The organism is Agrobacterium sp. 20P9.1.2, assembly GCF_057799395.1.
On sequence record NZ_JBYOKI010000006.1, the window covers coordinates 57,672 to 288,357 of the forward strand.

Below are 230,686 nucleotides of genomic sequence, written 5' to 3' on the forward strand. Positions count from 1 at the left end.
TCCAGCCGCTCACCGGTATTTTCCAGAATGGTGGCGAGATACTGGTGAGCGACGGTCAGATCGCTGTTGACCTTGGTGATCAGCAGCGCATCGAACTTGCCGCTCCAGCGGACCATGGTTACGCCCAGCAGCAGCGGCAGGATGACGAGTGTCGGCAAAAGGGCTATGGCCAGCAGCCGGAAACGCACCGACCGCAAAGGGCCAAAGAAGGTGGCGAGGCGCGGTTTGTCAGCCATGCCAGAACGACATCTTGCGGTCTATGGTCTTTCGGGAAATGCCAAGCCGCCGCGCCGCTTCATCCCTGTTACCCGCGACCTCGTTCAAGACAGCGAGAATATGCCGTCGCTCCACTTCCTCCAGAGTGCCCGAGGCCGAGGAGACAGAAGCGCCACCGCGCAAATCCAGCGGGAAACGACCGAGGATCAGGCTGCGCTCGATGAAATTGCGCAGCTCGCGCACATTGCCCGGCCAATGATAGGCAAGCAGCATGGCCCGGACCGTGTCATCGATGGCAACCGGTGGCATGCCGAGCTGTTGCGACAGCTTGTGCATGAAGAGTTCTGTCAGTTCCACTACGTCATGCTCACGATCTCGCAGTGGTGCGAGATAGATTTGCATGACATTGATTCGGTAAAACAGATCGGCCCGGAAACGCCCTTTCTCCACATCCGCTGCCAGATCCGCATTGGTCGCGAAGATGAAGCGGATGTCGATGGGTACCTCCCGCTCCGCGCCGACCGGGCGGACCTTGCGGTCTTCGATGACCCGCAGCAGCTTGCTCTGCAAAGCAATCGGCATTTCGCCGATTTCATCCAGAAACAGCGTTCCGCCCTGCGCATGCAGGAACAGACCCTCGCGTCGGCTTTCGGCTCCCGTAAACGCACCTTTCACATGGCCGAACAATTCCGTTTCCAGCATATCTGCAGGGATGGCCGCACAATTGATCGGCACGAAGGGTTTGCCGGATCGGTCGGAGAGATCATGGATGGAATGCGCCAGCACCTCTTTGCCCGTGCCGGACTCACCGGTCAGCAGAACCGACGTCGGCAAGGGAGCCACGCGGCTGATCATATCGCGCGTCTGCTGGATGGTGGCAGAGCTGCCGACCAGACGGTCCCGCAGGAATATGTGGTCAGACGCGGTTTGCAGTTGGTATTTCAGCGCCGAATTTTCCCGCTGCAGATTGGAGCGATCCAGCGCCCGCGAGATTGCATTCAATATCTGGTTGGAGCGAAACGGCTTCAGCACGAAATCGGCAGCACCGGCGCGGATAGCCTGAATCGCGGTATCGAGATCGGCATAGGCCGTCATCAGGATCGCATCGGCATAAAAACCGATAGCTCTCTGTTCGGCCAGCCATTCGAGACCGGTTTTCTTCGGCATGATATTATCGAGGATGACGATGTCGAAATGCCGCTCATCCAGCTTGCGCGTCGCCTCAGCGGTATCGGCGGCTTCATCCACGAAAGCACAGCGCGTTTCCAGCGTCCGCATCAAAAAATTGCGCATGCCCGGCTCGTCATCGATGACGAGGACGGATGCCTTGGCGAGCCAGGGGCCGAAATCGGTTTCCGGGGCGGTAGACCGCGTTTTCGAGATCAGATCATGCTGCATGTGGCTCTCCCGAAACCGCAACAGGAAAGCGGCCCGTCAGATATTTGCATGGAGATGCGCGGTTTGCGGATTAAAAACTCCAGCGCGCATTATTTGAACTGACGAATATCAAAGCCTCGGAGGAAAGCAAAACGAATGCTGAGCTTTACCCCGGCAATTCGCCCTCAAAGCCGTCGATTGTGATCCGGTCCGGGCGTGTGAATATCTCCAGATCGTCTCCACGCACGAGTGCGACCAGCGTCATGCCCGCCTTCTCTGCGGTTTCGATGGCAAGAGCCGTAGGGGCAGAGACGGCAGCCAAGATCGGGCTTCCGAGAATGGCTGCCTTCTGCACCATCTCGACCGAGATGCGGCTGGTGACGACGACGGCACCTGAAGCGCCATGCTGGCCGCTGCGCAGGACAGCGCCCGCCAGCTTATCCAGCGCATTGTGGCGTCCCACGTCTTCCCGCGCCGCAAGCAATCCCTTCTCGGATACGTAAAAGCCAGCGCCATGCACAGCACGGGTCTGGCGGAAAATGGGCTGTGCCTGATGGAGTGCCTCCATCGCAGCGACGAGATCATCGGCGCTCAGCGAAAGCTGCGATCGCGAGACGTCTGGAATGGGTCGCACTGCCTGCTCTATGGATTCGATCCCGCACAAGCCGCAACCCACAGGCCCGGCCATGTGACGCCTGCGAATGCGCAAAGCATCCGCCTGCTCATCGAAAAGCGTGACCTGAACGTCGAAGCCCTGTTCGGTCTGGAGGATTTCGATTTCATCCACCTGTGAGGGATTGTCGATGATGCCTTCCGTCAGGCTGAAACCCACGGCGAAATCTTCAAGATCGACAGGCGATGCCATCATAACGGCATGGGTCGAACCGCCATAGGAAAAGGCGACCGGCACTTCTTCCGGGGCCTCCCGTTGCCCAAGGGAAACGACGCCATCGCGCCGCGATATGCGCTTCACCGCTCGATAGGCTAATGGGTTCGACATATCAAAACCTCACTTGGTAGAGAACGAATAAGCTGTTGAGCGGCGCGGCATGGACTTCAAGGTGTTTCGAGAACTAGGGAGGACCGCAAGCCAAATTCGACAATGCTGCATAAACGTTGCGGCTCAAACGTTCTTCGGCGCGAGGCCAACCTCCGGCATCATCTCGTCCTAAAAACAAAAAGCGGCCAGAAGGCCGCTTGAAGTTTCCGCTTTGTGGGCAGTCGTTCTTACGAACCCGCCCGGTGCTTTCAAGCGGCGACGAGAACCTCATGCAGGTTCGTCAATTCGTAGAGATGCTTTTCGAGCTTGGTCAGATGCTCGTGGTGATGATTGCCTTCTTCGATTTCCGAACGGGCGGCATCGATACGCTTCTGCAAGTCATCGGCGCTGATGTCGTCGGCAGGCGTTGCAGATTCAGCGAGCAAGGTGCAGCCGCTCTGAACGATATCCGCAAAACCACCGAAGACCACGTATTTGTGCGTCTCACCGGATGCGAACTTCACCGTGACCAGACCTGGCTTGATCGTGGTCATGACAGGCGCATGATTCGGCAGAACCGTCATTTCGCCGAGCATAGCCGGAATGACAACTTCAGTGACCGTTTCGGAAACAAGCAGACGCTCCGGAGAAACAAGTTCGAATTTGAAACTGTCGGCCATGGCTATTCACTTCTTTTTTGTTGCGCGACGGACAAAGGCGCGTGCAAAAGCCACGCGCCTTTTTGACGATTATCAGGCGACTTCGCCAGCCATCTTCTTGGCCTTTTCGATGGCTTCTTCCATCGAGCCGACCATGTAGAAAGCAGCTTCCGGCAGGTGGTCGTACTCGCCGTTGACGAGACCCTTGAAGCCCTTGATCGTGTCTTCAAGAGCCACGAGCTTGCCCGGAGAACCGGTGAAGATTTCAGCCACGAAGAACGGCTGCGACAGGAAGCGCTCGATCTTACGAGCGCGCGCAACAGCCAAACGGTCTTCTTCAGACAGTTCGTCCATGCCAAGGATCGCGATGATGTCCTGGAGAGCCTTGTAGCGCTGCAGGGTCATCTGAACCTTACGGGCAACTTCATAGTGCTCTTCGCCAACGATCATCGGGTCGAGCATGCGCGACGTGGAGTCGAGCGGGTCAACAGCCGGGTAAATACCCTTTTCAGCGATCGAACGCGACAGAACGGTCGTTGCGTCCAAGTGGGCGAACGAAGTTGCAGGCGCCGGGTCGGTCAAGTCGTCGGCAGGTACGTAAATAGCCTGAACCGAGGTGATCGAACCCTTGGTCGTGGTGGTGATGCGTTCCTGCATCTGGCCCATGTCGGTTGCCAGCGTTGGCTGATAACCCACAGCGGAAGGAATACGGCCCAAGAGAGCCGACACTTCGGAACCAGCCTGCGTGAAGCGGAAGATGTTGTCCACGAAGAACAGAACGTCCTGGCCCTTGTCACGGAAGTCTTCAGCGATGGTCAGACCCGTCAGAGCAACGCGAGCACGCGCACCTGGTGGTTCATTCATCTGGCCGTAGACGAGTGCTGCCTTGGAGCCTTCGCCGCCGCCATGCTTGTTCACGCCGGATTCGATCATTTCGTGGTAAAGGTCGTTGCCTTCGCGGGTACGTTCACCCACGCCGGCAAATACCGAGTAACCACCATGCGCCTTGGCGACGTTGTTGATCAGTTCCATGATCAGAACGGTCTTGCCAACGCCCGCGCCGCCGAACAGGCCAATTTTGCCGCCCTTTGCGTAAGGTGCGAGAAGGTCGACGACCTTGATGCCGGTAACCAGAATCTGGCCATCCGTCGACTGCTCGACGTAGGATGGTGCTTCCTGGTGAATGGCGCGCTTGCCGGAGGTAACCAGCGGACCTGCTTCGTCAACCGGCTCGCCGATAACGTTCATGATACGGCCGAGTGTCTCAGGACCGACAGGAACGGTGATCGGAGCGCCCGTGTCACGGACGGCCTGACCGCGAACCAGACCTTCGGTCGAGTCCATGGCGATCGTGCGAACAACGTTTTCGCCGAGATGCTGCGCAACTTCGAGAACCAGACGGTTGCCGTTATTGTCAGTTTCGACCGCGTTGAGGATCGCAGGCAGGTCGCCTTCGAACGCCACGTCGACAACAGCGCCGATAACCTGCGTAACCTTGCCGGTCGCGCCAGTGATCGCTGCGGTTTTCTTGGGGGTAGCTGCCTTAGCCATTATCCTTACCCTCTTTCCTTAACCTCAGAGCGCTTCCGCGCCCGAAATGATTTCAATCAGTTCCTTGGTGATCTGAGCCTGACGCTGACGGTTATAGGAAAGCGTCAGCTTGTTGATCATTTCACCGGCGTTGCGCGTGGCATTGTCCATCGCGCTCATCTTGGCACCCATTTCGCCAGCAACGTTTTCGAGCAGAGCCCGGAAAACCTGAACCGAAATGTTGCGCGGAATAAGGTCTTCCAGAATGGAAGCCGCATCCGGCTCGTATTCGTAAATCGCCGTCTTTGCAGACTGCTCGACCTCAACCGCAGGAGCCGCAGCAGGAATAAGCTGCAAACCTGTCGGGATCTGGCTGATGACCGATTTGAACTCGGAATAGATCAGCGTGCAGACGTCGAACTCACCGGCGTTGAAACGCGCAATGATCTTCTTGGCGATACCATCGGCGTTCTCGAAACCCACCCGCTTCACGTCACGCAGTTCAATGCGCTCAATGATGTTGGACGAGAATTCGCGACGCAGGCTATCGTAGCCCTTCTTGCCGACAGTCATGATCTTGACCGTCTTGCCCTGCGCGATCAGCTTGCGAGCACGATCACGAGCAAAACGGGAAATCTGCGCATTGAAACCACCGCAAAGACCACGGTCAGCCGTGCAGACGACGAGCAGATGCACGTCGTCCTTGCCCGTACCGGTCATCAGAACCGGAGCAACGTCTGCCTCTACCGCCTGAGCGATATTGGCAAGCACGGCACCCATGCGCTGCGAGTAAGGCCGGGCGGCCTCCGCAGCTTCCTGGGCGCGCCGAAGCTTCGCCGCGGCGACCATTTTCATCGCCTTGGTAATCTTCTGCGTCGCCTTTACGGAGGCAATGCGGTTTTTCAGATCCTTTAGTGAAGGCATCCGTTATCCGTCCCAGTCACGAGGCTAATCAGGAGAAAGACTTGGCGAAGTTCTCAAGAGCAGTCTTCAGCTTGCCCTTGGTATCATCGCTAACAGCCTTTTCCGTGCGGATGGTGTCGAGAATGTCCTTGCCTTCCGAGCGGAGGTAGGACAGCAGACCCTGCTCGAACTTGCTGATATCTGCAACAGCGACCTTGTCCAGGTAACCGTTTACACCAGCGAAGATCACCGCAACCTGTTCTTCCGTCTTGAGCGGGGAGAACTGTGGCTGCTTGAGCAATTCGGTCAGACGTGCACCACGGTTCAGCAGGCGCTGTGTGGAGGCATCGAGGTCGGAACCGAACTGGGCAAATGCTGCCATTTCACGATACTGGGCAAGCTCGCCCTTGATCGAACCGGCAACCTGCTTCATGGCCTTGATCTGAGCGGCAGAACCAACGCGCGAAACCGACAGACCGACGTTAACAGCCGGACGGATACCCTGATAGAACAGGTCGGTTTCGAGGAAGATCTGGCCGTCGGTGATCGAGATCACGTTGGTCGGAATGAACGCGGAAACGTCGTTACCCTGCGTTTCGATGACAGGCAGCGCCGTCAGCGAACCGTTGCCAGCATCGTCACCCATCTTGGCGGCGCGCTCGAGCAAACGGGAGTGCAGGTAGAAAACGTCGCCAGGATAGGCCTCGCGGCCCGGAGGACGACGCAGAAGCAGCGACATCTGACGGTAGGCAACAGCCTGCTTGGAAAGGTCGTCGTAACCGATCAGCGCATGCATGCCATTGTCACGGAAGTATTCGCCCATGGCGCAACCGGCAAACGGGGCCAGATACTGCATTGGAGCAGGATCGGAAGCGGTTGCGGCAACGATGATCGAGTACTGGAGAGCGCCACGCTCTTCCAGAACCTTCACGAACTGGGCAACGGTCGAACGCTTCTGGCCGATAGCCACGTAAACGCAGTACAGCTTCTCGCTGTCCGGGCCGTTGTCGTGAATGGCCTTCTGGTTCAGGATCGTGTCCAGAATGATGGCGGTCTTGCCGGTCTGGCGGTCGCCGATGACAAGCTCGCGCTGGCCACGGCCAACCGGGATCAGAGCGTCGATGGCCTTGAGGCCTGTGGACATGGGCTCATGAACCGACTTGCGTGGAATAATGCCGGGAGCCTTGACGTCAACGCGCGAACGACGCGTTGCGTTGATCGGGCCTTTGCCGTCGATTGGGTTGCCGAGAGCGTCGACCACGCGGCCGAGAAGCTCTGGACCGACAGGAACGTCAACGATAGCGCCAGTCCGCTTGACGGTGTCGCCTTCCTTGATGTCACGGTCGGAACCGAAAATAACAACACCAACGTTGTCGTTTTCGAGATTGAGTGCCATGCCGCGAATGCCGCCTGGGAACTCGACCATTTCACCGGCCTGAACATTGTCGAGGCCGTAAACGCGGGCGATACCGTCACCGACGGAAAGCACCTGGCCGACTTCCGAGACTTCTGCCTCGTTGCCGAAATTTTTGATCTGGTCTTTTAGAATTGCGGAAATTTCCGCGGCGCGGATATCCATCAGCCAACCTCTTTCAGTGCAAGCTTAAGGGTGGAAAGTTTGGTGCGAAGAGACGTATCGGTCTGGCGCGAGCCAACCTTGACGATAAGACCGCCAAGAATGGAAGGATCGACGGTCAGCACGACCTTCACATCCTTGCCAGTAACGCCCTTCAGCGCCGCCTTCAGTTCAGTTTCCTGCGCTTCATCCAGCGCATGTGCCGAAGTAACTTCGGCAGTGATCTCACCGCGATGAGCGGCAACGATTTCACGATAAGCAACGACCATGCCGGGAACGGCAAACAGACGACGGTTGCCCGCAACGACCTTCAGAAAATTCGCAGCCAGACCAGAGATGCCAGCCTTCTCGGCGATTGCGGAAATAGCCTTAGACTGCTCTTCCGCAGAAAAGACCGGGCTCGCAACCAGACGCTTCAGATCTGCGCTTTCATCAAGCATAGCCTGAAACTTGTCGAGGTCGGCACCGACCGCTTCAATCACACCCGCTTCCAGAGCAAGCTCGAAAAGCGACGACGCATACCTTTCCGCTACACCGGATGTTCCATGGGAGGTATCTGCCACGGGCACTTTTTCCCTGCTAATCGTCCAAGAAAGCCAAGCTGAGGACCAGCTCCACCAAATTCTTGAAATCGTTTCAATTTCCCCGAAAAAGGCCGGAATTCCCCCCTGCCTTATCTCGATTTCGCGGTCCGTCTAGCATAGGAAGCCGGGACTCGCAACACGCGTAGTAACGGAAAGTGTCGTTTGGGCAAGAGGGATGACGTTAAATTTTGCGACATTATGCCTCTGACGCTCATATGAGCGGCAAAATTCACGCAAACGCCCTCTCAGACCAATCCGAAAACATACATGAGCGGCAACGCAGCCAGCGCGGCATGCACAACCAGAAGTAAGCAATTTCGTATTGTTGCGCCTCCGTCGGAGAGAATCGACAGAACCGCACCGAAGACCGCAAGAGCAAAAGACGCCCCGAAAGCGAGATAGACCATGGGCTGCGCGAGAAGCAGCGCAGTGGCTCCGAAACCGAGATAGAAACCCGCCAGAGAGGACCGCAAAAGAACGAGGCCGTCGCGACGTTCACCCAGATATTGAAGACCGAACAGGCGGAACGTCACGCCTGGCGCAAACATGATGACGAGCCCGATGATGGCGGAAACGGCTGCCGCACCGAAGGCCAGTTGCTCGCCAAATTCCGTTGGAAAATAAAATTCCATGATAGTCCCCAAATCAGTGTTCCCCTGCCCGCCTTATGGCATGAAGGACAGGCCATCGAAAGAAGGTCAGAGAAAACTTTGTGGATCGATATCGACCTGCACATGGATCGATCCGCGTTCCTTCGGCCCATTGCCCAGCATGGCGCGCATGAAGGACTGCATGTCCGAGTTTCGTTTGCCATGGACCAACAGCCGGAAGCGGTAACGCCCCCGGATCAATGCCAGCGGCGCTTCGGCGGGGCCCAGCAGCATGATGCCGGAAGCTGGAGGCGCAGACGCACGCAGACCGCGCGCATGGGTTTCGGCCTCCGCGCGCGTATCTGCGGAAATGATGACGGAGGCCAACCGTCCGAAGGGCGGTAGCAGCGCCTTTTCCCGCTCGATCACTTCCCGCTCGTAAAAGGCTGCGGCATCGCCAGAGACGATGGCCTGCATGACCGGATGCTGCGGCTGATAGGTTTGCAACAGGCCATGGCTCTTCAGGCCCGTTCGACCGGCACGCCCTGTAACCTGTGACAAAAGCTGGAAGGTGCGCTCCGCCGCACGCGGATCACCATTTGCCAGACCGATATCGGCGTCGACAATACCAACCAGCGTCATCAGCGGGAAGTTATGACCCTTGGCCACCAGCTGCGTGCCAATGACGATATCCGCCTCGCCCTTGACGATGGCTTCCAGTTCCAGCCGCAGCCGCTTGACGCCCATAAGGTCCGAAGACAGCACGATGGTGCGCGCTTCGGGAAAGTGTTTTTCCACCTCTTCAGCGATGCGCTCCACGCCGGGGCCGCAGGCCGCCAGATGATCGAAGGTGCCGCATTCCGGGCAATGGTCGGGCGTCGGCTGATTGTGGCCGCACTGATGGCACTGGAGCTGACTGCGGAAACGATGCTCCACCAGCCAGCTGGAACATTGCGGGCACTGGAAGCGGTGGCCGCATACGCGGCACAACGTCAGCGGGGCATAACCACGCCGGTTCAGGAAAAGCAGCGACTGCTCACCCTTCTCCATGGTTTTGGCTATGCCGCGCAACAGCACTGGCGACAGAAAACCGCCGCGTTCCGGCGGGTGGCGGCGCATATCGACCAGATGCAGGTCCGGCATGGCCGCATCGCCAAAGCGCGTGTGCAGGTGAATGGTATTATAGCGGCCTGACGTGCCGTTGACCTGACTTTCCACCGATGGCGTTGCCGACACCAGCACGACCGGAAAATCCGCGATGCGGGCGCGCACGACCGCCATGTCGCGGGCATTATAATAGACGCGATCTTCCTGCTTGTAGGCGGGGTCATGCTCCTCATCCACGATGATGAGGCCGAGATTATCGAAGGGTAGAAACAGTGCCGAGCGCGCACCGGCGACGACACGCACCTCCCCCGTCACGGCCTGCCGCCAGACCTTTTCCCGCATACGCGGCGAAAGATCGGAATGCCATTCCGCCGGTTTGGAGCCGAACCGATCCTGAAAACGGTCCAGAAACGAGGCCGTCAGGGCGATTTCCGGCAGCAGGATCAGCACTTGTTTGCCCTGCCGCAAGGTCTCCGCCACCGCTTCGAAATAGACCTCGGTCTTGCCGGAACCCGTCACGCCATCGATCAGCGAAACCGCAAAGCCACCCTTTTTTACGTCCTCCAGAATTTCGGACGCCGCCTGTTTCTGCGGGCCCTCCAGACGTGGCTCGACATAGTCAGGGTCCGGCTCAGCCACCACCGCAGGAGCAGGCAGAAATACGGTTTCAAAAACACCCTGCTTGGCAAGACCATCGATGACGCTCGAAGACACGCCAGCCGCGTTGGCAAGACCGCTTTTGGTCCAGTCATGCCCTTCTGCGGCAAGCTCCAGCACCCGTTCGCGCGCAGGCGTCAGCCGTTCAGGGCGCGCTTCCGTCAGTCGCAGGCCTTCGATCATCGGTTCTGGATCGAAGGCGGCGGGGGCACGCAGCGCCATGCGCGCCACCAGCCCCGGCGGCGAGAGCGTATAGGCGGCAACCCAATCGATGAAGCGGCGCATCTCCTCGCGCATGGGCGGGCAATCGAAGGTCTTGGTGATGGGCCGCAGCTTCTTCGGATCGACGGCATTGCCATCGCTCTTGTCCCAGACCACACCGATGACCTGTCGCGGGCCCAACGGCACCTGCACGATGGAGCCCGGCTCGACCACCATATCTTCTGGCACCGCATAGCTATATGGCCCCGGCGCGGGCAGAGGCACCAATACGGGTACGGCCGCGACAGGGTCAGACGAAGCGGGCTTGCGCTGATTAAACAGCGCCCCAAACAAATCGGTCGAATCGTTTGCCATGATGCTGGCGACAATGCCCTCTGGAGACGGGAAAGGGAACCTTTAGCGCATCGGCCCAGAAATCGAAATCGATTTTCGGAGGACATAATTCGCCCATCCGTTACCCGCATTTTAACCAAATGCAGAGGGCATACGTCTATGCTCGTCCATCAATGACGGGATATATGCCTTGGATGACATCCTCACCTTTGCCGATCAGGAGCTTCTGAAAGAGCGGCAGTTATGGCTCTCTTCGCTGGAAGGTGAGAGGCGGCTGGCGGATAATACGCTCGAAGCCTATGAGCGCGACACGCGGCAGTTTCTGATGTTCATGACCGGTTATCTCGGCAATTCCACCCGCCTCACCGATATCAACAAGCTGAAACCCGTCGATCTGCGTGCCTTTCTGGCGTCTCGCCGAAAAGAGGGCGCCGGTGCCCGGTCGCTCGGTCGCCATCTTGCCGGTCTGCGATCTTTCCTGCGGCATCTGGAGAAGAAGGGCCTCGTCAACGCAGCGGGTGCGACCGCCATGCGATCACCCAAACAGCCGAAATCACTACCCAAACCGCTGACGGACCGGCAGGCGTTGAAGATAACGACAGCTGACGCACAGCTTTCCGAAGAACCATGGATTGCCGCGCGCAATGCCGCCGTGCTTGCACTGCTTTACGGATGCGGATTGCGTATTTCAGAAGCGCTTGACCTAACGGCATCCGATCTGACCAGCGGAACGCGCAGCCTGCGGGTAACCGGCAAAGGCAACAAGATGCGGCTGGTGCCGCTGCTTCCCGTCGTTCTGGAAGCGGTCGACGCCTATCGCTCGCTTTGTCCCTATCATCTGGCGGCGGACGAGCCACTGTTTCTTGGCGCGCGCGGTGGCAAACTTCAGCCAGCGATCATTCAGCGGGAAATGCAGAAACTGCGCGGTGCTTTTGGCCTGCCGGAAAATGCCACGCCGCATGCGCTGCGTCATTCCTTCGCCACCCATCTTCTGGCAGGCGGTGGTGATCTTCGCACCATTCAGGAATTGCTGGGACATGCCAGCCTGTCCACGACACAGATTTATACCGGGGTCGATACGGCGCGATTGCTGGAGATTTACGACAATGCGCATCCGCGCGCTTGATACATCGCCAACGATGTTTCGACCCATGCTTAAAAAGGAACAACCGGTAACGCCCTGTTAACCAAAGACGTTAACCGTCCGTGCAAATCCGCACCCTTATAAGCGTTGGCAGAAAACCGGGGTGATTCGATGATCGTTCTTTCCAGGCCTCAAAATCTGACATCGCTGCTGATGGGCCGTCTTGGCGATGCGCTGTTGTGGCTGCTGGCCTCGCTGCATGTCGCAGCCATTGCTGTTTTACTGTTAACCCTGCTATCGCTGAGCGAAGCCAATGCGGCTGAGCAGCCTATCGTTTGCGCAGGCTCAAATCTGCTTATCGATATGCAGAAAACCGATCCTGCGCGCTATGCCGCCATTCTGGCCGATGCAAAGCAGATACCGAATGGCGAAGCCACATTCTGGAAGATCGAGAAGGCCGGCGTTGAGCCATCATGGCTTCTCGGCACCATGCATATTTCCGATCCGCGCGTGGTGGGCATGCCCAAGGGTGCCAGCGAAGCCTTTGCAAAAGCGGCAACGGTCATCGTCGAATCGGATGAGATCACCAGCGAAAAGCAGGCCGCCGCCTCTCTTCTGGCAAAGCCGGAACTGACCATGTTCCTCGATGGCAAATCCATTACCGATATGCTGCCGAAAGACGATATCGCAAAGCTGGAAAGCGGGCTGAAAGAGCGCGGTATTCCGCTCAACGCCGTGGTGAAGATGAAGCCATGGATTCTGTCCAGCTTCGTTGCGCTTCCGGCCTGTGAATTTGCCCGCAAGGCTCAGGGCGCCAACTTTCTGGATATGAAGCTTGCCAAGGATGCCTTGAGCGAAGGCAAGCAACTGGTTGGTCTTGAAACGCTTCTGGAGCAGGTCACCGCCATTTCCGAACTGCCCATGTCCTTCCACATCCAGTCTTTGATCGACATGCTGCAGCTTGGCGACAAGATGAATGATGTCATGACGACGATGATCGACCTCTATCTCGAGGGCAATGTCGGCATGATCATGCCGATGATGAAGCACATCGATCCCAATCAGGATACACAAACGCAGGATGGTTACGCAGCCTTCGAACAGCGCATCATCGATGACCGCAACCATGTGATGGCCAATGGCGCTGCGCCGCATCTGGAAAAGGGCAATGTGTTTATGGCTGTGGGTGCCTTGCACCTGCCCGGCAAGGTTGGCGTTATCGAACTGCTGCGCGAAAAGGGCTTCACGCTCACCGCGGTGCAATAGGCCAGGTATCGTCTAACCCACTGTAAAATTAGACTATTCTAAACAAAAATTATACCGCGCCATGCAACCAACTCGCGTGCGATTCATTCATTCCTCGCATAGCGCCGCGCAAGCGGTGCTGGAACATCTATTGCGAGGGGACAAGGCATGGCTGAACCGCAACCACCAGAGCAAAAGCGCGTAGGTTTGACAGAGGGTGTCAACAAACCCGTCTTCTTCTGGTCCGTTGGACTGACACTGCTCTTCGTCATCGCTGGTGTCGTGACACCGCAGGGGTCCGCCGCGGTCTTCAGCGCCGCACAATCTTGGATCGTCACCGAACTGGGCTGGATCTACCTGCTCTCGGTCGCCGTCTTCCTGATCTTCATGCTCTATCTCGGCTTTTCCAGCCATGGCCGTATCAAGCTCGGCCCAAACCATTCCGAACCGGATTACAGTTATGGCGCATGGTTCTCAATGCTGTTTGCCGCAGGCATGGGCATTGGTCTTGTTTTCTTTGGCGTGGCGGAGCCAGTCAAACATTTCACCGCACCACCGACGGGTGATCCAGCGACCATCGATGCGGCGCGCACCGCGATGGAAATCAGCTATTTCCACTGGGGCCTGCACGCCTGGGCCGTTTATGCCGTCATCGGCCTGTCGCTTGCCTATTTCTCGTTCCGCCATGGCCTACCACTCACCATGCGCTCGGCGCTTTATCCGCTGATTGGTGACCGTATCTACGGGCCCATCGGAAATGCCGTCGATATTTTCGCGGTCATCGGCACACTGTTCGGTGTGGCGACATCGCTTGGTCTGGGCGTGCTTCAGGTCAATGCCGGTTTCAACCACGTTCTTGGCTGGCCGATCAGTTTCTGGATTCAGCTGCCGCTGATCGTCGTCATCACCGGCATGGCCACCGTGTCGGTCGCGACCGGTCTCGACAAGGGTATCAAGTTTCTGTCGAACCTGAACATGCTGATGGCGGTGGCCTTGATGCTGTTCGTCTTCGTCATGGGCCCGACGACCTTCCTGCTGCGCGCCTTCGTGCAAAACCTCGGAGCCTATCTCGACCACTTCGTCCTGCGCACCTTTTACATGTATGCCTATGCGCCGGATAAAGGACCGAGCGAATGGCTGGGTGACTGGACGCTGTTTTATTGGGGCTGGTGGATTGCATGGTCGCCCTTCGTCGGCATGTTCATTGCCCGCATTTCCCGTGGCCGCACCATCCGTGAATTCATCGCCGGTGTGCTGCTGGTGCCGGCCGGTTTCAGCTTTGCATGGATGACGGTGTTCGGTGACACGGCGCTTTCCATGCACCTGACGGGCGCGACCACCGCAGTCTCCGAGGCCGTTGCCAATGACGTGACACTCGCGCTCTTCGTGTTCCTCGAACAGTTTCCGCTTGGCGTCTACGTCTCGTGGTTTGCCATGGCGCTGATTGTGTTCTTCTTCGTCACCGGGGCGGATTCGTCCGCGCTCGTCATTGATACGCTGACCTCCGGCGGTCGTGAAGATGGACCGACAGCGCGTCGTGTCTTCTGGGCCATCGTCTCCGGCGTCATCGGCGCAATCCTACTGTCGACAGGCGGTCTCGATGCGCTTCAGACCGCCTCCATCGCCGGAGCCCTGCCCTTCACCTTCGTCATGCTGCTGATGTGCGGGGGTCTGTGGAAAGGTCTGCAACGCGAGGGCCTTCGCCAGAACGCACTCGTCCAGAGCCTGAGGCCGCGCCAGTCTGCCACCTGGCAACGACAGTTGCAGGGCATTCTCAACCATCCCGGCAAAGCAGAGACAGACCGTTTCATGCAGGAAACTGCAACACCTGCGCTGGAAGCCGTTGCCCTTGAACTCGAGAAACGATCTCTCACCTCGCAGCTGGACAATAAGGATGACAGGCTAAAACTGACTGTCACGCCGGGCGAAGCGGAAGAGTTCATCTATGGCATCCGCATGCGCCGCTACGAAACGCCGGGCTACAGCTTCTTCGAGAGCCAATCCAGCCGCAAGCGGGCCGAATATTACTACCGGGCCGAGGTGTTCCTCTCGGACGGCGGACAGGACTACGACGTGATGGGCTTCACCAAGGAAGAGCTCATTCAGGACGTGCTGGCGCAATATGACAGGCACTTCCAGTACCTGCACGCCATCCGCGTTTAGGACTTGCGATCAGGCACAAAAGGCCGCAGCCCGGTAACGGGTCTGCGGCCTTTTGCTGGACATCAGATCTTACATGTGGATCGGCTTGAAGAAGGTCGCAAGCGCTGCTTCCTTCACCGCTTCAGACATGGTCGGATGCGCGTGGCATGTACGACCGAGATCTTCCGACGAACCGCCGAATTCCATCAGGACGGAAATTTCCTGAATCAACTCGCCAGCGCCAAAGCCGAGAATGTGGCCGCCGAGAACGCGATCCGTTTCCTTGTCGGCCAGGATTTTCACGAAACCATCGGTAACCTGCATAGCACGGGCGCGACCATTGGCGGTGAAGGGGAACTTGCCAACCTTGTATTCGATACCGGCAGCCTTCAGTTCCTCTTCCGTTTTGCCGACAGAAGCGACTTCCGGCTGGGTGTAGACGACGCCAGGGATAACATCGTAATTTACATGGCCGTGCTGACCGGCGAGAATTTCCGCCAGTGCCACGCCTTCATCTTCAGCCTTATGCGCCAGCATCGGGCCCTTGACCACGTCGCCGATGGCGTAGATGCCTTCGACATTTGTCTTGTAATGACCGTCAATCTCAACGCGGCCACGGCTATCCAGAACGACGCCCGCTTCTGCCAGACCAAGACCTTCGGTGTAAGGCTTGCGACCGGTGGAAATCAGCACGACATTGGCGTCGAGCGTTTCAGCTGCACCGCCCTTGACCGACTCGAACACAACCTTGGCGCCATCGCCAGACTTTTCGACAGCCGTGACCTTAGCACCCAGCTTGAAATCGATACCCTGCTTGGCAAACAGACGCTGCGCCTGTTTGGACAGCTCACCATCCATGCCAGCGAGAATATTGTCGAGATATTCGACGACCGTAACCTTGGCGCCGAGACGCGACCAGACCGAGCCGAGCTCGAGGCCGATGACACCACCGCCGACAACGATCATCTTTTCCGGAACCTTTGTCAGAGCAATGCCGCCAGTCGAGGACACGATCACCTGCTCATCGATATCGACCTGAACGCCCGGAATGCCCGCAACGTCGGAACCGGTAGCGATGACGATGTTCTTGGCTTCAATCTCCTGAACCTCGCCCGCATCATTCGTTACGGAAACCTTGCCGGCAGACACGACCTTACCGAGACCCTGGAAGGTATCGATCTTGTTCTTCTTGAACAGGAAGGAAACGCCATCGACATTGGCCTTCACCACGCCGTCCTTATGCGCCATCATCTTGTCGAGGTTCAGCGTTGGCGCAGCAACCTCGATGCCGAGGCTGTCAACGCCATGGGCCACATGCGCAAAGACTTCCGATGCGTGCAACAGGGCCTTGGATGGAATGCAGCCAACGTTCAGGCAAGTGCCGCCATAGGTCGCTCGCTTTTCGATAACGGCAACCTTCAAACCAAGCTGCGCTGCCTTGACCGCGCAAACATATCCGCCCGGGCCGGTGCCGATTACAACTACATCATATGCCATAGCTATTTCCTATTCCTGAGTGCTTGATTTCGATTGATCGGACGTGCCGGGGCGCTTTTCAAGCTCCGCAATCACGTCCATGAGTTCTTTTGACCGGGGAGGGGGCATGCTCTTACCCTCGGCCTTTGCCTTGGCGGCGTATTCATCCATGCTCCGCGCAAAGGCTGAGTATGATTTGCTTAAAAACTGGTCGCTTGGTGCTAGCCCGTCGTCTGCACCAGCTTCCAGCATCGCGCGCAGTGCGGCAGAGCGATCCTGGCGAATAGCTTCTAGAAGGAAAGAACCGCCCCGGCCCAAAATATAGTCCTTGGGCGTAATGCGTTTCTCGACAAGGAATTTCTCGAAAGCGACATCATCACCTGCCTCAAGTGCCTTGAAGGCCGCTTTGTTGTCCGCTTGCTGCTCCACTGTCATTTTGGAAAGCGCTGCCGCCTCTTCTTTCTCTGCATCCGAGCGGCCATCGCCATCAGTGATAACGAAAAACTCGATGAAAGCCAGAACAGGCTTGTTATCTTCATCCAAGCCCCAAAACGTAGGATAATACCCATCACCCCAGCCAGCCTGCGTCATTGCAGCAGCGCCATCCTCACCCTTCAGGGGGTGGTCCACTGCAAATTCGTCAGCCTCTTTACCTGGCATCGCGTTAGCAATCACATCATCGTAATAATTGCTGTACCGACTGCTCGGCTTTTCCTGTTCGGCGGCTTCGAACTTGGCTCGCGCAGCGCCATAGCCCGCATTAGCGAAACCAGCGATCCCCGCATCGACGCCAATGCCGAAGAATTCGTCATCCTTTAGTGTGGCGACATCCTGACCTTCAATGGTAGCGATTTCAAATTTTTTGACCTGCGCTTGCGAAAATCGGATCACAAGAAACGCTGGCCGAGAGTGTTCGCTCGCACTTCGTATGAAAGATACGGGATAGGATCCAGGCTCTACAACCCGCGTGAATGGCTTCTTTTCTGGTTGAACCAACGGATCCAACGACACCAACTTCCCGTCAGGCAGCTTTAGTTCGCCAATCGGGACTTCTATCAACCTACGTTCAGAGAGTGAACTGGATGCCTGTGTAAAAACTCCGAGGTTCGAAGAAATTTTCGCAGGATCAAATCGCTCTTCATCCTTGCAGCCTGTTGCCAACAAAAGTGTCGCCCCGGCGGCAGCAAAAAATTTGACTCCGTTGCAAATCACAGGAAACGTCCAATCTTTACAGCCAGCAAACCGGCCCTCTCTCCAGTATACTGGGTCACGCCGACTTTTCGGTTGCAAGTTTGATGCCGAGCGCGATGAACACCACGCCGCTAGTACGGTCGATCCATTGGCTGGCGCGAGCAAAAGCTGCGCGCATGCGCGGCGTTGTCATGAACATGCTGACACCGACGAACCATAGGATGAGGCAGCTGGCCATGACGAAGCCATAGCCGAACTTGATCGGGACCGGCGTGTGCGCATGAACGACAGTCGAAAAGATCGACAGAAAGAAGAAGACCGGCTTCGGGTTAAGCGCATTGGCGGCAAAGCCCAGCGTAAAGGCTTTCAGGCCAGACTGGCGTTTCCGCTGAACCAACTCAGCGCCGTCAACTTCGGGCATTTCCATCTTGCCAGCCCGCAAAGCCTTGATGCCGATATAGATGAGATAGGCGACGCCGAGCCATTTGACGATGTTGAAGAGATAGATGGATTGCGAGATGATCAGGCCCAGCCCGAGGATCGTATAGGTCACATGGAACATCAGCGACGTTCCGACACCAAAGCTGGTGATGATGGCTTCACGGCGTCCGTGCGTCATCGCCTGGCGCATGACCATGGCGAGATCGGCGCCTGGAGACACGATGGCGAAAGCGAAGATCGCCATGAGTGATGCAAGTTCAATGAGATATTGGTGCATCGACTGTCCTCAGAACAACAAGACAAACAGCATGAGCAACAGCCCGATCATCGAGCCGATCCAGACCAGCGACCGAACATAGGGGATGCCCGCCAGATAGAGCGGGATATAGACGATGCGGCAGACAACCCAGATCCATGCGCCAATCAAAGCAATCCCGGCAGGATCACCCGCCATGATGACACCGAAGGCCAGAGCGATGAAGGCGACGTAGGTTTCGAGAAAATTAGAGGCTGCGCGCTCTGCACGGCCAGCCAGCTTACCCTGCGGTTTTTTGCCGTCGTCACGCGGACCGGCGTTCCAGCTGCTTCCAAGTTCTTTCGTCGCGATCATGGCCTGCAGCGCGATATGCACCATCAGAATGAGCACACTGATCCCCACGAGGGGCAGAAACGGTGATGCGGCGAGAAAAGTGGGTTGCACGAGCAAGCTCCTGAGACAATTTCAGCGGGATTTCACTTGAAACCCCGCTGACCGAAAAAGCAAGTTCGATCAGAGATCGAGAACCAGACGCTCGGGATCCTCAAGGCTTTCCTTGACGCGAACGAGGAAGGTCACGGCTTCCTTGCCGTCCACGATGCGGTGATCGTAGGAGAGCGCGAGATACATCATCGGACGGATGACGACCTGACCGCCTATGGCGACCGGACGCTCCTGGATCTTGTGCATGCCGAGAATACCAGACTGAGGAGCGTTGAGGATCGGCGAAGACATCAGCGAACCGTAGACACCACCATTGGTGATGGTGAAGGTGCCGCCCTGCATGTCGGCCATGCCGAGCGAACCGTCGCGGGCTGCCTTGGCAAGACGACCGAGTTCCTTTTCAACGCCAGCGATAGAACGCTGGTCGGCATCACGGATGACCGGAACGACAAGGCCCTTGTCGGTGCCGACAGCCATGCCGACGTGACAATAGTTCTTGTAGATGATGTCGTTGCCGTCGATTTCGGCGTTGACGGCAGGCAGTTCCTTCAGCGCGTGGGTCACGGCCTTGGTGAAGAAGCCCATGAAGCCGAGCTTGACGCCGTGCTTCTTCTCGAACACGTCCTTGTAGCGATTGCGCAGTTCCATAACCGCTGTCATGTCCACTTCGTTGTAAGTGGTCAGCATGGCGGCTGTGTTCTGCGCATCCTTGAGGCGACGGGCGATGGTCTGACGCAGGCGCGTCATCTTCACGCGCTCTTCGCGAACGGCATCGCCTTCAGCAGAAACTGGACGAGGTGCAGCAACGGCAGCAGGGGCTGCGGCTGGAGCCGACGTGCCCTTGGCAACAGCGGCAAGAACGTCACCCTTCAGAACCTGTCCACGCTTGCCGGAACCATCGACCTGATCGGCAGAGAGGTTGTTTTCAGCCAGCAGCTTTCCGGCAGCCGGTGCTGGCGGCATGGAGCTTGCAGCAGGAGCAGCGGACACAGCAGGTGCCGGGGCAGCAGCAGCAGGCTCGGCAGCCTTTGCCGGTGCGGCGGCTGGCGCAGCCGCAGCAGTGCCGGCAGCACCTTCAGCGATCTGGCCGAGAAGCGCGTCGAGACCAACCGTTTCACCGTTCTGAGCAACGATTTCTGTCAGCACGCCGGAGGCAGGAGCTGGAACTTCGACGGTTACCTTGTCGGTTTCCAGTTCTACCAGCGGCTCATCAGCCTTGACGGTATCGCCAACCTTTTTGAACCATGTTCCGACAGTTGCTTCGCTGACGGACTCGCCGAGGGTTGGTACGCGGATTTCAGTGGCCATGATCTAGTTCCGTTTCATCAGATATCTGTTTTGCGAGGGTGCGTGTGGGAGAGATTTTACTCTCCCAGCGCGTCTTCCAGGAATGCCGCGAGCTGCGCGAGGTGCTTGGACATCAGGCCCGTTGCAGGCGATGCAGCAGCCGGACGACCCGTGTAACGGACCTTCTGGTACTTGGCATCGATATGCGCCAGAACCCATTCCAGATAAGGGTCGATGAACGACCACGCACCCATGTTCTTCGGCTCTTCCTGGCACCAGACCATCTCCGCGTTGCGGAAGCGGGACAGCTCGTTGATGAGCGCCTTGGCCGGGAACGGATAGAGTTGCTCGATGCGCAGCAGGTAGACGTCGTCGATGCCACGCTTTTCGCGCTCTTCGAGAAGATCGTAATAGACCTTGCCTGTGCAGAGCACGACGCGGCGGATCTTCGAATCCTTCTGGAGCTTGATCGGACCGTCCTTGATGACCTCAGCATCGTCCCACAGCAGACGGTGGAAGGAGGACTCGCCACCCAGTTCGGTCAGCGAAGACGTCGCACGCTTGTGGCGCAGCAGAGACTTCGGCGTCATCAGGATCAGCGGCTTGCGGAAGTCGCGCTTCACCTGACGGCGCAGGATGTGGAAGTAGTTAGCCGGCGTCGTGACGTTGGCGACCTGCATGTTGTCTTCGGCGCACATCTGCAACCAGCGTTCCAGACGAGCGGACGAGTGCTCTGGACCCTGACCTTCATAGCCGTGCGGCAGAAGGCAGACGAGACCTGACATACGAAGCCACTTGCGCTCACCCGACGAGATGAACTGGTCGAACACGACCTGTGCACCGTTGGCGAAGTCGCCGAATTGGGCTTCCCACAGCGTCAGCGCATTCGGGCGAGCCAGCGAGTAGCCATATTCGAAACCGAGAACAGCTTCTTCCGAAAGCATGGAGTTGATGACTTCGTAGCGAGCCTGCGTTGGCGCGAGATTGGCCAGCGGAATGTAACGCTCTTCCGTCTCCTGATCGTAAAGAACAGAATGGCGCTGCGAGAAGGTACCGCGTTCGCAATCCTGACCGGACAGGCGAATCTTGTGACCGTCTACGACCAGCGAACCGAATGCCATGGCTTCCGCCATCGCCCAATCCAGACCTTCGCCGGTCTCGATCATCTGTGCGCGGTTTTCCATGAAGCGCTGGATGGTTTTGTGCGCCTTGAAACCCTCAGGAATGGTCGACAGCTTGCGACCGATTTCCTTGAGTTGCTTCATCGGAGCACCGGTCTTGCCACGACGTTGCTCATCGGCATTGTCGGCGGCACGCAGACCGGACCACTGACCGTCCAGCCAGTCGGCCTTGTTCGGCTTGTAGCTCTGGCCGGCTTCGAATTCCTGCTCCAGATTGGCGCGCCAGTCGGCCTTCATCTTTTCGAATTCGCCTTCGGTCAGCAGACCTTCGGCAATCAGGCGCTCCGCATAGATATTCGCAACGGTCTTGTGCGCGCGAATGACCTTGTACATCTTCGGCTGCGTGAAGGACGGCTCGTCGCCTTCATTGTGGCCGAAGCGGCGATAGCAGAACATGTCGATGACGACAGGCTTATGGAACTTCATACGGTATTCGGTCGCAACCTTGGCCGCATAAACCACCGCTTCCGGATCGTCACCATTGACGTGGAAGATCGGCGCTTCGATCATCTTGGCAACGTCGGATGGGTAAGGCGACGAGCGGGAGAAGCCCGGATTGGTCGTAAAGCCGATCTGGTTGTTGATGATGAAATGCATGGTACCGGCAACGCGGTGACCGCGCAGACCGGACAGGCCGAGAATTTCAGCAACCACGCCCTGACCTGCAAAAGCAGCATCACCGTGCAGCAGCAAAGGCAGAACCTTTGCGCGCTCAGACAATGGGATGGTATCGCCATCCCACGACTTGGCAAGCTGGTCCTGCTTGGCGCGGGCCTTGCCCATGACGACAGGGTTGACGATTTCAAGGTGGGACGGGTTGGCCGTCAGGGACAGGTGAACCTTGTTGCCATCGAACTCACGGTCGGAAGACGCACCGAGGTGGTACTTCACGTCGCCTGAACCTTCGACGTCGTCAGGCTTGAACGAACCGCCCTTGAACTCATGGAACACGGCGCGGTGCGGCTTGCCCATGACGTTGGTCAGCACGTTCAGACGGCCACGGTGGGCCATGCCGAGAACGACCTCTTCCAGACCATCCTGACCACCACGCTTGATGATCTGTTCCAACGCCGGAATAAGCGATTCACTACCATCGAGACCAAAACGCTTGGTGCCCTTGAAGCGTACGTCGAGGAACTGTTCGTAGCCTTCGGCTTCGACCAGCTTGGAGAGGATCGCCTTCTTGCCTTCAGCGGTGAATGCAACGCCCTTGTCCGGGCCTTCGATGCGTTCCTGAATCCAGCCCTTTTCTTCCGGGCTAGACATGTGCATGAACTCGACGCCGAGCGTAGAGCAATAGGTGCGCTCTAGAATCTCGATCATCTCGCGAACGCTGGCATATTCGAGGCCAAGGACGTTATCGATGAAAATCTTGCGGTCGTAGTCGCTCTCTTCGAAGCCGTAAGACTTCGGTGACAACTCGTTATAGTCCTCGACAGCGCTGGCAATGCCGAGCGGATCAAGCTTGGCATGCAAGTGGCCGCGCATGCGATAAGCGCGGATCATCATGATGGCGCGCACGCTATCGCGTGTCGCCTGAAGAACCTCAGCTTCGCTGACCGTCTTGCCGCTTTCGGCGCCCTTGGCTTCCGCCTTGGCCTGAACCTTCTTTTCGATGGCCTTTTCAACCGTCGCCCAGTTTCCGTCCAGCGCAGAAATCAGGTCGCCATTGGCCGCAATCGGCCAGTTGGAGCGCTTCCATGAAGCACCCTGGGCGGCTTTCTTCACATCTTCAGGATTGTCGGAAAGCCCCTTGAAGAAGCTCTGCCATTCTGGAGACACGGAGGATGGATCCTCCTCATACCGGGCGTAGAGCTGCTCAATATAGGCTGCATTCGCGCCGTCCAGAAACGACGTGATCGAAAACTGCTCGTTAGCTTCTTGCCTTGTCATTGTGTTTTCGCGGACGTATTCGCCCGCCTCCTCAATCCCGTTGATGACCGTTACCGGTCTGCCGCTTTACGTCTCGATGCAGATGCATCGCTTCTTGTTCTTGCGGCTTCGGGCAGGCTGCCGTTCCCGACACCTGCCCTCTGCCAGATATGTGTGGTCTTAGCCCTTGAGGACTTCGACCAGTGTCTTGCCAAGGCGTGCCGGGGAAGGAGACACCTTGATGCCAGCCGCTTCCATGGCTTCGATCTTGGATTCCGCATCGCCCTTGCCGCCGGAAACGACAGCGCCAGCGTGGCCCATGGTGCGGCCCTTAGGCGCGGTACGACCAGCGATGAAGCCAGCCATTGGCTTCTTACGGCCCTTCTTGGCTTCGTCGATCAGGAACTGTGCTGCTTCTTCTTCTGCTGCGCCGCCGATTTCGCCGATCATGATGATCGACTGCGTGGCTTCGTCAGCGAGGAACATTTCCAGCACGTCGATGAACTCGGTGCCCTTGACCGGGTCGCCGCCGATACCGACAGCCGTCGTCTGGCCGAGGCCTTCGTTGGATGTCTGGAACACAGCTTCGTATGTAAGCGTGCCGGAGCGCGACACAATACCAACCGAACCCTTGCGGAAGATCGAGCCCGGCATGATGCCGATCTTGCACTCTTCCGGCGTCATGATGCCTGGGCAGTTAGGACCGAGCAGACGCGAGCTGGAACGGTCGAGGCGAGCCTTGACGCGAACCATGTCCATGACAGGGATGCCTTCGGTGATGCAGGTGATGAACGGAATTTCCGCTTCGATTGCTTCGATGATGGCATCTGCAGCGCCTGCTGGCGGAACGTAGATAACCGATGCGTCAGCGCCGGTCTTTTCCTTGGCTTCTGCAACCGTTGCATAGATCGGCAGGCTTTCGCCCTTCGAACCGGTCCAGGTTTCGCCACCCTTCTTCGGGTGAATACCGCCGACCATCTGCGTGCCGTAATAAGCAAGCGCCTGTTCGGTGTGGAACGTGCCGGTCTTGCCGGTCAGACCCTGAACAAGGATCTTCGTGTCTTTATTTACGAGAATAGACATTATTTCCGGTCCTTCAAATTAGATCGCCGCAACGATCTTCTTGGCCGCATCGTCCAGGTCGTCAGCAGCCGTAATCGCAAGACCCGATTCGTTCAGAAGCTTCTTGCCCAGCTCAACGTTCGTGCCTTCAAGGCGCACGACGAGAGGAACCTTCAGACCAACTTCCTTCACCGCAGCGATAACGCCTTCAGCGATAACGTCGCACTTCATGATGCCGCCGAAGATGTTGACAAGAATGCCTTCAACCTTCGGGTCAGCCGTGATGATCTTGAACGCAGCCGCGACCTTTTCCTTGCCAGCGCCACCGCCGACGTCGCAGAAGTTTGCAGGCTCTTTGCCGTACAGCTTGATGATGTCCATCGTTGCCATGGCAAGACCGGCACCATTGACCATGCAGCCGATGTTGCCGTCTAGCGCCACATAGGCGAGGTCCCACTTGGAGGCTTCGATTTCCTTGGCGTCTTCTTCGGTCTCGTCGCGCAGCGCCTTGACATCGTCATGGCGGAAGATCGCGTTGCCGTCGAAAGACATCTTGGCGTCGAGAACGCGCAGGTGGCCGTCTGTCATGACGATCAGCGGGTTCACTTCGAGAAGAGCCATGTCCTTCTCGTTGAACGCCTTGTAAAGCGCAGGGAACAGTGCCTTGGCATCGTCAGAAGCAGCGCCGGACAGTTCCAGAGCCTTGGAGATGGCAGCAATGTTTTCGTCCGTCACACCCGTTTCAGGGTTGATGGCGATGGTGTGGATCTTCTCAGGCGTGTCGTGGGCAACAGCTTCGATGTCCATGCCGCCTTCGGTGGAAACCACGAAAGCAACCTGACCGACCGAGCGATCGACCAGCAGCGAGCAATAAAGCTCGCGGTCGATGTCCGCGCCGTCTTCGATGTAGAGGCGGTTGACCTGCTTGCCAGCATCACCCGTCTGCGCTGTCACCAGCGTGTTGCCGAGCATGTCCTTGGCGTGGGAAACGACTTCCTCGATGGACTTGGCCAGACGAACGCCGCCCTTTGCATCGGGACCGAGTTCCTTGAACTTGCCCTTGCCGCGACCACCAGCATGAATCTGGCTCTTGACCACGTAAAGCGGGCCAGGAAGCTGCTTTGCAGCGGCTTCGGCTTCTTCGACCTTGAGGATAGCAACCCCTTCGGCCACCGGCGCACCATAGCCCTTCAGAAGAGCCTTGGCTTGATACTCATGAATATTCATGGATTAATCCCTGTTTGTAGCCACTTAGAGCGTCCCGCGTCTTCAAACGCAGAAGGACGCTCTAAACTATTGAATCTACGCATCGTGCCTTGCAAAACCGACTTCGGTTCAGTGCCGATGCGTCAGGCAATTATTTCAGCGACGGAGCAATGTTGACGCAGGCTTCACAAAGACCCGCAACCGCGCCGACGGACTTCTGGAAGGCAGCTTCCTCGTCCTTGTTGAGTTCGATTTCGATGATGCGCTCGATACCGCCTGCGCCGATGATCGTTGGCACGCCGACATACATGTCGTTCACGCCGTACTGGCCAGAAAGATAGGCCGCAGCTGGCAGAACGCGCTTCTTGTCCTTGAGGTAGGACTCGGCCATCTCGATGGCCGAAGCAGCAGGTGCGTAATAGGCCGAACCGGTCTTCAGCAGACCAACGATTTCCGCACCGCCATCACGGGTGCGCTGAACGATTTCTTCCAGACGCTCGGCAGTCAGCCAGCCCATCTTGACGAGGTCGGTCAATGGAATGCCGCCAACGGTGGAGTAGCGCGCCAGAGGCACCATGGTATCGCCGTGACCGCCGAGAACGAATGCCGTCACGTCCTGAACGGATACATTGAACTCTTCAGACAGGAACAGGCGGAAGCGGGCGCTGTCCAGAACGCCAGCCATGCCGACGACCTTGTTCTTTGGCAGGCCGGAGAACTTCTGGAGAGCCCAGACCATGGCGTCGAGCGGGTTGGTGATGCAGATCACAAAAGCATTCGGGGCATATTTCTTGATGCCAGCGCCGACCTGCTCCATGACCTTGAGGTTGATGCCGAGAAGATCGTCGCGGCTCATGCCCGGCTTGCGCGCTACACCGGCGGTGACGATGCAGACGTCTGCGCCTTCGATGGCAGCATAGTCGGAAGCACCTGTCAGCTTAGCATTGAAACCTTCAACCGGACCGGACTGGGCAATATCCAGACCCTTGCCCTGCGGAATGCCGTCAGCAATGTCGAAGAGGACGATATCGCCCAGTTCTTTCAGACTGGCCAGATGCGCCAGCGTGCCGCCGATCATGCCAGAACCAATAAGTGCAATCTTTTTGCGAGACATCGAATGCTTCCTCTCGAGCTTCAATTCAATTTCGCCGCGGATGTATGGCGGCTTTAAATTGTCGCACTCGACTTAGCTTTATTGGCCCGAAATGGCAACAGATTCTTTTGAGCTCAGTTTTTTCAATCGTTTAGATCATAAAATTCTTACGTAAACGTAAGATATTAAGTTATAAAACTGTCACGCAGCCTGGCGTTTCTCATTGTGTTGAACGAGATAATCAGCGCTTCGCATCTCAAACAGGCGCGACGCCGTCCGGTCGAACTCGAAGCCTTCCGTGCCCTTGCGCTTGCCCAGCAAATCCTCCGGCATGGCAGCAGCAGAAGCAAACAGCCTCGTCGTATGATCGTAGAGAGCATCGATCAGAATGATAAAGCGCTTCGTCTCGTTGCGCTTATCGACATTGAGGAACGGGATATGGTCGATGAAGATCGTATCGAACCGGTCGGCAATGGCCAGAAAATCCGATGCACCCAGCGGCTTTTCGCAAAGGTCGGAGAAGGAAAAGCGCGCGACCCGGCCCGCTGCCCTGGGAACATGGATCGAGCGGCCCTTCATGGCGATTTCCGTCGGTGCGACGGCATGACCTTCCGTCAGCTGGCGCCATGCCATGTCCATGGCCTTGTCTGAAGCATCATCCAGCGGCGTGACATAGACGGGCAGGCTTTTGATCTTTTCCATCCGGTAGTCGGTGGGGCTGTTCAGCGTGACGACAACTACGTGCTGCTGGAGCAAGTCGACAAAGGGTAGAAACAGGCTGCGATTGAGCCCGTCCTTGTAGAGATTGTCGGGCAAGACGTTGGACGTCGTCACCAGCACACAGCCATTGGCGAAGAGCTCGGTAAACAGGCGAGCAAGGATCATCGCATCGGCAATATCGGTGACCGAAAATTCGTCGAAACACAGCAGTTCCGCCTCTGCCAGCAACTGTGCGGCAACCGGTGGAATAGGGTCTGCCTGCTTGGTTTCGCCATTCTTCAATTTCTGACGATGGGCATGTACGCGATTGTGAACATCGGCCATGAATTCGTGGAAATGGCAGCGGCGTTTCTTTTCGACAGGCGCCAGCTGAAAGAACATATCCATCAGCATCGTCTTGCCGCGCCCAACACTGCCCTCGACGTAGAGACCTTTGATGGTTGCAGCGGGTCCGGCTTTTTTGGCAAACATCCAGCCCAGCGCGCTCTTCTTTTTGGCCGGCTTGCGGATTTTGAGATCAGTCAGAATACGGTCGAGCTGGGCGGCCACATCCATCTGTGCGGCGTCGGCCTTCAGCTCGCCAGAGGCGGTCAATGCGTTGAGTTGTTCAACGACGCTGTGATTGTAGTCCGGTAATGGCTTCATGAACGCGCCTCAGACGCGAGCAACGTTGACCGCTGCCCGCGTGACTAAATTATCGGCTGAGGCTGAGTGGCTGACCGCTGTTGGTCGTGCCATCGTAACGCGTGTCGCCCGTCTTGTAGACGCGACCGATCGTATCGCCAGCACGGTTCTTGAACTGAACCATCTTGTTCGACACTTCCCATGAACCCATGGAGGACAGTTCGCCCGCACAACCGCGCGTACCGCCGCGTGAACCGCTGCCCAGATTGGTGAGCGTCAGGAACATATCGCAGCTTGCGCCGCCATTGGACACGCGCCAGTTACCGACCATGGCTTCCTTGGTGACATCCATGGCAGCAGCCGGAGCAGCAGACGCCACGTTCGTACCACCGGGTGCGGCATTGGCAGGCGCTGTCGGGAACTGTGCAGAACCACCGGGCGGCGGCAGGGCGCCGGACTGAACGGACGGCACCGGCTGAGCCTGAAGCGGCGGCGTATAACCGGGATTACCACTGGGACCGCTATTGTTGTAATCGTAAGAGGTACGCTGGCAACCGGCAAGGCTCATTACGACCGCAAGACCCGTCACCACATATCTGAATTGCATCTCAAGCTCCCGATTCTCTGCTTCGGCAAGACCATGTCTACACAAAACGGCTGAATTATTACCAAACTATTAGCTAACACAAGCCGATGACGCGATAATTGCAATTTCAGTCGAATTTTACCGAAAATTTCAGGTCGTTTATATCGAACAGGCCACGACTGGAAGTCGCGGCCTGTCGGTTTTAATCAATCAAGACCGGCACTTACACGCGGCGCTCGACCATCATCTTCTTGATTTCGGCAATCGCCTTCGCCGGATTCAGACCCTTGGGGCATGCCTGCGCACAATTCATGATGGTATGGCAGCGATAGAGGCGGAAGGGGTCTTCAAGGTTATCGAGACGCTCACCGGTGGCTTCGTCGCGGCTGTCGATCAGCCAGCGATAGGCCTGCAAGAGAACGGCTGGACCGAGATAACGGTCGCCATTCCACCAGTAGCTGGGACAGGAGGTGGAGCAGCAGGCGCACAGAATGCACTCATAGAGACCATCCAGCTTCTGACGGTCGTCATGGCTCTGCTTCCATTCCTTGGCAGGCGTCGGAGACACCGTCTTCAGCCAGGGTTCTATGGAGCGATGCTGCGCATAGAAATTCGACAGATCGGGAACGAGGTCCTTCACGACAGGCATGTGCGGCAGCGGGTAGACCTTAACGGTGCCGTTGATTTCTTCCATGCCCTTGGTGCAGGCCAGCGTATTCGTGCCATCGATGTTCATGGCGCAGGAACCGCAAATGCCTTCACGGCAGGAACGGCGCAGCGTCAGCGTCGGGTCGATATTGTTCTTGATATACAGAAGCGCATCGAGAACCATCGGGCCGCAATCATCGACATCGATGTAATAGGTGTCGATGCGCGGGTTCTGGCCGTCGTCAGGGTTCCAGCGGTAAATCCGGTATTCGCGAACATTCTTCGCGGCTGCCGGCTTCGGCCAGACCTTACCTTCGGTCATTTGAGAGTTCTTGGGAAGAGCAAGTTCAACCATGTCCAATTCCTCTCAAATCAATAGACGCGTGCTTTGGGCGCGATCTTCTGGAGATCGATGCCTTCAGCGATAAGATCGGTGTGAACCGGGCGGTAATCGAGCTTCACGTCACCCTGTTCGTTGACCCAGGCCAGGGTGTGCTTGCGCCAGTTCACGTCATCGCGACCACCGAATGGGCCATCGACGAAGTCTTCACGCGCATGGCTGCCACGGCTTTCCTTGCGGGCTTCCGCGCCATAAACCGTGGTGATGGCGTTGGCCATGAGGTTTTCAAGCTCAAGCGTTTCTACCAGATCAGAATTCCAGACCATCGAGCGGTCGGTGACCTTGATATCGGGCAGCTCTTTCCAGATGGCCGAAATGCGCTTGCAGCCACTTTCCAGCGATTCCTGCGTGCGGAACACGGCGGCATCGTCCTGCATGGCGCGCTGCATCTTGTCGCGCAGAACGGCAGTCGGCGTGCTGCCATTGGCGTTGCGCAGACGGTCGAAGCGATCCATGATCTTGTCGCAAGCAGCGACGTTGAGCGCCGGAACAGCGCTCGCACGATCGATGACCTCCGCTGCACGAATAGCGGCAGCACGGCCAAAGACCACAAGGTCGATCAGCGAGTTGGAACCGAGGCGGTTCGCACCGTGAACCGAGGCGCAACCGGCTTCACCCACAGCCATCAGGCCGGGGATGATCCGCTCAGGGTTTTCGCTATCGGCGTTCAGCACTTCACCCCAATAGTTGGTCGGAATGCCGCCCATATTGTAGTGAACCGTCGGCAGAACCGGGATCGGCTCGCGCGTCACGTCCACGCCTGCAAAAATCTTGGCGCTTTCGGAAATGCCCGGCAGACGCTCGTGCAGAATGGCAGGATCGAGGTGATCCAGGTGCAGGAAGATATGGTCCTTGTTCTTGCCAACGCCACGGCCTTCACGGATTTCCATGGTCATGCAGCGCGAGACGACGTCACGCGAGGCAAGATCCTTAGCGGATGGCGCATAACGCTCCATGAAGCGCTCGCCTTCGGAGTTGACGAGGTAACCGCCCTCACCGCGCGCACCCTCGGTAATCAGACAGCCTGCGCCGTAGATGCCGGTCGGGTGGAACTGAACGAATTCCATGTCCTGAAGCGGAAGACCAGCGCGTGCAACCATGCCGCCGCCATCGCCCGTGCAGGTATGTGCCGATGTGGCCGAGAAGTAGGCACGGCCGTAACCGCCGGTCGCCAGAACGACCATCTTGGCGGTAAAGCGATGGATGGTGCCATCATCGAGGTTCCAGGCAACGACGCCCGTGCAGCGGCTGCCATCATCGGACATGATGAGGTCGAGCGCGAAATATTCAATGAAGAATTCGGCGTTGTTGCGCAGCGACTGGCCATAGAGCGTGTGCAGAATGGCGTGGCCGGTACGGTCGGCGGCAGCGCAGGTGCGCTGCACCGGCGGGCCTTCACCGTAGTTCTGCATGTGTCCGCCGAATGGGCGCTGGTAAATCTTGCCTTCGGCGTTACGCGAAAACGGCACGCCGTAATGCTCCAGCTCATAGACCGCCTTTGGCGCTTCCATGGCGAGGTACTGCATGGCGTCCACGTCGCCCAGCCAGTCGGAACCCTTGACGGTATCGTAAAGGTGCCACTGCCAGCTATCCGGCGTCATGTTGTTGAGCGAAGCGGCAATACCGCCCTGCGCCGCGACCGTGTGCGAACGGGTTGGGAAAACCTTGGTGATGCAGGCTGTCTTGAAGCCCTGTTCGGCCATGCCGAGCGTCGCGCGAAGACCCGCGCCACCGGCACCAACGACGATCACATCATAGGAGTGATCGACGTAAGTATAGGCCTTGCCGTTCTGAGAAGGTGAACTGTTGGGTGCCATGACGGATTATCCTGCAAATGCGATTTTCAGAACGGCGAAGAGACAGAGACCAGCCATGATCACCGAGAAGAAGGTGTTGAGCATGAGAAGGGCCAGCTTTGGCACTTCCGCATGCACATAGTCTTCGATGATGACCTGCATGCCGAGCTTCATGTGAATGATGCCGGAGACGACGACGAGCACCATGATCACCGCAACCAGCGGGTTCGACAGGGCAGCCGTCACCTGTTCATAGGGTGCGCCGCCATACATGACGAGGAAGACGACGAAGAAGATCAGCAGCGGTACGTTTGCGACCGCCGTGACGCGCTGGCGCCAGAAGTGCTCCGTGCCTTCCTTGGCAGAGCCAAGACCGCGAACCTTATTGAGAGGTGTACGCATATCCATGGTAATATCTCCTCAGCGCACGATCAGGGCGATAACCCAGATCAGCGCGGTCAGACAGATCGAAGCCACAAAGGACGCCTTGGCCATCTTCGTGGTGAAATGCTTGTCGAAGCCGTGACCCAGATCCCACATGAAATGGCGAAGGCCACCCAACATGTGATGGACCAGCGCCCATGTATAGCCGATCAGAACAAGCTTTCCGATGATCGAGCTCATGGCCCACTGGACCCAGCTGTAAGCATCGACGCCGGACGCCGTCGCAATGAGCCACCAGGCAACCAGCAATGTGCCGAAATACAGCGCACCACCGGTAACACGATGCACGATGGACGCGATCATCGTTGGAATAGGCTTGTAGATTTGAAGATGCGGCGACAAAGGCCGATTGTTTGTCGTATTCGCCATATGGACCTCACGGCGTTTCCTGCGTCCCGAATTGCGGGCGCCCCCAAACAACGCACATGACGAAGGAATGTGCATTGCACCAAGCGCGACCTTTAATCGCACGCGGCCATCACCACAAGCACAATTGACCGTCGAATCGAATTTAATCGATTGTGTATTGAAGAATCTTCCAAATTTTCTGGATCAAAAATAAAATATTCAGCGTTTCCAATTGCTGGAGCAGAGTTTTTCTTACGTTTACGTAAATATTTATGACACTTTACGCGTTGCGCTAGCCTATAAAATCCGGAGAATAAACGTCATGTTATCGGGTCGAATCGCAGTCATCTTAGCAGCAATTACTGTCTCTGTGGCGGGCGTTTCCAATGCGGCGGCAGGCGATGCCTATGGATATTCAAACCATAAACATGGTCATAGGCATCAGGATCGTTCCTTTTATGGCGGAGATGGACTGCCATCCTATATCGGTGGCATCGGCACATATGCGGGTGGCATAGCCGGAATTCGCGACAGAGGTAACGGGATCTATTTTGCCAAGGACCGCTGGAGCAACGAAGGCCGGGCCAACCCCAGTGAGCCGGCAAGACCCCGCATCATTCACGTCAACAGGAAGACAGCGGGTGCCGAGTGCTCTTATGAAGCAGGCGTTTGCGTCATCCGCCCGTAGGTAGGCTCAGACGAACTGCCATACAGTGGTCTTTTTGACGTCGCTGTCCTCAAGCACCCGCGTGACTGGCACTTGATAGGTGGCGCAGGACCGTAATCGTTCTTTGGGCAGATAGGCGCGGCCGGGATCGGCTACCAGAACGCACACGCCCTGATCCGTCACAGCAGAAAACCATGGTGTCAGGTGCTCTGCAAATGCGCGGTCGTAAAACACATCGCCCGCCAGCAGCACATCTGCCTCTATCTCGGTCCCGACAATATTTTCGCCTGAGAACTGAAGCTGCACATCATTGACCGCAGCATTCAGCAAAACCGCTGTCTTTGCCCATGGATCGATGTCAACCGCGATCACGCTTGCAGCGCCCGCCTTGGCGGCGGCGATGGCAACCAGCCCGGAGCCGCTGGCAAAATCCACAACACGCTTTCCCGCAACCACTTCCGGGTGATCGAGAACATAGCGGGCAAGCCCCTGCCCGCCAGCCCAGGCAAAAGCCCAGAATGGCGGTGGCAGGCCAATCTCCTGCAATTCATCTTCCGTTTTCAGCCAGAGATCATGCGCTTCGCTTGCCAGATGCAGCCGAATTTCCGGCACATGTGGCGGGGCCATAATGGTGGTGTTGGCCTGAATGAAGACGCCCGGATCGGTTTTCAATCGGCCCAGTCCGGCGAGCGTGGCGGCTTGTCGAGCTTGCCCATGCGGCAAACCTCGAGATATTCTTCGAGCAACACCGGCTGTACGGAAAGTCGCATGGAGGTGACGAGAGACATCTCGGCAAGCTTGGGGTTGGCCTTCACGTCCTTCAGCGTCACCGGCGAGGGCATGTCGCACACGGCCTTGATGTGAACGCAGTCCCAGCGCGCATCGCCTTCCGCCGTCGAATCCGGCTGCGACAACTCACAGACCTCGACGATGCCGACAACTTCCAGCCCTTCATTGGAATGGTAGAAGAAGCCTTTGTCGCCAATCTTCATGGCGCGCATATTGTTGCGCGCCTGATAATTGCGAACGCCGCCCCATTCTTCGCCAGCCTCGCCCTTGGCCTTCTGCTGCTCCCACGACCATGTGGCAGGCTCGGACTTGAAAAGCCAGTAATTCGCCATTGCTCTTACGCTCCCGGATTGTTGAAAACCCAATTATAGGGCTTCACATCGACGCTTTCGAACAGGCCAGCCTTGGCATAAGGGTCCGCATCAGCCAGCGCCTTTGCCGCATCGATATCAGCCGCTTCCACAATCACGAGACTGCCATTCGGCTTTCCCTCGGCATCCAGAAACGGACCCGCCATTTTCAGCGTTCCCTCGGCATTGAGCTTGTTCAGATGCTCTAGATGAACGGGGCGGGTCTCCATGCGCACATGCAGATGGTCGGGCTTGTCTTTGCAGATGAAGGCAAACAGCATTTCGATCTCCTCTCAAGGGGCCCTATTCGGTGGTGATGGGCCGTGTCATCAATTGTTGAATGGCGGTTTTGATGTCGAGCCTGCCATCGATGATCGCCGCAACGGCATCCGTCACCGGCATCTCGATACCAAGACCATCGGCAAGGCGTGATGCGACAGAAGCAGCGTAAGCGCCTTCCACCAGCCCACCATGGAACGCGCCGGGCTCTCCACCCTGCCCCAGCAGAATACCGAAGCGCAAATTGCGCGATTGATGGCTGGTTGCCGTCAAAACCAGATCGCCAAGGCCCGAAAGGCCGCGAACCGTATCCGCCTGACCACCCATGGCCACCACAAGCCGCGACATTTCCGCCAACCCGCGCGAAATCAGTGCTGCCCGCGCCGAATCGCCAAGCCCTGCGCCTTCAACAATGCCGCCAGCAATCGCCAGCACATTCTTCAGGGCACCGCCCAGCTGCACGCCGATGCGGTCCGTCGATGCGTAGAGCCGAAAGGTGCGCCCGGAAATCGTCTGCGCCAGCCGCTCGGCCACACCGGCATCGGCAGCGGCAACCGCCATTGCCGTTGGCAACCCCTTGGCAATATCCGCCGCAAAACCGGGGCCGGACAAGACGCCGACGGGGTGATGCGGCAATTCATGCTCCAGCACATCCGTCAACAACTGGCCGGAAGAGCGGTCGATACCCTTGGCGCAGGTCACGACGACGGCATCCTTAGCCAGGTAAGGACCATAATGGCGGGCCGCATCCGCCTGCGCCTGCGATGGCATGGCGAAGAGAACGATGCCGGCGTCTTTTAGAACATCCGGTTCGGCGGAATAGTGCAGTGAATCCGGCAGGGCGATGCCCGGCAGCGCCGCATCATGCACGCCATCTTCCCGCAAATCTTCCATCAGGGCGGCATCACGTCCCAGCAAGGTCACGTCATGGCGGTTTTCCAGAGCGACGACCACGGCAATGGCCGTGCCGAAAGCGCCTGCGCCGATGACGACGATCTTTTCGCGTTCCGTCATGCCTTCGCTCCCCGCTTGCCAAAGCCGATCAGCGTTTGCGCCTGCGCATCCAGCGGCCAGCGTGACCGCGGCTGTACATCGAGACTGTCAGGTTCCATGCCCTGCGCCATCCGCTCAAGCCCGGCCCATGCAATCATGGCAGCATTGTCAGTGCACAGTTGCAAGGGCGGTGCGATGAAACGAAAACGGTGCTTGTCACACAAATCCTGCAGCGTGCGGCGGATTTCCTGATTGGCGGCAACGCCACCGGCCACAACAAGGGATGGTCCGCCGTCCACCTCTGGAAACTCGTCCAGAAACCGTTGCAGACCGCGACCGATGCGATCCTTCAACGTGCGTGACACGGCTTTTTGGAACGATGCGCAGATATCGGCAATATCCTGATCCGATAGCGGAGCAATGGCTGTCGCCGCCTGCCGAACAGCCGTCTTCAGACCTGAGAAGGAAAAATCAAGCCGCGCTTCACCCACCATCGGGCGCGGCAGCGGGAAGCGGTCTGCATTCCCTGTTGCTGCGGCCTCTTCAACCGCTGGCCCACCGGGATAGGGGAGCCCCAAAAGCTTCGCCGTCTTGTCAAAGGCTTCGCCCAGCGCATCATCGATGGTCGTGCCCCAGCGTTCATATTGGCCGACACCACGCACGAGGATGAGCTGGGTGTGTCCGCCGGAAACAAGCAGCATGAGGTAGGGAAAGGACAGGCCATCCGTCAGTCGTGCCGTCAGCGCATGGCCTTCCAGATGGTTGACGGCATAGAGCGGCTTGCCCGCCGCCTTGGCAATCGCCTTGCCGGTCATCAACCCCACGATCAGCCCGCCGATCAACCCCGGACCGGAGGTTGCGGCAACGGCATCGATATCGGCAAGTGTGACGCCAGCACCCACCAGCGCTTCCTCGACCAGTGTATCGAGCGCTTCCACATGGGCGCGCGCGGCGATTTCCGGCACCACGCCGCCATAGGCGCTGTGTTCTTCCAGCTGCGACAAAACGACGTCGGAGACGATCTCTCCACGCCCATCGGCATGCCGAACCACCACGGATGCAGCGGTTTCGTCACAACTTGTCTCTATGCCGAGAATACGAAGAAAGGGGGTCATCAGCGGGTTCGTTGATTGCGGTGCTTCAGAAACTTGGGTACGAACACCTCCGGTAACAATGGATAGAAGCGGATGCAAACAAAACCTTTCCGAATCGGCACACGCGGCAGCCCTCTTGCACTCGCACAGGCCACCGAAACCCGTGATCGCCTGATGGCGGCCCATGGTCTTGCGGCTGACATGTTCGAGATCGTGCCGATTTCCACAAAGGGAGACCGCATCGCAGACCGCGCTCTGTCCGAGGTCGGCGGCAAGGGCCTGTTTACCGAGGAGCTGGAAACAAAGCTTCTGTCCGGCGATCTGGATTTCGCCGTGCATTCCTCCAAGGACATGGCGACGAAACTGCCTGATGGTCTCTATCTCTCGGCATTTCTTCCGCGTGAAGATGTGCGCGACGCCTTCATTGGCCGCGCCGCACCGAAACTCATCGAATTGCCGCATGGCGCGACCGTCGGCTCCGCCTCACTGCGTCGCCAGGCACTGATCCGCCGTGTGAGACCGGACCTCAATGTCATTCTCTTTCGCGGTGCCGTGGCAACGCGGTTGCGCAAGCTGGAAGACGGCCTGGCCGATGCGACGCTGCTCGCCTTTGCCGGTCTGAAACGACTGGATATGGCCGACGTGCCGACCGAACTTCTGGAAACGAAGGACTTCCTGCCCGCCCCGGCGCAAGGTGCGATCGGCATCGAAAGCCGCATTGGCGATACCCGCGTCGGCGATCTGCTTGCTGCTATCAACCACTGTCCCACCTATCATGCCGTTTCTTGTGAACGTGCATTTCTCTCGGTGCTGGATGGTTCCTGCCGCACGCCGATTGCCGGCTACGCTACCTGCGATGGCGACGAGCTGCATTTCTCCGGTCTCATCCTCACTCCGGATGGGCGGACGGAACATAGTGTCGAAATGTCAGGCAAATGCACGCAGGCTCTGGAGCTTGGCAAACAGGCAGGAGAACAGGTGCGCGCCGCTGCCGGAACCGGCTTCTTCGAAGGCTGGACCTGAGCATGCGCGTCGTCGTCACACGCCCGCAAGCATCGGGGCAAAAGACGGCGGAACTGTTGCGTGCGCTTGGGCATGAGCCCGTCCTGCTGCCGCTGACCGAACCTGTCCATTTTACCCAAATGGCCAAAAAGGCTTTATCGAAACAACCCTCAGCAATCGCCGTGACGAGCGCGCAGGCCATCCGCGTGCTGACGGAGGGCAATACTCTCACCGCTCACTCGCTGAACACGCCTTTGTTCACGGTCGGCGAAGCATCGGCGCAGGCAGCGCGAGACGCGGGTTTTCGGAACGTCATTGCCGGAAAAAGCGATGGGGTTGCTCTGGCGCAGTTGATTGCCGAGACGTTGCCTTCAGACAATTCGCTTCTCTATCTCGCTGGAAAACCGCGCGAAGCGGGTTTCGAAGAACGACTGGCATCTCTGAATGTGCCGTTCGAAACCGCCGAGATTTATGAAATGCAGCCGGTGGACTGGCAGCACGCGCAGCTTCAAAACCTGCTGGCGGATGCTCCAATCGATGCCGTCCTTCTCTACTCCGCCGAGGCAGCACGCCGTTTTTTTGCGCTGATGGAAACCGAAGCCGTTTCCGTGTCGTTGGATCACTGTAAATTCATCTGCATCAGCACCAAGGTCGTTTCCCATATTCCAGAAGCGTTTCGACACGCAGCACTGGCCAGCGCCACACCCGGCGAGGCCGAAATCTTCGCGCTTCTAGACACGAAGGCGGGAACCTAATTCCCTCTTGCCCCTTTCCTTTGCCGCTATCACTGACTAGGTTTAAGGAAATGCAGGCAGAATGAGGTTGTCATGGTATCGGGAAAGCCGCCACGCCACTCCAAGTCCAACGCCGAGCCGGTCACGATTGACCTGGACGCTAAGGACGTGAAGGAAATCGGCAAGGAAAAGGACGCCGCTGCTGCGGACAATGCTGCCAAGCCTGAACCCGATAAGGACGTGGCACCTGCACCAAGCGCAGCCGTTGATACCCCGAAGGAAAACCCCAAGCCGATCTGGGACCAAGAGGTCAAAAAGCCAATCGAGCCTGAACCGAATATTCACAAGACGGATGACGTGAAAGCTCAACCCGCGAATGCGCAAGAGCCTCCCAAGACGTCGTCTGTTCCTCCCTTCAAGGCAGAGACGCCGAAGCCAAGCCAGACGGCGTCCTCTTCGCCCAAGGTCGAGCCCTCCAAACCTGCTGCGGAAACAAAGACCTCCACAAACACCACGACCAAGCCCAAAACCGAGACTGAAAAAAGTCCCGGAAATTCTGGCCTGCTTGCTGCCGGTATCGTCGGTGGCCTCATCGCATTGCTCGCCGCAGGCAGCATGCAATATGCCGGATATCTCCCGCCCTTTAGCGGAAATGCGGGTTCTTCGGATGAACTGGCGACATTGAAGACACAGGTCGCAAGTCTGCGTGAGCAGATCGCCAGTGCGCCACAGGCGACAGCGGACACGTCGGCACTGGAAACCCGTCTCGCTGCACTGGAAGATTCCGCGTCCGGCGGTGGCGATCTCGCAAACAAGGTGACAGCGCTGGAAAGCACGGTGTCGACTCTCCAGTCTGAGAAGTCGGCACAGGATACCGCCAATGCCGAACTGACGCGCCGCCTGAGTGCTGCGGAAACCAAGATCAACGAGCCGCGCGAAGATATCGAAGTCGCACGCGCCATTGCTTCGGCGGGCCTCAAGGCTGCGATTGACCGTGGCGGACCGTTCCTGACCGAACTCGACACGCTGTCGAAGGTCACACCGAATGATCCGGCCATCCAATCGCTACGGCCCTTTGCCAATACCGGTGTCCCATCCCGCGCGGAACTGACCCGCAATTTCCCCGATGTCGCCAACGCCATGCTGGGTTCGCTCAATCAGGCTGACCCCAATCAGGGCATCTTCGACCGCCTGACGGAAAGCGCCCTGTCGCTCGTCAAGGTTCGTCCCGTCGGCAATGTTGAAGGCGAAGGACCGGAGGCAAAGATTGCCCGGATGGAAGACAAGCTGCGCAATGGCGATCTCAAAGGTGCCGCACTGGAATGGGATGGATTGCCTGAGCCCGCCAAGACCGCATCCGCCGACTTCAAAAAGTCTCTCGATGCCCGCGTACAGGTCGAAGACCTCGTAAACGGCACGCTGACACGCGCCATCAGCAGCACCGGCCAGCAGGGGTAAGACATGACAAAAATCATCAGTTTCGTCGTCATCGTCCTTCTCATCGGCTTCGGTTTTTCATGGCTCGCAGATCGCCCGGGTGTCCTATCCATCGTCTGGCAAGGCCAGTTGATCGAGATGAGCCTCATGGTGGCCGCCTCCATCGTCGCGGCATTGATTGCAGCCGTCATGATCGTCTGGTGGCTTTTCAATACGGTCTGGAACTCCCCTCACGCCGCACGGCGCTATTTCCGCGCCCGCAAGCGGGATCGCGGCTATCAGGCACTTTCGACCGGCCTGATTGCCGCAGGTGCAGGCAACGCCCTTCTCGCCCGCAAAATGACGGCGCGCACGCAAGGCCTGCTCAGCGCCGATCAGGAACCGCTGATCCACCTGCTGGAAGCGCAGGCCGATCTGATCGAAGGCAAATACGATGCTGCCCGCCGTAAATTCGAGGCGATGGCGCAAGACCCCGAAACCCGCGAACTCGGCCTGCGTGGTCTCTACATGGAAGCCCGTCGCCAGGGCGCAAATGAAGCGGCATTGGAATATGCCGAGGATGCCGCAAAGAACGCGCCTTACCTGCCTTGGGCAGCACAGGCGACGCTGGAAAGCAAATCGCGCAGTGGCCAGTGGGATGACGCTATCCGTCTGCTCGACCAGCAGAAGGCGGCACATGTCATAGACCGCGGCGAAGCCGAACGGTTGAAAGCTGTGCTGCTGACGGCGAAGGCGGAAGAGAAATTCGAAAGCGATCCGAAGGCTGCGCGTGAAGATGCCAAGCAGGCATTGAAACTCTCCAAGTCTCTGGTGCCCGCCGCCCTCGTCGCCGCAAAATCCTATCTGCGCGAAGACAATCTGCGCAAGGCTGCTGCCGTTTTGGAGCCGGTCTGGAAAATCGAGCCGCACCCACAGATCGCGCAACTCTATGTCCGCGCTCGTAGCGGCGATACCGCCGTGGATCGCCTCAAGCGCGCCGAGCGGCTGGAAAGCCTGAAACCCAACAATGTCGAGGCTCTGTTCGCTGTTGCGCAGGCAGCTCTTGATGCACAGGACTTTGCCCGCGCCCGCGCCAAGGCGGAAGCTGCGGCACGGATTGAGCCCCGCGAAAGCGTGTTCCTGCTGATGGCCGATATCGAGGAAGCTGAAACGGGTGATCAGGGTCGCATTCGCCACTGGATGGCGCAGGCCTTGCGCGCGCCGCGTGATCACGCCTGGGTCGCGGATGGCATCGTTTCGGACAAATGGCTACCTGCGTCGCCTGTCACCGGACGGCTGGATGCCTTCGAATGGAAAATGCCCTTTGGCCAGGTCGAAGGCCCCGTCGAGGATGTGAGCGTCGATCAGGCGATTTCCTCCTTGCCCGATATTGCCAAGCCGGAAATCCGTGAGAAGATCATCGAGATTCCCGTTCCGGTGAAGGCCGAGCCGGTGATCGTGGCTGAAAGCAAACCGGCTGTGGTCGAAAAGGCGGTCACGCCGAAGAGCGATATCGCCAAGCCCGCTGACGAAAAGCGTGGTGAAAAACAGCCGGAAGCCGTAGCCTTTTTCGGCGGCTTGCCGGACGATCCGGGTGTGAAGAAGCCCAACCCGGAGCCGGACGAAAAAACGCGTCTGAAGCTATTTTGACCGGATTGAAGGAAAGCCATGTTCGAACATATCCAGTCGTTTTTCCAGAACCTCACCCAAAGCGGATCGTCCAAGGATTTTCTGCCGGATGATTTGCGGGTCGCCATCGCAGCGCTCTGTTTTCAGGTGATGGAAGCAGACGGCACCGTCTCCAAGGTTGAACGCCAGCGCCTGCGGGAGCTGCTTCAAGAACATTACCAGCTCAGTTCCGGCAAGCTGGACGCCCTGATGGAAGCGGGCCGTGAGGCCGGACGGGAAGCGGTGGACTATTATCGCTTCACCGCAGATATCCGCCGCCATCTGGACGAGGAAAAACGCATCGAGCTGATCGGCATCCTCTGGGATATCGTCTACGCCGATGGAGAGCGCAACGAGATGGAAGACCACGTCATCTGGCGTGTGGCCGATCTTCTGGGCGTGTCCGTCCGTGACCGCGTTCTGCAGCGTCAGCAGGCGGCGACCCATAAGAACATTCCCGAAGAAAGCGAAAAACAAGAAGATGCTGTTTGACCCATCCTGTCAAAAGGGCAGACAAGACAGCATATTGATCGTCCTCCATCAGGAAAGATCCACACCCGGCAGGGTCGGCCAGATGCTGGTCGAAAAAGGCTACCGGCTGGATATCCGTCGCCCGGCCTTGGGCGACGCCCTTCCCTCCTCGCTTGCCGACCATAAAGGCGCGGTGATTTTCGGCGGTCCGATGAGCGCCAATGACCCAGAGCCCTTCATCAAGACGGAAATCGACTGGCTGAAGGTGCCGCTGAAGGAAAACAAACCTTTCCTCGGCATCTGCCTTGGCGCGCAAATGCTCTCCAAACATCTTGGCGGCAAGGTTCAGCCGCATAAGGAGGGCAAGGTCGAAATCGGCTGGTACCCGCTGCAAACGACGGAGAAAGGTCGGCTTCTGATGAAGCACTGGCCGCAAATGGTCTATCACTTCCACAAGGAAGGCTTCGAACTGCCCCATGGCGCCGATCTGTTGGCATCGGGCGAGACCTATCCTAACCAGGCATTTCGATATGGCAAAAACGCCTGGGGCCTGCAATTCCACGCAGAACTCACCCGCGCCATGATGCAGAGCTGGGTGGTGCGTGGCGCAGAACGCTTTGGCATGCCCAACGCTCAGGTCGGCAGCCAGCATCTGGAAGGCCGCATGATGTTCGATACCGCCCTGCGGGTCTGGCTATCGCATTTTCTCGATATGGTCTTTGACGGCGTGCCGCAGAGATAAGCGGATTAGCTGCGCAGCACTTCCGTCAGCTTGACGCCGATGATGTTGTCGTGGTGATCGGAAACGATCTCACCCCGGCCAATCATCTGCCCGTTGACCCTAATCTCTACCGGATCGCCAAACCGCTTGTTCAGCAGAATGACCTGATCCCGCGTCAGCGACATGAGTGCGGAAACGGGAAGCTGGGCCTGACCGATCACCACTTCCATGGTCAGCGGAATTTCCTCATAGCTTCTGCCCGCCGCCTGTGGCGAAGCCGCGATGACGCGCGCGCCCTCATGGACAGGCTGGCCCCAGTCGGTCAGTTGCGTGCGCACCGCCTGCACAGCAGACACAGCGGGCAAATGTCTGGAAACACCAACGCTATAGGGCTGGCTAAAGCCCGCACCGATAGCAGGCCAGGAGAAAGGCGTAGCACTGTCATCTGAATCCATCATGGAACACCTTCAGCAAATCGAATCAGCCCGTTTCATGGGTTGCTCGCATTTTAATGGTTCGATGCAGCCAAATGGCCGGAAATCTGAAAAGCCCTCACGCGATCGTTAATGAAGATTTAACATCCACAGGCCACCCGACGTTTAGCCGAAACGCTGACGACAATCGCTTCAAAATGGCACGGACATTCAAATCGATACATGTTGAGACCAGGGATCGACGAGCCCTGCCCCATCGTTGAACACATCACGAAGGGTCACGGCAGCGCGGCCTGATCCAACGCCCGAGCGATCTTCTTCTGGGTTGTTATGAGGGCGCGCGATTTGCCTTGCTTTACAGGGCTTGTCGATACACGCCCCACTTGCCGGTTGATGCGCTAATGTCTAAATGTCATCCAACAACGAATGGAGACATTGATGCTTGCCCTGTTTCAGACAATAGATCTGGCTTTGAACCTTTACACCTGGGTGTTGATTGCCAGCGCGATCTTCTCCTGGCTCTACGCCTTCAATGTCATCAATTCTTCGAACCAGTTCGTCGGCGCGATTGGCAGCTTCCTGTATAACGTCACGGAACCAGCCCTGCGGCCCATCCGTCGCATTCTGCCGAACCTCGGCGGCATCGATATCTCGCCGATCATTCTGCTGCTCATCATCTTCTTCATCCGCTCGCTGATGTGGAACACCATCTATCCTCTGGTTGCCTGAGCCTCAGCGATACCGACAAACAAAAAATCCTCCGGATCGATTACCGAGCCGGAGGATTTTCTATTTGGTCTCAAGGGCTGAAATCAGGCCTGAGCCTTGTAGCGCTCAATGGCTTCGACGATCAGCTTGCGGGCAACGTCGACATCCTGCCAGCCGCCCATCTTCACCCACTTGCCGGGCTCCAGATCCTTGTAGTGTTCGAAGAAATGCTCGATCTGCTTCAGCGTGATTTCCGGCAGGTCGGTGTAGTTGCGGACCTTGTCGTAGCGCTGGGTCAGCTTTGGCGCTGGTACGGCGAGAATCTTCTCGTCCTTGCCGCCATCGTCTTCCATGATCATGACGCCGATCGGGCGCACATTGATCACGCAGCCGGGAACCAGCGGACGTGTGTTGCAGATCAGAACATCAATCGGATCGCCATCTTCGGAAAGCGTGTGCGGCACGAAGCCGTAGTTACCCGGATAGGTCATCGGGGTGTAGAGGAAACGGTCAACGATCAGAGCGCCCGCTTCCTTGTCCATCTCGTACTTGATCGGGTGGCCGCCAACCGGCACCTCGACGATCACATTGACGTCATCCGGCGGGTTCTTGCCGATAGAAATTGCATCGATACGCATTCGCTTCCCTCGATTAGGTGGGTTGAACTGGCATGTCGATACTTTGAAAGCCACGGCATTGCAACACGACATGACCGGATACGACGAAAGTCGTCATCCGCTGCACCGGTTTGCATAAATTCGTTTCACTGATTTCTTAGGGTTTGTAGCGATGCGGTTGCCATTAGCGGAGCAGCAAAGATTTTTGCACTCAAGGCAACTGTCCGAATATCGGTGTCGTGTCGGAAATCGCAAAGGGAACGGGCTCGCCTTGGAGCCCGCGACCAATCTCAGAAGTCTATATAAAGACGTCTTGGATCAGAGGTCGATGATGGTACCGCGACCGTCGTTCCACACGCGCATATTCTGCTGTTCGCGATGGCGCGGATTGACGGGGATGGGAGCTGGTTTGAGACGGGCCGAAAAAAGCCGGACCGCGCTGAGCACGGCCAAGGTGCCCACCAGTGCAACCGTCAAGGATGCGGTGAAAAGAGCGGCAAGAGCCAGAACTGCGATGCTGGAAGCCACGATGAAGAATGTACGAATGCCCTGCATGGTTCAAACCTTTCTGTCCAAACGAATGTGGGCCTTCTTTGCGCTGCTTGCAAGAGGATGCACATCGCCTATCTGCTTGCGAATGTCACAAAAGGTTGACACAAGTGCGGCATGGCCGATTTTTATTTTAGCAATACTGTTCGCCCACGCCGTTCGCTTCTGTCGGTGCCTGCCATAAACCTGCGCGCACTTGCAAAACTCAAGACGCTGGATTGCGATGGCGTCATTTTCGATCTGGAAGATTCGGTCGCACCCGATTTGAAAGACGAAGCGCGAAACAATCTCCTGACCCTCTTCAAAGAGACGCCGCTGGCCGGCCGCGAAACCATCATCCGCATCAATCCCGCGTCGACCAATGTCGGACAACGGGACTTGAAGGCGGCCTTGGAATGCGCGCCGAGTGCGATCCTTTTGCCGAAAGTGGAGCAGCCTTCCCATATTCAGGATGTCGCCGAACTTCTGGCAGAAGCCGATGCACCGGAGACCCTCAAAATCTGGGCGATGATCGAGACGCCGAAGGGTGTCCTGAACGCTGCGGCCATTGCCGAATCCTCACACACGCAAGCGGCCCGGCTTGGCGCCTTCGTGGTCGGTCTCAACGATCTGCGCAAGGAAACCCGTGTTCCCGCACAGCCGGGTCGAATGTATCTCGTACCTTGGCTGATGCAGGCCGTGTTGGCGGCGCGTGCCTATGGGCTCGATGTCATCGACAGCGTCTCCAATGATTTCCGCGATCTCGATGCCTTTGCCGCAGAATGCGAGCAGGGCCGCTCCATGGGTTTCGATGGCAAGATGCTGATCCATCCCGCCCAGATCGATGCAGCCAACAAGGCTTTCGCGCCTGCGCAGGAGGCATTGGACGAGGCCCGCGAGATTATTGCGACTTTCGCAAAACCGGAATCTGTGGGATTGAACGTCATCAATTCCAACGGACGCATGATCGAAAGGCTGCATGTCAGCCAGGCCGAAAGGCTTGTGGCGATGGCCGAGATCATCGACCAGAGAAAGGCAGAGAAAGAATGAAAGTCTATCGTTTCATCACCGGTCCCGACGACGCGAAATTTTGTCACCGCGTCACTGAAGCCCTCAACAAGGGCTGGGAACTGGCTGGCTCCCCCACCTATGCCTTCAACGCGGCAACAGGCGTGATGCATTGCGGCCAACCGGTCATCAAGACTGTCGAAGGTAAGGAATACCACCCGGATATGAAGCTGGGCGAACAGTAAGGCCCAAAACGGTGACGCAACGGCGGATCAACGATCCGTCGCTGCCTCGTCGGCGCTCTCTTCGATGCGCTCCATGTCGTCATCCGACAGGCCGAAATGGTGGCCGATTTCGTGAATGAGGACATGGGTGATGATGTCGCCCAGCGTTTCCTCGTTCTCGGCCCAGTAGTCCAGGATCGGACGGCGATACAGGGTGATGCGGTTCACCATCTCGCCGGTTTCCATGGTGAAACGCTCGGATATGCCGCGACCTTCGAACAGGCCGAGCAGATCGAACGGCGTTTCGAGTGCCATATCCTCGAACACTTCATCGGTCGGGAAATCCGCGATCTCGATGACGAGGTCCTTGGTCAGTGCGCGAAACTCTTCCGGCAGATGGCCATATGCCTCGATGGCAAGCGATTCGAACGCTGAAATTGTCGGCGCGTGGCGATCCCGCCAATCGTCGGTTTTGTCTATGCGGGCCATTTCTGCTCCTTGTTGTGAGGCCCATATAAACCCTTGCCGCAAAAATTTCGAGGCCTCTTTGCCACAAGCAGCAAAATCGCCCCAGAATCTTGCGCATCAGGGTTATTTTTCAGGCTCTCATGATCTTGACAGAAACGGCCTCCTCGCATATCCCACACGCAAATTGATGGCGTATTGCGCCTTCTGTTTGCATCGCTTTGTCAAAAGCGGTTTCACCGGCAGGGTTTCAAGAGGTCTCGAGCCTCCCAAATCTCCGCTATTCGACTGATAAAAAGACGGCCAGCACGCATTTGCGCGCAGAGCCGGAACGAACATGAAAGGATAAAAAATGTTCGCAGTCATCAAGACCGGCGGTAAGCAGTACCGCGTAGCGGCCAACGACGTGCTCACAATTGAAAAGTTGGAAGCAGACGCTGGCGCAACTGTAGAATTCACCGAAGTTCTCGTGATCGGCGTTGGCGCTGACGCACAGTTCGGCGCACCTTTCGTTGCAGGCGCAACGGTCAAGGCCGAAGTTGTCGAACACAATCGCGGCAAGAAGGTCATCGCCTTCAAGAAGCGTCGTCGTCAGAACTCCAAGCGTACGCGCGGTCATCGTCAGCATCACACCGTCGTCCGCATCACGGACATCGTTGCTGCCTAATCGGCGCGACACGGGAAACTAGGTTTAAAGGAGCAATCCAATGGCACATAAAAAAGCTGGTGGTTCTTCGCGTAACGGTCGCGATTCCAACTCCAAGCGCCTTGGCGTAAAGAAGTTCGGCGGCGAAGCTGTCATTCCAGGCAACATTATTCTGCGCCAGCGCGGCACGCAGTGGCATCCGGGCGCCAATGTCGGCCTCGGCAAGGACCACACGATTTTCGCGCTGACCGCCGGTAATGTATCCTTCCGCACGAAGGGCAATGGCCGCGTATACGTGTCTGTGGCACCGAAAGCGGAAGCAGCAGAATAAGCCGGTAGCGTCATATGCAGCCGGTGTCCCAATGACCCGGCTGAGACGTAACAGGTTCAGTCACAAAAAAGGGGAGTTGGGGCACCACCCAACTCCCCTTTTTTCTTAACCTCATGGAGGGACTGAACCATGCAAGCTGAATTGTTAAGGGTAGACCAATCACGGTCACCCGAAGAACGGCCGAGACCCGATCGGTCAAGGAGCGATTGCCCCGTCTTATTATCGTCAAGGCTCGTTATGCGCGCCCCCCACGAAGAAGACATTGACGCCCTTGCCCATCTTGCCAACAACGCCAATATTGCGACCATGGTGTCGCGTATGCCGCACCCTTACACGGCCAAAGATGCCGCGGATTTCGTGCGACGTGCAAAAGTGGGCGAGATTGGCAAGTGCGTCTATGCGATTACCCGCATGGAGAACGGCGAGTTTATGGGCTGCTGCGGGCTGGAACCGCAGGAAGACGGCAAGACGCTCGAAATGGGCTACTGGCTGGGCGAACCTTACTGGAACAACGGCTACACCACCGAAGCCGCCCATGCCCTGATCGACATGGCCTTCCGCACGCGTGACATCGAGCAGATCGATGCCCGTTGCCGCGTCACCAACATCGCGTCGCGCCGCGTCATACAAAAGTGCGGTTTTCAGCTTCAGGGTTCCGGCATGGTCGGTTCGCTCGCGCTTGGCGGCATGGTTCCGGTCGAATGGTACAGGCTGGATCGCAAGACATGGGTATCGCTCAGAAGCTGGGGAGATATGCGATGAGGACGGCTCAATCGATGCGGTCTCCAGCCGCCGCGACAGCGGCTTCGCAAAGCCCCTGCCCTACATTGAAGACCAACCGTCTGGTGCTGCGCCCGCAGCGCCTTGTCGATGCGGGCAGCATTGCGGAATCGTTGAGCGATTTTGAGGTCACGCGCATGTTGGCGCGGGTTCCAGCACCCTATTACAAGCAGGATGCGCTGGAATGGCTGATCCTTCGCACGTCCGGCACCCTGCCTGACTGGGATTTTGCCATAACCTGCGGCGGCGACACGCTGATCGGCGTCGTCTCGATCGAACGGCTTCATGACGAGTGGCGTCTTGGCTATTGGCTCGGTCGTGCCCATTGGGGCAAGGGCTACATGACCGAAGCCGTGGCTGCGGTCGTTGAGCATTTCTTCGAGCGCAAGCCCGGCGAAGTGCTCTATTCCGGCGTGTTTGCCGACAATCCTGCCTCGTTGCGCGTGCAGGACAAGCTCGGTTTCCACATCAACGGATGCAAGGAAGTCTATGCTGTTGCCCGGGCAAGCATGGTCACGCATCTGGATACCGCACTGACCGCAGAGGCATTTCGCGCGGCCCGACCGTGAAGAAATCGAAACGAGGCCGGTTTCATCGCAAACCGGCCTTGCGCTATCGGCTCTCACGCCACGATAATCTTTGACCTTGAGAGCCTGCGCCTATATTTGGATCGGCAGATCCTTTTTTAAAAAGCAAGACCGCAAACCTTTGCTGGAATTGCCACTAAGCTGACAGAACGGCCAAGACGATGAAATTTCTCGATGAAGCAAAAGTTTATATTCGCTCCGGCGATGGCGGCGCGGGTGCCGTATCCTTCCGGCGCGAAAAGTTCATCGAGTTCGGTGGCCCTGATGGCGGTGACGGCGGACGTGGCGGTGACGTCTGGGTCGAGGTCGTCAATGGCCTCAACACGCTGATCGACTTCCGCTTCCAGCAGCACTTCAAGGCCACCATCGGCCAGCACGGTATGGGCAAGACCCGCACCGGCGCCAAGGGCGCTGATGTCGTTCTGCGCGTGCCCGTCGGTACGCAAATCTTCGAAGAAGACAACGAAACGCTGATCATCGACCTGACCAAGGAAGGCCAGCGTTTCCGCTTGGCCGCCGGTGGTAACGGTGGTTTCGGCAATGCCTATTTCAAGTCCTCCACCAATCAGGCGCCGACCCATGCCAACCCCGGTCTTGCGGGCGAGGAAAAGACGGTCTGGCTTCGCCTGAAGCTGATTGCCGATGCCGGTCTGGTCGGGCTTCCCAATGCGGGCAAGTCTACTTTCCTGGCCACGGTCACGCGCGCGCGCCCCAAGATCGCCAACTACCCCTTCACCACCCTGCATCCGAACCTCGGCGTTGCCACCATCGATGGACGCGAATTCATTCTGGCCGACATTCCCGGCCTGATCGAGGGCGCGCATGAAGGTGTCGGCATTGGCGACCGCTTCCTCGGCCATGTCGAGCGCACCCGCGTTCTGCTGCACCTTGTTTCGGCGCAGGAAGAGAATGTCGGCAAGGCTTACAAGACGGTCAAGAAAGAACTCGATGCCTATGGCGGTGGACTGACGGAAAAGCCTGAAATCGTGGCGCTTTCGCAGATCGATGTTCTCGACGAAAAAGAGCTGAAGAAGAAGGCAAAGGAACTGGAGAAGGCCTGTGGCCGTCCACCGCTTCTTCTGTCTGCCGCGGCCCATATCGGCATGCTGGAAGCCCTTCGCGAGCTTCGCGACATCATCGTCTCCGACAGCCGTGGCGGCAGCACCGCCATGCCGGACCGCTCCATGCCAGTCGAAGACGAAATCGAGGATGGAGACGACCGCCTATGACATCGGCGCGAAAACCTCTCGGCAAACACCACCGCATCGTCATCAAGATCGGTTCTGCCCTGCTGGTTGACCGCAAGAGCGGCCTTAAGACGGACTGGCTGGATGCGATCTGCGAGGATATCGCGGCGCTGAAAAAGAACGGCGCGGATGTACAGGTCGTCTCATCAGGCGCCATCGCACTGGGTCGCACCGTGCTCGGCCTACCCTCCGGCGCCTTGAAGCTGGAAGAAAGTCAGGCGGCGGCGGCCGTTGGCCAGATCGCGCTGGCACGGGCATGGTCGGAAAGCCTCTCCAAGCACGAGATCGTCGCAGGCCAAATCCTGCTGACGCTGTCAGACACGGAAGAGCGTCGCCGCTATCTCAACGCGCGTGCGACCATCAACCAGTTGCTCAAGATCGGTGCGATCCCGATCATCAACGAAAACGACACGGTTGCGACGACGGAAATCCGCTATGGCGACAATGACCGTCTGGCAGCACGCGTGGCCACTATGACGGGTGCAGACCTTCTGATTTTGCTGTCTGACATCGACGGGCTTTACACCGCACCGCCGCATCTAGACCCCGATGCGCAGTTTCTGGAAACCATTGCCGAGATCACGCCTGAGATCGAAGCGATGGCGGGTGGGGCTGCGTCGGAACTGTCGCGTGGCGGCATGCGCACCAAGATCGATGCGGGCAAGATTTCGACAGCAGCCGGTTGCGGCATGATTATCGCGTCGGGCAAGACGCTCAATCCGCTGAAAGCCATCGAAAACGGCGCACGCTCCTCGTGGTTTGCACCCTCGGGCACGCCCGTCACCGCCCGCAAGACCTGGATTGCCGGGCAGCTTCAGCCTGCTGGCGAACTGCATGTGGATGCGGGCGCGGAAAAGGCGCTTTACGCCGGAAAAAGCCTCCTGCCCGCTGGCGTGACGCTGGTGAAAGGCAATTTCGGACGTGGTGATGCTGTCGCCATCATGGGCGCGCAGGGCCGTGAGATTGCCCGGGGCCTTGCCGGTTACGATGCCGATGAGGCACGGCAAATCAACGGCCACAAGTCGAATGAGATCGAGGCGATCCTCGGTTATGTCGGTCGCGCCGCGATGATCCATCGCGATGATCTGGTGATGACGGGTATCTCCGTCAAAATAAACGATACGAAGAAGGATGAAGTCGATGCCTGAACAGGCCGTGAAGCAGAGCCATGATATTGAAACGCTGATGATGTCCATCGGCGCTCAGGCAAAAGCTGCTTCGCGACCGTTGTCCATCGCCAGTGCGGACCAGAAAAACCGCGCTTTGCTGGCCATGGCCTCTGCCATCGAGGCGTCGAAAGACAGAATTCTCGAAGCCAATGTCAGGGACCTTGCTGCCGCCGAAAGTTCAGGCGTTGCCGCGTCCTTCATCGACCGCCTGAAACTGGACGATGCACGGATATCAAGCATTGCCGAAGGCATTCGCTCCATCGCAGCCCTTGCAGATCCCGTCGGCGAGGTCATCGCTGCCTGGGATCGCCCCAATGGCCTGAAAATTGAGCGTGTTCGCACGCCGCTTGGTGTTATAGGCGTCATCTATGAAAGCCGCCCAAACGTGACGGCGGATGCTGGTGCGCTATGCCTTAAGGCTGGCAACGCCGTGATCCTGCGCGGCGGTTCGGATTCGCAATATTCATCGCGTGCTATTCATGTCTGCCTCGTGGAAGGTTTGAAGATCGCGGGACTTCCAGAGCATGCGATCCAACTCGTGCCCGTCACGGATCGCGCCGCCGTCGGCAGCCTGCTCGGCGGCCTTGGCGGCACGGTGGACGTGATCGTTCCGCGCGGCGGTAAAAGCCTCGTTGCGCGCGTGCAGTCTGAAGCGCGTGTTCCCGTCTTCGCCCATCTGGAAGGCATCTGCCACGTCTATGTCGATCAATCCGCCGATCTGGATATGGCGAAAAACATCGTGCTGAACGCCAAGATGCGTCGCACCGGCATTTGCGGTTCTGCGGAAACGCTGCTGGTCGATGCCGATGCCGTATCGACGCATCTCGAACCACTGGTCCGAATTTTGCTCGATGCCGGATGCGAAGTGCGTGGCTCCGAGATCGTGCAGAAAGCCGTCGAAGGCGTGAAAGCCGCGACGGAAGAAGACTGGCGCACGGAATATCTCGACGCCATTATTTCGGTCAATGTCGTGGACGGCATCTCAGGTGCTATCGAACATATCGGCACATACTCGTCCAATCACACCGAAGCGGTAATTGCGGAAGATTCCACCGTGGTCGAACGTTTCTTCAACGAAATCGATTCCGCCATCCTGCTGCACAATGCCTCGACGCAATTTGCCGATGGCGGCGAGTTCGGCATGGGCGCGGAAATCGGCATCGCCACCGGCAAGATGCACGCGCGTGGCCCTGTCGGCGTCGAACAGCTGACGTCCTTCAAATACCGTGTGCACGGCACCGGCCAGACGCGGACATGATATGTGACTGACGAGCCAGGTCTGGACAAGCACCACCTCACCATGCCGCACACGGAGCGCGGCATGGTCATCGGCCTGTTCGGCGGGTCGTTCAATCCACCCCATGCGGGCCATGCGCTGGTTGCCGAAATCGCCCTGCGACGGCTGGGGCTCGATCAGCTGTGGTGGATGGTGACACCCGGCAATCCCTTAAAAAACAAGGCGGAGCTTGCACCGCTGAAAACCCGCATCGAGGCCTGTGAAAAGCTGATCAGCGATCCGCGTGTCAAGGTCACGGCGTTCGAGCAATCGCTCGGCATCAGTTACACGGCCAATACGCTGGCGAAGATCAAGGCCAGAAATCCGCATGTCCATTTCATCTGGATCATGGGTGCCGATAATCTGCGCACTTTCCATCGCTGGCAGAAATGGCGCAAGATCGCTGAAACCTTCCCGATTGCCGTCATAGACCGGCCCGGCGCGACCTTGGCCTATCTGTCCTCCACCATGGCGCAGGCTTTCAGCCATGCGCGGGTGGATGAAGACGATGCCGGTGTTTTGTGGACCAAGACCGCACCCGCCTGGGTTTTCATCCACGGACCGCGCTCGACGCTCAGCTCCACGGCGTTGCGCAACGGTCATAGATAAAGTATGACGTGCGGATTGCGTCCCCACATCTTGAAAACTTAACGCTTCGATGCCAACTTTACTGTGTGGCGTGAAGAATCGCTGCACAGTATCTGGTTTGTCATTTCGGAAAGGGAAACCACTGACAACAGTACACACCAAGGGAAGAGCTTTCAGCGCTATCCCAAAGAGCATGGAGAGTGGCGTTGATGCTGCCCGTCGTGCCCTCGGAACCGTCCTCGCAAGCGTAGAGGACTCCAAAGCAGAAGATATCGTTTACCTGAACATTGCCGGAAAATCGGCGCTTGCGGACTACATGGTTGTGGTCTCCGGGCGATCCAACAGGCATGTCTCGGCCATTTGCGAGCATCTTATCTCCGATATGAAGGATGAGGGCTTCGGTCACTCCCGGGTTGAAGGCCTAGAGGCCGGTGATTGGGTGGTGATCGACGCAGGCGATGTCATCATCCATGTGTTCCGTCCCGAAGTCCGAGCGTTCTACAACATCGAAAAAATGTGGGCCGCCCCTGACATCGAGGAAGAAACGCTGCATTGATGCGGTTTCAAGGCCGATGCGCCGCATCGGCCGCATAGAAATCCGCAGCCTGTCCTGATAGATACGCAAACGACTGAGTTTGCGATATGGATGGATATGTGAATGCGGATTTCGATTTTTGCGGTGGGACGGCTCAAATCCGGCCCTGAAAAAGATCTTGCGTCGCGCTATCTGGACCGTTTCGCCAAAACGGGACCGGCCATCGGTCTCGAATTTTCCCGTGTCATCGAGGTCGCGGAAAGCCGCGCTTCCAACGCCGAAACGCGCAAGCGTGAGGAAGCCGCGATGCTGGAAAAACATCTGGCCGACGGCGCTGCCCTCATTCTACTCGACGAGCGTGGCAAGGCGCTCGACAGTCCGGCCTTTGCCGATCTGTTCGGTAATATGCGCGACAGCGGCAAACGCGATCTGGTGATTGCCATCGGCGGCGCGGATGGACTTGACCCATCGCTTTACGACAAGGCCTCCGCTACCCTGTGTCTCGGCAAACTCACATGGCCGCATCAACTCGTGCGAATCTTGATTGCGGAACAGCTTTATCGCGCGGTGACGATCCTATCCGGCCATCCCTATCACCGCGTTTAAAGTTTTCCGGCGCCGCATCTCGCCACAAATCCGGCCATCATATTGCCTAGTCCGGTACCGACCCTCTTGGCGCGACGCGCCGAAGCAGCGTATGGTCGCCAATCTTTTCGACGGTTAGACATATTCCATGGCAGATGCACCCCGCAGACACAGGTGGACGACCCTTTCGGGTGCGATCCTCGCTGCCTGCATGGTCGCCTCCTATCCGGCTCTTCGCGCATGGGCTCAGGAAGACGTTGCGCCAGCCACGACAGAGGGTGCTGCCCAACAGCCAAACGATCTCGATGCGCTTGAAAAACGCCGTGACCAGAACCGGGAGGATTTGCAGGAACTGGTCGATAGTATCGGCCTGTCCGAAGACAAATCCCGTCAGCTGCAAGACAGTATCGCAGCACTCAATCAGGATACGGCCCGTATCAAGGATGAGCTGATCGCTTCGGCTGCGCGTCGCAAGGATCTGGAAGCCAAGATCAGCGATGGCGAAGACCGCCTTGCCAAGCTCGGCATTCGCGAAGATGAGGTCAAGGCGTCCCTGCGCGAACGGCGCGGCGTGCTGGCAGAAGTGCTGGCCGCGCTGCAACGCATGGGCCGCAATCCGCCCCCTGCCCTTCTCGTTTCGCCGGAAGATGCACTGGCATCCGTACGCAGCGCCATTCTGCTGGGTGCCGTCGTTCCGGGCATCCGCTCAGAGACCGACAAGCTGGTTTCCGCTCTCAAAGAGTTGACCGACCTGCGCCAGGCCATCGCGGGCGAAAAACAACAGCTGACCGACACGATGACTGCGAGCCTCGAAGAGGAAAAGCGGCTCGATCTTCTGAGGCTCGAAAACGAGAAGCGCAACACTCAGACGGCCAGCGAGCTGGAGGCAGAACGCAAACGTTCTGAAGAACTTGCGAGCAAGGCGACCAGTCTCGAAGGGCTGGTCTCATCGCTTGAAAGCGAGATTTCCTCGGTGCGGGAAGCCAAGGAAAAAGAGCGTCTGGAGCAGGAAAGACTGGCCGCATTATCGCAATCCGAACGGGACAAGGTGCAGGCCCAAACCGACGCCGGAATGCCCGATAAAAACCGCATTGCGCCCGCATATCCGTTTTCGAGTCTGAAGGGTAAACTGGCCATGCCGGTCTCTGGCGATGTGCTGCGAAAGTTCGGTGATGCCGACGGAACGGGGCATTTTTCCAAGGGAATCGTTGTTGCAACCGGCCCCGAGGCACTGGTGACTGCGCCTGCTGATGGGTTCGTCGTTTTCGCCGGGGAATTTCGCAGTTATGGCCGCATGATTATTCTCAATGCCGGTGACGGTTATCATCTGGTGCTGACAGGCATGGACAATGTGAGGACAAGGCAGGGCATGTTTGTGTTCTCTGGTGAACCCATTGCCTCCATGGGCGCAAAAAGAGTGGCAAGTGCCGCTGCATTGGCGCTGGAAACTGACAGGCCGACGCTTTACATTGAATTCAGGAAAGACGGCGTACCGGTTGATTCTCAACCTTGGTGGACCGCAAAAAATACCGGAAGGGCGCGCAATGATTCGTAAGGCTTCACTTCTCCTCATCGGTGGACTTATGGGTGCCACGGCGATGAGCGTTATCTACTCGGCAAGCATGCCGGCACAGGCTGCCGGTCCTTCGACCTACAAGGAGCTGTCGATTTTTGGTGACGTGTTCGAACGCGTGCGCGCTCAATATGTGACGCCCCCTGACGACAAGAAGCTGGTCGAGAACGCCATCAACGGCATGCTGAGCTCGCTCGATCCGCATTCTAGCTTCCTGAACGCGCAGGACGCCAACGACATGCGCACCCAGACCAAGGGTGAATTCGGCGGTCTCGGCATCGAAGTGACGATGGAAAACGAGCTGGTCAAGGTCATCTCGCCGATGGACGACACACCTGCTGCCAAGGCAGGCATCCTCGCCGGTGACTATATCTCGGAGATCGATGGTCAGCCTGTGCGTGGCCTGAAGCTCGAAGAGGCTGTCGAGAAGATGCGCGGTGCGGTCAAGACACCGATCAAGCTGACGATTATCCGTCAGGGCGCCGACAAGCCGCTCGACATCAGCGTAATGCGTGAAATCATCGCCGTGCGCGCCGTCAAGTCGCGTGTCGAAGGTGGCGATGTCGGTTATCTGCGCGTCATTTCCTTCACCGAAAAGACCTATGACGATCTCGAAAAGGCGATCAAGAAGATCAAGGAAGACGTTCCGGCTGACAAGCTAAAGGGCTACGTCCTTGACCTGCGCCTCAATCCGGGCGGTCTTCTCGATCAGGCGATCAACGTCTCCGACGCCTTCCTCGAGCGCGGCGAGGTCGTTTCGACCCGCGGTCGTAATCCGGAAGAGACACGCCGCTTCAACGCAACGGCTGGCGACTTGACCGACGGCAAGCCTGTTATCGTTCTCGTCAACGGCGGTTCGGCTTCGGCGTCTGAAATCGTGGCCGGTGCGCTTCAGGATCTTCGTCGTGCGACGGTTCTCGGAACCCGTTCCTTCGGCAAGGGCTCCGTTCAGACGATCATTCCTCTGGGTGATACCGGTGCGCTTCGCCTGACGACGGCGCTCTATTACACGCCATCGGGCAAGTCCATTCAGGGCACGGGCATCACGCCTGACATCAAGGTGGACCAGCCGCTGCCGGAAGAGCTTCAGGGACGCGTGCGTGCCGAAGGCGAATCCAGCCTGCGTGGCCATATTCAGGGCCAGAGCGAGACGGAAGAAGGTTCGGGCTCTGCAGCCTATGTGCCGCCGGAAGCCAAGGACGATATCCAGCTCAACTACGCGCTGGACCTGTTCCACGGCACCAAGACGGATCCGTCCTTCCCGCCAAACCCTGAAAAGGCTGTCGTCAACAAGCAGTAAGTTGAGGGCGCATCGGCTCAAACCGGTGCTCTTTCTCTCCGCTCGCAGTCAGTCACGGATAGTTCATTGCCTTCAGACCTGCGCAAACCGCTCATGGGTCGACAGAGAAAAAAAAGCGCCGGCTCGTTCCGGCGCTTTTCTGCGCTTGCGGCTCTGGGCGTTGTTGTTATCGGAGGCATTGGCGGCCTTTCGGTCTATACCGCTCTTTCCCCCGGCAATCTGGAGAAGAACTCGACCGCTGCTGATGTCGTTGTGAACGACACTTCATCCACGCCGAACGAGACTGCAAAGGCACAAGCCAGCGCCGGAAATGGTGGCGCATTCTCGCCGCAAAGCGGTCGATCCGGCGCTAATGTGCAAAGAAACACCATGCCGGATGGCAATGTCGTTTCGGTCTTCTCTCCGCGCACGCGCGATGCCGATGGCCCGGTGCTGATGAGTGGCCAGACCTATGGGCAGGACATCCGCATCGCAGCCCAGCCCAATGAGGATTTGCTGGAAGATTCCGCCTTTGGCAGGCTGCCGAAAGTCAGCGCCGATGGTCTGCGCCCGATGGAGCAATATGCCCGGCCATGGTCGGGTGCCAGAGGCACGCGCATCGCCATCATCGTCGGCGGACTGGGGCTGAGCCAGACCGGAACGCAAAAGGCCATCCGCGATCTGCCGCCCGAAGTCACACTCGGCTTTGCCGCCAGCGGCAACAGCCTGCAACGCTGGATGCAGGAAAGCCGCCGCAAGGGCCACGAAATCCTGCTTCAGGTTCCCTTCGAACCCTTCGGTTATCCCGGCACCAATCCGGGACCAGATACGCTGCTGGCGTCTGATCCCGCCAAGCTCAATCTGGAACGGCTGCACCGGTCCATGGCCAAGATCACCAATTACACCGGCATCATGAATTATCTCGGCGGACGCTTCATGGCCGAAGACAAGGCGCTTGAGCCGGTCATGCGTGATATCGGCGCGCGTGGCCTGCTCTTCCTGGACGATGGCTCTTCGGCCCAGTCGAAAAGCGCGCCCATTGCCAAGGCGCTCTCAGCACCGGCAGGCTTTGCCGATCTGCAGTTGGACGATCAGGTGAACGAAAACGCCATCCTGCGCAAGCTGGACGATCTGGAGCGTATCGCACGCCGTAACGGCTCCGCAATCGGCGTCGCCTCCGCCTTCGATGAGAGCATCGGCGCGATTTCTAAATGGTCCGTCGAGGCAGCAGGGCGCGGCATCGAGATTGTCGGCGTTTCCGCGCTTGTTTCCGAGCAGCCCGCGCAGTAATCCATTCACCTGTTCAATGAAGAGGTTCGAGATGACGATCAAGGCAGACGATCTTCCCTATCGCCCTTGCGTGGGAATCATGGTTCTTAATGCACAGGGGCTCGTCTGGGCCGGGCGGCGTATTTCGGCTGAGAACTCGGAATTCGATGGCTCCCCGCAGCTGTGGCAAATGCCTCAAGGCGGCATAGACAAGGGCGAGAACCCACTTCCTGCCGCTCTTCGTGAGCTTTACGAGGAAACCGGCATGAAGACGGTCACGCTTCTGGCGGAAGCGCCGGAGTGGATCAATTACGACCTGCCGCCACAACTGATCGGCATCGGCCTGCGCGGCAAATATCGCGGCCAGACCCAACGCTGGTTTGCCTTCCGCTTCGAAGGTGAAGAGAGCGAAATCCAGATCAACCCACCGCCGGGAAGCCATACGGCGGAATTCGATGACTGGGGCTGGAAACCCATGGAAAGCCTGCCGGACCTGATCGTGCCGTTCAAGCGCGGCGTTTACGAAAAGGTCGTCGCAGAGTTTCGACACCTCTCGGACAAATAAACAAAAAAGGCGGCCCGAGAGCCGCCTTTTTCAATCAGAATGATCGTCTTATTCGGATTCGGCAGCGTCGGCAGAATCTGCGTTGAGCTGGCCGTACTTGGCCTCGCCGATCTTGTTCAGAAGGTCGAGCTGGGTTTCGAGGAAGTCGATGTGACCTTCTTCATCGATAAGCAGCGTTTCGAACAGCTTCATCGAAACATAGTCACCCGCATCATGACAGATGTCGCGCGACTTCTTGTAGGCCGTGCGGGCGTCATATTCGCCGGCGAGATCCGCTTCCAGCACTTCCTTGACGTTCTGGCCGATACGCAGCGGCGCAACGGTCTGAAGGTTCGGGTGACCTTCGAGGAAGATGATACGGTCGATGATCTTGTCTGCGTGCTGCATCTCTTCGATGGATTCGGCACGCTCTTTCTTGGCGAGCTTTGTGTAGCCCCAGTCGTTCAGCAGTCGGTAATGCAGCCAGTACTGGTTGACTGCACCGAGTTCGAGGAACAATGCCTCGTTAAGCTGCTCGATGACTCTTGTGTCGCCTTTCAATGTCCGCTCTCCTGTTGTCTTCATGCAATTGTCTCAGGCGGGACATAAAATCAAAAACATCGGCTTCCGTCGAGTGCCGACGTGCATGATATTCTTCTGTGGTCTTGATAATCAGTTCGACAACGGTGGGAAAACAGCCGCAGCAACGGCCACGCTTGGACATTGCGTGGTACACTTTTGCAGGCACGATCAACTGCCAACAGTCCTCATCGAGCATCTCGTTGATGACGTCGCGAATATCGTTATCGGTGATGTAATTGCAGCTGCAAACGAGCATGGATCATTGCCTGTGTGACGCAACACGTTGTTTTCACTCTTAAACCAAAACAGGAGACTGAGTGTCAAGTAAAACATCTAATATTGAGAAACAAGATATATTAGACTCATTCTAAACTTTACAAAAACCCTCTTATTTTCATTTATTTAGCTGTTATTTGCGCCCCAAAAATCCCGATCAAATTTATATGAACTGACATTTATCAGGATAAGGCGATCACGAAAAGTTTACTGGAGCGATGCCATCTCTCTGGCGACCTCACGCAAAATACTGTCCGCCATTCGCGGTCAGCGTAGAGCCGGTAATGAAGCCCGCCTCATCGGAAGCAAGAAACAGCACGCAGCGGGCAATTTCTTCCGGCTCTCCCAATCGCCCCACCGGTATCTGCGGCAAAATACGGTCGTTCAGCACATTTTCGGGGATGGCGCGCACCATCTCCGTGCCGATATAGCCAGGGCAAATGGCGTTGACGGTGATGTTGCGCGACGCACCCTCCTGCGCCAGAGCCTTCGTCAGGCCGATGTCTCCAGCCTTTGCTGCGGAGTAATTCACCTGCCCGGCCTGCCCTTTCTGGCCGTTGATGGAGGATATATTGACGATACGTCCAAAGCCACGCTCACGCATTCCGGGCCAAACGGGATGCGTCATATTAAACGCGCCGGTCAGGTTCGTGTCGATCACATCTCGCCACTGCTGCGGCGTGACCTTATGGAACATCGCATCACGGGTTATCCCCGCATTGTTCACCAGAATTTCCACCGGACCGATATCGCTCTCGACATTCGCAATGCCCGCCACGCAGGCATCATAGTCACGAATATCCCAGCAATAGGCCGGAATGCCTGTTTCCCGGCGAAACTGCGCGGCCCGATCTTCCGTGAAGGCGTAATTGACGGCAACCCTGTAGCCCGCAACATGAAATGCTTTGGCTATGGCTGCGCCAATGCCGCTCGTACCGCCTGTTATCAACGCAACCCGGCTCATCAAGGCCTCCTTTGTTCGTGTCGGTCAGCCTTTAGCGCATGTCGCGCAAAAATGCGCAGCGGTTTTGCGATAATGACGCGCGAAACCAAGGATTTCAAAATGGCATAATGATGATGGCGCGTTACAGACCTTCAATGCACATGGCAACGCCCATGCCTCCACCGATGCAAAGGGTAACGAGCCCCTTCTTGGCGCTGCGTCTTCTCATCTCGAACAGCAAGGTGTTGAGAACACGTGCGCCGGACGCACCGATCGGGTGACCGATAGCGATCGCACCGCCGTTGACGTTGACGGTCTCTGGGTTCAGCCCGAGATCACGCACCACCGCGCAAGATTGCGCTGCAAAAGCCTCATTGGCCTCCACAAGATCAAGGTCGGAAACGGACCAGCCCGCTTTGGCCAGCGCCTTGCGCGATGCAGGAATGGGTCCGGTGCCCATGATCTGCGGGTCAACACCGGCGGTTGCCCAGGACGCAATCCGCGCCAGCGGCTGAAGACCGCGCTTGGCAGCCTCGGCTTCCGTCATCAGCAACACGGCGGCAGCGCCATCATTGAGGCCGGAGGCGTTACCCGCCGTGACCGTGCCTTCCTTGTCGAAGGCTGGGCGCAGTTTCGACATGGTATCGAGCGAAGCACCGGCGCGGATATATTCATCCGCATCGACGGTAACATCGCTCTTGCGGCCCTTGATGACGAAGGGCACGATTTCATCGACAAAGCGGCCCGCCGCCTGTGCAGCCTCGGCGCGGTTTTGCGATGTCACAGCAAACTGGTCCTGCTCATCGCGGGAAAGCTGCCATTGGCGGGCGATGTTTTCGGCGGTGATGCCCATGTGATATCCGTAAAAGGCATCCGTCAGGCCATCCTTCAACATGGTATCGACCATCTTGAAGTCACCCATCTTCACGCCGCCGCGCAAATGCGCGCAATGCGGTGCCATGGACATGGATTCCTGACCGCCAGCAATGATGATCGACGCATCGCCGGTCGCAATCTGCTGCATGCCGAGCGCCACGGAACGCACGCCGGAGCCGCAAAGCTGGTTGATTCCAAACGCGGTGGCTTCCTGTGGAATGCCCGCCTTCATCGCCGCCTGACGTGCCGGGTTCTGGCCCTCGCCTGCACTCAGGACCTGTCCGAGAATGACCTCATCGACTTCGCCCGCCGTTACACCGGCGCGCTCCAGCACAGCCTGAATGACGGCGGCACCCAGTTCATGCGCGGGCGTATTGGCAAAGCTGCCGTTAAAAGAGCCCACTGCCGTACGTGCAGCGCTGACGATGACGATTGACGAAGACGGCATTGAAACCTCCCATGTTGCGGCGCGAGACTGGCAAAGCTTGGAAATCAAGTCAAATCATGTTGCGTAATAACCCTATGCAAAAACCGTATTGCATGGCGCCCAAGGGAAGTGGAGCGAGCGGGCTTTGCGCTTTCACGAGAGTAAAAACCGAAAATGCTGCGCAAAAATTTGACTGTTGCATTGCACAAACCGTTTGTCAGAACGGTTGATTTCAGCATAGTCTTAAAAACGGGAAGAGCAAAAACACCTGATAAAAAGAAGACACCAGCATCGCGAGGAGGCGAGCATGGCAAAACACAATGGCGAGACCATCATCAAGAAATATGCCAACCGGCGGCTCTATAATACCGGCACCAGCACCTATGTGACGCTGGAAGATCTCGCAAAGATGGTCAAGCGTGGTGAGGATTTCAAAGTTCAGGATGCCAAGACGTCAGAAGACATTACCCATGCGGTTCTGACGCAGATCATCGTGGAGCAGGAAGCCAAGACGGGCAATACGCTTCTGCCCACAGCCTTCCTGCGGCAACTCATTTCCTATTATGGCGACCAGATGCAGATGGTGGTCCCAACCTTTCTCGAACATTCGATGAAAACCTTCTCCGAACAGCAAAGCCAGATGCAGGACCAGATGGCGAAAGCTTTCGGTGACACATCGGCGTCGAAGAATTTCTCCACGCCGTTCGGCTTCATGGAAGAGCAGGTCAAGCGCAACACGGAGCTTTTCCGGCAGGCCATGCAGGTGTTCACACCCTTCCCCATGCCACCTGTTCCGAAGGAAGCCAAGAAGCCTGATGCGTCAGAGATCGATGAGCTGAAAGCGCAATTGCGTACGCTTCAGACCAAGCTCGATCAGCTCTGAACGACACGCGCCTTCTCGGGAACGCCGATCAGCAACAGGAAGCCCGCGCCAAGGAAAATCGTCAGCGTTGCCATGCCCAGATGCGCTGAGCCGGTTGCATAGGTGACGATGGAAAAGGAGAGCGTCGCCATGAAGCTGGTGGCGCGACCCGACAGCGCATAAATCCCGAAATACCGGCCCGCCTCGGCAACCGTGATATTGCGCGCCAGATAGGAGCGCGACGACGCCTGAACCGGGCCAAACGCGATGCCGATCAATATTCCATAGACCAGATAGGCCTTTTCGGCACCGGTGGAAAACAGCCCTTCACTGCTGCCGACCGGCAGCGTCAGTAGGCCGAACAATGTGGACTCTGTCTGGGTTGAGACAATGCCAATGGTGGCCAGAACCAGCAGGGTGATGCTGATCAGCACCGTGTTGCGCGAGCCCAGACGTTGATCGACCCGGCCTGCGGCAACGCAGCTGCCAATCGCCACGATATTGAGAATGATACCGTAAATGCCGATTTCCATCGTGCCCCAGCCGAACAGGCCGGCTGCGAAAGCGCCGCCCAGAATGATGACGCCGTTGACGCCATCCTGATAGAGCATGCGCGCGATCAAAAACCGGGTGATGGCGGGTCGGCCTCCGAGCTCTCTCAAAGTTGCCTTTAATTCCGACAGGCCAGAGCGAACTGCGCTCGCAAGCGGCAAACCCTTCTTCACATCGGGCGTGTAGAAAAACATTGGCAGAATGAAAATGAAGTACCAGACGGCGGCAATCGGGCCTGTGATACGCGCATCTTCCCCCGCTGCGGCATCGAGCCCGAACAGCGGTGGAATACCGAGGATCGTCACGCCCTTGCCCGGCGCGGCAGCCAGAAACAGCACCACGAAGATCAGCACGACCATGCCACCCAGATAGCCCAGGCCCCAGGCCGTATTGGAAATACGCCCGACATTTTCCGGCGTCGTCAGCCGTGGCATCATGGAATCATTGAAAACGATGGAAAATTCGGCGGCAATCGACGCGATGATCATGAAGGTCACGGGCCAGATGATCGGCGATCCCGGTGCGGCGAACCACAGCATCGCAAGGCTTGCAATCTTCAACGTCGCGAAGAAGGCGATCCATGGCTTCCTCGATCCGGACTGATCGGCAATCGAACCGAGGATGGGCGAGAAAATGGCGATGATGACAGAGGAAATCGTCGCCATATTGCTCCATGTCGTCTGCGCGGAAATGGGGTCCGCCGTCAGCCGGGCAACGAAATAGGGGCCAAAAATAAAGGTTGTCACGACCGTGAAAAAGGGCTGAGCCGCCCAATCGAACAGCATCCAGCCCCAGATACCACGCTTCGTCACGGTTTCTCCGGTCTCAAGGGAAGAGGAGGCCATTCGTCACCCTTTCGGCCGTTTCAACAAAAGCTGAACAGCCCGGCTATGATGCCGGGCAGTGATGTGTCTGATATCAGACGTTTCGAGCCTGGACTATATCCGAAAGCAATCCGGCGGCAACAGTCAGGCGGGCAAGGTTGATTTCGCCGCTATCGCTCAAGCCGCCAAGTTCGGAGACGATGCGGTTGACGCGCACGCGATCTGCCGCATACCAGGCCTGCACCGGGTTCTTTTCCTTGGCATGTTCCGTCAGGGCCGAGATGACGATGCGCCGACGCGAGGAGGCGATCTGGTCCTGGCTGCGCAGCAGCGCAAGGCTTTCATAATGATCGGCTGGCGTCACGCGCTGGCCTGCATCGAGAAGCCTTGCCACACGGAAGGTAGCCGATACTGCCGCATAGCTCTCAGCAGCGCGGGCCAACGTGGTGTTTGCCTGCTCCGCAATCAACATGATTTCCGGCACATAGACCAGCAGCGACAGCGTTTCCAACTCACGGATCAATGCCGGCGCAACACCCTCGATCTCGCTGAAGCCAATCTCTTCCTTGTATTTGGCAGCAGCTGGCGACAGCGTCTTGATAGCCGTCTTCAGCCCCTCGATTTCGTCCACCATCGACCCCGTCGCCGTTGACGTCGTCTGAAGATAGAGCCGTGTCGCGTCGGTAAAGATGCGTGCGACATTGGCGTAAAGGCCGTTCTGGACCTCGCCGGGGATTTGTCCGTCCAGCTTGTCGATTTCGCTCCACAGGCGCTTCAGACCAAAACCGTCCTCGACGATCATCGCAGCTTTGACCACCGCAGGCGCGAGCAGACCGCTGGCATCGACCAGTTTCTGAACGAAGCCTGGCCCGCCGCGATTGACGACCTGGTTGGCGAGCGAGGTCGCAACGATCTCGCGGTGCAGGCGGTGGCCGGTGATATCGGCAGCGTACGTCTTCTGCATCTTGCTCGGGAAATAATCCGTCAGAAGATGCTGGAGATAAGGCTCATCCGGCAAGGTGCTGGCGACCAGCGTATCGAACAGCGTCAGCTTGGCATAGGACAGAAGAACGCCGATTTCAGGCCGGGTCAGCGGCTTGGCCGCAGCATAACGTTCGCTGAACTCTGCATCGTTCGGCAGGGTTTCCACCTTGCGGTTCAGCTGCCCAGCGCCCTCCAGCGCGCCCATCAGACGGCCGAGTTCCTCCCGGTTTTCGGTACCGCGACGCTCGGTCAGCGAAATGGCCAGAGATTGCAGATAATTGTTGCGCAGCACCAGCTGCGCCACTTCCGAGGTCATGGAGGCCAGAAGCTGGTTGCGCTTGGGCAATGTCAGGCGACCATCATTGACGGGAGACGCCAGAGCGATCTTGATGTTGACCTCGACGTCGGAGGAATTGACGCCCGCTGAATTATCGATGGCATCGGAGTTGCATCGGCCACCGGCCAGCGCATAGGCAATACGCGCCTTCTGGGTGATACCGAGATTGGCCCCTTCGCCGATGACCTTGGCCCGTACTTCCGTCGCATTGACACGGATCGGATCGTTGGCGCGGTCACCCACTTCGGCATTGGTTTCCACCGCCGCCTTCACATAGGTCCCGATACCGCCGAACCAGAGAAGATCGGCAGGCGCCTTCAGGATCGCCGTCATGATTTCGAAGGGCGTGGCGACGGATTTGTCGATGCCGATGGCAGCCACCGCTTCCGGCGTCAGCGTCACGGATTTCTCCGCACGGGAAATGATCATCGCACCCTGCGACAGGGTCGAGCGATCATAATCCTGCCAGCTGGAGCGCGGCAAATCGAACAGGCGCTTGCGCTCGGCAAAGGACTTATCGGTATCAGGCGTTGGATCGATGAAGATGTCGCGGTGGTCGAAGGCCGCAATCAGCTCGATCTTTTCCGACAGCAGCATGCCGTTGCCGAAAACGTCGCCGGACATGTCACCCACGCCAACCACCTTGAAAGGCGTTGTCTGGATGTCGGTGTCTATTTCGCGGAAATGCCGCTTTACCGTTTCCCACGAACCCCGCGCGGTGATGCCCATCTTCTTGTGGTCGTAACCGGCAGAACCGCCGGAGGCAAACGCATCGTCCAGCCAGAAACCAGCCTCACGCGCCAGACCATTCGCAGTATCGGAGAAGGTTGCCGTGCCCTTGTCGGCAGCGACAACGAAATAGGGATCGTCACCATCCAGCCTCAGCGTATCTGCAGGCGGCACGATATCATCGCCAACGATATTGTCGGTGATCGACAGCAGCGTGCGGATATAGGTCTTGTAGGCATCTTTGCCCGCATTGAAGATTTCATCGCGGTTGCCACCAACCGGCAGGTTTTTCGGGAAGAAACCGCCTTTGGCGCCCACAGGCACGATCACCGCATTCTTGACCTGTTGGGCTTTGACGAGACCCAGCACTTCGGTGCGATAATCCTGCCCGCGATCCGACCAGCGGAGACCGCCGCGCGCTACCTTGCCGAAGCGCAGATGCACGCCTTCGACTTCGGTTCCGTAGACGAAGATTTCGCGGAACGGTCTTGGATCCGGCAGTCCATCCAGAAGCTTCGGATCGAATTTGAAGGCGAGCATCGCCTTTGGCGATCCATCCTCGTTGCGCTGGAAATAGTTGGTGCGCAAGGTCGAATCCACCGCATTGACGTAGCGGCGAAGCGTACGGTCCTCATCCAGATTGGGAACGCCCGACAGTGCCGTCTCGATGGCCTTATGCAGATCGGACAATTTGCGCAGGCGCGGCTTTTCACCCAGCTTCGGATCGAAGCCATGGGCAAACAGCTCGAAAATCTTCGCCGCAATCGCCGGATATTTGAACAAGGTCTCGGAAATATGCTCCTGCGAATAGACGATGCCCGTCTGGCGCAGATAACGCGCATAGGCGCGCAGCACCGACACGTCGCGAACGCTGAGTCCCGCGGCAAGGATCAGCCGGTTGAAGTTGTCATTATCGACAGTGCCATGGAAGGCCGCCAGAAACGCCTCTTCCAGCCGTGGACCATAGACGCCCAGATCGAGCTTCACGCCCTGCTGCACCTTCAACTCCATATCGTGCAGAACGATGGTGCGGGTTTCGTCGCCGCTTACCACGCCGACATCGAAAGTGCGTTCGCTGATGACGCTGAAGCCGAGGTTTTCCAGAAGAGGCACGCGGCGGGAAAGTGGGAGATGGCCGTCGCGATGGAAGATTTTCAGCGATAGCACATCATTGGACTGATCCTCGCGGCGGTAGAACTCGATGCGAACCGGCTCCCCGCCTGCCGTGGCAGCAATATCGGCCATGTCGCCAATCGCCTCGTCCGGCGTAAAGGCTTCCTGATAGGCCTGATCGACATCCAGAACCGGTGCGCCGGAAGGCGAGAGTGCGACGAAATGGTCGATCCAGCGCGCCGCGATATCGCCGACGGCATCTTCCAGCCTGTCCTGCGCCACACGCGGTGTCTTGTCATTGGTACGACCGACGATGAAGTGCACGCGGGCCACTGCGCCCTCCGGGAAGGCCGGGTAATAGGCGGAGATATGGCCGTCATAGACCTGGGCGAGATACTCGCCGATCTTCTCACGCACATAGGAATTATATTCCTCGCGCGGCACGAAAATAATGACGGACACGAAGCGGTCGAAACGGTCGATACGCGGCAGCACGCGCACGCGCGGGCGGTCGCTCAGTTCCATGATCTGCTCGATGAAGCGGATCAGAAGATCGGTATCGATCTGGAAAAGATCGTCACGCGGATAGGCTTCCAGCGTGTTGTGCAGAATGCGGCCCGAATGGCTGTTGGGGTCGAAACCGAAATGATGCTCGACCTCGGCGACCTTGGCACGCAGAAGCGGGATTTGCTTGACTGAATGCGTATAGGCCGTGGCCGTAAACAGACCGACGATGCGCAATTCACCAATGACGTTACCATCCGCGTCGAAACGCTTGATGCCGATATAATCCATATAGGCCCGGCGGTGGACGATGGACTTCACATTGGCCTTGGTGACGATCAGGAAATCCGGGCCATCCAGAAAGGCCAGAATTTCCGGCGTCGTCGTCACCGCATCCTTGCCGAGACGCAGCACGCGCACATTCGGGTCGGTCAGCGTGCCGAGCCCGCTGCCTTCGCCGCGCTCCACCTTGGCATTCTTGCCCTGGCCGGAATAGCTATAGTCACGCATGCCGAGGAAGGTGAAATTGTCGTTGCGCAGCCACTCCAGAAAGGCCACCGCCTCCTTGCGTTCGGACTTGCGACGGCTGGAGCCGCGTTCCTTCAACTCGTCCAAAGCCTCGTCGAGCTTGGCCAGCATGGGCTTCCAGTCACTATAGGCAGACTGTACCTGCGACAAAACGAAGCGGATTTTTTCCTCAAGCGTCTCAGCCGCCTGCGCCGCCACCGGCGCAATGTGAAGCTGGATCAGGCTGACATTGTCCTCCGGCGCATCCTTCTCGGGGTCGGCCAGCCGATATCCCCCCGCCACGCTGGCATCGATCACCATGATCGGGTGCACGGCGAGATAGAGGCTGCGGTAGCTGCTGGTCACCTCACCCATGACGGAATCGTACAGGAAGGGCATGTTCCGACCGATAACCGTCAGAACAGTGACCGGAACATCACGCGGCGCAACACCCTCTACTTGGGAAATACCAATATAGGGCTTATCCTTTTTCCAACGCGAAAGTTCTTCCGCCGTATGGCGGGCAGCAAATGCCAGCATTTCGGGCGAATAATACTGAATATCGTCGGTGCTGGCACGTCCGAAGACGGTTGCCGGGTCTATGAACGGCGCGCCGGATGCTTCCGCCAGTTTTTTGGATTTTTCGAGTTGTTTGTCGCGTTTTGGATTGTTCCGGTAGCCCATTTTGTCTTTTTTCCTCCCGAAGGATGAGGGTTTGTGAAGAAAATCGAAAAATATCGTCGTCTTCGTCAAAATCGAATCGGATATTGGCGCGGAATTATGAATAGTTTAAGTGGGCATCAATGCTTTAAACGAGGTAGGCAAAATTTATTCGATTGAAATTGCAACTTCCTGCCGCGCAGACCATTTTAGAAAGTATCAATTGCCTCGTTTCTGTTAACGACCGGGCGACCCTATTGTGACGCCATAGTCACGGTAGAAGCAAATTATTGATTTCCACGTATTTTTGTGGTAGACCAGAAAAACTGATCCACAGCGTGGCATTTGCGTGCCCAAAAACACCACGAAAGCAACTCATCACTTGCACGCGGTTTCCGTGACATATCGATTGTTTGTGTTGTCGACCTGCGGGTTGCGAGATGAATTATTTTTGAGCGCACGTCTGTACCAGTACGAAGTCACCTGACGGTTTCCCCCGTCTCATCCGGGCCTGACCGACCCGACCCCCGGAAACCCCCGGGTGTATGTAACAGGGAGTTTTTAGAACGAATGACGACCCAGCAGAAAAAATCTCCAGCGCGTCACGGTTTCAAGACCGGCGAAGCGATCGTTTATCCCGCTCACGGTGTCGGTACCATTTCGACAATCGAAGAACAGGAAGTTGCGGGCATGAAGCTCGAACTCTTCGTCATTGATTTCGAAAAAGACAAGATGCGCCTGAAAGTTCCGGTAGCAAAGGCTGTCAGCATTGGCATGCGCAAGCTTTCCGAAGGGGATTTCGTTGAGCGCGCACTGAAGGTTGTTCAGGGCAAGGCTCGTGTGAAGCGCACCATGTGGTCGCGTCGCGCGCAGGAATATGATGCAAAGATCAATTCCGGCGACCTGATCGCAATCGCTGAAGTGGTTCGCGATCTCTACCGCGCCGAAAACCAGCCGGAACAGTCTTATTCCGAGCGTCAGCTTTACGAAGCTGCTCTCGACCGCATGGCGCGCGAAATCGCCGCCGTCAACAAAATGTCCGAAACGGAAGCCGTTCGTCTGGTTGAGGTGAACCTCAACAAGGGACCGAAGCGCGGCAAGGCCGTTGAAGAAGAAGATGCACAGGAAGACGAAGCCGCATAAGCATAAGCGTCTTCCATTTCAGTCTTAGAGGACCCGGCCTTTGAATTGGTTTCCCGCATAGTCCAGCGGATGCCAATTCAAAGGCCGGGTTTTTTATTCGGCTATGATCTTCACGCGCTCGCCCGGCTGAATGACCGATGTCGCGCTCATGGCGTTCAACACCCGGAAGAGCTCGATCTTGCGGTCAGTGCCCATCATGCGCGCTGCCAGTGAGGCAACCGTATCACCCGGCTTGGTGATGACGACGCGCACGCGCAGCGGCTTCAAAGCAGCAATTTCACTCGGCGTCATCTTGCGGAAACTGGTGCGCAGCACATTGGCGACGCTATCCAGCTGCGCACTGCCCTTCGGCACCGCCGTCAGGAAGCGGAAAATCTGCTGGCCCACGCGGATAACGGTGACATCGAAATCCCATTTATCGGCTGTCGCGCGCGCTGTCGCTGCAGGCAGCCCGTTGATTTCCGTCTCCCGCACCGTTTCCGGCACCAGACCAGCAACCCAGCCGCTGGTCAGATAATTGGCAAGGCTTGTCTGCTTGGGATCGGCAACACCATCGAAACGGATCGCCATTTCGCCGGGGCCCGTCGCCAGAACCGCCTCAACCTTATTGTCGATCTGGAACCCATCAGGCACATCAAAACGAATGCCGAGCGTTCCATGCAGGAACGTATTGCCGCGCACATAGCCTTCCTGCGGGCTGTCGCCATACAGCAGGCCATCAATACCGTTGAGGAACCAGTCACGACCCTTGTCGCCAACCTGTCCCTCCTGACCGAAGGCACGGGCATGCCGCTTGGCAAGCTCGATACGCTGCGGCGTATTGGGGTGGCTGGACAGGAAGTCGAGGCTCTGGTCGCTATCAGGGTCTGCGGAGGTGAAGCGTGCATAGGCCGCCATGGAATCCAGGAAGCGCGGCGAGGCATAGGGGTCGTAACCCGCCTCACCCAGCATCCGCACGCCGATGACATCCGCCTGCAATTCCTGCTGACGCGAGAAGGCAGCGAGGCGCAGCTTGCCGCGTGCAAGCGCCTGCTTGCCGGCCAGATCGCTGGAAAGCACTTCCGCAACCACACGGCTGGCGATGACTTCCGCTTCTTCGCGGCGCTGGCGCTCGATGCCGTGATTGGCGGTAACGTGACCCATTTCATGTGACAGGACCGCAGCCACTTCCGAGGCATCATTGGCAAGCGCCAGAAGTCCGCGCGTCACATAGAGATATCCGCCCGGTAGCGCAAAGGCGTTGATGGCAGGGGAGTTGAGAATGGTGATGCGGTATGATTGCTGCGGATTTTCCGAGACCGCCGTCAGCGCACCGGCAATGCGCGCGACCAGACGTTCGGTCTTGTCGTCGTGATATTCGCCGCCATAGCTCGCCACGATGCGAGGATGCTCGCGGGCACCCATCTGCGCGCGCGGATCGTTCTTCTGCACCTGCTCCACGGTCTGCGGATTGTCAGACGGCTTGAGCGTCGACTGATAGGAGGGGCTGAACAGAGACTGGCAAGAGGACAAGACAAAGCCAGCGGTCGCCAATGCCACCGCGCGCCTTACCAACTTGCCCCTGCGCCATACATTCTGACCGGAGGTGTGGCCCTGCGGGGCCTTCACACACGTCATCATCCTGCTCGTCTGCTCCTAACGTTCCTGATCATCCGTTAATTGCAGACCAGAATACCATATTACCCCTAGGGGCAGTTGAATGCGCGAACAAAGAAAACGATCCATCATGTGAAAATATTTCAAAAGGAACAATTGTTCGCATAGTTTTCAAGCAGTTGTTTAAAATGCGCAAGTGCAAAAATAACGCATCGACGTTGTGATTTCGCATGACTTGCCAGCGACCCGCGTCGAAATTGTGACGCAACCACGCCGACTGTTAGGCAGAGCAGCCTACACAGTCAGAAAGGCTCTGATCTCATTCACGTGTGTCGCCGCAAAGAAGTCTTCCGTGCGACCCTGATAGAGAACTTGCCCGTTGGACAGAAAGACCACCTTATCTGCCAGACGGCGAATATCGTCCGGATGATGGGTGACGAGAAGAATGGTGTTCTTCATCTCTTCATGCAGATCTTTCAAAAGAACCGCCATGCCGGAGCGCAGACCGGGATCGAGCGCAGCAAAGGGCTCGTCCAGCAACATGACCGCCCGTTGGCGCACCAGGGCTCTGGCAAGCGCTGCCCTTTGTCTTTCCCCGCCGGACATTGTGGAAGGCAGGCGTTTTTCAAAACCGCCAAGCCCCACCCGCTCCAGCGCGCCTTTGATGGCGGCCTTATCTTCACTGGAAAGTCTAAGAGACGGGCTGACGCCAAACCCGACATTGGTGAAGATATCCAGATGGGCAAAAAGATTATTGTCCTGAAAGATCAGCGACACTGGCCGCTCTGAAGGGTCGAGGCCGACCATATCACGGCCATCGATCAAAACCCGGCCTGCATCCGGCGCTTCAAACCCGGCGATGAGATTGAGAAGCGTGGATTTTCCCGATCCCGATGGCCCGACCACCGCCGTCACCTTGCCGCGCTCAAAGCCGCAATCCAGCGCAAAATCCTGATGGCCGAGTTTCAGACTGACCCTATCGAGGCGTGCGCCCCACTCCTGCGCATTCATGCAACCGCTTTCGATGACTGACGGGACACGCCACCTGCTGCAAGAACAAGGCAGATGACCCCGAGGATGAAGGCGTAACCCGCCGCGTCATTGGTTCTGTAACTGCCCATATTGCTATAGACGAGCCAGGGCAAAGTCACGAAGCTTTCCGATCCGAACAGCGCGACCGCACCGAGATCGCCGAGCGAAAGCGCCATGGCAAAGGAAAACGCCATCGCCGCCGGTCGCCACAAGACCGGCCAGTCAATAAGACGAAACCGTGAGAAACCGGCAAGGCCGAGACTGGCGGACAGGCGCCCGCTGCGGGCCTGGTGGGTGATAAAGTCAGGTTCGAGAACGCGCATGACGAAAGGTAATGCCATCAGCATATTGATGGCGGCAACCAGCGCCGGCGCAAAGAACGCCACGTCACCAAATGATCGCAGCAGCAGAAACCAGCCGCTTCCCAGCACCACCGGCGGCACCAGCAGCACCAGAGATGACCCCGTGCCCATCGCCGTGAAGAATGTTCTCAGCACAAAGCCAGCCTGTCTGCGCATTCTGATCGCCTGCCGGGCGCGAATGAGTGCGACGGAGACGGCAAGCGCAAGCGATGCCGAGATAAGCGCAATCAAAAGACTGGTAAAGGCCGCCTGCCGGAAGCTGGGGGCAGACAACAGCCGTGAGAGATCAGCAGAAATACCCGATACAGCAACAGCAGCCAGCGGCAAGCCGACCAGGATCAGCGCCAGCAGAATGATCCCGCCATCCCAAAGGCGCGACCCGAGCGCTTCGCCATCCAGACGTTTCACGGCCCGACCCTGCGTCTGCGCCTCCGCATCCGCCGATGGCAGAAGCGCCAGCAAGGCCAGAAGAATCCCCGTCACGACGATCTGCATCAGTGCCAGCGCAATCGCCCGCGCGGGATCGAAATCGAAGCGTAGCGCCTGATAGATCGCGACCTCGATCGTGGTGGCAGCAGGCCCGCCACCCAGCAGCAGAACAAGGGTAAAACTGGTGGCGCAGAGCATGAAGATCAGCCCCGCCACACCCGGCAGCAACCTTGCCACGGCTGGCCATTCAACAAAGCGGAAGGTGGAAACGGGGCCCAGACCAAGGCTTGCTCCCATACGCCAATATTCCCCCGGCACCCGCTCCAGCCCGGCCAGAAAAAACCGCACGGCCAGCGGCAGATTGAAGAAGACATGCGCAATGAGAATGCCAGACAGCCCGTAGATGCTGAAAGGCTGCTCTGCCCCTGCCGATAAAAGAAGCGTATTGAAAATGCCCTGCCTGCCCCAGATCGCAATCAGCCCCAGCGCACCGACAATGACAGGCAACCCCATCGGCACCGCCATCAGGCGGATGATCCAGATGCGGCCCGGAAAATCTCTCTGCCGGGCAAGTGCAAGCGCCACCGGCAATCCGAGCACAATGGAAAAGACCGTGGAGAGCGTCGCCTGCCACAGGGTAAAGCGCAGAATTCCCAACGTATAGGCATCCAACAGGCCTGCAGAAGCGGCACCCGTATCGAAAGACAGCAGCGCCGCGACAGCAAGGCCCATGAACAGAAGAACAGCGGCAAAGGCCACCGCTCCGCTGTAGATAAACCTGCGACTATCGCGACGCTCGATCATGATCGTTGGCGACCGGGCTTATTTCACGCTCATGGCGGCAAGCCATTCATCGATCCAGGCTTTGCGATTCTTCGCCACCTCTTCGGGCGACATCAGATACGTCTTGGTGGGCTGTACCAGCTTGGAAAACGCATCCGGCAAAGGTGCGGACGTTGCGGCAACCGGCATCATCCAGTTGTTCTCAGGGATGGCATCCTGAAAACCGGATGTGAGAACGAAGGCGAGAAACTGTTTCGCCAGCGCCTGTTCCGGCGCATTCTTCAAGATGCCCGCTACTTCGATCTGGATATAATGCCCCTCTTCGAAGGCGGCTGCCTGATAGCGCTCGCTGTGTTCCGCAACCATGTGATAGGCAGGCGAAGTCGTATAGGACAGAACCATCGGCACCTCACCCTTGGTGAAGAGACCATAGGATTCCGACCAGCCGGGGGTGACGGTCAGAACACGGTTCTTAAGCTTCGCCCAGGCTTCCGGTGCCTTGTCGCCATAGACGGATTTGACCCAAAGCAGCAGGCCGAGACCCGGCGTCGAGGTGCGCGGATCCTGAATGGCGATTTTCTGCGCGGGATCGCCCTCCACCAGTTCTTTCATGCTATTCGGCGGGTTTTTCATCGTCTGCGTGTCGTAAACCACGGCGAAGTGGCCGTAATCATAGGGGACGAACACATCGTCCTGAAAGCCGCCCGGCACCTTTGCCGCAGATGCATCGACGCCCGAAGCCTCGAACAGTCCGGTCTGCTTGGCTTCGGCAATCAGGTTGGTGTCGAGACCGACGACGACATCGGCCTTGGAGCCGGGGCGTTCCAGTTTCAGCCTGTTCAGCAGCGCCACACCATCGGCCACGCCGACGAAATTGACCGTGCAGTTGCAGGTCTCTTCAAAAGCGGCCTTGACCTTCGGGCCCGGTCCCCATTCGGAAACGAAGCTCTCATAGGTGTAGACGGTGAGCGTCTTCTTCTCCTGCGCCACGGCAAGGCCAGGCAGCAACAGGGAAGTAGCCAACAGCGAATGAAGGAAAATACGACGATACATCAACAGCACCTCCTCGAAATGACAACGGGAATAGGGCGCCATGGATGGAAGCCGTCTAATCCCTCCGCCGGTGTTAACCGGATCAGGTTCTTCGGGTTGGCAGAGCCTCTCAGCCTTGTCCCGCAAAGGACAAAGCACCCCGTTAGATCAAGGCAAGATGTAATCGCAGCGCTAACGCTTTGCAAGCCGGCTTTCTATCAGGCCCAGCGTCAGCTCTGGCCGCTCATATGCACCAGCTCCCAGACATGGCCATCCGGGTCCTGAAAGCTGCCTGCATACATGAAGCCATGGTCCTGCACCGGCTTCCACTCTGCCCCGCCGGATGACAATGCGGTGGCAATCATCTGGTCGATCTCCTCACGGCTTTCCGCAGACAGGCAGGTCAGTACTTCCTTGGTGCGGCTGGCATCGGCAATCTCGCCATTGATGAAATCGCGGAAGCGCTCTTCCTGAAGCAGCATGACGAAAATATTCTTCTCGACGATCATGCACAGCGTGCGTTCGTCCGAATATTCCGGATTGAAGCTGAAACCCAGCGCGGTGAAAAAGGCCTTCGAGGTCTCGATATCCTTGACCGGCAGGTTGACGAAAATCATACGCATGTCTGGCTCCTCCATAAGACAATAGGAAAGCCCAAATAGGCTTTCCTGTCAAAGACGGATGACACGCACAAAATCCGACACGTCGAATTGCTTTTTTAGCTCTCCAGCTCTTCGCGCAGCATTTCCAGCTCCAGCCACTCTTCTTCCATGGTCTCGAGCTTCTGCCGCAGCTTCGACATTTCTTCAGCGAGCTTGTTGAAGGCCGTCGGGTCTTTGGCGAAGAGATTGGGATCGGCCATGCTCTCTTCGCGCTTGGCGATCTCTTCCTGCGCCTTTTCCATTTCCTTGGGCAGATTCTCCAGCGCAAATTTCTGCTTGAAGGAGAGTTTGCCCTTCGCCTTCGAAGGCTCGGCAGCGGAACCGGACGAGGCGGAAGCCTTGGCCTTTTCCTGCTTTTCGGCCTTTCGCTTCTCGTCCGAGGCTCCCTTGCGCTGCGCCATCATGTCCGAATAGCCGCCCGCATATTCGATCCAGCGTCCGTCAGGCGCGTCCGGGTTGGCGGGCGCAATGGTCGAGGTCACGGTACGGTCGAGGAAGTCACGGTCATGGCTGACGAGGATGACGGTGCCGGAAAAACCGGCGACGATTTCCTGCAACAGATCCAGCGTCTCGATATCGAGATCGTTGGTCGGTTCGTCAAGGATCAGAAGATTGGTCGGCCGCGCCAGAATGCGCGCCAGCATCAGACGCGCGCGCTCACCGCCCGAGAGATTGCGAATGGGCGTGCGCGCCTGCTCGGGCTGAAACAGGAAATCCTTCATATAGCCGGTGACGTGTTTCAGCTCGCCATTGACCAACAGGTTTTCGCCGCGACCATCGGTCAGATAATGCGCCAGCGTATCGTTGGGGTTCAAATCCTCACGCTTCTGGTCGAGTGTCGCAATTTCCAGATTGGTGCCGAGCTTGACCCAGCCGCTATCCGGCTCCAGCTGACCCGTCAGCATCTTCAAAAGCGTCGTCTTGCCGGCACCGTTGGGGCCAACGAAGCCGATGCAATCGCCGCGATGCACGCGAAGCGAAAACGGCGCGACGATCGTGCGCTCACCGTAGGACTTGGTTATCGTATCGGCCTCGATCACCAGCTTGCCGGATTCGCGGCCTTCCGCAGCCGTCGCCTGCACGGAACCCGTTGGCCCCTTGTGCCCACGATATTCGGCGCGCATGGCCTGAAGCTCTCCCACACGGCGCATATTGCGCTTGCGGCGGGCGGTGACACCATAGCGCATCCAGTGTTCTTCGCGCTCGATGGCCTTGCCCAGCTTATGCTGCTCCAGCTCTTCCTCTTCCAGCACCTTGTCGCGCCATTCCTCGAAATGGCCAAAGCCGCGGCTGAGGCGACGCGACGTACCGCGATCCAACCAGACGGTGGCGGTGGAGACTTTTTCAAGGAAACGACGGTCATGCGAAATCAGAACCAGCGCGCTGCGCGTCTGCTGCAATTCACTTTCCAGCCATTCGATGGTCGGCAGATCCAGATGGTTGGTTGGCTCGTCCAGCATCAGAATGTCAGGTTCCGGGGCCATGACGCGCACGAGCGCGGCACGACGCGCCTCACCACCCGAAAGGCTGGACGGATGTTCCTGGCCCGTCAGTCCCAGATGCTCCAGCAGATAGGTGACGCGATAGGCATCGTCCCCCGGCCCGAGACCCGCTTCCGCATAGGCCTGCACCGTCTCGAAACCGGCAAAATCCGGCGCCTGTTCCAGATACCGGATCGTCGCGGAAGGGTGCCGGAAGATTTCGCCCGACTGCGCTTCGACCAGACCGGCGGCAATTTTCATCAGCGTCGATTTGCCCGAACCGTTGCGGCCAACGAGGCAGATACGATCTCCCGGCTCCACTTGCAGATTGGCACCATTGAGCAGCGGGGTAACGCCGAAGGTCAGCTTGATATCGTCGAGTTTCAGAATGGGGGGTGCCAAGGGTTCAGGCTCCGGTCAAATCGTAAGGACGGGCAAGCACGATGGCTTTGCCGCTTTTGAGGCGAAGGCGCAAAGGCCCTTCCGCCACGTTGGAAATAGTGCGCGACGAGCCGAAAGCAAGCGCGAAATCGGTCAGAGGATAACGGGCATTCTCAATATCGAGACCATCGAGCGCCGTGAAACCGGCCACCGAAAACAGCGATCCCGCTGGCAGATCAAGCGCGCGCTCACCTTCCAGCAGCGGATAGGCCTCTTCCTCGCCAGAGGTTAGCACGACGTCTACACCGCTCTCGGCAAGCGAGACGGCATAGAGCAGATGAAACACCGCGTGGTCGGACCGCTCGCCCGCCAGCGCACCAACCAGCGTCAGCCGCGTTGCGCCGCGCGCCAGCGCCTCGGTCACCGCAATCTCGCCATCCGTCACGCCTTTTGCGGCAGGAAAGGGCTGTTGCTCGACACCCGGCCAAAGCTGCTGCAAAGCCTTGTCGGAAGAGTCGAAATCTCCCACCCACAGTTCCGGTGTGAGACCGAGCGGCTGTGCATGGCGCATGCCGCTATCTGCCGCAATTACGCGCGTATCCGCCACCGTCTTTTGCAGGCGGTCGGTGACGGTAATGATGCCGCCGAGCAGAATGGTGAAGTGGGTGGTCGTCATGCCCCTGCCATAGCCCGGAACGGTGGCGGATGGAAAGGCCGAAACGCCGGATAAGATAGCGATATTGATTTTCTGCCCGCACAGGATTATGACACCTGCCAGTGGTCATTTGCCGGTCGGCTTGCAGCCACTTTAAAGAAATTGCTAAAGGACCGAGGAAACAGGCAATTTCCCAGGACCGGTTGCGATTTCGCTGCCGGTTTTTTTGTTTCGCGGTGACCTTGGCACCGCCGGAAGTGAGTGTGGAAATGCCAATCAAGATTCCCGATACGCTGCCCGCTTTTGAGACCCTCGTGCATGAGGGCGTGCGGGTCATGACTGAAACAGCGGCCATCCGGCAGGATATCCGCCCGCTTCAGATCGGGCTTCTCAACCTCATGCCGAACAAGATCAAGACCGAAATCCAGATGGCGCGCCTTGTTGGCGCCTCCCCTCTTCAGGTGGAACTGTCGCTGATACGCATCGGCGGTCACCGGGCCAAGAACACGCCGGAAGAGCATCTGCTGTCCTTCTACGAGACATGGGAAGAGGTGCGCCACCGCAAGTTCGATGGCTTCATCATCACCGGTGCTCCGGTCGAAAAGTTGACCTATGAAGACGTGACCTACTGGGAAGAAATGCAGAAGATTTTCGACTGGACGCAGACCAACGTTCATTCGACACTCAATGTCTGCTGGGGCGCGATGGCCGCCATTTACCATTTCCATGGCGTGCCGAAACATGCGCTGAAAGAAAAGGCCTTCGGCGTTTACCGCCACCGCAATCTCAGCCCGTCCTCCATCTATCTCAACGGCTTTTCGGATGATTTTCAGGTGCCCGTGTCCCGCTGGACAGAGGTGCGCCGCGCCGACATCGAGCAGCACCCGGAACTGGAAATCCTGATGGAATCCGAAGAAATGGGCGTGTGCCTTGCGCACGAACCGCAGGGCAAGCGGCTCTATATGTTCAACCATGTGGAATATGATTCCACATCGCTGTCGGACGAGTATTTCCGTGACGCCAATGCGGGCGTGCCGATCAAGCTGCCACATGACTATTTCCCGCATAACGACCCGGAACTGACACCGCTCAACCGCTGGCGCAGCCACGCACATCTGTTTTTCGGCAACTGGATCAACGAGATCTACCAGACGACCTCGTACGATCTGGATGAGATCGGAAAAGACCGAAGCTAATTCGGTCATTGCGAAGGGCCGGAAAATAACGCAACGTCCGGCCCTGTTTTATCGATTGGGAGAGTGACACGATGAGCGAAGCCGGCGCACGGGAAAATTTCGGATTTACGTCTACGGGCGAGAAGGTCGAGCGCGTAACGATTTCCGCAGGTGGTTTGACCGCACATGTCATGACCTGGGGTGCCGTCATTCAGGATTTGCGCCTCGAAGGCCATCAGCCGCCGCTCGTTCTCGGCTTCGACAACTTCGATGATTACCCGAAATACTCATCCTATTTCGGTGCCACTCCGGGCCGAAACGCCAATCGCATTGGCGGTGGCAAGTTCTCCATCGATGGCAAGGCCTATCAGCTGGAACTGAACGAAAAAGGCGTTACCCACCTTCATGGCGGCAGCGACAATATTGGCAAACGCAACTGGCTGATCATGGAACATGGCCCAAGCCATGTCGTCTTGCAGATCGTCGATCCCGATGGCCGCGCCGGTTATCCCGGCAATTGCGCAATCACTGCGATCTATACGATCCGTGAGGGTGGCGTATTGTCCGTCGCCTATGAGACGACCACCGATCAGGCGACGCTCGCCAATGTCTGCCAGCATTCCTATTTCAATCTGGATGGCGCGGAATCTGCACTCGGCCACGAAATCGAAATCGCTGCCGATCATTATCTGCCGACGGACGAGCGGCAGATTCCAACCGGCGAAATCCGCCCGGTGGATGGCACCGTCTTCGATTTGCGCAAGTCCACCCCGATGCGGCGCGAAGAAAACGGCCAGCAGGTCGGTTACGACCACAATTTCTGCCTTTCGCCCCAGCGCGTGGCAAAGCGCAAAGTGGCGCGCGTCTATGCTCCTGCCTCAAACATCACAATGGATGTCCACACCACCGAGCCGGGTGTGCAGTTCTACTCGGCCTTCAAGCTCAACGTCGCCGTACCGGGCCTCGATGGCCGCCATTATGGACCCGTCGCAGGCTTTTGCCTGGAAACCCAGATCTGGCCTGACGCCGTCAATCACGAAGGCTTCCCCGACGCCATTCTGCGCCCCGGCGAAACGCTGCGGCAGGAAACGGACTACATCTTCAAGAAGAGCTGAGAATTTTAGTTCAGCACGCAGCCGACATAGGCGCCGGAACCACGGGCTCGTCGTTCGATGAGCCCCGCCAGCCGCTGCATTCCCCGACCCGGTTTGCTGGCAATACGGTCGATGGGGTTTGGTAGCGCCACTGCCAGAAGTGCTGCCTGTCTGGAACTCAGCTTCGAGGCAGGAACCTTGAAGTGGTATTGCGCTGCCGCCTCGATGCCGTAGATGCCCGGTCCCCATTCGGCGACGTTGAGATAAATCTCCATCATCCGCTTTTTCGACCAGACGAAATCGGACACCACTGCCAGCGGCAATTCCAGCCCCTTGCGAAGGAAGGAACGGCCATTCCAGAGAAACAGGTTTTTCGCCGTCTGCATGGGAATGGTGCTGGCACCGCGTGTCGCCTCGCCATCCAAAGCGCTGCTGACAACCGTCTGCATCTGGCCCCAATCCACGCCAGAGTGAGAGCAGAACTGCCCGTCTTCGGACATCATCACCGATTGAACGAGGCGCGGAGAGATATTTTCAAGCGGCACCCAGCGGCGATCATAGCCCTGAAACGTCACCAGATCGGCCAGCATCAGGGTGGAAACCGGGCGCATGAAGGGCAGAGCATAGACCGGTATCAGCAGATAGGGCAGAGCCAGCAGGACGATGACGACCAGCAAAACGCGTCTGATGAGGCTTCGAACATCCACCTTCGGTTTACTCCCGCTTTCGGCGAGCGCTTCATAATCCGTCTCGCTATCCGGCGTGCTGCTCAAAAAACCTGCCCCCACTTGGCTGTTGGTCAAAGCCTTTCATATTCCGCATGACGCATCAAGGCTACTGACGATAACGAAGTTCCACATCGTCCTCACAAAAACGATTGCCAGCCATTTTTCCCCATGCGAAAGAGCCAATCGTCACCTGATAGGGTAAGGAAACTGGCAAGATGACATTCGAGATGCGGCTGCGCGACAATGCGGCAAGAACCGAAGCCTTGCTCGGCGAACTCCTGTCCGGCAGTGCACGCGCCGACGAGATCACCCGCCCGCAAAAGCTGCTGGAGGCCATGCGCCACGGCGTTCTGAACGGCGGCAAGCGGCTGCGTCCTTTTCTGGTCATCGAAACAGCAGCACTTTTGGGCGGCGACGCGAAAGCCGCCCTGCATGTCGGCGCAGCACTGGAATGTCTGCATTGCTATTCGCTTGTGCATGACGACCTTCCCGCCATGGACAATGACGACCTGCGCCGCGGCCAGCCCACGGTTCACAGGAAATTCGATGAAGCCACGGCCATTCTGGCAGGCGACAGCCTGCTGACACTCGCCTTCGATATCATCGCCTCCCCCGACACCAGCCTGCCCGATGACCGCAAGGCCGCACTCGTGCTGGCGCTGGCGAAGGCCGCCGGTATTGGCGGCATGGCAGGCGGCCAAGCGCTCGATCTGGCCGCCGAGAAGAATGCGCCTGATGAGAATGGCATCATTACATTGCAGGCTATGAAAACCGGCGCGCTCATCCGCTTTGCCTGCGAAGCCGGTGCGATCATCGCCGGAAGTGACGCTAACGAACGCCAGCGGTTGCGCCACTTCGGTGAAAAGATCGGCCTTGCCTTCCAGCTCGCCGACGATCTCCTAGACCTCACCTCCGACGCCGCCACCATGGGCAAGGCCACCGGCAAGGATGCCGCCCGCGGCAAAGGCACCCTCGTCGCCCTACGCGGTGCGGACTGGGCAACCACCCGCCTGCGCGAACTGGTAAAAGAAGCCACGGACCTGCTGGCACCCTATGGTGACCGCGCAGAGATTCTCATCGAGACGGCGCGCTTCGTCGCAGAAAGAAAGAGTTGAGATGAGCAAGTTCTGGTCTCCCATCGTCGCAAAGCTGCACCCCTATGTGGCGGGAGAACAGCCAGCCATTGCCAACCTCACCAAGCTCAACACCAACGAAAATCCATGGGGCCCATCTCCCCACGCGCTGGACGCGATCCGCACCGCAACAGACGACAATTTGAGGCTTTACCCCGACCCCTCGGCCAAAAAGCTGAAAGAAACCCTTGCCGCCTATCACGGTGTTTCACCGGACGAAATATTCGTCGGCAACGGTTCGGATGAGGTTCTGGCTTTCATCTTCGCGGGCCTGCTGAAGCATGACGCGCCGCTTCTTTACCCAGATATAACCTACAGTTTCTATCCGACCTACAGCCGCTTCTTCGACATCGAGACGAAGACCATCCCGCTCGATGACAGCTTTTCGATCCGGATCGACGATTATCATATCGATTGCGGCGGCATCATCCTGCCCAATCCCAACGCGCCGACCGGTATCGGTCTGCCGCTTTCCGATATTCAGCGCCTTGTCGCCACTCATCCCGATCAGGTGGTGGCAATCGATGAAGCCTATGTCGATTTCGGCGGTGAAACCGCAATACCGCTCGTCCGCGACCACGATAATCTCATCGTCGTCAGAACCTTTTCGAAATCGCGTTCGCTGGCGGGCATGCGTGTCGGCTATGCGGTTGCGCAGCGTCCACTGATCGAAGCGCTGGAAAGGCTGAAAGATAGTTTCAATTCCTATCCGCTGGACCGCCTTGCCCAGGTCGCAGCCATCGCATCAATCGAGGATGAGGACTGGTTCGTCACCTATCGCGATAAGCTCATCGCAAACCGGGCATGGCTGTCAGAGCAATTGGAAGCACGAGGCTTCGACATTCTGCCATCTCAGGCCAATTTCATTTTCGCCAGAAAGCCCGGTTGGGAGGGAAAGCTTCTGGCTACGGCGCTTCGCGAACGGGCCATTCTGGTACGACACTTCAACCAGCCGCGCATTGCCGATTTCCTGCGCATTTCCATCGGCACCGAAGAGCAATGCGAGCGCCTGGTCTCAGCCCTGGACGGCATTCTGGCGTAATCGCAGGGAACATCGTTCGTCAGGCTCACGTTTCGCGAACTCGAACGCTGACTCATAACAAGCCATTTCCCGCTTGAGAAACCCATCTTGCCGGGTTATGCGTGTTTATGCACGATTCATCCGATTGAGTCACGATGTCCAAAACCGATCATTTCGTCAGCGAGCGGCAGGCTCTCATTTACGCGCAATTGCAGCGGCATGGCCGCGTGCTGGCGCAGGAGCTTGCGCAGACCTTCGACGTATCGGAAGACACCGTGCGGCGCGATCTACGGGAGATGGCGGCACGGGGCGAGTGTGAGAGGGTCTATGGCGGCGCCTTGCTGGCAGCAGGGACCACGGTCCCGCTGAAAACCCGCATCGGCGAAATGCCGGGCCGCAAAGCCGCACTTGGCAAGACAACCGCCTCGTTTCTGAACGAGGGCTTAAAAGTCTTCCTAGATGCCGGCTCTACCAATCTGGCGGTTGCAAAACATCTGACGGCGGGTCTGAAACTCACCGTTATCACCAACACACCCGCCATCGCCGCAGAACTTGCCGGGAATGCCGACATCGAACTCATTCTGATCGGCGGCAGGGTCGATCCGGCGGTGGGCGCGGCCATCGATACGACCGCGATTCGCCAGCTGGAGCAAATTCGGCCTGATCTCTGCATTGTCGGCGTCTGCGGCCTGACGCTGGATCGGGGTCTCTGCGCCGATATCTATGAGGACGCCGTGTTCAAGCGACTGGCCTGCGAGACCAGCGCCAAAACGCTGGCCGCCATCACCTCCGAAAAGCTGGGAGCGGCGGCACCGTTTCAGGTCTCACCGCTTTCCGCAGCGCTGACACTGGTTGTCGAAGAGGATGCCGATCACGCGATGATCGATTCCTTTACCGCCAGCGGCGTCACCATTCATCAGGCCGGATCGAATTCCGGCGCATAACCCTATCAAGCAATGATCGAAGGACCAGTCGCGATGACCGGAACTGCCACGCAAACGCCAACGACCGCCCGCCTTCCCTATATGACCAGATCGCGACTTGGCGTCGCGCTGCTGTTTCTCATGAACGGTTTCATGATGGGCTCCTGGGCACCGATGATCCCGGAATTCGCCAAGCGTTTTGCGCTCAGCGAAAGCACATTGGGCCTCGTCATCCTTGTCTACGGCCTCGGCTCCCTCTCCTTCATGCCCATTGCCGGTTCGCAGATCGGTCGCCTCGGTTCGAGAACCGTGACCTTGGGCGTCGCTCTCGTCATGGTGCCGACGCTGCTGTTGATCACGCTCGCAAATTCGCTCTGGGCTGGCGTCATCGCCGTCTTCCTCTTCGGTGGCCTAACAGGTGCCATGGACGTGGCCATGAACGCCAACGCCGTCGTGGTGGAGCGCAGCATGCGCCGTGCCATCATGTCGTCCTGCCATGCGTTCTGGAGCTTGGGCGGCTTGATTGGCGCGGGTCTTGGCGGTCTGCTGATCACCAAAACCGGCATTTACGGTCACGCCGTTGCCGTCACCATCATCGCAGCCGCCCTGCTTGCCGTTGCATGGCCGCGAGTGCAGGTGGATCGCCCCCACCCGGAAGAAGAACGCCCCAAGGGTGGCCTGCCCATGACACCGCTTCCTTGGATCATCGGCATCATGGCACTTTTTTCGATGATCCCGGAAGGTGCCATTCTCGATTGGGGCGCGCTTTATCTGCGCAATGAACTCGGCGCGTCCATCACCCTGTCCGGCTTCGGATTTGCGGCCTTCTCGCTCACCATGGCCATCATGCGTTTTGCAGGAGATCTGGTGCGTGACCGATTCGGTGCCGTCCGCACATTGCAATTCTGCTCGACCATATCCATTGTCGGTCTGCTGATTGCCGGTTTCGCGCCCAATGCCTTTATCGCCATTACGGGCTTTGCCATTGCCGGTATCGGCATTTCCAACATGGTGCCGATTGCCTTTTCGGCGGCAGGCAACATGCCGGGCATGGCACCGGGCATCGCGCTGTCGGTGGTCACGACCATGGGCTACTCCGGTATTCTGGTCGCGCCATCGGCCATCGGCTTCATTGCCGAACATACCGGCCTTGCCGCCGTGTTCATCGGCCTGCCCGTGCTGCATCTGGTGGTGCTTTCACTCTCCAGACTGGCTCGCCATGCGGACGGCGCGAGCGGCCATTAAGGCGGCCCGCCACACAGTAGATGGCGAAATTTGCGAAACTCTGAGGCCTCATACTCACGCAGTCTCGAATTTCGCCATGATTGCGGTAAAGTAGGAGTTGATCGCTTCGATGTTGACAAGGCGCGCGCCTTGTTCCACCTGAAAGATCAGATTTTATCGCAATCGCCCGAGAAAACCATGACGTCACACGCCGATTTTGATCCCAAGCCGCGCCGCGCCTCCGTTGCTGTCGATGTCGGTGGTGTTATCGTCGGCGGCGGCGCACCGGTCGTCGTACAATCCATGACCAATACGGATACGGCCGATATCGACGCGACCGTGCAGCAGGTGGCGGCCCTGTTCCGTGCCGGTTCCGAAATCGTGCGCATCACAGTCGACCGCGATGAAAGTGCCGCTGCCGTTCCGAAAATCCGTGATCGGCTCATGCGGCTGGGGCTGGATGTGCCGCTGGTGGGCGACTTCCATTACATCGGCCACAAGCTGCTGGCGGATCATCCCGCCTGTGCCGAAGCGCTCGCAAAATACCGCATCAACCCCGGCAATGTCGGTTTCAAGGACAAGAAGGACAAGCAGTTCGGCGATATCGTCGAAATGGCGATCCGTTATGACAAGCCGGTGCGAATCGGCGTCAACTGGGGCTCGCTCGATCAGGAGCTTCTGACAACCCTGATGGACAAGAACAAGGAGCAGGGCTTTCCGCTGTCCGCCCGTCAGGTCACGCGCGAAGCCATCGTCCAATCCGCCCTGATTTCCGCAGAGCTTGCCGAAGATATAGGCCTTCCCCGCAACCGCATCATCCTGTCGGCCAAGGTCAGCCAGGTGCAGGATTTGATTGCCGTCTACTCCATGCTGTCGGAGCGCTCCGACCATGCCCTCCATCTAGGCCTCACCGAAGCGGGCATGGGCTCGAAGGGCATCGTCGCCTCATCCGCCGCCATGGGCTACGTCCTGCAACACGGTATCGGCGATACGATCCGCGTTTCGCTGACACCGGAGCCCAATGGTGATCGCACCCGTGAAGTGCAGGTCGCGCAGGAACTCCTGCAGGTCATGGGCTTTCGCCAGTTCGTTCCCGTCGTCGCAGCCTGTCCCGGCTGCGGACGCACGACATCCACGGTGTTTCAGGAACTGGCGCAGAACATTCAGAACGACCTGCGCAAGAACATGCCGGTCTGGCGCGACAAATATCCGGGTGTAGAAGCGCTCAACGTCGCCGTCATGGGCTGCATCGTCAACGGACCCGGCGAAAGCAAACATGCCGATATCGGCATTTCCCTGCCCGGCACAGGTGAAAACCCGGCCGCTCCCGTCTTCATCGATGGCGAAAAAGCGCTGACCTTGCGCGGTCCTGATATCGCCAAGGATTTCGAAGCGCTGGTCATCGACTACATCGAAAAGCGTTTTGGCCAAAAGGATGCGGCGGAGTAGGTTTCGACCGTGAAAATGCCGAAATTCATCTGTCTTACCTAACGTGAACTCACGGAGCACTGGAATTCATGATCAAGAAGTTTGTCGTTCTTGCGCTGGCCGCAACCTACCTTTCCGCCTGCACCACCACAGACCCTTATACGGGTGAGCAGAAGGTTTCCAATATGGCGGGCGGCGCTGGCATCGGTGCGCTTGCAGGTGCGGTCGGCGGTCTGGCCATCGGTGGCGGCAACAAGGGTCGCAATGCTTTGATCGGTGCCGGTATCGGCGCTCTGGCCGGTGGCGCCATAGGCGGCTACATGGACAATCAGGAAGCTGAACTGCGCCAGCAGCTTCAGGGCACCGGCGTTTCCGTAACCCGTCGCGGCGACAGCATCGTCCTCAACATGCCATCCAACGTCACTTTCGCAACCGATCAGGATCAGGTCATTCCACCGTTCTACCCAACGCTGAACTCGGTCGCCATCGTGCTGAACAAGTTCAACAAGACCTATATTGACATCAACGGTCACACAGACTCCACCGGCAGCCTTGCGCATAACCAGGGCCTGTCCGAACGCCGCGCCGCATCGGTCGCAAACTATCTCGGCGAACGTGGCGGTGTCGATCAGCGCCGCATCTCGACCATGGGCTTTGGCCCATCACAGCCGATTGCGTCCAACGCATCCGCCGATGGCCGCGCCCAGAACCGCCGCGTTGAAGTGCTGATTTCGCCGCTGACGCAGAACTGATCTGTTCGTCTCAAAAACATCTATTCAGCAAAAAGCCCACCGTCCGGTGGGCTTTTTCGTGGCGATAGAGAAGGTGACGCTTACTCTCCGTAAGCGATCAGCAAATCCTTGGCATCGATCTGGTCGCCGGGCTTGACCAGCACTTCGGCCACCTTGCCATCGCGCTCCGCATGAAGCGCCGTTTCCATCTTCATGGCTTCGATGGACACAAGCACGTCGCCCGCCTTCACATCCTGCCCCTGATTGACGAAGACGCGGGAGATGACGCCCGGCATCGGCGCACCCACATGGGCGGCATTGCCGGGTTCGGACTTGCGGCGCACGGCAGAGCCGGAGGCACCATGCGCACGATCCGGTACCTTGATGCGGCGCGGCTGGCCGTTAATTTCAAAGAAGACCGTGACCATGCCCTTGTCGTCAATACCGGATGAGGCCTGATTGACGATGACGAGCGTCTTGCCACGTTCGATATCGGCAAACAGTTCCTCGCCGTCCTGCATGCCGTAGAAATAGGCGGGCGTCGGCAGAACCGATACCGGGCCGTAGGTCTCAGACGCCAGCGCAAAATCGGTAAAGACCTTAGGATACATCAGGTAGGAGGCAAACTCGAAATCATCGACCGAACGCTCCAGCTTGGTCTCGATTTCCTTGCGTTCGGCATCCAGATCGGCATCGTCCAGCAGCGAGCCGGGACGAACTGTATAGGGCTTGTCACCCTTCAGCGCCTTCTTCTGCAAGGCTTCCGGCCAACCGCCCGGCGACTGGCCGAGATCGCCTTTCAGCATGGAGACGACCGAATCCGGGAAGGAGACTTCCTTCTCCGGGTTCTCGACATCGGCCACTGTCAGATCCTGAGAGACCATCATCAACGCCATATCGCCGACCACCTTGGACGACGGTGTCACCTTGACGATATCGCCGAACATCTGGTTGACGTCGGCATAGGTCTGCGCGACCTCGTGCCAGCGGCTTTCGAGACCCAGCGAACGGGCCTGTTCCTTGAGGTTGGTGAACTGGCCACCCGGCATTTCGTGCAGATAGACTTCGGATGCCGGTCCCTTGAGATCGCTCTCAAAGGCCGCATATTGGCCGCGCACCGCTTCCCAATAGAAGGAAATGCGACGAATCCATTCCGTATCGAGGCCCGTATCGCGGTCCGTGCCCTTCAGGGCCTCGACGATGGAGCCGAGGCATGGCTGCGAGGTGTTGCCCGAGAGCGCATCCATGGCCGCATCCACGGCATCCACACCCGCCTCAACTGCCGCAAGCACGGTGGCTGCGGAAATACCGGACGTATCATGCGTGTGGAAATGGATCGGTAGGCTGGTCGCCTCCCGCAGCGCCTTGAACAGAACCCGTGCAGCAGCGGGCTTCAACAGCCCCGCCATGTCCTTGACGGCGATGATATGCGCGCCCGCCTTTTCCAACTCGACGGCGAGATTGGTGTAATATTTGAGATCGTATTTCGGGCGGGCGGAATTCAAGAGATCGCCGGTATAGCAGATGGTCGCCTCGCAGAGCTTGTTCTCTTCCGCAATCGCATCCATCGATACGCGCATATTCTCCACCCAGTTCAGGCAGTCGAAGACGCGGAACAGATCGATCCCGCCCTTTGCCGCCTGACGGACGAAATATTTGACGACATTGTCTGGATAGTTCTTGTAGCCGACGCCGTTTGCGCCGCGCAGCAGCATCTGCAGCAGCAGGTTCGGCGCACCTTCGCGCACCAGCGCCAGACGCTCCCACGGATCTTCCGTCAGGAAGCGCATCGACACGTCAAACGTCGCACCACCCCAGCATTCCAGCGACAGAAGCTGCGGCAGGGCCTTGGCGTAAACGCTGGAGACGCGGGCGATGTCATGGGTGCGCACGCGGGTTGCCAGCAGCGACTGGTGGCCGTCGCGCATGGTCGTATCGGTCACCAGAACGCGCTTTTCGTTGCGCATCCACTCGGCAAAACCCTTGGGACCCAGCTTGTCGAGAAGCTGCTTGGTGCCGTCAGGTGTCGGCCGGTCGATATAGGGCACGATGGGTGCTGGTGCATTGGCGGCAGGCTTAACGCGGCCCTTGGTTTCGGGATGGCCGTTGACGGTCACATCGGCCAGATAGGTCAAAAGCTTGGTTGCACGGTCCTGTCGTTTGACCTGCTCGAACAGTTCAGGCGTCGAATCGATGAAGCGCGTCGTGTAGGTGTTTCCGACAAAGCTCGGATGGCTGATGATGGCTTCCAGAAAGGTCAGGTTGGTTGCCACGCCGCGAATACGGAATTCGCGCAGCGCACGATCCATGCGGGCGATGGCTTCCGCTGGCTGTGGAGCCCAGGCGGTGACCTTCACCAGCAACGGGTCGTAATAGCGAGTGATGATCGCGCCCGAATAGGACGTGCCGCCATCCAGACGGATGCCGAAGCCCGAGGCCGAGCGGTATGCGGTGATGCGGCCATAATCGGGAATGAAGTTGTGCTCGGGGTCTTCGGTGGTGATACGGCACTGAAGCGCATGGCCGTTGAGGCGGATGTCCTTTTGCGCCGGCACGCCCGATTCCGGCGTACCGATGGTCTCGCCTTCGAGAATATGGATCTGCGCCTTGACGATGTCGATGCCGGTGACGACTTCGGTGACCGTATGCTCGACCTGAATGCGCGGATTGACCTCGATGAAGTAGAATTTGCCGGTATCGGCATCCATCAGATACTCGACCGTGCCCGCACCGACATAATTGGTGGCCCCGGCAATCTTCAGCGAATAATTGGCCAGTTCCTGACGGCGTTCTTCCGAAAGATAAGGCGCAGGCGCGCGCTCGACCACCTTCTGGTTACGACGCTGGATCGAGCAGTCACGCTCGAACAGATGCACGACATTGCCATGGGTATCGCCGAGAATCTGGCTTTCCACATGGCGGGCGCGTTCCACCAGCTTTTCGAGATACACTTCATCCTTGCCGAAGGCAGCCTTTGCCTCGCGCTTGGCTTCCGTCACTTCACGGGCGAGGTCTTCCTTTTTGCGGATAGCGCGCATACCGCGACCACCGCCGCCCCAGGAGGCTTTCAGCATCACGGGATAGCCGATCTCCTCGGCCATGCGCTCGACCTCTGCCATATCGTCCGGCAAAGGCTCGGTCGCTGGAACAACGGGCACACCGACGGAAATGGCGAGATTGCGCGCGGCGACCTTGTTGCCAAGGCGGCGCATCGTATCTGCCGTCGGGCCGATGAAGATCAGACCCGCCTCGTTGCAGGCCTCCACGAACTCAGGGCTTTCCGACAGAAGGCCATAGCCGGGGTGGATGGCATCTGCGCCCGACAGCTTGGCAACGCGGATCACTTCCTCGATCGACAGATAGCTCTCGATCGGTCCCAGATCCTTGGCCAGATGCGGGCCACGACCGACCTGATAACTCTCATCCGCCTTGAACCGATGCAGCGAAAGCTTGTCTTCTTCTGCCCAGATCGCGACCGTTTTTATGCCAAGCTCATTGGCGGCACGGAACACACGGATCGCAATCTCCGAACGATTGGCGACAAGGATTTTCGATATTTTCAAGACGGCCTCCCAAACCTCGCAGGCACACATATATGCTGCACCGCGAAATTAAGCAGTAAACGTCACGGTTGGAAAGGGCGTTTTTGCGGTTGCCCGTTCGGACGCGTCAGCTGGAAACGTTTCAGGAGATGATGCCGTGTCGAAGCGCAAGCGCCACCACATGCTGGCGGTTTCTGGCGTCGAACTTGCGCTGTATGCCATTGATGTACCAATCCACCGTGTGGCTGGATATGGCGAGGCTTTTGCCGATGTCAGGCGATGTCTTGCCCTGCGCCAGAAGCGTCAGCACATCCAGCTCGCGCCGGGTCAGCTGCGTAACGGAGAGATCGGGCATCGACAGCAGTTCTTCGGATTGTCCCGAAAACTCTAGAAGCCGCCAGAAGGCGGTGCGCATGGCCGTATCGACAATCGACAGCTCCGGCCCGGAAAACAGACGACCATCACCGAGAATGAAAACGCCACCCAGCAAGCCGCTGCGACCATGGACGGGAAAGGCATAACCTTCGCGCAGGCCGAAACGGGCCGCATCCTGAAACAGCTTGGCCGCCCGCTTGCGCTGCGTCGCCTGCGGCAAAAGCCCGACCACATCGCGGCAGCGGAATGGCCGGTGCAACAGGCCGAGCGTGCGCTTGACCGGGTCGATATTGCCGTACTTCTTGGCGTGGTAGGCCTCTGTCCAGCCCGCCGGCAGATGCTCTGCCAGAACTTTGCCGGTGAAGGTCAAATCCTCCGCGTCCCGGCGCACCACCCGGTAGAAATTAAAGCCGAGAAGGCCGATCAAATCATGAAAGGCTGAGAGAAACCGGTCCTCGGTTTTTGCCTCGTCGCACTGAGTCAAAAACTGAAAAACATTGTGCATTGAAGCGAATACCCTGGAAGAAATGAAATAGCGTCGATGTTTGTATCAAATGAGATCTCTGCCCTGACCCCATGCTGCCCGGATCACTCGCCCATTCAGGTTCTACCTTATAAGGTAATCAAAGATTAAAACCATACCGCGAAATCTTATATTGCCGCGCCGTTGCGGCCTCACAATCGCGACATCAAGTTTTTTGCATCACATCCGCTCGAATCCCGCTTCGTTAAGCGCGCATTCATGTGGAAAAAGCGATAAAACAACGACTTGCTCAATCTGCGTCGCTTGTGAAGCGGATGCAGTCATATCACGCTCGAAACGAGCGCTGACCGACGGACATGAAGACAGGATTTCGGAATTGACACTGTTTCAGGTTTATACGCGCGCCCTGCGCTACCTCGCCAACAACAAGTGGCGTGTCACCATCGTCGTTGTCGCAAACATTATTCTTGCAGCGATCACCATTGCTGAGCCGGTGCTGTTCGGGCGCATCATCGACGGACTGTCCTCCGGCTCTATCCCGGTCAACATCCTCATCCTCTGGGGAGCGTTTGCCCTGTTCAACACGGTCGCCTATGTCGCAGTCGCGCGTGAGGCGGACCGTTTGGCACATGGACGCCGCGCGTCCCTGTTGACGGAAGCCTTCGGCCGGATCATCTCCATGCCGCTCTCATGGCACCACCAGCGTGGCACATCCAACGCGCTGCATACGCTTTTGCGCGCCAGTGAAACGCTGTTCGGCCTGTGGCTGGAATTCATGCGCACCCATCTTGCGACATTCGTTGCGCTGATTCTTCTCATCCCGACAGCCATTTCCATGGACCTGCGTCTCAGCCTTGTCTTGATGGCGCTGGGCGTCGTTTATTGGTTCATCGGCAAGTGGGTGATGGAGAGGACCAAGGAAGGTCAGGCATCCGTCGAAGAGCATTACCACACGGTCTTTGCCCATGTCAGCGATTCGATCAGCAACGTTTCGGTATTGCATAGCTACAACCGCATCGAAGCGGAAACCAAAGCTCTGAAGTCCTTTACGGAGCGACTTCTCAGCGCGCAGTATCCGGTTCTGGACTGGTGGGCCTTTGCAAGTGCATTGAACCGGACCGCCTCTTCCGTTTCGATGATGATCATCCTCATTGTCGGTGCTATCCTGGTGAAGAACGGCGAGTTGCGGGTTGGTGACATCATTGCCTTCATCGGCTTTGCCAACCTGCTGATCGGGCGTCTGGACCAGGTACGCGCTTTCGCCACCCAGATTTTCGAGGCTCGCGCCAAGCTCGTGGACTTCTTCAAGCTGGAAGATTCCGTGCAGGACCGTGAAGAGCCGACAGGCGCTATCGAACTTGGCAACGTCACCGGCAAGGTGGAATTCCGCAACGTTAACTTTGGCTTTGCCAACACCAAGCAGGGCGTGCATGACGTGTCCTTCACCGCCAATGCCGGCGAGACTATCGCCATCGTTGGACCGACAGGTGCGGGCAAGACCACGCTCATCAATCTGCTGCAGCGAGTATACGATCCCAATGGCGGCCAGATTCTGGTGGATGGTACCGATATTTCCAACGTGACGCGTCAGTCCCTGCGTCACTCCATTGCCACCGTCTTCCAGGATGCCGGTCTTCTCAACCGCTCCATTCGCGACAACATTCGCTTGGGTCGCGATAGTGCAACCGATGACGAAATCGCTCAGGCCGCTGCCGCTGCCGCTGCGACCGACTTCATCGACAGCAGGAACACCGGCTACATGACGCAGGTGGGCGAACGCGGCAACCGTCTATCCGGCGGCGAGCGTCAGCGCATCGCCATCGCTCGCGCCGTGTTGAAGAATGCGCCGATCCTCGTTCTGGACGAAGCAACCAGCGCGCTCGACGTGGAAACCGAAGCCCGGGTGAAAGATGCTGTCGATGCTCTTCGCAAGAACAGAACGACCTTCATCATCGCCCACCGCCTGTCCACCGTCCGCGATGCCGATCTGGTTCTGTTCATGGATAATGGCCGCATCATCGAGAAGGGTACCTTCGATGAGCTAAGCATGCGCGGCGGTCGCTTCTCGTCCCTGCTGCGGGCCAGTGGCCTGCTGAACGATGACGAAAAAACCGGCGCACCTGTTCTGTCCATGCCCGCCAAGTCGGCTTGATCCTCGAAGCCTTCGAGAAAACCATAGGTAAGAAAAAGCCCCGGTCGATGCCGGGGCTTTTTTTGTGCTGATCGATAATATCGAAATCAATAATTGTCGTCTTCGTCGTCATCCTTGCGGGTAGACTTGAGCGAGCTGAGCTTGGCGAAAACGGCGTTGGCGTCGATTTCTTTTTCTTCTTCACGCTCGTAATTGTAACCGAGGCTTTCGGTTGCTGCTGCCGGCTGCAGCGTCGCGTCCAGCTCTTCCTGGGTTGGAAGCGGACGGCCGCGCGATGCGCGCTCGACTTCGAGGTCGAGATCGATCTGGCTGCAAAGGCCGAGTGTGACCGGGTCCATCGGTGTCAGATTGGCCGAGTTCCAGTGGGTACGGTCCCTGATCTGCTCGATGGTGGACTTGGTCGTACCGACGAGGCGCGAGATCTGCGCGTCCTTCAGTTCGGCATGGTTGCGCACCAGCCACAAAATGGCGTTCGGGCGATCCTGACGCTTGGAAACCGGCGTATAACGCGGACCACGGCGCTTGGATTCAGGCACGCGAACCTTTGGCTCGGAAAGCTTGATCTTGTGATTGGGATTGGCTTCGGCGCGCGCGATTTCATCGCGGGAAAGCTGTCCGGTGGAAATAGGGTCGAGACCCTTGATGCCCTGTGCAGCTTCGCCGTCAGCAATAGCCTTAACTTCAAGCGGATGCAGCTTGCAGAACGTGGCGATCTGATCGAACGACAGCGCGGTGTTGTCCACCAGCCAGACGGCCGTCGCTTTCGGCATGAGCAGTGTTTGAGCCATAGATACAGTCCTTCTGTCCGTCCGCTCCGGGGGCGCGGGCCGTGGATGTTAACCACTGATTTCCGGGATATGAGCGGTCTATAGCTCCATTGCATCAGAAATGCAATTCTTTGCGCAACAAATGACCTTTGTCTAATTGCCTGAGGTCACTGAACTGCTATGAATCTGGCACATGACTGGAGAAAAGGAGTCTCCGGTAATTGCAAAAGACGCGATGCGTTCTCGAGGAGGAATTCATGTCTGCCAAAATCTATCCGGTTCTGAAGTCTGCAAAAAAGAACACCCTGATCGACAACGACAAATACCTGAAATGGTATGAGCAGAGCGTCGAGGATCCCGACAAGTTCTGGGGCAAGCATGGCAAGCGGATAGACTGGTTTAAGCCCTATACGAAGGTGAAGAACACCTCCTTCAAGGGCAAGGTGCCGATCAAGTGGTTCGAGGATGGGCTGACCAACGTCTCCTACAATTGCATCGACCGTCACCTGAAGACCCATGGCGAGCGCACGGCGATCATCTGGGAGGGCGACAATCCCTATATCGACAAGAAGATCACCTATAACCAGCTTTACGATGCGGTGTGTCGTCTGGCCAATGTGATGAAGAAGCACGGCGTCAAGAAGGGCGACCGGGTGACGATCTACATGCCGATGATCCCGGAAGCGACTTATGCGATGCTGGCCTGCGCTCGCATCGGTGCTGTGCATTCGGTGGTGTTCGGCGGCTTTTCGCCGGATGCGCTGGCAGGCCGCATCGTCGATTGCGAATCCACCTTCGTCATCACCTGCGACGAGGGCGTGCGCGGCGGCAAGCCGATCCCTTTGAAGGAGAACACCGACAAGGCCATTCACATCGCTGCCAAGCAGCATGTCATCGTCAACAAGGTGCTGGTGGTGCGCCGCACCGGCGGCAAGACCAACTGGGCACCGGGCCGCGACCTCTGGTATCATCAGGAAATCGCTTCCGTTAAACCCCATTGCGACCCGGTGAAGATGAAGGCGGAAGACCCGCTGTTCATTCTCTACACCTCAGGTTCGACAGGAAAGCCCAAGGGCGTGCTGCACACCACGGGTGGCTATCTCGTCTATGTGTCGATGACGCATGAATATGTCTTCGATTATCACGATGGCGATATCTACTGGTGCACCGCCGATGTCGGCTGGGTGACGGGCCATTCCTATATCGTCTATGGCCCGCTCGCCAATTGCGCCACAACCGTCATGTTCGAAGGCGTGCCGAACTTCCCGGATCAGGGTCGCTTCTGGGAGGTCATCGACAAGCATCAGGTCAATATCTTCTACACCGCCCCCACCGCCCTGCGTTCGCTGATGGGGGCGGGCGACGAGTTCGTCAAACGCTCCTCACGCTCCAGCCTGCGGCTGCTTGGCACGGTGGGTGAGCCGATCAACCCCGAGGCATGGGAATGGTATTACCATGTGGTGGGCGAGGATAAGAGCCCGATTGTCGATACATGGTGGCAGACGGAAACCGGCGGTATTCTGATCACGCCGCTGCCGGGTGCGACCGATCTTAAGCCCGGCTCGGCCACACGGCCCTTCTTCGGCGTCCAGCCACAGCTGGTCGATGCCGAGGGCAAGGTGCTGGAAGGGGCAGCCGATGGCAATCTGTGCATCGCCGATAGCTGGCCGGGACAATCGCGCACCGTCTATGGCGATCACCAGCGCTTCATCGACACCTACTTCTCGACCTACAAGGGCAAATACTTCACCGGCGATGGCTGCCGCCGCGATGAGGATGGCTATTACTGGATCACCGGTCGCGTCGATGACGTCCTCAATGTCTCCGGCCATCGTCTGGGCACGGCGGAAGTCGAATCGGCACTTGTCTCGCACAATCTCGTCTCCGAGGCTGCGGTGGTGGGCTACCCGCATTCCATCAAGGGACAGGGCATTTACTGCTATGTCACGCTGATGGCAGGACAGACCGGAGACGATGCGCTTCGTGCCGAACTCGTCAAGCATGTCCGCAACGAAATCGGTCCCGTCGCCACGCCCGACAAGATCCAGTTCTCGCCGGGCCTGCCCAAGACCCGCTCGGGTAAGATCATGCGCCGCATTCTGCGCAAGATCGCCGAGGATGACTTTGGCTCGCTGGGCGACACGTCCACGCTGGCTGATCCCGCAGTCGTCGATGACCTCATCGAGAACAGGCAGAATAAGGCGCAAGCGGCGTAATGCTCACTCTTTCTTTTCCTCACCAAGAGGCGAAGAAAGACGCGCTAAAGCACCCTGATCTTTCTGCCCTTTTTCAGAAAGGGCAGAATGCGGCGCATGTCTCTGGGGTGCAGCGCCACGCATCCGGCGGTCGGCTCATAGCCGGGGCGGATCATGTGCATGAAGATCGCAGAGCCTAGATTGCGGCGACGGGACGTGATGTTCCAGTCCAGCACGAGGCAGACGTCGTAAAGACCGTCCTGCCTCAAAATCTCCTCGTGGCTCTTCCGGAAGGGTGCTTTGACAAGCCTGTTATAGTTCGGATCATCAGGCGAATCGCACCATAGCATATCGCTTCGTGTGCGATGCATCGTCAGCGATGTTTTCAAGGCGGCCACCCGATCGCCCCGGTGAAAACCGTAGAGAACGGCCATAGTCGTGATCGGGGTTTTACCGTCGCCTTCGCGTTTCAGGGCCGTGCGTCCATTACGACCGATGGCGGCGGGAAAGGTCAGGCGGCCCAATTGCAGCAAAGCGCGACTTTTAATGCGCGGGGCGGGCCGAACCAGCAGTTTTGAGGGGGATTTTTGCCGTTTTTTTGCGCCTGTTGCCATAGTTCTCACGAGATTTTGCTTTGCAGGTGTGCCAACGTGACCTCATAGCTCCGCGTTACAGAGCGACGAAGGGTTGACGGCGCGGCGTCAAACCGCTGAATTAGCTCACGAAAGCGAAAAGCATGTCGGCACCGACACCCGCTGAACACTTTGGCGCGATATGCTTTAATATACAAAGAAAGGCTGAGATATCCCATGACGGCCCGTACACTTCTTCTGGTGGATGACGACGACGACCTGCGTGAGACCCTTGCCGAGCAATTGTCTCCTTACGAGGAATTCTCGCTTCTGACCGGCGCCAATGCCAATGCTGCCATCCAGACCGCAAAATCGACGCAGGTCGATCTGCTCATCATGGATGTCGGCTTGCCTGATATGGACGGGCGCGAGGCGGTGAAGCTGATGCGCAAGAACGGCTTCAAGTCCCCCATCATCATGCTGACCGGCCACGACACGGATTCCGACACCATCCTCGGCCTCGAGGCCGGTGCGAACGACTATGTCACCAAGCCGTTCCGCTTTGCGGTGCTTCTGGCCCGTATTCGTGCGCAGCTGCGCCAGTATGAGCAGAGCGAGGACGCCGTCTTCACCGTTGGCCCGTATCAGTTCAAGCCGAGCCAGAAGCTGCTGACCACCGAAGACGGCAAGAAAATCCGCCTCACGGAAAAGGAAGCGGCGATCATCCGTTATCTCTACCGCGCAGGCAGTGCCGTCGTCACGCGTGACGTTTTGCTGGAAGAGGTCTGGGGTTACAATTCCGGCGTCACCACCCACACGCTCGAAACCCATGTTTACCGCCTGCGTCAGAAGATCGAGCGCGATCCGTCCAATGCCGAACTTCTCGTTACCGAGAATGGTGGTTACAAGATCGTTCCCTGATTATTCCGGCACTTGCGGGAATTGATCGCGTGAAATTAATAGAGGCGTGGCCCTTGTCTTGGCCGCGCCTTTGTTCGAAAACCGTTGTGATTGCAAGTCCGGGGTTTCGAACGATATGGCATTGAACGACGACATCCAGCTACTGGCCAAGGTGCCCCTGTTTCAGGGCTTCACCGATGACCAGCTGCGTCTGATCGCCTTCGGTGCCGAGCGGCGCAGGATTGCCGAGGGCCAGGCCCTATTTCGCGAACATTCCCCCGCCGAATGCGCCTTCGTCATCGCCCGCGGCGGCTTTTATCTCTACAGCGCCGGTCGCAGCGGCAAGGCCGAACTTCAGGCAACGCCCACATCGGGAACCCTGCTCTCGGAGCTTGCGCTGTTCACGCTGTGCGAACGCAAATACACCGCAGTCGCCACGGAAGATTCCGAAGTCATCCGCATCACCCGCATCCTCTTCCACCGCATGATCGAAGAATTTCCAGATGTTGCCGACGTCGTCCTGACCCGCATCCGCGACAACATCGCAGCCCTCTCTGCTGGCGCCACCGCGCTTCAGGGGCGGTTTTCTTAAATCAAAACTTAAACCGCGCCGTCACGGGCACGTGGTCTGACGGGCGGTTCCAGCCGCGGGCTTCGCGCAGGATGTCGATACCCTCCAGCGAGGGGCCGAGGTCTTGCGAGGACCAGATGTGGTCGAGGCGGCGGCCGCGGTCGGCGGCTTCCCAGTCCTTGGCGCGGTAGCTCCACCAGGTGTAGATTTTTTCGCTGTCGGGCACGTTGAGGCGCATCAGGTCGAGCCAGTTGCCCTTTTTCATGATCTCCAGCAGGCCTTCCGTCTCAACCGGCGTGTGGCTGACGATTTTCAGGAGCTGCTTGTGCGACCAGACATCGTTTTCGAGCGGCGCGATATTCAGATCACCGACCAGGATCGAAGACGTGCCGGGAACGCCATCGGCGCTGAGAGCCTTCATCTCCTCGATGAAATCGAGCTTGTGGCCGAATTTCGGGTTGATCGCGCGATCCGGCTCATCGCCACCGGCAGGAACGTAGAAATTATGCAGGCGAATTCTACGCGAGCCGACCTGCACGATGCCGGATATGTGGCGCGCATCGCCAATGCCGCAATAATCCTGACGATGGTCTTCGGTCAGCGGCAGCCTGGAGGCAATCGCCACGCCGTGATAGCCCTTCTGGCCATGAATGATGACATGCTCGTAACCGAGGGCCTTCAGGGGCTTCAGCGGAAACTCGCCATTCGGGCATTTCGTTTCCTGCAGGCAGATGACATCGGGTTGGTAACGCACCAGAAACTGCTCGACAATCGGCATGCGCAGCCGCACCGAGTTGATGTTCCATGTGGTTATCGAGAAGGTCATGCCTGCGCTCCGTTCGTCCTTTAAGGAAAGGTGGAGGCAGGCTTATAACATCGGCCCGGAAACGGGAATTCTTTTCTCCCGGACAATGCTTGGAAAACTCTGGATGAAGGAGCAGCGGTTGCGTCAGCCGCGACCGCGCACTTCCTCGTAATTGATGGCAAAAACCTTGTCGTCGAGGGCCATACCCGTCTGGACGTTGAAAATCATCACCGTCGTGTCCTTGTTCTGCGCATCCGTCGTGGTCCACTGGCGCAGATCGAAGGTTTTGGGGTCGAACATCAAGGTAATGGTGCTATCGCCGAAAATGCTCTTGTCGCCCAGAACGATCGTGGTGAGGTCGGACTCTTCTTTCACATCGCGAACCTTCTGGTGGTTCAGGTCGATCTTGTCGGCCAGAAGCAGGCTGAGCGGGGTTTTCGACAGCGGATAGAGATCCCACGTCTTCAGCTTATTGTTGCCGATGACGACATTCTTGCCATCGGAAATGACGCGCATGGGCGATGGGTCTTCATAGTTGAAGCGCAGCTTGCCGGGCCGGGCGATGTAGAATTTGCCACCGGTCTGTTCGCCGCGCGGACCGAACTGGACGAATTCGCCCATCATGGTTTTGACGGACGAGAAGTGGTTTGCAATTTTCTGGGCAGTCGCATCGCCCTGCGCAAAGGCAGCCAGCGGCTGCAGCGCGGCGAAAGCTGCCGTTGCCGAAAACAGGGTCATTACGCCACGGCGCGTCATCGGGCTTTCAAGCCCTGCGGACTGCGCGGAAACGACCGGGATAGTCTTTTTCATTCTTTTCTCCTTCATCGCTTTCCTATTGCCGAAAAAACGCGGCGGCTTCATGACATCAGGGGTTTGCTATAACGCCAAAGCCGAGCCTTGGTTGCTGATATCTGCGTGAAGATGCGTGGTATTCAGCAACCGGGCGAGTGGATTGGCGCGCTTTTGCCTGTTACGATCAATCCTGTTCGGTCGGCACCAGAATTTCGCGTTTGCCGGCATGGTTGGCAGGGCCGATGATGCCTTCCTGTTCCATCCGCTCGATCAGCGAAGCAGCGCGGTTATAGCCTATGCCGAGGCGGCGCTGGACATAGGACGTGGACGCCTTTCCATCACGCAGCACGACGGCCACGGCCTGATCGTATGGATCATCTGATTCGGCCATGTTGCCCGTGCCTGCGGGTCCGCCGCCATCTTCGTCCTCATCCTCTTCGGTGATGGATTCGAGATATTCAGGCGCGCCTTGGGTCTTCAGATAGGCAACGATGTCCTCGACTTCATTATCGGCCACGAAGGGGCCATGAACGCGCTGAATGCGCCCGCCACCGGCCATATAGAGCATGTCGCCCATGCCCAGCAGCTGTTCGGCCCCCTGCTCACCCAGAATGGTGCGGCTGTCGATCTTGGAGGTGACCTGGAAGGAGATACGCGTCGGGAAGTTGGCCTTGATCGTACCGGTGATGACGTCCACCGATGGGCGCTGGGTGGCCATGATGACGTGGATGCCAGCCGCACGCGCCATCTGCGCCAGGCGCTGGACTGCACCTTCGATATCCTTGCCCGCAACCATCATCAGGTCGGCCATTTCGTCGATGATGACGACGATATAGGGTAGCGGCTTCAGGTCGAACTCTTCGGTCTCATACATGGCCTCGCCGGTCTGGCGGTCGAAACCGGTCTGCACGGTGCGCGTCAGCACCTCGCCCTTGTCCAAAGCCTGCTGAACGCGGGTGTTGAAGCCATCGATGTTGCGCACACCGATCTTGGACATCTTCTTGTAGCGCTCTTCCATCTCCCGCACGGTCCATTTCAGCGCAACGACGGCCTTCTTCGGATCGGTGACGACGGGAGACAGCAGATGCGGAATGCCATCGTAGACCGACAGTTCCAGCATTTTCGGGTCGATCATGATGAGGCGGCACTGTTCCGGCGTCATGCGGTAGAGCAGCGACAGGATCATGGTGTTGATGGCAACCGATTTACCAGAACCCGTGGTACCGGCGACCAGAAGATGCGGCATCTTGGCGAGATCGGCAATCACCGCTTCGCCGCCAATGGTCTTGCCCAGCGACATGGGCAGTTTGGCCTTGTTGTTTTCGAAATCGCGCGAGGCGATCAACTCACGCAGATAAACGGTCTCACGAATCTTGTTGGGCAGTTCGATGCCGATGGCATTGCGACCCGGCACGACGGCAACGCGGGCGGCAATCGCGCTCATGGAGCGGGCAATATCGTCGGCGAGGCCGATGACGCGTGAGGACTTGATGCCCGGCGCTGGCTCCAGCTCGTACATGGTCACGACAGGGCCGGGGCGAACATGGATGATCTCACCCTTGACGCCGAAATCCTCCAGCACGCCTTCCAGCCTGCGGGCATTCTGCTCCAGAACCTCTGCGGAGAGCGTGGTGTCGCGAACGACGTTTTTCGGCTCTGCCAGAAGGTGGACGGAAGGCAGCTGGAAGCCGTCTGCGGCAATGAAGGAGGTTTGCGCATCGCGCGCCACGCGGTCGCTCGGCTTTGGGCGAGGAGGCGGTGCGGTGATACGGGTCTGGCCGACAGGCGGGCGCGGCGAGAACTTCGTGTCGGCGGACAGCACGCCATCGGGCAGGCTGTCCTCGTCATCGAGGTCATCATCACCCATGGAAATCGGCGGCGGCGAGATTTCGCGGCGCGCACGGGCTTCCGCCCGCTCTTCGAAGGACGGTTCAGCGCGGTCCAGCCGGTTGATTGCGGTCTTGAGACGCGATGGCTCGTTCAGCGTGCCGAATTCATAATCGTTGAAATCATAGGGCTGTTCGAATTCATTGCGCATCGACTTCGGCTTGAGGCCAAACAGACGGCGGAAACGGGCTTGGGTGATGTACCAGTAATGGGTGAGCAGACCGATAGCGAGGAAATTGCTGAAGAACCCTTCGCCGTCATCCTCATCCTCTTCGACAGCGTCCTGCACCTTGCGGGCCTTGGACGGCGCTGCGGCCTGCGCCACCAGCAGGTCATCCTCTTCATCGGGCGCGCCGAACAGGCCGGACGCAAACAGCATCAGCCATGCGGAGGGGATGGCGAAGATGACGCCGAGAACCGTGGCGAATGTGCCGGTGGGATAGGCACCGATGAACAGCGCAGGAAAACGCAGGATCATATCACCAACAACGCCGCCGATACCGTTGGGCAGCGGCCATGTCAGAGGTGCTGGGAAGCAGCCGAGCGAGGCGGACGCTATAAAGGCACCGCTGATCCAGGCGACGAGACGGGCGGGGATACGATGGAATTTGCGACCGGAGATCAGCGCGAAAGCCCAGGCAAGTATGGGCAGCATGGCAATAAGCGCCGAAAGACCCAGAAACTGCATCATGATATCGGCAAAGATCGCGCCGCTGCGCCCCAGCAGATTGGTCGGTTCGTTGCCCGTGGCGTAGGACAGACTTGGATCGGCGACATTCCAGGTGGCCAATGCGGTAATGCCCAGTGCCAGCACGCCGAGAACGGCGAAACCACACAGGGCCATGATCTGGCGCACCACAAATGCCGTCAGCACGAAGCGGTTATCACGACCATTGAATGTCGGTGAATTCACTCTGTCCATAATCTGAACCTGTCGTTCTTTTCGTTGCTTCCGAAGTCCGCGCCAGAGCGACGCAGACGGGATGACAGGCCAAAGTACCGGCTTGGTGGTTAATATGGCATTAACCATGCAAAATCAGGTGTAACCAATGATTTTCGAAACGAAAAAAGCCCGGCTTTTGCCGGGCTTTTCGATTGTTCGGTGTCGGGCGGTCGTGTGATCGACCGCGCTTGCCATGGCTTAGGAGTGGTAAGCCGCTTCGCCGTGGGAGGCCAGATCGAGACCTTCGCGTTCGGCTTCGACCGGAACACGCAGACCGACGATGATGTCGACGACCTTGTAGAGGATCGCAGAGCCGATACCGGTCCACAGGAGCGTGATGACGACGGCCTGAGCCTGAACCATGAACTGGCCGCTCATGGTCTGTTCGCCTGCATAACCAACACCGCCCAGCGATGCGCTTGCGAAGATGCCGGTTGCGAGCGCACCGAAGATACCGCCGACGCCGTGAACGCCGAAGACGTCTGCCGTGTCGTCATAGCCGAACTTGTTCTTCACGACCGAGACGAAGAAGTAGCACAGTGGCGAGACGATGATGCCCATGACGATGGCGCCCATGGGGCCAACGATACCGGCTGCCGGTGTGATGGCAACCAGACCGGCGATCATTCCGGATGCAGCGCCCAGCATGGATGCTTTTCCGCGCGTGAAGGTTTCAACCACGCACCACGACAGGATGGCAGCAGCCGTTGCAACGAAGGTATTGACGGTTGCGAGCATCGCACCGCTGGAAGCTTCCAGGTTGGAACCGGCGTTGAAGCCGAACCAGCCGACCCAGAGCATGGCTGCACCGACATAGGTCAGCGTCATGGAGTGAGGCGCCATCATGTCCTTGCCGAAGCCCGTGCGCTTGCCAACCATGATCGCACCGATCAGACCGGCAACACCGGCGTTGATGTGAACGACCGTGCCGCCAGCGAAGTCGAGAGCGCCGAGGCCGAAGAGGTAGCCCTTTGCGTCCCAGACCATGTGGGCAATCGGGAAGTAGACGAAGGTGACCCAGAGAATGCAGAACAGGATGGAAGCGGAGAACTTGATGCGCTCAGCAAAGGCACCGATGATCAGCGCCGGTGTGATGGCAGCAAATGTCATCTGGAACATCACGAAGATGAATTCCGGAATGACGACGCCCTGCGAGAAGGTCGCAGCCGTGCTGTCCTTGGTGACGCCAGACAGGAAGAGCTTGGCGAAGCCGCCGAAGAACGGGCTTTCGGAACCGCCGAAGGCGAAGGAATAGCCGTAGACGACCCAGATGATCATGACGCTGGCAGCAATCACAGTGACCTGCATCAGCACCGACAGCATGTTCTTGCTGCGAACCAGACCACCGTAAAACAGTCCCAGACCCGGAATGATCATGAACAGCACGAGGATGGTGGCAAGGAACATGAAGGCGGTGTCGCCCTTGTCAGGCACAGGTGCCGCAGCAGCTGCTGCTACCGCTGGAGCCGCTGCATCCTGCGCGAAGGCTGCAATCGGGGCCAGAAGGGCCGCCGCACTGGCGCCAAGCGCGCTGAGTGTGGAAATCTTGTTGAATTGCATGGTTTGAAAACTCCCCTGTCAGCCGTGCTTAGAGCGCTTCTGTGTTTGTTTCGCCGGTACGGATGCGCACGGCCTGTTCAATCGAGTAGACGAAAATCTTGCCGTCGCCGATCTGCCCTGTCTTTGCGGAAGACGCGATGGCTTCAACGGCCTTCTCCACCAGATCGGACGCGACAGCGATTTCGATCTTCAACTTGGGAAGAAAGCTGACCGCGTATTCGGTGCCGCGATAAATTTCGGTATGTCCCTTCTGGCGTCCGTAACCCTTCACTTCGGTCACGGTCAGGCCCTGAATACCGACAGCGGTGAGCGCTTCACGCACTTCGTCCAGCTTGAACGGCTTGATAATGGCCATCACAATTTTCATCTGGTTTCCCATCCTTTGTTATCTCGGCACGAGGCCGACTTGTCCCGACGCTGGCAGATCAGTAACAGCGACTGATCTCCTACATTCAAGGCGCGTGCCAGTTTGACGGGTCCTGTATAAGTTATTGAAAAGTAAAGGCTATAATAAATTCGTCTGGAAAATAGGCATGTGTTTGCGCGTTATGCGCGCAATTAATATGCAAAATTTACAAATTGCACATTATTTAATCATTTGCCAATTTGCGAATCAGACCTTCCTGCGCCATGGAGGCCACAAGCACACCATCGCGGGTAAACAGGCTGCCGCGTGTCAGCCCGCGTGCGCCGGATGCGCTGGGGCTATCCTGCGTGTAAAGCAGCCAGTCATCCAGCTTGCAGGGGCGGTGAAACCACATGGCGTGGTCAAGGCTTGCCGCCTGAACGGCAGGGTCGAAGATCGTCGTACCATGGGCGTAAAGCGACGTATCGAGCAGCGTCATATCCGAGAGATAGGCCAAAACGGCGGCCTGATAATGCCGGTCGGCAGGCACGTCGCCGACAGCCCTCACCCAAATGTCCTGATGCGGCTCTAGCTTTTCCCTGGAGATGTAATGGGTCAGCGACACCGGCCGGATTTCGATGGGGCGCTTGTTTTCCCAATATTTGCGGATTGCGGGCGGGGCCTTGGCCAGAAACGCATCGCGCATCTGGTCTTCGCTCATCAAGTCCTCGGGCTGCGGCACCTTGGGGATCGAAGCCTGATGGTCAAAACCGCCCTCATCGATCTGGAAAGACGCCGACATGGAAAAAATCGCGTGGCCGTGCTGGATAGCGACGATGCGCCGCGTGGCAAAGCTCGCCCCATCGCGAATGCGGTCGACCTGATAGATGATCGGCACTTTCGGGTCGCCGGGGCGCATGAAATAGGCATGCAGCGAATGGACGAAACGGTCGTCACTCACCGTGCGCTGCGCCGCCATCAGGGCCTGGGCGATGACCTGCCCACCGAAAACGCGCTGCCAGCCAACCTGCGGGCTTGTGCCGCGAAACAGATTTTCCTCGAGCTTTTCGAGATCCAGCGTGGAAATCAGTTTTTCGAGCGGGGTGGCATTTTCAAGAGGGCGCGACATTTTCGACATGCTCCGGCTGTAGGAAGACCTAAATGAATGATCTATAGTGCAGGCGTGATATTCACAAGAATGCGAGGAGAAGACGCGATGTTCGATGTGGTGGTTGCTGGCGGCGGATATGTCGGATTGAGCGTTGCGGTGGCCGTCAAGCAGGCTGCTCCACATCTGGATGTGCAGGTCATCGAGGCCGCCCCTGATGATGTCTGGAAAAAGGACATGCGCGCCTCCGCCATCATCGCCGCCGCCACCCGCATGCTGCAAGTCTTCGGCATCTGGGACGAGCTTCTGCCGGAAGCCCAGCCGATCAACAAAATGATCGTGACGGATTCCAAGACCTCCGATCCCGTGCGCCCCGTCTTCCTCACCTTCGATGGCGAAGTCGCAGAGGGCCAGCCCTTTGCCCATATGATTCCCAATGTCGCAATGGTCGGCGCCCTGCGTGGCGTTTGCGAAAAGCTTGGCATTACCATTCGCCATGGCCTGAGTGTCACCGGCTTTGAAGCGCAACATCGCAGCAATGTGGTCACCCTGTCCGATGGCTCGACCTTCGAGACCCGGTTGCTGGTGGCCTGCGATGGCGTTCGCTCGGCCCTGCGCGATATGGCTGGCATCAAGACCGTGCACTGGGCCTATGATCAATCCGGCATCGTCACGACCGTGGAACATGAGCGCCCGCATAATGGCTGTGCCGAAGAACATTTCCTCCCATCCGGGCCTTTCGCCATTCTGCCGCTTAAGGGCAATCGCTCGTCGCTGGTCTGGACGGAACGCACCGCAGATGCCGACCGGTTGGTGGCAGCCGACGATCTTTTGTTCGAAGAGGAGCTGGAGCGCCGCTTCGGACACAAGCTCGGCCCGATCAGGCCAGTCGGCCCACGGCGGGCCTTTCCGCTCGGCCTCACGCTGGCGCGGGCTTTCGTGGCGCCGCGTCTGGCGCTGGCGGGTGATGCCGCCCATGGCATCCACCCGATTTCCGGCCAGGGTCTCAACCTCGGCTTCAAGGATGTGGCCGCTTTGGCGGAAACCATCGTGGAAGCGGATCGCCTCGGTCTCGATATCGGATCGCTCAACGTGCTGGAGCGCTACCAGTCCTGGCGGCGGTTTGACACGGTGCGTATGGGTATCACGACAGATGTGCTGAACCGGCTGTTTTCCAACGATGTCGGCCCCATCAGGATCGCGCGCGATTTCGGCCTTGGCATCGTGGACCGGATTCCCGGCCTCAAATCCTATTTCATCGGCCAGGCGGCAGGCACTGCCGATCCCAACGGTCCACGCCTGCTGGCTGGCCAACCGCTCTAATGTGACAAAAGCCCGGAACCGCACGATTCATGATCTGGTGGAGCGTCGAACCACTGCCGCCCAGATATAGCCGTGAACAAAAGCTGAATCAGACGGAGTCAGCGATTCGTCGCTGATTCGTTCGCAGCCTGTTCCGAATCGTCATTTTGCATGTTTATGACGCAAAAATCTCGGCAAATTCAGCTTTGATGCATTCCTTCCTTGCCTTTGCGCGCCGCGATTGCCATGTGTGTTGGACGATGCGAAGGAATGTTTTCCGAATGTGTTGTAAAACAATCAGTTAGTCGATTTCACGGATAGTACGTTGAATTTTCGCCCCATGATCTTGAGCGGCCGCGGTGTTACGGCCGTTCTTGGCCCGACCAATACCGGCAAGACGCATTATGCCATTGAACGCATGGTCGCGCATGGAAGCGGTGTCATTGGCCTGCCCCTGCGTCTGCTTGCCCGCGAGGTCTATACGCGGCTGGTGGAAAAGGTCGGCGCGCCCAATGTTGCGCTGGTGACCGGCGAAGAGAAGATTTCTCCACCCAAAGCGAAATATTCCGTCTGCACCGTCGAAGCCATGCCGCGCGAAACGACCGCAGCCTTCGTCGCCATCGACGAGGTGCAGCTTGCTGGCGATTTAGAGCGCGGCCACATCTTCACAGACCGCATTCTGCATCTGCGCGGACGCGAGGAAACGCTGCTTTTGGGCGCGGGCACCATGCGGCCCATTCTGGAAAAGCTGCTGCCCGGCATCGTCGTAGTTGAACGACCCCGCCTGTCGCAGCTGTTTTATGCGGGACAGAAGAAAATCACCCGCCTTCCGCAGCGCACGGCCATCGTCGCCTTTTCCGCAGAAGAGGTCTACGCGATTGCCGAACTGGTGCGCCGTCAGCGCGGCGGTGCCGCCGTGGTGCTGGGCGCACTATCGCCGCGCACCCGCAATGCGCAGGTCGGCCTTTATCAGAATGGAGACGTCGAATATCTGGTGGCGACGGATGCCATTGGCATGGGCCTCAATCTCGATGTCGATCATGTGGCCTTTGCGCAGGACCGCAAATTCGACGGTTACCAGTTCCGCAATCTCAACCCCGGTGAAATGGGCCAGATTGCCGGTCGCGCCGGTCGCCATCTGCGCGATGGCACCTTTGGTGTGACGGGTCGTGTCGATCCGCTGGATGACGAGCTGGTGGAACGCGTCGAATCGCATCAGTTCGATGCGGTCAAAGTGCTGCAATGGCGCACCAAGAATTTCGATTATTCCTCCATCGCCAATCTGCGCGGAAGTCTGGATGCGGCCCCGACCGTTCAGGGGCTGTCGCGCGCGCTGCCCGCCATCGACCAGCAGGCGCTGGAATATCTGTCGCGTTATCCTGAAATCATCGACGTCACCACCAATGCCGAGCGGGTGGAAAAACTGTGGGAGGCCTGCGCTTTGCCGGATTATCGCCGTATCGCGCCTGCACAACACGCCGACCTGATTTCGACACTCTACTTCGACCTCGTCAAACGCGGTGCCGTCAACGAGGATTTCATGGCCGAACAAGTGCGTCGGGCGGACCGCACCGACGGCGAGATCGATACGCTCTCTGCAAGGATTGCGCAGATCAGAACATGGACGTATGTATCAAACCGCCCAGGATGGCTTGCCGATCCGACACACTGGCAAGAAAAGACGCGGAAAATCGAAGATCGATTGTCCGATGCTCTACATGAAAGGTTGACGAAACGCTTTGTTGATCGCAGGACATCTGTGCTCATGAGGCGCCTAAGAGAGAATGCGATGCTTGAAGCTGAAATCAGTGTGAATGGTGATGTCTTCGTTGAAGGACATCATGTCGGCCAATTGGCGGGTTTCCGGTTTACACCGGTGGCCGGAGCTGAAGGGCCAGATGCCAAGGCTGTGCAAGGAGCAGCGCAGAAGGCGCTTGCGCTGGAATACGAGGCGCGGGCTGCGCGCCTGCATGCCAGCGGCAATAGCGATCTTGCGTTAAGCTCGGATGGGCTTGTGCGCTGGCTGGGTGAGCCCGTTGCACGCCTGTCGGCTGGCGACAACATCATGAAGCCGCGCGTCATCATCCTGGCGGATGAACAGTTGAGCGGAAATGCGCGTGACCATGCGGTCGCCCGTATCGAGCGCTTCGTCAACCACCAGATCGCAACCGTGCTGAAGCCGCTGGACGATATTTCCCGCGCCGAAGACCTTCAGGGTCTGGCAAAGGGTCTGGCCTTCCAGCTGGTGGAAAATCTCGGCGTGCTGTTCCGTCGCGACGTGACCGAAGAGGTCAAGACGCTGGATCAGGATGCGCGCGCCTCCATGCGCCGTTACGGCATCCGCTTCGGCGCCTACCACGTCTTCCTGCCTGCATTGCTGAAGCCTGCTCCTGCCGAGCTGGTGACGCTGCTCTGGGCCCTGAAGAATGACGGTCTGGGCAAGCCCGGCTACGGCGATCTCATTCCCGTGCTGGCCGCTGGCCGTACATCCGTCGTCACCGACAGCAGCTATGAGCGCATGTTCTACAAGCTCGCAGGCTTCCGTTTCCTCGGCAAGCGTGCGGTTCGTATCGACATTCTCGAGCGTCTGGCCGATCTCATCCGTCCGCTGCTGCAGTGGAAGCCGGGTACGCAGCCGCGTCCGGAAGGTGCCTATGACGGCCGTCGCTTCACCACGACGACAGCCATGCTCTCCATTCTGGGCGCCACGCTCGATGACATGGAAGAAATCCTCAAGGGCCTCGGCTACCGCGCCGATCAGGTGAGCGCCGAAGAGGCTGCGGCCTTCCTGGGTGGCCAGACTGCCGATGCGGCCAAGCCGGGCGCAGATGCTGGCGAGACTGTCGCCGAGGAGGCTGCAGGCACCGAAGAAGCCGCTGCCGACGAAACCTCTCAGGACGATGCCGACACGCATGCGACCTCGGAAGAAGCTGCTGCTCCTGCCGAGGCTGTTGCCGAAGCACCTGTCGAAGCAAAGCCAGAAGAGGCAAAAGCCGACGATGCAGCTGCATCGGACGCCGTGGCGACCGAAGCTGCCGAGCCGAAGCCTGTTCTTCTGTGGCGTCCAGGTGGCCGCAACGACAACCAGCGCAGCGACAACCGTCGCCCAGCCAACCGCAACCACGGCGAACGCCGTGCAGAGGGTGGCGAAGAGCGTCAGGGCCAGCCGCGTGGCAATGCCAACCGCGAGGGTGATCGCAAGCGTGACGGCGACCGCAAGCGCGAGGGTGCCCGCCCAGACCGCAATGGCGGCAACAATAACCGCAACGAGCGCCATGACCGTGGCGAGCGCAAGGATCGCCCAGATCGCAACGACCGTGGCGGCAAGCCGCAGGGTCAGCAGCGTTTCGAGGCAAAGCCACCCCGCAAGGAGAAGCCGCTTGATCCGGATTCACCTTTCGCAAAACTGGCTGCTCTCAAGGAACAGCTAAAGAAGTAAGATCAAGGCCTCCTGCTTGTCGTAAAAGCAGGAGGCTTTTTCCATTTATGTTCCAACGCATATCTGGACGGAAAACCACAGTGTAGTTTCTGGAATGCTCGATGGGTGAGAAGCAACAGCCACAGGACGCAGGGCGTCAGCGCCTCGATAAATGGCTTTTCTTCGCCCGCATGGCAAAATCCCGTTCGCTTGCCCAAAGCTATATCCAGTCCGGCAATATTCGCGTCAACGGTGCGCCCGTGCGCCAGCCAAGCCATATGGTGAAGATCGGCGACCGGCTGGACATCAGCTTCGAGCGCATGGACCGCATTCTCGTGGTCAAGGCGTCCGGCGACAGGCGCGGGCCATTTGAAGAAGCAAAGCTTCTCTATGACGATGAAACACCGCCGCGCCCTCCGGGCGACCGTTTGACGCTTCTGGAGCAGGCAGTGCGCGAACCGGGCAGCGGCCGCCCGACAAAGAAGGAGCGCCGGGCACTCGACCGATTCATGACCGAGAGCGGCGACGAATAACGCCACGCGCCCTGTGCGCCAGCGCCTGTGGCAAAACTGAGCCCCGTCGTGAAAAGACTTTCCGGCAAATCGCATCGGTTGCTTGGAATAAACCACCAAGAAGCGCGGCTTTTTCAGTATGGTTTATCCTTGCTATATTGGGTCAAAGGCATTACCTCACTTGCCAAAATGCCCTGTCTGAATTCCGGGCGACGGCTTGTCTTTCAAGCCCTTTGACCCGGCCTGCATATCTGGAGTCCATCATGACGTATGTCGTGACCGATAACTGCATTCGCTGCAAATATACCGACTGCGTCGAGGTCTGCCCTGTCGATTGCTTCTATGAGGGTGAGAACTTTCTGGCGATCAATCCCGATGAATGCATCGATTGCGGTGTATGCGAACCGGAATGTCCCGCAGAAGCCATCAAGCCGGACACGGAACCGGGTCTCGACAAGTGGCTGACGCTGAATGCGGAATATGCCGCCATCTGGCCCAACATCACCATCAAGCGCGACCCGATGCCTGAAGCCAAGGAAATGGACGGCGTTTCGGGCAAGCTCGATCTCTATTTCTCGGCAGAGCCCGGCAAGGGCGACTGATTGTCCATTTTTGCTTCGTCACCCCGGACTTGATCCGGGGTCCAGTTCGATCAAGTCCTTGATCGAAATAGATTATTTTTCACTGCAGACGCGGTGCTGCTGGATGCCGGGTCAAGCCCGGCATGACGGAAGGGAAAACTGAGCCTCCGAGCCTATGCTTTCGGAGGCTTTTTATTGGGAAAAAGCTTACTGCCCGCGCCCCGACTGCAACGTGGTGGACAACAGCGTCAGCAATGCCACGCTTTCCTCCAGGCTTTGCCGCTGACGGCTTTGCAGGATGGCTGCCTGTAGCCGGTTCATCTCGCGCGCAATCGCTGCTGGCTGCCATGTACGCAGCGCCCGCTCGATAACGGGTTTGCGGCGGAAGTGGACACCGCGTCCCATGGTCTGCATGACCTGACCCGCCTGCAATTTCTTCTCGTCCATTTCCGCACGCATCTGGTCCAGCAACTGAAACTGCCGCAGGCAGCCTTGCAGCACCAGAAAGATCGGCGTCTTGGAGGCGATGATCTTCTGCGTGGCGTGGAAGAAGGCGTTGCGGTCGCCCTTCAGAATGGCATCCACCGCGTCATCGGCAGACACCGTGCTGGCATCACCGATGATCGCCATGACATCGTCTTCTTCGATGACATCATGGCCGCGGCAATAGAGCGCCAGCTTGCGCACCTCGTTGCGCGAGGCGATACGGTCACCACCGAGCGATTCGGCCAGCCGCTGGCGTGCAGCAGGTGCGATACGCAGATTTTCCGTCGAAAGTTCCTGGTCGATCAGCGCATTCAGCGCCCGCGCATCATCGGCATAACAGGGAATGGCGGCGATGGCGCGCGACGGTTCAGCGATCTTGCGAAGGCCGGTTCCTTTTTTCAGGTCGCCCGCTTCGACGATCAGGAAGCTTGCTTCGGGCGGATTGTCCGAGAGAACCTGCAACGCATCCACCAGCGCCTTCTCATTGGCGGCACCCTTAACCCAGACGAGCTTTTCGCCACCGAACAGGCCGATAGAATTGATCTCATCCAGCAATCGACCGGGATCGCCCTGCAGGTCGGATGCCGTCAGCTTCAGCGAGGCGAAGGCATCGTTGGGGTCTATGCCGGTCTTGGAGGCGATGAGCGAGGCGCGTTCGGACACAAGGCCGCGATCGGGACCATAGAGCACGAAAACGCGAAAACGCTCCGCCGGTCTCTCGGCGAAGCGTTCGAATTCATGCGACTTTATTTCCGTCATAAAACGGCTCTCAGCGGCTGAGAGTGGCGGCGATATCCGTACCGATGATCTCGGCAAGCTCACGGGCGGCACGGTTTTCACCATCGCGCACGGCGCGGATCTTGGCGAATTCCTGCTGCGGCAGATCGAGCATCGCAGTGACGGTGCGGGTGGCCGCGCGCAGAACCTGACCGTCGGAAATGCGTGTCAGGACATAGGAGCCCTTCATGTTCACGCGGCCGGGGTAAGGACCGTCATAATTGTTCTTGCCGATGGACAGGCTGGTATCGTCGGTGACTTCCGTCGAGGTCGCGCTGGACGTGACTGTGATCTTGACCTCGTATTCCTTGCTGGTTGGCGCACCGGCACCGCCATAGGCCAGGAAGACCAGATGATTGCGGACTTCCTGCGTGACGCGGTCACCTGCCGAGGCGAAGTTGACGGTTTCGAGCTTCTGGCGCGTGCCGGAGGCCTCGCCATACAGCGGGCGCACCTGGCATCCGGCAAGAATGCCGGCAAACAGAACGACGGAAATTGCGGCTGCTACGCGGCCCCATCTGGAATAGGCATCAGACAACAATGTTCACAATCCTTTGTGGAACCACAATGATTTTTTTCGGCTCGGCACCGGCCAGAGCCGCTTTCACAGCATCCAGTTCAATCACCGCCGCGCGGACGGCATCTTGATCCGCATCGCGCGCGATTGTCAATTCGCCACGCTTCTTGCCGTTGATTTGAACCGGCATCACCACGTCATTTTCTTCGATCAGCGCGTGCACGAAAACCGGCCATGCGCTCTGGGCGACAAGACCGTCATTGCCCAGCGCCGTCCAGCATTCCTCGGCCAGATGTGGCGTCATCGGCGCAATCATGCGGATCAGGATTTCGGCAGCGTCGCGGGCAGCAGCCTTCACATCGTCGGACTTCCCGCCATTGGCCACTTCAGCGAAAGGACCGGCCAGCGTGTTGACCAATTCATAGATGCGGGCAATCGCCTTGTTGAAGGCAAGCTTGTCCAGATCGTCCTGAACCGCCTTCAGCGTCTTGTGGGCAGCCTTGGAAACGACCAGACCTTCGCCCTCACTTGCAGGCGCAGGCTTGACCGACTTCAACTCTTCAGCCGCCTCACCGATGATACGCCAGACGCGCTGCACGAAGCGATGCGCGCCTTCCACACCGGCTTCCGACCAGATGACGTCACGGTCCGGCGGGCTGTCCGACAGAACGAAGAAGCGGGCCGTGTCGGCACCATAGGAGGCGATGATATCGTCCGGATCGACCACGTTCTTCTTCGACTTCGACATCTTTTCGATCGAGCCGATCTGAACCTCGTCACCGCCGGACAGCAGGAAGGCGCGGCGCTTGCCGTCAACTTCCTCGATGCGGATATCGGCAGGCACGATCCATTGCCCGTTCTGGCCTTCGCCCAGACGGTAGGTTTCGTGCACCACCATGCCCTGGGTGAACAAGCCCTTGAAGGGCTCCTTCACGTCCACATGGCCGGTGGCCTTCATGGCGCGGGTGAAGAAACGCGAATAGAGCAGATGCAGGATCGCGTGTTCGATACCACCGATATACTGATCAACGGGCAGCCAGTGGCTGGCGACCTTCGGGTCGGTCGGCTGCTCTTCCCACGGTGCCGTGAAGCGCGTGAAGTACCAGCTGGAATCGACGAAGGTATCCATCGTGTCGGTTTCGCGACGCGCGGCATGGCCGCATTGCGGGCAGGAGACGTGACGCCATGTGGGATGACGGTCGAGCGGGTTGCCGGGCACGTCGAAGGTCACATCGTCAGGCAGCTTGACCGGCAGGTCCTTCTTTGGCACCGGAACGACACCGCAGACTTCGCAATGGATGACAGGGATCGGGCAACCCCAATAGCGCTGGCGGGAAATGCCCCAGTCGCGCAGGCGGAAGTTGACCTTGCGCTCGGCCTGCGGCTCGGCACCCAGCGTCTGTGCAGATAGCTTCGACACCACCGCCTCGAAAGCATCTGTCGTCGTCATACCATCGAGGAACTGCGAATTGATCATCACGCCGTCATCGACGTAAGCATCCGCACCAATGGTGAAGGTCTCGGCATTTTCGCCTTCCGGCATGACCACGGCCACAACAGGCAGGTCATATTTGCGGGCGAAATCCAGATCGCGCTGGTCGCCGGATGGGCAACCGAAGATCGCGCCGGTGCCGTAATCCATCAACACGAAATTGGCGATGTAAACCGGCAGTTCCCAGGATGGGTCAAGCGGATGGACAACCTTGACGCCGGTGTCCAGACCACGCTTTTCCGCCGTTTCCAGAGCAGCGAGAGACGTGCCCTGACGACGGCATTCGTCGCAGAACTCGGCAATCTCGGGGTTGTTTTCCGACAGGGTCTTGGCCAGCGGATGGTCTGCCGCAATGGCGAGGAAGGACGCGCCGAACAGCGTGTCCGGGCGGGTCGTGTAAACCGTGATGTCGTCAAAACCGGCAGGAGCGGTGGAGGCGACCGTCTGCCAGCGCAGCGACAGTCCCTCGGACTTTCCGATCCAGTTCTTCTGCATCAGACGGACTTTTTCAGGCCACTGGTCCAGCACATCCAGTTCGTCCAGCAAATCCTGGCTGAAATCGGTGATGCGGAAGAACCACTGCGTCAGTTCGCGCTGTTCCACCAGCGCACCGGAGCGCCAGCCGCGACCGTCGATGACCTGCTCATTGGCCAGAACCGTGTGATCGACCGGGTCCCAATTGACCTTGGACTGCTTGCGATAGACCAGGCCCTTTTCCATGAAATCAACGAACAGCGCCTGCTGCTTGCTGTAATATTCCACGTCGCAGGTCGCAAACTCACGGGTCCAGTCCAGAGACAGACCCATGGATTTCAGCTGACCGCGCATGGTGGCGATGTTCTGATAGGTCCAGTCCTTGGGATGAACCTTGTTCTGCATGGCGGCATTTTCCGCAGGCATGCCGAAAGCGTCCCAGCCCATGGGGTGCAGCACGTTGAAACCGCGCGCGCGCTTGTAGCGCGCAACCACGTCACCCATGGCGTAATTGCGCACATGGCCCATGTGGATGCGGCCCGATGGATAGGGAAACATCTCAAGAACGTAATATTTCTCGCGGGCATCGCTGTTGTCGGTCACGAAGACATTGTCTTCGTTCCATTTTTGCTGCCAGCGCGGCTCGGCGTCGCGAGGATTATAACGTTCGATGGCCATACTTCTGTAATCCGGGTATCAAGGGGAAAATTCGCGCTGACCTTCACCACGAAACGACCGGGGCGTCAAGTTTGGCAGGGCTGGTCAGGGTGCAATCTTGGTCGACAGCGTTCAAATGGTGACAATGGCGCTTGGCATCAAGCCCCGCGGCGGCTACTGAACCCTTCTCCTCTATCAAACGAAGGTCTGGTCATGGAAATCGAAGCGCGTCTTGCCGATGTCACGCAGCGCATTGCCGAAGTTGCGGAAAAAGCCGGTCGTAAGCCCGGCAGCGTCAATCTTGTGGCCGTGTCAAAGACATTCGATGCCGATGCCATCCAGCCGGTGATCGATTGCGGCCAGCGCATTTTTGGTGAAAACCGCGTGCAGGAAGCGCAGGGCAAGTGGCCGGCGCTGAAGGAAAAGACGCCCGATATCGAACTCCATCTGATCGGGCCGCTGCAATCCAACAAGGCCGCCGATGCGGTGGCCCTGTTCGATGTCATCCAGAGTATCGACCGCGAAAAGATCGCCCGGGCGCTTGCCGATGAATGCCAGAAGCAGGGCAAGGCGCTTCGCTTCTACATTCAGGTCAATACCGGACTGGAGCCGCAGAAAGCAGGGCTCGACCCGCGCGAAACGGCGGCCTTCGTCACCCTGTGCCGGGACGAGCTGAAGCTCAACATTGAAGGCCTGATGTGCATTCCACCAGCGGAAGACTATCCCGGTCCGCATTTTGCGCTTCTGGCCAAGCTCGCAAAGGAATGCGGCCTGGAAAAGCTCTCCATGGGCATGTCAGGCGATTTCGAAACCGCTATCGAATTCGGCGCAACCAGCGTGCGCGTCGGTTCGGCGATCTTCGGCACGCGCTGAGCGGTTTTCCGGTCAGGGCGCTGCGGGCAAAGTCCGCCAACCAAGGATGCTTCGAGGCTTTGCCCTTCGGTCAAAGCACCTCAGCATGAGGTGGAGTGTGTGGCTTAACGTCACGAGCCAGCCGCCGCTATATGTTGCGTCCAGACAGAGCTTACCAAACACAGAAAAGCCACGGCATCTTTCCAGAGCCGTGGCTTTTCGCTGAGTAGTCGGGACTGACGCCCCAAACCCTTAATCGAACGGGATCGCCCGGTCCTTGCTTGTCAGGGGCTTGCCATCGAGAGAAACCTCAATGTCTGGCGTCCCGGCGGTGCGCTTGACCGCGACTTCGCGAACCTTGCCATCCAGCGTGATCTTGGCGGAGAAGCCATCCCACGCCTCAGGCAATGACGGTGCGATATGCAGCGTGCCGCCGATGCGGGTGATGCCGAGAATGCCTTCCACGGCAGCGCGGTAGAGCCAACCGGCAGAACCCGTATACCAGCTCCAGCCGCCACGGCCCGCATAGGCGCCTTCGCCGTAGACATCCGCCGTCACCACATAGGGCTCCACACGGTAGGTCTCTGAGGATGTGCGGTCGAGCGCGTGGTTGACCGGGTTGAGCAGCGAGAAGCATTTCCATGCGTCTTCGTTGCGGCCCAGCTTTGCCAGCGCCAGCACCACCCATGTTGCGGCATGGGTATATTGACCGCCGTTTTCACGCACACCCGGCGGATAAGCCTTGATGTAGCCCGGATCCTGCGGAGAGCGGGAGAAGGCAGGCGTGAAGAGGCGGATGATGCCCGTCTTTTCATCGACGAGGTTCTTCATGACCGCATCCATGGCCTGACCGGACCGCTGATCCTCGCCTTCGCCTGACAGAACGCTCCAGCTCTGGCCGAGCGAATCAATACGGCATTCCTCGCTGGTGATGGAGCCCAGCGGCGTGCCATCATCGAAGTAGCCTCGACGGTAATAGTCGCCGTCCCAGCCCGCCGTTTCCAGTGCCGCACGCAGCTTGTCGCGATGCGTCCTCCACTTCTCGACCCGGTCAAGATCACGGCGCTCTTCGGCAATCTCGATGAAATCGCGAAGCGTGCCCGAGAGGAACCAGCCGAGCCAGACGCTCGTACCCTTGCCAGCCACGCCGACGCGGTTCATGCCGTCGTTCCAGTCACCGCCGAGAATGAGCGGCAGGCCGTTTTCACCGGTGCGGTGAATGGCAAGATCGAGCGCCAGTGCCGCGTGTTCATAAAGGCTGGCGGTCTTGTCGCTGGTTTCCGGCTGGAAGAAGGCATCATGCTGGCCCGGCGTCAGTGCCGGACCCTTGAGGAACGGAATGTTCTCCTCGAGGATCGCCTTGTCGCCGGTAGCAGCGATATACTGATGCGCCGCATAGGCCAGCCACACCACATCGTCGGAGATGGTGGTGCGAACGCCTGCACCCGTCAGCGGCAGCCACCAGTGCTGCACATCGCCTTCAGGGAACTGGCGTCCCGCTGCACGCAGGATCTGCTCGCGGGCAAGTTCCGGCTGATAGAGCAGGAAGGCCAGCGTATCCTGCAACTGGTCACGGAAACCAAAGGCACCACTGGACTGGTAGAAGGCAGTGCGTGCCAGAATACGGCAGGCCAGCGCCTGATAAGGCAGCCAGTTATTGACCATGTGGTTGAAACCGGCATCCGGTGTAGACACCTGCAACTGGCCGCTAAAGCCGCTCCAGAAGGTCTTGTTGGCGCTCAGAACCGCATCGAAATCGCTCTGGCGGATATCCTTGACCAAAGCGCGTGCTTCGTCAGCGGTATCGGCATCACCCATGTAGAACAGCACATGTCGCTCTTCGCCGGGCTTCAGGTGGATTTCCTGCATGATGGCGGCGCAAGGCGCACCATCCAGCTCCACGCTGCCAGAGAGAGCAGCACCGGAAACCACGGCCTGCGGTGCATACACCGAACCGTGACGGCCGATGAATTCCCGTTTGCTGGTGGTGAAGCTTCCAACCGGACCATCGAGAGACAGGAAGGCCGTGCGGGCATTGTAGTCGATGCTGTAAGGATTGGACGCAAACAGCGCGCCGGTTTCCTCATCATGACTGCTGAGAATGAACGGCGCCGACTTCTGGGGATTGTTGCCCAGAACCCACTCCACGTAACCGTAGGTCCTGAGGCGACGGTTCTGCGTACCGACATTGCGCACGGTCAAACGCGACAGCTTGACCGGCTTTTCGCGGTCCACCGTCTGGGTGACCTCGATATCCAGACCGTCATCCACGCTTCTGAAGACGGAATATCCAAGACCGTGACGGGCTTCGAAAACCGCTTCCGGATTGCGTGAGAGTGCCGCGAATGGCGAGTGCAGCTTGCCGCTCTCGACATCCGAAACATAGATCGCCTCACCAGGACGGTTGATGACCGGATCATTGCTCCATGGCGTCAGCTGATAGTCACGCGAATTGCGGCTCCAGCTGAAGCCCGCACCTTCGGCGGAGATGTGGAAGCCGAATTTCTCGTTGGAGATGACGTTGATCCATGGTTGCGGCGTCGATTGTCCACCATGCAGACGCACGACATATTCGTCGCCGCTCTTGGTGAAACCGCCAAAGCCGTTCCAGAAGTCCAGATCATGCGCATCTTCCACGGGCTCGCCCTGCGGGAAGACCGGTGCGGGCAGGCGCGCCTGTGCCAGATCGCTGCCTTCCGGCCCACGATGGGCCGCAAACAGCGAGACGGCACGGTTAACCTGATCGACGATCTTGCCGTTACGAACGTGAAGAACGACGCGGGAAGCCGCCAGCAGAGCCGACCATGTCTCTTCGTCCATCAAATCGCGACGAACGGAGAAGACATGCGGTCTGCCACCATCGGCAGGATTGATGCGGCGCTGCGCTTCGGAAATGAAATCGAGCGCGTGCTGCATATCCTGCGCGTAGGAGGCCGCGCGTTCATTGACGATGACGAGATCGAAAATGACGCCACGGGCGCGCAGATATTCATGCGCACTCAGGGCTTCCTTGGCGATATCCATGTCCATGTCGTCATTGATACGCAGGCTGAAGATCGGGAAGTCGCCCGAAATCGCCAGCGGCCACAGCGAGCGCTGCGAACCGAGGCCGGTTTTCAGCGTATCGGCATCCGCACGCAGATGCATGTCGGGATAGACGAGATAGCGGGCCAGATGCTGGAAGGCTGCCGCCTGCTGCGAGGTCACGCCCACATGGCGCATCTGCACCTGTGTTCGCGTCCAGGCATGCACCAGCTCATGCGCAAAGGCATCCGGGTGGCGGTAACGGTCGATGGCCTTGTCCACGTCCTCGCGGCTTGGCGCGGCAATCGTCCAGAAGATAACGCTGACCTTCTTGCCGGCGGGAACGCGCACCACGCGTCGCAGCGACAGGATCGGATCGAGCGTGAAGCCATCCGTGCCGGAAAGTGCGGCGCCCGCATCGAAAGCTGCGGCCTCACCCAGCGAACGGCCACGGCCAATGAACTTGGCGCGGTCGGTCTCGAATTCGGTCGGACGCGCCGGGCCTGCATTGTCTGCGGCCAGATGCGCGATGACCGTGCTTGGTTCGCTCGGAGAGCGCTTGTTGCGCCATGCGCGGATCACATCGCCACGCTTGCCGATTTCCGTCTGCACGAACATGCGCGAGAACAGCGGATGGGCGTTGTCGTCATCCTCATTGGCGATGACGGGCTCCATATAGGAAGTTACTTCGATGTAGCGATCTTCCGAGCCAACATTGAGCAAGGTCACACGACGGCCTTCGGCATCGTGCTCGGTCGCAACAATGCATTCGACCACGCTTTGCAGATCGCCAACCGTCTTGTGGAACTCGGCCTTGTCGTCGGTAAAGACCGTCTTGGTCTTTTCGCCCACGGCAACGCGCGGCTCTGCGGTCGCACTCCACCAGTCGCCAGACACGGTATCGCGCAGGAACAGGAAGGTACCCCAGCGATCTTCGGTCGGATCGGCCTTCCAGCGGGAAATCGCCAGACCGTTCCACTTGGAATAGCCAGCACCCGTGGAGGTCAGCATGGTGGAATAATGGCCGTTGGACAGGAACACGACTTCGCGGTCGCGCACGGAAGGGTCCGCAATGGTACGCACTTCAGCACGTAGGAGATCGGCCTGTTCCTTGCCGGGTGTTTCCGGTTCGTATTTGGAGCTGACGACCGGGACTTCGCGCGGAGCCTTTTCCTGAAGAAGCAGTTCGGCAGCTTCAATCACGGGGTCCGCATGGAAGAGTTCACGCAGGATGCCGTCCAGAGCGACGTTGGCGACCGCTGCAATCGACATGCCATGGTGGTGGGCATAGTAGTTGTTAACGACGGCGCACACCTTGCCATCTGGAACGCGGGTTGGGGTAAAATCGACGGCGTCGTAGAAACCGAACTGTCCGATCGCACCGAGTTTGCGCAGCTTTTGCAGATTTTCCAGCGCGGCATCCGGGTCGTATTGCGACGCGAGGATCGAGGCATAAGGCGCAATGACCGCGTTCTGGCCAAGGCCACGCTTCAGGCCCAGCGTCGGCACACCGAAGTTGGTGTACTGGTAGTTCATGTTGTGGTCGCGGGCGTTGAACGCCGCTTCGGAAATGCCCCATGGCGTGCCGAGACGGCGGCCATGGTTCATCTGTTCCTTGACGATCAGATTGTTGGTCTGGTTCAGAATACCGCCGTGACGCTCCTGCATGACGAGCGGTGGCATAAGATACTCGAACATCGAGCCCGACCAGGAGACCAGCGCACCCTGCGCGCCAATCGGCACGACCTGACGGCCCAGACGATACCAGTGCTCCGTCGGCAGATCGCCCTTGGCAATCGCAAACAGGCTGGTCAGACGGCATTCGGATGCCAGAAGGTCGTAGCAGGCTTCATCCAGTTCCTTGCTGTCGACGCGGTAACCGATCGACAGAAGGCGACGATCCTTGCGATAGAGGAAGCCGAAGTCCATCGAGAAAGCGAGGTTGCGGCTGCGGTCGCGCAGCGAGTTCAACCGGTCACGCAATGGATCGATGGTGGCAAGATCGAACGCGCTGTCGGAAATATGCGCTTCACAGCAATCGACCAGCGATTGCGCCCAGCGCGTCACTTCGGCGCTCTGGTCCGATTTGACTTCCAGATTGAGGTTGGAGGCCAGCTTCTGGATATCGCGGGCCAGCACGGCCAGATTGATGACGCGGATCGAGGCGAATTCATGCTCGCGCTTGACCGAGGCAAGGGCGTTGGAGAAGCCGATGATGCGCTCTTCCAGACGGCGGTGCAGGGGCCGCAGGTTCTTGCGGTCGTCAGGCAATTCCTTCAACGTTTCGCGCAGAATACCGGCGACATCGCCGATACCATCGAGATTGCCCTGAAGATGCGCCGATGGTGCTTCCGCCCACTGACGGCAGGCCGAGGAGATGGCGATCAGGTGACCGGCAAGGTTACCGCTGTCGACAGCAGAAACATATTTGGGGCCAAGCGTCTGGAGGGTATCGGTGTGGTACCAGTTGTAGAGGTGGCCGCGATATTTCTCCATCTTCTCGACCGTCTCGATGGTCTTTTCCATCCGCTCGACGGTTTCCGAGAAGCTGATCCAGCCGAACTGGCGAGCGGAAATCACCGACAGTAGGTAGACGCCGATATTGGTGGGCGAGGTGCGGCTGGCGACGATGGGCTCCGGCGTTTCCTGATAGTTGTCAGGCGGCAGGTAATTTTCGCCCGATGTGACGAAGGCTTCGTAATAGCGCCATGTGCGACGCGCGATCTTGCGCAGTTCGCTCGACACATGTTCGGACACGAACAGGCGGTCTTCGGTTTCAGCCGACTGGCTGACATACCATGCAACGGCTGGCGAGAAGATCCACAGCAGCGCGAAGGGAATGCCGACCAGGAACGCATTGTCACCCGGAAGCGAAGCAAACAGCAGACCGAGCAGCGACACCACCGGGGCGTGCCACATCTGGCGATAATAATCGAGAATGCTGCCCTGCGCGCTGGACTGGATAGAGGCGGCGGTGCGCCATTCCAGCATCAGCTTGCCGCTGACGAACAGGCGGTAGAGCGAACGGACGATCGCATCGGCCATCATGCAGGCGCTGTCGGCGATGAAGACGATGCGCAGCGCGACCTGCGCGTTGGTGGCACGAACCTCGGACCACAATGTGTGGAAATGCGCCTGCGGCACGATATCGGTTGAACGTGGAACGATGCCGGACAGAAGCGAAATCGTGGGGGCGACGAAGAGCGAGAAGATCAGCAGGATCTGCCAGATCAGCGCACCCAGCGGGCCCATGAAATACCAGCCCAGAATGGAAGCAGCAAACCAGGCAATCGGTGTCAGCGAACGACGCAGATTGTCGATCATTTTCCAGCGACCGATGGCGGTCACGCCGCGATTCATGTCCATGATGTAGGGCAAAAGCTGCCAGTCGCCACGCGCCCAGCGATGCTGGCGCGAGACTTCGACTTCGTAGCGGGTCGGGAAATCTTCCACGAGTTCGACGTCCGTCACCAGCGCGCAACGCGCAAACGAGCCTTCGAGAAGGTCGTGGCTGAGAACGGCGTTTTCATCGATCCGGCCCTTAAGGGCTGTTTCGAAGGCATCGACGTCATAAAGACCCTTACCAGTGAAGGTGCCTTCGGAGGTCAGATCCTGATATACGTCGGAAACGGTGAAGACGTAAGGGTCGATACCGCGATTGATGGAGAAGACGCGCTGGAAGACCGAGGCGTCCTTGCCTGTCGTCAGCGATGGTGTCACGCGCGGCTGCAGCAGGCCGTAACCATGGATCACGCGGCCCGTTTCAGGGTCGTGGACCGGACGGTTGATGGGGTGGTGCATCTTGCCGACGAGCTTGGTCACCGCATCGCGCATCAGGCGCGTGTCGGCATCCAGCGTCATGACGTATTTGACGTTGTCAGGCACCATATTGGCGCCGTTGAGGAAGGTCGTGTCCTTGTCGCCACGCAGCAGCATGTTCAGCTCATGCAGCTTGCCGCGCTTGCGCTCCCAGCCCATCCAGCAATCTTCCGCAGGATTGTAGAGGCGGCGGCGGTGCAGAAGGAAGAACCTTGTCTTGCCATCGAAAGCGTAACGGGCTGAAAGGGCCGCCACTTCGCGCTTGGCATATTCCAGAATCTCGACATCGTCCGCCGACTGCTCATAGGACGCATCGCGCCAGTCGCTGATCAGCGCAAAGGAAATGTCGCCATGTGGATTGGCGAGATAATGAACCTCGATATTGCGGACCATCTCGTCCACGCTGTCGCGGCTCGTCAGCATGCAAGGTACCGCAACCAGGGTTCTTGCGCCTTCCGGTATGCCTTCCTTGAACTCGTATCCGACCAGACGGAACGGCTTGACGAAGAACGTCACGAGTGTGTTGAAAAGACCCGTGGCCCCTTCGGATGCCGGCAGGGCAAACATCAGCAGGAATGCGGTCACCACATACCAGGGCATCCCGGCATCGGCCAGGAACCAGCCGACGGCAAGCATGGCAAGCGCCGTCAGCGCGATGACGGGAACCGCCACCGACATCCAGTTGAATTTGCGCATGATGCGCACGACACTTTGCGAAAACAGCGGCTTGTAGCCGATGCGCTCTTCCAGCTCTTCGCGGCGCTGGCCGATCAGGAAGCTGCCGACATTGGGCGCGTGCGGGTGTTTTACATCGGAATTGGCGGTTTCCGTCACCATATCGACAGCGACCTGCGCCACTTCGATTTCGGTTTTGGGCGAACGGCGGGCCAGAAGCTCGATGGTGTTGCGATAGGTGTTGCGCGAACCGAAATCCAGCGTTTCGTAATCGGTCTGCTCGCGCAGAACCTTGTCGATATGGCTGACTTCCTCGAACCAGACCGACCATTCCGTATCGTCGATTTCACGCAGGCTCTTGACGATGTTGCCCATCGTCACATTGCCGGAGGCCAGGCGGTTATGCTCGGCCATCATGATGTTTTCGGCATCGGTGCCAGCGCTGCGAAGTCGCTCTTCCAGCCAGTTCAGCGCAAAGCCGGAGGTCTGCGAGCCATTTCTCAGGCGATAGAGGAACTGGGTGGAGAAGGTCGGGTCATCGACCAGATTGTCGATCTGCTTGAGAAGTTCGGCAGACGCCTCGGCATCGTTGAGGCGGATGATCTCATCGACCACCTCGTTGGCCCGCTGGCGCATGCGGCGCGACCGCTCGACGCGGATGGAGATGCGGCGCAGGTTCTCGATCAGAACGAAACGCAGGATCGATGGCAGCGCCCACAACTCGCCGATCTGAAGGGTCTTCGATGTCTGGTAGCCCTCGACCAGCGCCGTCATGCTTTCGCGTGAAATCGTGCTGTGCGTATGCGCGACATAGATCCAGGCCAGCGCCATGACGCGTGGTATCTCGACATTGCCGATCTTCACCGTCGGCAGCTGGCGATAGAATTTGCGCGGGAAGTCGCGGCGCACTTCCTGAATGGCTTCTTCGATCACATAGTGGTTGTCCAACAGCCATTCGGCAGCCGGTGTGATCGTCGCACCATTCTCGGCATCGACAGCCGTGGTTCTGTAGACGCGCAGGATTTCCTTTTCGTTTTCACGATGGCGCGCGAAAAAGTCGAACTCCATGAAACCCGGCAGGCCTTCGGCGCCGGATTTGGAGAGCTCGGCTCCACAGTCCCTCAACTCCTCGATTGTGAAGTAGACGGAGCGGATCGAATCATTGTGATCGATCTGCTTTGCTTCTGAATCACGGGCGGCGGCGGTCGGCGTAATATGAAATGACATCGGCTCGTATTCTGCACTCTGGTGAGGATCTGGTCTATTTAACCGGAACTTGTTTCAGATTGCTTTTGGAAATTGAAACAACTTTGGCAGCTTTATTTCTTGCTGATCCTGAACCTTTGCTGAACCACCGCGAACCAGCACACGATGATCGACATGAAACCTGCTCGCCCATCAACATGGCATTTTTGGGCAGGAGGCTTCACTTCTCAAGAAAATCAACTATTTGACACTGAATTGGCAGGTCGGGCGCGTCATCGCGCCATGCCTTTCATGAAACACTTCGCACACTCCCCCAAAGCGAAAACACGTCATGTTGTGCCCTATCCCGTTTCGTCACTGAACCCCTTGGGTGCCCACGTCTTTTTGAAAGACAAGAAGCTACCCAAAGGAGGGAATGGTTTAAGGCGTCATCAGTTCCATGCCACCTGTCGTGCTTCTGCGCAAGCGCCGAAATTACTGAGCTTGAATCATGCCGCCTCATGCACCCCTCGACCCTTATCAGGGGCCGGCAATGCTGCTAAACAAGGCAGACGCAAAATAGCCATTTCATGACAACATGCCGGACCTGAAACATGACGATACAGCCGAAAAACGCCGCCGCATTCGCCAACCACATGCCGGATGTCCGGGCGATCCGTCATCACCTGCATCGCAATCCGGAAATCGGACTGTCGGAATTCAAGACATCGGATTTCGTTGCAGCCCAACTGGAAGCGATGGGTTATGAGGTGACGCGCGGGCTTGCCGGAACCGGCGTCGTCGCAACCCTGCGCAATGGCACGGGCGGCAAGACCGTTGGCATCCGCGCCGATATCGATGCGCTGCCGATCGTTGAAGACACCGGCGCTGATTATGCCAGCCTCAATCCCGGCGTCATGCATGCCTGCGGCCATGACGGACACACGGCCATGCTGCTGGGCGCAGCCAAGATCATTGCGGAACGCCGCAATTTCGATGGCACAGTGCACCTGATTTTCCAGCCAGCGGAAGAAAATTTCGGCGGCGCGCGGATCATGATCGAGGACGGCCTGTTCGAGCGCTTTCCCTGCGATGCGGTCTTTGCGCTTCACAACGAACCCGGCCTGCCCTTCGGCCATTTCGTGCTGCGCGACGGACCGATCATGGCGGCGGTGGATGAGTGCAAGATCACCGTCAATGGCTATGGCGGTCACGGTGCAGAACCGCAAAGCGCGCTCGATCCCATCGTTGCGGGTGCCAGCATCATCATGGCGCTACAGACCATCGTGTCGCGCAACATCCACCCCCTGACACCGACGGTCGTGACCGTGGGCGCTTTCCATGCGGGCGTGGCCAGCAATGTCATTCCTGAAAAAGCGGAAATGCTGCTCACCATCCGCTCTTTCGATGCCGATGCCCGCGACGAACTGGAAAAGCGCATCCGTCTCATCGCGGAAGGACAGGCGGCAAGCTACGGCATGAGCGTGACGCTCGATTACCAGCGGGGCTACAACCCGACCGTCAACCACAAGGCCGAGACGGATTACATCGTCGATCTCGCCAGCCGCTTTGCCGGTGCCGACAAGGTCATGGAGATGCCACGCCCCACCATGGGTGCGGAAGATTTCGCCTATATGCTGGAAGAGCGCCCCGGCGCCTACTTCTTTCTCGGCACCCAGCGAACCGAAAACGATCCGCCGCTGCACCATCCCAAATTCGATTTCAATGACGATATCCTGCCTGTGGGCACGGCATTCTGGGTCGAGTTGGTGGAAGATTACTTGAAGGCTCAATAGCCATTAGGCAAAAAGGCCGGTCAGTGACCGGCCTTTTGTGATCGGGCTTGGGAGAATTAGGGAACCAGACCAAGAATGACTGCGCCGACAAAGGCGAAGCTGACGCCGACGATGGCCGTATGGATGGTGGCCTGCCAGCTGCGCGATGGCGGGGGCGATGGTGAGAAATCTTTGATTTTTCCGGCTTTGGAATAAGACATCGAACCCTCCCTCGTTGACACTGCCGGATAAACCGGCCTCTCGACTGTGGATGCTAGAATAGCTTTATTCTCTAGTCTTTCTGTAGAGATGATTTTCCATTATTTGCCGAAATCGGGAAAAATACTGATCGTCACTTGCCTCCCAACACGCATCGATCTACCCGATTTGCAGTATCAACGCGCAGCACCATTTCCGGTTCAACACAAAAGTTAACGGAAAGTCACTTGGCAGATATCGACGTCATCATCATCGGCGCAGGCGTGGTCGGGCTTGCCACGGCACGCACCCTGTCTCAGGCCGGGCTGTCCACTATCGTTCTGGAGCGTGAGGGCGAATTCGGCACCCAGACCTCGTCGCGCAACAGCGAGGTCATCCATGCCGGGCTCTATTACCCCAAAGGCAGTCTAAAGGCGCGTTTCTGTGTCGAAGGCAGGCATGAACTCTATGCTTTCTGTGAAAGCCATGGCGTCGGTCACCGCCGCTGCGGCAAGCTGATTGTCGCAACGACTGGCGAAGAAATCCCGCTTCTGGAAAACCTGCGGGCGCGCGGCCTCGAAAACGGCTGCGGTGATCTGACGCTGATCGATGCGGAGCAGGCGAAACGCATGGAGCCTGCACTGTCTTGCGAGGCGGCCCTTTTCTCACCCTCCACCGGCATCATAGACAGCCATGCCTACATGCTGGCGCTTCTGGGCGATGCAGAAGATGCGGGTACCGTGATCGCCTATCATGCGCCGTTCATGCGCGCAAAACCGACCGATGGCGGCTTTCGCGTCGATGTCGGCGGAAAAGAGCCAATGCAACTGACCTGCCGGTTGCTGGTCAATGCGGCAGGGCTCACCGCACCCCATGTGGCCCAGAACATCGAAGGTCTTGCCGCCGATCACATACCCGTTCCGCGTTTCGCCAAGGGTTCCTATTTTTCGCTGTCGGGCAAATCACCCTTCTCGCGGCTGATCTATCCAGCACCTCACAGCCACGGCCTTGGCGTTCACCTGACGCTCGACCTCGGCGGGCAGGCGCGCTTCGGGCCGGATGTGGAATGGGTCGATGAGATCGAATATGCCGTCGATTCCCGCCGCTCGAAAGGTTTCGATGAGGCGATCCGGCGCTACTGGCCCGGTCTTCCTGACAATGCGCTAGTGCCTGCCTATTCCGGCATTCGGCCAAAGATTTCAGGCCCTGACGATCCCGCCATGGATTTCCGCATCGATGGGCCGGAAACCCACGGTATCGACGGTCTCGTCAATCTCTTCGGCATCGAAAGCCCGGGGCTGACGGCATCGCTGGCGATTGCCGCAGAGGTGTCGCGCCGCCTCACCTAATCCACAAAGCGCGACAGGGCAGACGCCATCACCTCGGGATCGACATTACCGCCGGAGGCGACCGCGATGACCGTTTGCGCCTGCAACGCTGCACCGTGAAACAGAGCAGCAGCCAGCGCCACCGCACCGCCGGGCTCGACCACCACCTTCAGGCGCAGAAAGGCAAGCACCATGGCACGCAGGGCTTCCTCTTCCGTCACCGCAATGCCGGTGCCACAGTGGCTGGCCATGATCGGGAAGGTGATGTTGCCGGGCTGTGGCGTTATGATCGCATCGCAGACGGAGCCGGACAGTGCATCATTGCGCTCTATTCTGCCCGATGCCAGTGAGCGGGCAACGTCATCGAATTTTTCCGGCTCGCAGGTCCGCACTGTGTAACCCGGAGCCCTGGCCTCCAGCGCCAGCGCAACGCCCGATGTCAGCCCGCCGCCACCGCAGGGAACCAGAACCTCGGCCTGATCGATGCCAAGCTCATGCCCCTGCTCGGCAATTTCCAGACCCACCGTGCCCTGTCCGGCAATAACCAGGGGTTCATCGAAGGGCTTGATCAGCGTCAGGCCGCGCTCCTGCGAAAGCTTCGCGCCGATGGCATCACGGTCGTCTTTCGAGCGGTCGAACAAAACGACTTCGGCCCCGTAGGCTTTGGTATTGTCGATTTTTATTTTCGGCGCATCCTGCGGCATGATGATGACGGCGGGAACGCCGTGCAGGGCTGCGGCCAGCGCCACGCCCTGCGCGTGGTTGCCGGAGGAAAAGGCGATGACGCCGCGCTGGCGCACATCCTCAGCAATGCCTGAAACGGCAGACCAGCCGCCGCGAAATTTGAAAGAGCCGGTGCGTTGCAGGCATTCGGCCTTCACCAGAATTCTGCGCCCGGCGATCTCGTCCAGAAAGGGCGATGACAGCAACGGCGTTCGAACCGCCTCGGAACCAATACGCTGGCGTGCCGCCTCGATCATCGAAATATCTGTCATGCTGTCCCTGTCTCTCTGCCTGTTTTGCGCTCACACCATAGGCAGAAATCGCCGCCGGAGAAGAGGCAAAAAATCCCCGGACAGAGCCGGGGATCGTTCTCGTCAGATACCGATATCAGGCCAGCGTATAGGCCGTCTTCACCGTGGTGAAGAACTCGCTCGCATATTTGCCCTGCTCACGCGGGCCGAAGGAAGATGCCTTGCGGCCACCGAAGGGAACGTGGAAGTCCACGCCCGCCGTCGGCAGGTTGACCATGACCATGCCCGCTTCGGCATTGCGCTTGAAGTGGGTTGCATGCTTGAGGCTGGTGGTGGCGATGCCGGAAGACAGGCCGAATGGCGTGTCATTGGCAACGGCCAGTGCCTCGTCATAATCCTTTACGCGGATGACGGCTGCGACAGGTCCGAAGATTTCTTCCTGCGAAATGCGCATGCTGTTGGTGGCTTCGGTAAACAGCGTCGGCTGAAGGAAGAAGCCGGGTGTTTCGCGCTTGACGAGATCGCCGCCGAAGGCAACCTTGGCACCTTCCTTTTTGCCGATCTCGATGTAATCGGTGTCCTGCTTCAGCTGCTTTTCATCAACGACCGGACCGACATGGGTTTCCTTGTCCATAGCGTGGCCGACATTGATCTTGGCCAGACGCTCCGTCATGGCGGCGACGAACTTGTCGTGAATGCCTTCGGTGACGATGATGCGCGAAGACGCCGTGCAGCGCTGTCCGGTAGAGTAAAAGCCGGAGTTTGCGGCTGCTTCGACGGCAACGCTCAAATCGGCATCATCGAGAACCACGAAGGGGTTCTTGCCGCCCATTTCCAGCTGGAATTTACGGTTGAACGGCAGCGAAGACGCCGCCACGCGCTGGCCGGTGCCGGTGGAGCCGGTAAAGGTGATGCCGGACAGATGCGGGCTGTCGAGCATGGCCTGACCGACGACCGAGCCGCGGCCCATGACAAGGTTCAGAACGCCCTTCGGCAGGCCAGCGCGGTGGAGAATATCGACAATCGCCCAGGAGCAGCCCGGAACCAGATCGGCAGGCTTGAAGACGACGGTGTTGCCGTAGCAGAGCGCTGGCGCGATCTTCCAGGCCGGAATGGCAATCGGGAAGTTCCATGGCGTGATGATGCCGATGACGCCGAGCGGTTCACGGGTGATTTCGACGCCGATATTCGGGCGGGCAGACGGAATGACTTCACCAGCAAGGCGCAGCGCTTCACCGGCAAAGAAATCGAAGATCTGCGCGGCGCGGATGGTTTCGCCGATGCCTTCGGCCAGAACCTTGCCCTCTTCACGGGCCAGAAGCGCGCCGAGTTCTTCCTTGCGGGCCAGAATTTCGTCAGCGGTCTTTTTCAGAATCGCATGGCGTTCCAGAATGCCGGATCGCGACCATGCCGGAAAAGCGGCCTTGGCAGCGGCAATCGCCTCTTTCGCATCGTCTGCGCTCGCCTGCGCATAAAGACCGACGACCTCGTTGGTGTCGGACGGGTTGATGTTTTTCGACGTATCGGCGCCGATCCACTCGCCGTTGATGAGATTCTGGTGAACTGTCATGAAGTGCTCCCTGTGATGTCGAGCGGCGACCATCTCGTCACCCTCTTTCGTCCAAGGCCAACCGGCCAAAAGCTAGCCGCGCGGATAAGCGGCAAAATTGGTCGCGACCTTATGTCATCTTATCTGTCTGGAAAAGTCACCATATCATAATATTATCAGATTTTATGAAGATCGCTGCCGACCGTTCATTTTTTCGAGGTGCAGAAGGAGGCCACTATGGTCGATATCCGCACCGCCATCGCCGACGAAAAGATCGAATTCCTGCTTAATCGTCTGCGTCAGCGGCAAATCCAGCGACAGGTCTTTGGCCGTCGCCAGCACGCCGTTGAGATCCTTCAGCTGGAATTTGGAAGGACCGCCCGGCACGAAGTCGCGTTTGACCATGCGCTCACCGTGCAGTTCCAATATCCGGCTTTCGGCAAAACCGCCGCGAATGGCATTGCGGAACCCTTCGCGCGAAGCACCGCCGGCCTCCACCAGCATCATCGCCTCGGCAACCGCACCGATGGTGATGGCCACGATCTGCTGGTTGGCCAGCTTGCAGAGTTGCCCGGCACCCGAGGGGCCGACATAGGTCAGCCTGCCCATGGCGGCAAAGACGTCCGAAAGGCTTGCAACCAGCGCCTCATCACCACCCGCCATGATAGCCAGCGTGCCCGCACTTGCGCCGACGACGCCACCCGACACCGGCGCATCGATGTGACCGATGCCGAGTGCGCTCAGCCTGCCAGCATGGTCGCGCGCGATGGGCGGAGCAATCGAACTGCTGTCGATGACGACCGCGCCTTTTTCCAGCACCTGCGCCACGCCGCTGTCGAACAGCACGTCGCCCACCGCCTTGCCATCGCTCAACATGGTGATGACGACATCGGCACCCTTCGCCGCGTCTGCCGGAGATGAGGCCAGCACCGCACCATCGGCCACCAGCACCTGCGCCTTCTCGGTGCTGCGGTTCCAGACCCGGACGGTAAATCCAGCTCTCAGGAGATTGCGCGCCATGGGCCCGCCCATCAATCCCGTGCCGATAAAGGCGATCACGCGGCTATTGTCTTTGGTCATCGTCATTCCTCCCGAACTGGTTTCAATGTGCACATTACCGTCCTCTCCGAAAGGGCGTTTGGGCTCGGCGCGGTTCGCTGAGGCGCGCAGCCTGCGCAATGCGCTCTTGCCCTCCCACTTCAAACCATGTCATTTTCCCGCATTGCCAGCAGGAGATACGACATTGCTCAGACGCTCGTTTTTCATCGCCATTGCCGCGACCATTCTGTCGCCCGCTTTTTCCTTCGCCGCCGACCTGCCGGACCTGAAGGGCAAAACCGTGGTCGTTGTCACGGAAAATGCCTATCCGCCGCTGCAATTCGTCGATCCCGCCTCCGGCAAGGCAATCGGCTGGGAATATGATGCGATGGGCGAGATCGCCAAGCGGCTGAATTTCAAGGTCGAGTATCAGAACACATCCTGGGATGCGATGATCCAGGCCGTGTCCGATGGTCAATACGACATCGGCATGACCGGCATCAGCATCAAGGACGAGCGCAAGCAGAAGGTGGATTTCTCCAATCCCTATATGCGCTCGGAAATGTTCATGCTGGTGCGCGCCGATGAGACACGCTTTACCGATGTAAAGAGCTTTGCCGCCTTCGACAAGGGGCTGGTCGGCGCGCAGGCCGGGACCACGCCTTTCTATACCGCCGTCTACGACATTCTCGACGGCAATGAGCAGAATCCGCGGGTGAAACTGATGGAAACCTTCGGAGCAACCGTGCAGGCGCTGAAAACTGGCGATGTCGATCTTGTGCTGACGGATGGCGTAGCTGGCAAAGGCTATGTCGATGCATCCGGCGGCACGCTGAAGCTGATCGGCAGCCCCTTGGGCGGCGATGATTTCGGCTTCATCTTCAAGAAGGGCTCCGATCTGGTCGCGCCTGTGAACGCCGCCATTGCCGCGCTGAAGGCAGACGGCACCTTTACCGCGCTCGATAAGAAGTGGTTTCTGGACTACAAGCTCGGCCAGTAAGCCCATGACTGGCAATAACGGAAAGAAGACAGCGTGAGCCAGAGGCGCAGATCCACCGCAACGGATGATTTTCCTTGGTGGCTGGTGGCGCTCGTCGGCATCGGGCTGGTGCTGGCCGTGGTCATTGCGGTCAACGGCATCTACGCGCAGGTCTTTGCCACCGTCATCAAGGGCATCGGCATGACGGTTTTCGTCACGCTGGTCGCCTTCGCGCTCGCCTCGCTTTGGGGTCTGCTCATCGCCATCATGGGCATGGCCGACACACTCGTGCTGCGCCAGATTGCCCGTTTCTATATCGAAACGGTGCGCGGCATCCCCGTTCTCGTCGTGTTGTTCTACATCGCCTTCGTCGGCGCACCCGCCTTCGTCAGCCTCTTCAACTGGGTTATCACCCCGCTCATTCAGGCCGGATGGGTGGAGGAGATGCTGGTGCGTGATTTTTCGCTGACATGGCGGGCCATTCTGGCGCTGACCATCTGCTACGCCGCCTTCATCGCGGAAATCTTCCGCGCCGGTATCGAGGCGGTGGATGAGGGGCAGATCGAAGCCGCCAAGGCGCTCGGTCTCAACCGCTTTCAGCGTTTTCGCCTCGTCACCTTTCCGCAGGCGATCCGCACGATCTTTCCGCCGCTCTCCAATGATTTCGTGTCCATGGTCAAGGACAGTTCGCTGGTCTCGGTGCTGGGCGTCATGGATATCACCCAACTCGGCAAGGTCTATGCGGCGGGCTCGTTCCGGTTTTTCGAAACCTATTCCATCGTCGCCTATATCTACCTCATCCTGACGCTCGGCCTGTCGCTGGCACTGCGGCGCGTGGAAAAATCCCTGCGCCGCAGCCCGCGCGGATAGATCATTGGCCTTTGAGCGCCGAATCCCAATGCTCATCCGCCTTGCCGTCCACGAAGCGCCATGTGTCGAACCATGTCGTCGTGTAGATCTTGGACGGGTCTTTCGGGTCCCTGATCTCACGCACGAAACCAACCGTCACCAGATCGCCCTCGGCGGTCACGAAAGCGACGGGCGAGCTGATCTTGTCCGGAATGGGCTTCTTCGGCACTTTCAGCACCTCGGTGAAGAACTTGATCACACCGTCACGGCCCGATGCGGCATTGGGATTGTGCTGGATATAACGCTCGGTCAGATATTGATCCGCCTTGTCCCAATGGCCGGCTTCCAGCAGATCGCGGATGATCTTGTAAGTCACCTGCTTGTTGGCATTCAGCTTCGGGTCCGGACTGGTGAACAGCGCTTCGGCGTCGGGCGCCTTGACGACGGCCTCCTGGGCCTGGGCTGGCAGAGAAGCCAGCGCAAATGTGGGCAGCGAAAGAGCGCAACCAAGCGCGATATGTCTGATGAAGCGGATCATGTGTTCTCCTCATGGATGCGGGCAGTGGATGCCGGACCATAGAACGCAGAGAACGCTACCGGAAGCAGGCAGTTTTTCCGCCGCTGGTCACATGCAGGGAACCAGCGGCGGAAGAGGCGTCAGGCGTGCGCTTCGGCCTGCTTCTTCGCCTGCGCCGCAATCATGCGACCGGCAATGATGACGAGCACGCCCGCCACCGCCAGGCAGGCGGAGAGAAAGAACATCGGCGCAATCGTGCTGCCAGTCTGATCCTTGATCCATGGCACCACATTCTGCGCCACGAAGCCGCCGAGGTTGCCTACCGAGTTGATGGCGGCAAGACCCGCCGCCGCACCGGCACCCTTGAGGAACCGGCCCGGCAGGCTCCAGAACACCGGCTGGCCTGCAAAAATGCCAGCGGCTGCGATGCACAGAAACGCAAATTGCAGAACCGGCATCGTCACCAGCGCCGACATCAGCAGGCAGAACGCGCCGAGGAAGGCCGGGCCGACGATGTAGGGCGTCTTGTTTTCCGCACGGTCGGCAGCCGCTGGAATGACGTAGAGCGCAACCGCCACTACGATCCACGGAATAATGTTGATGAAGCCGTTGGTGGTGTTGGAAACGCCAAAGCCCTTGACGATGGTCGGCAGCCAGTAGCTCAGACCATAGGCCGCCAGCGGAAAGCCGACGAAGCACAGCGACATGAACAGCACACGCGGATTGATCAATGCCTTGAAACCGTTTTCGGCATGTTCTTCCATATCGAAGTTTTCAGACGCGATGCGGTTCTTCAGCCAGTCCTTTTCCTCCTGGGTCAGGAACTTCGCCTTCTCAGGCGTGTCGTCCAGATAGAAGATGGTGAAGATACCGGCGATGACGGCCGGAACGCCCGTGGCAAGAAACACCCATTCCCAGCCCGCATAACCGAACAGCCCGTCGAGATCGAGCAGCATACCGCCCAGCGGTGCGCCCACGGCATTGGCCAGCGCACTGAAGATCATGAACAGCCCGACCATCCGTCCGCGGTAATCCCGCGGGAACCACAGGGTCAGGAGATAGAGAACGCCGGGAAAGAAACCCGCTTCGCAGGCGCCCAGCAGAAAGCGCAGAATATAGAACATCGTCTGGCTGCCGGTATAGGCGAGCGCAATCGTCACCAGCCCCCAGGAAATGATGATGCGTGCGAACCAGCGACTGGCCCCGAACCTTGTCAGCAGCAGGTTGCTGGGAACCTCGAAGATGAAATAACCAATGAAGAACAGCGATGCGCCAAGGCCATAGGCATATTCGCTCAATCCCAGATCGCCCACCATCTGCAGCTTGGCAAAGCTCACATTCTGCCGGTCGATATAGGCGATGAGGTAGAGAAGCCCCAGAAACGGCATCAACCGCCAAGTGATTTTTGAAATGAGTGCTTTTTCAGATACCAAAACGTACCCTCCCCTGTCCGCTGCATGAAAATGCAGGCCGAATACAATCGAGAGCGCAGCCCTTCACGCAAGCGTTACGGCGTCGTGAGATCACAACTGCGCGAGAGCGTAACGCGCGAAACTCGATTTTTATCCCGCCAAGGATGATCAATCTCGCGGCGGCGGACCGCCCGGCTAAGCGGATTTCATTCGGTGCGGCAATATTGCCGTGGAAAAGCCGATCTGCTATGAAAGAAGCATGGGATCGAAATTCGGATGTCTCGCGCAAAACATTTTCGTGCTGCAGGACCACAAGCGTCTGCCGGCGCGCTTTTTCGCGGATATTTCCGGCGCGCTGAATACGCGACTTACGTTCGCCTGATAGCCCCTCGCTGTCAGTCTTTTCGCGAACCCAAATCCTTTTCAATATCTGATGGATATAGCCATGAGCGCACCTCGCACCCTCTATGATAAAATCTGGGACGACCACGTCGTCAATCGTGACCCGGACGGAACCTGTCTTCTCTACATCGACCGTCACCTCGTGCATGAGGTGACGAGCCCGCAGGCCTTCGAAGGTCTGCGCTTGGCCGGTCGCCCTGTTCACTCGCCCACCCGCACGCTGGCCGTGGTCGACCACAATGTTCCCACCACCGCCGACCGTCTTGAGGGCATCAAGAACGAGGAAAGCCGCATTCAGGTGGAAGCGCTGGCGCAGAATGCTGCGGAATTCGGCGTCGAATATTACTCCGAGCGCGACAAGCGCCAGGGCATCGTTCACATCGTCGGGCCGGAACAGGGCTTTACCCTTCCGGGCATGACCATCGTCTGCGGTGACAGCCACACCTCCACCCACGGTGCCTTCGGTGCGCTCGCGCACGGTATCGGCACATCGGAGGTCGAACACGTTCTGGCGACCCAGACGCTGATCCAGAAGAAGGCCAAGAACATGCTGGTGCGTGTCGATGGCAAGGTGCCAGACGGCGTCACCGCCAAGGACATCATTCTGGCCATCATCGGCGAAATCGGCACGGCTGGCGGCACCGGCCACGTCATCGAATTTGCCGGTGAGGCGATCCGTTCGCTCTCCATGGAAGGCCGCATGACGGTCTGCAACATGACCATCGAGGGCGGCGCGCGTGCCGGTCTCATCGCACCCGACGAAACCACCTTCGACTATATCAAGGACAAGCCACGCGCACCCAAGGGCGAGACGCTGGAACAGGCCATCGCCTATTGGAAAACGCTAAAGTCCGATGAAGGCGCGCATTACGACAAGGTCGTTGTGCTGGATGCCGCCAACCTGCCGCCCATCGTTTCCTGGGGCTCCTCGCCGGAAGACGTGGTCTCGGTGCAGGGCACGGTTCCCGATCCGGACGAGATTGCCGACGAGAACAAGCGCAATTCCAAGCATCGCGCGCTGGACTATATGGGCCTTAAGCCCGGCACCAAAATGACGGATATCGCCATCGACCGCGTCTTCATCGGCTCCTGCACCAATGGCCGCATCGAGGATTTGCGGGCTGCCGCCAAGGTGGTCGAAGGCCGCAAGGTCGCCCCCACGGTCTCCGCCATGATCGTTCCCGGCTCCGGTCTGGTGAAGGAACAGGCGGAAAAGGAAGGTCTGGACAAGATTTTCCTCGAAGCAGGTTTCGAGTGGCGCGAGCCCGGCTGCTCCATGTGCCTTGCCATGAATGACGACCGCCTCGCCCCCGGCGAACGCTGCGCATCCACCTCCAACCGCAACTTCGAGGGACGTCAGGGCTATAAGAGCCGCACCCACCTCGTCTCCCCTGCCATGGCGGCAGCGGCAGCCGTTGCGGGCCATTTCGTGGATATTCGCGAGTGGCAGTAAACAGGCCATGATGATCGACCGAAAGCCCTTCGGGTTTTCGGTCCTTCGGCCTGCGCTGATTGACAGCGCCCTTCCCTGCATAACACTTTGAAAATCATCGAGCCGTGATTTCTCGTCTTTGACGGGGAATGACGTCTGATCGTCTTTACGACTGCTCACGCCTCAATGGCCCAATCATCCAGACTTGCAGCCAAAAGAAAAGGCGGTCCGAAGACCGCCTTTTTTAAAATTCCCGATGAGGGGAAAAGCTTATTCAGCTGCGCCTTCAGCGGCCTTTGCTGCTGCGGCTTCTTCAGCTGCCTTGGCTTCAGCAGCTTCTGCTGCGGCCTTTTCAGCGGCCAGAGCCTGTGCTGCTGCAACCTTTTCAGCTTCGATACGTGCCTTTTCTTCGGCAGCGGCCTGACGCTCAGCGTCGTTGAGCTTGCGAGCGCGAACGCCGGTGTCTTCAACGATACGAGCGGACTTGCCGCGACGGTCGCGCAGGTAATAGAGCTTCGCGCGGCGAACCTTACCGCGGCGAACGATTTCAACGCCTTCAACCAGCGGCGAGTAAACCGGGAATACGCGCTCTACGCCTTCGCCGTAGGAGATCTTGCGAACGGTGAAGCTTTCGTTGATGCCGCCGCCGGAACGGGCGATGCAAACGCCTTCATAGGCCTGTACGCGGGTACGGTTGCCTTCCGTTACGCGTACGTTGACGCGAACGGTGTCACCTGGGGAAAATTCTGGAAGCGTACGCTTCGCTTCGATCTTGGCAGCCTGTTCGGCTTCCAGCTGTGCGATAATGTTGGTCATATTAACCTCTGAGTTCTTCTGAAACAGCCAGAGCGCTCAACTGTCATCCCTTGAAACCTTGTCTCGGGACCATGCCTTGCGGCAGGAGCGGGTTCACCATTCTTTGCTTGCGGTTAAAGGGGTAAACCCCAGTTCCACGCGGGCCATTACAGCAAGACGGCGCATTTGTCATCCCTCTTGTGACATTATTTTGTCGGTCGCTGCCTGATTGTCGTCCATCCCGTCAACGGATATGGAGGTTTCAGGCGTAGCGCATCGGCGCGAAAATACAAAGAATGAGAGCGTCCGGGTTCGTCCGCAAGAACGCAGGCGCTCTCAAAGACGCGCCGGGAGGGGCCATGTCATTCCTCATCATCCTGCTGCTGCTTGCCAGCGGCTTTCTGTCCGGTGCCGTCAATGCCATCGCCGGCGGCGGCACGTTTCTAACCTTCGGTGCCATGACGATTGCCGGCATCGCACCGATTTCGGCAAATGCCACCTCCTCCATCGTGCAGTTTCCCGGCTATGTCACATCCGTCATCGCCTACTGGCCGGAAATCCGCGTTCACTGGAAAGGCGCGATCTTTCTCGCCATTCTTTCCATTGCCGGATCGACCGCAGGCGCGCTGCTGCTTCTGTCTCTGGATAACCCGGCCTTCCGCCAGCTCGTACCATGGCTGCTGCTCGCTGCTACGCTTCTCTTTGCCGCAGGCCCGTGGCTGCGCCCGCGCACCAGCGCCGAGCGCTCCCCCGGCAATGCCGCAAGCCTCACCGGTCAGTTCTTCACATCCATCTATGGTGGATTCTTCGGTGCGGGCATGGGCATCATGATGCTGGCCGTGCTGGGCCTGACGGCAGGCGGCAGCTACCACCACCTCAATGCGCTAAAAAATCTGCTCGCCGTCGTCATCGCGGCGGTCGCCATCGTTGTTTTCGTCGGCGGTGGTGTCGTGGCGTGGCCTGCCGCGCTCATCATGATCCCGGCCTCGGCCATTGGCGGCTATAGCGGCGTCTATATTGCACGCCGCGTGCCGCAGTGGATCATCCGCGCCTTGGTGATCTCGGTCGGCCTGCTGCTGTCGGTCTATTACTTCGTCTCGACCTGAGTTGGCTTAGCCAGAAGGTCTGGGCGACGCTCTTTCGTCAGCGCCAGCGCCTGCTCATGCCGCCAGGCGTCGATAGCCTTGTGGTTGCCGGAGGTCAGAACAGCGGGAATATCGCGCTCTTCCCAGACCTGCGGGCGGGTATAATGCGGATGCTCCAGCAGCCCACCTTCGAAGCTCTCATGCACGCCCGATAGGTCGTTGCCCATCACACCGGGCAGAATGCGCACCACCGCATCCAGCAGCGTCAGCGCCGCCGGTTCACCACCGGAGAGAATATAGTCGCCGATGCAGACTTCTTCGAGCTCACGCGCATCGATCACCCGCTGGTCCACGCCCTCGAAACGGCCGCAGATGATGATGACGCCGTCACCGGCGGCAATCTCGCGCACCCGCTCCTGGGTCAACGGTCGCCCACGCGGGCTCATCAGGAGGCGCGGACGTGTATCGTCCGTTGAGACAGCATCGATAGCCGCCGCCAGCACATCCGGCTTCAGCACCATGCCCGCACCGCCACCGGCGGGCGTGTCATCCACGCTGCGGTGCTTGTCGGTGGCAAAATCACGGATTTGCACCGGCTCGATCTGCCATTGGCCGCGCTCCAGCGCCTTGCCCGCTAGCGAATGACCAAGATGCCCCGGAAACATGTCCGGGTAGAGCGTCAGCACCGTTGCCTTGAAGCTCATCGGCTTATTTCTTGCTCTTGCCGAAAATCGGATGATCCGGGTCATCCTTGCCGTCTTCGGGATTGTCGATCAGCCCGGCAGCAAAGGGATCGATCAGGATTTTTTTGGCCTCGAGATCGATTTCCAGAACGGCAGCCTCGGAAAAGGGAATGAGCGCCGGGCGTCGGCCCGCACCCTTCAGTTCCAGAAGATCGCCCGCACCGAAATCATGCACGGCAGTGACCGAACCATAGCTCTTGCCATCGGCATCCACTGCCTCCAGCCCTTCCAGATCGGTATAATAGAATTCGTCATCATCCAGATCGTCATCCGGCAGATTGTCGCGGTCAACGAACAGCTCGATACCATTCAGAGCTTCCGCCGCATTGCGGTCGTTAATCCCGCGAAAGCGCACGATGACGACGGTCTTGGCTTCGCGAATCTCGAGAATCTCGAACACGCGCCCGTCGGCGGCAATCAGGTTGCCATAATCGCCCAGCGCCGTCGGATCGTCCGTATAGGAACTGACCCGCACCTCGCCGCGCAGTCCTTGCGCCGCGCCAATCTTGGCCATGAGAATGGGGTTTTCCAGCTTTGCCATCGGTCGTCCGTTTCGGTGTTCGTCTTTTAAAAATCTATGTACGGCATGTTGCGGTCAAAATAAACATAAACGGGTGGCGCGGAAAACCACGCCACCCGTTTCATAACCGTGCAGGCCGGAATTATTCGGCAGCAGATGCTTCTGCGGCAGCAGCAGCGGCGTCGTCAGCCTTCTGCTTCTTCTCGGCAACGCGCTCTACGGCCTTCTTGCCTGGCTTTGCCTTTTCAGGGTTGCTGCGTGCGTCACGGGTTGCGATGCCAGCTTCTGCGAGGAAGCGCAGAACGCGGTCTGTCGGCTGTGCGCCCTTGGCAATCCATTCCTTGACGAGATCAGCGTTGATCTGAATACGATCAGCATTGTCCTTGGCAAGCATTGGGTTCCAGGAACCGACCTTCTCGAGGAAGCGGCCGTCGCGTGGCGAACGGGCGTCAGCAACGACGATCTGGTAGTACGGGCGCTTCTTGGAACCACCGCGTGCGAGACGAATTTTCAGTGCCATTTTTGTTTCTCCTTAAGATGGCTTGTCCGCCGGTCAGGCGGTCTTTTCGGTGCCGTTGTGTTCAGCGGCAATTGCTTCATGATGCCGGATGACTTCCTTGATGATGAAGTTCAGGAACTTCTCAGCAAAATCCGGGTCCAGATTGGCGTCCTTTGCCAGACGGCGCAGGCGTTCGATCTGGTATTCCTCGCGCGCCGGGTCTGCCGGCGGCAATTCGTGGGTTGCTTTCAAAACGCCAACCGCCTTGGTGCGTTGGAACCGTTCTGCCAGCATATGCACCAGCGCCGCATCGATATTGTCGATGGACTGGCGGTATTGCGAAAGTTGGGCCTTTATCTCTGCATCGGTCATGCCAGCTCTCACTTCTTCTTGCCAAAACCGGGCAGGCCGGGAAGACCACCCAGACCCGGAAGCTTCGGTCCGCCCAAACCGGGAAGACCGGGCATTCCGCCCATGCCACCAAGACCGGGAGGCATACCGCCCGGCTTGCCGAGGCCTGCGGCTTCCGCCTGCTTTTGAAGCGCTTCCAGCTGCTTGGGGTCCATATTGGCGAGATCAGGCATGCCGCCCATTCCACCGCCAAGGCCCATCTTGCCCGCAAGACCGCCCATCATCTGTTTCATGATGCCGCCCTTGCCCTTGCCGCCCATGGCTTTCATCATGTCGGCCATGCCGCGATGCATCTTGAGCAGCTTGTTGATTTCGGCAGCATCCGTGCCGGAACCGGCAGCAATGCGCTTTTTGCGGCTGTGTTTCAGCATGTCAGGGTTGGCGCGCTCGGCCTTGGTCATGGACGAGATGATGGCGATCTGGCGGTCGAACATCTTGTCGTTCATACCCGACGCCGCCATCTTGTCCTTCATGCCCGCCATGCCGGGCATCAGACCCATAATGCCGCCCATGCCGCCCATTTTCTTCATCTGGCCAAGCTGGTCGGCCAAATCGTTCAGATCGAACTTGCCGGACTGCAACTTCTTGGCCATCGCTGCGGCTTTTTCCGCATCGATGTTTTCAGCAGCCTTTTCGACCAGCGAAACAATGTCGCCCATGCCCAGAATTCGGTCAGCGATGCGGCGCGGGTGGAACTCGTCCAGCTCACCCATGCGCTCACCGGTACCGATCAGCTTGATCGGCTTGCCGGTCACGGCGCGCATTGAAAGGGCAGCACCGCCACGGCCATCGCCGTCCATACGGGTCAGCACGAGGCCGGTAATGCCGACGCGCTCATCGAAGTTGCGCGCCAGATTGACGGCGTCCTGACCGGTCAAGCTATCTGCGACCAGCAGGATTTCATGCGGCTTGGCGTTCTTCTTGATGTCCGCCATTTCCATCATCAACGGCTCGTCGATGTGGGTACGACCGGCGGTATCGAGGATCACGACATCATGGCCGCCAAGCTTGGCCGCCTGCACGGCGCGCGAAGCAATATCGGTCGGCGATTGTCCGGCAATAATGGGAAGCGTATCGACGCCCGTCTGCACGCCGAGCTGGCGCAACTGCTCCTGCGCTGCCGGACGACGCGTGTCGAGAGATGCCATCAGCACCTTCTTCTTGTCGCGGTCGGTCAGGCGCTTGGCGATCTTGCCTGTCGTGGTCGTCTTACCCGAACCCTGCAGACCCACCATCATGATGACGACGGGGGCAGCCGCGTGCAGATCGATGGCCACACCTTCGGAGCCCAGCATCTCGACCAGCTCGTCATGGACGATCTTGACGACCATCTGGCCGGGCTTGATGGCTTTGAGAACCGAGGCACCGACGGCCTTTTCACGCACCTTGTCGGTGAAGGACCGCACCACTTCCAGCGCAACGTCCGCTTCCAGAAGCGCACGGCGAACCTCGCGCAGGGCAGCCGTCACATCGGCTTCCGAAAGCGCGCCACGGCCGGTCAGTCCATTCAGAATGGAGCCAAGGCGGTCCTGGAGGTTTTCAAACATTGCGTCATCCTTCTTCGTTTCGGGGTCACCGAAACGTCGGTTCTTTTGCTGTCAAAAACAAGACGCCCGGGAAAGGGCATAGCCAAAAAGCACCCGAGGGCGCATCGCGCTGTCGGATGTTTGCCTCCGGGATCATCTATACCTTGCGGGTCCCGGTCGGCGGCTGCGGTCATGAAACTGCCAGCTGATGGGCGCGGATAAACATGAAACCGCCTGCCGAGTCAAGAAAAAGCTCGCATTTGTCAGCGCAAGGCACTCCAACGCGGCCAGTCGAACCTATTTTTTCGAGAGCTTGTCGAGATATTCCTGCTGGTAGCGCTGGATGGCAGCGTTGTATTTGAGCGTGTTGCTCGAATCCTTTTTGGCTTCCATGGCAATCACGCGCACCCAACGGCCCGCCTCCTGGGAATATTCATAGGGCGTCAGATTATGCTCTTCCAGAACGGCGGCGGGATCGATCTTGAGTTGCGTTGCCGCCTGCAAGTGGCCCTGAACCCGCGCATAATCATCGAGCGTTGCCAGCTTGCCTTCGATATCCACCTGTTCGGTCGCAGCAAAACGACCACGATTGGGATCGCCGAATGCTTCACCGAAAACCCGCATGATATCGCCATTCGAACCGGAGGTTTTCAGCGCCTCGGTAAAGGCAACATCGACCGCCTCATAGGAATGCATGTCCAGACCCAGTACGGCGATCACCTCCTGCTTGTCCTGATGATTGGCGATCCGTCCGTTGGCCGAGGCCCATTCCTCGAAGGTCACGCCGTTCACCGGTTCGGGCAATGGTTCGGCCCGCACCGTCGCCGCCAGCATGAGCAGAAGCACAAACGGAAGAGCAAGAAATCTGAGGATCGTCATGGTGGCGTCTCCTGAAATAGGTTTACGAACATGAAAAATCGAAATGGTTGTACGTCGGGAGTTTTACAACAATTTTTCAAAATTCGACAAGCCTTACGCTGCCGGCATTGAATGCGGGGCTTCGCAGACTTACACATGAGGGATGAAAAGACGAAGCCTCTTCAAACTCTCATTCCTCGGCGCGCTTCTGGCAGGCGGCGGTCTTTATGCGCGCCAGTCCAGTGCCAGCGCCTATTATAAAGGCCCGCTCTCCGACCATTTCGATGGCGCGCGCTTCTTCAATCCCGGCGGCGAAGCGCCCAATGGGTTTCTCGATCTCATGAAGTGGCGGTTCGATGGCAACAAGGCCACATGGCCGGACGCCTATCCCAGCCCGTTCCCCTTCGTCAAACCGGATGAGCGCGTGAACGGCAAGGATCTGCGCGTTACCTTTGTCGGCCACGCATCCTTCCTCATCCAGACGGCGGGCCTCAATATCCTCATCGACCCCGTCTGGTCGGAGCGTACCAGTCCCTTCAGCTTCGCCGGTCCCAAGCGCGTCAATCCGCCCGGCATCCAGTTCAAGGATCTGCCGCCCATCGATATCGTGCTGGTCACGCATAATCATTACGACCATCTCGATCTGGAAACGCTGCAACAGCTGCACATCCACCACAAGCCGCATTTCATCACGCCGCTCGGCAATGATGTCGTCATCCGCACCCGCGTCGAGGCGGCAAAAATTTCAACGGGAGACTGGGGCGATGTGCTGGCCGTCGCGCCCGATGTCAAAATCCATTTCGAGCCCTGCCACCATTGGTCGGCGCGCGGCCTGAACGACCGGCGCATGGCGCTCTGGGCCGCCTTCGTCATTGAAACAACCGGTGGCAAGATTTACCACATCGGCGATACCGGCTTTCACAGCGGCCTGAATTATCACGCCGCCGCCAAGAAACACGGCTCTTTCCGCCTCGCCAACCTTCCGTTCGGCGCTTACGAGCCCCGCTGGTTCATGAAGGGCCAGCACCAGAACCCGTCCGAAGCGGTGGAAGGCATGAAAATCTGCAACGCCGCCTATGCCTGCGGCCACCACTGGGGCACGGTCCAGCTTACCGACGAGGCCATCGACGCGCCGATCATTGCGCTCAAGGCAGCGCTGACAGAACACGACGTCTCCCCAGACCGCTTCCGCCCCATGCACCCCAGCGAAGTCTTCAACGTGCCGATGGCATGAATGAAAAAGGGCGCTTCGGCCATGCCAAAAGCGCCCTCACCCGAGACATCGCCCCGGGGCATCATCCCACTGCGCAACAGCGAAATGCTTACTTCTTCTTGGTCGTGCTCTCGCTGGCCTTCACCTGCGACCCAAGCGTCGGAGCCGCCGCAGGCGCCACCTTATCCTTCTTGGGTTTTCTGACTTCTTTATTGCTACGAACCTGACCCTTGGCCATGATCTATACTCCCATTCTGCACCCCCATCTTAGCGGCTATCTGGCCTGCAAAGGCAAGCGGTTTCTGATGGTGGGGTTTGATTGGTTGGCCGGATGCGGTGGGGACGGTTGTGTTTTGTGGGTTTGAGGCTGCGGGAGCTTTGGCTGCGACGTTAGCACGGTACAGCAATATCATTGTGAAGCGGGAAGTCAGTCTAGGCACAACGGCAGCAACCCTCATGCTAAGGCGGGAGCAAAGCGACCCTCGAAGGACGAGGGTTGCGGGCTTGGAGGGCAGAGTGTGCGGCGGATGCTTCGAGGGTCGCTTCGCTCCCACCTCAGCATGAGGGCGGAGGGTGTGGCGGGCCTCCTTTTAAAAGGGCGGTGTGAGCGGTTGGATGCGCAGTACAACGGAGCAACCCTCATCCTGAGGTGCCCCGCAGGGGCCTCGAAGGACGGGGGGTGCGGCCTTAGGGCAGAGTCCGTGGCGGATGCTTCGAGGTTTTGCCCTTCGGTCAAAGCACCTCAGCATGAGGGCGGTGGGTGTGGCGGGCCTCCCTATGAGGGCGCCCGGCAGACTGCAGCCTCTCTGCTCACAGTGCATAAGAGGCAATCTTGCTCCAGCGCTAGCCATCCCCCACCAAACCCAACACCTCACCACGCACTGGTAATTCGCCCTCAATTCCGCCATATAGAGGCAAATGCGCCAGCCGCGCTGCGCAAACACCCCAAACAGGTTCAGGATCATGTCGAATACGGTCGAATTTGCGAAGATGAACGGGCTTGGTAACAAGATCCTTGTTGTCGATATGCGCGGTCGCAAGGATATGGTCACACCGCAGGCGGCGATTGTGCTGAATGCTGATCCCGAGACCGCATTCGATCAGATCATGGCCATTCACGATCCCAAGATCGATGGCACCGATGCCTATATCGATATTCTCAATTGCGATGGCACCAAGGCGCAGGCCTGTGGCAATGGCATGCGCTGCGTGGTGCAGGCGCTGGCTGCCGAGACCGGTAAAAAGGCATTCACCTTTCAGACCGTGGCTGGCATTCTCAATGCCTCCGAGCGTGAAGATGGCATGATTTCCGTCGATATGGGCATGCCGCGCTTCAACTGGAACGACATTCCGCTGGCCGAAGAATTCCACGATACCAGCCGCATCGAGCTTCAGATCGGGCCGATCGACGATCCCGTGCTGCATTCGCCCGCCGTCATGTCGATTGGCAATCCGCATGCAGTGTTCTGGGTGGACCGCGATCCGATGGAATTCGATCTGGAGCGTTTCGGGCCGCTGCTCGAAAGCCATCCGATGTTTCCGGAAAAGGCCAATATCACGCTGGCGCAGGTCATATCAGACACCGCCCTGCGCACTCGCACCTTCGAGCGTGGCGCAGGCCTGACGCTGGCCTGCGGTTCCGCCGCCTGTGCTGCCGCAGTGTCCGCCGCCCGCACGGGTCGCACGGGACGCACCGTCGAGATCGACGTCGCTTCCAGCCCGGTGCGCATTCCCCTCACCATCGAGTGGCGCGAAGACAACCACGTCGTCATGACCGGTCCTGCCGAATGGGAATGGGCTGGCACTGTCGATCCCGTCACCGGCACCTGGACTCGCGATGCGGCGCCGGAACAGGCGGCTTTATGAGCGGCGTCGAGGTCATAACCTTCGGCTGCCGCCTCAATACCTACGAATCGGAAGTGATGCGGGCTGAGGCCGAAAAGGCGGGGCTGAACAATGCCGTGCTGGTCAACACCTGCGCCGTGACAGGCGAAGCGGTGCGCCAGGCGCGTTCGGCCATCCGCCGTGCGCGGCGCGAAAATCCGCATGCCCGCATCATCGTCACTGGCTGTGCCGCGCAAACGGAAAAAGAAACCTTTGCCGAAATGCCAGAAGTCGATGCCGTGTTGGGCAATGAGGAGAAGCTGAACAGCGCCTCCTACCGCGCGCTTCCCGATTTTGGCGTATCGGCGGAAGAAAAGCTGCGCGTCAACGATATCATGAGCGTGCGCGCCACCGCGCCGCAGATGATCAAACATATAGACGGGCATGTGCGCGCCTTCATTCAGGTGCAGAATGGATGCGATCATCGCTGCACCTTCTGCGTCATTCCCTACGGGCGCGGCAATTCCCGCTCTGTGCCGATGGGCGCTGTGGTCGAACAGGCCCGCAAGCTGACGGAAAACGGCTATCGCGAAATCGTGCTGACCGGCGTCGACGCCACCAGCTACGGCGCCGATCTGCCGGGCGAACCCTCGCTGGGCTATCTGGCCAAGACGCTTCTGAAACAGGTGCCCGATATACTGCGTCTGCGGCTCTCCTCCATCGACAGTATCGAGGTCGACCGGCATCTGCTGGACCTCATCGCTGACGAGGCGCGCTTCATGCCGCATCTGCATCTGTCGCTCCAGCACGGCGATGACATGATCCTGAAACGCATGAAGCGCCGCCATCTGCGCGCCGATGCCATCGCCTTCTGTCATCAAGTCAAGGCGCTGCGCCCGGACATGGCGTTCGGTGCGGATATGATCGCCGGTTTTCCGACCGAAACGGAAGAGATGTTCGAAAATGCCGCGACCCTTGCGGAAGAATGCGGCATTTCCAACCTTCACGTCTTCCCCTACAGCCCACGCCCCGGTACGCCAGCGGCGCGCATGCCGCAACTGGACCGTGGGCTGATCAAGCAGCGGGCGGCACGGCTGCGCCAGCGCGGCGAAGCTTTGCGGGATGCGCATCTCACCGGCATGGTTGGCACCACGCAGACCGTGCTGGTCGAGAATAACGGCTTTGCCCACACCGACAATTTCACCCTCGTTGCCACACCCGATCTTGAAGCCCGCACACTTGCGCAGGTACTGATTACCGGTCACAACGGAAAGCATCTGAATATGCAATGTCTGGCGGCGCAAGCTGCTTGACGTCAAGGATACGGAACAGTCATGGCCCTCGGCTTCATCAAAAAAGTGTTTTCGTTCGGCAAAGACAAGGCTGAGACGGACAAGCCGGACGCTGACGATACCCATCGCACCGGCATCGACCATCCTTCCACCTTCGAAGAGGTCCTGACCGAGGCCGAAGCGCATGCGCCTGTCGCTGACGATCCTGTCTCCGATATCGAGATGGAAACCGCAGGCGGGCCTTCCCCGGATGACGTCGTCAACGATGCCGCCGCAGCGGACGAAGACGCCCCGCTTCTGCCGGGTTCCGAGCAGGTCGGCGATATCGGCATGGTGCCGCTTTCGCTCCTGCAAGCCGAAGCCGAAGCGCAGGACGATCGCACCGCCTCAGAGCAGGAGCAGGTCGCTCCCGACGCGCCGCTCGATGATGCCGCCATGGACAAATTGCTGGAAGAGGCGGAGGAAGCGACCGGCCCGGAGCTTGCTGATGTGACCCATTCCCCAACCGTGCTTCCCAAGGGATTTGCCTCCGCAAGCGACCGGGTCGAGCCCGTCCAGGCGCTGCCGGAGCCGAAACTCACATGGTTCCAGCGTCTGCGCGCCGGGCTTTCGCGCACCTCATCGCAGCTGACCAGCCAGATTTCCGCCCTCTTCACCAAGCGCAAGCTGGATGAAGACACGCTGGATGAGCTGGAAGACCTGCTGATCCAGTCCGATCTTGGGCTGGAAACCGCCATGCGCATCACCGGAGCGCTGTCATCCGAACGTTATGGCAAGGATGTGAGCGGCGAAGATGTGGCGCGTATCATGGCGGGCGAGATCACCAAGGTGCTGGCCCCGGTCGCCAAGCCGCTGGAGCTTGATCTGTCGCACAAGCCGCATGTCATCCTCGTCGTCGGCGTCAATGGCACGGGCAAGACCACGACCATCGGCAAGCTGGCAGCAAAACTGTCCGGCTCCGGTCTCAAGGTCATGCTGGCGGCGGGCGATACGTTCCGCGCGGCCGCCATTGAGCAGCTGAAGATTTGGGCGGATCGCACCGGTTCGGAATTCATCGGCACCAAGCTCGGCGCCGATGCGGCAGGCCTTGCCTATGATGCTTACGAGCAGGCGTTGGCCAAAAAGAGCGATGTTCTCATCATCGACACCGCTGGCCGCTTGCAGAACAAGACCGAATTGATGGCAGAGCTGGAAAAGATCGTGCGCGTGCTGGGCAAGCTCGATCCGGATGCGCCGCACACCGTGTTGCAGACGCTGGATGCGACCACCGGCCAGAACGCGATGAACCAGGTGGAAATTTTCCGCAACATCGCGGGCGTTTCCGGCCTGATTATGACAAAATTGGATGGCACGGCGCGCGGCGGTATCCTCGTTGCCATTGCTGCGAAACATAAGCTGCCGGTGTATTTCATCGGCGTCGGTGAAGGCGTGGACGATCTGGAGCCCTTTGAGGCGGAAGATTTCGCCAAAGCGATTGCGGGAGTATGAGTATGGACGTGGAAAGCAATCAGCGCGAAAGCGAAAAAATGGTGCGGGAAATCAGCCCGCTGTTGAAGTTCGCGCTCGAGCTTGGACCGCTGCTGATTTTCTTCTTCGCCAATTCCAAAGGCGAGTGGCTGGCAACGACTTTCCCGGTTCTGACAGAGTTCGGCGGGCCGATCTTCATTGCAACCGGCCTGTTCATGATCGCGACGATCGTTGCGCTGACCGTCTCTTGGATATTGACGCGCACCCTGCCGATGATGCCGCTGATCTCAGGCATCGTCGTGCTCGTCTTCGGGGCGCTGACGCTCTATCTGCAGAACGATACCTTCATCAAGATGAAACCGACTATCGTCAACACCCTGTTCGGCGTGATCCTGCTGGGTGGCCTGCTGTTCGGTCAATCGCTTCTTGGCTACGTCTTCAACTCTGCCTTCAAGCTGAATGAAGAAGGCTGGCGCAAGTTGACCTTCCGCTGGGGCTTTTTCTTCCTGTTTCTGGCCGTCCTTAACGAAGTCGTCTGGCGCGGATTTTCCACCGATACCTGGGTCGCGTTCAAGGTCTGGGGCACCATGCCCATTACCATCATCTTCACAATGGCGCAGATGCCGCTCATCATGCGCCACTCCACCGAACCGCTGACGAAAGACAAGAAATGACAGTTGCGGACATGTCTGCGTCGCGTTCGACGTCCTACAAATGGTTCGGTGTCGCCGCAGCTCTGCTCGTCGCGCAGATTGTCATTCTGTATTTCATGGGCCGTGTTCCAATCTGCGAATGCGGTTACGTCAAGCTGTTCGAGCCGGGCGTGAATACGCCCGGAAATTCGCAGCATCTGGCTGACTGGTACACGCCGTCCCACATCATCCACGGATTCCTGTTTTACGGCTTTGCGTGGTTGCTGTTTCGCAAGCAGAACATCGGGATGCGGTTGTCCTTCGCCGTTCTCATCGAGGCAGCCTGGGAGCTGCTCGAAAACTCGCCCATCATCATCGACCGCTACCGCACCGCCACCATGGCGCTCGGCTATACCGGCGACAGCATTTTGAACTCGGCCATGGACACGGTGTTCATGGTGGTCGGCTTTTTCTTCGCCGCCCGTATGCCGATCTGGCTGACCATTGTCGTCGCGATCTTTTTCGAGATTTTCACCGGCTGGCTGATCCGCGATAATCTGACCTTAAACGTGTTGATGCTGGTCGCGCCCATCGATGCTATCAAGGAATGGCAGAATGCGCTGCCTGCCTCCTGAACCATTGTATGAAATCTAATTATAAGCGGATACTTTTTTAACGAAGCCTCATTAGAGGTTGTGCTTTATTGTTTTGCATAAGGGTCGATATCTTGCAGGATAATTTTGCCTATCTGCTGCCCTTTATCATGCTGACCTTCGGGCTGATCTTTATCAGCCTGCAAACAATTGGCTTCCGCTCCGGCCGTTACTGGGGCATCGGCTACATCTGCGCGGCCAGCGGCTTTGCCATTCCCATGGTGTTGCAGGACAATTTCGCGCTGACGCAGGCCGTCCTTTCGAACATCGTGTTTTTCGCAGCCTTTTTTTGTTACGGCCACGCCTTGCTGCTGCATTTCAACGCAAAACCGCATGTGTGGCCGCGCGTAGCGCTGGCCGTCTTTGCGTTTCTGGGCGTCTGTTTCTTCATTTTCGTGCAGCCTGATCTGCGCCTCGGCCTTGCCCTCAGCGACACCATGTGCGCCGCCCTGATGGCGCCATCCATCTGGCTGGTGCGCAAGAAATTGCGGCACGGCATGGACAGGCTGCTGCTGGCCGCCGTTTCCGCCGTTGTGCTGGAAACCATGACGCGTGTCGTCGTGCTGCTGTCGATGACCAGCAGCAACTCCCTGCAAAGCGTCGATGACTATCTGACATCAGACTATGCCTATCTCATGCAGTTTGCCGCCAGCATTTTCGGCTTTCTGCTGGCGCTTGCGGTGCTGGCCAGTGCGGCGGCGCATATTCTGGCGCAGCATCGCTTTGCGGCGGATCACGATCCACTCACGGGGCTGCTCAACCGGCGCGGCTTCGATCTTGCTGCCCCTGACTTCCGCGCCTCGGAACCGCCTTCAGGCGTCGTGCTGATGGGCGATATCGACCATTTCAAGCAGGTCAATGACGACTTCGGCCACGCGACCGGCGATCTCGTCATCATCGCGGTGGCAGAGCTATTGCAGGAAAGACTGCCTGACAATGCCCAAATAGCGCGCTTCGGCGGTGAGGAATTCGTCGTCTTTATTCCCGACCTCAAAGCCTCGGAAGCGGCGGTTCTGGCCAACATGGTGCGCTGTGCCTTTGCCGCACGCGATTGGAGCGAGATCGGCATGAACCGGCAGATCACCACCAGCTTCGGCATCTCCTCCGTGGCGCGGGGCGATCACTCCATTCATGATGCGATTGGCCGCGCTGATGGTTTTCTCTACCGCGCCAAGCAGGCGGGCCGAAACCAGGTGGTGCAGGAGGGCATGCATGTTCAGACGACAAAGGCAGCGCCCACACTCAAGGCCGTGCCTAAATCCTGATTTGCGCGTTGGAGTCCGCTTTCAGTCTCCGGCGATCGCTCTTTCGATGGCTGGAATGATGTCCCGCTCATAGGTCGCGGCATCGATAGGGCCGACCTTTTTATAGACGATGATGCCGTTTCTATCCACGAGATAGGTCTCTGGAATACCATAGACACCCCAGTCGATGGCCGCCTTGCCATTCGGGTCGATGCCGATTGCATCATAGGGATTGCCGAGTTCGCCGAGGAAACGCAGGGCGTTGTCCGACTTGTCCTTGTAATTGATGCCAACGACGTTCAGCCGCTCGTCTTTCGACATTTCCGTCAGCATCGGATGTTCCTGCCGGCATGGCACACACCATGAGGCAAAGACATTGACCAGGGTCACCTTGTCCTTGATGGCCGCATCGGTCAGCGCGGGAAGGCCAGAGCCCTCCAGCGGCGGCAATGCCAGTGATGGCGCCTTGGTGTTGATCAGGGCAGAGGGAATGGCGCTGACGTCAAGCCCGTTGACGTCCTGCTCATACAGCATCTTGGCGGCGATGGCGGCAAAGGCTGCGAAGGCGAGCAAGGGCAAAAGGGCAAGCAGCACACGCGCCTTTTTACCCGAGGAAGCGGGAACGATCTGGCTATCCTTGGTCATGCGGATGCTCCGTCTGACGGGGCCGCGCGCGCCCGGCGGCGAACGCCGGAGGCTTCAAGCTGCGCCATTTCCTTGCGGCGCGCACGCCCATCCAGCCAGACCCAGGCGATGAGAACGACAACGATCAGGCCGGTCAGTCCGTAGGACATTCCGATATAAAAAGCGTGGCTCATGACTTGGCACTCTCCCGGCCTGCCATGCGGGCAGCCAGACGGCGTTGGGCCGCAATGCGTCTGCGCCAGATTTCATTGCGCATGGCGGCGATGTGAAGGGTGAAGAACAAAAGCGTAAAGCCGAGCGCCATGATGAGCAGCGGCCAGAGAAACTCCGATGCAATGGCCGGGCCATTCATGCGAATGACACTGGCAGGCTGATGCAGCGTGTTCCACCACTCGACCGAGAACTTGATGATGGGGATATTGACGAAGCCGACAAGGATCAGCACTGCGCTGACGCGGGCAGCCTTGGAAGGATCATCCATGGCCTTGTTGAAGGCGATCAGGCCCAGATACATCAGAAACAGAATGAAGACGGAAGTGAGCCGCGCATCCCAAACCCACCATGTGCCCCACATAGGCTTACCCCAGAGAGAGCCAGTGACGAGCGCAATCAGCGTGAAGGCGGCACCGATGGGAGCGGCGGAACGGTGAGCGACATCCGCCAGAGGATGACGCCAAACCAGCGTGCCGATGGCGGATGCGGCCATGACCGTATAACACATCATCGACAGCCAGGCGGCGGGCACATGAACATACATGATGCGCACCGTGTTGCCCTGCTGATAATCGCTATCCGTCGTAAAGGCCAGATAGAGACCGACGGCAAGACAGAGCGCCGAAAGCCCCGCCAGCCAGGGCAAAATGCGAGAGGCCAGTGCCAGAAACCGCGTCGGGTTGGCAAGATCGCTGAATTTGGTAATGGCGAGGCTCGTGTCGTTCATGGCGTCTTTCTACAGCGAGAGCGTGATGGCCGCAATTGATCCTTATCAATCCATCGAACTGCGCAATGCCAAAGCGGCAAAGAACGGACCGACGACCGATGAAAAAAGCGTGATGGCGATCAAAATTAGGAAGGGCGGCATGAAGGGTGCCGGGTCCTGCACGGCGGCGTAGGAGGCGCTGACACCGAAGATCAGCACCGGAATGCAGATTGGGAGAACGAGGATCGACACCAGCAAGCCGCCACGTGGCAAGGCGACGGCCACAGCCGCACCGACCGCGCCGATGAAGGTGAGTGCTGGTGAGCCGACCAGAAGGGTCAGCATGACAGCGCCGATGGCGACCTCGCTCATGTTCATGAACAGACCCAGCAGTGGCGATGCGATGACCAGCGGCAGGCTGGTGGCGGTCCAGTGTGCGAGACATTTGACCAGCACCGTCAGCACCAACGGGTTTTCCTGCATGAGGATGAGATCGAGCGAGCCGTCGTCGCGTTCGGCCTGAAACAGGCGGTCGAGGCCGAGGAGAGCGGCGAGAAGAGCGCCAATCCAGACAATGGCGGGGCCGATGCGCGACAGGAGATTGAGATCAGGGCCGACACCGAAGGGGATGACGGCGACGACGGTCATGAAGAAGAGAACTCCGATGAGCGCGCCGCCGCCTGCGCGGATGGAGAGTTTGAGGTCGCGGAGGAAGAGGGCGGTCATGGGGTGGTGCTCCCAGCGTAGGTCAAATCGCACCGCGTGGATGATGGATAGGTTCGATGGGTGCCGCTACCCCCCTCTGTCCTGCCGGACATCTCCCCCTCAAGGGGGGAGATCGACTCGTGGCGAAGTGTCGGCCAACTCATGTGTCGAGGCAGAAGCGAGGTCAGCGCGTCTTGCCGATCTCCCCACCTGAGGGGGAGATGCCCGGCAGGGCAGAGGGGGGTAGCGGCATACTCGGCGATCACCACGCTATCTCCACCCCGGCAAACCCCGTCATCCGCAGCTCCTGCGCACCATCAAACCCAAGCGGCTGATGCGTCGCAGCCAAGACAATACCGCCCCGCGCCAAATGCGCCTCCACCAACCCCGTAAACATCACATCCGCACTGGCATCCAGCGCCGCCGTCGGTTCGTCCAATATCCAGATCGGCCGCCACGCCACCAGAAGTTTCGCCATCGCGAATCGGCGTTGCTGGCCTGCCGAGAGATAGCCGAAAGGTAGATGGGTTATGCCGGACAGGCCTACAATTTCCGCCGCTTCCTCAACACCCAGTGACGTGCCGCCATTGAAATCGCCCAGAAAACGCTCCCAGAAACCAAGATTTTCGTGAACCGTGAGCTCCTGTTTCATCGCATTTTTGTGGCCGAGATAATGGCTAGCTTCGCTGGCAAGCGCGCCAGTTTCAATCCCTTCGCCGGCTATCTTTATGCTGCCTGTCTCCGGTCGCAAAAGTCCTGCGAGAACCCGCAAAAGCGTGGACTTTCCTGACCCGTTCGGCCCCGTCAGCACAAGCGCCTGCCCGCTCGTTAACTTGAAGGAAACATTCATGAATATCAAATCTTCCCCACGGCGGGCGGAAAGATTTTCTGCTGTCAGCAGCATGGGTCCATCTCGTTTAAGATTTTAATCATCTCGATGACAAAAAAATCGATTTAGGTCTTTTTCCGGTCTGGCACGTTTCGATGAAATTATCTATATGACTTTCAACCACGCCAGCGGTCGGCGTGATCATCATATAGCGCCGGACCTGAAGGGTGTGAAAACATCCCTCTCGTGCGGACAGCGGAAATGACCGTACCCGCATCCTGATGTGCACACTTTGCACAGGGGTCCGCACGCGCGTGTTGGCTATCAGAGGAAGCGGGGTTTCTATCCGTGGCTAAATCTCTCGACAGTTTCAATTGTCGCTCCGTTCTTACCGTTGACGGTAAGGACTATGTTTATTTCAGCCTGCCGAAGGCGGAAGCGAACGGCCTGACAGGCGTTTCCAAGCTCCCCTATTCGATGAAGGTTCTGCTTGAGAACCTGCTGCGCTTTGAAGACGGGCAGACCGTTACCAAGGAGCACATCACGGCTGTTGCCGACTGGCTGAACAACAAGGGCCGCGTCGAAAACGAAATCGCCTACCGCCCTGCCCGCGTTCTGATGCAGGACTTCACCGGAGTTCCAGCCGTAGTCGACCTTGCCGCCATGCGCGATGCGATGGTGGCTCTGGGTGGCGATCCTGAAAAGATCAACCCGCTGGTTCCCGTCGATCTGGTCATCGACCACTCTGTTATCGTTGACGAATTCGGCACGCCGAACGCCTTTGCCCGCAACGTTGAGCTGGAATATGAGCGCAACGGCGAGCGTTACCGCTTCCTGAAGTGGGGCCAGCAGGCGTTCAAGAACTTCCGCGTCGTTCCGCCCGGCACCGGCATCTGTCACCAGGTGAACCTCGAATATCTTGGCCAGACCGTCTGGACCAAGGAAGAAGACGGCGAGACCATCGCTTACCCCGACACCTGCGTCGGCACCGACAGCCACACGACCATGATCAATGGTCTGGGCGTTCTGGGCTGGGGCGTTGGCGGTATCGAAGCCGAGGCGGCCATGCTTGGCCAGCCGGTGTCCATGCTTCTGCCTGAAGTCATCGGCTTCAAGCTGACGGGCAAGGTCAAGGAAGGCGTCACCGCCACCGACCTCGTGCTGACCGTCGTTCAGATGCTGCGCAAGAAGGGCGTTGTTTCCAAGTTCGTCGAATTCTTCGGCCCCGGCCTTGATTCGATGACACTGGCCGACCGTGCCACCATCGGTAACATGGGCCCGGAATATGGCGCGACCTGCGGATTCTTCCCGGTTGACGGCGAAACCATCAACTACCTCACCATGTCTGGCCGCACTAAGGACCGCATCGCACTTGTCGAAGCCTATTCGAAGGCGCAGGACATGTGGCGTACCGGCGACGGCTCCGAACTCGTCTTCACCGACACTCTGGAACTCGACCTCGGCGACGTCGTGCCATCCATGGCCGGTCCAAAGCGTCCTGAAGGCCGCATCTCGCTGGAAGGCATTGCCTCCGGCTTTGCGACAGCACTGGAAGCCGACTACAAGAAGCCCGGCCAGCTCGACAACCGCTACCCTGTCGAAGGCACGGATTTCGATCTCGGTCATGGCGACGTCGCCATTGCTGCGATCACATCCTGCACCAATACGTCCAACCCATCCGTTCTGATTGCTGCCGGACTTCTGGCCCGCAACGCGGTTGCCAAGGGTCTGACATCCAAGCCCTGGGTCAAGACGTCGCTGGCACCGGGATCTCAGGTCGTCGGCGAATATCTCGAAAAGTCCGGTCTTCAGAAAGATCTGGATGCCATCGGCTTCAACCTCGTAGGCTTCGGCTGCACGACCTGCATCGGTAACTCCGGCCCGCTGCCTGCGCCGATCTCCAAAACCATCAACGACAAAGGTCTGATCACCGCTGGCGTTCTCTCCGGCAACCGTAACTTCGAAGGCCGTATCTCGCCGGACGTTCAGGCAAACTACCTCGCTTCCCCGCCGCTCGTCGTTGCTTACGCGCTGGCTGGTACGGTTCAGAAGGACCTGACGACAGAACCGCTCGGCATGGGTTCCGATGGACAGCCTGTATTCCTCAAGGATATCTGGCCGACATCTGCCGAAATTCAGGAATTCATCCTGAAATACGTCACGCGCGAACTCTACGAGTCGAAGTACGCAGACGTGTTCAAGGGCGATGAAAACTGGCAGGCCGTTCAGGTTCCTCCGGGCCAGACCTATGCCTGGGACGACAAGTCGACCTATGTGCAGAACCCGCCTTACTTCGTGGGCATGGGCAAGACCGGCACGGGCCTCAAGAACATCAAGGGCGCACGCGTTCTCGGTCTCTTCGGCGACAAGATCACCACCGACCATATTTCTCCGGCCGGTTCGATCAAGGCTGCTTCTCCTGCCGGTGCATACCTCACCGACAATGGCGTAGGCGTTGCCGACTTCAACCAGTACGGCACACGCCGTGGCAACCACGAAGTGATGATGCGCGGCACGTTTGCCAACATCCGTATTCGCAACCACATGCTTGGGCCAAACGGCAAGGAAGGTGGCTACACCATCCACTATCCGTCCAAGGAAGAGATGTCGATTTACGATGCGGCCATGCAGTACAAGGCCGAGGGCGTTCCGCTCGTCATTTTCGCAGGCGTGGAATACGGCAACGGCTCTTCGCGTGACTGGGCTGCCAAGGGCACCAACCTGCTCGGCGTCAAGGCCGTGATCGCGCAGTCCTTCGAGCGTATCCACCGTTCCAACCTCGTCGGAATGGGCGTTGTGCCGTTTGTCTTCGAAGAAGGCACGACATGGGCAAGCCTCAACCTCAAGGGCGATGAAACGGTCGAGATCGATGGTCTCGAAGGCGACATCAAGCCACGCGAGAAGAAGATCGCCAAGATCACCTATGGCGACGGCACCGTGAAGGAGATTCCAATCCTTTGCCGCATCGATACGCTGGATGAAGTGATCTATATGAACAATGGTGGCATTCTGCAGACCGTTCTTCGCGATCTGGCTGCGTAAGCCTTCGATCATCGGGACAGAAAAACGCCGGGAGCAATCCCGGCGTTTTTGCGTAAGATGACGGGAGTGAAATGGCGGGCAGGCTTCGTGATCGGCACTCACCCCATCGTGACTTTCTATTGAAGGGATTTCGGCGCTATTTTCGCCGTCGCGTCCCGACATGTATTGATAGCATCAATGGTCTGGATAGGCGTCCAGACAAGGGTTTCGCAATGTCTTTTAAATATGGACCTTTGACATTTGGTCTTTCACTGTGTGTGCTCAGCACCGTTGCGGCGGTCTCCGCGCAGGCGCAGGAGACGGTAAAAGGCGTTGTCGAGCTTTTCACCTCGCAGGGCTGCGCCTCTTGCCCGCCTGCTGATGAAGCGATGCGCAAACTCATCCAGAAGGGCGACGTGATCGGCCTGTCTTACCATGTCGATTACTGGAACTATCTCGGCTGGGCGGATTCGCTGGCATCGAAGGAAAATACCGAGCGGCAATATGGCTATGCGCGGGCTCTGGGCCGCAACAATGTCTATACGCCGCAGGCGGTGGTGAATGGTCGCGACCACGTCAAGGGCGCCGATATGAACGCCATCTACAGCCGTCTGGATGCCTTCAAGAATGCGGGCGAAGGTTTGAGCGTGCCTGTTAAGGCACAGCGCATCAATGATGAGATCGCCATCGATATCGGCGAAGGCCATGGCAAGGCGGATGTCGTTGTTGCCTATTTCACCCGCGAACAGATCGTGGACGTCCAGAAGGGCGAAAATCAGGGCAAGAAGATTTCCTACTGGCATAGCGTCTATGACGTTCAGACGGTGGGCATGTGGGATGGAAAGTCGATGGCGGTGAAGCTGCCGGCCAGCATCATGAGCAAGGCTCAGAATGGCGGATGCGCGGTTCTGTTGCAGACGACGGATGCGCAGGGCAATCCGGCTGCCATTATCGGCGCGAGCGTTCTTTTACCATCTGGGAATTGAGTTCACCCTGAGGGGTGAGGAGATCCGGTCCGGGCATTGGGGGCTGGGGGTAAAGGGTCAATGCACCGGACCGGGTCATCTTGGTGCCTAGGCATCAATTGACTTCAGCAATATTCCACCCAATTCGGGCCATGGTTTGACCGAAATAGGGCAATTGCACCTTTAAGATCTGCCTAAATTATTACCGGCGAAGCATTTTTTCGAGGGCTGCGCCAAGGCTTGCAATTTCCCCAGCGTGGCGGCAGACTGTCGTACAAATGTCATTTGCAGTTGAGCGAGGTTGCCTGATGACCGATCAGCCGGATTTGCAGCGCGCAGGTTCATCTCACAGAGATAGCTCATCCGTCATCGATCTCCGTGAATACAAGCAGAGCAAGGACCCCTTACCCATCACCTTCCATCGCCGCGAACTGGATGCGATATTGCGCATCTATGGACGAATGGTGGGTGAAGGAGAATGGCGCGACTATGCCATCGACCATCTGAAGGACAAGGCCGTGTTCTCCGTGTTCAAACGGTCCGGCGAGATGCCTCTGTTCCGCATTGAGAAGAACCCTAAGCTTGCGGCCAAGCAGGGCGCGTTCAGCGTCGTCAATGTCGATGGCCGTATTTTGAAGCGCGGTCACGAGTTGCCACAGGTGCTGAAAGTCTTCGACAAGGTGCTGAAGCTGATCGAGTGATCCCGAGTATCAGCGAAATACGCACAACAAAAAAGGCGGCCCGAGAGCCGCCTTTTCGATGTCTATCTCATCAAATCTTACTTGTCGCGGTTTCCCAGGAACTGCAGCAGGAACATGAAGAGGTTGATGAAGTCGAGGTAGAGCGTCAGCGCGCCCATGATGGCTTTACGGCCAGCAGTCGCAACATCGTCACCGTCGAAATACATTTCCTTGATCTTCTGCGTGTCATAGGCCGTCAGACCAGCGAAGATCAGCACGCCGATGGCGGAGATCGCAAAGCCCATGGCAGACGACTGCAGGAAGATGTTGACGAGCGACGCGATGATCAGGCCGAACAGACCCATGATCAGGAACGAGCCCATGCCGGACAGGTCTTTCTTGGTGGTGTAGCCGTAAAGCGACAGCGCACCAAAGGAAGCAGCCGTGATGAAGAACGTCTGTACGATGCTCTGGCCGGTATAGACCAGGAAGATCGACGACAGCGAGATACCCATCAGCGCGGCGTAACCCCAGAAGGTTGCCTGCGCGGCAGGGACACTCATGTTCTGAATGCGGAAGCTAAGGAAAAGCACAAGACCCAGCGGCGCAAACATCACCACCCATTTCAGCGGGGAGCCATAGAGCAGCTGCGCGAAAGCGGGGTTGGAGACCGCCATTGTATAGGTGAAGAAGGACGCTACGCCGGTAATTACCAGCGCAAGTGCCATCAGGTTATAAACCTTCAGCATATAGGTGCGCAGACCCTGGTCGATCATGGCACCAGACTGTGCATGACCCTGGGCCATACGGTTCTGGTAATTGTTGAAGTCAGACATTGTTACCTCTTTTGAGCTCCGAAATTGCTACGGTGTCGGGCATATCGTCGTTTCACGACTATATCCCAGGCGCCGCTGCGGAGCTACAGCAAGCCTACCGAAGAATATGATGATATCGTTTCATAGATACAAGAGCTTTCAGAACCGAAAAAACACCGTATGCGCGAAAATCGATAACGTTTTGGCGATCATTACAGAGATTTAATCGTTAAAGTTAAGTGGCGTACAACTTTTCAGAATGCTCTTCGGTTCCGGGCTCTCGTTGATCTTACTCTCCTGCCTGCCGCAGAACCGGCGCTGCCTTTTGCCCCAGTATCCGCCATGTGCCGATGAGGCCGATGCCGACAGTCATGACGAGAGCCACAACGATGGTGCCGATGGCGACATCCGGCAAGAAGCTGGAGGGCAGTTTCATGATGCGGGCAATGACGAACCATGCGGAAACGCCGCCTGCAAACAGCGCAAAAATGGCCGTCGCCAGACCCAGCATCATATATTCGTAGGAGAAGGCGCGGATCAGCATAGCGCGCGTGCCGCCAAGCGTTTTGAGAATGACGGCATCATGCGTGCGGGCGCGATTTCCGGCAGCCAGAGCGCCAGCCAGCACCAGCACCGAGGCGATAAGCGCAACGGCGGCGGCAGCGCGAATGGCCGTAGCAAGCTGATCGACAAGGCGGTTGACCACATCCAGCGCATCCTTCACTCGCACACTGGTGATGGTCGGATAGGCATTGGTGACGGCGCGCAGGATTTCGCCTTCCTTGGCAGCGGTGGCTGATGGATCTGACAACGTCGCAAGCCATGCATGCGGCGCACCGCGGAACGTGTTGGGCGAAAAGACCATGACGAAGTTGAGAGACAGCGATTCCCACTGCACGTCGCGCAGATTGGCAATCTTGGCGGTGATATTGCGGCCTAATACATTGACGGTGACGCTATCGCCAATCTTCAGTCCAAGCTCTCCCGCCTCTTCCGATGCAAAGGACACGAGCGGCTCGCCGCTATAATCCTTGTCCCACCAGCTGCCTTGAGACAGCTTGGCATTCTCGGGCATATCCTGCGCATAGGTAATCCCGCGATCACCACGCAGAACCCAGCGGCCTGCGGGTGGTACGTCCATCTTGGTGACATCCTGACCGTTGAGCGCCAGAATACGACCGCGCAGCATGGGCACCTCAGTCAGCACGCCCTCCGGCGCTTGTTTCTGTACGAGATTACGGAAGCCATCGCGATCTGCGCCCTGAATATCCACGAAGAAGAAATTCGGTGCCTTGTCCGGCAGACTGCCTGTCAGTTCACGGCGCAGATTTCCGTCGATCAGCGTCAGCGTGACAAGGAGCGTGAGGCCGAGACCGAGAGACAAAACGACGGAGGGTGTCAGTGCGCCGGGGCGGTGGATGTTGCCGATGGCGAGCCGCAGGGCAGCGGAATGAACACGCGGGCTTCTCCTGGCAATGGCCTTGATGCCCCAGGCAACCAGACGCAGCACCACGAAGGCAAAAGCGACCGCCGCCAGAAACACCGAGGCGATATAGCGCTCTTCCGCAGAGAAGATGGCAAGACCAGCGAGTGCAGCCAGAAGAACAGCGGTGGCAAGAAGATAGGGCCAGGACGGCAGGCGGTTTTCCTCGAAACCCTGCTCGCGAAACAGCGCGGTTGCTGGCACTTCCCGCGCCTGCCCCAGCGGCATAACGGCGAAGGCAAGCGTCGTCAGCAGACCGAAGATGCCTGCCAGAAACAACGGACCGGGATAGATCGCGAGCTCATTGGGAACGGGAAGCACACCTTCCAGAAACCGCATGGCAATCAGAGGTGTGACCGCCCCGAGCATCAGCCCGATGACGATGCCGATACAGGCAATGAAGGCGATCTGGAACAGATAGGTCATGGTGACGACGCTCGCCGGTGCGCCGAGGCATTTCAGCGAGGCGATGGTCGTGCGTTTGGAATCGAGAAAAGCACGCACGGCATTGGCAACGCCAACGCCACCAACGATGAGAGCCGTCAGCCCCACAAGCGTCAGGAACTGCGAGAAACGGTTGACGTTTTCGGTAAGAGAAGGGGCGGCACGATCGCTGGTGCGGATCGACCAACCCGCATTGGGGAATTCCCGGTTGGTATCTTCGGTGATCGTCGCGCGTTTGGACGCGTCGTTCAGACGAATCTTGTAGCCATGTTCGACAAGGCTGCCGGTCTGGACAAGGCCAGATGCGAAGAGCGCATCACGGCTGATAAGCAGCCGCGGCGCAAAGCCAAAGCCATCAGACAGAGCATCCGGCTCGTTGACGACGGTGCCTGACAGTTTGAGTCGAACATTGCCGAGCAGCAATTCGTCACCGACCTTGATACCAAGCCGTTCGAGAAGCAGCGGGGCTGCGACAGCGCCGTAGGCTTCACCCTGCTTTGCCAGCAATTGCGAAAGAGGCGCAGCCGGTTCTGCTTCGAAGGTGCCGTAAAGCGGATAGGCGCCATCGACGGCCTTGACCTCGGCCAACGTCTGTTGCGACCCATCCGCCAACCGCGCCATGGAACGCAGACCGGTGGAGACGGCAACTTGGCCAAGACTATTCAGATAGGCGCGCTCATCTGTGGTCACTTCGCGGTTGCGCAGTTCAAAGCGCACATCACCCGCCAGAATGGATTGACCTTCGGTGGCGATGGAACTGGTGACGGCGCGTGAAACGGAATTAACGGCGGCAATGGCCCCGGTTCCCAGAGCGATACAGGCCAGAAAGATGTAAAAGCCGCGAAAGCCGCCGCGGATTTCGCGCCGGGCAAGGCGCAGCGCGTTGCGAATGTTGAAGAGCGACGGCACGAAGCGGCTCATGCCAAAACCGCCTGCGCAGGCGTCGATATCGCGCTATCGCCTTCGATCTGGCCTGAGCGCACCTTGATCTGGCGCGAGCAGCGGGCGGCGAGCGAAACATCGTGGGTGACGAGGATCATCGTCATGCCGCGTTCGGCCTGTTTGGAAAACAAAAGATCGGCAATCTGTTTGCCGGTATCCGTATCGAGATTGCCGGTCGGCTCATCCGCGATCAGCACGGCGGGCGAAGGCGCAAGCGCACGGGCAATGGCGACGCGCTGCTGCTCGCCACCGGAAAGCTGGCCCGGATAGTGATTGAGCCTTTCGCCGAGCCCGACGGCCGCCAGCTCCTTTTTGGCGATGTCGAACGGGTTGGCGACATTGGCCAGTTCCAAAGGAACGGCAACGTTTTCCAAAGCGGTCATATTGGCAATCAGGTGGAAAGACTGGAATACGATCCCGACATTGCGACCGCGAAACTCCGCAAGAGCATCTTCTCCGAGATTGTGAAGCTCCGTTCCCGCAATTGTGATCTCGCCGCTGTCGAGCCGTTCCAGACCGGCCAGAACCATCAAAAGCGTAGATTTGCCGGAGCCGGAAGGCCCGACGATACCAACGGCCTCACCTTCTGCGATGCTGAGGTCGATGCTTTTGAGAACGTGGACGGAAGCGGCGGCGTTGCCCAGGGTCAGATCCGCCTTATTCAGCTCAATGATGCTTTTCGTCACAATTCGCGTTCCTATATGAAGGAGAAGGGCAATCGGGAATTCAAAAATATCCTGACATTGCCAGACAAATTAGGAAGGCCGTCATGCGTTTTAAAGCCGTCGCCGCTCAATTCATCGTCATCTGCACTGCGGTGCTGACCGCCAGCTTTGCGCAGGCACAGGATAAACCGGTGCAACTGGTGGGCTTCGGCGACAGTCTGATGGCCGGATACCAGCTGCCGCCGACCGACAGCTACACCGCCCAGCTGGAGGCCGCGTTGAAGGCCAAGGGCATGGACGTGACCATCGCCAATGCCGGTGTTTCCGGCGACACGAGTTCCGGTGGACTGGCACGGGCCGAATGGTCGGTACCGGATGGAACGGATGGCGTGATTTTGGAGTTGGGAGCCAATGACGCTTTGCGCGGCATTTCACCGGAGGAGACCGAAAAGAACCTCGAGGCGATGATTTCAGGTTTTCAGAAGCTCAACATTCCGGTCCTGCTGATCGGCATCATGGCACCACCGAATATGGGTGACGATTATGCGAAGCGCTTCAACCCGATCTACCAGCGCCTTGCAGAAAAACATGGGCTTCCGCTTTACCCGTTCTTTCTGGACGGCGTCGTCCTGGATGAATCCCTGCAACTGGAGGACAGAATGCATCCCAATACCAAAGGCATAGCCGTGATGGTCGAAAAATCCATGCCAACGGTAGAAGCCTTCATTAAGACTATCGGTGCGCAAAAAAAATAAGCGCTTGCGCCAAGCAGCGTTGCATGATTCGCTACACTTGTTCTGCCAAAAGATTCGGGGAGCTCGCCATGCCGAGACTGTTTACCGCCCTCGAAATTCCGCGCAATGCGGCGATGAGCCTATCATTGTTGCGCGGTGGTCTGCCGGGTGCCCGGTGGATCGATGTGGAGAATTATCACATCACTCTGCGCTTTATCGGCGATATCGATAACCGTACCGCCGACGAGGTGGTCAACAGGCTTGACCGGATCGACAGACCGGAATTTCAGGTCAATCTCACCGGCATCGGCTCGTTCGGCTCCAAGAAGCCGCACTCCATCTGGGCCGGAGTTTCTCCCTCCGCAGAGATGACAGCCCTGCAAGGCGAGATCGAGCGCATTTGCCAGCGCCTCGGTCTGCCGCCCGATCCACGCAAGTTCACACCCCATGTGACACTGGCCCGGCTCCGCAATTCTCGGCTGGACGATGTGGTGCATTACCTCTCCGGGCGCGGCGATTTTCGCACCTCTCCCTTCACGGTCGGACGCTTCGTGCTGATGTCCTCGAAGGAATCGGTGGGCGGTGGCCCCTATATCGTCGAAGAGGCATTTCCGCTGAGTGAGGCCTCGCCTGTCTCCAGCTTTTCCAGTGCAGACTTGCAACCGGCAAAGAGCATGTTGTAGACGGTCTGAAAGCCGTCTTCGCCACCATAATAAGGGTCAGGCACGCTTTCGCGGCGGCCTGACGCATATTGGCCGAAAAGGTGAAGCTTATGCGCATGCTGCTTCGGGCAGGATGCCTTGAGCTTCTCCAGATTGTCTTCATCCATGGCCAGAATGATATCGAAGACCTCGAAATCGGCGCCCCTGACCTGACGGGCCTTCTGGCCTGAAATATCGATGCCGTGCAGCTTTGCGATGGCAACGGAGCGTGGATCGGGCGCATTACCTGCATGCCAGCCACCGGTGCCAGCGGAATCGATCACGAAATGATGATCGCCCTGCTGTTTTTCGACCAGATGTGCGAAGATGCCCTCTGCCAGAGGTGAGCGGCAGATATTTCCCATGCAAACAAATAGGACTGCTGTGCGTTTCATAAAACCATAGCCAGAAAGAGGTGACGCCCATGAATTACCCCAAACTCGACAGAGACGCCATCGATGCTGAGCTTGCCAAGCTGGAGGGATGGTCTTTGCGCGAAGATGGGCTTGCCATCGTCAAGGCGTTCAAATTCGCAAACTTCGCCGAGGCCTTCGGCTTCATGGCGCAATGCGCGCTGGTGGCGGAAAAGCTGAACCACCATCCCGAATGGTCGAATGTCTATTCCCGGGTCAAGGTGTGCCTTACGACGCATGATTCCCAGGGCGTCACCGAACGGGACTTCCTTCTGGCTACTGCCATGCAGAAGGCAGCGGCGGGCAGACATGATTGAACGGGCTACGTCCTGCCCTATATAAATGTCCATGACCAAAGGACACACAACCATGGATGACGTGAAGATTGGTGAAATCCTGCTGCCGGGAGAGCCCGACCATCAGGAAGAGCGCGAACAGCAGGTGCGTGCCAAATTCTGGCCGAAGATGAAGCGGGTGATCAGCAAAGTGCCTTTCGCGCGCGATGCGGCTGCCGCTTACTACTGCGCCATGGACCGCGACACGCCGTTCCGCGCCAAGGGTATTCTTCTGGCGGCACTCGGATATTTCATCCTTCCTTTCGATGCAGTACCCGACATCTTCGCCGTGGTTGGTTTTACCGATGACATTGCCGTTTTGACGGCAGCGCTTGCCATGATCCGCGCCCATATCAAAATGGAACACTACGAAGCGGCCGATGCGGCGATAGATGCTTTGAAGAAAGAGTAACGGCTCTGTGATGGCGTGTGTGAAACCGCGCCAAATGCTGACAAATTCTTGCCTGAATTCTTGTGTCATTGCTGATGACGCAGACACAACTGGTGTTTGCTTCGCTGGCGCTAGGAGTCACCGATCTGTTACAGGCCAATGCAAATCTCGACTTTTAGCATTGGCGTTGACGGTTTGGTAACCGATCTTTAGCCAATATCAGGATGACGGACTTCACCTAGCATCGGCCCGGCGCAGCCGTTCGGCCAACTGGAAGACAATAAACCCGGCAGGAAATTCAATGTTTGTAAGAAGTGTAGCAACCGCAGTCGCCATTTTGCTGGCCAGCATCAATGTAGCCTCTGCACAGTCGCCCACGCGCATCCAGCAGTTCAACGCATGGGGTGCCTATTCGTACAAATCGGGTAAAAGCACCGTTTGCTATGTTCTTTCCATTCCCACGGCAAAGGAACCGGCCAGCGTCGACCACGGTGATATCTTCTTCATCGTTTCGCAGCGCCCTGGCCAGAATATTTCCTACGAGCCACAGGCAATGGTGGGTTATGCGCTGAAAGAGGGTTCGAAGGTCAATGTGACCATCGACAACAAGAACTTCGTGATGTTCACCAAGGACAAGGCCGCCTGGGTAGAAAATGCCGCTGAAGAGCCGGCACTGGTTGCAGCCATGAAGGGCGGCAAGTCCATGACGGTCAAGGCGACATCTGCCCGCGGCACCGCGACATCCTATTCCTATTCGCTTTCTGGCATTTCGGCTGCCTTCAAGCAGATCGAAACCTGCAAATAAGCGCAACGGAATATCGTTTTGGAATGGCCGGTCTCTGACCGGCCATTTGCGTTTTCGCTATTTTGGTGCTAAAGGCCCGCCAACACTGACGAGTGCCTGCGCGACAAGCGCGTCACTCTTGATTTTTCTCGACATGCAGACGGTTTCAGCCTTTCTCTAGAGGGTAGTGCAACGCTGTATGGGATGATGGGATAGGGACGATGTCCGTACTGGAAGCCACCGCAGGTCTTGCGATCAAAAGCCCCCTGATCGCTAATAGCGATCTCATGTCCGGCAAGCCGTCGCTGATCGGCCTGACGCGTGAGGACATGGCGGATGCGTTGCTGGATGCAGGCGTGCCGCAAAAGCAGGTCAAGATGCGCGTCAGCCAGTTGTGGAACTGGCTCTATGTGCGCGGCGTCTCCGATTTCGATCATATGACCAATGTCGCCAAGGATCTGCGCGAAACGCTGAAGGCAAAGTTCACCATTGCGCGCCCTGAAATCGTTGAAGAGCAGGTCTCCAATGACGGCACCCGCAAATGGCTGATGCGTTTTCCGCCGCGCGGTGCTGGCCGTCCGGTCGAAATCGAAACCGTTTATATTCCGGAAGAAGGTCGCGGCACCCTTTGCATTTCCAGCCAGGTCGGCTGTTCGCTGACCTGCTCCTTCTGTCACACCGGCACCCAGCGTCTGGTGCGCAACCTGACGGCGGAAGAAATTCTGGCGCAGCTTCTTCTCGCGCGTGACCGTCTGGGCGATTTCCCCGACCGCGAAGCACCGCAGGGCACGATCATGCCAGCCGAGGGACGCAAGGTGTCCAACATCGTGATGATGGGCATGGGTGAGCCGCTTTACAATTTCGAGCATGTCAAAACCGCGCTGTTGATCGCGACCGATGGTGATGGCCTGTCGCTTTCCAAGCGCCGTGTGACGCTATCGACCTCGGGCGTGGTGCCGGAAATCTTCCGCACCGGCGATGAAATTGGCGTGATGCTGGCGATCTCCCTGCACGCGGTGCGCGATGATCTGCGCGACATGCTGGTGCCGATCAACAAGAAATATCCGCTGAAAGAGCTGATCGAGGCCTGCCGCAACTATCCCGGCCTGTCGAATGCCCGCCGTATCACCTTTGAATATGTGATGCTCAAGGACGTCAATGACAGTCTGGAAGACGCCAAGATGCTGACGCAGCTTCTGAAAGGTGTTCCAGCGAAGATCAATCTTATCCCCTTCAACCCATGGCCCGGCACGAACTACCAGTGCTCGGACTGGGCGCAGATCGAGAAATTCGCCGATTTCATCAATCAGGCCGGTTACGCTTCGCCGATCCGCACACCACGCGGGCGCGATATTCTGGCGGCCTGCGGTCAGTTGAAGTCGGAATCCGAGCGCATGCGCAAGACCGAACGCATGGCATTCGAGGCCATGATGATCGCCAATCACGGCGCGGATGACGAATAAGAACAAGAATTGATAGGTGAGTTCAGGCTTGCGCGATTGATTTCGTTTTAACCCTTTCTTAAAGAGGGCAACGACAAGCGAAACAACCGGAGGAATATCCTATGCGCGCACTCGTTCTGGCGCTCGCCGCTGCAACGGCCTTTGCCCTGCCTGCAAAAGCAGAAGACGTCACCGTTGCCGTTACCGCAATCGTCGAACATCCCGCACTGGATGCCGCGCGTGATGGCGTGAAAGCAGCCTTGCCGAAGCTGGCTACAAGGAAGGCGAAAACCTGAAATTCGTCTACCAGTCGGCGCAGGGCAATCCCGGCACGGCAGCGCAGATCGCTCGCCAGTTCGTCGGCGATGCACCAACCGTGATCGTTCCGATTTCGACCCCATCCGCACAGGCTGTCGTCGGTGCCACCCGCGACATCCCGGTTGTCTTCACCGCCGTATCCGATCCGGTCGGCGCGCAGCTGATCAAATCCATGGAAAAGCCGGGCCGCAACGTCACCGGTCTTTCCGATGCGCTGCCGGTCAATGAGCATCTGGCGCTGATCAAGGAAATCGCTCCCAACGCCAAGACCGTGGGCTACATCTACAATTCCGCCGAAGCCAACTCCGTTTCGACGCTGGAGCTTCTGAAAACCGAAGCCGAAAAGGCCGGTTTGAAGGTCGTGGAATCGGTCGCGACCAAGTCTGCCGAAGTACAGGGCGCGACGCGCGCGCTGGTGGGCAAGGCTGACGTGATCTACGTCCCGACCGACAACACCATCGTTTCCGCCTTCGAAGCCGCCGCTGGCGTCGCCTCCGAAGCCAAGATTCCGCTGTTTGCCGCTGATACGGATTCCGTTGCCCGTGGTGCAGTCGCTGCGCTGGGCTTCAACTATTTCGACGTGGGCAAGCAGACGGGTGCGGTCGTCGTTCGCATCCTGAAAGGTGAGAAGCCTGGCGATATTCCGGCAACCGTCGCTGTCGGCACCGATCTCGTCTTGAACAAGAAGGCTGCTGAAAAGGCTGGCATCACGTTTCCCGAGAGCGTGACGAAGCGCGCGACGAAGATTATCGACTAAAAGACCACCTACCCTCTCGTCATCCTCGGGCTCGTCCCGAGGATCTACCCCCGTTCAACGGAAACTGGACGGCCGCAGATGCGCGGGACATCCTCGGACTTGATCTGGGGGCCGGGCATGACGAAAGAGTGGTTGGTCGCAAACCAAGGAATTCTACCGTGAGCCAAATCGCCTTCTGGGGCGCCGTTGAACTGGGGCTGGTTTTTGCCTTTGTCGCTATCGGCGTTTATCTCGCATTTCGCGTGCTCGACTTTCCCGATCTCACCGTCGATGGGTCGTTTCCGCTGGGCGCTGCCGTGGCGGCGGTGCTGATTGTTGCGGGGTTCAACCCTTGGCTGGCAACGGCTATTGCCATGGTTGCCGGTGCGGCAGCCGGTATGGTGACGGCGGTCTTGAACGTCCGCTTCAAAATCCTCAATCTTCTGGCCTCGATCCTAACCATGATCGCGCTGTTTTCCGTGAACCTGCGGGTGATGGGAAAGCCGAATGTCGCGCTGCTCAATCAGGAAACGGTGATCGAACCCTTCTACGGTCTCGGCATTGCCGAATATCTGCTGCGACCGCTTTTCGTTGGTGTGCTGGTGGTCATCGCCGTCATCCTCGTCTGGCGCTTTCTGGAAAGCGATGCGGGCCTCGCCATGCGCGCCACCGGTGCGAATGCCCGGATGGCGCGGGCTCAAGGGGTGAAGACCGGTAACCAGATTTATCTCGGCATGGCTCTGTCCAACGCGCTGGTGGCGCTGGGCGGAGCCCTGTTTGCACAAACCAACGGCTTTGCCGATGTGACGTCGGGTGTAGGCACCATTGTCGTCGGTCTGGCGGCCGTCATCATCGGTGAAACGCTATTCGGATCGCGCGGCATTCTGATTGCGCTGATCGGCTGTGTTTTAGGCTCCATCGCCTATCGCCTGGCGATCCAGCTGGCGCTTTCCAGCGATGCGCTTGGCCTCAAGGCCTCCGACCTCAATTTCGTGACCGCCGTGCTGGTTGCGGTTGCGCTGATATTGCCGCGCCTGCGCCGTGGGGGAGCAACATCATGATTTCGCTTTCCGACATTCAGGTCGTCTTCGGACGCGGCACGCCGCTGCAAAAGCAGGCACTGGCCAAGATCGATCTCACCATTGAAGACGGCTCCTTCGTCACTGTCATCGGCTCCAACGGCGCTGGAAAATCCACCCTGCTGGGCGTGCTGGCGGGCGATGTTCTGCCAACCGCCGGTAAAGTGACCATCGGTGGCGTGGACGTGACCCGCAAGCCGACGGCCAACCGCGCAGGCCAGGTGGCGCGCGTGTTTCAGGACCCGCTGGCGGGAAGTTGCGGCGCGCTGACCATCGAAGAAAATCTCGCGCTTGCGGCAGCACGCGGCAAGACACGCGGATTGCTGCCAGCACTCGGCGGCGGACGACGCGCGTTCTTTCAGGAGCGGATCGCGTCCCTCAATCTGGGGCTGGAAAATCGCCTGAAGGACCGTATGGACCTGCTTTCGGGCGGTCAGCGTCAGGCCGTATCGCTGGTCATGGCAACGCTGGCTGGTTCCGACGTTCTGCTGCTGGATGAGCACACGGCAGCACTCGACCCCGGCATGGCGGAATTCGTGATGCAATTGACCCAGAAGGTGGTGGCAGAGCGCAAGCTGACGACGCTGATGGTGACGCATTCCATGCGTCAGGCGCTGGATTATGGCGACCGCACCATCATGCTGCATGCGGGCGAAATCGTGCTCGACGTATCAGGCGAAAGCCGCAAGGGCTTGCAGGTGGAAGACCTGATCGAGATGTTCCGCAAGATACGCGGACAATCCATCGATGATGATGAACTGCTGATCGGGTAAAATACAAAAAAGAAAAACGCCGTGCGCCTGGGGGAGCGCACGGCGTTTCTTCGCGCCGAAATTACATCTTCGGCAGCAAGACCTTGTCGATGACGTGAATGACGCCATTCGACTGCTTGACGTCGGCAATCGTCACATGGGCGACATTGCCGTTTTCGTCGGTCAGCGTGATTTTTTTCATGTCGTATTTGGCCTTCAGGATGCAACCGCCAACGGTTTTCACATCATGGGTGCCGTTATCGTCTTTGATCATTTTTTCGATGGTGCTGGACATCGCATCTGCCGCAACGACATGGCAGGTGAGAATCTTGGTGAGCTTGGCCTTGTTTTCCGGCTTCAGCAGCGTCTCGACCGTGCCCTTTGGCAGAGCGGCGAAGGCTTCATTGGTCGGCGCGAAAACCGTGAACGGGCCCTTGCCTTCCAGTGTTTCAACCAGACCGGCAGCCTTGACGGCAGCAACGAGGGTGGTGTGATCCTTCGAATTCATCGCATTCTCAACGATGTTCTTGTTCTCGTACATCGCGGCGCCGCCAACCATCGGGTTCTTGGCTTGGGCTGCGAATGCGACGGTGGAAACGGCTGCGGCAAGCGCGATCATGCGCAGGCTGGATTTCATCATGGCGTTTTCTCCTCTGGTTCCGCCAATCGTCCCTGCGTTGGTGCAGGTGACGTATCCGGTACATGAGAAGCTACGGAGCGGGATCAGAGGAAGTTTCAGCCAGGCGAATCTTTTTTTAAAGCTGCCGTGTCGTGCCGCTGGCAATGACCGGGCCGGTGGGCTTGCCGGTGGGCGAACCGCCATAAGGCTCCACGCTGACGGCGAGCGTAATGCCATCGCGCAGCTGGTCCCGCATGTCAGGTGGAATGGTCATTTCCGCGTTTTTGTTCGGATCAACGAGACCGAGCGAGTAAGGCGTGCCATCTGCCTTGACGAGCCAGAGCTGCAGCGAATTTTGCGATTTGTCACCCGCCGCCACCGGCGTAAGTGCCATGCGCCCGGAGCCTGCATCATAGGATACCATCAAGGCCATGGGCGCATTGGGTGACGACAGCTGCGCCGTATAGGAGATTTGAAGTGGCTGTTGCGGGGATGAGGGCAGCAACACGAAAGAGATTGCCGCGATAACTGCACATGCGGTGGTCAAGGCGCTGAGGCCACGCCAGAAGGCCAGAGAGCCCCATAGCGAGGGCAGGAAGCCAGGCTTGGCCTTCGCGTCTGCATGAAACAGACGCGCTTCTACTGCCTTATAGGTTGTGCTAGCGGGCGCTACAGGCTCATATTCTTCGTTGAGACCGGAAAAATGCGCTTCCCATTGGTACACGCGCTGCGCAAAAACCTCTTCGGTGCGGATACGCTTTTCCACCAGCCGCCGGTCGTCCGCAGACAACACGCCAAGCACATATTCGGCGGCGATCACGTCGTCCTTTGGAATATTGCTGTCAGCCGGTTCTTTCATCGCTCCATGCACTCTTTCAGCTTGATGAGGCTGCGCCTCAACCATGTTCGCATCGTATTCAACGGAACCGCGTAAACTTGCGCCAGTTCCTGATAGCTCATGCCCTCCACATAGGCCTGCCGCACGGCTTTCGCCCTGCTCTCCTCCAGCTCGTCCAGACAGCGCTCTATGCTGCGGCCTGTATCCTTCTGTAGCGTCGCTTGCTCCGGGTCCGGTGCGGTATCGACCAGATCGGGAACATCGCTCAACTCGCTGGCAATCGGCTTGCGGGCGCGGATGATGTCTATCGACTGGTTACGGGCAATGGCGGCCAACCACACGTCGGCAGTGCCGGAGGCGGCGGAAAACAGCCGTGCCCGCTGCCAGATTTTGACATAGACTTCCTGCAAGGCTTCGTCAGCGTCTGTACGGTCTTTGAGTATACGGAGACAGATGGAAAAAAGTTTCGGGCTCGTGGATGTATAGAGCGAGGCGAACGCATTTCGGTCTGACAGGGCAACGAGGCCAATCAGCGTGCTCAGATCGTCTTGCCGCATCGCTCCATCCCGCCCGAAGGCCAGTTCCCGAATAGTCTGCAAGCTGGCAGGGTCTTGCCGAAAAGACAAGCGCCGCGTGTCACATCAACTCCCATGACGGACAGCCAGCTCTGCTAGCCAACTATTTGGCAGTGGTCAGAAAAATCTTCACGGCAAACAGCGAGAAGACGCCTGCGATGGTATAATCGAGACCACGCAAAACCTTGCGATTGCGCTGCAGCCAGCCAGACAGCCCATCTGCCGCCACCACGATGCCGATACCGATCGGCACTGCAACGATGATCGACCAGAGCCCGAGGAAAATCAGTTTGCCCGTGACATGCGGGTCGGATGCGCTGACGAATTGCGGCAGGAATGTCATGAAGAAGATGATGACCTTCGGATTCAGCAGATTGACCCAGAGGCCGTTGAGCAATGCCGACTTCTTGGACGCCTTCGCCTTCTGCTCCGTCGGCCGTTCCATAACGAAATCCGAGCCCTTGCGAATGGCCTGAATGGCCAGCCATACGAGATAGGCCGCACCACCGGTTTTTAAAACGAGAAAGGCCGTGGGCGAGGCAACGATCAAGGCTGCCACGCCGAAGGCAACGAGCATCGTGTGGACGGTGATACCGAGATTGGTGCCGACCAGCGTCATGAAACCGGACGCGCGCCCTTCCCGCACGGAACGGCTGATCCACAGCGTCATATCCGGGCCGGGTGTGACCGACAGCAGCAGAATGGCAATGGTAAAGGCAATCAGGGTCGGCAGACTGGGTAGAAAATCCACGGCGGCACCACACTCGCAAGGGTTTGATGCATGTTCATAACGCGGTTTCCAGAGCCTGCCAAGCCAGACGAAAGAATGCCGCGCCCGAGGGCGCGGCAGGCATATCAGCTGTTCAGGAAGGATTTGAAGTCGTTGCTGTAATCCTCATGCCAGCGCGACAATGGCGGGCGATTTTCAACGATATCATTTGCCGCCCAGAGGATGCGTTTTTCATCCGTCTTGCGGTCCACTTCGCCATCCGGGCACAGAATGTAGAAATCACCCTTGCCGATGCTCTCGACCATGAAATCCACCGTCTGTTCCGGTGTCCAGGCACCCGATGGCTTTTCCGTCCGGCCATTGGCGGTCAGCCCGGTAAAGACGAAGCCGGGGATGAGAAGATGGGCGGAGATATTGCCAGTCGAGGCATTTCTCAACTCATATTCCAAAGCTTCGGTAAAGGCTTTGACGCCTGCCTTGGACACATTATAGGCCGGATCGCCCGGCGGCGTAGTGATGCCCTGCTTGGAGCCGGTGTTGATGATAAGGCCCGGTTCGCCATGGGCCAGCATGCCGGAGCCGAAAACGCGGCTGCCATTGACGACACCCATCAGATTGACGCCGAAAACCTTTTCCCAGTTGGCCTGCGGCCCGAAAATGGCGCTGCCGGGCTGCACACCGGCATTGTTCATCAACACATGGACACGCCCGAAACGCTGAATGACCGCGCGCTCCAGAGCTTCCAGCTCATCGAGTTTCGAAACATCTGTTGGAATGGAAACGATCTGCTCATTGCCGTTTTCCGCCAGTGCGGCAATCTCGCTTTGTGCCGAAGCCAGTTTCTCGCCATCGAGGTCGACCAGCACGACGCTCATGCCGAAGCTGGCGAATTTACGCGCAGCGGCAAGGCCGATGCCGGATGCTGCGCCGGTGATGACGGCAACATTGTCCTTCGTGAATGCGTTGTGAAGTATCGTCATTGGTTTCTCCTTTTCGCTGCCGCTTCAAATCTCCGGCAGTGACGTCCCATGGAACCATGCGCTCTACTGACGCGGTGGAAGTTTAGTATTTTTATCCCTCAAAGTCACATGACGATGAATGCGTTCCATCCGCGCCTTGCTTTGCATTTTTGTTGCACCCGCCGATAAACTCGCTAAAAGTGCCGAAATCCCAAGGAAATGGCGATATCCAAATGTCGCCGGCACGCAAATGGATTTCACTGATGGCACTCCCGAAAGACGTAAAGAAAGTCGTTCTCGCCTATTCCGGCGGGCTCGATACTTCCATTATCCTCAAATGGCTTCAGACCGAACTGAATGCGGAGGTGGTGACCTTCACCGCCGACCTCGGACAGGGCGAAGAGCTGGAACCCGCACGCAAGAAGGCCGAGATGCTGGGCATCAAGGAAATCTTCGTCGAGGATGTGCGCGAGGAATTCGTGCGCGATTTCGTCTTCCCGATGTTCCGCGCCAATGCCGTCTATGAAGGCGTCTATCTGCTCGGCACCTCGATTGCCCGCCCACTGATTTCCAAGCACCTGATCGACATTGCCAAGAAGACCGGCGCTGACGCGATTGCGCATGGCGCGACCGGCAAGGGCAACGACCAGGTTCGTTTCGAGCTTTCGGCCTATGCACTCAACCCCGACATCAAGATCATCGCGCCATGGCGTGACTGGACGTTCAAGAGCCGTACCGATCTTTTGAACTTCGCCGAACAGCACCAGATCCCGGTTGCCAAGGACAAGAAGGGCGAAGCGCCGTTCTCCGTCGACGCCAACCTTCTGCACTCCTCTTCCGAGGGCAAGGTTCTGGAAGACCCGGCGGTCGAGGCCCCCGAATACGTGCATATGCGCACGATTTCGCCGGAAGCAGCACCTGACAAGGCAACCACCATCAAGGTCGGTTTCCGCAACGGTGACGCCTGCTCCATCAACGGCGTCGAAATGTCGCCTGCAACCCTTCTGGCAGCGCTCAACGATTACGGCCGCGACAACGGCATCGGCCGTCTCGATCTGGTCGAGAACCGCTATGTCGGCATGAAGAGCCGTGGCGTTTACGAAACGCCGGGTGGCACCATTCTCCTGGCCGCTCACCGCGCCATCGAGAGCATCACGCTCGACCGGGGTGCAGCCCACCTCAAGGACGAGATCATGCCGCGCTATGCGGAGCTGATCTACTACGGCTTCTGGTTCTCGCCGGAGCGCGAAATGTTGCAGGCGCTGATCGACAAGAGCCAGGAGCATGTGGAAGGCGAAGTAACGCTGAAGCTCTACAAGGGCAACGTCATGGTCACCGGTCGCGAATCGGCCAAGTCGCTCTATTCCGACAAGCTGGTGACCTTTGAGGACGACCAGGGCGCCTACGACCAGAAGGATGCAGCGGGCTTCATCAAGCTCAATGCGCTGCGCCTGCGCACACTCGCCAAGCGCAATCTGAGCAAGTAAGCCTTGCCGAAACCGATCCTGAAAGCCCCGGACCTCCGGGGCTTTTTCATGTCTGCCGGCGCGACAGAATGACGAAGCCGATGTAACTCGCCACCGCGCTCAGTTCCATCAAGGGAATGATCGTGCCGAAACTCATGAGCGGCGAGCCGAGCAGCGACGCGGCGACGCCCGCCAGAAAACCCGCACTCATCTGGATAAAACCCATCATGGCCGATGCCGATCCGGCAATATGCGGAAACGGGCCCATGCCCGCCGTGATGATATAGGGCGTCAGCAGCGCAAGCCCGAAGGTTGCCACCGCAACCGGCCCCATGATCGACAGGAACGAGGGCGATATGAGGTGGACCGAGAGAAAGATCAGCACCCCACCTGTTGCCGACATGCAAAGTCCCATCACCGCCGAGCGACGATCGCCAATCCTGCGGGCGATGAAACGCAGGGCGATGGACCCCAGAAAATAGGCGCCCGATTGCATCAGCATCCCCACACCGAAGGCTGTTGGCGATAAACCAACCTCGTTGATGAGGACGAATGGCAGCATGGTGGATTGCGCGTAGAGCGCCCCGACAGATCCGCCCAGCACCAACGCCGACAAGAGGAACCGCGGCGACGCCAGAAGCTCTCCATAAGCGCTGAGCAGGCGGGATGGCCGCAGACGGCTGGGGTCCGGCACCGTCGTCTCGCGCAGACACAAGATGACGGCTGTGACCGATATCAGCCCGAAGGCGAGCATCAGCACGAAGACAGACTGCCAGCCAAAGGCCAACAGAGACAGGCCGCCAATCGTCGGCCCCGCCGCCGGACCAACCGCCAGCATGATGCCGATGAGGTTCAAGATTGCAGTGGCTTGCGGACCGCTGAACTGATCACGCACGACAGCACGGGCAACGGTGACCCCAACGGATGCGCCGATGCCCTGAATGAGACGGGCCGCCAGCAGAACCTCGACACTGGGCGCAAAAGCCGCAAGAGCGCCGCCTGCCAGATAGATCAGCAAAAACAGGATGGTCGCCTTACGGCGACCGAAAGCATCCGACATGGCGCCGGAAACGAGTTGGGCCACGGCGAAACCACCGAAATAGAGCGTCAGGCTCATCTTGATAGCGGATTCGGTCGTCGCAAAGGCTCTGACGAGTTCCGGCATGGCGGGCGTATAGATCGCCATCGAAACCGGCCCGAGCGAGGTCAGCATGGCGCCGAGAATGGCGGTGCGCCGCACCGTCATCGGAGGGTGGGCTTGAGTCATTGCGAGGTCTGCTTGCTTTTGTCGCTCGCCGCGATCTGCAGGTTTTTCTGCAGGATCGTCAGGAGATCATGAAATTTTGAAAGATCGTTCTCATCGAAACCATCGGTGGCCTGACCGATGAGGCTGTCCACCTCACGGCGAATGGCAACGAGCAGGTCCGATGACGCCTGTGTGAGATAAATACATTTCGAGCGGCGATCATCGGGGTTCGGTCGTCGTTCCACCAGATCGAGCGATTCCAGCTTGTCGAGATAGGTGCAGACCGTCATCGGCTCGAGCCCGATGCGGCTGGCAATATCCGCCTGCTTGCTGCCATCGATGGCGGCGACCGTCAAAAGTGCCCGCGCCTCCCCCGGCGTCAGCCCGAGCCCCGCCTCCCCGATCCGTCGTTCAAAGACGCTGTTGAGAAACCGCGCGCTGCTGTTGAGCAAGAAGGCCAGTGATTCTTTTTCGAGTGAGGTGTTCATGGCGCGCCTGTTTCGTAAGGTTCTCTTATTAAAAATTCCGATCTCGCTGGCAAGGCTTGCCGCTAGTGGCCAAAGGGCTTGCTCGGAAATAGTTTTGCGCGTGCAGCAGTCATGCGACCCGCACATCTTGTTGATCCGACCATATTGAAACGCAGCCGCAGCCATGCCCATATGGTTGCAAATCGCATCTGCATGAGGACTTGACCATGACATTCACTGCCACGCTCTACCCATCCTTGACAGAATGGAATGGAAAAAACGGTCTGCCCCGGTTTGAACAGGTCCGCGACGAGGATTTTGCCGGCGCTTTCGATGCGGCGCTGACCGCGCACGATGCCGAAATCAACGAGATTGCTGAGAGCGCCGAAGAGCCGAGCTTCGCCAACACCATCATTGCCCTTGAAATCGCGGGCGATGCCCTGTCGCGAGTATCCGCGCTGTTCTGGAACAAGGCAGGTGCGCATACCAACCCGGACATTCAGGCGCTGGAACGCGACATCGCGCCGAAAATGTCGCGGCATTATTCCAAGATCAGCATGAATGAAGCGCTGTTCAAGCGCGTTGATACGCTGTGGGAAAAGCGCGACACGCTTGGCCTGACGGGCGAAGAACTGCGCGTTTTGGAGCGCCACTGGAAGGGTTTCGTGCGCTCTGGCGCGAAGCTGGCAAAGGATCATCAGGAACGGCTTGCCGCCATCAATGAAGAGCTTGCCGGGCTGGGTGCGAAATTCGGACAGAATGTTCTGGCCGACGAAAAAAGCTGGAAACTGCTCTTGTCGTCCGACGAAGAGCTTGCGGGCATTCCCGGCTTTTTGCGCGATGCGATGCAGGGTGCCGCGCGCGAGCATGGCGAAGACGGCAAGTTCGCCGTGACCCTGTCGCGCTCGATCATCGAGCCCTTCCTGACATTTTCCGAACGCCGCGATCTGCGCGAACAGGCATTCAAGGCATGGGTTGCGCGCGGTGAGAACGGCGGCGAAACGGACAATCGCGACACGGTGAAACGCACGCTGGAACTGCGCGATGAAAAGGCGAAACTTCTGGGCTACGCCAATTTCGCCGCCTACAAGCTGGATAATACCATGGCGAAGACGCCAGAGGCCGTGAACGGGCTTTTGACCCAGGTGTGGGAAAAGGCCGTCGTTCGTGCGGGCGAGGAAGAGGCTGAACTGGCAGACCTCATCCGCGACGAAGGCAAAAATTACGACGTCATGCCATGGGACTGGCGTCATTACGCCGAAAAGCTACGCGCAAAGAAATTCAGCTTCTCTGAAGCCGAGCTGAAGCCCTATCTGCAACTGGAAAAAATCATCGAGGCCTGCTTCGATGTGGCCCACAGACTGTTCGGCATCACAGCCATCGAACTGACGGACGTGACCGCCTATCACCCTGACGTGCGGACTTTTGAAATTCGCGATGACAAGGGCGACCTCGTTGCCGTGTTCCTCGCCGATTTCTTCGCCCGCCCTTCTAAGCGGTCTGGCGCATGGATGAGTTCGTTCCAGTCGCAGCACAAGCTGCCCCTGAAGAACGGCACGACGGGCGAATTGCCGATCATCTATAATGTCTGCAATTTCGCCAAGCCTTCCGAGGGCAAGCCCGCCCTGCTGTCTCTCGACGATGCCCGCACGCTGTTCCACGAATTCGGCCACGCGCTGCACGGCATGCTGTCCAACGTGACCTATCCATCCGTATCGGGCACAGGCGTCTCGCGCGACTTCGTGGAACTGCCGTCGCAGCTTTACGAGCACTGGCTGACCGTGCCGGAAATCCTCGAAAAATACGCCCTGCACTACGAAACCGGCGCCCCGATGCCAAAGGCGCTGCTGGACAAGGTTCTGGCCGCACAGACCTTCAATGCCGGTTTCAACACAATCGAATTCACCTCCTCAGCCCTTGTAGACATGGCCTTCCACACCCGCGATGCCGTTGCCGACCCAATGGCGGTGCAGGCCGAGGTTCTGGCATCGCTCGACATGCCGAAATCCATCGTCATGCGCCACGCCACACCGCATTTTCAGCACGTCTTTTCCGGCGATGGCTATTCGGCGGGCTACTATTCCTACATGTGGTCCGAGGTCCTGGACGCCGATGCCTTCGCAGCCTTCGAGGAAACCGGCGACCCCTTCAATGCGGATATGGCGCACAAGCTGAAGGACAACATCTATTCCGTTGGCGGCTCCGTCGATGCGGAAGAGACCTACAAGGCATTTCGCGGCAAGATGCCGAGCCCGGATGCGATGTTGGAAAAGCGCGGACTGGTGTAAGCAAACGGGATCGGCTGCCGGTTTTGTTTCATTTCCGGCAACTGAAAACTGTCACACAACTCTGTTACGGCGTTTTCGCAACGGGCTTATGTTATGGGCCCCCCTTTCGCATTTGCAAAAAAAAGGTTATGAGCCCGCCAAACTAAATTGGCGCACACCCGATTGATAGCGCCCAACCTCAGAGATCTTGAACAATGGCACTTCGCAACATCGCGATTATCGCGCACGTTGACCATGGCAAAACGACGCTCGTTGACGAGCTTCTGAAACAGTCCGGCTCGTTCCGCGAAAACCAGCGCGTTGCTGAACGCGTCATGGACTCGAACGACCTCGAAAAAGAACGCGGCATCACCATTCTCGCCAAGGCGACCTCGGTCGAGTGGAAGGGTGTTCGCATCAACATCGTCGACACCCCCGGCCACGCCGACTTCGGTGGTGAAGTCGAGCGTATTCTGTCGATGGTGGATGGCGCGATCGTTCTGGTCGACTCCTCTGAAGGCCCAATGCCGCAGACCAAGTTCGTTGTTTCCAAGGCGCTCAAGGTTGGCCTCAAGCCTATCGTTGCGATCAACAAGATCGACCGTCCCGATGGCCGCCATGAGGAAGTCATCAACGAAGTGTTCGACCTTTTCGCGAACCTCGATGCGACTGACGAACAACTCGACTTCCCGATCCTGTACGGTTCCGGTCGCGATGGCTGGATGAACGTCAACCCTGAGGGACCAAAGGATGAAGGTCTCGCACCTTTGCTCGATCTGGTTCTCAAGCACGTTCCAGAGCCAACGGTTGAAGAAGGCCCGTTCCGTCTGATCGGCACGATCCTTGAAGCCAACCCCTTCCTTGGCCGTATCATCACAGGTCGTATTGCTTCCGGTACGCTGAAGTCCAACCAGCCTGTCAAGGTCTTGGGTCAGGACGGCAAGCTGATCGAAACCGGTCGTATTTCCAAGATTCTCGCATTCCGCGGTATCGAGCGTACAGCCATCGAAGAAGCCCATGCGGGCGACATCGTTGCTATCGCTGGCCTCTCCAAGGGCACGGTTGCCGACACGTTCTGTGATCCCTCCGTCAACGAAGCGATGACAGCACAGCCAATCGACCCGCCAACGGTTACGATGTCCTTCATCGTCAACGACTCTCCGCTGGCTGGCACCGAAGGTGACAAGGTTACATCGCGCGTTATCCGCGACCGCCTGTACAAGGAAGCCGAAGGCAACGTTGCGCTGAAGATCGAAGAAGCCGAAGGCAAGGATTCGTTCTTTGTGTCCGGCCGTGGCGAATTGCAGCTTGCCGTTCTGATCGAGACCATGCGTCGCGAAGGCTTCGAGCTTGCCGTTTCGCGTCCACGCGTTGTCATGCAGAAGGACGAGAGCGGCCAGACCATCGAGCCCATCGAAGAAGTCGTCATCGACGTGGATGAAGAGCATTCGGGTGTCGTTGTTCAGAAGATGTCCGAGCGCAAGGCAGAAATGACCGAGCTTCGCCCATCCGGTGGCAACCGCGTTCGTCTGAAGTTCCTGGCTCCAACGCGTGGCCTCATCGGCTACCAGTCCGAACTGCTGACCGACACACGCGGCACGGCGATCATGAACCGTCTGTTCCACTCCTACCAGCCGTTCAAGGGCGCTATCGCTGGTCGCGTTCAGGGCGTTCTGCTGTCGAACGGTTCCGGTGAAGCCGTTGCCTACGCCATGTTCAACCTGGAAGATCGCGGCCCGATGATGATCGAGCCCGGCGAAAAGGTTTACGCAGGCATGATCATCGGCATTCACACACGCGACAACGACCTCGAAGTCAACGTGTTGAAGGGCAAGCAGCTCACCAACATCCGCGCCGCCGGCAAGGATGAAGCTGTGAAGCTGACGCCGCCGATCCGCATGACGCTCGACCGCGCCCTGTCCTGGATTCAGGACGATGAGCTGATGGAAGTGACGCCAAAGTCGATCCGTCTGCGCAAGATGTATCTGGACGCCAACGACCGCAAGCGCTTCGAAAAGGCAAAGCTTGCTGTCTGACTTCCGGCATCATCTGTGAATTTGGAAAACCCGGCCATCGTGCCGGGTTTTTTGTGTCTCGGGCTGCGTTAACCCTCTGCTCGTTTTATTTGGGGGATGAGTCGCATGCGACTTGCCTCAATGGTAAATATAGCGTTAATTTTTACCCTTCATCCACATGAATAGGCTGTGGGTAAGCTTCGAGCCGTTAACCTTTATGGCTGGTAAGTTTTCTCCGCCGGGGTCAGAATCGCGTTATGAAAACGTTATCCATAGACATTCGCCGAGCAGAGCCGGACGATGCGCACGCTATCTCAGATGCGCACAGATCGTCGTGGCAGCAGGCCTATGCGGGTCTCATTCCCCATAAGCCCCTGCGGCAAATGCTGGATCGTCGCGACGAAAAATGGTGGCGCAAGGCAACGCGCGGATCGGCCACCATGCTGGTGGTGGAAGTGGCGGGCGTTGTCGCCGGTTACACGACACTCGGGCTCAACCGCGCCCGAGGTCTGCCCTACGATGGCGAAATCTACGAGATTTATCTGCGCCCCGAATATCAGGGCATGGGGCTTGGTTCGGTGCTGTTTACCGAAGCACGCCGCCTGCTGAAGTCGCTGGGCTGCAGAGGCGTGGTGGTCTGGTGCCTCGAAGACAGTGATGTCGCCAACAGCTTCTTCCGCTCTCACGGCGGCGAAGACGTGGCGGAAGGCATGGAAGACTTTGCCGGTACGCAATTGCGCAAGCTCGGCTTCGTCTGGCACTGAATTTATCCTTCATTGAAAAACGTGCGTTCTGTCACCCGTGTTTTGGCGGGGTGTACCGAGTCCGCGCTGTTTGGCCTTCAAATATTCCCGATTTTGCGCTATTGCGACAGAAAGCGCGCGCGATATGGCGCTGCATTCGTAACATTTCGGAGTGAGAGATGGATAAGTTCACCAAGCTGACGGGTGTCGCCGCCCCCATGCCGGTCGTCAATGTCGATACGGACATGATCATTCCGAAGGATTACCTGAAGACCATCAAGCGCACGGGCCTTGGCAAAGGTCTCTTTGCCGAGTCGCGCTATCTGGAAGATGGTTCCGATAACCCGGATTTCGTACTGAACAAGCCTGCCTATCGCAACGCGCAGATCCTCGTCGCTGGCGACAATTTTGGCTGCGGTTCGTCACGCGAGCATGCGCCCTGGGCGTTGCTGGACTTCGGTATTCGCTGCGTGATCTCCACCAGCTTTGCCGATATCTTCTACAATAACTGTTTCAAGAACGGCATCTTACCGATTGTCGTCAGCCCGGAAAATCTGGAAAAGCTGATGGACGATGCATCGCGTGGCTCCAACGCCGTCGTGACCGTCGATCTCGAAAATCTGGAAATCAGCGGCCCGGATGGCGGCACGATCAGCTTCGAACTCGATGAGTTCAAGCGTCACTGCATGCTGAACGGCCTTGATGATATCGGTCTGACGCTGGAACATGCAGGCGCCATCGAGGGCTTTGAAAAGTCCAACGCCGCCGCCCGCCCCTGGGCCTGATCCTTTTCGCACGCATTCAAGGCCGGTTTGGTACTTCCCGTACCAAATCGGCTTTTGCCTTCCTTGAAATAGGCCATGGCCGGGGTTAAGAAGCCCGCACCCTGCGACGAGTGACGCTGCGGGGCCAAGGATTTTTGACGCGCCCGCTGTTTCGAAACCATCGATGGTTTTGCGGTGTGGCCAAGGAGGGTTTTCATGACAGTGCGCACGCTTTTCCTGCTGCCCGGTGACGGCATCGGCCCTGAGGCCATGGCGGAAGTCCGCAAGCTGATCGATTATCTCAACAGTGAAAAGGCTGCTGGCTTTACGACCGAAGAAGGTCTCGTCGGCGGTTGCGCCTATGACGCCCACGGCGTGGCGATTTCCGATGCGGACATGGAAAAGGCGCTGGCAGCGGACGCCATTCTGTTTGGTGCGGTCGGCGGTCCCAAGTGGGATGCAGTACCGTACGAAATGCGCCCGGAGGCCGGTCTTTTGCGCCTGCGCAAGGATCTGGAGCTTTTCGCCAATCTTCGCCCTGCCATCTGCTACCCGGCACTGGCCGCCGCTTCTTCGCTGAAACCCGAACTGGTCGAAGGTCTCGACATTCTCATCGTTCGCGAGCTGACTGGTGGCGTTTATTTCGGTGAGCCGAAGCAGATCATCGATCTCGGCAACGGCCAGAAGCGCGGCATCGATACCCAAATCTACGACACATTCGAAATCGAGCGCATTTCGAGCGTTGCTTTCGAACTGGCCCGCACCCGTGGCAACCGCGTTTGCTCCATGGAAAAGCGCAACGTCATGAAGTCGGGCGTTTTGTGGAACCAGGTCGTGACCGAAACCCATGCAGCGAAATACAAGGACGTCCAGCTGGAGCATATGCTGGCTGACGCCGGTGGCATGCAACTGGTGCGCAAGCCCAAGCAGTTCGACGTGATCGTCACAGACAATCTGTTCGGCGACATGTTGTCGGATGTTGCGGCCATGCTGACGGGTTCTCTCGGCATGCTGCCTTCCGCTTCGCTCGGTGCACCGGATGCCAAGACAGGCAAGCGCAAGGCCATGTATGAGCCCGTACACGGCTCTGCCCCCGACATTGCTGGCAAGGGCATCGCAAACCCGATTGCCATGATCGCGTCCTTTGCCATGTGCCTGCGCTATTCGTTCAACATGGTGGACGAGGCAACGACGCTGGAAACAGCCATCGCCAACGTTCTCGACAAGGGCATTCGCACAAGCGACATCATGGCAGACGGCAGCCGTCAGGTCAGCACGTCTGAAATGGGCGATGCAATTCTGGAAGAGTTCAAGGCGCTTTCGGCGTAAGGGACGCCGGCTGGGCAGGCGGCACCGCCTCTTGCCCGGCACCTTCCTTGGTCAAAAGGTGCTCGTATCTTTTGTCCGTCAGCGTTTTCAAAAAGGCGACGATGGCATCCACCCGCTTGTCATCCAGCGCGGGAGCTGAGGTCAGCTCTGTCATCGCGATATTATCCGGCACCTCCGGCGCATCCCAGGCCTGCCGCGTTTCCGGGTTGATCTGACGGCTTGGCTTCTTGCTCTTGTACTTCACATAGAACAGAACGACGGTGCGCAAATCCTTGAAAACGCCGTTGTGCATATAAGGACCGGTGACGGCGACATTGCGCAAGGTCGGCACCTTGAACTTGCCGCGCTGGGCCGGATCGCCAGCAACGACGGGGTTCTGTGCCAAGCCAAGATCGACCGCATCAGCCTTCGACCCATTTGCCGCCCGGACAGTCTTATTGGCGGGGACGCCGATGTTGAAATATTTGTGGTTGGTGAAAAGTCCGTTGGACAAGCCATTTGGACCTTTGAGTTCATGGCAGGTGTTGCAGTTGGTGAACTGCGTCGAGGACATGAGAACGCGGCCCAGTTCTTCCTGGTCGGTCAGCTTTTCCTCACCGCGCAGGAAGCGGTCATATTTCGAATCGAAGGTGGAGAATTCATCCGAACGCTCGAAGGCGGCGAGCGCCCTGGTCATGGCGGCAAAGGCAGCGTCATCGCTTTTGAACACGTCGCCACCGAACTGTGTGCCGAAGGCTGCCGCATAATCCGCGTTTTCCTTCAGGCGCTTCACAACAGTCGCCTTGTCGGGCATTCCCATCTCGATGGGGTTGAGGGGCGGCCCGGCGGCCTGATCTTCCAGCAGAGACGCGCGGCCATCCCAGAACTGCCCGCCGACATACTCGCCCCCAGCGTTTTTACCGAAGGGCGGTGAAAAGCTGGCATAGGCGGCGCTCGGTGCGTTGCGGTCTCCAAGAGACGTGCCATCGTCGCCCAGCGAGACATCGTGCCCCACAGTGCCGCTCTCACGCGCATCGGTAAAGCCTGCTCCCTGCATATGGCAGGTGGAGCAGGACATGGTGCGGTTCATGGAAAGATTGGGATCGACAAACAGAGCGGCGCCGAGCTTTTCCAGCGTCGCATAATCCTCGCCGCCATGGGCAACCTCACCCGTGCCTATCCCAGCGGGCAGGAAGGAAAGCGCACCTGCAGCGATAACGCAGAGAAAATGCCTGAGCATGGCAGACGCCGGAATAGATGAAACTGGCGTGCTCTATAGCATTTCAAAATGGCGAAGCACAGAAACTTCTGCGCCCGCTCCACTTTGCCGCAGATCAGATTTCGAAATAGTTTTCGAAGGATTCCGGGAAATTCTGCCGGGCCAGACGTTCGTCGATGACGAGCATGGACTGGTAGGACAGCGGATCGAAATCCTTGTCCGCAGGCAAGACTTCGCGACCGAACAAGAGGCTGAGACGCGCAGCGTCGAGATTGCCGCGCTCGAAAGGCTCGGCTCCGAACTGGTGCCAAAGCGCGTGCATGAAAGCGGCATCGATCTTGTGCGTCGCCGAATTGTCGCGCGCGCGGCGCGGAATGAATTTCACGGGAGTAACGCCGCGCGGGTTTGCGCGGCGTATGGTGAATTGAATGCCCGTGCTCGGCATGCCGGATGGAAAGCCGCGGTGTTTCGTCATTTCAGGCAGCTTTGCCATCGTCTGTTCCTTATGCTTTGCCGATTTTGTCCTGTGTCTTCGTATCGAAGTCGGACGCATCGTGACGTTCGTGTAACTGTTCCGACGGGTCGCCATTGACCTTGTTGACCATGCGACCGCGTTTGACCGCAGGGCGCTCTGCAATGTCGTTTGCCCAGCGCTGAAGGTGCTTATAGCCCTTCACATCCAGAAAGACATCGGCCTTCGCATAGGACTGGCCCCGCGCCAGATTGCCATACCATGGCCAGACGGCGATATCCGCAATCGAATATTCCGAACCGGCCAGATACTGGTTCTCTGCCAGATGGCGGTCCAGCACGTCAAGCTGGCGCTTGGCTTCCATGGCAAAACGGTCGATGGCATATTTGATGTGAATAGGCGCATAGGCGTAAAAATGGCCGAAGCCGCCGCCCAGATAGGGGCCAGATGCCATCTGCCAGAACAGCCAATTGATCGCCTCGGTGCGGCCCTTGTGATCTTTAGGAAGAAAGGCACCGAATTTTTCTGCGAGATAGAGAAGGATCGCGCCGCTTTCGAACACGCGCGTCGGTTCTGGCGTGGAATGATCGACCAGCGCCGGGATTTTCGAATTTGGATTGGCCTTGACGAAACCGGAGCCGAACTGGTCGCCATCGCCGATCTTGATTAACCACGCATCATATTCGGCACCAGTATGGCCTGCGGCCAGCAGCTCTTCCAGCATGATGCCGACCTTCTGGCCGTTGGGCGTCGCCAGCGAATAGAGCTGTAGCGGATGCTTGCCGACCGGCAATTCCTTGTCGTGGGTCGGACCGGCTATCGGGCGATTGATATTGGCGAACTGACCACCATTGCCCTTTTCCCATTCCCAGACATCGGCTGGTTCGTAACCGGCGGGAAAGTTATTTTCGGGGGATTTCTCGGTCATGAAAATCTGTCCTTGTTCAACGGATCAAGCGCCAGCGTTCAGCACTCGAAAGCAATATAGGCATCACCAGGGATTTCCTCCACCGCATCGTAGATGAGAAAAATTCAACCTTTGGCGATGGCGTGAAAAAACGTGCCCGTGACATGCCCGCGTCTGCCACCGGATGCTCCAAGCGGTTTTCCCTGGCCATCGGCAATCTGCGCAAAGGCTTCGTCGTGACCTTGATCGATCACTCGCGCATAATGGAACTCATGGCCACGCAGGACATCGCCAGCGCGCCCGATGGGGCTACCGGCCGATATAGTCGCCTGCCGGTAACCAAGGTTCATCTTACGCTTGGCAAAGCTGGTGGCATGCGATAGCAGCCCTGTCATCTGGTGGGTGACGCCATCTGCATCCTCGATGGCAGCGCCCAGCACCATGTAGCCCCCGCATTCGCCGTGGACAGGCCTGGTTTCCGCAAACCGCGCCAGACCCGATGTGAAGGTAGCCGCAGCAGCGAGCTGGCCTGCAAAAAGCTCGGGATATCCACCCGGTAGCCAGCAGATATCGCATGACGGGTGCGGAGCCTCATCGGCGAGCGGCGAAAAGGGCACGATTTCTGCCCCGGCTTCGCGCCAGTGGCGGGCCAGATGCGGATAAAGGAAGGTGAAGGCGCCGTCCTGCGCCAGCGCGATCCGCTGGCCCGGCGGGGCAATGGCCGCCTCGGCTGAGCCGTGCGGCACCGTGACGGGTTGCGCCAGGGACAGAAGCGCATCGAGATCGATAGCCGCCTCCATGGCATCGGCCAGACGGTCGATATGCTCGTCTATTTCAGGATGTTCGCTGGCCTGCACGAGCCCCAGATGCCGCTCCGGCAGCACCAGCGAGGGATCGCGCATGACGCAGCCCGCAACGGGCAGACCGATCTTTTCGATGGCCTGCGAGCAGAGCGTGCGATGCCTCTCGCTGCCCGCACGGTTTAGAACCACAGCGGACATTTTGACCGCCGGATCGTAATGGGCAAAGCCGTGGGCGACGGCGGCGGCTGTCTGCGACTGGCCGGAGACATCCAGCACCAGCAGCACCGGAATACCGAACAGCCGCGCCAGATCGGCCGCAGAGCCTGTTCTATTATCCGGCACAACGATCCCATCGAACAGGCCCATGGCACTTTCGATCAACACCAGTTCCGCATCTTCAGCCTGCTGGGCAAACAAATGTCGCAGCAGATCGGGCTGCATGGCCCAGCTATCGAGATTGAGCCCCGGCGTTTTTGCCGCGAAGGCATGAAAGCCGGGGTCGATATAATCAGGCCCTGTTTTGATGCCGCGCACTTTCACGCCGCGCCGTGCAAAGGCGCGCAAAAGCCCGATGGTCACGCTCGTCTTGCCGGAGCCGGAGCGCGGCGCACCGATGATGATCGCCCGCGCCGTCATGGCCTGCCCTGCTTCAATATAAGTGGTCTCGACATGCACACTGCCTGCTGTTTCCCGATGACGGCCAAACTCGTAACCGCTATAGACACAGGATGGAAACGGATGGAAAAAACCTGCGTCGCGGCTGGACGACCGGCGCCTGCGCCACGGCGGCGACCAAGGCCGCCTGTACCGCGTTGCTGACCGGAGAGTTTCCATACCCTGTCGAGATCGAACTTCCAAGCGGCAAGCGTGTCGGCTTTTCGCTGGCAACGCAGGATAAGGGCGACGGCTTTGCCCGCGCAGGCGTCATCAAGGATGCGGGCGATGACCCTGACGTGACCCATGGCGCGCTGGTGGAAGGCACCGTGCGCCCCGGTAGACCCGGCACGGGCGTTACCTTCAAGGCAGGCCAAGGTGTCGGCACCGTGACCCGGCCCGGCCTTCCGTTGGCCGTTGGCGAACCGGCGATCAACCCCGTTCCCCGCAAGATGATAGAGGCCGCAATCCGTGAGGTGGCGGGCGAACATGCCGACTTCGAGGTCGAGATATCGGTGGAAAATGGCGAGAAGATCGCCGAGAAAACCCTGAATAGCCGATTGGGCATTCTCGGCGGCATTTCGATCCTCGGCACCACCGGCATCGTCATTCCCTTTTCCTGTTCGGCCTGGATTCACTCCATCTGGCGCGGCATAGACGTGGCCCGCGCCGAGGGGCTGACCCATATTCTCGGTGCCACGGGCAATGCCTCGGAAAAAGCCGGACAAGCCCTACATGGCCTGCCGGAAACGGCGCTGATCGACATGGGTGATTTCATCGGCGGTATGCTAAAATATCTGCGAACCCACCCGGTGGAGAAACTGACCATTGCCGGTGGTGTGGCCAAGATGACCAAGCTCGCCCAGGGCATGCTGGACGTCCACTCCAAGCGCGGCCTTGCTGATCTGCATGCGCTGGCAAAGCTTGCCGTGGAAGCGGGCGGCGATGAGGGGCTGGCAGATGCCATCCACCACGCCAACACCGTGTCCCACGCCTTTACCATGTCTGAAGCCGCAGGCATCGACCTTGGCGCAACGGTGGCCGCCAATGCGTGGAAGACGGCAGCCGAGGCGCTGAACACGCCCGGCATGTCGCTGGAAATTCTGGTCTTCGACCGGGATGGCGTGCTGAAAGGGCGCTCGGGCTTTGCGCCGTCAGCAAATCACTCTTCGGCTTTTCCCTCGGGCGAACGAAACCGCCGCACATAATCCGTGCTGTATAGCGCGCTTTCACGGAAATCTTCCGACGCCAAGCCCTTGCCGACGAAAATCAGAGCCGTGCGCTCCACCGGCTCTTCCGCGAGCTTGGCTTCGATATCGCCCAACGTGCCCTTGATAACCCGCTCTTCCGGCCATGAGGCCCGCACGACGATGGCAACCGGGCAGTCCGCTCCATAAAGCGGCGTCAAATCCTCAACCACCTTCGCAATGGCGTGGATGGCAAGGTGGATGGCGAGCGTCGCACCCGTCGCACCGAATGCCTTCAGCGTTTCCGTCTCCGGCATTTTGGAGGCGCGGCCCGACACGCGGGTCAGCACGAGGCTCTGCGCCACTTCCGGCACCGTCAGTTCACGTTTCAATGTGGCAGCGGCGGCGGCAAAGGAGGGAACGCCGGGTGTCACGGTATAATCCAGCCCCAGACACTCCAGACGGCGGATTTGCTCGCCCATGGCGCTCCAGACGGAGAGGTCGCCGGAATGCAGCCGTGCCACGTCCTTGCCCTCGCGCGCAGCAGCAACATATTCCGCCTCGATATCATCAAGCGAAAGGGCTGCCGTATCGACAATGCGGGTACCGGGAGGGCAATAGTCCAGCAGCGCCTTCGGCACCAGCGAGCCCGCATAAAGGCAGACCGGGCAGGCGGCGATGAGATCGCGCCCGCGCACGGTGATGAGGTCTGCCGCACCCGGACCGGCACCGATAAAATGAACCGTCATTCGTCGTCTCCTAAAGTGGCAAGCGCCACCGTCATGTCGCCGATCACCATTCGCGGGGCAATCATCCTTGATTTTGGTCCCAAAGCCGCAAGCGCCGCTGCCTCGCTCAAACTGGGCGAACCGGAATGCTTCAGGCTCACAGCCGATTGCGTGATGGTGCGAGCGCTAGCCAGTTCGAAGTCTGGCTGCGCCACCACAACAAAGGCCATGTTGAGCCGCGTTGCCGCCTCCAGCAAACCCGGCTCATCCGCCTTGATGGGTGCCGTTGCGATGAAATCGATCGCCACGCTGTGTTCTTTAGACGCCGCATCAAGTGCAGCGATGATCGTCTCTGCACTGGTTCCCTTGCGGCATCCGATCCCGGCAACAATCACGGCTTGATCCATGCCCATTGCGTGACCGGCATGGCCGGACGCCAGCCCTGCATGGAACCAACAGACGAGGCACGCGCGACCTCAAGCCGGATCAGCGAACCACCCAACCGCGCCTGTGCTGCCAGCAACATCGCCTCCATCTCCAGCGTCACCGCATTGGCCACCAGACGACCGCCGGGTTTCAACGCTTCGATAGCGCCATCCAGCACACCCGCCTCACTGCCCCCGCCGCCGATGAAAATCGCGTCAGGGGTGGGCAGGCCCTCGAAAGCCTCCGGTGCGGCACCAATCACCACCTCCAGCCCCGGCACACCGAAGGCTTCGGCGTTACGCATGGCGCGTTCCGCCCGCTCCGCATTCTGCTCGATACCGATGGCACGCAAGGAAGGATGCGCCAGCATCCATTCGATGCCGATGGAGCCGGAGCCCGCACCGATATCCCACAGCAATTCGCCGTGTCGTGGGGCAAGAGAGGAGAGGGTGACGGCGCGTATTTCGCGTTTGGTCATCTGGCCATCATGCTCGAACAGCGCATCATCCAGACCTTGCGTGTAGGGGAGGATGCGCGCCTTTTCATCCGCCACGACGTGGATTGCCACAACATTCAGCGGATCGATATCGTCAAGAGAGAACGCGATGGCCTTTCCACGGCGCATCTTTTCCCGCGGACCACCTAAGGCCTCCAGCAGAGTAAAATTCGAACGCCCGAACCCGCTCTCAGACAAAAGTGCTGCCAAAAGGGCAGGGGCTTTTTCATCCGATGTCAGGACGATGAGTTTTGCACCGGGATGCAGATGCGGGCGGATGAGATCGATGGAGCGGCCATGCAAGGACACGCATTCCACATCCTGCAAGGCCCAGCTAAGCCGCGAGGCCGCCAGCGAGAAGGCCGATGGGGCAGGGTAGGAGATGGCCTCTTCCGCAGCCACCTGCCGCAGGAGTGTCACGCCAACACCGTAAAAGAAGGGATCGCCCGAGGCCAGCACGCAGACTTTGCGTCCACGCAGCGCGATCACATCGGCCATATCAACATCGAACGGCACCGGCCATGGCCGCGCTTCACCCTTTATGGCACCCGCTGCCAGCGCCAGATGCCGCTTGCCGCCAAAGACGAATTCGGCGCTTTCGATAGCGCGCCGCGCGTCCTCGCCTATACCGGCGAGGCCATTTTCGCCAAGACCGACAATGGAAAGCCACGATCCAACCGGCTTTTTGCTGGATGCTCCATCGATTCCGGCATATTCAGACGCCATGACACGCTCCATACTCATTCTCGGCGGCACGGCGGATGCCCGCATTCTGGCCGGAAAACTGGCTGACGACTCCGGCTACCGGTTGCTTCTCTCTATGGCTGGCCGCACCCGGGATCCGGTTCCGCAACCCGTGCCAATGCGCACCGGCGGCTTTGGCGGCGCGAGTGGCTTGGCGGCGTTCATCACCGAAAACGATTTCGATCTGCTGGTCGATGCAACGCACCCTTATGCGGCGCGTATCTCTGCCAACGCTATCGAGGCCGCACGACTGGCCAATACTCCGCTTGTCACGCTGGAGCGCCCTGCGTGGGAAAGACAGTTTGGTGATCACTGGCAGAGCGTGGCCGATGTGGAGAGTGCGGTGGCTGCTCTTGGCGCGGAAAGTAAAAACGCCTTTCTCGCGCTCGGGCGTCAGGAACTTCTGCCCTTCGAGGCAGCACCGCAGCACCATTATCTCATTCGCAGCGTCGATCCGGTCGAGCCACCGCTTAACCTTGCGCATGCGTGCTACATTACCGCGCGTGGCCCCTTTGCGCTGGAAGACGAAATCACCTTGTTGCGCGATAACCGTATCGCCTTCATCGTTTCCAAAAACTCCGGCGGCACGGCGGCCTATGCAAAGATCGAGGCGGCGAGGCAACTTGGCATCACAGTGTTGATGATCGAGCGCCCTGCGCTTTCCCGCACAGCGACCGTACCGACCATTGGTGCGGCCTTGGCCGTCATTCGCCATCAGCTTTCCCTTTTGGACGAACGGGGAGAATAGACGATGGGTGGCTGGCCATCGCGTTCGATCAGCCGCGTTTCCACCGAGCCGACAATGATGCAGGTGGCCATATCCGCCATATCGCTTGCCGCTTCTGACAGCGGCGCCACCCGCATACGCTCATCCGCCCGCCCGGCAGCACGCCCGAAAATGACGGGGACGGTGCCCGGCAGATGGGCGCGTAGCACATCGAACGCCGTTGCCAATTGATGCGGGCGCGCCTTGCTGACGGGGTTGTAGAAGGCCATCACGAATCCGGCCTCAGCCGCCGCGATCAGTCGTTTTTCAATCAGCGACCAGGGCTTGAGGTTATCCGATAGAGAAATCCCGCAGAAATCATGCCCCAGCGGTGCTCCCGCTTTCGCAGCAACCGCGAGCATCGCCGTGACGCCAGGAACTACGGACAAATCGATCTCCCGCCATTCGGCAGGGCCGTGTTCAATCGCTTCGCATACCGCTGCCGCCATGGCGAAAACACCGGGATCGCCGCCGGAGACGACACAGACCTTGCCGCCCGCCGCCGCTATCGTCAGCGCTGCCTCGGCGCGGGAGAGTTCCTCGCGATTATCGGAGGCATGGCGGCGTTGATGCGGTGCCAGCGAAAGCCGGTCGAGATAGGGAATATAGCCGAAAAAGTCTTCCGCCTCGCGCACAGCCTCCAGCGCTTCCGGCGTGATCTGGCCCTCATTGCCCGGGCCAAGCCCGACAACGGTGAGACGACCGCTCATACCGGCTCTCCACCAACAGGCCTGTCTTTCCAGCCCGGAACCAGAACCAGCGAGAAGTAAGGGGCGGGCGAACCATCATGATCCACCAGACGCATGGCGTGGCCGTTTTCCATCGTACCGCGTTCGACATAAAGCGCGCTTTGCAGCTTGCCCGCTCTTTCCAGCGCCCGGCGGATCTTCGGCAGGTTACGCCCGACCTTCATGATGACAGCGCCATCAGTGCCGGAAAGCCGTTCCGTCAATATCTCTTCGCCCAGAGTACCCGGCAGCACGCTCAAGATATCATCGCCCTGCACCAGCGGCAGCCCGGCCATGGACCAGCAACCGGACATGGCGGTGATGCCAGCCACGACCTCTGCCGGATAAGATGGAGCAAGCCGCAAATGCAGGTGCATATAGGAGCCGTAAAACAGCGGATCGCCTTCCGAGAGAACAGCAACGTTTCGCCCAGCATCGAGATGAACCGCGATATCCTTCGCAGACTGATCGAAAAAGCCGGCAATGGCGCCGCGATAATCATCACCGTTCTTGTCGCTTTCCACCGTTACCGGATAGACCAGCGGCATTTCCAGCGTGCCGGGGCGAATGAAGCTTTCAACGATGCCGCGCCCGTTGCCCTTACTGCCTTTTTTGCAAAAGAAGGCGACGACATCGGCATTCTCGATGGCGCGCACTGCCTTCAGCGTCAAAAGCTCGGGATCACCCGGGCCAGTACCGACACCGATCAGCTTGCCCTTCAGTGCCGTCTGCGGCGCGGGATCGAACAACGCCGCGCTCATAGACCGGGCCTCGCGACGGCGTTGACCGCCGCTGCCGTCATGGCCGAACCACCAAGGCGACCCTTGACGATGGCATAGGGAATGCGCAGCGGGCTGTCTTCGAGTGCATCCTTCGATTCCATCGCGCCGACGAAACCGACCGGCATGCCGATGATGGCGGCGGGGCGGGGCGCACCGCGCTCCAGCATTTCCAGAAGATAAAAAAGAGCGGTCGGCGCGTTGCCGATGGCCACCACAGCGCCATCCAGCTTTTCGCCCCAGAGATCGAGGGCGGCGGCGGAACGGGTATTGCCAATGGCCTTTGCCAGTTCCGGGGTTTGTGGACTGCGCAAGGTGCAAATTACCTCATTGCGGGCGGGAAGGCGTGCACGCGTCACACCATGCGCCACCATTTCTGCGTCGCAGAGAATGGGTTTGCCCGCTTCCAGCGCACCGCGTGCGGCTGCCACGAAATCGGGAGAAAAGCGAAAATGCTGGGCCGCCTCCACCTGCCCACAGGCGTGAATCATGCGGATGGCAATTTCAGCCTGATCAGGCGTGAAGGCGGACAGATCGGCCTCTTCCCGCACCATCGCAAAGGAGCGCTCATAGATCGCGTTTCCATCGCGAATATAGTCGTATTCAATCATCGATCATCCTGTCGGAGCGCCGCGACAATCTTTTGCCTGCCAAGACGGGCAAGCAGCGCGCGGGCATTTTCTCCGGGCTTATGTTCTTTTTCATACAAACGGGCAAGTCGCGAAAGTGCGGCCTTCTGCTCCGTGACGGGCAAAATCACGTCTGGTGCATCCGAAACACGGCCCGAAAAGCGAAACGCCAGCCCCTCGGAAGAGCCAGAGAAGGCAAGCGACGCTGCGGTGGGATGAGCACAACCCTTGCCGCAGCCGGAAAGATGCAGCGTGATCGACCCATCCAGCAGGGCGGCACAGTCCGCCGCCGCGTGTTCGGCCAGCTCTCTTGTGGCGATGAAGGCGGAGGCACAAGCCGGTTCACCAGCGCACACGGCAATGGCGGAACGCGGATCATGCGAATCCGTCACGAAGCCTGCTTCGTGCGCCTGGACGAGAAGCGTTTGGCAAGCCTCTTCGCTTCCTAGACAATAGAGGGCGTGGGCTGGGCCGGGTCTTACAGTGTTGACGCCAAGCGTAGAAGCAACGGTGCAGAGGAAAGACAGCGCCTCTGCCGTGATTTGTCCATAGGCAGGCGCAAGGACGGCGGCGAAGAGGTTCTGCGAGAGGCGCATCAGACCGTATTGTTCCGCTCCTCTAGGGGCGGCGAGGTCTTGCCCCAAATTATTTTCGAGCAGCCTGTCCGCACAAATCGCTCGCACCGTTTCAATATCCAAGTCACGACCGCGCGCGTCCGAACCCCGTTCTGCAAGGCTCGTCAGAAGATCGATGACGACGTCGGCAGCATGTTCGGTGCGCAGCAGACCGGCCTGCAATGCCTTGGCTTCCGCGCCCCCCAGTATAAGCTGCCACAGCACGCCATCATGGACGCGAACGGCTTTCAGCCTGATATCCGCCAGCAGATCAGCCATGCCCACATGCCCGCCGCCATCGATGATGACAGACATTTTCGCGGCCAGCCTTTCGGACAGGTGAAGCGCATCGCTACGCTCCTCTATCCGCCTGACGATATCGCGCGGATCGGCAATGGCCGTGTCATCCATGCCTGCCAGAGGCGAGGTTTCTACCGCCAAACCCTGCCGCAGCGGTAGACCAAGGGCCAGAACATCGTGTTCAAGCGCCACGGCACTTGCAGCCGTCAGGCCACGAAATTGCAAACCGCCGCGCGCGGTGATGTCGATCAGCCCGTTTCCGTGCTGGATGGCGAGGGCGCATAGCGCCGCAAGATCGCCCGGAGAAATAGCGTCCGTAAAGGCAATGCGTGACAAAAGTCCGTCGCCCGTCTGCATGGGGGCAGACAGGGCAGGGCAGGTGCCGCGACGGGTAAAAGGCTTGATATCGGCTGGGCGGCTTGCGCTCATGCACGCACCCTCACCGGCTTTGCCGCGATCACCATTTCCAGCTCGGCATCGACAGCATTGCGGCGGCTGTGCCAGAGGCCGCGGCGGCGGGCGGAGAGAAAGCGTTGCGCCATGACCTCTGCGACTTGCGGATTTTCCCGCAGAATGAAATCATGGACCTCCTCATTGCCGAAATAGGCATCGTAGAGCGCCTCGATCAGAGAGGACGACACCGCATGCGTCGTTTCGGCAAAGCCGATCAGCCGATCCACCGTCTCGGCAAATTCCGCCGCCCCGCGTGGCCCATGCCGCATCTGCCCGGCAATGAAGCGCGGATTGATGGCGCGGGCGCGCACAACGCGGGTGATGGCCTGCGCGATGGAGCGCGCACGGGGGCGGGCTGGATCAGTCGTATCGAGCGCCACCACATCGGCAGATTGACCGAGCGCCACCTTGGCCGCCGCAAAGCCGCCGATAAAGGCGACATCGGAGGAGCCGTCGAGAAGGTCGCGGCCCGGATCGTCGCCGGTGTGCACCAAAAGATCGGCCTTTTCCACCTGGTTTGCAAAGCCTGCATCGGCGAACACGCCAAGTCCGTCAGCGCCGCCGAAAGCATGGCTGGCGGCATCCAGATAGATCTGGCCCAGCTCTTCGCGCTCTTCCCAGCGCCCGTTTGCCAGCTTTTCTTCGATACCAGCGCCATAGGTACCGGGTGCGGAGCCAAAAATGCGCGCCGGTATGTGGCCGAGGTGCGCTGCTTCTTCGCCCAAAGGGTTATCTCCCGGAGATTCCTCCCGCCGCGCAATGGCTTTCGCGGCAGCATCGAGCAGGGCAATCAGAGCCGGGAACATATCGCGGAAGAGGCCGGAAATACGGAATGTCACATCCACCCGGGGCCGTCCAAGTGCGGCGGGCGGCAGCACTTCGATGCCGGTGACGCGGCCAGTCGCCTGATCGTAAATCGGTCTTGCACCCATCAGGTGCAGAGCTTGGCCTACATCCTCGCCGCCATTGCGCAACGAGGCCGAGCCCCAGAGGTCGAAGACCAGATGTTTCGGCCAGTCGCCATGGCTCTGCAAATAATGCCTCAGGACTTCTTCGCCCGCCATGCGGCCAAGCTCGAATGCGGTTGGCGTCGGCATGGTGCGCGGGTCGGCGGCGTAGAGATTGCGGCCCGTCGGCAACACATCCTGTCGGCCACGCGCCGGAGCGCCCGCTGGCCCCGATGTGATGTGCCGCCCGTCAAGCGCCGCGAGCAGCGCGGTCTTCTCCGCTACTGCACTTTGCATTCGCAGAGAATCCGGCTCATCATCCGCGCAGCGGCCAAACACGTGCTGGCCGTCCTTGATGGCAAAATCCTTAAGGTCGCAGAGAAAAGCATCTATCCGCGAGAGCGCGGTATCGGCATCGTCCTGCGTGCCGACACCGGCATCTGCGGCTAGCCCGGTTTCCTGGGCTTTTTCGACAATCAGTCTTGCCAGCCGGTCACGGCGGCGGCGGTCCAGGCCATCGGCCTGCGCATATTCATCGACCAGCTGTTCTAGAGCCATTTGCTCCGGCGACAGCCCGGCATCGACCAAGACAGGTGGAATATGCCCGATGGTGACGGCAGCGATGCGCCGCTTGGCCACCGCAGCTTCACCCGGATTAGACACGATGAAGGGATAGATCACCGGCAGCGGGCCGGTCACGATTTCCGGGAAGCAAGCCTGCGACAGCGCCACCGTTTTGCCGGGCAGCCATTCCAGCGTGCCATGGGCACCGACATGGATAATGGCATGTGCGTCGAGGCTTTTGTGCATCCAAGCCCCGAAGGCGACCAGCGCGTGCCGAGGCGGCAGGGCCGGGTCGTGATAATCCACCCGCCGATCTTCATTGCCGCCACGATCCGGTGCAAGTGCCACCGTTACGGAGCCGAATCGAGCGGCGCGGAAGTGGAATATGCCATTAATGGCGGCATCGTCCTTATCGGCATCGCCCCATGTCTCATCCAAGGCCAGATCGGCAGTCCGCGGCAGGTTACTGCGAAACGCTGAATAATCGGCAAGGCGGAAACTGGCAGTTTCGTTTTCAACGCGGTTTAGCAGCGCCCGCGCCGTCTCCGGAATATCACCGACCGCGTAACCAGCATCGCGCAGGTCGCGCAGCATCTCCAGCACGCTTTGCGGCACGTCCAGACCGACGGCATAACCGGTCCGTCCCGGTGCTGCGCCCGGATAATCCGGCATGAGAATGACGATCTGCCGCTCAGACGGAGCGGCTTTTTTCAAACGGAGAAATGCGGCGATGCGGTTCGCAACCTGCTCGACACGATCCGGCTCAGCCTGATGAACAAGACCCCGCCCGCCCTCCGGGTCAGGTGCCTTGAAGGAAATCGCACCGGCCAGAAGACGGCCATCCAGCTCCGGCAGCACGACATGCATGGCAAGATCGGAGGGGTTGAGGCCGCGGATGTTTTCTGCCCAGCCATCCCGCCGCGTGGTGGCCATGATGACCTGAAAGGTCGCGACGCCCAGCCGGTCGAACAGGCTCCTGCCGTCCTCATCCGACTGGCTAGCAAAGGCCGTTGCCGTCACCATTGCCGCCGGCTTCAAACGACCAAGTGTCTGTTCCAGAAACCGGATCGCTTCACCGTCCTTCAAACCGCTGACGAAGATCGGCAAAGGGGCAAAGCCGCGCTCGCGAAGCGCTGCGTAAAGCGCGTCGATTGGGGCGACATCGGCGGCCATCAGCATGGAGCGGTAAAACAGGATTGGTATCAGGGGTGCCTGCTCTGAAAATCCATTCAACGCTGCCGAAAGTCCAACAACGCCTTCGTCCGGCTTGTAAAATCCGCTTTTTGGCAAGGGCTCTGCTGCCATGTCCGGGCAGACTTCCCCCTGCGCAAAGGCCGCAAGCCCTTTTGCAACCCGGTCCATATTCTCAGACCCGCCTTCACGAAAGAAAGACAGGATTTTGAACTGCGTCGGCAGATCGACTGTGGACGCCGCTTCAAGCTTTTCATCGCGCTCGCTGCATTCCCCCGGCAAAAGCACCAGCTTGATACCGCGCCGCCGCGCCATTCTCGACAATTCGTCGACGCCATAACGCCAGCGGTCGGCACCGCCGAGAATCCGGATAAGGATCAGCTTGGCATGTTCCGCCGTCTTTTCGATCCACAGATCGACCGACATGGGATGGCGCAACTCGGAAAGGTTTGCGGAGAGGAGCGAGACGGAACCATCCGTGCTGCGCTGCCATCCACGTTCCAGCCCGCCCAGATCGCTGGTCGAAAAGGACAGCACCACCACATCCGCCTGACCCTGGTTGAGATCAACCGGCTCGATCAGGTCGTCCAGAGACGAGGATGTGGTGGCGAGGATGTGCATGGATCAGGCCGCCAACATCCGCTCGATTTTCGCGCGGTCAAGACCCTTTTCACCTATCACTACCAGACGGCTGCGGCGAACTTCACCTGTCGCCCAGGGACGGTCGAAGTAATGGTTGACGCGCGAGCCGACCGCCTGCACCTGCAACCGCATCGGCTTGGACGAGACCTCGACAAAACCCTTGATGCGCAGCACATTTTCAGAAGCCGCCGTTTCGGAAATGCGAGCAGCCAGAGCATCGGCATCCGTCACCGCATCCAGTTCCACGACGAAGCTGTCGAACTCGTCATGATCGTGGTCTTCTTCCTCATCGTGATGGGTGTGACGGTTTTCGATGTCCTCTTCAACCGCAAGACCAAGCCCGATCAGCACCGCGGGATCGACCGCACCATTGGAGGCGACGACGATCTTCGCAGCTTTCGGCAGATGCGCATTGATATGCGCCTTGGCGCGCTCCAGACCTTCGGCATCCAGCAGATCGCCCTTGGTCAGAACGATGAGGTCGGCGCAGGCAATCTGGTCCTCGAAGACTTCTTCGACCGGATCGTCGTGATCAAGTGCTTCGTCATTCTGACGCTGGGCGGCAAGCGCCTCCAGATCATGCGAGACCATGCCCTCGGCAAGGGCTGCACCATCGGCCACGGCGACCACGGCATCCACCGTCACCCGGCTTTTGATGGCGGGCCACTGGAAGGCCTGCACGAGTGGCTTGGGCAGAGCGAGGCCCGATGTTTCGATCAGAATATGCTCGACGCGCGGCTGACGGCTCAGAATCTGTTCGATGGCGGGCTGGAAATCATCGGCCACAGTGCAGCAGATGCAGCCATTGGCCAGTTCCACAATGTTTTCTTCCGGGCAGCTTTCGATGCCGCAGCCTTTCAGAATTTCACCGTCGATGCCGACATCGCCGAACTCGTTGACGATGATCGCCAGCCGCTTGCCCTCGAGCTTTTCCAGAAGGCCGCGCAAAAGCGTGGTTTTGCCCGCGCCTAGAAAGCCGGTGATGATGGTGCAGGGAACGCGATCGAGCGTGGTCATGATGTCTCCTCGGTAAAATGCAAAGGGGGAATGCGCGACACAAGGCCACGCTTCAAACTATCGGGGCGTCCGCGCCAGGGCATCAGCCCATCCGGTGCTGCGGCCAACAGGCGCGCGCCAGTCATCAGGTCTGCGGCATCGTTTTCCGTCAGGCCGCCAAACATGTAGGACCAACCGTCGGTGCTGCGCATCGCGGCGCTGAGGCCACGCTTGCAATTGGCAAGGCAATTGACGCTGCGAACGGTCACGCCTTCACTCGCTCCAAGCGCTAAGGCAGCCTCCGTCAGAAGCGCACCGGGGCGGGGGTCTGCATTCGGTTCGGCTTCGGACCGGCAGCTGCGGCAGACGAAGACCACGACGCCGGGTGCGGTGTCACGGTCCGTCTTTTCGGTCTGGCTGGTCGATGTTGCTGTAATATCCAAGGGTCTGCTTTCCGCGCCTTCAAAATGTCTCAGGGGTGCGGATATCGAAACGGAATGCGGGACACGCACAGCCATTGTCCGAACAACCGGCTGACCGGAGCACCCCGCCCGGCAGACGTTTTTCCTGAAACGGCAGGTCTCCTGGCTTGCGGCTTCAACACCCTTGCGCTGCCTTCCCGGATTTTCATCCAGTGGCTTTCAGCGCGGGCTCACCGCTTACAGTTGCGGGGGCAGCCACGGATTTTTCCGCTCAAGCGAAATGCACCGTGTTCCCTCTTAGCTTTTCCCGTTGCCGGAAAAAGACCGTCAGTCCTTAACCCTTATGCCCTGCGATGCTTTTATGTCAATGCCGCGCATCATTGCCGCGGCACGCGTTTTGGTTATAGTCGCCGCTTTGAAAAAGCATGAGACCCGGAAGGACCAGCCGCCATGACCCGCGACATCAGCGACAGCGAAGCCGAACGTCACCGCGCCAAAATGGTCAACCGCAAAGCCGTGCAGGACGCCGAAGTCTCAGAAAAGACCATCGAAAAAGGTCTGCTGATGATCAACACCGGCCCCGGCAAGGGCAAATCCACCGCCGCCTTTGGTCTGGCCCTGCGCATGCTGGGCACTGGCAGACGCGTCGGTATCGTGCAATTCATCAAGGGCGCATGGTCCACCGGCGAGCAGGGCGCACTGGCCCTGTTCGGCGACCGGGTGGAATGGCGCACCATGGGTGAAGGTTTCACGTGGGACACTCAGGATCTGAAACGCGACGTCGCTGCCGCCACCAAAGCGTGGGAAGAGGCGAAGACGCTGATGGCCGATGAAACCATCGGCCTCGTGGTTCTGGATGAACTCAACATCGCGCTGCGCTATGACTATCTGCCGCTGGAGGAGGTGGTGGAGACCCTGCAGAACCGTCGCCCCGGCCTGCACGTCATCGTCACAGGCCGTAACGCCAAGCAGCCTCTGATCGATGCCGCCGATATGGTGACGGAAATGACGCTGGTGAAGCACCACTTCAAGGCAGGCGTCAAAGCCCAGTCCGGCATTGAGTTCTGATCAATGACAGCACGCGTTTTGATGTTTCAGGGAACCGGCTCCGATGTCGGCAAATCGCTGATGGTGGCGGGGCTGGCGCGTGCCTTTACCCGGCGCGGGCTGTCCGTCATGCCCTTCAAACCGCAAAACATGTCCAACAACGCCGCCGTGACCGCCGATGGCGGAGAGATCGGCAGGGCGCAGGCTTTGCAGGCGCGCGCCGCAGGCGTTCCCCTTTCCGTACACATGAACCCGGTGCTGCTCAAACCCCAGAGCGAAACCGGCGCACAGGTGGTGGTGCAGGGAAAGGTCATCGGCAATGCCAAGGCGGCGGATTATCAGCATATGAAAGCTGGGCTGATGCCGCGCGTGCTGGAAAGTTTCGAGCATCTCAAAACCAAGGCAGATCTGGTGCTGGTGGAAGGCGCGGGCAGTGCCTCCGAAGTCAATCTCCGCGCCAATGACATTGCCAATATGGGCTTTGCCCGCGCAGCCAATGCACCTGTCATCCTCATCGGCGATATCGACCGGGGCGGCGTCATTGCTAGCCTCGTCGGCACGAAGACGGTTCTGGATGCGGATGATGCGGCGATGATCGAAGGCTTCATCGTCAACCGTTTCAGGGGCGATCCCAGCCTGTTCGATGAGGGGATGCGGATCATCGCAGACAAGACCGGCTGGAACCAGATCGGCCTGCTGCCGCATTTTGCAGATGCCAGTCGCTTGCCTGCCGAAGATGCGCTGGGGCTTTCGGCACCGGGACAGAGGAAACCGGGTGCCAAAATCCGCATTGCGGTACCGATCCTGCCGCATATCTCCAATTTCGATGACCTCGACCCGCTGGAGGCGGAACCGGATGTCGAGCTGATCCGGGTGCGCCAGGGCGATGTCATTCCGGCAGATTGCGCGCTGGTGCTACTCTGCGGTTCCAAATCCACGATTGCCGATCTCACCGCCTTGAAAAACGCAGGTCTGGATGTGGATATCAAAGCGCATCTTCGGCGCGGTGGTTCTGTGCTGGGCCTCTGCGGCGGTTACCAGATGCTGGGCAACAGCGTTGCCGACCCTGATGGGATAGAAGGCGAGCCGGTCACTGTGCAGGGGCTGGGTGTGCTTGACGTCGATACCGTGCTGACCGGCAATAAGAAGCTTGTGTCGGTGACAGGTCGCTGTTTCGATGGCGTATCCTTATCCGGCTATGAAATGCATGTCGGCGTGACAAAAGGGCCAGACGATATCAGACCGTTTTCAACCATCGGCAACCACACAGACGGAGCCATCTCCCCGGACGGTTGCGCTTTCGGTACCTATATCCACGGCCTCTTCGCAGACGATAACCAGCGCAGCGCATGGCTTCAACGTCTCGGGGCTGATCGCTCCGTACTGAATTATGAAGAGCAGGTCGATGCGGTGCTGGACGGCCTGGCCGATCACATGGAGCGGCACCTCGATCTCGATGCGCTGCTGGCTATAGCGCGATAACGAGTGCTAGGGCTCCTAAAAGGCCGATCAGCAATGCGTCGGCAATGCGGGCGAGCTTCAATGCCCGGCGAATATCAGCCGCGGTCAAATCCCGACGTCCGCCTTCGCCCATGAAGCGCGCCTCGATCATCTGCCCGCCGTAGGAGCGTGGTCCGGCCAGCGCAAAACCCAGCGCACCCGCCATCGCTGCTTCCGGCCATCCGGCATTGGGCGAGCGGTGGTGGTGCGCATCCCGAAACACGGCACTCATACCGTTGCGGGGCGAGGCCCCCTTTACGAAACAAGCCGCCAAAATGAAAAGAAATCCGGTGAGGCGGGAAGCGGGCAGATTGACCAGATCATCCAGCCGCGCCGATGCCCATCCAAACGCCTCGTGGCGGGCAGAGCGATGACCGATCATGCTATCAGCCGTGTTGATGGCCTTGTAGCCTGCGCCTCCGGCAAGGCCCAGAAGCCCTAGCCACAGCGAAGGCGCGACAATGCCATCGGAAAAATTCTCCGCCAGACTCTCAATCGCCGCCCGGCACACTGCTGCTTCATCCAGCTTTTCCGGATCACGCCCGACGATCATCGACACCGCCTTGCGCCCGCCCTCGATACCGTCACGCTCCAGCGCAATGGCCACCGCTTCGACATGCTGCTCCAGACTTTTCTGCGCGGGAAGCGATGCGCCGAGAACTGCAACGATCAGCAAGCCAAGGGGAAGCAGGAGGAGCACGGCCTGCAACAGTACGGCCATCAACGCCGTCAAACCGAGAAAGACGGCCAGAGCTGCGACACCCATCATCTTTCGGCGTGAAAATGAATCGCTCTCCCGGTTCCATTTTTTGTCCAAGAGGGCGATAAGCGAACCGATCCAGGTCACGGGGTGGCCGATGCGCTTGAACAGCCAGTCGGGGTAGCCGACAAGGCGTTCGATCAGCAGCGACAGGAAAGCGAGAGCGAAGAACATGGGCGAAAGGGTACCAGAAAAAGCGCAGCCAGCGATCCGCCATGGTGGCAATCTGGGTCGGGCGCGTCTGCTTTTTCCCAAAGCGCCCGAACCGTGGATCGATCTTTCCACCGGGATCAACCCGCACTCCTACCCGCATTCGCCCATTCCCGCCAGCGCCTTTGCCCGCCTGCCTGAGCCAAGTGCCGTTGAAAGGCTGAAAGAGATAGCAGTAGCAGCTTTCGGCGCACCTTCGGCGGCGCATATCGTGGCGGCGCCGGGAACACAGATGCTGATGCCGCTGCTTGCGCAGATCGCTGTCGGGCGGGGTGCAACAAGCTGCGGCGTTCTCTCCCCCGCCTATGCAGAACACGCCCGCACTGCCCGCATGGCAGGGCTTGTCGTCACCGAGGTATCTGATATCGATGCCTTGGCCGCCTTCGATTATGCCGTCATCATCAACCCCAACAACCCCGATGGACGCGTGTGGGAGCGGTCAGAAGTGCTCAAACTGGCCGACGCCATAGGCCAAAAGGGCGGACTGCTTGTGGTGGATGAGGCCTTTATCGAAACGGGCTATGCCGAAAGCGTTGCAGACGCGGCGACCTCGGATGGCCTCGTCGTCCTGCGCTCCTTCGGCAAGTTCTACGGCATGGCAGGCATCCGTCTCGGCTTCGCCATTGGGCATCCAGATATCGCAGAAAGTCTCGAATCGCAGCTGGGACCATGGGCCGTCTCCGGTCCGGCTCTGCATATTGCGACTGAAGCTCTTGGGGACCAGGCATGGCGGGATGGGATGAGACTCCGGCTAAAAGAGGATTCCCAACGGCTAAACGGTCTATTGGAAAAAGTCAGTCTTACGATTGCTGGTGGCACCTCGCTGTTCACACTTGTGCGTGATGCGCAGGTGCAGGACCTTTCCATCCACCTGATGCGAAACGGTATTCTGACGCGCACTTTCGATGAGAGGCCAAACGACCTGCGCTTCGGACTTCCGGGGGTGGAAGCTGAATGGGTTAGACTGGAAGCGGCCTTGGTGGAATTCCACTCGGCCACTGGGACCGCCCGTCATCCTCGAGCTTGACCCGGGGATCTAATGAATCCCAACGTCAAACGTGGGCAGATCCTCGCCACAAGGGCGAGGATGACGATGAAGAGTAACCAGTGATAAGGATTACCCCTTGAACGTATAAGCCTCAATCGACTCCGGCTTCATCTCAATCGAAAAACCTGCCATTTTCGGTGGCATATAGGCGGCATCGCGGATGTCGCAGGGCTCGATGAAATGCTCGTGCAGATGATCGACATATTCGATCACGCGACCGTCCTTGGTACCTGATACGACCAGATAATCGATCATCGACAGATGCTGCACATATTCACAGAGCCCAACGCCACCGGCATGCGGCCAGACCGGCAGGCCGTATTTTGCGGCGATCAGTAGCACGGCCAGAACTTCGTTGAGACCGCCCATGCGGCAGCTGTCGATCTGCACAACGTCGATCGCACCTTCGGCAATGAACTGCTTGAACATGATGCGGTTCTGACACATTTCACCGGTCGCTACCTTGACCGAACCGATCGCATTGCGGATTTTGCGGTGGCCAGCGATATCGTCCGGGCTGGTCGGCTCTTCGATGAAGAAGGGCTTGGCGAAGGCGAGCTTGTTGACCCACTCAATGGCCTGATCGACTTCCCAGACCTGATTGGCATCGATCATCAGATACCGGTCGGGGCCGATGACCTCGCGAGCAATGGTCAGGCGGCGAATATCGTCTTCGAGATCGCGACCGACCTTCATCTTCACATGGTTGAAACCAGCATCGACGGCTTCCTGGCACAGACGACGCAGTTTTTCATCGCCATAACCCAGCCAGCCAGCGGAGGTCGTATAACAGGCGTAGCCCTCGTTTTTGAGGATATCGACACGCTCAGCCTTGCCGCTTTCGGCCTTTTTGAGAATGGCCAACGCTTCGTCACGCGTCAGGACATCGGTGAGATAGCGGTAATCGACGATATCGGCGATCTGCTCAGGGCTCATCTCGGCCACCAGTTGCCACACCGGTCTGCCCGCCTGTTTCGCCAGCAAATCCCACACGGCATTAACGACGGCACCGGTGGCGAGATGCATCGCGCCCTTATCCGGCCCGATCCAGCGAAGCTGGCTATCGCTCGTCAGATGACGCCAGTATTTGCCCGGATTTCCCAGCACAGTGGAAAGATCGGTTCCAACAACCAGATGCCGCATCGCTTCGATGGCCATGCAGCAGATGTCGTTGCCGCGCCCGATAGTGAAGGTCAGGCCATGGCCTTTCAGTGCCCCGTCATCGGTGTCGAGAATAACGTAAGCCGCCGAATAATCCGGGTCCGGGTTCATCGCATCCGAGCCATCAAGGCTCTGGGATGTGGGAAAACGAAGATCGAAAACGCGCAGGTCTGTGATTTTGGTCATGGCCGTTTACTCGCGGTCAGAGGTCATACATTCGTTTCGTCAGGCATGGTCGAAAGGCTCACGCCACTTCAACCATGCCTTTGATGACACCAGCCTTGGGATTGGTCAGATCGGCAAAGCGGGATGGAACATCGGCAAGCACCATGCGGTGGGTAATCAGAGCTTCCGGCACCTTACCGGCGCGCTGCGCTTCCAACACGGCCTCGAAATCTTCAAGCGTCGCATTACGACTGCCAAGCAGCGTGGTTTCGCGCTTGTGAAACTCTGGGTCGTTGAAGCTGATGTCGCTGGCGACGATGGAGACGAGAACGTAAGAGCCGCCATGGCCGACAAAGGAAAAGCCACGTTCCATCGCTTTCGGATTGCCTGTGGCATCGAACACCACATCGAAGAAATCGCCGCCGGTGATCTCCGAGAGCCTGTCCTTGTCACCCTCACCGAGTTGCACGATATCGGAAACGCCAAGCTGGTCCTTGCAGAAATTCAGCCGGTCTTCGCGGCTGTCGATCATCGTCACAGAGCCGCCATCTAGAACCGCAAAGACGGCAACCGCCATGCCAATTGGGCCAGCACCGACGATCAGCACCTGCTGGCCTTTTTCCACCGCCGCGCGACGCACCGCATGGGCGCCAATGGCAAGAAACTCCGTCATCGCCGCCTGATCTAGAGTGAGGCCATCCGCCTTCAGCACGAATTGCTGGGGAACGCTGAGATACTCCACCATGCCGCCATCGCGATGAACACCGAGGACGCCGATGTTGCGGCAGCAATTGCTCCTGCCCTTCAGGCAGGCATTGCACTTGCCGCAGGAGATATAGGGAATGATGGTGACGACATCGCCCTCGGCCAACCCACTGCCTTCAGGTGCTTCCTCCACCGTGCCTGACAGTTCGTGGCCCATGATGCGCGGATAGGAAAGATATGGCTGGTTGCCGGTGAAAATGTGCAAATCCGTGCCGCAGACACCGATGCGGCGAATGCGCACCAGAACCTCGCCGTCAGCGCGATGCGGCTTTGGCAATTCCTTTGCGGAAAGAAGCCCCGGTTTATCGCAAAAAATCGCCAGCATGGATCACCTGTCAGAAAGAGAATAAAAACGCACGGCATTGCCGCCAAAAATGGCTTCGTGATGGGGAGCGGGGATGATTTCGCGGCAGAAATCGAGCCACTGCTGATAATCGCCCGCCAAACGCAGAACCGGCCAGTCGCTGCCAAAAATCACACGGTCCGGCCCAAAAAGTTCAAAGATGGTTTCGGCATAAGGTCGAACCGACTCCCACTTCTGCTCGCCTCGCTCCGTCAACAGGCCGGAAAGCTTACAATGAACATTGCGCAGTTCTGCCAGTGCCGCCATGTCCCTGCGCCAATCACTGTAATGGCCCGTGGCAATCAATGGCTTTGCGCCATGGTCGATGACGATGGAAAGAGCCGGATAGCGCTTCGCAAATGTCAGGAGATGCGGCAGATGCGGCGGTAGAACCAGCGCATCGAAAACTAGACCATTGTCGATCAAGGCCGTTACGGCAGGTTCGAGCAATGGATCATCGATCCAGCCGATATCCGTAATGTCCTGCAACATAGGCCGCACAGCCTTGAAGGCAGGGTGTGCAGCGCGGCAGGCGATCTGCGCAGGCGCATCCGCTGCTTTCATATCCACCCAGCCGACAATGCCTTTGATGAAACCATGCTGATCCGCGAGGTCCAGCATGAAGTCCGTATCGGTAATCGTCTCCATCGTCTGCACCAGCACTGTTCCGCTCACACCGGCCTTTTCCATCAGAGGCAGGAGATCATCCGGCAAGAAGTCCCGGTAGATCGCGCCAAGGGAAGGCGGCGGCCACTGACCGGCGCGGTCCTTCAAAAGCCAGAAATGCTGATGGGCGTCGATGATCATGATGACACCTTGGCCCGCGGCACCGGTGCGCCCTCGGCAAGCAAGCCACGCACTTCCAGCTCAGACCAGAACTCGGCCGGAATATCCTGCTCGAACCAAGCGATGTTGGAAGAAAGCTGTTCAGCATTGCGCGCGCCGGAAACCACTGTCACGCAGGCGGGGTGGGCAAGCGGAAACTGCAAGGCAGCGGCCTGCAAGGAGACACCCAGTTCACCGCAGACGCTGTGCAGAGAATCCACCTTGGCCAGAATGTCTGCTGGTGCATCCGCATAATTGAATTTGCGATTGCCGGCGAGAATACCGGAATTAAACGCACCAGCAGCAACGATGGCGACGCCACGCTTTGCGCAATTGTTCATGAAATCCAGGCTTTCCTGCTCCAGCAGCGTATAGCGTCCGGCAAGCATAGCCACATCGATGTCGAAAATCTCCATCGTGTCGCGCACGACTTCCCATTCATTGACGCCAAGACCAACCGCGCCGGTCGATCCCTCATCCCGCAGCTTTGCGAGCGCCTTGAAGCCACCACCGGTGGTCAACTGCTCCCAGTAATGCTGGTGCTTATCGCCATGGGTCATGGGGCCGATGTCGTGAATGTAGAGAATATCCGGCTTCAGAATGCCAAGCCGCTGCTGGCTGGCCTCGAAGGACCGCAAAATGCCGTCATGGGAATAATCATAGACCGGGCGGAAGGGCAGGGGCGCGATATAGGCATCCTCTTCCGGCCCCACCGTCTCGTCCGGCACCATGACCCGACCGACCTTGGTGCTGAGCGTATAATCCGCCCGCTCATGTTCCGTCACCATGGTTCCCAGACGGCGCTCAGAGCGGGTGTAGCCGTAAAAGGGTGCGGTATCGAAATAACGTATGCCGTGCTCCCACGCCGTATCGAAAGCACCTTTCGATTCCGCATAGGGCGTGACCCGGTACAGATTACCCATCTGGGCGCAGCCAAGGCCCATCACGGTCACATCCACATCACGGCGAGGGATTTTACGTTTTTCGGAGACTTTCATCGCGGCACTTTCGAAAGCTAGCTCTTGGCAATTGGTCTTTTGGGACGGCATCCTCGGGCTTGTCCCGAGGATGCATTCACGTCGCAAAAACCGAAAGGTTGGCAGATGCCCGGGACAAGCCCGAGCATGACGTCAAACGGACGTTAGTAAAGAACGTTCTTTGCTTCCGGCTTGTCGATATTGTCCTTGGTCACGACCACGACACCGGTATCGACGAACTTCTCGACCTTCTCCTTGTTGATGAGCTTGGTGACGGTTTCCACGCCCTTTTCGCCCATCTGATAGGAGCCCTGCACCACGATGCCGGCCAGCGTGCCATCCTTGACGAAGCCCTGAAGGTCCTGATTGCCATCAAAGCCGATGGCGACGACTTTGCCAGCCTTGCCGGATTGCGCCAGCGCACGGCCGACGCCAATCGCGGTTGGCTCATTGGCGCCGAAAATGCCCTTGAGATCGGAATTGGCGGCCAGAACGTCGGTGGTCTGGTTCAGCGCCGTCGCCATCTGCGACTGCGAATAATAGGGGCCGACGATCTGAAGCTTGGAATTGGCCTTGATGTAATCGGTGAAACCGCCAACGCGGCCGATTTCCGAACCGGCACCGGCCACATAGGACATGACGGCGATCTTGCCTTCCTTGCCGACCTTGTCGATCAGCGCCTGCGCGGCCAGTTCACCAGCCTTCTTGTTGTCTGTGGCAAGGAAGGACTGATAATATTGCTCGGCACCCTTGGCCAGCTGCGAGTCAACAATCACCACGGGAATGCGGGCTTCCCAAGCCTTCTTGACGGCAGGAACCAGCGCGTCTGGATCGGACGGTGCCAGAACGATTCCGGATACCTTACGGTTGACAGCGTTCTCCACCATGTTGACCTGATCGGCGATGGCCGATTCCGAGGCCGGGCCCTGGAAGGTCATGGTGTTGCCTGACGAATTCTTCATCGCGGCATCGGCACCTTTCTGCACGTTCTGCCAGAAGGTGGAGTTCACGGTCTTGACGATGACGGCGATTTCGCCCGCCTGAACGGTCGATACGCTCCACAGCGCAATGGCCGAGGTCAAAAGTACAGTGGTCAGTTTCTTCATGTTTTCCTCCATTGTCCCGGCAAAGCGATATCTCCTCGTCGCCACCAGGTTATCCCGCGGATTGGGTCCGCACCCTCCCGCATGTCTTCCGCACCGGAAAGATCATGCGCCATTCGAAACTCCATCAGCGGCGGTTGCGCAGCTGGTCTATCCACACCGTACCCAGAATGACGAGGCCGATGATGATCTGTTGCGTGAAGGCCGAAACGCCGTTCATGTTGAGGCCATTGCGCAAAATGCCGATGACGAACGCACCAATTGCCGTGCCGGAAATGGTGCCGACACCACCAATCAGCGACGTGCCGCCGATAACGGCGCTGGCAATCGCATCCAGCTCATACATCACGCCCTCGTTCGGCTGGGCCGTGACGAGACGCGACATCAGCACACAGCCGGTGAGGCCCGCCAGCGTGCCGGACAGCACATAGGTAAAGTTGGTGACGCGGGAGACATTGACGCCGGACAGGCGCGCGGCTTCCGCGTTTGAACCAACGGCATAGATGTGACGCCCAAGCACAGAGCGGTTGAGCATGAAGGACACGGCAATCGCAATCACGATCATCAGAATGACCGGATAGGGAATTCCGGGGAAGACCACATTCGGAAAACCGTCATCGCCGATGGTGACGATGCGAAACAGTGCGCCATTGCCGAGTTCACCGAAGGATTCGCCAAGACCGGAAACGGCACGCGCACCGGTGATCTGCAAGGCGACACCGCGCGCGATCAACATCATGCCAAGCGTGGCAATAAAGGGCGGCAGCTTGAAGCGGGTGACGAGCAGGCCGTTGATGAGGCCGCACAGAGATCCGGTCAGAATGCCGAAGAACATGCCGACAGGCACCGGCATTCCCAACTCTTTCACCGCCAGGGCAGCAACCACACCGGCAAGCGCCAGCACCGAGCCCACCGAAAGGTCGATACCGCCGGTGATGATGACACAGGTTGCGCCGATGCCCAGGAGCGCAATCGACGTCACCTGAAGCGCAATCGTCATGGCGTTGTTGACGGTGAAGAAGGCGCTGCTGGTGGCGGAAAACACCATGGTCAGCACGACCAGACTGCCGAGGGCCGCAAATTTCTGGATGATGTCCTTCTGCCGGTCGCTGAAGGAAAAGCTCTTGGGCGCGTCTGCACTATCTGACATGTCTATCCCCGCTGCTATAGCCGGAGGCATAGCGCATGATTTCTTCCTGAGTGGTCTTGGCCGTTTCCACGATGCCGGTGATCGTGCCTTCGTGGAACACGGCGATGCGGTCGGTCAGGCCCAGCACTTCCGGCAATTCCGAACTGATGAGAATGACGCCAATGCCCTTGGCCGCAAGCTCGTCCATGATTTTGTAGATCGCAAATTTTGCACCGACATCGATGCCGCGCGTCGGCTCATCGAAGAACAGAATGCGCGATTGCCGAAACAGCCATTTGCCGATGATGATTTTCTGCTGGTTGCCGCCGGATAGAAGCCGCACCGTCTGCTTGATCGAGGGCGTGCGGATGTTCAGAAGATCGACGTAGCGCCGAGCGGCATCGTCGTGCTTTTTAAAATCGATGAGGCCAAAGCGGTTGGACACCTCGTCCATATTGGCCAGAGACGTATTGGCTGCCACCGACATCTTGATCGCAAGGCCATCGCTCTTTCTGTCCTCAGACAGATAGGCAATGCCTTCTGCAATCGCATCCTGAGGCGAGGTGATGGAAAGTTCGCGGCCTTCGAAGGTGATCGTTCCGGCATCGAACGCATCGGCCCCGAAAATTGCCCGCGCGACTTCGGTACGACCGGCGCCCATCAACCCGGCAAAGCCGAGAATTTCACCACGGCGCAGATCGAAGCTGACATCGTGAAACACGCCCTTGCGTGTCAGGCCCTTCACCGAGAAGATCACCTCATTCGTTGGTTTCGATGTTCTCTCGGGAAATTTTTCTTCCAGAGAGCGGCCAACCATCCGCGTCACGATATCGTCCACGGTGATATCAGCAAAATTATCCGTCGAAATATAGCGTCCGTCGCGCAGCACCGTGACGCGGTCGACGATCTCGGCCATTTCATCCAGCCGATGTGAAATATAGACGATGCCGACGCCGGAGGCTTTGAGATCGCGGATGACCTTGAACAGAAGCCGCGTTTCCTGCTCCGTCAGCGAGGATGTCGGCTCATCCATGATGAGAACTTCAGCATCCAGCGACAATGCCTTGGCTATTTCCACCATCTGAGACTGCGCAACAGAGAGACCACGCACCATCTGATCGGGATTGAGATCGATGCCCAGCCGGTCGAGACAGCGTTTGGCATCCGCGCGCAGCTTTTTGCGATCGACCAGAAAACCCTTTCTGGGTTCGCGTGCCAGATAGATGTTCTCGGCAATGGTGAGATGCGGAACAAGGTTCAGTTCCTGATGGATGATGGCAATGCCAGCCGCTTCCGACTCCAGTGGCGAGGCGTACTGAACTTGTCGACCCTTGTGCAAGATCGTGCCGCTGGTGGGCTGATAGACGCCGCTGACGATTTTCATCAGTGTCGATTTACCGGCGCCATTTTCACCACAGACGGCATGAACCTCGCCCGACAGCAGATCGAACTGCACGTCGCTCAGCGCTTTGACGCCGGGAAATTCCTTGCTGATATTGTCAAGGCGAAGCAGGACGCGACCATGCTGACGCAGCGTGGCTCCGGTTGCGGAATCGTCCTGAATAACCGATGCGCCCTGCGACATCCTCACATCCTCCCGGTAACGCCTTAACTCCACCCAAGGCGTTTCGAATAGGCGGAATGGTTAGGCCGCATTTTTATCTTGGTCAAGCCAATTTTGGCATATTGATGCAAATGACCTAATAAGCAAAAGCCATAAATCGAAATAGTTTATTTATTTCAATGAAATAAACATTATCTTGCGTCTTTCTCACGTTGACGATACGGTAAGGCCAAATCGATACTGACGGAAAGTTCGCTCAAAATCCCATGAATGGTCAGGCCAAAATTCTGGAGCCACGCAGGCTTTATCAGCAGATCGCAGATCAAATTCGTGAGCTGATCGACAGCGGCGAATTTCTGGCGGGCGCACGTCTGCCAGCGGAGCGTGAGCTGGCGCAAAGGCTTGGCGTATCGCGCCCCTCATTGCGTGAGGCCCTTATCGCGCTGGAAATCGATGGCAGTGTCGAAATCCGCATGGGCTCCGGCGTCTATGTATCGTCAGAACCGGCACAATCGCCTGCCAGAACGAAATCGCTTGGCGAAAGCCCGTCGGAACTCATGCAGGCACGCGCAGCATTGGAAGGCACGACTATCGTGTTAGCCGCAAGCCGCATTGATGCAGCCGCCCTGGAAACGCTACGCGCCACTTTGGATGCCATGCGAAGCGAAATCGAAGCGGGGCGCAAACCGCTCGATCAGGACAGGCAGTTTCACGTCATCATTGCCGAGCAATCCGGCAACAGCGTCTTGGCGCGGCTTGTGGGTGATCTGTTCGATGAGCGCCACAGCCCGATTTCGGCGCAATTCCGTGTCAAATTCGAAGACAAGGACACATGGATTTTTGCCTTGCAGGAGCATGAGGCCATTCTGTCCGCTCTTGAGGCCAAAGACCCTTTGCTGGCGCAAGCCGCCATGCACAGCCATTTGGACAGTTCGCGGCGACGATGGGTCGAGAACTGAGACCTGAAAAGAAAAGAATTCGCGAGGAGGAGACCGCGTGACAGAGAATTCAGAAGCAACCATTTTGCTCAACACGCGCGACAATGTCGCCGTGGCGCGGCGCTCGATCCAACCGGGGGGAGAGACGGGCCGAAGCGGCCTTCAGGCGCTGGAGTTGATCGGACGCGGCCATAAGGTGGCGCTGAAAACCATCAAGACCGGTGAAGAGGTTCTGAAATACGGCCAGGTCATCGGTATGGCGACGCAGGATATTGAGCCGGGCCGTCTCGTGCATTTGCACAACCTCGCCATGGTGCCATCTGAACATGCCCATCAGTTCAGCGTCGATATCGAAGAAAAAGGCATGCTACCGCTCGCGGAGCGCCGTACCTTCCTGGGCTTCGACCGGGGAACCGGTGGTGTCGGAACGCGCAATTACATCGGTGTCATCGCCTCGGTAAACTGTTCCGCCACCGTTTCCCGCTACATAGCCGACTATTTTAACCGCGATGGCGGGCTGGACGGTTTCGATAATATCGATGGCGTCGTGGCGCTCACCCATGGCAGCGGCTGTGCCATCAATACGAAGTCGGAAGGCTACCGCCTGTTGATCCGCACCATACAAGGCTATGCCCGCCATCCGAATTTTGGCGGCATTCTGCTCATCGGGCTTGGCTGCGAGACCAACCAGATCGCGCCGATTCTCGAACATTACAAGATGGAAGAGGGGGATCGCCTCCGCACCATGACCATCCAGCAGCACGGCGGCACCCGCAAGACCATCGAAGCGGCCATTGCTAATATCAAGGAAATGCTGCCAGGCGTGAATTCCGCCAAACGAACGGAACAGCCACTCTCTGCTTTGAAAGTCGCATTGGAATGCGGCGGATCGGACGGCTATTCCGGCATTTCCGCCAACCCGGCGCTTGGTTACGCATCTGATCTCATTGTCCGTAATGGCGGCACGACGGTGCTTGCCGAAACCCCGGAAATCTATGGTGCCGAACATCTCCTGACGCGCCGTGCCGTTACACCAGCCGTTGCCGAAAAGCTGCTGCAACGCATCGACTGGTGGCGCGATTACACCGCCCGTAATGGGGACGAGTTGAACAACAACCCTTCCCACGGCAACAAGCTGGGCGGGCTCACCACCATTCTTGAGAAATCATTAGGCGCAGTCGCCAAGGGTGGCTCGATGCCGCTCAAGGCCGTGTACGAATTCGCAGAAACCGTAACCGAACCAGGTTTCGTCTTCATGGACACACCCGGTTACGACCCTGTTGCGGTTACGGGGCAGGTAGCGGGCGGCTGCAACGTCATCTGTTTTACCACAGGTCGTGGTTCCGTTTCCGGCTTCAAACCCGCCCCCTGCATCAAGATCGCCACGAACTCTGAAATGTACGAACACATGAAAGAGGACATGGACATCAATTGCGGAGAGATCGTCACCGGAAATGAAACGATAGAGGAATCCGGCACACGAATCTTCGAACACATCATCGCCGTCGCCTCGGGTGATAAGACCGTCAGCGAGATTTATGACTATGGTGATAATGAATTTGTGCCGTGGCAGGTTGGTGCGGTGACGTAATCTGGCGTGTTTCATGTGAAACAGCGCATGTGCTTCAACAAAGCCCGACGATCCACCACGTTTAACGTCGTGGTTCGATAAAATCCTCGGGACGAGCCCGAGGATCACGTTGAGGGTAAGGAAGTGTTTCGAGCCGCTAACAAACATTGAGCGGCTCATTTCCAATATCAATGGCGGAAGTGGCGCATGCCTGTGAACACCATTGCGACATTGTGTGCATTGGCAGCGTCGATCACGTCCTGATCGCGCATTGAACCACCGGGCTGGATGACAGCCGTCGCGCCCGCCGCAATCGCAGCCAGCAGGCCATCGGCAAACGGATAGAAGGCTTCTGAGGCAACGGCGGAGCCCTTGGTCAGCGGCTCCGCAAGGCCCATGGCCTTTGCGGCATCTTCAGCCTTTTGCGCAGCAATACGAGCGGAATCGATACGGCTCATCTGGCCAGCGCCGATACCTGCCGTCTGTCCGTCCTTGGCGTAGATCACCGCATTCGACTTCACATGCTTGGCGATCTTAAAGGCGAACTTCATATCTTCCAATTCCTGCGGTGTCGGCGCACGGTTTGTGACCACCTTCAGATCGAGGTCTTCGACCATGCCATTGTCACGGCTCTGAACCAGCAAGCCACCCGAAACCGTTTTTGCGGTGATGCCGGGAGCGCGTGCATCCGGCAGACCGCCTGCGGAAAGCAGGCGAAGGTTCGGCTTGCGCGCTACGATCAGCTTTGCTTCCTCTGTCACATCAGGCGCAATGATGACTTCGGTGAAGAGCTGAATGATCTCTTCTGCCGTTTCCGCATCCAGTGTCTGGTTCAGCGCAATGACGCCACCGAAGGCCGAGACCGGATCGCAGGCCAGCGCGCGTTTGTAGGCATCCAGCAAGGTCGTGCCGGTCGCCACGCCGCAGGGATTGGCGTGCTTGATGATGGCGACAGCAGGTGCATTTTCCGGCAGGAACTCGGCAACGAGCTCGTAAGCCGCATCCGTATCGTTGATATTGTTATAGGAAAGCTGCTTGCCCTGCAGAAGCGTTGCCGTGGCAACGCCCGGGCGCTTATCACCAGTCAGGTAGAAACCGGCGCTCTGATGCGGGTTTTCACCATAACGCATCTTTTCCTTCAGCACACCGCCAATGGCGCGGTAATGCGGCGTTTCGATGGACAGTGCTTCGGCAAACCAGTTGGAAATCACGGCGTCATAAGCGGCGGTGCGGGCATAAGCTTTAGCCGCAAACCTTTGGCGCAGCGCATAGGTCGTCTGGCCATCATCTGCCTGCAAGGCTTCCAGTAGTTCCGGATAATCGCTCGGGTCCGTCACCACGGTCACATAGGCATGGTTCTTGGCCGATGCGCGGATCATGGCCGGGCCGCCGATGTCGATATTTTCTACAGTTGTCGGATAATCGCCGCCCTTGGCGCGAACTTCCTCGAACGGGTAGAGGTTGATGACGGAGAGATCGATGCCTTCGATCCCGTGCGCCCGCATGGCTTCCACATGCTCTGCATCGTCACGAATTGCCAGCAGGCCGCCATGCACATTGGGGTGCAAAGTCTTGACGCGGCCATCCATGATTTCCGGGAACTTGGTGATATCGGACACATCCGTGACTGGAAGACCCGCATCCGCAATCGCCTTGGACGTGCCACCCGTCGACAGCAGTTTCACGCCGAGTTTGACCAGCGCACCTGCCAGTTCAATAATGTCTGTCTTATCGGAGACGGACAGAAGAGCGGTGCGAATCTTGACCTTGTCTGGAGCGGGAATTTTCTTGGAAACAACAGCCATCGGGAGAACTCCGTAATGCGGAAGGGACAGGCCGGAGAGCGACCCATCCGGCGGTTGACGCCGCGTTAGCACAGCTTTGCCCATTAATAAACAGAGCGCGGGCATCCGCCATGGAATCACGCAGGATTTTACGCGAGCTGTAACCGTTTACAGCTTCCGTTCGATAAGCCAGCGGATTTCCGTTGTTCCCGAAGCCTGGAAGGGGATTTCGATCTGCTGCGACGGGCGAATACCAGACGCATCCGCCATGAACACATCTTCTGCTATGCTTACCGTCTGGCCCGGCGCTGAAAACACCCAGCTGGTGCCATCGACCGCGCGCATCATGATGGATTCCTCATCCAGAGATACAAGCTCGATGGAGGGATGAATGTGAAACCGTGAAACAACATCCACGGACGCAGACGGCGCCTTTTTGTCATTCGCGGCTGCGTGAATGAGGTCACGCCCCTTGATCTTGCTGCCGGCGGCACTCAGCTCCAGCTCTCGCTGGTGAATAAAACCGAATTCCTTGAGGTAACCATCATGCGATGCCACTAGCACATCGGCACCTTTCTGGTCAGTCTCTCGCTCCACATTCACTTCGGTAATACCCGGCACCATAATGGCACCCAGCAGTCGCGAGCGTGAAAGTCGCGACGACGAGGTGTCATTGATGGTGACGGTGGAATGCGCAGCTGTCGAGCGGCTTGCTCGTTTGAAGGCGGGTGCCGCAAAGGGCGGAAAGCCAGAATTGACGATGAAGCGGTTCCTGACCGAGGACAGCTCGAAGGACAGGCAGCCGCAATGAGCGCTTCTGGAAAGCGACAGCCGTTGCGGAATACCCGTATCGACAATGATGACCGCGTCATCCGCTGCCAGTCGCTGATAACCGATATCAGGAAGCGCGCGCGATGGCCGCCCAGATGTCTCGTCATATCGCAGCACAGAGGCCAGTTCGTTGGCGAGCGTTGCCGTGGATCCGTTGAACAGCGCCAGATCACCATCCTGATGCCGGAAGAAACGAATGGCCGGGAACATGCGGTCAATCGCAGGCACAAGCCCTGGCGGCACATCATGGCCCAGATTGATATAGCTCTGTCGTAACGGCAAAAGATCGATCAGCAAATCCAGCATAATTCTGGGATTGCGCGACACATGTCCTCCGTCCGGCAGAATCTGACGCTCCAGCTCCCGATCCAGTTTCATGCCGTAACGGGCAATCTTCGATGCGCGATTGGGCAGGGAAATCGATGCAACAGCCAGCGCGATGTGGACTTTCAACCGCACTTCACCATCCGGCGCATATTTGGCAATCAGGCTCAGATAGCGCACATGATAACCGAGGCTTTTCAGGAAACGCCGATAGAACCCCGCATCCGCGCTCTGCAAGATGACAGGTGAATGCGATAACCACGCAATCAGCCTCTGCGCCGACGTCTCCGGTGCCCAGGCAATGCCCATGATCCTGCGTCCATGAACCGCAATCCAGTCTGAAACCAGAAGACGCGAGCGGGTGCAGGCTTCCTCCGACTTGCTGGCCCGAACATGGCGTAGCCAGCTGAAGCTGTGCAGCTTTTCCTCGAAGGCCTCGGACGGCATGTCCAGAGAAAAGGGTGAAACACCGCCGGTTTCCAGTATCCGCCCCGCAAGCGCGATACGGCCATAGACCAGCTCTTCGGCAATGTAGGGATCAACTGCGCGCAAATCCGTTGGCGCTGCCACGAGCCCGCTGGGTGTACGATCCGCAAGTTTCAGGAATTGAATACGCAGCGGCGCAATGCCAATCATGGCACGGTTCCGTAGGGTGCGTAAAAATAGCCCCGCAACGCTGAAGCTGCTGTTCAGGGATCCTACCAAACTTGTGTTTCCCGCCCGCGCAAAGACTTATTATGTTTCAGAGATGTAAGGATGCTGGCTAGCAATTGACAAGTCATTCAATCTTTCACGAAAAACTTCATATTTTGTAAACGATGCTGGCGCGCCGGGGTAACCGACGCCTTATGTCGTGCCGCATCAAGCGCGGTCAGCCATTGATAAGGAAACCATCCACGAAGAAACGGCAACGCGGGAGGTGGAGGGAAGGCAGAAGTACTCGGCTAGTGTTTACGCAACACCGCTGCATAAAAACCATCTACGCCACCGAACATATCCGGCGTTGTGCGCAGGTCACCGTCAGCATTGATCGCCGCTTCGAGGCCTGGAAAATCCTTCGGTGACACAGGAACACGCTCGAGGCCAGGCTCGCTTTTCAGCACCTTCGCGACCATGTCCTCACCCTCTAAAGGGTCCAGCGAGCAATTGGAAAACACGACCATACCGCCAGGCTTGACCAGCGTAATGGCGTGCCCCAACATCTGCTCCTGCAAAGCCGCGAGCTTTGCAATGTCCTGCGTGTCCTTCGTCCAGCACACATCCGGATGCTTGCGCAGCGTGCCCGTGGAAGAGCAGGGGGCATCCAGAAGCACCGCATCAAACAAATCATCGGTCCGGAACTTGAGCATGTTGCTCTCGACCGTGTCGGCTTTCAGCTTCAGACGATCCAGATTCTCACGCAAACGCTTCAGGCGGTTGCCGGATTGATCGAGTGCCGTGACCTCGGCGCCCGCAAGAATAAGCTGCGCCGTCTTGCCACCCGGTGCAGCACAGAGGTCCGCAACACGTTTGCCAGAGAGATCACCCATCAACCGCACAGGCATGCTGGCGGAAAAATCCTGCACCCACCACTCACCCTCGTCAAAACCCTCCAGCGCAGCAACAGAGCCTTCGAAAGACTGAAGCCTGACGCTGCCATTGGGCATGACAGTACCGTTCAGCTTCTGCGCCCAGAGATCGGGATCGGATTTTACCGTGACATCGATAACCGACGGAATAAGTTGAGCCTCGGCCATGCGGTTGACGGCTTCTGCACCGTAGACCTCAGCAAGTCGCGAGAAAAACCACTCGGGCAGCACAGGAACGGTGCTGATAGCCTGCAGCACATCGTCTTTCTCACGACCCAAGCGGCGGAGAACGGCATTGACGAGTTTCACGAAACGCTTGTTGCGTGGATCGCGATGCGCCTGCTCCACTGCAAGATCGACGGCGGAATGGTCAGGTACATCGAGATACAGCATCTGCGTGGCACCCACGACCATGACATGGTGCAGCGAACGCGCGCCCTGCGGAAGCGGTCCATCCAGCAACATGGAGAGTGCGGCTTCGATACGTGGCAGATGCCGCAGCGCCGTGTTGACGATGGCGCGCACCAATGCCCGGTCCGCTAGGCTCAGCGCACGATAGGCCGGATTGCCATTTTCCGCATCCAACATGCCATCCAGTGACGTCTTCTTATCGATGACGGCAGAGATGATCTTTACGGCTGCGACGCGGGCCGCAAGGCCAGGCTTCCATTCTTCGCCTGCGAAAGAGGCGTCATTATTTCCACCAGACGGCTTGCGTTTAAAGTGTTTTGCCGGTTTGGCGGAGGAGTTCGATGTCAAGACCAGGGACCTTTACGCTCATTATTATCGCCTCGTCCAAAACCCGTGTTCGGGACGGAGCGTGATTTGCGCACCGGCTTACCACTTGTTGCCGCATAGGTCGATGGCTGTGCAAACTCCGATGACATGGCCTGCAGGGCGGCAATGCGGTTGTCGGTATTCGGGTGGGTGGAAAACAGATTGTCCATCCGCTCGCCAGACAGCGGGTTGATGATAAACATATGCGCAGTCGCGGGGTTTCTCTCTGCATCGTCATTGTGGATTTGCTGAGCAGCACCTGCGATCTTCTGCAAGGCGGATGCAAGCCAAAGGGGATTGCCGCAAATCTCGGCTCCACGACGGTCAGCGGAATATTCGCGTGTACGGCTGATTGCCATCTGCACCAGCATGGCCGCAAGTGGAGCAACGATCATCGCCACCAGCACACCGATAAAGCCGAGCGGATTGTTGTTTTCACGGTTCCCGCCGAAGAAGAAGGCGAAGTTGCCCAGCATGGAAATCGCACCTGCAAGCGTGGCCGTGATCGTCATGGTCAGGGTGTCGCGATTTTGGATATGGGCCAGCTCATGCGCCATCACGCCAGCCACTTCCTGCGGCGTCAGCCGTTCCATCAGTCCGGTGGAAGCAGCAACGGCGGCATTTTCAGGGTTGCGACCGGTGGCAAAGGCGTTGGGCTGCGGGCTGTCATAAACATAGACCTTTGGCATGGGCAGACCGGCATTCTGGGAAAGGTCACGGATCATCGCGAAGAAATCGGGCGCATTGCGCTCATCCACCTCCTGCGCGTGGTAAGCGCGAAGGACCATCTTGTCGGAATTCCAGTAGGAGAAGAAGTTCATGCCTGCGGCAAACAGGAAGGCGATCATCATGCCGCCCGTCCCGCCGATCATGAAACCAATGCCCATGAACAAGGCCGTCATGAATGCCAACAACATGGCCGTACGCATCAGGTTCATCCAAAAATCTCCGTTCCGGGGGTGAAATGGCTTATCAAGCCTTTCCGACTTCTATAATCTGGTTACGAAGAAACGCTTTTCAATATCCTGTCATAAGGCCTTGAGAACTATGCAGAACGCAGACAACGACAATGCTGGTGAAAACCATAAGAAGATTTCCCCTGCAGCAGAGCGCGCATTGAAGGAAGCCGAAGAGCGCCGCAAGATAGCAGAGCAGCTGGAACTACCACCAGAGACAGGCGGACGTGGCGGCGCGGAACCAGTCCGGTTTGGAGACTATGAGATCAAAGGTCGTGCAATCGACTTCTGAGAGCAGCTTGACATAAAAGCAATAACGGGAAACAGAATTTTCTATTTCCCGTTTTAATTCAAAGAGTTATTACTATTTCTGTTCCAACAAACGGCAGACCGCTTCAAGCTGTTCCAGCGTGCGGTAGTTGATACGGATATGCCCGCTATTGCCCTTGTGATTGATCTTCACATCGAGGCCCAGCGCATCGGCAAGCGTCCGCTCCAACGCAATCGTATCGGAGTCTTTTTCGTTCTCAGCCTTGCGGGAATTCGTCGGGTCCAGCTGCGCCCGGATATCCGCTTGCGCCAGACGCTCCGCATCACGAACGGAAAGTCCCTTGGAGACAATTGTCCGCGCCAGATAGGCCGGATCAGACGTTGGAACCAGAGCGCGTGCATGGCCAGCGGAGAGCGTGCCTTCAGCCAGCATATCGCGGACTGGGTCTGGTAGCTTCAGAAGGCGCAGGCTATTGGCGACATGGCTTCGGCTCTTACCAATAATCTCGCCAAGATCATTCTGGGTGTAACCATGTTCGGCAATCAGCTGATCATAACCCAAAGCTTCTTCCAGCGGGTTGAGATCGGAGCGCTGAACGTTTTCAACAATGGCGAGTTCAAGGGCGGTACGATCATCCACGTCGCGAACGATGACGGGAACTTCGGTAAAGCCCGCAAGCTGCGCTGCGCGCCAGCGACGCTCACCGGCGATAATCTCGTAACGGTTCTGCTCGACGGTGCGCACGACGACAGGTTGGACGATACCGTGCTGGCGAATGGACGACGCCAGATCCTGCAATTCGCTTTCATCAAAATGGCGACGCGGGTTGCGCGGGCTGCGGGCAATGAATTCGATAGGGATCGTCCGATCAGGACTGACGGCGCGCTGCGGTTCACCAACCGGCAAGGGCTGGTCCATCTCGCCAATCAATGCTGCCAGACCACGTCCGAGACGGCGCTTCGAAAGATCATCGCTCATTATTTACTCCACAGATCGAAAGCGCCGCTCATCATAATTTTGCGCTTGGATTATGTTATCGCTTCTCGGCGGCTGGCACGCATCACGCAGCTTTGCGCAAACGCTCGCGCTGAATAACCTCGGAAGCGAGTTGCAGATAGGCTTGGCTTCCAGCGCATTTCAAATCATACAGGATGGCCGGCTTGCCATAGGACGGCGCTTCGGAGACGCGCACATTGCGCGGGATGAGCGTGTGATAAACCTTCTCACCAAGATGCGTCCGCACATCACTGACCACCTGCTGGGCGAGATTGTTGCGGGAATCGAACATGGTCAAAACGATGCCCTGGATATCCAGCGCCGGATTAACCGTACCGCGAATCTGGTTGACCGTATCCAACAACTGGCTGAGACCCTCCAATGCAAAGAACTCGCATTGCAAGGGCACCAACACCGAGTGAGCAGCAGCCATGGCGTTCATCGTTAGAAGATTGAAAGATGGAGGGCAATCGACGAGGATATACGAATAGGCGAGGGCATCTGGCGCCTGCAAAGCGCTTTTGAGAAGAAACACGCGGTTTGCAGCGTTTGCAACTTCCATCTCGAAGCCCAGCAAATCCATAGTCGATGCGACGATATCAAGATTTGGGACAGCAGTCGGCACGGCAACTTCGGCAACCGTATTAGCACCGACCAGCAGATCGTAAGACGACAGCTTACGTTCGCGACGGTCAATCCCTAGCCCAGTGCTGGCATTACCCTGCGGATCAAGATCGACAACGAGAACGCGCTCACCGATGGCAGCCAAGGCCGTGGCGAGGTTAATCGCCGTCGTCGTTTTACCGACACCGCCCTTTTGGTTGGCAATCGTAATGATCCGGTTTTTTTCAAACATGGTGCCGCACCTGACTTGGTCAATCAGCTTTTCGACGCAAATTACTGATTTCGAGAACAACAGAGTTCTCTTCTACACTGCTTTGGTGTTTTACCAGATCGAAATCCCAACGACCACGCGCTTTTTTTACCTCGGCCTCGTAATCCCGGCCTTTGTTGAGGTAAGAGCGTAGATTTTGGTTCTCATTTGCCCAGGGCTGAATGTAGCTTAGCAATAAATCGAGCTCTGCCAGTGCTCGCGCAGACACCGCATCAGCCGATTTGATAATCTGCGGCGCCGTCTCTATGCGAATTGGATGCACAGACCCTCTGGCGCCCGTCTCTTTCAACGCGACTCGCAGAAAACCGGCCTTTTTGTTGTTGCTTTCAACCAGATTGACCCAGCCATCCTGAAGCTCGGCCAGAAAAATGGCTGTGATGACACCGGGAAAGCCACCGCCGCTTCCCAGGTCCACCCAAGTCTGAGGCGTAGGAGACAGTTGAAATATCTGCGCGCTATCTGCCACATGGCGAGACCACAATTCGCTGAGGGTCGAGGGTGCTACGAGATTAGTCGTGGCATTCCATTTCTTGAAAAGCTCGACAAAATGCTCAAGCCGATCTTGTGTTTCACGTGAAACACTCTGGCCGTTTATCTTCATATTGGGACTCGTTAAGGCTGTGCACGCAACTTCTGAGTTTGCGTATAAGTGCCTTTCTTGACCAAAGCAAGAATAAGCGACACCGCAGCCGGCGTCATCCCGTCCACGCGCGACGCTTGAGCAATATTTGCAGGCCGTGCTTTCTCAAGCTTCTGCTTCAATTCGTTCGAGAGGCCTGACAATGATGTGAAATCAAAATCTTCAGGGATTTTGCGATCTTCGTCTCTCTTGATATCAACAATGTCGGCGCTCTGGCGCTGCATATAAACGGCATAGCTCGCTTCGATCTTCAGAACTTCTGCCACTTTGGCCGGAATATTATTGACCTCGGGCCAATGGTTTTTCAGCGTCTCAAACTCAATATCCGGATACGCCAACAGTTCGTAAGCAGTCCGTCTCTGTCCATCATGATTAAGCCTCAAGCCCTGCTTCGCGGCTTGAGACGGGCTTATCGATAGTTCTCTCAGAAGCTCGCGTCCACGCTCCAAGTCACTAATAAAACCAGCAAAGCGGTTGGCCCGCTCAAAACCGACGATACCAGCTTCGAGCCCAAGAGGGGTCAGGCGCAGATCAGCGTTATCGACACGCAGCGACAATCTGTATTCGGCCCGTGACGTAAACATGCGGTACGGCTCGGTGACGCCCTTCGACGTCAGATCATCGATCATCACGCCGATATAGGATTCTGTTCGGCTAAAATGGACCGGTTTGCCTCCGCTCGCAAATAAAGACGCATTTAGACCTGCGACCAACCCTTGCGCCGCCGCTTCCTCGTAGCCCGTCGTGCCGTTAATCTGACCGGCTAGAAAGAGACCGGGGACCTTCTTGCATTCCAGCGAGGGACGGAGCTCGCGGGGATCGACATAATCATACTCGATTGCATAACCAGGCTGGAGGATCGTAACCTTCTCGAGACCGGGGATCGTGTGAATGAACATTTCTTGCACAGATGCGGGCAGGGAGGTCGAAATCCCATTGGGATAGATCGTATCGTCGTCGAGACCTTCCGGCTCCAGAAAAATCTGGTGGCCATCACGCTCCCCGAAACGCACGATCTTGTCTTCGATCGACGGGCAATAACGTGGACCGACACCTTCGATCTGGCCGGAATACATGGCTGAGAGATGGATATTGTCTTGAATAATTTTGTGACTAGCAGGCGTCGTGCGCGTAACGCCGCAATCAATCTGCGGGTTGACGATTTTATCCGTCATGAAGGAGAAGGGAACCGGGGTCTCATCGGCACCCTGGCGTTCAACACCCGCCCAATCAATCGTCTTTCCGTCTAGACGCGCAGGAGTGCCGGTTTTGAGGCGGCCCATCCGTAGTCCAGCCCGAGCCAACGTATCGGAAAGGCCAACAGACGGCTTTTCTCCAACGCGTCCGGCTGGAATCCTTTCGGAGCCGATATGAATGAGGCCACGGAGGAACGTGCCATTCGTCAGGACAACGGCACGGCAGGATAGTTTCCGACCATCGGCAAGAATGACGGCGGTAATGACGTCATTTTGAATTTCAATGTCGTAGGCGTCGCCCTCAACCACATTTAGGTTTTGGATCGAAGCGATTTCCGATTGCATAGCTTCTCGATATAGACGCCGATCTGCCTGGGTGCGAGGCCCGCGAACAGCTGGGCCTTTCTTCCGATTCAGCATACGAAACTGAATGCCACCAGCATCAGCTACCCGACCCATGAGTCCATCCAGCGCATCGATCTCACGAACAAGATGACCTTTGCCTAGACCGCCAATAGCGGGATTGCAGGACATGACGCCGATGGTGTCGCGTTTGTGCGTCAGCAAAACAGTGTTGGCGCCATGTCGTGCGGCTGCAGCTGCAGATTCACAGCCAGCATGACCACCGCCAATTACAACGACATCATATGTCATTATAAATCTCTTTATCCCTGTCGCGCTCCAACGGGAAAACGCGAATGTTTCACGTGAATCATTTGCCGATACAGAATTCGGAAAATATGACGCCGAGCAAATCCTCGACATCGACGCGGCCGGTGATCCGTCCCAAAGACGTCGCAGCCAACCGAAGATATTCCGAGCGGATCGCCAGATCCATTCCTTCGGATTTC

Annotated in this window: 209 protein-coding genes, 1 pseudogene and 3 riboswitches (2 of these 213 only partly in view); of the genes and pseudogenes, 87 read left to right on the forward strand and 123 right to left on the reverse strand. The window is 58.4% G+C overall.

What is annotated here, in order from left to right; genetic code table 11:
- From AC27VJ_RS17095 to AC27VJ_RS17140, 10 genes are all read right to left on the reverse strand, one after another.
- On the reverse strand, positions 1-236 hold the beginning of the coding sequence (locus AC27VJ_RS17095; protein ID WP_488685044.1) for a cache domain-containing protein. It extends 1,786 nt beyond the left edge of the window; the window shows 236 of its 2,022 coding nt (coding positions 1-236); it begins with the start codon at positions 234-236; its stop codon lies off the left edge, out of view.
- Positions 229-1,614 carry a sigma-54-dependent transcriptional regulator gene (locus tag AC27VJ_RS17100; RefSeq protein ID WP_488685046.1) on the reverse strand — a complete coding sequence of 462 codons (1,386 nt, stop codon included), beginning with the start codon at positions 1,612-1,614 and terminating at the stop codon, positions 229-231. Before AC27VJ_RS17100 ends, AC27VJ_RS17095 begins: the two co-directional genes overlap by 8 nt.
- 145 nt (positions 1,615-1,759) lie before the next feature.
- Positions 1,760-2,593, reverse strand: a complete 834-nt coding sequence (gene fdhD, locus AC27VJ_RS17105; protein ID WP_488685047.1) for a formate dehydrogenase accessory sulfurtransferase FdhD — start codon at positions 2,591-2,593, stop codon at positions 1,760-1,762.
- A 248-nt stretch (positions 2,594-2,841) separates the two neighbouring features.
- Complete coding sequence (locus tag AC27VJ_RS17110; protein ID WP_488685048.1) at positions 2,842-3,252, reverse strand: F0F1 ATP synthase subunit epsilon; 411 nt, start codon at positions 3,250-3,252, stop codon at positions 2,842-2,844.
- A 72-nt stretch (positions 3,253-3,324) separates the two neighbouring features.
- Positions 3,325-4,782: a F0F1 ATP synthase subunit beta gene (atpD, locus tag AC27VJ_RS17115; RefSeq protein ID WP_062452903.1), complete on the reverse strand. Its 1,458-nt coding sequence runs from the start codon at positions 4,780-4,782 to the stop codon at positions 3,325-3,327.
- A 24-nt stretch (positions 4,783-4,806) separates the two neighbouring features.
- Positions 4,807-5,685: a F0F1 ATP synthase subunit gamma gene (locus tag AC27VJ_RS17120; protein ID WP_113086132.1), complete on the reverse strand. Its 879-nt coding sequence runs from the start codon at positions 5,683-5,685 to the stop codon at positions 4,807-4,809.
- A gap of 28 nt (positions 5,686-5,713) precedes the next feature.
- Complete coding sequence (gene atpA, locus AC27VJ_RS17125) at positions 5,714-7,243, reverse strand: F0F1 ATP synthase subunit alpha (RefSeq protein WP_045230844.1); 1,530 nt, start codon at positions 7,241-7,243, stop codon at positions 5,714-5,716.
- Positions 7,243-7,809, reverse strand: coding sequence for a F0F1 ATP synthase subunit delta (locus tag AC27VJ_RS17130; RefSeq protein ID WP_488685049.1), 567 nt, complete (start codon positions 7,807-7,809; stop codon positions 7,243-7,245). The genes atpA and AC27VJ_RS17130 overlap by 1 nt, the downstream gene beginning before the upstream one ends.
- A gap of 260 nt (positions 7,810-8,069) precedes the next feature.
- A complete protein-coding gene (locus tag AC27VJ_RS17135; RefSeq protein ID WP_488685051.1) occupies positions 8,070-8,456 on the reverse strand; it encodes an AGROH133_08824 family phage infection protein in 387 nt (128 codons plus the stop codon).
- A 66-nt stretch (positions 8,457-8,522) separates the two neighbouring features.
- On the reverse strand, positions 8,523-10,754 hold the full coding sequence (locus AC27VJ_RS17140) for a primosomal protein N' (protein WP_488685052.1): 2,232 nt from the start codon (positions 10,752-10,754) through the stop codon (positions 8,523-8,525).
- 169 nt (positions 10,755-10,923) lie between these two features.
- On the opposite strand from AC27VJ_RS17140, the gene AC27VJ_RS17145 reads away from it, so the two are divergent.
- The 3 genes from AC27VJ_RS17145 (at position 10,924) to AC27VJ_RS17155 (ending at position 15,225) form a co-directional block, all read left to right on the forward strand.
- A complete protein-coding gene (locus tag AC27VJ_RS17145) occupies positions 10,924-11,859 on the forward strand; it encodes a tyrosine recombinase XerC (RefSeq protein ID WP_488685053.1) in 936 nt (311 codons plus the stop codon).
- A gap of 171 nt (positions 11,860-12,030) precedes the next feature.
- Positions 12,031-13,083 carry a TraB/GumN family protein gene (locus AC27VJ_RS17150; RefSeq protein ID WP_488685236.1) on the forward strand — a complete coding sequence of 351 codons (1,053 nt, stop codon included), beginning with the start codon at positions 12,031-12,033 and terminating at the stop codon, positions 13,081-13,083.
- 147 nt (positions 13,084-13,230) lie between these two features.
- Positions 13,231-15,225, forward strand: coding sequence for a BCCT family transporter (locus AC27VJ_RS17155; protein ID WP_488685054.1), 1,995 nt, complete (start codon positions 13,231-13,233; stop codon positions 15,223-15,225).
- A gap of 69 nt (positions 15,226-15,294) precedes the next feature.
- Here AC27VJ_RS17155 and lpdA read toward each other — a convergent pair whose 3' ends face one another.
- The 15 genes from lpdA to sdhC form a co-directional block, all read right to left on the reverse strand.
- Positions 15,295-16,701: a dihydrolipoyl dehydrogenase gene (gene lpdA, locus AC27VJ_RS17160; RefSeq protein ID WP_488685055.1), complete on the reverse strand. Its 1,407-nt coding sequence runs from the start codon at positions 16,699-16,701 to the stop codon at positions 15,295-15,297.
- A 9-nt stretch (positions 16,702-16,710) separates the two neighbouring features.
- Positions 16,711-17,844, reverse strand: a complete 1,134-nt coding sequence (locus AC27VJ_RS17165) for a DUF4241 domain-containing protein (RefSeq protein WP_488685056.1) — start codon at positions 17,842-17,844, stop codon at positions 16,711-16,713.
- Positions 17,845-17,947: 103 nt separating this feature from the next.
- Positions 17,948-18,589, reverse strand: a complete 642-nt coding sequence (locus tag AC27VJ_RS17170; RefSeq protein WP_488685057.1) for a LysE family translocator — start codon at positions 18,587-18,589, stop codon at positions 17,948-17,950.
- Positions 18,590-18,598: 9 nt separating this feature from the next.
- Positions 18,599-19,012: an MAPEG family protein gene (locus AC27VJ_RS17175; RefSeq protein WP_488685058.1), complete on the reverse strand. Its 414-nt coding sequence runs from the start codon at positions 19,010-19,012 to the stop codon at positions 18,599-18,601.
- A gap of 69 nt (positions 19,013-19,081) precedes the next feature.
- Positions 19,082-20,320 (reverse strand): 2-oxoglutarate dehydrogenase complex dihydrolipoyllysine-residue succinyltransferase, encoded by a 1,239-nt coding sequence (gene odhB, locus AC27VJ_RS17180; RefSeq protein WP_488685059.1) that lies wholly within the window; start codon positions 20,318-20,320, stop codon positions 19,082-19,084.
- A gap of 56 nt (positions 20,321-20,376) precedes the next feature.
- On the reverse strand, positions 20,377-23,373 hold the full coding sequence (locus AC27VJ_RS17185) for a 2-oxoglutarate dehydrogenase E1 component (RefSeq protein ID WP_488685060.1): 2,997 nt from the start codon (positions 23,371-23,373) through the stop codon (positions 20,377-20,379).
- Between the two features lie 159 nt (positions 23,374-23,532).
- Complete coding sequence (gene sucD / locus AC27VJ_RS17190; protein ID WP_488685061.1) at positions 23,533-24,435, reverse strand: succinate--CoA ligase subunit alpha; 903 nt, start codon at positions 24,433-24,435, stop codon at positions 23,533-23,535.
- 18 nt (positions 24,436-24,453) lie between these two features.
- Positions 24,454-25,641, reverse strand: a complete 1,188-nt coding sequence (gene sucC, locus AC27VJ_RS17195; RefSeq protein ID WP_488685062.1) for an ADP-forming succinate--CoA ligase subunit beta — start codon at positions 25,639-25,641, stop codon at positions 24,454-24,456.
- 130 nt (positions 25,642-25,771) lie between these two features.
- A complete protein-coding gene (gene mdh, locus AC27VJ_RS17200) occupies positions 25,772-26,734 on the reverse strand; it encodes a malate dehydrogenase (protein WP_045230854.1) in 963 nt (320 codons plus the stop codon).
- Between the two features lie 180 nt (positions 26,735-26,914).
- Positions 26,915-28,078, reverse strand: a complete 1,164-nt coding sequence (gene zapE / locus AC27VJ_RS17205) for a cell division protein ZapE (RefSeq protein WP_488685063.1) — start codon at positions 28,076-28,078, stop codon at positions 26,915-26,917.
- 49 nt (positions 28,079-28,127) lie between these two features.
- Positions 28,128-28,664, reverse strand: a complete 537-nt coding sequence (locus tag AC27VJ_RS17210) for a protease inhibitor Inh/omp19 family protein (protein ID WP_113086119.1) — start codon at positions 28,662-28,664, stop codon at positions 28,128-28,130.
- Positions 28,665-28,866: 202 nt separating this feature from the next.
- The gene (locus AC27VJ_RS17215; RefSeq protein WP_113086118.1) at positions 28,867-29,646 is read right to left on the reverse strand and encodes a succinate dehydrogenase iron-sulfur subunit; all 780 of its coding nucleotides are present in this window, start codon (positions 29,644-29,646) and stop codon (positions 28,867-28,869) included.
- A gap of 17 nt (positions 29,647-29,663) precedes the next feature.
- Entirely contained in the window at positions 29,664-31,508 is a 1,845-nt protein-coding gene (gene sdhA / locus AC27VJ_RS17220; RefSeq protein WP_488685064.1) for a succinate dehydrogenase flavoprotein subunit, read from the reverse strand.
- 6 nt (positions 31,509-31,514) lie between these two features.
- Positions 31,515-31,895 (reverse strand): succinate dehydrogenase, hydrophobic membrane anchor protein, encoded by a 381-nt coding sequence (sdhD, locus tag AC27VJ_RS17225; RefSeq protein ID WP_488685065.1) that lies wholly within the window; start codon positions 31,893-31,895, stop codon positions 31,515-31,517.
- 12 nt (positions 31,896-31,907) lie between these two features.
- Positions 31,908-32,300: a succinate dehydrogenase, cytochrome b556 subunit gene (sdhC, locus tag AC27VJ_RS17230; protein WP_353578820.1), complete on the reverse strand. Its 393-nt coding sequence runs from the start codon at positions 32,298-32,300 to the stop codon at positions 31,908-31,910.
- Between the two features lie 301 nt (positions 32,301-32,601).
- On the opposite strand from sdhC, the gene AC27VJ_RS17235 reads away from it, so the two are divergent.
- Positions 32,602-32,967 (forward strand): hypothetical protein, encoded by a 366-nt coding sequence (locus tag AC27VJ_RS17235; protein WP_488685066.1) that lies wholly within the window; start codon positions 32,602-32,604, stop codon positions 32,965-32,967.
- A gap of 6 nt (positions 32,968-32,973) precedes the next feature.
- Here AC27VJ_RS17235 and AC27VJ_RS17240 read toward each other — a convergent pair whose 3' ends face one another.
- The 5 genes from AC27VJ_RS17240 to tsaD are packed head-to-tail and all read right to left on the reverse strand — an operon-like array spanning position 32,974 to position 36,472.
- On the reverse strand, positions 32,974-33,618 hold the full coding sequence (locus tag AC27VJ_RS17240) for a class I SAM-dependent methyltransferase (RefSeq protein WP_488685067.1): 645 nt from the start codon (positions 33,616-33,618) through the stop codon (positions 32,974-32,976).
- Entirely contained in the window at positions 33,615-34,067 is a 453-nt protein-coding gene (locus tag AC27VJ_RS17245; protein WP_488685068.1) for an EVE domain-containing protein, read from the reverse strand. Before AC27VJ_RS17245 ends, AC27VJ_RS17240 begins: the two co-directional genes overlap by 4 nt.
- A gap of 5 nt (positions 34,068-34,072) precedes the next feature.
- Positions 34,073-34,366 (reverse strand): YciI-like protein, encoded by a 294-nt coding sequence (locus AC27VJ_RS17250; protein WP_062452925.1) that lies wholly within the window; start codon positions 34,364-34,366, stop codon positions 34,073-34,075.
- A gap of 22 nt (positions 34,367-34,388) precedes the next feature.
- Positions 34,389-35,378, reverse strand: coding sequence for an NAD(P)H-dependent glycerol-3-phosphate dehydrogenase (locus AC27VJ_RS17255; RefSeq protein WP_488685069.1), 990 nt, complete (start codon positions 35,376-35,378; stop codon positions 34,389-34,391).
- Positions 35,375-36,472 carry a tRNA (adenosine(37)-N6)-threonylcarbamoyltransferase complex transferase subunit TsaD gene (gene tsaD, locus AC27VJ_RS17260; RefSeq protein WP_488685070.1) on the reverse strand — a complete coding sequence of 366 codons (1,098 nt, stop codon included), beginning with the start codon at positions 36,470-36,472 and terminating at the stop codon, positions 35,375-35,377. Before tsaD ends, AC27VJ_RS17255 begins: the two co-directional genes overlap by 4 nt.
- Before the next feature lie 72 nt (positions 36,473-36,544).
- Here tsaD and hemC point away from each other — a divergent pair, with 72 nt between their 5' ends.
- The 6 genes from hemC to AC27VJ_RS17290 all read left to right on the forward strand — a co-directional run bounded on the left by hemC (position 36,545) and on the right by AC27VJ_RS17290 (position 42,484).
- Positions 36,545-37,474, forward strand: a complete 930-nt coding sequence (gene hemC / locus AC27VJ_RS17265) for a hydroxymethylbilane synthase (RefSeq protein ID WP_062452927.1) — start codon at positions 36,545-36,547, stop codon at positions 37,472-37,474.
- 2 nt (positions 37,475-37,476) lie between these two features.
- Positions 37,477-38,208, forward strand: a complete 732-nt coding sequence (locus AC27VJ_RS17270) for a uroporphyrinogen-III synthase (protein ID WP_488685071.1) — start codon at positions 37,477-37,479, stop codon at positions 38,206-38,208.
- A gap of 72 nt (positions 38,209-38,280) precedes the next feature.
- Entirely contained in the window at positions 38,281-39,645 is a 1,365-nt protein-coding gene (locus tag AC27VJ_RS17275) for a COG4223 family protein (RefSeq protein WP_488685072.1), read from the forward strand.
- Between the two features lie 3 nt (positions 39,646-39,648).
- A complete protein-coding gene (locus tag AC27VJ_RS17280) occupies positions 39,649-41,253 on the forward strand; it encodes a heme biosynthesis protein HemY (RefSeq protein WP_488685073.1) in 1,605 nt (534 codons plus the stop codon).
- A gap of 18 nt (positions 41,254-41,271) precedes the next feature.
- Entirely contained in the window at positions 41,272-41,763 is a 492-nt protein-coding gene (locus AC27VJ_RS17285; RefSeq protein WP_488685074.1) for a tellurite resistance TerB family protein, read from the forward strand.
- Complete coding sequence (locus AC27VJ_RS17290; RefSeq protein ID WP_488685075.1) at positions 41,753-42,484, forward strand: glutamine amidotransferase; 732 nt, start codon at positions 41,753-41,755, stop codon at positions 42,482-42,484. Before AC27VJ_RS17285 ends, AC27VJ_RS17290 begins: the two co-directional genes overlap by 11 nt.
- 5 nt (positions 42,485-42,489) lie before the next feature.
- On the opposite strand, the gene AC27VJ_RS17295 is transcribed toward AC27VJ_RS17290, so the two are convergent.
- Positions 42,490-42,921, reverse strand: coding sequence for a FliM/FliN family flagellar motor switch protein (locus tag AC27VJ_RS17295; RefSeq protein ID WP_113086106.1), 432 nt, complete (start codon positions 42,919-42,921; stop codon positions 42,490-42,492).
- A gap of 414 nt (positions 42,922-43,335) precedes the next feature.
- On the opposite strand from AC27VJ_RS17295, the gene AC27VJ_RS17300 reads away from it, so the two are divergent.
- On the forward strand, positions 43,336-43,626 hold the full coding sequence (locus tag AC27VJ_RS17300) for a YggT family protein (RefSeq protein ID WP_113086105.1): 291 nt from the start codon (positions 43,336-43,338) through the stop codon (positions 43,624-43,626).
- A gap of 83 nt (positions 43,627-43,709) precedes the next feature.
- Here the strand turns inward: AC27VJ_RS17300 and ppa are convergent, their stop codons facing one another.
- Positions 43,710-44,243 (reverse strand): inorganic diphosphatase, encoded by a 534-nt coding sequence (gene ppa, locus AC27VJ_RS17305; protein WP_113086104.1) that lies wholly within the window; start codon positions 44,241-44,243, stop codon positions 43,710-43,712.
- Between the two features lie 297 nt (positions 44,244-44,540).
- Positions 44,541-44,777, reverse strand: a complete 237-nt coding sequence (locus AC27VJ_RS17310) for a hypothetical protein (protein WP_113086103.1) — start codon at positions 44,775-44,777, stop codon at positions 44,541-44,543.
- Positions 44,778-44,888: 111 nt separating this feature from the next.
- Here AC27VJ_RS17310 and AC27VJ_RS17315 point away from each other — a divergent pair, with 111 nt between their 5' ends.
- Positions 44,889-45,800, forward strand: a complete 912-nt coding sequence (locus AC27VJ_RS17315) for an HpcH/HpaI aldolase/citrate lyase family protein (RefSeq protein ID WP_488685076.1) — start codon at positions 44,889-44,891, stop codon at positions 45,798-45,800.
- Positions 45,797-46,003: a DUF1737 domain-containing protein gene (locus AC27VJ_RS17320; RefSeq protein ID WP_062452936.1), complete on the forward strand. Its 207-nt coding sequence runs from the start codon at positions 45,797-45,799 to the stop codon at positions 46,001-46,003. Before AC27VJ_RS17315 ends, AC27VJ_RS17320 begins: the two co-directional genes overlap by 4 nt.
- Before the next feature lie 27 nt (positions 46,004-46,030).
- Here AC27VJ_RS17320 and AC27VJ_RS17325 read toward each other — a convergent pair whose 3' ends face one another.
- Positions 46,031-46,471 carry a metallopeptidase family protein gene (locus tag AC27VJ_RS17325; RefSeq protein ID WP_113086101.1) on the reverse strand — a complete coding sequence of 147 codons (441 nt, stop codon included), beginning with the start codon at positions 46,469-46,471 and terminating at the stop codon, positions 46,031-46,033.
- Between the two features lie 328 nt (positions 46,472-46,799).
- On the opposite strand from AC27VJ_RS17325, the gene rplU reads away from it, so the two are divergent.
- The 14 genes from rplU (at position 46,800) to AC27VJ_RS17395 (ending at position 58,877) form a co-directional block, all read left to right on the forward strand.
- Entirely contained in the window at positions 46,800-47,114 is a 315-nt protein-coding gene (gene rplU, locus AC27VJ_RS17330) for a 50S ribosomal protein L21 (protein WP_045230876.1), read from the forward strand.
- Positions 47,115-47,154: 40 nt separating this feature from the next.
- A complete protein-coding gene (gene rpmA, locus AC27VJ_RS17335) occupies positions 47,155-47,424 on the forward strand; it encodes a 50S ribosomal protein L27 (protein WP_062452938.1) in 270 nt (89 codons plus the stop codon).
- A 129-nt stretch (positions 47,425-47,553) separates the two neighbouring features.
- Positions 47,554-48,186 (forward strand): GNAT family N-acetyltransferase, encoded by a 633-nt coding sequence (locus AC27VJ_RS17340; RefSeq protein WP_062452939.1) that lies wholly within the window; start codon positions 47,554-47,556, stop codon positions 48,184-48,186.
- A complete protein-coding gene (locus tag AC27VJ_RS17345; protein WP_488685077.1) occupies positions 48,183-48,773 on the forward strand; it encodes a GNAT family N-acetyltransferase in 591 nt (196 codons plus the stop codon). Before AC27VJ_RS17340 ends, AC27VJ_RS17345 begins: the two co-directional genes overlap by 4 nt.
- Before the next feature lie 179 nt (positions 48,774-48,952).
- Positions 48,953-50,020, forward strand: a complete 1,068-nt coding sequence (obgE, locus tag AC27VJ_RS17350) for a GTPase ObgE (protein WP_062452941.1) — start codon at positions 48,953-48,955, stop codon at positions 50,018-50,020.
- The gene (gene proB / locus AC27VJ_RS17355; RefSeq protein WP_488685078.1) at positions 50,017-51,186 is read left to right on the forward strand and encodes a glutamate 5-kinase; all 1,170 of its coding nucleotides are present in this window, start codon (positions 50,017-50,019) and stop codon (positions 51,184-51,186) included. The genes obgE and proB overlap by 4 nt, the downstream gene beginning before the upstream one ends.
- Positions 51,179-52,465, forward strand: coding sequence for a glutamate-5-semialdehyde dehydrogenase (locus AC27VJ_RS17360; RefSeq protein ID WP_488685079.1), 1,287 nt, complete (start codon positions 51,179-51,181; stop codon positions 52,463-52,465). Before proB ends, AC27VJ_RS17360 begins: the two co-directional genes overlap by 8 nt.
- A gap of 42 nt (positions 52,466-52,507) precedes the next feature.
- The gene (locus AC27VJ_RS17365) at positions 52,508-53,092 is read left to right on the forward strand and encodes a nicotinate-nucleotide adenylyltransferase (RefSeq protein WP_113086181.1); all 585 of its coding nucleotides are present in this window, start codon (positions 52,508-52,510) and stop codon (positions 53,090-53,092) included.
- 49 nt (positions 53,093-53,141) lie between these two features.
- A complete protein-coding gene (gene rsfS / locus AC27VJ_RS17370) occupies positions 53,142-53,627 on the forward strand; it encodes a ribosome silencing factor (protein WP_113086096.1) in 486 nt (161 codons plus the stop codon).
- Positions 53,628-53,729: 102 nt separating this feature from the next.
- Positions 53,730-54,212, forward strand: coding sequence for a 23S rRNA (pseudouridine(1915)-N(3))-methyltransferase RlmH (rlmH, locus tag AC27VJ_RS17375; RefSeq protein WP_062452944.1), 483 nt, complete (start codon positions 53,730-53,732; stop codon positions 54,210-54,212).
- Between the two features lie 127 nt (positions 54,213-54,339).
- Positions 54,340-55,746: a murein hydrolase activator EnvC family protein gene (locus AC27VJ_RS17380; protein ID WP_488685080.1), complete on the forward strand. Its 1,407-nt coding sequence runs from the start codon at positions 54,340-54,342 to the stop codon at positions 55,744-55,746.
- Complete coding sequence (locus AC27VJ_RS17385; RefSeq protein WP_488685081.1) at positions 55,736-57,064, forward strand: S41 family peptidase; 1,329 nt, start codon at positions 55,736-55,738, stop codon at positions 57,062-57,064. The genes AC27VJ_RS17380 and AC27VJ_RS17385 overlap by 11 nt, the downstream gene beginning before the upstream one ends.
- 66 nt (positions 57,065-57,130) lie before the next feature.
- Positions 57,131-58,333: a divergent polysaccharide deacetylase family protein gene (locus AC27VJ_RS17390; protein WP_488685082.1), complete on the forward strand. Its 1,203-nt coding sequence runs from the start codon at positions 57,131-57,133 to the stop codon at positions 58,331-58,333.
- Between the two features lie 31 nt (positions 58,334-58,364).
- A complete protein-coding gene (locus AC27VJ_RS17395; protein WP_488685083.1) occupies positions 58,365-58,877 on the forward strand; it encodes an RNA pyrophosphohydrolase in 513 nt (170 codons plus the stop codon).
- A 48-nt stretch (positions 58,878-58,925) separates the two neighbouring features.
- Here the strand turns inward: AC27VJ_RS17395 and bfr are convergent, their stop codons facing one another.
- The 4 genes from bfr to AC27VJ_RS17415 all read right to left on the reverse strand — a co-directional run bounded on the left by bfr (position 58,926) and on the right by AC27VJ_RS17415 (position 61,981).
- Positions 58,926-59,417, reverse strand: a complete 492-nt coding sequence (bfr, locus tag AC27VJ_RS17400; RefSeq protein WP_062452949.1) for a bacterioferritin — start codon at positions 59,415-59,417, stop codon at positions 58,926-58,928.
- Complete coding sequence (locus AC27VJ_RS17405) at positions 59,383-59,694, reverse strand: (2Fe-2S)-binding protein (protein ID WP_113086092.1); 312 nt, start codon at positions 59,692-59,694, stop codon at positions 59,383-59,385. The genes bfr and AC27VJ_RS17405 overlap by 35 nt, the downstream gene beginning before the upstream one ends.
- A 258-nt stretch (positions 59,695-59,952) precedes the next feature.
- Positions 59,953-60,678, reverse strand: coding sequence for an acetoacetyl-CoA reductase (gene phbB, locus AC27VJ_RS17410; RefSeq protein WP_488685084.1), 726 nt, complete (start codon positions 60,676-60,678; stop codon positions 59,953-59,955).
- Positions 60,679-60,799: 121 nt separating this feature from the next.
- Positions 60,800-61,981: an acetyl-CoA C-acetyltransferase gene (locus AC27VJ_RS17415; protein ID WP_488685085.1), complete on the reverse strand. Its 1,182-nt coding sequence runs from the start codon at positions 61,979-61,981 to the stop codon at positions 60,800-60,802.
- 286 nt (positions 61,982-62,267) lie between these two features.
- Between AC27VJ_RS17415 and phaR the strand changes: the two genes are divergently transcribed.
- The gene (gene phaR / locus AC27VJ_RS17420) at positions 62,268-62,843 is read left to right on the forward strand and encodes a polyhydroxyalkanoate synthesis repressor PhaR (RefSeq protein WP_488685086.1); all 576 of its coding nucleotides are present in this window, start codon (positions 62,268-62,270) and stop codon (positions 62,841-62,843) included.
- On the opposite strand, the gene AC27VJ_RS17425 is transcribed toward phaR, so the two are convergent.
- Complete coding sequence (locus AC27VJ_RS17425) at positions 62,834-64,219, reverse strand: MFS transporter (RefSeq protein ID WP_488685087.1); 1,386 nt, start codon at positions 64,217-64,219, stop codon at positions 62,834-62,836. The genes phaR and AC27VJ_RS17425 overlap by 10 nt on opposite strands.
- 73 nt (positions 64,220-64,292) lie before the next feature.
- A complete protein-coding gene (locus AC27VJ_RS17430; RefSeq protein WP_488685088.1) occupies positions 64,293-69,056 on the reverse strand; it encodes an NAD-glutamate dehydrogenase in 4,764 nt (1,587 codons plus the stop codon).
- A 546-nt stretch (positions 69,057-69,602) separates the two neighbouring features.
- Here AC27VJ_RS17430 and AC27VJ_RS17435 point away from each other — a divergent pair.
- Positions 69,603-70,175, forward strand: a complete 573-nt coding sequence (locus AC27VJ_RS17435; protein ID WP_113086086.1) for a CarD family transcriptional regulator — start codon at positions 69,603-69,605, stop codon at positions 70,173-70,175.
- 93 nt (positions 70,176-70,268) lie between these two features.
- On the opposite strand, the gene AC27VJ_RS17440 is transcribed toward AC27VJ_RS17435, so the two are convergent.
- From AC27VJ_RS17440 to AC27VJ_RS17470, 7 genes are all read right to left on the reverse strand, one after another.
- Positions 70,269-71,792, reverse strand: coding sequence for a M48 family metalloprotease (locus AC27VJ_RS17440; protein ID WP_488685089.1), 1,524 nt, complete (start codon positions 71,790-71,792; stop codon positions 70,269-70,271).
- 273 nt (positions 71,793-72,065) lie between these two features.
- On the reverse strand, positions 72,066-72,782 hold the full coding sequence (locus AC27VJ_RS17445) for a thiamine ABC transporter ATP-binding protein (RefSeq protein ID WP_488685090.1): 717 nt from the start codon (positions 72,780-72,782) through the stop codon (positions 72,066-72,068).
- Positions 72,779-74,398, reverse strand: coding sequence for a thiamine/thiamine pyrophosphate ABC transporter permease ThiP (gene thiP, locus AC27VJ_RS17450; protein WP_488685091.1), 1,620 nt, complete (start codon positions 74,396-74,398; stop codon positions 72,779-72,781). The genes AC27VJ_RS17445 and thiP overlap by 4 nt, the downstream gene beginning before the upstream one ends.
- Before the next feature lie 18 nt (positions 74,399-74,416).
- Positions 74,417-75,430 carry a thiamine ABC transporter substrate binding subunit gene (gene thiB / locus AC27VJ_RS17455; protein WP_488685092.1) on the reverse strand — a complete coding sequence of 338 codons (1,014 nt, stop codon included), beginning with the start codon at positions 75,428-75,430 and terminating at the stop codon, positions 74,417-74,419.
- A gap of 42 nt (positions 75,431-75,472) precedes the next feature.
- Positions 75,473-75,582: riboswitch (TPP riboswitch) on the reverse strand.
- Positions 75,583-75,639: 57 nt separating this feature from the next.
- Positions 75,640-76,032: a VOC family protein gene (locus tag AC27VJ_RS17460; protein WP_488685093.1), complete on the reverse strand. Its 393-nt coding sequence runs from the start codon at positions 76,030-76,032 to the stop codon at positions 75,640-75,642.
- A gap of 95 nt (positions 76,033-76,127) precedes the next feature.
- Entirely contained in the window at positions 76,128-77,954 is a 1,827-nt protein-coding gene (locus AC27VJ_RS17465) for an ABC-F family ATP-binding cassette domain-containing protein (RefSeq protein ID WP_113086083.1), read from the reverse strand.
- A 4-nt stretch (positions 77,955-77,958) separates the two neighbouring features.
- Entirely contained in the window at positions 77,959-78,609 is a 651-nt protein-coding gene (locus AC27VJ_RS17470; RefSeq protein WP_488685094.1) for a thiamine diphosphokinase, read from the reverse strand.
- Between the two features lie 91 nt (positions 78,610-78,700).
- A riboswitch (SAM riboswitch) is annotated at positions 78,701-78,777 on the forward strand.
- An 80-nt stretch (positions 78,778-78,857) separates the two neighbouring features.
- On the opposite strand from AC27VJ_RS17470, the gene metA reads away from it, so the two are divergent.
- Both metA and AC27VJ_RS17480 read left to right on the forward strand, forming a co-directional pair.
- Positions 78,858-79,784: a homoserine O-acetyltransferase MetA gene (gene metA, locus AC27VJ_RS17475; protein ID WP_488685095.1), complete on the forward strand. Its 927-nt coding sequence runs from the start codon at positions 78,858-78,860 to the stop codon at positions 79,782-79,784.
- Positions 79,785-79,855: 71 nt separating this feature from the next.
- Positions 79,856-80,878 carry an aldose epimerase family protein gene (locus tag AC27VJ_RS17480; RefSeq protein ID WP_488685096.1) on the forward strand — a complete coding sequence of 341 codons (1,023 nt, stop codon included), beginning with the start codon at positions 79,856-79,858 and terminating at the stop codon, positions 80,876-80,878.
- A gap of 5 nt (positions 80,879-80,883) precedes the next feature.
- Here the strand turns inward: AC27VJ_RS17480 and mtgA are convergent, their stop codons facing one another.
- Positions 80,884-81,630 carry a monofunctional biosynthetic peptidoglycan transglycosylase gene (gene mtgA, locus AC27VJ_RS17485; protein WP_488685097.1) on the reverse strand — a complete coding sequence of 249 codons (747 nt, stop codon included), beginning with the start codon at positions 81,628-81,630 and terminating at the stop codon, positions 80,884-80,886.
- A 170-nt stretch (positions 81,631-81,800) separates the two neighbouring features.
- On the opposite strand from mtgA, the gene AC27VJ_RS17490 reads away from it, so the two are divergent.
- The 6 genes from AC27VJ_RS17490 to AC27VJ_RS17515 all read left to right on the forward strand — a co-directional run bounded on the left by AC27VJ_RS17490 (position 81,801) and on the right by AC27VJ_RS17515 (position 88,066).
- Positions 81,801-82,700, forward strand: coding sequence for a polyprenyl synthetase family protein (locus tag AC27VJ_RS17490; protein WP_488685098.1), 900 nt, complete (start codon positions 81,801-81,803; stop codon positions 82,698-82,700).
- Between the two features lies 1 nt (position 82,701).
- Positions 82,702-83,760 carry a histidinol-phosphate transaminase gene (gene hisC, locus AC27VJ_RS17495; RefSeq protein ID WP_488685099.1) on the forward strand — a complete coding sequence of 353 codons (1,059 nt, stop codon included), beginning with the start codon at positions 82,702-82,704 and terminating at the stop codon, positions 83,758-83,760.
- A gap of 134 nt (positions 83,761-83,894) precedes the next feature.
- Entirely contained in the window at positions 83,895-84,683 is a 789-nt protein-coding gene (locus AC27VJ_RS17500; RefSeq protein WP_488685100.1) for a DeoR/GlpR family DNA-binding transcription regulator, read from the forward strand.
- A gap of 33 nt (positions 84,684-84,716) precedes the next feature.
- Positions 84,717-85,907 (forward strand): MFS transporter, encoded by a 1,191-nt coding sequence (locus AC27VJ_RS17505; RefSeq protein ID WP_353578856.1) that lies wholly within the window; start codon positions 84,717-84,719, stop codon positions 85,905-85,907.
- A 177-nt stretch (positions 85,908-86,084) separates the two neighbouring features.
- Positions 86,085-87,335, forward strand: a complete 1,251-nt coding sequence (gene ispG, locus AC27VJ_RS17510; protein WP_113086077.1) for a flavodoxin-dependent (E)-4-hydroxy-3-methylbut-2-enyl-diphosphate synthase — start codon at positions 86,085-86,087, stop codon at positions 87,333-87,335.
- 68 nt (positions 87,336-87,403) lie between these two features.
- Positions 87,404-88,066 carry a YiaD family glycine zipper/OmpA-like lipoprotein gene (locus tag AC27VJ_RS17515; protein ID WP_113086076.1) on the forward strand — a complete coding sequence of 221 codons (663 nt, stop codon included), beginning with the start codon at positions 87,404-87,406 and terminating at the stop codon, positions 88,064-88,066.
- 80 nt (positions 88,067-88,146) lie between these two features.
- Here AC27VJ_RS17515 and pyc read toward each other — a convergent pair whose 3' ends face one another.
- Together pyc and AC27VJ_RS17525 are read right to left on the reverse strand one after the other, a co-directional pair.
- Positions 88,147-91,608 carry a pyruvate carboxylase gene (gene pyc, locus AC27VJ_RS17520; RefSeq protein WP_488685101.1) on the reverse strand — a complete coding sequence of 1,154 codons (3,462 nt, stop codon included), beginning with the start codon at positions 91,606-91,608 and terminating at the stop codon, positions 88,147-88,149.
- A gap of 121 nt (positions 91,609-91,729) precedes the next feature.
- Positions 91,730-92,467, reverse strand: a complete 738-nt coding sequence (locus AC27VJ_RS17525; protein ID WP_488685102.1) for a helix-turn-helix transcriptional regulator — start codon at positions 92,465-92,467, stop codon at positions 91,730-91,732.
- A 355-nt stretch (positions 92,468-92,822) separates the two neighbouring features.
- On the opposite strand from AC27VJ_RS17525, the gene AC27VJ_RS17530 reads away from it, so the two are divergent.
- Complete coding sequence (locus AC27VJ_RS17530; protein WP_113086074.1) at positions 92,823-94,598, forward strand: glucan ABC transporter ATP-binding protein/ permease; 1,776 nt, start codon at positions 92,823-92,825, stop codon at positions 94,596-94,598.
- Between the two features lie 86 nt (positions 94,599-94,684).
- Here AC27VJ_RS17530 and AC27VJ_RS17535 read toward each other — a convergent pair whose 3' ends face one another.
- Positions 94,685-95,386 carry a DUF1013 domain-containing protein gene (locus AC27VJ_RS17535; protein ID WP_353578860.1) on the reverse strand — a complete coding sequence of 234 codons (702 nt, stop codon included), beginning with the start codon at positions 95,384-95,386 and terminating at the stop codon, positions 94,685-94,687.
- 236 nt (positions 95,387-95,622) lie between these two features.
- On the opposite strand from AC27VJ_RS17535, the gene acs reads away from it, so the two are divergent.
- The gene (acs, locus tag AC27VJ_RS17540; RefSeq protein WP_488685103.1) at positions 95,623-97,581 is read left to right on the forward strand and encodes an acetate--CoA ligase; all 1,959 of its coding nucleotides are present in this window, start codon (positions 95,623-95,625) and stop codon (positions 97,579-97,581) included.
- Positions 97,582-97,625: 44 nt separating this feature from the next.
- On the opposite strand, the gene AC27VJ_RS17545 is transcribed toward acs, so the two are convergent.
- Positions 97,626-98,174 (reverse strand): L,D-transpeptidase family protein, encoded by a 549-nt coding sequence (locus AC27VJ_RS17545; RefSeq protein ID WP_488685104.1) that lies wholly within the window; start codon positions 98,172-98,174, stop codon positions 97,626-97,628.
- A gap of 195 nt (positions 98,175-98,369) precedes the next feature.
- Here AC27VJ_RS17545 and AC27VJ_RS17550 point away from each other — a divergent pair, with 195 nt between their 5' ends.
- Together AC27VJ_RS17550 and AC27VJ_RS17555 are read left to right on the forward strand one after the other, a co-directional pair.
- Positions 98,370-99,053, forward strand: a complete 684-nt coding sequence (locus tag AC27VJ_RS17550) for a response regulator transcription factor (protein WP_113087478.1) — start codon at positions 98,370-98,372, stop codon at positions 99,051-99,053.
- Positions 99,054-99,168: 115 nt separating this feature from the next.
- Entirely contained in the window at positions 99,169-99,624 is a 456-nt protein-coding gene (locus AC27VJ_RS17555; protein WP_488685105.1) for a cyclic nucleotide-binding domain-containing protein, read from the forward strand.
- Between the two features lies 1 nt (position 99,625).
- Here the strand turns inward: AC27VJ_RS17555 and AC27VJ_RS17560 are convergent, their stop codons facing one another.
- From AC27VJ_RS17560 to tesB, 6 genes are all read right to left on the reverse strand, one after another.
- Positions 99,626-100,429 (reverse strand): exodeoxyribonuclease III, encoded by an 804-nt coding sequence (locus AC27VJ_RS17560; protein WP_113087476.1) that lies wholly within the window; start codon positions 100,427-100,429, stop codon positions 99,626-99,628.
- Between the two features lie 123 nt (positions 100,430-100,552).
- Positions 100,553-101,218 carry an outer membrane lipoprotein carrier protein LolA gene (locus tag AC27VJ_RS17565; RefSeq protein ID WP_353579289.1) on the reverse strand — a complete coding sequence of 222 codons (666 nt, stop codon included), beginning with the start codon at positions 101,216-101,218 and terminating at the stop codon, positions 100,553-100,555.
- A gap of 166 nt (positions 101,219-101,384) precedes the next feature.
- The gene (locus AC27VJ_RS17570; RefSeq protein ID WP_488685106.1) at positions 101,385-104,009 is read right to left on the reverse strand and encodes an FtsK/SpoIIIE family DNA translocase; all 2,625 of its coding nucleotides are present in this window, start codon (positions 104,007-104,009) and stop codon (positions 101,385-101,387) included.
- A 219-nt stretch (positions 104,010-104,228) separates the two neighbouring features.
- Positions 104,229-105,590 (reverse strand): ammonium transporter, encoded by a 1,362-nt coding sequence (locus AC27VJ_RS17575; protein WP_488685107.1) that lies wholly within the window; start codon positions 105,588-105,590, stop codon positions 104,229-104,231.
- A 28-nt stretch (positions 105,591-105,618) separates the two neighbouring features.
- On the reverse strand, positions 105,619-105,969 hold the full coding sequence (locus AC27VJ_RS17580; protein WP_045230924.1) for a P-II family nitrogen regulator: 351 nt from the start codon (positions 105,967-105,969) through the stop codon (positions 105,619-105,621).
- Between the two features lie 211 nt (positions 105,970-106,180).
- The gene (gene tesB, locus AC27VJ_RS17585; RefSeq protein WP_488685108.1) at positions 106,181-107,065 is read right to left on the reverse strand and encodes an acyl-CoA thioesterase II; all 885 of its coding nucleotides are present in this window, start codon (positions 107,063-107,065) and stop codon (positions 106,181-106,183) included.
- A gap of 87 nt (positions 107,066-107,152) precedes the next feature.
- On the opposite strand from tesB, the gene AC27VJ_RS17590 reads away from it, so the two are divergent.
- From AC27VJ_RS17590 to fdxA, 4 genes are all read left to right on the forward strand, one after another.
- Positions 107,153-108,367 carry a ubiquinone biosynthesis hydroxylase gene (locus tag AC27VJ_RS17590; RefSeq protein ID WP_488685237.1) on the forward strand — a complete coding sequence of 405 codons (1,215 nt, stop codon included), beginning with the start codon at positions 107,153-107,155 and terminating at the stop codon, positions 108,365-108,367.
- A gap of 319 nt (positions 108,368-108,686) precedes the next feature.
- Positions 108,687-111,785, forward strand: a complete 3,099-nt coding sequence (locus tag AC27VJ_RS17595; RefSeq protein ID WP_488685109.1) for a helicase-related protein — start codon at positions 108,687-108,689, stop codon at positions 111,783-111,785.
- 101 nt (positions 111,786-111,886) lie between these two features.
- A complete protein-coding gene (locus AC27VJ_RS17600; protein WP_488685110.1) occupies positions 111,887-112,297 on the forward strand; it encodes an RNA-binding S4 domain-containing protein in 411 nt (136 codons plus the stop codon).
- Positions 112,298-112,539: 242 nt separating this feature from the next.
- On the forward strand, positions 112,540-112,878 hold the full coding sequence (fdxA, locus tag AC27VJ_RS17605; protein WP_067646240.1) for a ferredoxin FdxA: 339 nt from the start codon (positions 112,540-112,542) through the stop codon (positions 112,876-112,878).
- A gap of 186 nt (positions 112,879-113,064) precedes the next feature.
- Here the strand turns inward: fdxA and holA are convergent, their stop codons facing one another.
- From holA to leuS, 3 genes are read right to left on the reverse strand one after another with little or no spacing between them, the layout of a single operon-like run.
- Positions 113,065-114,102, reverse strand: coding sequence for a DNA polymerase III subunit delta (holA, locus tag AC27VJ_RS17610; RefSeq protein ID WP_488685111.1), 1,038 nt, complete (start codon positions 114,100-114,102; stop codon positions 113,065-113,067).
- A gap of 10 nt (positions 114,103-114,112) precedes the next feature.
- The gene (locus tag AC27VJ_RS17615; protein ID WP_488685112.1) at positions 114,113-114,658 is read right to left on the reverse strand and encodes a hypothetical protein; all 546 of its coding nucleotides are present in this window, start codon (positions 114,656-114,658) and stop codon (positions 114,113-114,115) included.
- On the reverse strand, positions 114,651-117,281 hold the full coding sequence (gene leuS, locus AC27VJ_RS17620; protein ID WP_488685113.1) for a leucine--tRNA ligase: 2,631 nt from the start codon (positions 117,279-117,281) through the stop codon (positions 114,651-114,653). Before leuS ends, AC27VJ_RS17615 begins: the two co-directional genes overlap by 8 nt.
- A gap of 192 nt (positions 117,282-117,473) precedes the next feature.
- On the opposite strand from leuS, the gene AC27VJ_RS17625 reads away from it, so the two are divergent.
- On the forward strand, positions 117,474-118,133 hold the full coding sequence (locus AC27VJ_RS17625; RefSeq protein WP_488685114.1) for a YggS family pyridoxal phosphate-dependent enzyme: 660 nt from the start codon (positions 117,474-117,476) through the stop codon (positions 118,131-118,133).
- Between the two features lie 231 nt (positions 118,134-118,364).
- Here the strand turns inward: AC27VJ_RS17625 and AC27VJ_RS17630 are convergent, their stop codons facing one another.
- Complete coding sequence (locus AC27VJ_RS17630; protein ID WP_488685115.1) at positions 118,365-126,857, reverse strand: glycoside hydrolase family 94 protein; 8,493 nt, start codon at positions 126,855-126,857, stop codon at positions 118,365-118,367.
- Between the two features lie 144 nt (positions 126,858-127,001).
- Between AC27VJ_RS17630 and AC27VJ_RS17635 the strand changes: the two genes are divergently transcribed.
- Together AC27VJ_RS17635 and AC27VJ_RS17640 are read left to right on the forward strand one after the other, a co-directional pair.
- Complete coding sequence (locus AC27VJ_RS17635) at positions 127,002-127,409, forward strand: hypothetical protein (protein ID WP_488685116.1); 408 nt, start codon at positions 127,002-127,004, stop codon at positions 127,407-127,409.
- Positions 127,410-127,429: 20 nt separating this feature from the next.
- Positions 127,430-128,611, forward strand: coding sequence for a M20 aminoacylase family protein (locus AC27VJ_RS17640; protein WP_488685117.1), 1,182 nt, complete (start codon positions 127,430-127,432; stop codon positions 128,609-128,611).
- A gap of 56 nt (positions 128,612-128,667) precedes the next feature.
- Here the strand turns inward: AC27VJ_RS17640 and AC27VJ_RS17645 are convergent, their stop codons facing one another.
- The gene (locus AC27VJ_RS17645) at positions 128,668-128,811 is read right to left on the reverse strand and encodes a hypothetical protein (RefSeq protein WP_488685118.1); all 144 of its coding nucleotides are present in this window, start codon (positions 128,809-128,811) and stop codon (positions 128,668-128,670) included.
- Positions 128,812-129,036: 225 nt separating this feature from the next.
- Between AC27VJ_RS17645 and AC27VJ_RS17650 the strand changes: the two genes are divergently transcribed.
- Complete coding sequence (locus AC27VJ_RS17650) at positions 129,037-130,137, forward strand: NAD(P)/FAD-dependent oxidoreductase (protein ID WP_488685119.1); 1,101 nt, start codon at positions 129,037-129,039, stop codon at positions 130,135-130,137.
- Here AC27VJ_RS17650 and AC27VJ_RS17655 read toward each other — a convergent pair.
- From AC27VJ_RS17655 to AC27VJ_RS17665, 3 genes are all read right to left on the reverse strand, one after another.
- Positions 130,134-131,111, reverse strand: coding sequence for a threonine ammonia-lyase (locus AC27VJ_RS17655; protein ID WP_488685120.1), 978 nt, complete (start codon positions 131,109-131,111; stop codon positions 130,134-130,136). The genes AC27VJ_RS17650 and AC27VJ_RS17655 overlap by 4 nt on opposite strands.
- A 115-nt stretch (positions 131,112-131,226) precedes the next feature.
- Positions 131,227-132,660: an aldehyde dehydrogenase family protein gene (locus tag AC27VJ_RS17660; protein WP_488685121.1), complete on the reverse strand. Its 1,434-nt coding sequence runs from the start codon at positions 132,658-132,660 to the stop codon at positions 131,227-131,229.
- Positions 132,661-132,822: 162 nt separating this feature from the next.
- Complete coding sequence (locus AC27VJ_RS17665) at positions 132,823-133,719, reverse strand: NAD(P)-dependent oxidoreductase (protein WP_488685122.1); 897 nt, start codon at positions 133,717-133,719, stop codon at positions 132,823-132,825.
- 163 nt (positions 133,720-133,882) lie between these two features.
- Between AC27VJ_RS17665 and AC27VJ_RS17670 the strand changes: the two genes are divergently transcribed.
- Positions 133,883-134,677 (forward strand): transporter substrate-binding domain-containing protein, encoded by a 795-nt coding sequence (locus AC27VJ_RS17670; RefSeq protein WP_488685123.1) that lies wholly within the window; start codon positions 133,883-133,885, stop codon positions 134,675-134,677.
- Between the two features lie 33 nt (positions 134,678-134,710).
- The gene (locus AC27VJ_RS17675; RefSeq protein ID WP_488685124.1) at positions 134,711-135,526 is read left to right on the forward strand and encodes an amino acid ABC transporter permease; all 816 of its coding nucleotides are present in this window, start codon (positions 134,711-134,713) and stop codon (positions 135,524-135,526) included.
- A 1-nt stretch (position 135,527) separates the two neighbouring features.
- Here the strand turns inward: AC27VJ_RS17675 and AC27VJ_RS17680 are convergent, their stop codons facing one another.
- Together AC27VJ_RS17680 and AC27VJ_RS17685 are read right to left on the reverse strand one after the other, a co-directional pair.
- A complete protein-coding gene (locus AC27VJ_RS17680; RefSeq protein WP_488685125.1) occupies positions 135,528-136,043 on the reverse strand; it encodes a nuclear transport factor 2 family protein in 516 nt (171 codons plus the stop codon).
- 119 nt (positions 136,044-136,162) lie between these two features.
- On the reverse strand, positions 136,163-137,455 hold the full coding sequence (locus AC27VJ_RS17685; protein ID WP_488685126.1) for an MFS transporter: 1,293 nt from the start codon (positions 137,453-137,455) through the stop codon (positions 136,163-136,165).
- Between the two features lie 208 nt (positions 137,456-137,663).
- Here AC27VJ_RS17685 and AC27VJ_RS17690 point away from each other — a divergent pair, with 208 nt between their 5' ends.
- The gene (locus AC27VJ_RS17690; protein WP_488685244.1) at positions 137,664-137,816 is read left to right on the forward strand and encodes a hypothetical protein; all 153 of its coding nucleotides are present in this window, start codon (positions 137,664-137,666) and stop codon (positions 137,814-137,816) included.
- A 63-nt stretch (positions 137,817-137,879) separates the two neighbouring features.
- The gene (leuC, locus tag AC27VJ_RS17695; RefSeq protein WP_062452992.1) at positions 137,880-139,289 is read left to right on the forward strand and encodes a 3-isopropylmalate dehydratase large subunit; all 1,410 of its coding nucleotides are present in this window, start codon (positions 137,880-137,882) and stop codon (positions 139,287-139,289) included.
- Between the two features lie 249 nt (positions 139,290-139,538).
- On the opposite strand, the gene rplS is transcribed toward leuC, so the two are convergent.
- Positions 139,539-140,084: a 50S ribosomal protein L19 gene (gene rplS, locus AC27VJ_RS17700; RefSeq protein WP_113087456.1), complete on the reverse strand. Its 546-nt coding sequence runs from the start codon at positions 140,082-140,084 to the stop codon at positions 139,539-139,541.
- A 338-nt stretch (positions 140,085-140,422) separates the two neighbouring features.
- Here rplS and AC27VJ_RS17705 point away from each other — a divergent pair, with 338 nt between their 5' ends.
- Positions 140,423-141,169 carry a sulfite exporter TauE/SafE family protein gene (locus tag AC27VJ_RS17705; RefSeq protein WP_488685127.1) on the forward strand — a complete coding sequence of 249 codons (747 nt, stop codon included), beginning with the start codon at positions 140,423-140,425 and terminating at the stop codon, positions 141,167-141,169.
- On the opposite strand, the gene trmD is transcribed toward AC27VJ_RS17705, so the two are convergent.
- The 6 genes from trmD to AC27VJ_RS17735 all read right to left on the reverse strand — a co-directional run bounded on the left by trmD (position 141,151) and on the right by AC27VJ_RS17735 (position 145,726).
- Complete coding sequence (gene trmD, locus AC27VJ_RS17710) at positions 141,151-141,852, reverse strand: tRNA (guanosine(37)-N1)-methyltransferase TrmD (RefSeq protein ID WP_488685128.1); 702 nt, start codon at positions 141,850-141,852, stop codon at positions 141,151-141,153. The genes AC27VJ_RS17705 and trmD overlap by 19 nt on opposite strands.
- Positions 141,853-141,856: 4 nt before the next feature.
- Positions 141,857-142,432, reverse strand: coding sequence for a ribosome maturation factor RimM (gene rimM / locus AC27VJ_RS17715; RefSeq protein WP_488685129.1), 576 nt, complete (start codon positions 142,430-142,432; stop codon positions 141,857-141,859).
- Positions 142,433-142,553: 121 nt separating this feature from the next.
- A complete protein-coding gene (gene rpsP, locus AC27VJ_RS17720) occupies positions 142,554-142,931 on the reverse strand; it encodes a 30S ribosomal protein S16 (RefSeq protein WP_488685130.1) in 378 nt (125 codons plus the stop codon).
- Between the two features lie 33 nt (positions 142,932-142,964).
- Positions 142,965-143,282, reverse strand: coding sequence for a chorismate mutase (locus AC27VJ_RS17725; RefSeq protein ID WP_488685131.1), 318 nt, complete (start codon positions 143,280-143,282; stop codon positions 142,965-142,967).
- A gap of 8 nt (positions 143,283-143,290) precedes the next feature.
- A complete protein-coding gene (ffh, locus tag AC27VJ_RS17730; protein WP_488685132.1) occupies positions 143,291-144,868 on the reverse strand; it encodes a signal recognition particle protein in 1,578 nt (525 codons plus the stop codon).
- Positions 144,869-145,144: 276 nt separating this feature from the next.
- Positions 145,145-145,726 carry a hypothetical protein gene (locus AC27VJ_RS17735; protein WP_488685133.1) on the reverse strand — a complete coding sequence of 194 codons (582 nt, stop codon included), beginning with the start codon at positions 145,724-145,726 and terminating at the stop codon, positions 145,145-145,147.
- A gap of 142 nt (positions 145,727-145,868) precedes the next feature.
- Between AC27VJ_RS17735 and AC27VJ_RS17740 the strand changes: the two genes are divergently transcribed.
- Positions 145,869-146,939 (forward strand): MBL fold metallo-hydrolase, encoded by a 1,071-nt coding sequence (locus AC27VJ_RS17740; protein WP_488685134.1) that lies wholly within the window; start codon positions 145,869-145,871, stop codon positions 146,937-146,939.
- A gap of 88 nt (positions 146,940-147,027) precedes the next feature.
- Here AC27VJ_RS17740 and AC27VJ_RS17745 read toward each other — a convergent pair whose 3' ends face one another.
- A complete protein-coding gene (locus AC27VJ_RS17745) occupies positions 147,028-147,156 on the reverse strand; it encodes a hypothetical protein (protein ID WP_353579055.1) in 129 nt (42 codons plus the stop codon).
- A 725-nt stretch (positions 147,157-147,881) separates the two neighbouring features.
- Between AC27VJ_RS17745 and dapF the strand changes: the two genes are divergently transcribed.
- From dapF to AC27VJ_RS17775, 6 genes are all read left to right on the forward strand, one after another.
- A complete protein-coding gene (gene dapF / locus AC27VJ_RS17750; protein ID WP_488685135.1) occupies positions 147,882-148,784 on the forward strand; it encodes a diaminopimelate epimerase in 903 nt (300 codons plus the stop codon).
- On the forward strand, positions 148,781-150,055 hold the full coding sequence (gene mtaB, locus AC27VJ_RS17755) for a tRNA (N(6)-L-threonylcarbamoyladenosine(37)-C(2))-methylthiotransferase MtaB (protein WP_488685136.1): 1,275 nt from the start codon (positions 148,781-148,783) through the stop codon (positions 150,053-150,055). Before dapF ends, mtaB begins: the two co-directional genes overlap by 4 nt.
- Before the next feature lie 21 nt (positions 150,056-150,076).
- Positions 150,077-151,522, forward strand: coding sequence for a signal recognition particle-docking protein FtsY (gene ftsY, locus AC27VJ_RS17760; RefSeq protein WP_488685137.1), 1,446 nt, complete (start codon positions 150,077-150,079; stop codon positions 151,520-151,522).
- A gap of 2 nt (positions 151,523-151,524) precedes the next feature.
- The gene (locus AC27VJ_RS17765) at positions 151,525-152,175 is read left to right on the forward strand and encodes a septation protein A (RefSeq protein ID WP_353579059.1); all 651 of its coding nucleotides are present in this window, start codon (positions 151,525-151,527) and stop codon (positions 152,173-152,175) included.
- Complete coding sequence (locus AC27VJ_RS17770; RefSeq protein ID WP_488685138.1) at positions 152,172-152,768, forward strand: DUF2585 domain-containing protein; 597 nt, start codon at positions 152,172-152,174, stop codon at positions 152,766-152,768. Before AC27VJ_RS17765 ends, AC27VJ_RS17770 begins: the two co-directional genes overlap by 4 nt.
- 92 nt (positions 152,769-152,860) lie before the next feature.
- The gene (locus AC27VJ_RS17775) at positions 152,861-154,051 is read left to right on the forward strand and encodes a GGDEF domain-containing protein (protein WP_488685139.1); all 1,191 of its coding nucleotides are present in this window, start codon (positions 152,861-152,863) and stop codon (positions 154,049-154,051) included.
- Between the two features lie 21 nt (positions 154,052-154,072).
- On the opposite strand, the gene AC27VJ_RS17780 is transcribed toward AC27VJ_RS17775, so the two are convergent.
- The 5 genes from AC27VJ_RS17780 to ccmA all read right to left on the reverse strand — a co-directional run bounded on the left by AC27VJ_RS17780 (position 154,073) and on the right by ccmA (position 157,203).
- Positions 154,073-154,675, reverse strand: a complete 603-nt coding sequence (locus AC27VJ_RS17780; RefSeq protein ID WP_488685140.1) for a DsbE family thiol:disulfide interchange protein — start codon at positions 154,673-154,675, stop codon at positions 154,073-154,075.
- A complete protein-coding gene (gene ccmD / locus AC27VJ_RS17785) occupies positions 154,672-154,848 on the reverse strand; it encodes a heme exporter protein CcmD (protein ID WP_488685141.1) in 177 nt (58 codons plus the stop codon). Before ccmD ends, AC27VJ_RS17780 begins: the two co-directional genes overlap by 4 nt.
- Entirely contained in the window at positions 154,845-155,615 is a 771-nt protein-coding gene (locus tag AC27VJ_RS17790) for a heme ABC transporter permease (protein WP_488685142.1), read from the reverse strand. Before AC27VJ_RS17790 ends, ccmD begins: the two co-directional genes overlap by 4 nt.
- A gap of 45 nt (positions 155,616-155,660) precedes the next feature.
- Positions 155,661-156,320 carry a heme exporter protein CcmB gene (gene ccmB, locus AC27VJ_RS17795; protein WP_488685143.1) on the reverse strand — a complete coding sequence of 220 codons (660 nt, stop codon included), beginning with the start codon at positions 156,318-156,320 and terminating at the stop codon, positions 155,661-155,663.
- A 241-nt stretch (positions 156,321-156,561) separates the two neighbouring features.
- Positions 156,562-157,203 carry a heme ABC exporter ATP-binding protein CcmA gene (gene ccmA / locus AC27VJ_RS17800; RefSeq protein ID WP_488685144.1) on the reverse strand — a complete coding sequence of 214 codons (642 nt, stop codon included), beginning with the start codon at positions 157,201-157,203 and terminating at the stop codon, positions 156,562-156,564.
- A gap of 273 nt (positions 157,204-157,476) precedes the next feature.
- Between ccmA and acnA the strand changes: the two genes are divergently transcribed.
- From acnA to AC27VJ_RS17815, 3 genes are all read left to right on the forward strand, one after another.
- Positions 157,477-160,170 carry an aconitate hydratase AcnA gene (acnA, locus tag AC27VJ_RS17805; protein ID WP_488685145.1) on the forward strand — a complete coding sequence of 898 codons (2,694 nt, stop codon included), beginning with the start codon at positions 157,477-157,479 and terminating at the stop codon, positions 160,168-160,170.
- 212 nt (positions 160,171-160,382) lie between these two features.
- Complete coding sequence (locus AC27VJ_RS17810) at positions 160,383-161,135, forward strand: DUF1223 domain-containing protein (RefSeq protein ID WP_113087436.1); 753 nt, start codon at positions 160,383-160,385, stop codon at positions 161,133-161,135.
- 287 nt (positions 161,136-161,422) lie between these two features.
- Complete coding sequence (locus AC27VJ_RS17815) at positions 161,423-161,815, forward strand: DUF2794 domain-containing protein (RefSeq protein WP_353579065.1); 393 nt, start codon at positions 161,423-161,425, stop codon at positions 161,813-161,815.
- A gap of 77 nt (positions 161,816-161,892) precedes the next feature.
- On the opposite strand, the gene AC27VJ_RS17820 is transcribed toward AC27VJ_RS17815, so the two are convergent.
- The 3 genes from AC27VJ_RS17820 to AC27VJ_RS17830 all read right to left on the reverse strand — a co-directional run bounded on the left by AC27VJ_RS17820 (position 161,893) and on the right by AC27VJ_RS17830 (position 166,164).
- Complete coding sequence (locus AC27VJ_RS17820) at positions 161,893-162,630, reverse strand: Bax inhibitor-1/YccA family protein (RefSeq protein WP_113087434.1); 738 nt, start codon at positions 162,628-162,630, stop codon at positions 161,893-161,895.
- Positions 162,631-162,898: 268 nt separating this feature from the next.
- Positions 162,899-165,457: an ABC transporter permease gene (locus tag AC27VJ_RS17825; protein WP_488685146.1), complete on the reverse strand. Its 2,559-nt coding sequence runs from the start codon at positions 165,455-165,457 to the stop codon at positions 162,899-162,901.
- On the reverse strand, positions 165,454-166,164 hold the full coding sequence (locus AC27VJ_RS17830) for an ABC transporter ATP-binding protein (protein WP_488685147.1): 711 nt from the start codon (positions 166,162-166,164) through the stop codon (positions 165,454-165,456). The genes AC27VJ_RS17825 and AC27VJ_RS17830 overlap by 4 nt, the downstream gene beginning before the upstream one ends.
- Before the next feature lie 83 nt (positions 166,165-166,247).
- Here AC27VJ_RS17830 and AC27VJ_RS17835 point away from each other — a divergent pair, with 83 nt between their 5' ends.
- Together AC27VJ_RS17835 and thpR are read left to right on the forward strand one after the other, a co-directional pair.
- A complete protein-coding gene (locus AC27VJ_RS17835) occupies positions 166,248-166,898 on the forward strand; it encodes an arylesterase (RefSeq protein ID WP_488685148.1) in 651 nt (216 codons plus the stop codon).
- Between the two features lie 68 nt (positions 166,899-166,966).
- Positions 166,967-167,560: an RNA 2',3'-cyclic phosphodiesterase gene (thpR, locus tag AC27VJ_RS17840; RefSeq protein WP_488685149.1), complete on the forward strand. Its 594-nt coding sequence runs from the start codon at positions 166,967-166,969 to the stop codon at positions 167,558-167,560.
- Here thpR and AC27VJ_RS17845 read toward each other — a convergent pair.
- Positions 167,467-167,973 (reverse strand): low molecular weight protein-tyrosine-phosphatase, encoded by a 507-nt coding sequence (locus AC27VJ_RS17845; RefSeq protein ID WP_488685150.1) that lies wholly within the window; start codon positions 167,971-167,973, stop codon positions 167,467-167,469. The genes thpR and AC27VJ_RS17845 overlap by 94 nt on opposite strands.
- Before the next feature lie 29 nt (positions 167,974-168,002).
- Here AC27VJ_RS17845 and AC27VJ_RS17850 point away from each other — a divergent pair, with 29 nt between their 5' ends.
- The 7 genes and pseudogenes from AC27VJ_RS17850 (at position 168,003) to AC27VJ_RS17880 (ending at position 173,849) form a co-directional block, all read left to right on the forward strand.
- Entirely contained in the window at positions 168,003-168,308 is a 306-nt protein-coding gene (locus AC27VJ_RS17850) for a 4a-hydroxytetrahydrobiopterin dehydratase (protein WP_113087429.1), read from the forward strand.
- A gap of 52 nt (positions 168,309-168,360) precedes the next feature.
- A complete protein-coding gene (locus AC27VJ_RS17855) occupies positions 168,361-168,738 on the forward strand; it encodes a YkvA family protein (protein ID WP_113087495.1) in 378 nt (125 codons plus the stop codon).
- A gap of 280 nt (positions 168,739-169,018) precedes the next feature.
- On the forward strand, positions 169,019-169,522 hold the full coding sequence (locus AC27VJ_RS17860) for an invasion associated locus B family protein (RefSeq protein WP_113087428.1): 504 nt from the start codon (positions 169,019-169,021) through the stop codon (positions 169,520-169,522).
- Positions 169,523-169,788: 266 nt separating this feature from the next.
- Positions 169,789-170,964 carry a dual-specificity RNA methyltransferase RlmN gene (rlmN, locus tag AC27VJ_RS17865; RefSeq protein ID WP_488685238.1) on the forward strand — a complete coding sequence of 392 codons (1,176 nt, stop codon included), beginning with the start codon at positions 169,789-169,791 and terminating at the stop codon, positions 170,962-170,964.
- A gap of 101 nt (positions 170,965-171,065) precedes the next feature.
- Positions 171,066-172,018, forward strand: a pseudogene (locus tag AC27VJ_RS17870) (ABC transporter substrate-binding protein).
- Positions 172,019-172,176: 158 nt separating this feature from the next.
- Positions 172,177-173,058 (forward strand): ABC transporter permease, encoded by an 882-nt coding sequence (locus AC27VJ_RS17875; RefSeq protein WP_353579074.1) that lies wholly within the window; start codon positions 172,177-172,179, stop codon positions 173,056-173,058.
- Positions 173,055-173,849 (forward strand): ABC transporter ATP-binding protein, encoded by a 795-nt coding sequence (locus tag AC27VJ_RS17880; protein WP_353579075.1) that lies wholly within the window; start codon positions 173,055-173,057, stop codon positions 173,847-173,849. The genes AC27VJ_RS17875 and AC27VJ_RS17880 overlap by 4 nt, the downstream gene beginning before the upstream one ends.
- A 61-nt stretch (positions 173,850-173,910) precedes the next feature.
- Here AC27VJ_RS17880 and AC27VJ_RS17885 read toward each other — a convergent pair whose 3' ends face one another.
- From AC27VJ_RS17885 to AC27VJ_RS17905, 5 genes are all read right to left on the reverse strand, one after another.
- A complete protein-coding gene (locus AC27VJ_RS17885; protein WP_353579076.1) occupies positions 173,911-174,468 on the reverse strand; it encodes a fasciclin domain-containing protein in 558 nt (185 codons plus the stop codon).
- Between the two features lie 115 nt (positions 174,469-174,583).
- A complete protein-coding gene (locus AC27VJ_RS17890; RefSeq protein ID WP_488685152.1) occupies positions 174,584-175,306 on the reverse strand; it encodes an anti-sigma factor in 723 nt (240 codons plus the stop codon).
- Positions 175,303-175,842, reverse strand: a complete 540-nt coding sequence (locus AC27VJ_RS17895) for a sigma-70 family RNA polymerase sigma factor (RefSeq protein WP_113087422.1) — start codon at positions 175,840-175,842, stop codon at positions 175,303-175,305. The genes AC27VJ_RS17890 and AC27VJ_RS17895 overlap by 4 nt, the downstream gene beginning before the upstream one ends.
- A 121-nt stretch (positions 175,843-175,963) precedes the next feature.
- Complete coding sequence (locus AC27VJ_RS17900) at positions 175,964-176,611, reverse strand: LysE family translocator (RefSeq protein ID WP_488685153.1); 648 nt, start codon at positions 176,609-176,611, stop codon at positions 175,964-175,966.
- A gap of 104 nt (positions 176,612-176,715) precedes the next feature.
- Entirely contained in the window at positions 176,716-177,570 is an 855-nt protein-coding gene (locus AC27VJ_RS17905; protein ID WP_488685154.1) for an SDR family NAD(P)-dependent oxidoreductase, read from the reverse strand.
- A 242-nt stretch (positions 177,571-177,812) separates the two neighbouring features.
- Here AC27VJ_RS17905 and AC27VJ_RS17910 point away from each other — a divergent pair, with 242 nt between their 5' ends.
- Entirely contained in the window at positions 177,813-179,036 is a 1,224-nt protein-coding gene (locus AC27VJ_RS17910) for an argininosuccinate synthase (RefSeq protein WP_488685155.1), read from the forward strand.
- Between the two features lie 46 nt (positions 179,037-179,082).
- On the opposite strand, the gene AC27VJ_RS17915 is transcribed toward AC27VJ_RS17910, so the two are convergent.
- Entirely contained in the window at positions 179,083-180,261 is a 1,179-nt protein-coding gene (locus AC27VJ_RS17915) for a multidrug effflux MFS transporter (protein WP_488685239.1), read from the reverse strand.
- Between the two features lie 17 nt (positions 180,262-180,278).
- Entirely contained in the window at positions 180,279-180,749 is a 471-nt protein-coding gene (locus AC27VJ_RS17920; RefSeq protein WP_488685156.1) for a MarR family winged helix-turn-helix transcriptional regulator, read from the reverse strand.
- A 206-nt stretch (positions 180,750-180,955) separates the two neighbouring features.
- Here AC27VJ_RS17920 and AC27VJ_RS17925 point away from each other — a divergent pair, with 206 nt between their 5' ends.
- From AC27VJ_RS17925 to leuB, 5 genes are all read left to right on the forward strand, one after another.
- Positions 180,956-183,016, forward strand: coding sequence for a M3 family metallopeptidase (locus tag AC27VJ_RS17925; RefSeq protein WP_488685157.1), 2,061 nt, complete (start codon positions 180,956-180,958; stop codon positions 183,014-183,016).
- A 194-nt stretch (positions 183,017-183,210) separates the two neighbouring features.
- Positions 183,211-185,031, forward strand: a complete 1,821-nt coding sequence (gene typA / locus AC27VJ_RS17930; protein ID WP_488685158.1) for a translational GTPase TypA — start codon at positions 183,211-183,213, stop codon at positions 185,029-185,031.
- A gap of 236 nt (positions 185,032-185,267) precedes the next feature.
- Entirely contained in the window at positions 185,268-185,774 is a 507-nt protein-coding gene (locus AC27VJ_RS17935) for a GNAT family N-acetyltransferase (protein ID WP_113087416.1), read from the forward strand.
- A gap of 158 nt (positions 185,775-185,932) precedes the next feature.
- Positions 185,933-186,538: a 3-isopropylmalate dehydratase small subunit gene (leuD, locus tag AC27VJ_RS17940; RefSeq protein WP_488685159.1), complete on the forward strand. Its 606-nt coding sequence runs from the start codon at positions 185,933-185,935 to the stop codon at positions 186,536-186,538.
- 195 nt (positions 186,539-186,733) lie between these two features.
- A complete protein-coding gene (gene leuB, locus AC27VJ_RS17945; RefSeq protein WP_488685160.1) occupies positions 186,734-187,846 on the forward strand; it encodes a 3-isopropylmalate dehydrogenase in 1,113 nt (370 codons plus the stop codon).
- Here the strand turns inward: leuB and AC27VJ_RS17950 are convergent.
- From AC27VJ_RS17950 to AC27VJ_RS17965, 4 genes are all read right to left on the reverse strand, one after another.
- Entirely contained in the window at positions 187,827-189,065 is a 1,239-nt protein-coding gene (locus AC27VJ_RS17950) for a cytochrome-c peroxidase (protein WP_488685161.1), read from the reverse strand. The genes leuB and AC27VJ_RS17950 overlap by 20 nt on opposite strands.
- Positions 189,066-189,159: 94 nt before the next feature.
- Entirely contained in the window at positions 189,160-189,537 is a 378-nt protein-coding gene (locus tag AC27VJ_RS17955; RefSeq protein WP_113087412.1) for a hypothetical protein, read from the reverse strand.
- Between the two features lie 10 nt (positions 189,538-189,547).
- Positions 189,548-190,444 carry a glutathione-dependent disulfide-bond oxidoreductase gene (gene yghU / locus AC27VJ_RS17960; protein WP_488685162.1) on the reverse strand — a complete coding sequence of 299 codons (897 nt, stop codon included), beginning with the start codon at positions 190,442-190,444 and terminating at the stop codon, positions 189,548-189,550.
- Positions 190,445-190,548: 104 nt separating this feature from the next.
- The gene (locus AC27VJ_RS17965) at positions 190,549-191,862 is read right to left on the reverse strand and encodes a cobyrinic acid a,c-diamide synthase CobB (RefSeq protein ID WP_488685240.1); all 1,314 of its coding nucleotides are present in this window, start codon (positions 191,860-191,862) and stop codon (positions 190,549-190,551) included.
- 92 nt (positions 191,863-191,954) lie between these two features.
- On the opposite strand from AC27VJ_RS17965, the gene AC27VJ_RS17970 reads away from it, so the two are divergent.
- Positions 191,955-193,088, forward strand: coding sequence for a cobalt-precorrin-5B (C(1))-methyltransferase (locus AC27VJ_RS17970; RefSeq protein WP_488685163.1), 1,134 nt, complete (start codon positions 191,955-191,957; stop codon positions 193,086-193,088).
- Here the strand turns inward: AC27VJ_RS17970 and cobM are convergent.
- From cobM to cbiE, 3 genes are read right to left on the reverse strand one after another with little or no spacing between them, the layout of a single operon-like run.
- Positions 193,043-193,816, reverse strand: a complete 774-nt coding sequence (gene cobM, locus AC27VJ_RS17975; protein ID WP_488685164.1) for a precorrin-4 C(11)-methyltransferase — start codon at positions 193,814-193,816, stop codon at positions 193,043-193,045. The genes AC27VJ_RS17970 and cobM overlap by 46 nt on opposite strands.
- Entirely contained in the window at positions 193,813-194,202 is a 390-nt protein-coding gene (locus AC27VJ_RS17980; protein ID WP_488685165.1) for a cobalamin biosynthesis protein, read from the reverse strand. The genes cobM and AC27VJ_RS17980 overlap by 4 nt, the downstream gene beginning before the upstream one ends.
- Positions 194,187-195,443, reverse strand: coding sequence for a precorrin-6y C5,15-methyltransferase (decarboxylating) subunit CbiE (cbiE, locus tag AC27VJ_RS17985; RefSeq protein WP_488685166.1), 1,257 nt, complete (start codon positions 195,441-195,443; stop codon positions 194,187-194,189). The genes AC27VJ_RS17980 and cbiE overlap by 16 nt, the downstream gene beginning before the upstream one ends.
- On the opposite strand from cbiE, the gene AC27VJ_RS17990 reads away from it, so the two are divergent.
- Positions 195,442-196,209, forward strand: a complete 768-nt coding sequence (locus tag AC27VJ_RS17990; RefSeq protein WP_488685167.1) for a cobalt-precorrin-6A reductase — start codon at positions 195,442-195,444, stop codon at positions 196,207-196,209. The two genes, cbiE and AC27VJ_RS17990, sit on opposite strands and share 2 nt — an antisense overlap.
- On the opposite strand, the gene AC27VJ_RS17995 is transcribed toward AC27VJ_RS17990, so the two are convergent.
- From AC27VJ_RS17995 to AC27VJ_RS18025, 7 genes are read right to left on the reverse strand one after another with little or no spacing between them, the layout of a single operon-like run.
- The gene (locus AC27VJ_RS17995; protein ID WP_488685168.1) at positions 196,176-196,937 is read right to left on the reverse strand and encodes a precorrin-3B C(17)-methyltransferase; all 762 of its coding nucleotides are present in this window, start codon (positions 196,935-196,937) and stop codon (positions 196,176-196,178) included. The two genes, AC27VJ_RS17990 and AC27VJ_RS17995, sit on opposite strands and share 34 nt — an antisense overlap.
- Complete coding sequence (locus AC27VJ_RS18000) at positions 196,934-197,716, reverse strand: precorrin-2 C(20)-methyltransferase (RefSeq protein ID WP_488685169.1); 783 nt, start codon at positions 197,714-197,716, stop codon at positions 196,934-196,936. The genes AC27VJ_RS17995 and AC27VJ_RS18000 overlap by 4 nt, the downstream gene beginning before the upstream one ends.
- On the reverse strand, positions 197,713-198,345 hold the full coding sequence (locus AC27VJ_RS18005) for a precorrin-8X methylmutase (protein WP_488685170.1): 633 nt from the start codon (positions 198,343-198,345) through the stop codon (positions 197,713-197,715). Before AC27VJ_RS18005 ends, AC27VJ_RS18000 begins: the two co-directional genes overlap by 4 nt.
- Entirely contained in the window at positions 198,342-199,706 is a 1,365-nt protein-coding gene (gene cobG / locus AC27VJ_RS18010; RefSeq protein ID WP_488685171.1) for a precorrin-3B synthase, read from the reverse strand. The genes AC27VJ_RS18005 and cobG overlap by 4 nt, the downstream gene beginning before the upstream one ends.
- Positions 199,703-203,053, reverse strand: a complete 3,351-nt coding sequence (gene cobN, locus AC27VJ_RS18015; protein WP_488685172.1) for a cobaltochelatase subunit CobN — start codon at positions 203,051-203,053, stop codon at positions 199,703-199,705. The genes cobG and cobN overlap by 4 nt, the downstream gene beginning before the upstream one ends.
- A 3-nt stretch (positions 203,054-203,056) precedes the next feature.
- Positions 203,057-204,094 carry a cobalamin biosynthesis protein CobW gene (gene cobW / locus AC27VJ_RS18020; protein WP_062453050.1) on the reverse strand — a complete coding sequence of 346 codons (1,038 nt, stop codon included), beginning with the start codon at positions 204,092-204,094 and terminating at the stop codon, positions 203,057-203,059.
- Positions 204,088-204,513, reverse strand: coding sequence for a DUF1636 family protein (locus AC27VJ_RS18025; protein WP_488685173.1), 426 nt, complete (start codon positions 204,511-204,513; stop codon positions 204,088-204,090). The genes cobW and AC27VJ_RS18025 overlap by 7 nt, the downstream gene beginning before the upstream one ends.
- Before the next feature lie 114 nt (positions 204,514-204,627).
- Positions 204,628-204,836: riboswitch (cobalamin riboswitch) on the reverse strand.
- A 106-nt stretch (positions 204,837-204,942) separates the two neighbouring features.
- Here AC27VJ_RS18025 and cobO point away from each other — a divergent pair.
- Together cobO and AC27VJ_RS18035 are read left to right on the forward strand one after the other, a co-directional pair.
- Positions 204,943-205,560, forward strand: a complete 618-nt coding sequence (cobO, locus tag AC27VJ_RS18030; protein WP_353579098.1) for a cob(I)yrinic acid a,c-diamide adenosyltransferase — start codon at positions 204,943-204,945, stop codon at positions 205,558-205,560.
- A 3-nt stretch (positions 205,561-205,563) separates the two neighbouring features.
- On the forward strand, positions 205,564-207,021 hold the full coding sequence (locus AC27VJ_RS18035; protein ID WP_488685174.1) for a cobyric acid synthase: 1,458 nt from the start codon (positions 205,564-205,566) through the stop codon (positions 207,019-207,021).
- Here the strand turns inward: AC27VJ_RS18035 and cbiB are convergent.
- Positions 207,008-207,973 (reverse strand): adenosylcobinamide-phosphate synthase CbiB, encoded by a 966-nt coding sequence (gene cbiB / locus AC27VJ_RS18040; RefSeq protein WP_488685175.1) that lies wholly within the window; start codon positions 207,971-207,973, stop codon positions 207,008-207,010. The genes AC27VJ_RS18035 and cbiB overlap by 14 nt on opposite strands.
- Here cbiB and cobD point away from each other — a divergent pair.
- Positions 207,972-209,036, forward strand: coding sequence for a threonine-phosphate decarboxylase CobD (gene cobD / locus AC27VJ_RS18045; protein WP_488685176.1), 1,065 nt, complete (start codon positions 207,972-207,974; stop codon positions 209,034-209,036). The genes cbiB and cobD overlap by 2 nt on opposite strands.
- A 90-nt stretch (positions 209,037-209,126) precedes the next feature.
- Here the strand turns inward: cobD and AC27VJ_RS18050 are convergent, their stop codons facing one another.
- The 7 genes from AC27VJ_RS18050 to AC27VJ_RS18080 all read right to left on the reverse strand — a co-directional run bounded on the left by AC27VJ_RS18050 (position 209,127) and on the right by AC27VJ_RS18080 (position 217,110).
- The gene (locus AC27VJ_RS18050) at positions 209,127-210,404 is read right to left on the reverse strand and encodes an L-fuconate dehydratase (protein ID WP_488685177.1); all 1,278 of its coding nucleotides are present in this window, start codon (positions 210,402-210,404) and stop codon (positions 209,127-209,129) included.
- Positions 210,405-210,462: 58 nt separating this feature from the next.
- Positions 210,463-211,473, reverse strand: coding sequence for a zinc-binding alcohol dehydrogenase family protein (locus tag AC27VJ_RS18055; protein WP_488685178.1), 1,011 nt, complete (start codon positions 211,471-211,473; stop codon positions 210,463-210,465).
- Between the two features lie 3 nt (positions 211,474-211,476).
- Positions 211,477-212,298 (reverse strand): amidohydrolase family protein, encoded by an 822-nt coding sequence (locus AC27VJ_RS18060; protein WP_488685179.1) that lies wholly within the window; start codon positions 212,296-212,298, stop codon positions 211,477-211,479.
- Entirely contained in the window at positions 212,295-213,314 is a 1,020-nt protein-coding gene (locus AC27VJ_RS18065; protein WP_488685180.1) for an aldo/keto reductase, read from the reverse strand. Before AC27VJ_RS18065 ends, AC27VJ_RS18060 begins: the two co-directional genes overlap by 4 nt.
- Before the next feature lie 143 nt (positions 213,315-213,457).
- A complete protein-coding gene (locus tag AC27VJ_RS18070) occupies positions 213,458-214,399 on the reverse strand; it encodes an ABC transporter substrate-binding protein (protein ID WP_488685181.1) in 942 nt (313 codons plus the stop codon).
- Positions 214,400-214,523: 124 nt separating this feature from the next.
- Positions 214,524-215,546 carry an ABC transporter permease gene (locus AC27VJ_RS18075; protein WP_488685183.1) on the reverse strand — a complete coding sequence of 341 codons (1,023 nt, stop codon included), beginning with the start codon at positions 215,544-215,546 and terminating at the stop codon, positions 214,524-214,526.
- The gene (locus AC27VJ_RS18080; protein ID WP_488685184.1) at positions 215,536-217,110 is read right to left on the reverse strand and encodes a sugar ABC transporter ATP-binding protein; all 1,575 of its coding nucleotides are present in this window, start codon (positions 217,108-217,110) and stop codon (positions 215,536-215,538) included. Before AC27VJ_RS18080 ends, AC27VJ_RS18075 begins: the two co-directional genes overlap by 11 nt.
- A gap of 245 nt (positions 217,111-217,355) precedes the next feature.
- Between AC27VJ_RS18080 and AC27VJ_RS18085 the strand changes: the two genes are divergently transcribed.
- Positions 217,356-218,048 (forward strand): FadR/GntR family transcriptional regulator, encoded by a 693-nt coding sequence (locus AC27VJ_RS18085; protein ID WP_353579217.1) that lies wholly within the window; start codon positions 217,356-217,358, stop codon positions 218,046-218,048.
- 37 nt (positions 218,049-218,085) lie between these two features.
- Complete coding sequence (locus AC27VJ_RS18090; protein ID WP_488685185.1) at positions 218,086-219,618, forward strand: UxaA family hydrolase; 1,533 nt, start codon at positions 218,086-218,088, stop codon at positions 219,616-219,618.
- A gap of 167 nt (positions 219,619-219,785) precedes the next feature.
- Here AC27VJ_RS18090 and purH read toward each other — a convergent pair whose 3' ends face one another.
- From purH to htpX, 4 genes are all read right to left on the reverse strand, one after another.
- On the reverse strand, positions 219,786-221,402 hold the full coding sequence (purH, locus tag AC27VJ_RS18095; RefSeq protein ID WP_488685186.1) for a bifunctional phosphoribosylaminoimidazolecarboxamide formyltransferase/IMP cyclohydrolase: 1,617 nt from the start codon (positions 221,400-221,402) through the stop codon (positions 219,786-219,788).
- Positions 221,403-221,549: 147 nt separating this feature from the next.
- Positions 221,550-223,172: a heparinase II/III family protein gene (locus tag AC27VJ_RS18100; protein WP_488685187.1), complete on the reverse strand. Its 1,623-nt coding sequence runs from the start codon at positions 223,170-223,172 to the stop codon at positions 221,550-221,552.
- Positions 223,173-223,480: 308 nt separating this feature from the next.
- Positions 223,481-224,869: an RsmB/NOP family class I SAM-dependent RNA methyltransferase gene (locus AC27VJ_RS18105; protein ID WP_488685241.1), complete on the reverse strand. Its 1,389-nt coding sequence runs from the start codon at positions 224,867-224,869 to the stop codon at positions 223,481-223,483.
- Complete coding sequence (htpX, locus tag AC27VJ_RS18110; protein WP_488685188.1) at positions 224,860-225,819, reverse strand: zinc metalloprotease HtpX; 960 nt, start codon at positions 225,817-225,819, stop codon at positions 224,860-224,862. Before htpX ends, AC27VJ_RS18105 begins: the two co-directional genes overlap by 10 nt.
- A 109-nt stretch (positions 225,820-225,928) precedes the next feature.
- Between htpX and AC27VJ_RS18115 the strand changes: the two genes are divergently transcribed.
- Positions 225,929-226,129: a DUF1674 domain-containing protein gene (locus tag AC27VJ_RS18115; RefSeq protein ID WP_488685189.1), complete on the forward strand. Its 201-nt coding sequence runs from the start codon at positions 225,929-225,931 to the stop codon at positions 226,127-226,129.
- A gap of 72 nt (positions 226,130-226,201) precedes the next feature.
- Here the strand turns inward: AC27VJ_RS18115 and AC27VJ_RS18120 are convergent, their stop codons facing one another.
- The 5 genes from AC27VJ_RS18120 to mnmE form a co-directional block, all read right to left on the reverse strand.
- The gene (locus AC27VJ_RS18120) at positions 226,202-227,086 is read right to left on the reverse strand and encodes a ParB/RepB/Spo0J family partition protein (RefSeq protein WP_488685190.1); all 885 of its coding nucleotides are present in this window, start codon (positions 227,084-227,086) and stop codon (positions 226,202-226,204) included.
- Positions 227,087-227,168: 82 nt separating this feature from the next.
- Positions 227,169-227,960, reverse strand: a complete 792-nt coding sequence (locus AC27VJ_RS18125) for a ParA family protein (RefSeq protein ID WP_113087381.1) — start codon at positions 227,958-227,960, stop codon at positions 227,169-227,171.
- Positions 227,961-227,979: 19 nt separating this feature from the next.
- Positions 227,980-228,600 carry a 16S rRNA (guanine(527)-N(7))-methyltransferase RsmG gene (gene rsmG / locus AC27VJ_RS18130; protein ID WP_488685192.1) on the reverse strand — a complete coding sequence of 207 codons (621 nt, stop codon included), beginning with the start codon at positions 228,598-228,600 and terminating at the stop codon, positions 227,980-227,982.
- 11 nt (positions 228,601-228,611) lie between these two features.
- The gene (gene mnmG, locus AC27VJ_RS18135) at positions 228,612-230,489 is read right to left on the reverse strand and encodes a tRNA uridine-5-carboxymethylaminomethyl(34) synthesis enzyme MnmG (RefSeq protein ID WP_488685193.1); all 1,878 of its coding nucleotides are present in this window, start codon (positions 230,487-230,489) and stop codon (positions 228,612-228,614) included.
- Positions 230,490-230,547: 58 nt separating this feature from the next.
- On the reverse strand, positions 230,548-230,686 hold the 3' end of the coding sequence (gene mnmE, locus AC27VJ_RS18140; protein ID WP_488685194.1) for a tRNA uridine-5-carboxymethylaminomethyl(34) synthesis GTPase MnmE. Its footprint extends 1,181 nt past the window's final position; only the last 139 of its 1,320 coding nucleotides appear in the window; its start codon lies off the right edge, out of view; it ends in the stop codon at positions 230,548-230,550.

Bases quoted from the DNA above. Each gene is read 5' to 3' on its own strand.
- AC27VJ_RS17100 (WP_488685046.1), bottom strand. From the start codon at position 1,614: ATGCAGCATGATCTGATCTCGAAAACGCGGTCTACCGCCCCGGAAACC.
- fdhD (WP_488685047.1), bottom strand. From the start codon at position 2,593: ATGTCGAACCCATTAGCCTATCGAGCGGTGAAGCGCATATCGCGGCGC.
- AC27VJ_RS17110 (WP_488685048.1), bottom strand. From the start codon at position 3,252: ATGGCCGACAGTTTCAAATTCGAACTTGTTTCTCCGGAGCGTCTGCTT.
- atpD (WP_062452903.1), bottom strand. From the start codon at position 4,782: ATGGCTAAGGCAGCTACCCCCAAGAAAACCGCAGCGATCACTGGCGCG.
- AC27VJ_RS17120 (WP_113086132.1), bottom strand. From the start codon at position 5,685: ATGCCTTCACTAAAGGATCTGAAAAACCGCATTGCCTCCGTAAAGGCG.
- atpA (WP_045230844.1), bottom strand. From the start codon at position 7,243: ATGGATATCCGCGCCGCGGAAATTTCCGCAATTCTAAAAGACCAGATC.
- AC27VJ_RS17135 (WP_488685051.1), bottom strand. From the start codon at position 8,456: ATGGAATTTTATTTTCCAACGGAATTTGGCGAGCAACTGGCCTTCGGT.
- AC27VJ_RS17140 (WP_488685052.1), bottom strand. From the start codon at position 10,754: ATGGCAAACGATTCGACCGATTTGTTTGGGGCGCTGTTTAATCAGCGC.
- AC27VJ_RS17150 (WP_488685236.1), top strand. From the start codon at position 12,031: ATGGGCCGTCTTGGCGATGCGCTGTTGTGGCTGCTGGCCTCGCTGCAT.
- AC27VJ_RS17155 (WP_488685054.1), top strand. From the start codon at position 13,231: ATGGCTGAACCGCAACCACCAGAGCAAAAGCGCGTAGGTTTGACAGAG.
- lpdA (WP_488685055.1), bottom strand. From the start codon at position 16,701: ATGGCATATGATGTAGTTGTAATCGGCACCGGCCCGGGCGGATATGTT.
- AC27VJ_RS17170 (WP_488685057.1), bottom strand. From the start codon at position 18,589: ATGCACCAATATCTCATTGAACTTGCATCACTCATGGCGATCTTCGCT.
- odhB (WP_488685059.1), bottom strand. From the start codon at position 20,320: ATGGCCACTGAAATCCGCGTACCAACCCTCGGCGAGTCCGTCAGCGAA.
- AC27VJ_RS17185 (WP_488685060.1), bottom strand. From the start codon at position 23,373: ATGACAAGGCAAGAAGCTAACGAGCAGTTTTCGATCACGTCGTTTCTG.
- sucD (WP_488685061.1), bottom strand. From the start codon at position 24,435: ATGTCTATTCTCGTAAATAAAGACACGAAGATCCTTGTTCAGGGTCTG.
- sucC (WP_488685062.1), bottom strand. From the start codon at position 25,641: ATGAATATTCATGAGTATCAAGCCAAGGCTCTTCTGAAGGGCTATGGT.
- mdh (WP_045230854.1), bottom strand. From the start codon at position 26,734: ATGTCTCGCAAAAAGATTGCACTTATTGGTTCTGGCATGATCGGCGGC.
- zapE (WP_488685063.1), bottom strand. From the start codon at position 28,078: ATGAAGCCATTACCGGACTACAATCACAGCGTCGTTGAACAACTCAAC.
- AC27VJ_RS17210 (WP_113086119.1), bottom strand. From the start codon at position 28,664: ATGCAATTCAGATATGTGGTGACGGGTCTTGCGGTCGTAATGAGCCTT.
- AC27VJ_RS17215 (WP_113086118.1), bottom strand. From the start codon at position 29,646: ATGGTTGAACTTGCTCTTCCCAAGAACTCTCAAATGACCGAAGGTAAG.
- sdhA (WP_488685064.1), bottom strand. From the start codon at position 31,508: ATGGCACCCAACAGTTCACCTTCTCAGAACGGCAAGGCCTATACTTAC.
- sdhD (WP_488685065.1), bottom strand. From the start codon at position 31,895: ATGGATATGCGTACACCTCTCAATAAGGTTCGCGGTCTTGGCTCTGCC.
- sdhC (WP_353578820.1), bottom strand. From the start codon at position 32,300: ATGGCGAATACGACAAACAATCGGCCTTTGTCGCCGCATCTTCAAATC.
- AC27VJ_RS17235 (WP_488685066.1), top strand. From the start codon at position 32,602: ATGTTATCGGGTCGAATCGCAGTCATCTTAGCAGCAATTACTGTCTCT.
- AC27VJ_RS17245 (WP_488685068.1), bottom strand. From the start codon at position 34,067: ATGGCGAATTACTGGCTTTTCAAGTCCGAGCCTGCCACATGGTCGTGG.
- AC27VJ_RS17250 (WP_062452925.1), bottom strand. From the start codon at position 34,366: ATGCTGTTTGCCTTCATCTGCAAAGACAAGCCCGACCATCTGCATGTG.
- AC27VJ_RS17255 (WP_488685069.1), bottom strand. From the start codon at position 35,378: ATGACGGAACGCGAAAAGATCGTCGTCATCGGCGCAGGCGCTTTCGGC.
- tsaD (WP_488685070.1), bottom strand. From the start codon at position 36,472: ATGACCCCCTTTCTTCGTATTCTCGGCATAGAGACAAGTTGTGACGAA.
- hemC (WP_062452927.1), top strand. From the start codon at position 36,545: ATGCAAACAAAACCTTTCCGAATCGGCACACGCGGCAGCCCTCTTGCA.
- AC27VJ_RS17270 (WP_488685071.1), top strand. From the start codon at position 37,477: ATGCGCGTCGTCGTCACACGCCCGCAAGCATCGGGGCAAAAGACGGCG.
- AC27VJ_RS17275 (WP_488685072.1), top strand. From the start codon at position 38,281: ATGGTATCGGGAAAGCCGCCACGCCACTCCAAGTCCAACGCCGAGCCG.
- AC27VJ_RS17280 (WP_488685073.1), top strand. From the start codon at position 39,649: ATGACAAAAATCATCAGTTTCGTCGTCATCGTCCTTCTCATCGGCTTC.
- AC27VJ_RS17285 (WP_488685074.1), top strand. From the start codon at position 41,272: ATGTTCGAACATATCCAGTCGTTTTTCCAGAACCTCACCCAAAGCGGA.
- AC27VJ_RS17290 (WP_488685075.1), top strand. From the start codon at position 41,753: ATGCTGTTTGACCCATCCTGTCAAAAGGGCAGACAAGACAGCATATTG.
- AC27VJ_RS17295 (WP_113086106.1), bottom strand. From the start codon at position 42,921: ATGATGGATTCAGATGACAGTGCTACGCCTTTCTCCTGGCCTGCTATC.
- AC27VJ_RS17300 (WP_113086105.1), top strand. From the start codon at position 43,336: ATGCTTGCCCTGTTTCAGACAATAGATCTGGCTTTGAACCTTTACACC.
- ppa (WP_113086104.1), bottom strand. From the start codon at position 44,243: ATGCGTATCGATGCAATTTCTATCGGCAAGAACCCGCCGGATGACGTC.
- AC27VJ_RS17310 (WP_113086103.1), bottom strand. From the start codon at position 44,777: ATGCAGGGCATTCGTACATTCTTCATCGTGGCTTCCAGCATCGCAGTT.
- AC27VJ_RS17315 (WP_488685076.1), top strand. From the start codon at position 44,889: ATGGCCGATTTTTATTTTAGCAATACTGTTCGCCCACGCCGTTCGCTT.
- AC27VJ_RS17320 (WP_062452936.1), top strand. From the start codon at position 45,797: ATGAAAGTCTATCGTTTCATCACCGGTCCCGACGACGCGAAATTTTGT.
- AC27VJ_RS17325 (WP_113086101.1), bottom strand. From the start codon at position 46,471: ATGGCCCGCATAGACAAAACCGACGATTGGCGGGATCGCCACGCGCCG.
- rplU (WP_045230876.1), top strand. From the start codon at position 46,800: ATGTTCGCAGTCATCAAGACCGGCGGTAAGCAGTACCGCGTAGCGGCC.
- rpmA (WP_062452938.1), top strand. From the start codon at position 47,155: ATGGCACATAAAAAAGCTGGTGGTTCTTCGCGTAACGGTCGCGATTCC.
- AC27VJ_RS17340 (WP_062452939.1), top strand. From the start codon at position 47,554: ATGCAAGCTGAATTGTTAAGGGTAGACCAATCACGGTCACCCGAAGAA.
- AC27VJ_RS17345 (WP_488685077.1), top strand. From the start codon at position 48,183: ATGAGGACGGCTCAATCGATGCGGTCTCCAGCCGCCGCGACAGCGGCT.
- obgE (WP_062452941.1), top strand. From the start codon at position 48,953: ATGAAATTTCTCGATGAAGCAAAAGTTTATATTCGCTCCGGCGATGGC.
- proB (WP_488685078.1), top strand. From the start codon at position 50,017: ATGACATCGGCGCGAAAACCTCTCGGCAAACACCACCGCATCGTCATC.
- AC27VJ_RS17360 (WP_488685079.1), top strand. From the start codon at position 51,179: ATGCCTGAACAGGCCGTGAAGCAGAGCCATGATATTGAAACGCTGATG.
- AC27VJ_RS17365 (WP_113086181.1), top strand. From the start codon at position 52,508: ATGCCGCACACGGAGCGCGGCATGGTCATCGGCCTGTTCGGCGGGTCG.
- rsfS (WP_113086096.1), top strand. From the start codon at position 53,142: ATGCCAACTTTACTGTGTGGCGTGAAGAATCGCTGCACAGTATCTGGT.
- rlmH (WP_062452944.1), top strand. From the start codon at position 53,730: ATGCGGATTTCGATTTTTGCGGTGGGACGGCTCAAATCCGGCCCTGAA.
- AC27VJ_RS17380 (WP_488685080.1), top strand. From the start codon at position 54,340: ATGGCAGATGCACCCCGCAGACACAGGTGGACGACCCTTTCGGGTGCG.
- AC27VJ_RS17385 (WP_488685081.1), top strand. From the start codon at position 55,736: ATGATTCGTAAGGCTTCACTTCTCCTCATCGGTGGACTTATGGGTGCC.
- AC27VJ_RS17395 (WP_488685083.1), top strand. From the start codon at position 58,365: ATGACGATCAAGGCAGACGATCTTCCCTATCGCCCTTGCGTGGGAATC.
- AC27VJ_RS17405 (WP_113086092.1), bottom strand. From the start codon at position 59,694: ATGCTCGTTTGCAGCTGCAATTACATCACCGATAACGATATTCGCGAC.
- phbB (WP_488685084.1), bottom strand. From the start codon at position 60,678: ATGAGCCGGGTTGCGTTGATAACAGGCGGTACGAGCGGCATTGGCGCA.
- AC27VJ_RS17415 (WP_488685085.1), bottom strand. From the start codon at position 61,981: ATGCCGTCTTCGTCAATCGTCATCGTCAGCGCTGCACGTACGGCAGTG.
- phaR (WP_488685086.1), top strand. From the start codon at position 62,268: ATGGCAAAACACAATGGCGAGACCATCATCAAGAAATATGCCAACCGG.
- AC27VJ_RS17425 (WP_488685087.1), bottom strand. From the start codon at position 64,219: ATGGCCTCCTCTTCCCTTGAGACCGGAGAAACCGTGACGAAGCGTGGT.
- AC27VJ_RS17430 (WP_488685088.1), bottom strand. From the start codon at position 69,056: ATGGGCTACCGGAACAATCCAAAACGCGACAAACAACTCGAAAAATCC.
- AC27VJ_RS17435 (WP_113086086.1), top strand. From the start codon at position 69,603: ATGACGACCCAGCAGAAAAAATCTCCAGCGCGTCACGGTTTCAAGACC.
- AC27VJ_RS17440 (WP_488685089.1), bottom strand. From the start codon at position 71,792: ATGACGTGTGTGAAGGCCCCGCAGGGCCACACCTCCGGTCAGAATGTA.
- AC27VJ_RS17445 (WP_488685090.1), bottom strand. From the start codon at position 72,782: ATGAATGCGCAGGAGTGGGGCGCACGCCTCGATAGGGTCAGTCTGAAA.
- thiP (WP_488685091.1), bottom strand. From the start codon at position 74,398: ATGATCGAGCGTCGCGATAGTCGCAGGTTTATCTACAGCGGAGCGGTG.
- thiB (WP_488685092.1), bottom strand. From the start codon at position 75,430: ATGTATCGTCGTATTTTCCTTCATTCGCTGTTGGCTACTTCCCTGTTG.
- AC27VJ_RS17460 (WP_488685093.1), bottom strand. From the start codon at position 76,032: ATGCGTATGATTTTCGTCAACCTGCCGGTCAAGGATATCGAGACCTCG.
- AC27VJ_RS17470 (WP_488685094.1), bottom strand. From the start codon at position 78,609: ATGACGACCACCCACTTCACCATTCTGCTCGGCGGCATCATTACCGTC.
- metA (WP_488685095.1), top strand. From the start codon at position 78,858: ATGCCAATCAAGATTCCCGATACGCTGCCCGCTTTTGAGACCCTCGTG.
- AC27VJ_RS17480 (WP_488685096.1), top strand. From the start codon at position 79,856: ATGAGCGAAGCCGGCGCACGGGAAAATTTCGGATTTACGTCTACGGGC.
- AC27VJ_RS17490 (WP_488685098.1), top strand. From the start codon at position 81,801: ATGACATTCGAGATGCGGCTGCGCGACAATGCGGCAAGAACCGAAGCC.
- hisC (WP_488685099.1), top strand. From the start codon at position 82,702: ATGAGCAAGTTCTGGTCTCCCATCGTCGCAAAGCTGCACCCCTATGTG.
- AC27VJ_RS17500 (WP_488685100.1), top strand. From the start codon at position 83,895: ATGTCCAAAACCGATCATTTCGTCAGCGAGCGGCAGGCTCTCATTTAC.
- AC27VJ_RS17505 (WP_353578856.1), top strand. From the start codon at position 84,717: ATGACCGGAACTGCCACGCAAACGCCAACGACCGCCCGCCTTCCCTAT.
- ispG (WP_113086077.1), top strand. From the start codon at position 86,085: ATGACGTCACACGCCGATTTTGATCCCAAGCCGCGCCGCGCCTCCGTT.
- AC27VJ_RS17515 (WP_113086076.1), top strand. From the start codon at position 87,404: ATGATCAAGAAGTTTGTCGTTCTTGCGCTGGCCGCAACCTACCTTTCC.
- AC27VJ_RS17525 (WP_488685102.1), bottom strand. From the start codon at position 92,467: ATGCACAATGTTTTTCAGTTTTTGACTCAGTGCGACGAGGCAAAAACC.
- AC27VJ_RS17535 (WP_353578860.1), bottom strand. From the start codon at position 95,386: ATGGCTCAAACACTGCTCATGCCGAAAGCGACGGCCGTCTGGCTGGTG.
- acs (WP_488685103.1), top strand. From the start codon at position 95,623: ATGTCTGCCAAAATCTATCCGGTTCTGAAGTCTGCAAAAAAGAACACC.
- AC27VJ_RS17545 (WP_488685104.1), bottom strand. From the start codon at position 98,174: ATGGCAACAGGCGCAAAAAAACGGCAAAAATCCCCCTCAAAACTGCTG.
- AC27VJ_RS17550 (WP_113087478.1), top strand. From the start codon at position 98,370: ATGACGGCCCGTACACTTCTTCTGGTGGATGACGACGACGACCTGCGT.
- AC27VJ_RS17555 (WP_488685105.1), top strand. From the start codon at position 99,169: ATGGCATTGAACGACGACATCCAGCTACTGGCCAAGGTGCCCCTGTTT.
- AC27VJ_RS17560 (WP_113087476.1), bottom strand. From the start codon at position 100,429: ATGACCTTCTCGATAACCACATGGAACATCAACTCGGTGCGGCTGCGC.
- AC27VJ_RS17565 (WP_353579289.1), bottom strand. From the start codon at position 101,218: ATGAAAAAGACTATCCCGGTCGTTTCCGCGCAGTCCGCAGGGCTTGAA.
- AC27VJ_RS17570 (WP_488685106.1), bottom strand. From the start codon at position 104,009: ATGGACAGAGTGAATTCACCGACATTCAATGGTCGTGATAACCGCTTC.
- AC27VJ_RS17575 (WP_488685107.1), bottom strand. From the start codon at position 105,590: ATGCAATTCAACAAGATTTCCACACTCAGCGCGCTTGGCGCCAGTGCG.
- AC27VJ_RS17580 (WP_045230924.1), bottom strand. From the start codon at position 105,969: ATGGGAAACCAGATGAAAATTGTGATGGCCATTATCAAGCCGTTCAAG.
- tesB (WP_488685108.1), bottom strand. From the start codon at position 107,065: ATGTCGCGCCCTCTTGAAAATGCCACCCCGCTCGAAAAACTGATTTCC.
- AC27VJ_RS17590 (WP_488685237.1), top strand. From the start codon at position 107,153: ATGTTCGATGTGGTGGTTGCTGGCGGCGGATATGTCGGATTGAGCGTT.
- AC27VJ_RS17595 (WP_488685109.1), top strand. From the start codon at position 108,687: ATGATCTTGAGCGGCCGCGGTGTTACGGCCGTTCTTGGCCCGACCAAT.
- AC27VJ_RS17600 (WP_488685110.1), top strand. From the start codon at position 111,887: ATGGGTGAGAAGCAACAGCCACAGGACGCAGGGCGTCAGCGCCTCGAT.
- fdxA (WP_067646240.1), top strand. From the start codon at position 112,540: ATGACGTATGTCGTGACCGATAACTGCATTCGCTGCAAATATACCGAC.
- holA (WP_488685111.1), bottom strand. From the start codon at position 114,102: ATGACGGAAATAAAGTCGCATGAATTCGAACGCTTCGCCGAGAGACCG.
- leuS (WP_488685113.1), bottom strand. From the start codon at position 117,281: ATGGCCATCGAACGTTATAATCCTCGCGACGCCGAGCCGCGCTGGCAG.
- AC27VJ_RS17625 (WP_488685114.1), top strand. From the start codon at position 117,474: ATGGAAATCGAAGCGCGTCTTGCCGATGTCACGCAGCGCATTGCCGAA.
- AC27VJ_RS17630 (WP_488685115.1), bottom strand. From the start codon at position 126,857: ATGTCATTTCATATTACGCCGACCGCCGCCGCCCGTGATTCAGAAGCA.
- AC27VJ_RS17635 (WP_488685116.1), top strand. From the start codon at position 127,002: ATGATCGACATGAAACCTGCTCGCCCATCAACATGGCATTTTTGGGCA.
- AC27VJ_RS17640 (WP_488685117.1), top strand. From the start codon at position 127,430: ATGACGATACAGCCGAAAAACGCCGCCGCATTCGCCAACCACATGCCG.
- AC27VJ_RS17645 (WP_488685118.1), bottom strand. From the start codon at position 128,811: ATGTCTTATTCCAAAGCCGGAAAAATCAAAGATTTCTCACCATCGCCC.
- AC27VJ_RS17655 (WP_488685120.1), bottom strand. From the start codon at position 131,111: ATGACAGATATTTCGATGATCGAGGCGGCACGCCAGCGTATTGGTTCC.
- AC27VJ_RS17660 (WP_488685121.1), bottom strand. From the start codon at position 132,660: ATGACAGTTCACCAGAATCTCATCAACGGCGAGTGGATCGGCGCCGAT.
- AC27VJ_RS17665 (WP_488685122.1), bottom strand. From the start codon at position 133,719: ATGACCAAAGACAATAGCCGCGTGATCGCCTTTATCGGCACGGGATTG.
- AC27VJ_RS17680 (WP_488685125.1), bottom strand. From the start codon at position 136,043: ATGATCCGCTTCATCAGACATATCGCGCTTGGTTGCGCTCTTTCGCTG.
- leuC (WP_062452992.1), top strand. From the start codon at position 137,880: ATGAGCGCACCTCGCACCCTCTATGATAAAATCTGGGACGACCACGTC.
- rplS (WP_113087456.1), bottom strand. From the start codon at position 140,084: ATGACCAACATTATCGCACAGCTGGAAGCCGAACAGGCTGCCAAGATC.
- AC27VJ_RS17705 (WP_488685127.1), top strand. From the start codon at position 140,423: ATGTCATTCCTCATCATCCTGCTGCTGCTTGCCAGCGGCTTTCTGTCC.
- trmD (WP_488685128.1), bottom strand. From the start codon at position 141,852: ATGAGCTTCAAGGCAACGGTGCTGACGCTCTACCCGGACATGTTTCCG.
- rimM (WP_488685129.1), bottom strand. From the start codon at position 142,432: ATGGCAAAGCTGGAAAACCCCATTCTCATGGCCAAGATTGGCGCGGCG.
- rpsP (WP_488685130.1), bottom strand. From the start codon at position 142,931: ATGGCACTGAAAATTCGTCTCGCACGCGGTGGTTCCAAGAAGCGCCCG.
- AC27VJ_RS17725 (WP_488685131.1), bottom strand. From the start codon at position 143,282: ATGACCGATGCAGAGATAAAGGCCCAACTTTCGCAATACCGCCAGTCC.
- ffh (WP_488685132.1), bottom strand. From the start codon at position 144,868: ATGTTTGAAAACCTCCAGGACCGCCTTGGCTCCATTCTGAATGGACTG.
- AC27VJ_RS17735 (WP_488685133.1), bottom strand. From the start codon at position 145,726: ATGACGATCCTCAGATTTCTTGCTCTTCCGTTTGTGCTTCTGCTCATG.
- AC27VJ_RS17740 (WP_488685134.1), top strand. From the start codon at position 145,869: ATGAAAAGACGAAGCCTCTTCAAACTCTCATTCCTCGGCGCGCTTCTG.
- AC27VJ_RS17745 (WP_353579055.1), bottom strand. From the start codon at position 147,156: ATGGCCAAGGGTCAGGTTCGTAGCAATAAAGAAGTCAGAAAACCCAAG.
- dapF (WP_488685135.1), top strand. From the start codon at position 147,882: ATGTCGAATACGGTCGAATTTGCGAAGATGAACGGGCTTGGTAACAAG.
- mtaB (WP_488685136.1), top strand. From the start codon at position 148,781: ATGAGCGGCGTCGAGGTCATAACCTTCGGCTGCCGCCTCAATACCTAC.
- ftsY (WP_488685137.1), top strand. From the start codon at position 150,077: ATGGCCCTCGGCTTCATCAAAAAAGTGTTTTCGTTCGGCAAAGACAAG.
- AC27VJ_RS17765 (WP_353579059.1), top strand. From the start codon at position 151,525: ATGGACGTGGAAAGCAATCAGCGCGAAAGCGAAAAAATGGTGCGGGAA.
- AC27VJ_RS17770 (WP_488685138.1), top strand. From the start codon at position 152,172: ATGACAGTTGCGGACATGTCTGCGTCGCGTTCGACGTCCTACAAATGG.
- AC27VJ_RS17780 (WP_488685140.1), bottom strand. From the start codon at position 154,675: ATGACCAAGGATAGCCAGATCGTTCCCGCTTCCTCGGGTAAAAAGGCG.
- ccmD (WP_488685141.1), bottom strand. From the start codon at position 154,848: ATGAGCCACGCTTTTTATATCGGAATGTCCTACGGACTGACCGGCCTG.
- AC27VJ_RS17790 (WP_488685142.1), bottom strand. From the start codon at position 155,615: ATGAACGACACGAGCCTCGCCATTACCAAATTCAGCGATCTTGCCAAC.
- ccmB (WP_488685143.1), bottom strand. From the start codon at position 156,320: ATGACCGCCCTCTTCCTCCGCGACCTCAAACTCTCCATCCGCGCAGGC.
- ccmA (WP_488685144.1), bottom strand. From the start codon at position 157,203: ATGCTGCTGACAGCAGAAAATCTTTCCGCCCGCCGTGGGGAAGATTTG.
- AC27VJ_RS17810 (WP_113087436.1), top strand. From the start codon at position 160,383: ATGTCTTTTAAATATGGACCTTTGACATTTGGTCTTTCACTGTGTGTG.
- AC27VJ_RS17815 (WP_353579065.1), top strand. From the start codon at position 161,423: ATGACCGATCAGCCGGATTTGCAGCGCGCAGGTTCATCTCACAGAGAT.
- AC27VJ_RS17820 (WP_113087434.1), bottom strand. From the start codon at position 162,630: ATGTCTGACTTCAACAATTACCAGAACCGTATGGCCCAGGGTCATGCA.
- AC27VJ_RS17825 (WP_488685146.1), bottom strand. From the start codon at position 165,457: ATGAGCCGCTTCGTGCCGTCGCTCTTCAACATTCGCAACGCGCTGCGC.
- AC27VJ_RS17835 (WP_488685148.1), top strand. From the start codon at position 166,248: ATGCGTTTTAAAGCCGTCGCCGCTCAATTCATCGTCATCTGCACTGCG.
- thpR (WP_488685149.1), top strand. From the start codon at position 166,967: ATGCCGAGACTGTTTACCGCCCTCGAAATTCCGCGCAATGCGGCGATG.
- AC27VJ_RS17845 (WP_488685150.1), bottom strand. From the start codon at position 167,973: ATGAAACGCACAGCAGTCCTATTTGTTTGCATGGGAAATATCTGCCGC.
- AC27VJ_RS17850 (WP_113087429.1), top strand. From the start codon at position 168,003: ATGAATTACCCCAAACTCGACAGAGACGCCATCGATGCTGAGCTTGCC.
- AC27VJ_RS17855 (WP_113087495.1), top strand. From the start codon at position 168,361: ATGGATGACGTGAAGATTGGTGAAATCCTGCTGCCGGGAGAGCCCGAC.
- AC27VJ_RS17860 (WP_113087428.1), top strand. From the start codon at position 169,019: ATGTTTGTAAGAAGTGTAGCAACCGCAGTCGCCATTTTGCTGGCCAGC.
- rlmN (WP_488685238.1), top strand. From the start codon at position 169,789: ATGTCCGGCAAGCCGTCGCTGATCGGCCTGACGCGTGAGGACATGGCG.
- AC27VJ_RS17880 (WP_353579075.1), top strand. From the start codon at position 173,055: ATGATTTCGCTTTCCGACATTCAGGTCGTCTTCGGACGCGGCACGCCG.
- AC27VJ_RS17885 (WP_353579076.1), bottom strand. From the start codon at position 174,468: ATGATGAAATCCAGCCTGCGCATGATCGCGCTTGCCGCAGCCGTTTCC.
- AC27VJ_RS17890 (WP_488685152.1), bottom strand. From the start codon at position 175,306: ATGAAAGAACCGGCTGACAGCAATATTCCAAAGGACGACGTGATCGCC.
- AC27VJ_RS17895 (WP_113087422.1), bottom strand. From the start codon at position 175,842: ATGCGGCAAGACGATCTGAGCACGCTGATTGGCCTCGTTGCCCTGTCA.
- AC27VJ_RS17905 (WP_488685154.1), bottom strand. From the start codon at position 177,570: ATGACGATACTTCACAACGCATTCACGAAGGACAATGTTGCCGTCATC.
- AC27VJ_RS17910 (WP_488685155.1), top strand. From the start codon at position 177,813: ATGGCACTCCCGAAAGACGTAAAGAAAGTCGTTCTCGCCTATTCCGGC.
- AC27VJ_RS17915 (WP_488685239.1), bottom strand. From the start codon at position 180,261: ATGACGGTGCGGCGCACCGCCATTCTCGGCGCCATGCTGACCTCGCTC.
- AC27VJ_RS17920 (WP_488685156.1), bottom strand. From the start codon at position 180,749: ATGAACACCTCACTCGAAAAAGAATCACTGGCCTTCTTGCTCAACAGC.
- AC27VJ_RS17925 (WP_488685157.1), top strand. From the start codon at position 180,956: ATGACATTCACTGCCACGCTCTACCCATCCTTGACAGAATGGAATGGA.
- typA (WP_488685158.1), top strand. From the start codon at position 183,211: ATGGCACTTCGCAACATCGCGATTATCGCGCACGTTGACCATGGCAAA.
- AC27VJ_RS17935 (WP_113087416.1), top strand. From the start codon at position 185,268: ATGAAAACGTTATCCATAGACATTCGCCGAGCAGAGCCGGACGATGCG.
- leuD (WP_488685159.1), top strand. From the start codon at position 185,933: ATGGATAAGTTCACCAAGCTGACGGGTGTCGCCGCCCCCATGCCGGTC.
- leuB (WP_488685160.1), top strand. From the start codon at position 186,734: ATGACAGTGCGCACGCTTTTCCTGCTGCCCGGTGACGGCATCGGCCCT.
- AC27VJ_RS17950 (WP_488685161.1), bottom strand. From the start codon at position 189,065: ATGCTCAGGCATTTTCTCTGCGTTATCGCTGCAGGTGCGCTTTCCTTC.
- AC27VJ_RS17955 (WP_113087412.1), bottom strand. From the start codon at position 189,537: ATGGCAAAGCTGCCTGAAATGACGAAACACCGCGGCTTTCCATCCGGC.
- yghU (WP_488685162.1), bottom strand. From the start codon at position 190,444: ATGACCGAGAAATCCCCCGAAAATAACTTTCCCGCCGGTTACGAACCA.
- AC27VJ_RS17965 (WP_488685240.1), bottom strand. From the start codon at position 191,862: ATGACGGCGCGGGCGATCATCATCGGTGCGCCGCGCTCCGGCTCCGGC.
- AC27VJ_RS17970 (WP_488685163.1), top strand. From the start codon at position 191,955: ATGGAAACGGATGGAAAAAACCTGCGTCGCGGCTGGACGACCGGCGCC.
- cobM (WP_488685164.1), bottom strand. From the start codon at position 193,816: ATGACGGTTCATTTTATCGGTGCCGGTCCGGGTGCGGCAGACCTCATC.
- AC27VJ_RS17980 (WP_488685165.1), bottom strand. From the start codon at position 194,202: ATGGATCAAGCCGTGATTGTTGCCGGGATCGGATGCCGCAAGGGAACC.
- AC27VJ_RS17990 (WP_488685167.1), top strand. From the start codon at position 195,442: ATGACACGCTCCATACTCATTCTCGGCGGCACGGCGGATGCCCGCATT.
- cbiE (WP_488685166.1), bottom strand. From the start codon at position 195,443: ATGGCGTCTGAATATGCCGGAATCGATGGAGCATCCAGCAAAAAGCCG.
- AC27VJ_RS17995 (WP_488685168.1), bottom strand. From the start codon at position 196,937: ATGAGCGGTCGTCTCACCGTTGTCGGGCTTGGCCCGGGCAATGAGGGC.
- AC27VJ_RS18000 (WP_488685169.1), bottom strand. From the start codon at position 197,716: ATGAGCGCGGCGTTGTTCGATCCCGCGCCGCAGACGGCACTGAAGGGC.
- AC27VJ_RS18005 (WP_488685170.1), bottom strand. From the start codon at position 198,345: ATGATTGAATACGACTATATTCGCGATGGAAACGCGATCTATGAGCGC.
- cobG (WP_488685171.1), bottom strand. From the start codon at position 199,706: ATGAGCGCAAGCCGCCCAGCCGATATCAAGCCTTTTACCCGTCGCGGC.
- cobN (WP_488685172.1), bottom strand. From the start codon at position 203,053: ATGCACATCCTCGCCACCACATCCTCGTCTCTGGACGACCTGATCGAG.
- cobO (WP_353579098.1), top strand. From the start codon at position 204,943: ATGACCCGCGACATCAGCGACAGCGAAGCCGAACGTCACCGCGCCAAA.
- AC27VJ_RS18035 (WP_488685174.1), top strand. From the start codon at position 205,564: ATGACAGCACGCGTTTTGATGTTTCAGGGAACCGGCTCCGATGTCGGC.
- cobD (WP_488685176.1), top strand. From the start codon at position 207,972: ATGGGCGAAAGGGTACCAGAAAAAGCGCAGCCAGCGATCCGCCATGGT.
- cbiB (WP_488685175.1), bottom strand. From the start codon at position 207,973: ATGTTCTTCGCTCTCGCTTTCCTGTCGCTGCTGATCGAACGCCTTGTC.
- AC27VJ_RS18050 (WP_488685177.1), bottom strand. From the start codon at position 210,404: ATGACCAAAATCACAGACCTGCGCGTTTTCGATCTTCGTTTTCCCACA.
- AC27VJ_RS18055 (WP_488685178.1), bottom strand. From the start codon at position 211,473: ATGCTGGCGATTTTTTGCGATAAACCGGGGCTTCTTTCCGCAAAGGAA.
- AC27VJ_RS18060 (WP_488685179.1), bottom strand. From the start codon at position 212,298: ATGATCATCGACGCCCATCAGCATTTCTGGCTTTTGAAGGACCGCGCC.
- AC27VJ_RS18065 (WP_488685180.1), bottom strand. From the start codon at position 213,314: ATGAAAGTCTCCGAAAAACGTAAAATCCCTCGCCGTGATGTGGATGTG.
- AC27VJ_RS18070 (WP_488685181.1), bottom strand. From the start codon at position 214,399: ATGAAGAAACTGACCACTGTACTTTTGACCTCGGCCATTGCGCTGTGG.
- AC27VJ_RS18075 (WP_488685183.1), bottom strand. From the start codon at position 215,546: ATGTCAGATAGTGCAGACGCGCCCAAGAGCTTTTCCTTCAGCGACCGG.
- AC27VJ_RS18080 (WP_488685184.1), bottom strand. From the start codon at position 217,110: ATGTCGCAGGGCGCATCGGTTATTCAGGACGATTCCGCAACCGGAGCC.
- AC27VJ_RS18085 (WP_353579217.1), top strand. From the start codon at position 217,356: ATGAATGGTCAGGCCAAAATTCTGGAGCCACGCAGGCTTTATCAGCAG.
- purH (WP_488685186.1), bottom strand. From the start codon at position 221,402: ATGGCTGTTGTTTCCAAGAAAATTCCCGCTCCAGACAAGGTCAAGATT.
- AC27VJ_RS18100 (WP_488685187.1), bottom strand. From the start codon at position 223,172: ATGATTGGCATTGCGCCGCTGCGTATTCAATTCCTGAAACTTGCGGAT.
- htpX (WP_488685188.1), bottom strand. From the start codon at position 225,819: ATGAACCTGATGCGTACGGCCATGTTGTTGGCATTCATGACGGCCTTG.
- AC27VJ_RS18115 (WP_488685189.1), top strand. From the start codon at position 225,929: ATGCAGAACGCAGACAACGACAATGCTGGTGAAAACCATAAGAAGATT.
- AC27VJ_RS18120 (WP_488685190.1), bottom strand. From the start codon at position 227,086: ATGAGCGATGATCTTTCGAAGCGCCGTCTCGGACGTGGTCTGGCAGCA.
- AC27VJ_RS18125 (WP_113087381.1), bottom strand. From the start codon at position 227,960: ATGTTTGAAAAAAACCGGATCATTACGATTGCCAACCAAAAGGGCGGT.
- rsmG (WP_488685192.1), bottom strand. From the start codon at position 228,600: ATGAAGATAAACGGCCAGAGTGTTTCACGTGAAACACAAGATCGGCTT.
- mnmG (WP_488685193.1), bottom strand. From the start codon at position 230,489: ATGACATATGATGTCGTTGTAATTGGCGGTGGTCATGCTGGCTGTGAA.